Origin of the sequence: Aromatoleum evansii, assembly GCF_045689615.1 — a bacterium.
GTDB classification, from domain to species: Bacteria; Pseudomonadota; Gammaproteobacteria; order Burkholderiales; family Rhodocyclaceae; genus Aromatoleum; species Aromatoleum evansii.
This window is the reverse complement of the sequence record NZ_CP141259.1, coordinates 1,880,609-2,102,951: the sequence shown is the minus strand read 5'-3', so window position 1 is coordinate 2,102,951 and position 222,343 is coordinate 1,880,609. Positions and strand designations below refer to the sequence as shown.

At 65.1% G+C, this 222,343-nt stretch carries 228 protein-coding genes and 1 tRNA gene (2 of these 229 cut by a window edge); 85 read left to right on the top strand and 144 right to left on the bottom strand.

The features are described from left to right. The 39 genes from U5817_RS09740 to U5817_RS09550 all read right to left on the bottom strand — a co-directional run. Positions 1-540, bottom strand: the 5' portion of a protein-coding gene (locus tag U5817_RS09740; RefSeq protein WP_407280618.1) for a hypothetical protein. 471 nt of this gene lie to the left of the window's left edge; 540 of the gene's 1,011 nt are visible here — the first part of the coding sequence; it begins with the start codon at positions 538-540; the stop codon falls past the left edge of the window. A 2-nt stretch (positions 541-542) separates the two neighbouring features. Further along, a complete protein-coding gene (locus tag U5817_RS09735; RefSeq protein WP_407280617.1) occupies positions 543-1,430 on the bottom strand; it encodes a hypothetical protein in 888 nt (295 codons plus the stop codon). Next, complete coding sequence (locus U5817_RS09730; RefSeq protein WP_407280616.1) at positions 1,430-1,894, bottom strand: hypothetical protein; 465 nt, start codon at positions 1,892-1,894, stop codon at positions 1,430-1,432. The genes U5817_RS09735 and U5817_RS09730 overlap by 1 nt, the downstream gene beginning before the upstream one ends. Next, the gene (locus U5817_RS09725; RefSeq protein WP_407280615.1) at positions 1,891-3,342 is read right to left on the bottom strand and encodes a hypothetical protein; all 1,452 of its coding nucleotides are present in this window, start codon (positions 3,340-3,342) and stop codon (positions 1,891-1,893) included. The genes U5817_RS09730 and U5817_RS09725 overlap by 4 nt, the downstream gene beginning before the upstream one ends. Beyond that, positions 3,342-3,875 (bottom strand): hypothetical protein, encoded by a 534-nt coding sequence (locus tag U5817_RS09720; protein WP_407280614.1) that lies wholly within the window; start codon positions 3,873-3,875, stop codon positions 3,342-3,344. The genes U5817_RS09725 and U5817_RS09720 overlap by 1 nt, the downstream gene beginning before the upstream one ends. Next, the gene (locus tag U5817_RS09715; protein ID WP_407280613.1) at positions 3,863-4,936 is read right to left on the bottom strand and encodes a hypothetical protein; all 1,074 of its coding nucleotides are present in this window, start codon (positions 4,934-4,936) and stop codon (positions 3,863-3,865) included. Before U5817_RS09715 ends, U5817_RS09720 begins: the two co-directional genes overlap by 13 nt. Further along, a complete protein-coding gene (locus U5817_RS09710; RefSeq protein ID WP_407280612.1) occupies positions 4,936-5,889 on the bottom strand; it encodes a hypothetical protein in 954 nt (317 codons plus the stop codon). The genes U5817_RS09715 and U5817_RS09710 overlap by 1 nt, the downstream gene beginning before the upstream one ends. 2 nt (positions 5,890-5,891) lie before the next feature. Continuing rightward, complete coding sequence (locus U5817_RS09705) at positions 5,892-6,107, bottom strand: hypothetical protein (RefSeq protein WP_407280611.1); 216 nt, start codon at positions 6,105-6,107, stop codon at positions 5,892-5,894. Then, positions 6,107-8,263: a hypothetical protein gene (locus U5817_RS09700; RefSeq protein WP_407280610.1), complete on the bottom strand. Its 2,157-nt coding sequence runs from the start codon at positions 8,261-8,263 to the stop codon at positions 6,107-6,109. The genes U5817_RS09705 and U5817_RS09700 overlap by 1 nt, the downstream gene beginning before the upstream one ends. Position 8,264: 1 nt before the next feature. Next, positions 8,265-8,387 carry a hypothetical protein gene (locus U5817_RS09695; RefSeq protein ID WP_407280609.1) on the bottom strand — a complete coding sequence of 41 codons (123 nt, stop codon included), beginning with the start codon at positions 8,385-8,387 and terminating at the stop codon, positions 8,265-8,267. Between the two features lie 92 nt (positions 8,388-8,479). Continuing rightward, on the bottom strand, positions 8,480-8,806 hold the full coding sequence (locus U5817_RS09690; protein WP_407280608.1) for a hypothetical protein: 327 nt from the start codon (positions 8,804-8,806) through the stop codon (positions 8,480-8,482). 2 nt (positions 8,807-8,808) lie between these two features. Beyond that, complete coding sequence (locus U5817_RS09685; RefSeq protein ID WP_407280607.1) at positions 8,809-9,453, bottom strand: phage tail tube protein; 645 nt, start codon at positions 9,451-9,453, stop codon at positions 8,809-8,811. An 87-nt stretch (positions 9,454-9,540) separates the two neighbouring features. Beyond that, a complete protein-coding gene (locus tag U5817_RS09680) occupies positions 9,541-9,897 on the bottom strand; it encodes a DUF3168 domain-containing protein (protein WP_407280606.1) in 357 nt (118 codons plus the stop codon). Further along, entirely contained in the window at positions 9,887-10,540 is a 654-nt protein-coding gene (locus tag U5817_RS09675; RefSeq protein ID WP_407280605.1) for a hypothetical protein, read from the bottom strand. Before U5817_RS09675 ends, U5817_RS09680 begins: the two co-directional genes overlap by 11 nt. Further along, complete coding sequence (locus U5817_RS09670) at positions 10,537-10,872, bottom strand: phage head closure protein (RefSeq protein ID WP_407280604.1); 336 nt, start codon at positions 10,870-10,872, stop codon at positions 10,537-10,539. Before U5817_RS09670 ends, U5817_RS09675 begins: the two co-directional genes overlap by 4 nt. Next, positions 10,872-11,423 (bottom strand): phage head-tail connector protein, encoded by a 552-nt coding sequence (locus U5817_RS09665; protein WP_407280603.1) that lies wholly within the window; start codon positions 11,421-11,423, stop codon positions 10,872-10,874. The genes U5817_RS09670 and U5817_RS09665 overlap by 1 nt, the downstream gene beginning before the upstream one ends. 60 nt (positions 11,424-11,483) lie before the next feature. Then, positions 11,484-11,900 carry a hypothetical protein gene (locus tag U5817_RS09660; RefSeq protein WP_407280602.1) on the bottom strand — a complete coding sequence of 139 codons (417 nt, stop codon included), beginning with the start codon at positions 11,898-11,900 and terminating at the stop codon, positions 11,484-11,486. A gap of 61 nt (positions 11,901-11,961) precedes the next feature. Further along, complete coding sequence (locus U5817_RS09655) at positions 11,962-13,413, bottom strand: phage major capsid protein (RefSeq protein WP_407280601.1); 1,452 nt, start codon at positions 13,411-13,413, stop codon at positions 11,962-11,964. Positions 13,414-13,481: 68 nt separating this feature from the next. After that, entirely contained in the window at positions 13,482-14,132 is a 651-nt protein-coding gene (locus U5817_RS09650) for an HK97 family phage prohead protease (protein WP_407280600.1), read from the bottom strand. Positions 14,133-14,143: 11 nt separating this feature from the next. Beyond that, complete coding sequence (locus U5817_RS09645) at positions 14,144-15,358, bottom strand: phage portal protein (protein WP_407280599.1); 1,215 nt, start codon at positions 15,356-15,358, stop codon at positions 14,144-14,146. Further along, positions 15,358-15,525, bottom strand: coding sequence for a hypothetical protein (locus U5817_RS09640; RefSeq protein WP_407280598.1), 168 nt, complete (start codon positions 15,523-15,525; stop codon positions 15,358-15,360). Before U5817_RS09640 ends, U5817_RS09645 begins: the two co-directional genes overlap by 1 nt. Next, positions 15,522-17,198, bottom strand: a complete 1,677-nt coding sequence (locus U5817_RS09635) for a terminase large subunit (RefSeq protein WP_407280597.1) — start codon at positions 17,196-17,198, stop codon at positions 15,522-15,524. The genes U5817_RS09640 and U5817_RS09635 overlap by 4 nt, the downstream gene beginning before the upstream one ends. Before the next feature lie 2 nt (positions 17,199-17,200). After that, the gene (locus U5817_RS09630; protein WP_407280596.1) at positions 17,201-17,536 is read right to left on the bottom strand and encodes a hypothetical protein; all 336 of its coding nucleotides are present in this window, start codon (positions 17,534-17,536) and stop codon (positions 17,201-17,203) included. 79 nt (positions 17,537-17,615) lie between these two features. Then, positions 17,616-17,933, bottom strand: a complete 318-nt coding sequence (locus U5817_RS09625; RefSeq protein WP_407280595.1) for an HNH endonuclease — start codon at positions 17,931-17,933, stop codon at positions 17,616-17,618. Beyond that, a complete protein-coding gene (locus U5817_RS09620) occupies positions 17,933-18,103 on the bottom strand; it encodes a type II toxin-antitoxin system HicB family antitoxin (protein ID WP_407280594.1) in 171 nt (56 codons plus the stop codon). Before U5817_RS09620 ends, U5817_RS09625 begins: the two co-directional genes overlap by 1 nt. A gap of 328 nt (positions 18,104-18,431) precedes the next feature. Further along, positions 18,432-18,635 (bottom strand): hypothetical protein, encoded by a 204-nt coding sequence (locus tag U5817_RS09615; RefSeq protein WP_407280593.1) that lies wholly within the window; start codon positions 18,633-18,635, stop codon positions 18,432-18,434. Then, entirely contained in the window at positions 18,635-19,207 is a 573-nt protein-coding gene (locus tag U5817_RS09610) for a hypothetical protein (protein WP_407280592.1), read from the bottom strand. The genes U5817_RS09615 and U5817_RS09610 overlap by 1 nt, the downstream gene beginning before the upstream one ends. Positions 19,208-19,400: 193 nt before the next feature. Further along, entirely contained in the window at positions 19,401-19,691 is a 291-nt protein-coding gene (locus U5817_RS09605) for a hypothetical protein (RefSeq protein ID WP_407280591.1), read from the bottom strand. Next, positions 19,684-20,097, bottom strand: a complete 414-nt coding sequence (locus U5817_RS09600; RefSeq protein ID WP_407280590.1) for a recombination protein NinB — start codon at positions 20,095-20,097, stop codon at positions 19,684-19,686. Before U5817_RS09600 ends, U5817_RS09605 begins: the two co-directional genes overlap by 8 nt. Continuing rightward, positions 20,094-20,258 (bottom strand): hypothetical protein, encoded by a 165-nt coding sequence (locus tag U5817_RS09595; RefSeq protein ID WP_407280589.1) that lies wholly within the window; start codon positions 20,256-20,258, stop codon positions 20,094-20,096. Before U5817_RS09595 ends, U5817_RS09600 begins: the two co-directional genes overlap by 4 nt. 37 nt (positions 20,259-20,295) lie before the next feature. Next, on the bottom strand, positions 20,296-20,832 hold the full coding sequence (locus tag U5817_RS09590) for an HNH endonuclease (RefSeq protein WP_407280588.1): 537 nt from the start codon (positions 20,830-20,832) through the stop codon (positions 20,296-20,298). Between the two features lie 244 nt (positions 20,833-21,076). Next, positions 21,077-21,256: a hypothetical protein gene (locus tag U5817_RS09585; protein ID WP_407280587.1), complete on the bottom strand. Its 180-nt coding sequence runs from the start codon at positions 21,254-21,256 to the stop codon at positions 21,077-21,079. Between the two features lie 9 nt (positions 21,257-21,265). Further along, entirely contained in the window at positions 21,266-21,853 is a 588-nt protein-coding gene (locus tag U5817_RS09580) for a RusA family crossover junction endodeoxyribonuclease (protein WP_407280586.1), read from the bottom strand. Positions 21,854-21,881: 28 nt separating this feature from the next. Continuing rightward, positions 21,882-22,409, bottom strand: a complete 528-nt coding sequence (locus U5817_RS09575; RefSeq protein ID WP_407280585.1) for a hypothetical protein — start codon at positions 22,407-22,409, stop codon at positions 21,882-21,884. 16 nt (positions 22,410-22,425) lie between these two features. Next, positions 22,426-23,343 (bottom strand): hypothetical protein, encoded by a 918-nt coding sequence (locus U5817_RS09570; RefSeq protein WP_407280584.1) that lies wholly within the window; start codon positions 23,341-23,343, stop codon positions 22,426-22,428. Between the two features lies 1 nt (position 23,344). Next, positions 23,345-24,961 carry a DUF4942 domain-containing protein gene (locus U5817_RS09565; protein WP_407280583.1) on the bottom strand — a complete coding sequence of 539 codons (1,617 nt, stop codon included), beginning with the start codon at positions 24,959-24,961 and terminating at the stop codon, positions 23,345-23,347. Beyond that, on the bottom strand, positions 24,961-25,086 hold the full coding sequence (locus tag U5817_RS09560) for a hypothetical protein (protein WP_407280582.1): 126 nt from the start codon (positions 25,084-25,086) through the stop codon (positions 24,961-24,963). The genes U5817_RS09565 and U5817_RS09560 overlap by 1 nt, the downstream gene beginning before the upstream one ends. Continuing rightward, entirely contained in the window at positions 25,086-25,232 is a 147-nt protein-coding gene (locus U5817_RS09555) for a hypothetical protein (protein WP_407280581.1), read from the bottom strand. The genes U5817_RS09560 and U5817_RS09555 overlap by 1 nt, the downstream gene beginning before the upstream one ends. A gap of 76 nt (positions 25,233-25,308) precedes the next feature. Next, the gene (locus tag U5817_RS09550) at positions 25,309-25,665 is read right to left on the bottom strand and encodes a hypothetical protein (protein WP_407280580.1); all 357 of its coding nucleotides are present in this window, start codon (positions 25,663-25,665) and stop codon (positions 25,309-25,311) included. Between the two features lie 215 nt (positions 25,666-25,880). On the opposite strand from U5817_RS09550, the gene U5817_RS09545 reads away from it, so the two are divergent. Then, positions 25,881-26,738, top strand: coding sequence for a hypothetical protein (locus U5817_RS09545; protein WP_407280579.1), 858 nt, complete (start codon positions 25,881-25,883; stop codon positions 26,736-26,738). Positions 26,739-27,172: 434 nt separating this feature from the next. Here the strand turns inward: U5817_RS09545 and U5817_RS09540 are convergent, their stop codons facing one another. Then, positions 27,173-27,991, bottom strand: a complete 819-nt coding sequence (locus U5817_RS09540; protein WP_407280578.1) for a hypothetical protein — start codon at positions 27,989-27,991, stop codon at positions 27,173-27,175. Between the two features lie 240 nt (positions 27,992-28,231). Here U5817_RS09540 and U5817_RS09535 point away from each other — a divergent pair, with 240 nt between their 5' ends. The 21 genes from U5817_RS09535 to U5817_RS09435 all read left to right on the top strand — a co-directional run bounded on the left by U5817_RS09535 (position 28,232) and on the right by U5817_RS09435 (position 39,771). Then, positions 28,232-28,420, top strand: coding sequence for a hypothetical protein (locus U5817_RS09535; RefSeq protein ID WP_407280577.1), 189 nt, complete (start codon positions 28,232-28,234; stop codon positions 28,418-28,420). Positions 28,421-28,618: 198 nt separating this feature from the next. Next, positions 28,619-28,771, top strand: coding sequence for a hypothetical protein (locus U5817_RS09530; protein WP_407280576.1), 153 nt, complete (start codon positions 28,619-28,621; stop codon positions 28,769-28,771). Then, positions 28,768-28,944, top strand: coding sequence for a hypothetical protein (locus tag U5817_RS09525; protein WP_407280575.1), 177 nt, complete (start codon positions 28,768-28,770; stop codon positions 28,942-28,944). Before U5817_RS09530 ends, U5817_RS09525 begins: the two co-directional genes overlap by 4 nt. Next, positions 28,938-29,363, top strand: a complete 426-nt coding sequence (locus U5817_RS09520; RefSeq protein WP_407280574.1) for a hypothetical protein — start codon at positions 28,938-28,940, stop codon at positions 29,361-29,363. Before U5817_RS09525 ends, U5817_RS09520 begins: the two co-directional genes overlap by 7 nt. Further along, positions 29,360-29,551 (top strand): hypothetical protein, encoded by a 192-nt coding sequence (locus U5817_RS09515; protein ID WP_407280573.1) that lies wholly within the window; start codon positions 29,360-29,362, stop codon positions 29,549-29,551. Before U5817_RS09520 ends, U5817_RS09515 begins: the two co-directional genes overlap by 4 nt. A 22-nt stretch (positions 29,552-29,573) precedes the next feature. Continuing rightward, positions 29,574-30,410 (top strand): recombinase RecT, encoded by an 837-nt coding sequence (locus U5817_RS09510; RefSeq protein WP_407280572.1) that lies wholly within the window; start codon positions 29,574-29,576, stop codon positions 30,408-30,410. Next, positions 30,407-32,164: a YqaJ viral recombinase family protein gene (locus U5817_RS09505; RefSeq protein ID WP_407280571.1), complete on the top strand. Its 1,758-nt coding sequence runs from the start codon at positions 30,407-30,409 to the stop codon at positions 32,162-32,164. The genes U5817_RS09510 and U5817_RS09505 overlap by 4 nt, the downstream gene beginning before the upstream one ends. Then, complete coding sequence (locus U5817_RS09500) at positions 32,161-32,850, top strand: DNA translocase FtsK (protein WP_407280570.1); 690 nt, start codon at positions 32,161-32,163, stop codon at positions 32,848-32,850. Before U5817_RS09505 ends, U5817_RS09500 begins: the two co-directional genes overlap by 4 nt. Continuing rightward, positions 32,847-33,635, top strand: a complete 789-nt coding sequence (locus U5817_RS09495) for a hypothetical protein (protein ID WP_407280569.1) — start codon at positions 32,847-32,849, stop codon at positions 33,633-33,635. Before U5817_RS09500 ends, U5817_RS09495 begins: the two co-directional genes overlap by 4 nt. After that, positions 33,617-34,303 (top strand): hypothetical protein, encoded by a 687-nt coding sequence (locus U5817_RS09490; protein ID WP_407280568.1) that lies wholly within the window; start codon positions 33,617-33,619, stop codon positions 34,301-34,303. Before U5817_RS09495 ends, U5817_RS09490 begins: the two co-directional genes overlap by 19 nt. Next, positions 34,300-34,722 carry a helix-turn-helix transcriptional regulator gene (locus U5817_RS09485; protein ID WP_407280567.1) on the top strand — a complete coding sequence of 141 codons (423 nt, stop codon included), beginning with the start codon at positions 34,300-34,302 and terminating at the stop codon, positions 34,720-34,722. Before U5817_RS09490 ends, U5817_RS09485 begins: the two co-directional genes overlap by 4 nt. Then, positions 34,719-34,841: a hypothetical protein gene (locus tag U5817_RS09480; protein WP_407280566.1), complete on the top strand. Its 123-nt coding sequence runs from the start codon at positions 34,719-34,721 to the stop codon at positions 34,839-34,841. The genes U5817_RS09485 and U5817_RS09480 overlap by 4 nt, the downstream gene beginning before the upstream one ends. Before the next feature lie 3 nt (positions 34,842-34,844). After that, complete coding sequence (locus U5817_RS09475) at positions 34,845-35,033, top strand: hypothetical protein (protein ID WP_407280565.1); 189 nt, start codon at positions 34,845-34,847, stop codon at positions 35,031-35,033. Next, positions 35,030-35,518, top strand: coding sequence for a hypothetical protein (locus U5817_RS09470; RefSeq protein ID WP_407280564.1), 489 nt, complete (start codon positions 35,030-35,032; stop codon positions 35,516-35,518). The genes U5817_RS09475 and U5817_RS09470 overlap by 4 nt, the downstream gene beginning before the upstream one ends. After that, positions 35,515-35,745 carry a hypothetical protein gene (locus U5817_RS09465; protein WP_407280563.1) on the top strand — a complete coding sequence of 77 codons (231 nt, stop codon included), beginning with the start codon at positions 35,515-35,517 and terminating at the stop codon, positions 35,743-35,745. The genes U5817_RS09470 and U5817_RS09465 overlap by 4 nt, the downstream gene beginning before the upstream one ends. Beyond that, complete coding sequence (locus U5817_RS09460) at positions 35,742-37,301, top strand: DNA cytosine methyltransferase (protein WP_407280562.1); 1,560 nt, start codon at positions 35,742-35,744, stop codon at positions 37,299-37,301. Before U5817_RS09465 ends, U5817_RS09460 begins: the two co-directional genes overlap by 4 nt. Continuing rightward, positions 37,298-37,555: a helix-turn-helix transcriptional regulator gene (locus tag U5817_RS09455; protein WP_407280561.1), complete on the top strand. Its 258-nt coding sequence runs from the start codon at positions 37,298-37,300 to the stop codon at positions 37,553-37,555. The genes U5817_RS09460 and U5817_RS09455 overlap by 4 nt, the downstream gene beginning before the upstream one ends. 17 nt (positions 37,556-37,572) lie before the next feature. Then, the gene (locus tag U5817_RS09450) at positions 37,573-37,914 is read left to right on the top strand and encodes a hypothetical protein (RefSeq protein WP_407280560.1); all 342 of its coding nucleotides are present in this window, start codon (positions 37,573-37,575) and stop codon (positions 37,912-37,914) included. A gap of 62 nt (positions 37,915-37,976) precedes the next feature. Next, complete coding sequence (locus tag U5817_RS09445) at positions 37,977-38,258, top strand: hypothetical protein (protein WP_407280559.1); 282 nt, start codon at positions 37,977-37,979, stop codon at positions 38,256-38,258. Positions 38,259-38,338: 80 nt separating this feature from the next. Continuing rightward, a complete protein-coding gene (locus U5817_RS09440) occupies positions 38,339-38,713 on the top strand; it encodes a hypothetical protein (RefSeq protein WP_407280558.1) in 375 nt (124 codons plus the stop codon). A 62-nt stretch (positions 38,714-38,775) separates the two neighbouring features. Continuing rightward, positions 38,776-39,771, top strand: a complete 996-nt coding sequence (locus U5817_RS09435; protein WP_407281046.1) for an integron integrase — start codon at positions 38,776-38,778, stop codon at positions 39,769-39,771. Positions 39,772-39,773: 2 nt separating this feature from the next. Here U5817_RS09435 and U5817_RS09430 read toward each other — a convergent pair whose 3' ends face one another. Further along, positions 39,774-41,069, bottom strand: coding sequence for a tyrosine-type recombinase/integrase (locus U5817_RS09430; RefSeq protein ID WP_407280557.1), 1,296 nt, complete (start codon positions 41,067-41,069; stop codon positions 39,774-39,776). Positions 41,070-41,324: 255 nt separating this feature from the next. On the opposite strand from U5817_RS09430, the gene mutS reads away from it, so the two are divergent. Then, positions 41,325-43,865: a DNA mismatch repair protein MutS gene (mutS, locus tag U5817_RS09425; RefSeq protein WP_407281044.1), complete on the top strand. Its 2,541-nt coding sequence runs from the start codon at positions 41,325-41,327 to the stop codon at positions 43,863-43,865. Next, the gene (locus U5817_RS09420; RefSeq protein WP_407280556.1) at positions 43,862-44,617 is read left to right on the top strand and encodes a fused MFS/spermidine synthase; all 756 of its coding nucleotides are present in this window, start codon (positions 43,862-43,864) and stop codon (positions 44,615-44,617) included. The genes mutS and U5817_RS09420 overlap by 4 nt, the downstream gene beginning before the upstream one ends. A gap of 130 nt (positions 44,618-44,747) precedes the next feature. Here U5817_RS09420 and dnaQ read toward each other — a convergent pair whose 3' ends face one another. From dnaQ to U5817_RS09405, 3 genes are all read right to left on the bottom strand, one after another. Then, entirely contained in the window at positions 44,748-45,476 is a 729-nt protein-coding gene (gene dnaQ, locus U5817_RS09415) for a DNA polymerase III subunit epsilon (protein WP_407280555.1), read from the bottom strand. Between the two features lie 128 nt (positions 45,477-45,604). Further along, on the bottom strand, positions 45,605-46,066 hold the full coding sequence (rnhA, locus tag U5817_RS09410; protein WP_169131280.1) for a ribonuclease HI: 462 nt from the start codon (positions 46,064-46,066) through the stop codon (positions 45,605-45,607). Then, complete coding sequence (locus U5817_RS09405; RefSeq protein ID WP_169131282.1) at positions 46,067-46,807, bottom strand: class I SAM-dependent methyltransferase; 741 nt, start codon at positions 46,805-46,807, stop codon at positions 46,067-46,069. Between U5817_RS09405 and gloB the strand changes: the two genes are divergently transcribed. Continuing rightward, positions 46,806-47,597 (top strand): hydroxyacylglutathione hydrolase, encoded by a 792-nt coding sequence (gene gloB, locus U5817_RS09400; protein WP_407280554.1) that lies wholly within the window; start codon positions 46,806-46,808, stop codon positions 47,595-47,597. The genes U5817_RS09405 and gloB overlap by 2 nt on opposite strands. A gap of 6 nt (positions 47,598-47,603) precedes the next feature. On the opposite strand, the gene U5817_RS09395 is transcribed toward gloB, so the two are convergent. Continuing rightward, entirely contained in the window at positions 47,604-48,572 is a 969-nt protein-coding gene (locus U5817_RS09395; protein WP_407280553.1) for a diguanylate cyclase domain-containing protein, read from the bottom strand. 142 nt (positions 48,573-48,714) lie between these two features. Between U5817_RS09395 and U5817_RS09390 the strand changes: the two genes are divergently transcribed. Next, entirely contained in the window at positions 48,715-50,235 is a 1,521-nt protein-coding gene (locus U5817_RS09390) for a transglycosylase SLT domain-containing protein (RefSeq protein ID WP_407280552.1), read from the top strand. An 18-nt stretch (positions 50,236-50,253) separates the two neighbouring features. Here the strand turns inward: U5817_RS09390 and U5817_RS09385 are convergent, their stop codons facing one another. The 3 genes from U5817_RS09385 to U5817_RS09375 all read right to left on the bottom strand — a co-directional run bounded on the left by U5817_RS09385 (position 50,254) and on the right by U5817_RS09375 (position 53,384). Then, entirely contained in the window at positions 50,254-52,335 is a 2,082-nt protein-coding gene (locus tag U5817_RS09385) for a dipeptide ABC transporter ATP-binding protein (protein ID WP_407280551.1), read from the bottom strand. A 91-nt stretch (positions 52,336-52,426) separates the two neighbouring features. Then, positions 52,427-52,906, bottom strand: a complete 480-nt coding sequence (locus U5817_RS09380; RefSeq protein ID WP_407280550.1) for a peptidylprolyl isomerase — start codon at positions 52,904-52,906, stop codon at positions 52,427-52,429. Further along, positions 52,872-53,384: a peroxiredoxin gene (locus tag U5817_RS09375; protein ID WP_169131292.1), complete on the bottom strand. Its 513-nt coding sequence runs from the start codon at positions 53,382-53,384 to the stop codon at positions 52,872-52,874. The genes U5817_RS09380 and U5817_RS09375 overlap by 35 nt, the downstream gene beginning before the upstream one ends. 139 nt (positions 53,385-53,523) lie before the next feature. On the opposite strand from U5817_RS09375, the gene lexA reads away from it, so the two are divergent. The 4 genes from lexA to U5817_RS09355 all read left to right on the top strand — a co-directional run bounded on the left by lexA (position 53,524) and on the right by U5817_RS09355 (position 57,709). Next, positions 53,524-54,135 carry a transcriptional repressor LexA gene (gene lexA, locus U5817_RS09370; RefSeq protein WP_169131294.1) on the top strand — a complete coding sequence of 204 codons (612 nt, stop codon included), beginning with the start codon at positions 53,524-53,526 and terminating at the stop codon, positions 54,133-54,135. Positions 54,136-54,174: 39 nt separating this feature from the next. Beyond that, the gene (gene imuA, locus U5817_RS09365; protein WP_407280549.1) at positions 54,175-54,897 is read left to right on the top strand and encodes a translesion DNA synthesis-associated protein ImuA; all 723 of its coding nucleotides are present in this window, start codon (positions 54,175-54,177) and stop codon (positions 54,895-54,897) included. Further along, positions 54,833-56,266, top strand: coding sequence for a Y-family DNA polymerase (locus U5817_RS09360; protein WP_407280548.1), 1,434 nt, complete (start codon positions 54,833-54,835; stop codon positions 56,264-56,266). The genes imuA and U5817_RS09360 overlap by 65 nt, the downstream gene beginning before the upstream one ends. A gap of 63 nt (positions 56,267-56,329) precedes the next feature. Continuing rightward, positions 56,330-57,709, top strand: coding sequence for an MATE family efflux transporter (locus U5817_RS09355; RefSeq protein WP_407280547.1), 1,380 nt, complete (start codon positions 56,330-56,332; stop codon positions 57,707-57,709). Positions 57,710-57,715: 6 nt separating this feature from the next. Here the strand turns inward: U5817_RS09355 and U5817_RS09350 are convergent, their stop codons facing one another. Together U5817_RS09350 and U5817_RS09345 are read right to left on the bottom strand one after the other, a co-directional pair. Further along, positions 57,716-59,527, bottom strand: a complete 1,812-nt coding sequence (locus U5817_RS09350; RefSeq protein ID WP_407280546.1) for a M61 family metallopeptidase — start codon at positions 59,525-59,527, stop codon at positions 57,716-57,718. A gap of 350 nt (positions 59,528-59,877) precedes the next feature. After that, complete coding sequence (locus tag U5817_RS09345; protein ID WP_407280545.1) at positions 59,878-63,717, bottom strand: CHASE domain-containing protein; 3,840 nt, start codon at positions 63,715-63,717, stop codon at positions 59,878-59,880. Between the two features lie 198 nt (positions 63,718-63,915). On the opposite strand from U5817_RS09345, the gene U5817_RS09340 reads away from it, so the two are divergent. Further along, positions 63,916-67,095 (top strand): error-prone DNA polymerase, encoded by a 3,180-nt coding sequence (locus tag U5817_RS09340; RefSeq protein ID WP_407280544.1) that lies wholly within the window; start codon positions 63,916-63,918, stop codon positions 67,093-67,095. 35 nt (positions 67,096-67,130) lie between these two features. Here the strand turns inward: U5817_RS09340 and U5817_RS09335 are convergent, their stop codons facing one another. Then, positions 67,131-68,492 (bottom strand): GGDEF domain-containing protein, encoded by a 1,362-nt coding sequence (locus U5817_RS09335; RefSeq protein ID WP_407280543.1) that lies wholly within the window; start codon positions 68,490-68,492, stop codon positions 67,131-67,133. A gap of 93 nt (positions 68,493-68,585) precedes the next feature. Here U5817_RS09335 and pabB point away from each other — a divergent pair, with 93 nt between their 5' ends. Next, the gene (pabB, locus tag U5817_RS09330; RefSeq protein ID WP_407280542.1) at positions 68,586-70,370 is read left to right on the top strand and encodes an aminodeoxychorismate synthase component I; all 1,785 of its coding nucleotides are present in this window, start codon (positions 68,586-68,588) and stop codon (positions 70,368-70,370) included. Here pabB and U5817_RS09325 read toward each other — a convergent pair. Then, positions 70,360-70,722, bottom strand: a complete 363-nt coding sequence (locus tag U5817_RS09325; RefSeq protein WP_169131942.1) for a hypothetical protein — start codon at positions 70,720-70,722, stop codon at positions 70,360-70,362. The two genes, pabB and U5817_RS09325, sit on opposite strands and share 11 nt — an antisense overlap. A 253-nt stretch (positions 70,723-70,975) precedes the next feature. On the opposite strand from U5817_RS09325, the gene U5817_RS09320 reads away from it, so the two are divergent. Beyond that, positions 70,976-72,247 (top strand): bifunctional O-acetylhomoserine aminocarboxypropyltransferase/cysteine synthase, encoded by a 1,272-nt coding sequence (locus U5817_RS09320; protein ID WP_407280541.1) that lies wholly within the window; start codon positions 70,976-70,978, stop codon positions 72,245-72,247. Positions 72,248-72,395: 148 nt separating this feature from the next. Here the strand turns inward: U5817_RS09320 and U5817_RS09315 are convergent, their stop codons facing one another. Next, the gene (locus tag U5817_RS09315; protein ID WP_407280540.1) at positions 72,396-72,692 is read right to left on the bottom strand and encodes a 4a-hydroxytetrahydrobiopterin dehydratase; all 297 of its coding nucleotides are present in this window, start codon (positions 72,690-72,692) and stop codon (positions 72,396-72,398) included. A gap of 41 nt (positions 72,693-72,733) precedes the next feature. Next, entirely contained in the window at positions 72,734-76,519 is a 3,786-nt protein-coding gene (locus U5817_RS09310) for a DUF748 domain-containing protein (protein WP_407280539.1), read from the bottom strand. Between the two features lie 308 nt (positions 76,520-76,827). Between U5817_RS09310 and U5817_RS09305 the strand changes: the two genes are divergently transcribed. The 21 genes from U5817_RS09305 to U5817_RS09205 all read left to right on the top strand — a co-directional run bounded on the left by U5817_RS09305 (position 76,828) and on the right by U5817_RS09205 (position 101,305). Continuing rightward, a complete protein-coding gene (locus tag U5817_RS09305) occupies positions 76,828-77,271 on the top strand; it encodes a hemerythrin domain-containing protein (RefSeq protein ID WP_169131934.1) in 444 nt (147 codons plus the stop codon). After that, the gene (locus tag U5817_RS09300) at positions 77,271-77,486 is read left to right on the top strand and encodes a DUF2249 domain-containing protein (RefSeq protein WP_407280538.1); all 216 of its coding nucleotides are present in this window, start codon (positions 77,271-77,273) and stop codon (positions 77,484-77,486) included. Before U5817_RS09305 ends, U5817_RS09300 begins: the two co-directional genes overlap by 1 nt. Then, positions 77,483-78,745: a hypothetical protein gene (locus U5817_RS09295; protein WP_407280537.1), complete on the top strand. Its 1,263-nt coding sequence runs from the start codon at positions 77,483-77,485 to the stop codon at positions 78,743-78,745. The genes U5817_RS09300 and U5817_RS09295 overlap by 4 nt, the downstream gene beginning before the upstream one ends. Before the next feature lie 352 nt (positions 78,746-79,097). Continuing rightward, positions 79,098-80,348: a nitrate/nitrite transporter gene (locus U5817_RS09290; protein ID WP_407280536.1), complete on the top strand. Its 1,251-nt coding sequence runs from the start codon at positions 79,098-79,100 to the stop codon at positions 80,346-80,348. A gap of 38 nt (positions 80,349-80,386) precedes the next feature. Then, complete coding sequence (locus tag U5817_RS09285; RefSeq protein WP_407280535.1) at positions 80,387-82,084, top strand: antiporter; 1,698 nt, start codon at positions 80,387-80,389, stop codon at positions 82,082-82,084. 57 nt (positions 82,085-82,141) lie between these two features. Further along, positions 82,142-85,897 (top strand): nitrate reductase subunit alpha, encoded by a 3,756-nt coding sequence (locus tag U5817_RS09280; protein ID WP_407280534.1) that lies wholly within the window; start codon positions 82,142-82,144, stop codon positions 85,895-85,897. 121 nt (positions 85,898-86,018) lie between these two features. After that, positions 86,019-87,569: a nitrate reductase subunit beta gene (narH, locus tag U5817_RS09275; RefSeq protein WP_407280533.1), complete on the top strand. Its 1,551-nt coding sequence runs from the start codon at positions 86,019-86,021 to the stop codon at positions 87,567-87,569. Positions 87,570-87,580: 11 nt separating this feature from the next. Further along, positions 87,581-88,123, top strand: a complete 543-nt coding sequence (narJ, locus tag U5817_RS09270) for a nitrate reductase molybdenum cofactor assembly chaperone (protein ID WP_407280532.1) — start codon at positions 87,581-87,583, stop codon at positions 88,121-88,123. Positions 88,124-88,132: 9 nt separating this feature from the next. Further along, complete coding sequence (gene narI, locus U5817_RS09265; protein ID WP_407280531.1) at positions 88,133-88,840, top strand: respiratory nitrate reductase subunit gamma; 708 nt, start codon at positions 88,133-88,135, stop codon at positions 88,838-88,840. Positions 88,841-88,925: 85 nt separating this feature from the next. Next, entirely contained in the window at positions 88,926-90,863 is a 1,938-nt protein-coding gene (locus U5817_RS09260; RefSeq protein WP_169131920.1) for a type IV pili methyl-accepting chemotaxis transducer N-terminal domain-containing protein, read from the top strand. Next, a complete protein-coding gene (locus U5817_RS09255) occupies positions 90,863-91,552 on the top strand; it encodes a response regulator (protein WP_407280530.1) in 690 nt (229 codons plus the stop codon). The genes U5817_RS09260 and U5817_RS09255 overlap by 1 nt, the downstream gene beginning before the upstream one ends. A gap of 22 nt (positions 91,553-91,574) precedes the next feature. After that, entirely contained in the window at positions 91,575-92,084 is a 510-nt protein-coding gene (locus U5817_RS09250) for a hypothetical protein (protein ID WP_407280529.1), read from the top strand. A 204-nt stretch (positions 92,085-92,288) separates the two neighbouring features. Further along, on the top strand, positions 92,289-94,241 hold the full coding sequence (nosZ, locus tag U5817_RS09245; protein WP_407280528.1) for a TAT-dependent nitrous-oxide reductase: 1,953 nt from the start codon (positions 92,289-92,291) through the stop codon (positions 94,239-94,241). A 221-nt stretch (positions 94,242-94,462) separates the two neighbouring features. Then, positions 94,463-96,643 (top strand): 4Fe-4S binding protein, encoded by a 2,181-nt coding sequence (locus tag U5817_RS09240; RefSeq protein ID WP_407280527.1) that lies wholly within the window; start codon positions 94,463-94,465, stop codon positions 96,641-96,643. Positions 96,644-96,661: 18 nt separating this feature from the next. Further along, positions 96,662-97,096 carry a transcription regulator gene (locus U5817_RS09235; protein WP_407280526.1) on the top strand — a complete coding sequence of 145 codons (435 nt, stop codon included), beginning with the start codon at positions 96,662-96,664 and terminating at the stop codon, positions 97,094-97,096. 1 nt (position 97,097) lies between these two features. Continuing rightward, complete coding sequence (locus U5817_RS09230; RefSeq protein ID WP_407280525.1) at positions 97,098-98,396, top strand: nitrous oxide reductase family maturation protein NosD; 1,299 nt, start codon at positions 97,098-97,100, stop codon at positions 98,394-98,396. Further along, entirely contained in the window at positions 98,368-99,309 is a 942-nt protein-coding gene (locus U5817_RS09225; RefSeq protein WP_407280524.1) for an ABC transporter ATP-binding protein, read from the top strand. The genes U5817_RS09230 and U5817_RS09225 overlap by 29 nt, the downstream gene beginning before the upstream one ends. A gap of 9 nt (positions 99,310-99,318) precedes the next feature. Next, positions 99,319-100,134, top strand: coding sequence for an ABC transporter permease (locus U5817_RS09220; RefSeq protein WP_407280523.1), 816 nt, complete (start codon positions 99,319-99,321; stop codon positions 100,132-100,134). Continuing rightward, positions 100,131-100,667 (top strand): nitrous oxide reductase accessory protein NosL, encoded by a 537-nt coding sequence (locus U5817_RS09215; RefSeq protein ID WP_169131900.1) that lies wholly within the window; start codon positions 100,131-100,133, stop codon positions 100,665-100,667. Before U5817_RS09220 ends, U5817_RS09215 begins: the two co-directional genes overlap by 4 nt. A 9-nt stretch (positions 100,668-100,676) precedes the next feature. After that, the gene (locus U5817_RS09210) at positions 100,677-100,949 is read left to right on the top strand and encodes a hypothetical protein (protein ID WP_169131898.1); all 273 of its coding nucleotides are present in this window, start codon (positions 100,677-100,679) and stop codon (positions 100,947-100,949) included. Continuing rightward, entirely contained in the window at positions 100,946-101,305 is a 360-nt protein-coding gene (locus tag U5817_RS09205; protein ID WP_169131896.1) for a hypothetical protein, read from the top strand. Before U5817_RS09210 ends, U5817_RS09205 begins: the two co-directional genes overlap by 4 nt. 187 nt (positions 101,306-101,492) lie before the next feature. Here the strand turns inward: U5817_RS09205 and U5817_RS09200 are convergent, their stop codons facing one another. After that, positions 101,493-101,933, bottom strand: coding sequence for a c-type cytochrome (locus U5817_RS09200; protein ID WP_407280522.1), 441 nt, complete (start codon positions 101,931-101,933; stop codon positions 101,493-101,495). Between the two features lie 275 nt (positions 101,934-102,208). Between U5817_RS09200 and U5817_RS09195 the strand changes: the two genes are divergently transcribed. The 5 genes from U5817_RS09195 (at position 102,209) to serB (ending at position 106,397) form a co-directional block, all read left to right on the top strand. Continuing rightward, positions 102,209-102,694 (top strand): rubrerythrin family protein, encoded by a 486-nt coding sequence (locus U5817_RS09195; protein ID WP_169131892.1) that lies wholly within the window; start codon positions 102,209-102,211, stop codon positions 102,692-102,694. Positions 102,695-102,736: 42 nt separating this feature from the next. Further along, positions 102,737-102,901 carry a rubredoxin gene (locus U5817_RS09190; RefSeq protein ID WP_169208849.1) on the top strand — a complete coding sequence of 55 codons (165 nt, stop codon included), beginning with the start codon at positions 102,737-102,739 and terminating at the stop codon, positions 102,899-102,901. Between the two features lie 156 nt (positions 102,902-103,057). Further along, on the top strand, positions 103,058-104,218 hold the full coding sequence (locus U5817_RS09185) for an NAD(P)/FAD-dependent oxidoreductase (protein ID WP_169130903.1): 1,161 nt from the start codon (positions 103,058-103,060) through the stop codon (positions 104,216-104,218). Between the two features lie 272 nt (positions 104,219-104,490). Then, entirely contained in the window at positions 104,491-105,570 is a 1,080-nt protein-coding gene (locus U5817_RS09180; RefSeq protein WP_407280521.1) for a 3-deoxy-7-phosphoheptulonate synthase, read from the top strand. Next, positions 105,567-106,397, top strand: a complete 831-nt coding sequence (serB, locus tag U5817_RS09175) for a phosphoserine phosphatase SerB (protein WP_407280520.1) — start codon at positions 105,567-105,569, stop codon at positions 106,395-106,397. Before U5817_RS09180 ends, serB begins: the two co-directional genes overlap by 4 nt. Before the next feature lie 109 nt (positions 106,398-106,506). Here serB and U5817_RS09170 read toward each other — a convergent pair whose 3' ends face one another. Both U5817_RS09170 and yaaA read right to left on the bottom strand, forming a co-directional pair. Continuing rightward, positions 106,507-107,634: a M14-type cytosolic carboxypeptidase gene (locus tag U5817_RS09170; RefSeq protein WP_407280519.1), complete on the bottom strand. Its 1,128-nt coding sequence runs from the start codon at positions 107,632-107,634 to the stop codon at positions 106,507-106,509. Positions 107,635-107,644: 10 nt separating this feature from the next. Then, a complete protein-coding gene (gene yaaA / locus U5817_RS09165; protein WP_407280518.1) occupies positions 107,645-108,430 on the bottom strand; it encodes a peroxide stress protein YaaA in 786 nt (261 codons plus the stop codon). A gap of 124 nt (positions 108,431-108,554) precedes the next feature. Here yaaA and bioA point away from each other — a divergent pair, with 124 nt between their 5' ends. From bioA to bioD, 5 genes are read left to right on the top strand one after another with little or no spacing between them, the layout of a single operon-like run. Beyond that, positions 108,555-109,889 carry an adenosylmethionine--8-amino-7-oxononanoate transaminase gene (bioA, locus tag U5817_RS09160; RefSeq protein WP_169130913.1) on the top strand — a complete coding sequence of 445 codons (1,335 nt, stop codon included), beginning with the start codon at positions 108,555-108,557 and terminating at the stop codon, positions 109,887-109,889. A 5-nt stretch (positions 109,890-109,894) separates the two neighbouring features. Continuing rightward, entirely contained in the window at positions 109,895-111,055 is a 1,161-nt protein-coding gene (gene bioF / locus U5817_RS09155) for an 8-amino-7-oxononanoate synthase (protein ID WP_407280517.1), read from the top strand. Further along, positions 111,052-111,801, top strand: coding sequence for an alpha/beta fold hydrolase (locus tag U5817_RS09150; RefSeq protein WP_169130917.1), 750 nt, complete (start codon positions 111,052-111,054; stop codon positions 111,799-111,801). The genes bioF and U5817_RS09150 overlap by 4 nt, the downstream gene beginning before the upstream one ends. Beyond that, positions 111,794-112,609: a methyltransferase domain-containing protein gene (locus U5817_RS09145; RefSeq protein WP_407280516.1), complete on the top strand. Its 816-nt coding sequence runs from the start codon at positions 111,794-111,796 to the stop codon at positions 112,607-112,609. The genes U5817_RS09150 and U5817_RS09145 overlap by 8 nt, the downstream gene beginning before the upstream one ends. After that, positions 112,602-113,279, top strand: coding sequence for a dethiobiotin synthase (bioD, locus tag U5817_RS09140; protein WP_169130921.1), 678 nt, complete (start codon positions 112,602-112,604; stop codon positions 113,277-113,279). Before U5817_RS09145 ends, bioD begins: the two co-directional genes overlap by 8 nt. Positions 113,280-113,299: 20 nt before the next feature. On the opposite strand, the gene U5817_RS09135 is transcribed toward bioD, so the two are convergent. From U5817_RS09135 to rpsB, 17 genes are read right to left on the bottom strand one after another with little or no spacing between them, the layout of a single operon-like run. Continuing rightward, positions 113,300-114,094 carry an RNA methyltransferase gene (locus tag U5817_RS09135; RefSeq protein WP_169130923.1) on the bottom strand — a complete coding sequence of 265 codons (795 nt, stop codon included), beginning with the start codon at positions 114,092-114,094 and terminating at the stop codon, positions 113,300-113,302. 24 nt (positions 114,095-114,118) lie between these two features. After that, entirely contained in the window at positions 114,119-114,574 is a 456-nt protein-coding gene (locus tag U5817_RS09130) for a CopD family protein (RefSeq protein WP_169130925.1), read from the bottom strand. Continuing rightward, entirely contained in the window at positions 114,571-115,185 is a 615-nt protein-coding gene (gene rnhB / locus U5817_RS09125) for a ribonuclease HII (RefSeq protein ID WP_407280515.1), read from the bottom strand. Before rnhB ends, U5817_RS09130 begins: the two co-directional genes overlap by 4 nt. Then, the gene (gene lpxB / locus U5817_RS09120; RefSeq protein WP_407280514.1) at positions 115,158-116,333 is read right to left on the bottom strand and encodes a lipid-A-disaccharide synthase; all 1,176 of its coding nucleotides are present in this window, start codon (positions 116,331-116,333) and stop codon (positions 115,158-115,160) included. Before lpxB ends, rnhB begins: the two co-directional genes overlap by 28 nt. Before the next feature lie 4 nt (positions 116,334-116,337). Next, complete coding sequence (gene lpxA, locus U5817_RS09115; RefSeq protein WP_407280513.1) at positions 116,338-117,108, bottom strand: acyl-ACP--UDP-N-acetylglucosamine O-acyltransferase; 771 nt, start codon at positions 117,106-117,108, stop codon at positions 116,338-116,340. Next, a complete protein-coding gene (gene fabZ, locus U5817_RS09110) occupies positions 117,105-117,542 on the bottom strand; it encodes a 3-hydroxyacyl-ACP dehydratase FabZ (RefSeq protein ID WP_169130933.1) in 438 nt (145 codons plus the stop codon). The genes lpxA and fabZ overlap by 4 nt, the downstream gene beginning before the upstream one ends. A 5-nt stretch (positions 117,543-117,547) precedes the next feature. Further along, positions 117,548-118,570, bottom strand: a complete 1,023-nt coding sequence (gene lpxD / locus U5817_RS09105; RefSeq protein ID WP_169130935.1) for a UDP-3-O-(3-hydroxymyristoyl)glucosamine N-acyltransferase — start codon at positions 118,568-118,570, stop codon at positions 117,548-117,550. 17 nt (positions 118,571-118,587) lie between these two features. Next, complete coding sequence (locus tag U5817_RS09100; protein WP_169130937.1) at positions 118,588-119,091, bottom strand: OmpH family outer membrane protein; 504 nt, start codon at positions 119,089-119,091, stop codon at positions 118,588-118,590. A 34-nt stretch (positions 119,092-119,125) separates the two neighbouring features. After that, on the bottom strand, positions 119,126-121,438 hold the full coding sequence (bamA, locus tag U5817_RS09095) for an outer membrane protein assembly factor BamA (protein ID WP_407280512.1): 2,313 nt from the start codon (positions 121,436-121,438) through the stop codon (positions 119,126-119,128). 7 nt (positions 121,439-121,445) lie between these two features. After that, complete coding sequence (rseP, locus tag U5817_RS09090; protein WP_407280511.1) at positions 121,446-122,810, bottom strand: RIP metalloprotease RseP; 1,365 nt, start codon at positions 122,808-122,810, stop codon at positions 121,446-121,448. Further along, positions 122,807-124,009 (bottom strand): 1-deoxy-D-xylulose-5-phosphate reductoisomerase, encoded by a 1,203-nt coding sequence (ispC, locus tag U5817_RS09085; RefSeq protein WP_407280510.1) that lies wholly within the window; start codon positions 124,007-124,009, stop codon positions 122,807-122,809. Before ispC ends, rseP begins: the two co-directional genes overlap by 4 nt. 3 nt (positions 124,010-124,012) lie before the next feature. Beyond that, positions 124,013-124,840 (bottom strand): phosphatidate cytidylyltransferase, encoded by an 828-nt coding sequence (locus tag U5817_RS09080; protein ID WP_407280509.1) that lies wholly within the window; start codon positions 124,838-124,840, stop codon positions 124,013-124,015. Continuing rightward, positions 124,827-125,642, bottom strand: coding sequence for a polyprenyl diphosphate synthase (gene uppS / locus U5817_RS09075; RefSeq protein WP_407280508.1), 816 nt, complete (start codon positions 125,640-125,642; stop codon positions 124,827-124,829). Before uppS ends, U5817_RS09080 begins: the two co-directional genes overlap by 14 nt. Before the next feature lie 49 nt (positions 125,643-125,691). Continuing rightward, on the bottom strand, positions 125,692-126,249 hold the full coding sequence (gene frr, locus U5817_RS09070; protein WP_169130949.1) for a ribosome recycling factor: 558 nt from the start codon (positions 126,247-126,249) through the stop codon (positions 125,692-125,694). Positions 126,250-126,259: 10 nt separating this feature from the next. Next, on the bottom strand, positions 126,260-126,976 hold the full coding sequence (gene pyrH / locus U5817_RS09065) for a UMP kinase (RefSeq protein WP_169130985.1): 717 nt from the start codon (positions 126,974-126,976) through the stop codon (positions 126,260-126,262). A gap of 10 nt (positions 126,977-126,986) precedes the next feature. Beyond that, positions 126,987-127,892 (bottom strand): translation elongation factor Ts, encoded by a 906-nt coding sequence (tsf, locus tag U5817_RS09060; RefSeq protein WP_169130951.1) that lies wholly within the window; start codon positions 127,890-127,892, stop codon positions 126,987-126,989. Between the two features lie 54 nt (positions 127,893-127,946). Further along, positions 127,947-128,702 carry a 30S ribosomal protein S2 gene (rpsB, locus tag U5817_RS09055; RefSeq protein ID WP_169130953.1) on the bottom strand — a complete coding sequence of 252 codons (756 nt, stop codon included), beginning with the start codon at positions 128,700-128,702 and terminating at the stop codon, positions 127,947-127,949. 282 nt (positions 128,703-128,984) lie between these two features. On the opposite strand from rpsB, the gene map reads away from it, so the two are divergent. Both map and U5817_RS09045 read left to right on the top strand, forming a co-directional pair. Then, complete coding sequence (map, locus tag U5817_RS09050; RefSeq protein ID WP_407280507.1) at positions 128,985-129,800, top strand: type I methionyl aminopeptidase; 816 nt, start codon at positions 128,985-128,987, stop codon at positions 129,798-129,800. A 22-nt stretch (positions 129,801-129,822) separates the two neighbouring features. Next, positions 129,823-132,402, top strand: a complete 2,580-nt coding sequence (locus U5817_RS09045; protein WP_407280506.1) for a [protein-PII] uridylyltransferase — start codon at positions 129,823-129,825, stop codon at positions 132,400-132,402. Positions 132,403-132,469: 67 nt separating this feature from the next. Here U5817_RS09045 and U5817_RS09040 read toward each other — a convergent pair whose 3' ends face one another. The 10 genes from U5817_RS09040 to U5817_RS08995 all read right to left on the bottom strand — a co-directional run bounded on the left by U5817_RS09040 (position 132,470) and on the right by U5817_RS08995 (position 141,214). Then, positions 132,470-132,976 carry a TIGR00645 family protein gene (locus tag U5817_RS09040; protein ID WP_169130959.1) on the bottom strand — a complete coding sequence of 169 codons (507 nt, stop codon included), beginning with the start codon at positions 132,974-132,976 and terminating at the stop codon, positions 132,470-132,472. A gap of 206 nt (positions 132,977-133,182) precedes the next feature. After that, positions 133,183-134,232: a hypothetical protein gene (locus U5817_RS09035; RefSeq protein WP_407281043.1), complete on the bottom strand. Its 1,050-nt coding sequence runs from the start codon at positions 134,230-134,232 to the stop codon at positions 133,183-133,185. 93 nt (positions 134,233-134,325) lie between these two features. Then, positions 134,326-134,634, bottom strand: a complete 309-nt coding sequence (locus U5817_RS09030; RefSeq protein ID WP_407280505.1) for a metal-sulfur cluster assembly factor — start codon at positions 134,632-134,634, stop codon at positions 134,326-134,328. Positions 134,635-134,784: 150 nt separating this feature from the next. Next, the gene (locus U5817_RS09025) at positions 134,785-135,198 is read right to left on the bottom strand and encodes a type II toxin-antitoxin system VapC family toxin (protein ID WP_407280504.1); all 414 of its coding nucleotides are present in this window, start codon (positions 135,196-135,198) and stop codon (positions 134,785-134,787) included. Next, complete coding sequence (locus U5817_RS09020) at positions 135,195-135,431, bottom strand: ribbon-helix-helix domain-containing protein (RefSeq protein WP_407280503.1); 237 nt, start codon at positions 135,429-135,431, stop codon at positions 135,195-135,197. Before U5817_RS09020 ends, U5817_RS09025 begins: the two co-directional genes overlap by 4 nt. Positions 135,432-135,595: 164 nt before the next feature. Beyond that, positions 135,596-136,420, bottom strand: a complete 825-nt coding sequence (gene istB / locus U5817_RS09015) for an IS21-like element helper ATPase IstB (RefSeq protein ID WP_407281012.1) — start codon at positions 136,418-136,420, stop codon at positions 135,596-135,598. After that, positions 136,410-137,903 carry an IS21 family transposase gene (gene istA / locus U5817_RS09010; protein WP_407278191.1) on the bottom strand — a complete coding sequence of 498 codons (1,494 nt, stop codon included), beginning with the start codon at positions 137,901-137,903 and terminating at the stop codon, positions 136,410-136,412. The genes istB and istA overlap by 11 nt, the downstream gene beginning before the upstream one ends. Before the next feature lie 133 nt (positions 137,904-138,036). Further along, positions 138,037-139,134, bottom strand: a complete 1,098-nt coding sequence (locus U5817_RS09005; RefSeq protein ID WP_407280502.1) for a DUF6094 domain-containing protein — start codon at positions 139,132-139,134, stop codon at positions 138,037-138,039. A 525-nt stretch (positions 139,135-139,659) separates the two neighbouring features. Next, positions 139,660-140,313, bottom strand: coding sequence for a DUF3275 family protein (locus tag U5817_RS09000; RefSeq protein ID WP_407280501.1), 654 nt, complete (start codon positions 140,311-140,313; stop codon positions 139,660-139,662). A gap of 394 nt (positions 140,314-140,707) precedes the next feature. Next, a complete protein-coding gene (locus tag U5817_RS08995; RefSeq protein ID WP_407280500.1) occupies positions 140,708-141,214 on the bottom strand; it encodes a DUF3577 domain-containing protein in 507 nt (168 codons plus the stop codon). 747 nt (positions 141,215-141,961) lie between these two features. Between U5817_RS08995 and U5817_RS08990 the strand changes: the two genes are divergently transcribed. The 5 genes from U5817_RS08990 (at position 141,962) to U5817_RS08970 (ending at position 146,876) form a co-directional block, all read left to right on the top strand. Next, complete coding sequence (locus U5817_RS08990; protein WP_407280499.1) at positions 141,962-142,324, top strand: hypothetical protein; 363 nt, start codon at positions 141,962-141,964, stop codon at positions 142,322-142,324. A 75-nt stretch (positions 142,325-142,399) separates the two neighbouring features. After that, on the top strand, positions 142,400-143,281 hold the full coding sequence (locus U5817_RS08985) for a DNA-binding protein (RefSeq protein ID WP_407280498.1): 882 nt from the start codon (positions 142,400-142,402) through the stop codon (positions 143,279-143,281). A gap of 955 nt (positions 143,282-144,236) precedes the next feature. Next, entirely contained in the window at positions 144,237-144,818 is a 582-nt protein-coding gene (locus U5817_RS08980) for a hypothetical protein (RefSeq protein ID WP_407280497.1), read from the top strand. A 65-nt stretch (positions 144,819-144,883) separates the two neighbouring features. After that, positions 144,884-145,108, top strand: coding sequence for a hypothetical protein (locus tag U5817_RS08975; RefSeq protein ID WP_407280496.1), 225 nt, complete (start codon positions 144,884-144,886; stop codon positions 145,106-145,108). Between the two features lie 556 nt (positions 145,109-145,664). Further along, on the top strand, positions 145,665-146,876 hold the full coding sequence (locus tag U5817_RS08970; protein WP_407280495.1) for a tyrosine-type recombinase/integrase: 1,212 nt from the start codon (positions 145,665-145,667) through the stop codon (positions 146,874-146,876). Between the two features lie 45 nt (positions 146,877-146,921). Here U5817_RS08970 and U5817_RS08965 read toward each other — a convergent pair. From U5817_RS08965 to U5817_RS08915, 11 genes are all read right to left on the bottom strand, one after another. Further along, positions 146,922-147,027: transfer RNA gene (locus U5817_RS08965), tRNA-OTHER, on the bottom strand. Positions 147,028-147,527: 500 nt separating this feature from the next. Continuing rightward, positions 147,528-149,018 (bottom strand): aldehyde dehydrogenase, encoded by a 1,491-nt coding sequence (locus U5817_RS08960; RefSeq protein ID WP_407280494.1) that lies wholly within the window; start codon positions 149,016-149,018, stop codon positions 147,528-147,530. A 286-nt stretch (positions 149,019-149,304) separates the two neighbouring features. After that, complete coding sequence (locus U5817_RS08955; RefSeq protein ID WP_407280493.1) at positions 149,305-150,420, bottom strand: porin; 1,116 nt, start codon at positions 150,418-150,420, stop codon at positions 149,305-149,307. 362 nt (positions 150,421-150,782) lie between these two features. After that, positions 150,783-151,205 carry a universal stress protein gene (locus tag U5817_RS08950; RefSeq protein ID WP_407280492.1) on the bottom strand — a complete coding sequence of 141 codons (423 nt, stop codon included), beginning with the start codon at positions 151,203-151,205 and terminating at the stop codon, positions 150,783-150,785. 18 nt (positions 151,206-151,223) lie between these two features. Next, positions 151,224-152,087: a shikimate dehydrogenase gene (locus U5817_RS08945; RefSeq protein WP_407280491.1), complete on the bottom strand. Its 864-nt coding sequence runs from the start codon at positions 152,085-152,087 to the stop codon at positions 151,224-151,226. Positions 152,088-152,204: 117 nt separating this feature from the next. Then, positions 152,205-153,161 (bottom strand): tripartite tricarboxylate transporter substrate-binding protein, encoded by a 957-nt coding sequence (locus tag U5817_RS08940; protein WP_407280490.1) that lies wholly within the window; start codon positions 153,159-153,161, stop codon positions 152,205-152,207. 107 nt (positions 153,162-153,268) lie between these two features. Then, complete coding sequence (locus U5817_RS08935) at positions 153,269-154,024, bottom strand: TerC family protein (RefSeq protein WP_407280489.1); 756 nt, start codon at positions 154,022-154,024, stop codon at positions 153,269-153,271. A 42-nt stretch (positions 154,025-154,066) separates the two neighbouring features. Next, complete coding sequence (locus tag U5817_RS08930; protein ID WP_407280488.1) at positions 154,067-155,086, bottom strand: TRAP transporter substrate-binding protein; 1,020 nt, start codon at positions 155,084-155,086, stop codon at positions 154,067-154,069. A gap of 98 nt (positions 155,087-155,184) precedes the next feature. Beyond that, positions 155,185-156,465 carry a TRAP transporter large permease subunit gene (locus U5817_RS08925; protein ID WP_407280487.1) on the bottom strand — a complete coding sequence of 427 codons (1,281 nt, stop codon included), beginning with the start codon at positions 156,463-156,465 and terminating at the stop codon, positions 155,185-155,187. A gap of 16 nt (positions 156,466-156,481) precedes the next feature. Further along, positions 156,482-157,084 (bottom strand): TRAP transporter small permease, encoded by a 603-nt coding sequence (locus tag U5817_RS08920; protein WP_407280486.1) that lies wholly within the window; start codon positions 157,082-157,084, stop codon positions 156,482-156,484. Positions 157,085-157,361: 277 nt separating this feature from the next. After that, positions 157,362-158,243, bottom strand: coding sequence for a DMT family transporter (locus U5817_RS08915; protein ID WP_407280485.1), 882 nt, complete (start codon positions 158,241-158,243; stop codon positions 157,362-157,364). Positions 158,244-158,631: 388 nt separating this feature from the next. On the opposite strand from U5817_RS08915, the gene U5817_RS08910 reads away from it, so the two are divergent. Further along, positions 158,632-158,823, top strand: coding sequence for a ketopantoate reductase family protein (locus U5817_RS08910; RefSeq protein WP_407280484.1), 192 nt, complete (start codon positions 158,632-158,634; stop codon positions 158,821-158,823). A gap of 283 nt (positions 158,824-159,106) precedes the next feature. On the opposite strand, the gene U5817_RS08905 is transcribed toward U5817_RS08910, so the two are convergent. The 7 genes from U5817_RS08905 to U5817_RS08875 form a co-directional block, all read right to left on the bottom strand. Further along, the gene (locus U5817_RS08905; protein WP_407280483.1) at positions 159,107-160,507 is read right to left on the bottom strand and encodes an MFS transporter; all 1,401 of its coding nucleotides are present in this window, start codon (positions 160,505-160,507) and stop codon (positions 159,107-159,109) included. A 343-nt stretch (positions 160,508-160,850) separates the two neighbouring features. Further along, positions 160,851-161,687, bottom strand: a complete 837-nt coding sequence (locus U5817_RS08900) for a DMT family transporter (RefSeq protein WP_407280482.1) — start codon at positions 161,685-161,687, stop codon at positions 160,851-160,853. A 141-nt stretch (positions 161,688-161,828) separates the two neighbouring features. Then, positions 161,829-162,782 (bottom strand): electron transfer flavoprotein subunit alpha/FixB family protein, encoded by a 954-nt coding sequence (locus U5817_RS08895; protein WP_407280481.1) that lies wholly within the window; start codon positions 162,780-162,782, stop codon positions 161,829-161,831. A 20-nt stretch (positions 162,783-162,802) separates the two neighbouring features. Further along, the gene (locus U5817_RS08890) at positions 162,803-163,552 is read right to left on the bottom strand and encodes an electron transfer flavoprotein subunit beta/FixA family protein (RefSeq protein ID WP_407280480.1); all 750 of its coding nucleotides are present in this window, start codon (positions 163,550-163,552) and stop codon (positions 162,803-162,805) included. Positions 163,553-163,567: 15 nt separating this feature from the next. Continuing rightward, on the bottom strand, positions 163,568-165,097 hold the full coding sequence (locus U5817_RS08885; protein ID WP_407280479.1) for an acyl CoA:acetate/3-ketoacid CoA transferase: 1,530 nt from the start codon (positions 165,095-165,097) through the stop codon (positions 163,568-163,570). 23 nt (positions 165,098-165,120) lie between these two features. After that, complete coding sequence (locus U5817_RS08880) at positions 165,121-166,293, bottom strand: acyl-CoA dehydrogenase family protein (protein ID WP_407280478.1); 1,173 nt, start codon at positions 166,291-166,293, stop codon at positions 165,121-165,123. 60 nt (positions 166,294-166,353) lie between these two features. Further along, positions 166,354-167,184 (bottom strand): IclR family transcriptional regulator, encoded by an 831-nt coding sequence (locus tag U5817_RS08875; RefSeq protein WP_407280477.1) that lies wholly within the window; start codon positions 167,182-167,184, stop codon positions 166,354-166,356. A gap of 304 nt (positions 167,185-167,488) precedes the next feature. On the opposite strand from U5817_RS08875, the gene U5817_RS08870 reads away from it, so the two are divergent. From U5817_RS08870 to U5817_RS08855, 4 genes are all read left to right on the top strand, one after another. Beyond that, entirely contained in the window at positions 167,489-168,325 is an 837-nt protein-coding gene (locus U5817_RS08870; protein WP_407280476.1) for a sugar phosphate isomerase/epimerase family protein, read from the top strand. Between the two features lie 124 nt (positions 168,326-168,449). Next, positions 168,450-169,061: a chromate transporter gene (locus U5817_RS08865; protein WP_407280475.1), complete on the top strand. Its 612-nt coding sequence runs from the start codon at positions 168,450-168,452 to the stop codon at positions 169,059-169,061. A gap of 2 nt (positions 169,062-169,063) precedes the next feature. Beyond that, positions 169,064-169,585 (top strand): chromate transporter, encoded by a 522-nt coding sequence (locus tag U5817_RS08860; RefSeq protein ID WP_407281042.1) that lies wholly within the window; start codon positions 169,064-169,066, stop codon positions 169,583-169,585. Positions 169,586-169,642: 57 nt separating this feature from the next. Further along, positions 169,643-170,584: an AEC family transporter gene (locus U5817_RS08855; RefSeq protein ID WP_407280474.1), complete on the top strand. Its 942-nt coding sequence runs from the start codon at positions 169,643-169,645 to the stop codon at positions 170,582-170,584. 3 nt (positions 170,585-170,587) lie between these two features. Here the strand turns inward: U5817_RS08855 and U5817_RS08850 are convergent, their stop codons facing one another. From U5817_RS08850 to U5817_RS08810, 9 genes are all read right to left on the bottom strand, one after another. Continuing rightward, on the bottom strand, positions 170,588-171,106 hold the full coding sequence (locus U5817_RS08850) for a sulfite exporter TauE/SafE family protein (protein ID WP_407281040.1): 519 nt from the start codon (positions 171,104-171,106) through the stop codon (positions 170,588-170,590). A gap of 54 nt (positions 171,107-171,160) precedes the next feature. Beyond that, complete coding sequence (locus U5817_RS08845; protein WP_407280473.1) at positions 171,161-171,337, bottom strand: hypothetical protein; 177 nt, start codon at positions 171,335-171,337, stop codon at positions 171,161-171,163. 108 nt (positions 171,338-171,445) lie between these two features. After that, complete coding sequence (gene aroD / locus U5817_RS08840; RefSeq protein ID WP_407280472.1) at positions 171,446-172,228, bottom strand: type I 3-dehydroquinate dehydratase; 783 nt, start codon at positions 172,226-172,228, stop codon at positions 171,446-171,448. 66 nt (positions 172,229-172,294) lie between these two features. Beyond that, on the bottom strand, positions 172,295-173,155 hold the full coding sequence (locus tag U5817_RS08835) for a shikimate dehydrogenase family protein (protein WP_407280471.1): 861 nt from the start codon (positions 173,153-173,155) through the stop codon (positions 172,295-172,297). A gap of 80 nt (positions 173,156-173,235) precedes the next feature. Then, the gene (locus U5817_RS08830; protein ID WP_407280470.1) at positions 173,236-174,996 is read right to left on the bottom strand and encodes a thiamine pyrophosphate-binding protein; all 1,761 of its coding nucleotides are present in this window, start codon (positions 174,994-174,996) and stop codon (positions 173,236-173,238) included. A gap of 90 nt (positions 174,997-175,086) precedes the next feature. Next, positions 175,087-175,926 (bottom strand): citryl-CoA lyase, encoded by an 840-nt coding sequence (locus tag U5817_RS08825; RefSeq protein ID WP_407280469.1) that lies wholly within the window; start codon positions 175,924-175,926, stop codon positions 175,087-175,089. A gap of 2 nt (positions 175,927-175,928) precedes the next feature. Then, positions 175,929-177,131, bottom strand: coding sequence for a CaiB/BaiF CoA transferase family protein (locus U5817_RS08820; RefSeq protein ID WP_407280468.1), 1,203 nt, complete (start codon positions 177,129-177,131; stop codon positions 175,929-175,931). A gap of 285 nt (positions 177,132-177,416) precedes the next feature. Next, positions 177,417-178,259 carry a sugar phosphate isomerase/epimerase family protein gene (locus U5817_RS08815; protein ID WP_407280467.1) on the bottom strand — a complete coding sequence of 281 codons (843 nt, stop codon included), beginning with the start codon at positions 178,257-178,259 and terminating at the stop codon, positions 177,417-177,419. Between the two features lie 56 nt (positions 178,260-178,315). Continuing rightward, positions 178,316-179,152 carry a 4-hydroxyphenylpyruvate dioxygenase family protein gene (locus U5817_RS08810; RefSeq protein WP_407280466.1) on the bottom strand — a complete coding sequence of 279 codons (837 nt, stop codon included), beginning with the start codon at positions 179,150-179,152 and terminating at the stop codon, positions 178,316-178,318. A gap of 469 nt (positions 179,153-179,621) precedes the next feature. Here U5817_RS08810 and U5817_RS08805 point away from each other — a divergent pair, with 469 nt between their 5' ends. Then, positions 179,622-180,344, top strand: coding sequence for an IclR family transcriptional regulator (locus U5817_RS08805; RefSeq protein WP_407280465.1), 723 nt, complete (start codon positions 179,622-179,624; stop codon positions 180,342-180,344). A 104-nt stretch (positions 180,345-180,448) separates the two neighbouring features. Here U5817_RS08805 and U5817_RS08800 read toward each other — a convergent pair whose 3' ends face one another. The 8 genes from U5817_RS08800 to U5817_RS08765 all read right to left on the bottom strand — a co-directional run bounded on the left by U5817_RS08800 (position 180,449) and on the right by U5817_RS08765 (position 187,002). Beyond that, positions 180,449-181,321 (bottom strand): AEC family transporter, encoded by an 873-nt coding sequence (locus tag U5817_RS08800; RefSeq protein WP_407280464.1) that lies wholly within the window; start codon positions 181,319-181,321, stop codon positions 180,449-180,451. An 84-nt stretch (positions 181,322-181,405) separates the two neighbouring features. Further along, complete coding sequence (gene aroQ, locus U5817_RS08795; RefSeq protein ID WP_407280463.1) at positions 181,406-181,852, bottom strand: type II 3-dehydroquinate dehydratase; 447 nt, start codon at positions 181,850-181,852, stop codon at positions 181,406-181,408. Between the two features lie 106 nt (positions 181,853-181,958). Continuing rightward, complete coding sequence (locus U5817_RS08790; protein ID WP_407280462.1) at positions 181,959-182,969, bottom strand: TRAP transporter substrate-binding protein; 1,011 nt, start codon at positions 182,967-182,969, stop codon at positions 181,959-181,961. Positions 182,970-183,054: 85 nt separating this feature from the next. Beyond that, complete coding sequence (gene aroE, locus U5817_RS08785; RefSeq protein WP_407280461.1) at positions 183,055-183,873, bottom strand: shikimate dehydrogenase; 819 nt, start codon at positions 183,871-183,873, stop codon at positions 183,055-183,057. 10 nt (positions 183,874-183,883) lie between these two features. After that, on the bottom strand, positions 183,884-185,125 hold the full coding sequence (locus U5817_RS08780; protein WP_407280460.1) for a CaiB/BaiF CoA transferase family protein: 1,242 nt from the start codon (positions 185,123-185,125) through the stop codon (positions 183,884-183,886). 10 nt (positions 185,126-185,135) lie between these two features. Beyond that, positions 185,136-185,621 (bottom strand): MaoC family dehydratase, encoded by a 486-nt coding sequence (locus U5817_RS08775; protein WP_407280459.1) that lies wholly within the window; start codon positions 185,619-185,621, stop codon positions 185,136-185,138. Between the two features lie 21 nt (positions 185,622-185,642). After that, on the bottom strand, positions 185,643-186,041 hold the full coding sequence (locus U5817_RS08770; protein ID WP_407280458.1) for a VOC family protein: 399 nt from the start codon (positions 186,039-186,041) through the stop codon (positions 185,643-185,645). A 10-nt stretch (positions 186,042-186,051) separates the two neighbouring features. Then, the gene (locus U5817_RS08765) at positions 186,052-187,002 is read right to left on the bottom strand and encodes a ketopantoate reductase family protein (RefSeq protein ID WP_407280457.1); all 951 of its coding nucleotides are present in this window, start codon (positions 187,000-187,002) and stop codon (positions 186,052-186,054) included. A gap of 124 nt (positions 187,003-187,126) precedes the next feature. Between U5817_RS08765 and U5817_RS08760 the strand changes: the two genes are divergently transcribed. Continuing rightward, positions 187,127-188,053, top strand: coding sequence for a LysR family transcriptional regulator (locus U5817_RS08760; RefSeq protein ID WP_407280456.1), 927 nt, complete (start codon positions 187,127-187,129; stop codon positions 188,051-188,053). 360 nt (positions 188,054-188,413) lie between these two features. Beyond that, positions 188,414-188,800 (top strand): hypothetical protein, encoded by a 387-nt coding sequence (locus U5817_RS08755; RefSeq protein ID WP_407280455.1) that lies wholly within the window; start codon positions 188,414-188,416, stop codon positions 188,798-188,800. Positions 188,801-189,341: 541 nt separating this feature from the next. Here U5817_RS08755 and U5817_RS08750 read toward each other — a convergent pair. Both U5817_RS08750 and U5817_RS08745 read right to left on the bottom strand, forming a co-directional pair. Further along, positions 189,342-189,752 (bottom strand): VOC family protein, encoded by a 411-nt coding sequence (locus tag U5817_RS08750; protein WP_407280454.1) that lies wholly within the window; start codon positions 189,750-189,752, stop codon positions 189,342-189,344. 69 nt (positions 189,753-189,821) lie between these two features. Further along, positions 189,822-190,601 carry an SDR family oxidoreductase gene (locus tag U5817_RS08745; protein WP_407280453.1) on the bottom strand — a complete coding sequence of 260 codons (780 nt, stop codon included), beginning with the start codon at positions 190,599-190,601 and terminating at the stop codon, positions 189,822-189,824. Between the two features lie 259 nt (positions 190,602-190,860). On the opposite strand from U5817_RS08745, the gene U5817_RS08740 reads away from it, so the two are divergent. The 5 genes from U5817_RS08740 (at position 190,861) to U5817_RS08720 (ending at position 196,266) form a co-directional block, all read left to right on the top strand. Further along, a complete protein-coding gene (locus U5817_RS08740; protein WP_407280452.1) occupies positions 190,861-192,255 on the top strand; it encodes an aromatic ring-hydroxylating dioxygenase subunit alpha in 1,395 nt (464 codons plus the stop codon). Between the two features lie 39 nt (positions 192,256-192,294). Further along, positions 192,295-192,864 (top strand): aromatic-ring-hydroxylating dioxygenase subunit beta, encoded by a 570-nt coding sequence (locus tag U5817_RS08735; protein WP_169141840.1) that lies wholly within the window; start codon positions 192,295-192,297, stop codon positions 192,862-192,864. Between the two features lie 93 nt (positions 192,865-192,957). Beyond that, the gene (locus U5817_RS08730) at positions 192,958-194,274 is read left to right on the top strand and encodes an amidohydrolase family protein (RefSeq protein WP_407280451.1); all 1,317 of its coding nucleotides are present in this window, start codon (positions 192,958-192,960) and stop codon (positions 194,272-194,274) included. Between the two features lie 114 nt (positions 194,275-194,388). Beyond that, positions 194,389-195,972: a phytoene desaturase family protein gene (locus tag U5817_RS08725; protein ID WP_407280450.1), complete on the top strand. Its 1,584-nt coding sequence runs from the start codon at positions 194,389-194,391 to the stop codon at positions 195,970-195,972. A 72-nt stretch (positions 195,973-196,044) separates the two neighbouring features. Further along, positions 196,045-196,266: a hypothetical protein gene (locus U5817_RS08720; RefSeq protein ID WP_211168871.1), complete on the top strand. Its 222-nt coding sequence runs from the start codon at positions 196,045-196,047 to the stop codon at positions 196,264-196,266. Positions 196,267-196,332: 66 nt separating this feature from the next. On the opposite strand, the gene U5817_RS08715 is transcribed toward U5817_RS08720, so the two are convergent. From U5817_RS08715 to U5817_RS08630, 18 genes are all read right to left on the bottom strand, one after another. Next, positions 196,333-197,487 (bottom strand): multidrug effflux MFS transporter, encoded by a 1,155-nt coding sequence (locus U5817_RS08715; protein WP_407280449.1) that lies wholly within the window; start codon positions 197,485-197,487, stop codon positions 196,333-196,335. A 48-nt stretch (positions 197,488-197,535) separates the two neighbouring features. Beyond that, a complete protein-coding gene (locus U5817_RS08710) occupies positions 197,536-198,579 on the bottom strand; it encodes an oxygenase (protein ID WP_407280448.1) in 1,044 nt (347 codons plus the stop codon). Continuing rightward, entirely contained in the window at positions 198,576-199,532 is a 957-nt protein-coding gene (locus U5817_RS08705; RefSeq protein WP_407280447.1) for a Rieske 2Fe-2S domain-containing protein, read from the bottom strand. The genes U5817_RS08710 and U5817_RS08705 overlap by 4 nt, the downstream gene beginning before the upstream one ends. A 25-nt stretch (positions 199,533-199,557) precedes the next feature. Beyond that, positions 199,558-200,484 (bottom strand): zinc-binding alcohol dehydrogenase family protein, encoded by a 927-nt coding sequence (locus tag U5817_RS08700; protein WP_407280446.1) that lies wholly within the window; start codon positions 200,482-200,484, stop codon positions 199,558-199,560. 10 nt (positions 200,485-200,494) lie between these two features. Further along, on the bottom strand, positions 200,495-201,325 hold the full coding sequence (locus U5817_RS08695) for an SDR family NAD(P)-dependent oxidoreductase (RefSeq protein ID WP_407280445.1): 831 nt from the start codon (positions 201,323-201,325) through the stop codon (positions 200,495-200,497). Between the two features lie 40 nt (positions 201,326-201,365). Continuing rightward, complete coding sequence (locus U5817_RS08690) at positions 201,366-202,202, bottom strand: enoyl-CoA hydratase/isomerase family protein (protein WP_407280444.1); 837 nt, start codon at positions 202,200-202,202, stop codon at positions 201,366-201,368. Between the two features lies 1 nt (position 202,203). Then, the gene (locus U5817_RS08685) at positions 202,204-203,169 is read right to left on the bottom strand and encodes a lactoylglutathione lyase (RefSeq protein ID WP_407280443.1); all 966 of its coding nucleotides are present in this window, start codon (positions 203,167-203,169) and stop codon (positions 202,204-202,206) included. 80 nt (positions 203,170-203,249) lie between these two features. Then, complete coding sequence (locus tag U5817_RS08680; RefSeq protein ID WP_407280442.1) at positions 203,250-205,670, bottom strand: efflux RND transporter permease subunit; 2,421 nt, start codon at positions 205,668-205,670, stop codon at positions 203,250-203,252. A 63-nt stretch (positions 205,671-205,733) separates the two neighbouring features. Next, entirely contained in the window at positions 205,734-206,861 is a 1,128-nt protein-coding gene (locus U5817_RS08675) for a WD40/YVTN/BNR-like repeat-containing protein (RefSeq protein WP_407280441.1), read from the bottom strand. Positions 206,862-206,995: 134 nt separating this feature from the next. After that, entirely contained in the window at positions 206,996-208,351 is a 1,356-nt protein-coding gene (locus U5817_RS08670) for a DUF1329 domain-containing protein (protein WP_407280440.1), read from the bottom strand. 26 nt (positions 208,352-208,377) lie between these two features. Then, positions 208,378-210,135 (bottom strand): DUF1302 domain-containing protein, encoded by a 1,758-nt coding sequence (locus U5817_RS08665; RefSeq protein ID WP_407280439.1) that lies wholly within the window; start codon positions 210,133-210,135, stop codon positions 208,378-208,380. Positions 210,136-210,350: 215 nt separating this feature from the next. Further along, the gene (locus tag U5817_RS08660; protein ID WP_407280438.1) at positions 210,351-211,202 is read right to left on the bottom strand and encodes an SDR family oxidoreductase; all 852 of its coding nucleotides are present in this window, start codon (positions 211,200-211,202) and stop codon (positions 210,351-210,353) included. A 37-nt stretch (positions 211,203-211,239) separates the two neighbouring features. After that, the gene (locus tag U5817_RS08655) at positions 211,240-212,412 is read right to left on the bottom strand and encodes a thiolase family protein (RefSeq protein WP_407280437.1); all 1,173 of its coding nucleotides are present in this window, start codon (positions 212,410-212,412) and stop codon (positions 211,240-211,242) included. Further along, a complete protein-coding gene (locus tag U5817_RS08650) occupies positions 212,409-213,314 on the bottom strand; it encodes a 3-hydroxyacyl-CoA dehydrogenase (RefSeq protein ID WP_407280436.1) in 906 nt (301 codons plus the stop codon). Before U5817_RS08650 ends, U5817_RS08655 begins: the two co-directional genes overlap by 4 nt. Positions 213,315-213,331: 17 nt before the next feature. Then, the gene (locus U5817_RS08645) at positions 213,332-214,204 is read right to left on the bottom strand and encodes a fumarylacetoacetate hydrolase family protein (RefSeq protein ID WP_407280435.1); all 873 of its coding nucleotides are present in this window, start codon (positions 214,202-214,204) and stop codon (positions 213,332-213,334) included. Further along, positions 214,201-215,292, bottom strand: a complete 1,092-nt coding sequence (locus U5817_RS08640; protein WP_407280434.1) for an amidohydrolase family protein — start codon at positions 215,290-215,292, stop codon at positions 214,201-214,203. The genes U5817_RS08645 and U5817_RS08640 overlap by 4 nt, the downstream gene beginning before the upstream one ends. Positions 215,293-215,476: 184 nt before the next feature. Continuing rightward, on the bottom strand, positions 215,477-216,178 hold the full coding sequence (locus tag U5817_RS08635; RefSeq protein ID WP_407280433.1) for a TetR/AcrR family transcriptional regulator: 702 nt from the start codon (positions 216,176-216,178) through the stop codon (positions 215,477-215,479). 61 nt (positions 216,179-216,239) lie between these two features. Next, positions 216,240-217,040, bottom strand: coding sequence for an SDR family NAD(P)-dependent oxidoreductase (locus U5817_RS08630; protein ID WP_407280432.1), 801 nt, complete (start codon positions 217,038-217,040; stop codon positions 216,240-216,242). Positions 217,041-217,126: 86 nt separating this feature from the next. Between U5817_RS08630 and U5817_RS08625 the strand changes: the two genes are divergently transcribed. Then, positions 217,127-217,870: a DUF2889 domain-containing protein gene (locus U5817_RS08625; protein WP_407280431.1), complete on the top strand. Its 744-nt coding sequence runs from the start codon at positions 217,127-217,129 to the stop codon at positions 217,868-217,870. Positions 217,871-218,032: 162 nt separating this feature from the next. Here U5817_RS08625 and U5817_RS08620 read toward each other — a convergent pair whose 3' ends face one another. From U5817_RS08620 to U5817_RS08600, 5 genes are all read right to left on the bottom strand, one after another. Further along, on the bottom strand, positions 218,033-219,268 hold the full coding sequence (locus tag U5817_RS08620) for an NAD(P)/FAD-dependent oxidoreductase (protein WP_407280430.1): 1,236 nt from the start codon (positions 219,266-219,268) through the stop codon (positions 218,033-218,035). A 37-nt stretch (positions 219,269-219,305) separates the two neighbouring features. Beyond that, entirely contained in the window at positions 219,306-219,626 is a 321-nt protein-coding gene (locus U5817_RS08615; protein ID WP_407280429.1) for a 2Fe-2S iron-sulfur cluster-binding protein, read from the bottom strand. Between the two features lie 27 nt (positions 219,627-219,653). Then, positions 219,654-220,925, bottom strand: coding sequence for an MFS transporter (locus U5817_RS08610; protein WP_407280428.1), 1,272 nt, complete (start codon positions 220,923-220,925; stop codon positions 219,654-219,656). Positions 220,926-221,027: 102 nt separating this feature from the next. Then, positions 221,028-221,591 (bottom strand): aromatic-ring-hydroxylating dioxygenase subunit beta, encoded by a 564-nt coding sequence (locus U5817_RS08605; RefSeq protein WP_407280427.1) that lies wholly within the window; start codon positions 221,589-221,591, stop codon positions 221,028-221,030. 39 nt (positions 221,592-221,630) lie between these two features. Next, a protein-coding gene (locus U5817_RS08600; protein WP_407280426.1) for an aromatic ring-hydroxylating dioxygenase subunit alpha crosses the window boundary here: on the bottom strand, positions 221,631-222,343 show its 3' portion. Its footprint extends 682 nt past the window's final position; only the last 713 of its 1,395 coding nucleotides appear in the window; its start codon lies off the right edge, out of view; the stop codon is at positions 221,631-221,633.

The window sequence follows — 222,343 nt, the reverse complement described above, 5'->3', positions numbered from 1 at the left end:
TAGGGAGATGTGCCCATTTGTTCCGGTATTGCCAATACGCACTGCATTGACCGACGCATTCCCGGCGTTTCTAGTATCAATACCACTCGCGGAGAGCGCAGGAACACCGTTAATCCGAAGCTCGTAGGCGCCAGTCGTGTCGTGTATGGTGGCTTTGAATTCGACATAGGCATAACCGGACGCAACGGCAATTGAAGTGGTTGTCGTTGCTATTACTGTCGATCCAAGCAGGACTGAAATCATCCCAGTCGACGCATTGTGTCGCAGAGCGAGATGTAGCGTCGCGCCGTCCATCAGCTCAAACATGTTGCGATCACTAAAGCCTGCCGTGATCGGACTAAAAGCAAACCCGCAGATCAGAGTGCCGACAGAAAATGGCAACGTCTTCGATACAAACCCTGATCCGGCTGCACTCTTTAGTGCATTCCCCCCCCTGCGTCCTGTACCTTCCTCAATTGTCGCGCCGTTGTTAACAGACCACTTCTTTACAATGTCTGCGGTCGCGTAATGGTCGAACCCATCCATGAAAAGCAGCGCCATGATCAGAACCCCCGCTGAAGCGCCACGACGTCATACTTCGCCGCGGATGCGTTGTAGATCAGCCCGACGCGGTCGAGCGCACCGCCGGCCGTTGAAAGCGTGATGGACGGGAGATCGGTGCCGTAGCGCACGTTCGCGCTCCAGGTCACGGCGCGACCGCCGGTTGCGTCCTGCTTCAGTTCGAGCACGCACTTTTGCCCGTCTGCAGCCCCGGCCAGCGTGATCGTCGGATTGCCGGCGAGCGTGATGCGGATGACGTCGGCGTCAGCGAAGTCGGCGGTCATCGACGCGGCGTAGGTGACGCTCGCGATCTCCGGGATGTACGGCTTCGCACCTGCGCTTGCAGCCGCTGCGATGGCCTCGAGGATGGCGTCGAGGGTTTCGTAGGTCGCCCCCATCGCCGTCGAGTCCTGCGCGGCGATCTGGTCCGCTGCGCCCCACACGACCTTTGCGGTACGCGTGATCGCGCCGAATGCCGAGCCGGTCCAAACGACGCTGTAGAGGGCGTCCGTCGCCGACGTGTTGCGCACCGGCGTTCCAGTGGCATCGGCGCTCACGTAGTAGGTCGCGGCAGCCAGGCCGTTGAAGTCGATCGTCGCGGACGCGGCGCGGGATACCACGAGCGCCGCAGCCGGCAACCACGCGTAGCCGGCCTGAACCGTCAGGATCGTGCTGGCGCCGGTGCATTTGTAGCTGTTGGCGCCGATCACTGCAGCGGAGGAGCCAAAGAGCGCAGGAAACGCGGCGCCGAGCGAGACGGCTGCGCCGAATCCAGCGGCAAGCGACTGTCGTACGCTCTCCGCCTCCGCTTCCAGCGCATCCGCGTTGCTGTTGTGCTTTGCGACGTAGTTGGTGTCGCCGTTGGCGAACCGGAGCAACGAGAGAGTCATCAGACTTTCACCTCAATCAGCGCGCCACCTTGAAAGATGCCGGTGGCGCCATAGGGAGCGGAGCCGTACCCGCCGGGCAGCGTGGCGAGTTCGGCATAGGTCAGGGGGCGGGCATCCACACCGAAGGCCACGGTCGGGCCAATAGCGAACGTGCCCAGATCGACAGAGAACCGGTCGTAGCGGCCCGGCATCTCTTTGCTGAATCCGACAACCTCGAATCTCCCGTCAGCCGTGCGGCGCAGTCGGCAGGCGTTGCCCGGCTCTGCGTACAGGAGGTCGTGATTCGCGCGGGCGAGCGGAACATTCTTCAAGACCTCGCCCTTGGCGCCTATATCGACGTCGACCGCGTAGATCAGCGCGACGCCGTCCGTGACCAGAAGCGCAGGCCGCGTCAGAACCTTGCCGTCGAGATCGGTCTTGTTCGCGTTGATCTGCGCTTGCGTGATGTTGGTCAGGAGACTCATGCCGCGAAGCCCTCCAGTTCGAGCACGGCCGGCGCGCCGGGAGACAGGTTGCGCCGGTAGCCGGTGACGTAGAGTCGGGCGCCATCTGGCGTGGCGATGATGTCGCCGGGCTCGATGCGCGGGTCGTCGACGATGGTCATTCCGTAGGACCGCGCCGAGCGGGCGCGGTAGATCAGCTCGCGCGCGGCGATGGCCTGAGCGTGGGCATCGTTCTGCACAAGGTCGGTTTCGATGATCTCGGCCGCCTCGAGCCATTCCGGCGCGGCCGGGTCGTATGCTTCCGTCGTGTGGCGGGCGTGCACGAAGTCGTAGGGGGTGCCCCACACCTCATAGACGCCGGTACCGATGCTGGCCATCGTCAGTAGTACGCCGAATTCGAGGCCAGCGGCGATTTGTTTGCCGAGGGTGGCAGTCGGCCCGCCGAACGGCGGCGCGATATCGGGTATTGCCCAAGCGATCTTGAGCCCGAGGAAGGCGCCGATCAGGCCCGGGACAAACGCGGACGTCGTGAGCGTGATCCGGCCACCGGTGTGCGCCGTCTGGTCGTAGTCCTCGTCGCAGACGGGCAGAATCCCAGAGTTCGCGCTCTGCTTCACCACGAGCCGAGTATTCTTCGCGCGCTGGGTGCGGTCGTCGGACCAATAGACGTCCTGCCGCTGGCGCAGCTGGAAGAATCCGGCCGTGATGTTCGCATTGGCGAGCGCTTGATCCTGCTGTGCGACCTCGGTCAGCAGCGGGTCGAGCCACTTCACTTTCAGGCTGCTGATCGGCGGGCGCGAGCGGGATCCGGTCACGGAGACGATACGGTCTTCGGTGATGGTTTGGTCGGCCGCCCGGGTGACGTCGCGGCTGCGCGCCTTGAGCCGGCCGCGCGCGTCGATGAACGGCGACAGGCCGGCGGGCAGTAGCAGCGATTCAAGCATGTCCCACGCCGACAGGTCGGCGATCTGGACATTGCTGTGAGGCACTGCATACAGAATCGCCGGGAGATCGATCTCCGCCTCGGTCAGACCGCATTCGTCCGCGATGTCCCGCGCGATAATCTCCAGGCGCGTCGCCATCGGATAGATGTCGGTCACGCGCCGAACGCTGCGCCAGAACGGGAAAGCGTCGCGGCTGCGTGCGGTGATCGTCATGGAGCGCTCGCCAGACTGTAGGCGGTAGTCGTTGATTCCCTCCACGATGCCGACGAAGATGCTCACGCCGTTTTGCGCGATCTTCAGCAGATCGCCGGATGCCGGCTGGTTCGCGCCATACAACTCGGAATGCCACGACAGGCGGAGACTCGCCTCCTGCGCCGTCTGGCTTCCACCTGACACGAACGGCGAGAGGTCGAAGCCCCCTCCCGCCGTTCCGCTCACGATCTCCGCGAGCGTCGCGCTTTTGTAGAGCGTTACCGTCACGGACCGCAGAGTGTCGGCGGAAAGTGCAGAGCAATCGATCCGCATCAGCTCACCCGATCGATGATCCGCATCCGCAGGATCACGCCTTCGGTGACGAACGAATGCCGGCGCGAGATCCAGTCGAGCGTTACCTCCTCGCCGCCGACCTCGAGCCCCACCATCGCAACCTTGAATCCCTGCGCGCTGGTGTAGTTCGGCCACCACTCAACGAAACCGTTATCCGGGTCCGGCGGGTTCTGCCAGAACAGCAGCAGCGCGCGAACGTGGGCTATCTTCGTGGCGAAGGCCGTCCATTGCTCCGTGACGGTGACATCGCGGATATGCCCGGTCATAAGGGTGTTCGACGCGCCAAGCAGGGTCTTCTCGCTCGCCCAGATCGGGGGAACGATTAGATCGCCGTCGATGTTGGTCCAGTGGTCCGGCTGGTGCTCGTAGTCGTAAGTCCCGAGCGTCGGGTGAACGAGTCGCCCGCGACCCGTGCCGCCGGCCAGGGCCGGAAGAATCGTGACGGTCGCAGATTCGACGGTCGAAGCGCCTGCCCCGATCGTGAAAGACGCGGATGCGGTCAGAGTTGGCATGGAATATCCATCGAAAGGGAAAGCGTGTCCGAGCCTGCGGAGACGGCATCAACGACCGCGACACCCTCCCCTGCGCCATCCAGCGCGACGACGTTGCGCGGCGACGACAGCGCGGGGCCGACGACGCTGACGGAGACGGCCGACGGGATGCCTTCGCCCATGTCGCCGACGGCCTTCACGAGCACTGGCACGGATTCACCTGCGCGCAGGCGCTTCAACGGGATCGGCGTGCAAAGGTGCGTGGCAACGGGGCGCATGGAGAAGCCGACGGCGCCGACCTGATTCGTGTAGCCGATCGGTGCGGCAGGTTGCTCGATCGCGGCGAGACGGCGGTAGCGCTTGTCCCAGGCGATGCGTGCGTTGGCGCCGCTGATGCCGGTGAGCTTCACGGCACCCATCCAGCGGCCGGTCATGTAGTCGAGCAGGAGCACGTCGCGCGTTTCGGTGAGGACATAGCAGCGCGAGCCTTCCTCGTGGCAGATATCGCGCGGGCGACTCGGCGGGATGATCGTGTGCAGCAGCGTGCCGGTATCGAGCGCGCGAACCTCGATCGTGATGGCTGTGTCACGCGTCATCACGATGCGGTTGCGCATGCGATCGACGAGCACGGCGCGGAACGTGATTGCGCCGTACGTTGCCGGCAGCAGTTGCGTCCCGCTCGGCTGGTAGTCCGGGCCGAGCAACTGCAGCGGCCCGGTGACAAGCAAGAGCCACAGCTCGCCGCCAGCCCCCTGGTAGACGTCCTGCGCGTAGTAGCTTCCGGGCGTGTCTGCGCGACGCAGAAAGGCGCCGGTTTCGGCGTCGAACTCCCAGCGGTAACGACCCCAGCCGGGCCACCATCTCTGTCGCGTCCAGCCAGTAACAACCAGCGCCCCAGAATCTGCCAGCGCCCCTTCGTCGGCTGCAAAGTAAATCCCGTCGACGCGATCGATACACTCGAAGCCGTCGGCGCCGAGGATGTCCTCGTTGTAGCTCGCGCTCGGGATTAAATGTGCCGTGCCGGCCATCTCCGCAACGGTGCGATGCGGGATCAGATCGCCTTCGTAGGTCTGGCAGAGCATCAGATGGCGACCTCCGCAGTGATGTCGATCGCGGCGCTGGCGCCGTCGAGCGGGGCCTGGTAGTAGGTTTCTGCGTAGCCGTCGGCGTCCGTGTAGCTCGCCGCCTGCGTGAGCGCGCCGACTCCGGTCAGCGTCCAGGCGACGACCTCGCCTTCACATGGGTCAGAGTTCGCGCCGAGCACGCGCGCCGTAATGCGGGTGCGCAGTCCTGCGGTGATCGTGGCGTCAGGCGCCGGGGGGCTCACGCTCGCCGGCCGAACGGTTGCCGCCCACACGCGCAGCTCGAGCGTCGAGCCGACATCGTGCAGGGAGAGATAGACGCCGTGCAGCGCACTCCACCAGATCCCCTTGCAGGTCAGACCGATGGTCTGGATTGCACCGCGAAAGGCCTTCGCGACCCAGTCATACCGCACGACACGGCCGTCAGAGGTGCCAACGATGATCTCGTCGCGCAGCGTTCCCCAAGACAGCGATGCGGCATTCGCGAGGCCGGCGAGTGAGGCTTCCGCAACCCATCCTGCGGACAGGTCAAGCGGCTTCCAGTCGATGCGCCCGCCGATCGGGTAGATGTAGCGGTCATGCAGGCGCGCGTAGTTGTGCCCGAGCGGCGACGGAGTGTCCGACGCGAACTGATCGCTCTTGTAGAGCGTCACGCCGTCGATATCCCACTCTCCGAACGTCCCCAGTTCATCAGCGAGACCGTGCCACCGTCTACGACCGATCGGGTCGCTGCCCGTCCCGATGAGGGCGAGTCCGTATGTGAGCGACCTGTCATCGATCACCGAATATGCCGCCCCGTCAAGCTGCACGACATAGACGCCTTCGTTGATGATCGGCAACACGAGCCCACGACCGTCGATCCAGATCGGGGAGCCCGAGATGCTGTCGCCGACAGCAGCTGCGGTCAGCTTGTTCGTGACCGCGAACGGCCCGGCGAGCAGTTCAAGTGCCATCGTCAGGCCCCGCACTCAACGGTGAACGTCACACTCCCGGCGCCAGCCGGAACGAACCGTGCGGCAGCCTGCCCGTTGTGATCGGTCATGCCGGACAGCGGCGTAAGTGCTCCAAGGCCAGCGAGCGTCCATTTGACGACGCGATCAGGCGTACCGGAGAAGACGACGAGTGCAGCCTGGCCGTCGCGGATCAGCGCGGGATAGGTGCGAATGCTCATCAGCCCCCCGCCAGTTCGCGCGCGAGCCAGCCCTCGACCCATTCACGCATCGTCATGTTCGCCATTTCGGGGGAGATCACAGGGCGAATAACTGTCGGCTGCTGGCCCCGCTGCCTGCCGCTTTGGCCTTCCATGTACACGCCGAGTTTGCCGTTGGCCATGCGCTTCAGCGGGAGCGCCGCCTCGGGGCCGGCCTCCCCTGCCACACCGTTGCGCCAAGCGCCGCCCGAGGCGAACCGGAAGTACGTTGGGCGATCGAGCACCTCGCCATTTCCGAATGCGCCGCCCTTGGCAAACGGCTCAAGGTCTTTGCCTGCGAAGGCGTTCCCGAGAGCAGACGGGACAGGGGTGAAAGACCGCTCAGAGACCGGAGCACCCCCACCGAGGCCCGTGAGGAAGCTCAGGCCGGCACCGAGCAGACCACCTCCCTGGCCGCCGCTCACGAGACTGCCGAACAGTTTCTGCGCCAGTTCCGCCGCCAAGGCTTCGGCGATCATGCGCCGCACGACACGCGCAAAGCCGTCGAGCATGCCCTCGATCCCCTTCGAGAACGGATCGAAGAGGAAGTCGGCGAACGCGTCCTGCATGTTGCGTGCGGCCTGCTTGGCGAATTCGTCCATCACGCCGGTTGCCTCGTCCGTCTTGGTCGCGACGTTGCCGAGAACATCGTTCACGGTATCGCCGTACTTCTTCATTGCCGCTTCGCTTCCGACGAGTCCGAACCTGCCTTTCTCGTAGGCTTCTGCGAGCAGGAGCATGTCCGCGCGCTGGCGCTTAAGCGAAGGGGATTCGAGAAGATCGTTCAGGTCTGCCTGCTTCTTCGCAAGACGCTCCGCCCCGTTCGCAGCGTCGAATTCAGCCCGCACGAGGTCGCGGTAGGACTCGGGCATCCGCTCCCATTCCGGGGAGTTCGCGATCTCGAGGAAGGCCCGTTCAGATTTCGTCAGCTCAGCGCCGGCCGTGGCGGCGTCGAGCTGGATGTCGCGGAATCGGGCGATGGCGTCTTCCGCAGGCTTCACCGCGGCTTCGACGTCCTTCAGGAAGTCGCCGAGTACGTCTTCAGCCTTGAGGGCTTTTGCGGCCTTCGGCGTGCCCGTGCTGCCGATCGGCGGCAGCTTGATCTGGGTCCGCGTGCCGCCCTGCGCCAGCCGGTCGAGGCGGTCTGCGTTGTCCGCGGAGATGCCGGCCTGCGCCTGGATGCGCTCCTGCGCTGCGAGCACGTCGCGCAGATCGCGCAGACTGGATCCGCGCACGCCGACCATCATCCCGATCAGCCCGCCGGGGAAGCGCTTCTCCCATTCGTCGGTCTTGGCGATCATGCGATCGACGTCGGCGATGCGCTCGCGGATGTTCGCGCCATCGCCGACGCCCATCGACGCGTTGATCTGCGCGTTCAGGGTCGATGGGAGGTTGCCGATCTCCCGGTTCGCCTCCAGCGTGACGCGCAGCAGTTCATTGATCTGCGGAATCAGGCCGTTGCCGATCTGCGTCGCCGCGCCGTTCGCGAGGGTCTGCAGGCGGTCGAGATTGTCGTTGAACTCCGCGGACTGCTTCGCCATCTCCGCGGTTATCGGGTTCAGCCGCTGGCCTTCCTCGATCATCCCCTGCAGGCCGGCGCGCCCCTGCGCGAGCAGCGGCACGAGGGCGGCGTAGGACTTCCCGAGTAGATCGTTCCCGACGCGGACTTGATCGGCCTTGGAGAGCCGCGGGAACACGTCGGCGAGCTGCAGCAGCGCCTCTTCCGCCGACTTGGCACCGATGCCGAGCGAGCGGAACAGCGCCGTGCTGGATTTGTCGCCGGCGGCGACTTCGGAGAGCCGCTTGTTCAGGTTCTGGAGACCCTTCTCCAGTTCCTCGGACGATCCGCCCGAGAGCTTCATGGCGTAATCGAGGCCGTTCAGGGTTTCGACGGCAACGCCCGTGCGCTCCGAAAGCTCGTCAAGGCGGTCTGCAGCATCAACAGCGCCCTTGACCCACACGGCGAACTGCGAGGCCACGGCGACACCGCCAAGGCCAGCCAGCGCCGTGCCGACGCCTGCAAACGCCTTCGCCATCTTGTCGGCGTTGCGCTGGGCAATCTGCGCCGCCTTGCCCATGTCGCGCTCGATGTTCGCGAGCCGGGCATTGATGTCGATGGTCAGTGTGGCCAGTGCCATGTCATTCCCTGTTCTGGTTCTGGTGGTCCCTGATCGCGACCAGCTGTGTGATCAAGGTTTCCACGTCGGACACGCCGAGCATTTCGCAGACGATGGGGAGTGCGGCCCAGTCGATGCCGCCCATGAGGTTCCATGCGCGGATCGCGAGGCCGACTCCGGGGGGTTGCTCACGTGGCCGGACCTGCTCGGGCAAGTCCTGCGAGTCCAGCCACGCCGTCAGTTTTTTTGCGCTTCCTCCAGCGCGGCGACGTGCGCCTTGAATGCCTCCATGACGCGGTCGATCACCGGACCGTAGAGGTCCGGCCGGTCGCGCAGCCATTCGGCGCAGGCGTCGGCATCGAAGGTCAGCGGGTGCGGGTCGCCGCCGGGGACGATGTCCATCTCGCGGACCTTCTCCCACCCGACGACGGCGGAGGTGAAATCCCGCGTGCGCGACATGTCGGCCATCTCCACCGGCGTCGGCCGGCGGACGATGAACGCGAAGTCGGCGACCTCGACGCGCGCCTCGCGCGCGCGCCGCATCTTTTCGAGGAGCGCGCTCATGATCAGGACGCGTAGTAGTTCGGACGACCGAACATCGTCACGACGGCGCCCGTCGTCACGAGCTGCTGCGCCGCTCCGCCGGGCAGCAAGGTCGCACCGACGTAGCCGGCAAAGACCATGATCTGGCCGCCGGTGCCGAACGTGAATTTGAAGGCGCGCATGTCCTGGCCGTCCGATGCGGACTTCATCGCCACCAAGCCGGCGTCCGACACGTCCCAGATGTTGTCCATCGTGAAGTTCGACGGGTTCGCAATGCCAGGAATCTGCGTGCGGACGTTGCTGTGGATCGTGGTCGTGTCGATGAAATCGAAATCGCCGCCGGACGCGGAGATCGTCGTCGCCGTGGTGATCGACGTCCCGAAGGTGATCTTCTCGGCGGTGCCACTGGTGAAGGTGTCGAAGTCGGTCGTATTGACGCCCTCGAGCTGGAACGTGTCGGCAGTGACGCCAGCGACGCGCGCGACCATGCCGTCGATCTGGAACATGCCCTGCGCGGTCAGCAGGACATAGTCGCCGTTGCTGTAGCCGTGGGCAGTCGAGGACGCGACGCCGGGGTTCGCCTTGGTCACGGCGGTGACGGTCTTCGCGGCAGCGAGGGCCGACTGCATCGCCACTGCCACATTGCTCCATTTACGTGCGGTTGCCATTTTTGCGGGCTCCTGAAACGAAAAAGCCCGCACGCGGCGGGCAAAAAAAATCCCGCCGGAGCGGGATGGGTCTGGGGTGTTGCTGGCTTACAGGGCCAGCAGGGTTACATCGATCGTCGTGGCAAACAGCCCGGCTTCCGGGTCGAATCCGCCGGCGCGGCCGGTCGGCACTTCCTTCGCTGCGACCAGCGCGGCATTCACCGCAGCGGCGACGGCATCGGCAGATGTCCGGGTCTTCCCCCAGCACTCGACGCGCATCGAGGCAAATTCGCCGTGCGTCGTGCCGTGGATGGTCCCGATCGGCTCGGTCCCGGCGCGCGTGAAGACGACGACCGGATAGGCTGTGCCTTCGGGCATCGCGTCGGGGTAGATCCGCGTCGAGACGAGCGCCGTCAGGGCCGCATGGCCGGACAGGATCGTGTAGAGGTCGGATTCAGCGGACACGGGATGCCCTCTCGTTCAGCTTCTGGATCTGCGGGACAACGGACTGCATGAACTTCGCGATGGCAGGCGGCCCCTTTTCCTTTGCGGCATTGGTCATGAAGAACTTGCCTTCAACGAACCCCACCGGATGGCGCCGACGGCCCGTTATCGACTGCAGGTTGTACTTGCGCTTCCGGGTGACGATTCGCCCGTTGACGAGTCGCTGCTGATAGACGGTCGTGCCTGTACCGGCCGCTGCGCTTCGCGGGACAATGTTGTGACCGAACTCCACCCACCACCAGTAATAGGGATCATTGGGGTTTTGCGACCCGCTGAATCTCTTTCCTGCTGCCGCCTGCGAAGCCTTGAACTTCCGGATCTGCATCGCCTTCAATGGGCGAACCGAAACGAAGACTCCCTCGTTGCCGTCCTGCCGCGCGAACTTTGAGGCACGCACGGAAATGGCCCGCTTCACGGTGCCCGGCTTGCGCGTCTTGGTCGCCGTCCGCAGCACAGGGGCCTTCAGGCGCGCTTCCGCCTGAATGACCTTGCCGGCCTCGCGCAGCGCACCGCGCACCGCCTTCGTGCGGATCGTCTTCGCTGCGCCAGCGAGCGCCCGCTTCAGCTCCTCGATGCCTTCGAGCTGTACCGTGACGCCGTTCATGCTGCAGTCCTCACGCCCGAGATACACATCAATTCGAGGTTTTCCTTCCGGGTATTCACGTCGATGACGGAGACGATATCCAGCGTCAGCGACCCCCACACGACGCGCATCTCGCGCACGACGCCCGTCCGATACCGGATCGTCACGCGGTGGTCGGTCGCGTCCTGCATCTGCGCAGCCGCGAAGAATTCGCGGCCGCGGATCGGTTCAACGCGCGCCCATACGGTCGCAACATCAACCCACGAAACGACCTCCTCGCCGATGCTGTTCCGCGTGACGGACTTCGACTGGAGGGTGACGCGCTTGTCGAACTGGCCGGCTCCGAGTCCCATCAGAACACCCGGTAGCGATCGAGGAGTCCGTCGCCGAACGGCGTGACGACCATTTGCCGATCGGTCGCCGCCTCGCGGTTGCGATACCAGTGCCCGACCTGCAGAAGAATCCACTGCTTCAGAGCCTGCGGGCAGGATGTGCCGTAGCCGGCCGTGTAGCGCACCGTCACCGCGTTCTCAGTGTCGCGCGGCGTCGGCCATTCGGTGTCGAACACCGGGACGACGCGGCCAGGTTCGAGATGCGTGTCGAGGGTGTAGGCACTCGCATCCAGCGTCTGCAGCACGCCGGCCGCATCGATGTACTTAACGTGGGTCACGGTCGCGATGGGCGGCCACAGCAGCTCGATCTCCCGCGATGGGAAGGCGTCGAGCTTCAGCTCCCACGTCGCCAGCGCGATCGACCGCCCGGTCTGCTGCTCGCACATCTCGCGCGCAGCGGTGATCATGATTCCGAGGTCGACGTCGTCGTCCGTGCCGTCGATGCGCAGGCGCGTCTTCGCCTCGGCAACCGTGACAGGCTCGGTCGTCGTGCTGATGAGTCGGGTGGTCATGTGTGTGCGCTCCTCTGCAAAGAAGGCTCCGAAGAGCCCTCTTCACGCAGGGGCCTGAAATCAGGCCGGCGGGTTGGCGGTGGGCATGAGGTTCGGGCAGACCACGCACACCGCTGCCAGCAGCGCAGCCGTCGCGTTGTTCGCAGGCGTGATGGTCAGGCGGGTGTAGCGCTTCACGCCCTTGTAGCCCAGCTTGAAGCACTTGTCGTCGTCGCTCTGGATGAAGCTGGCGAGCACCTCGGTGCCGAGCAGGTCAGCATCAGCCACCGCCGTTGCGCCGGTCATGTCGGAGGCGTCCGACTCTTCCAGCAGCGTCGTGAATTCGGCGCCTGCATCGCCCAGCGATCCTGTCGCGATGAGGTACACGGCGGCATGGGTGTTCTGGTGATCGATGATCTGGCCGACTTGTGCGGTGTTGTCCGCGACCGAAGCGGGCGACAACACGCGCTTCACGTTGATGCAGTTGAAAAGTTCCATGATGTTGATTCCTTGAAGAGAATGAGGTGGATGGCGCCGCCGGAAAGCGGCGCCGTGCCGATTAGGCGGAGAACTTCAGGAACTTGATGGCCTCGAAATTGACCGCGCCACCACCGGTCCGCTTCGTGCTGTAAAACACCACGTACGGCTTGGCGGTGAAGGGGTCGCGCAGCGTGCGGATGCCCATGCGATCGACGATCTGGTACGCCTCCTTGAAGTCGCCGAGAGCGAGAGAAAGACTGTCCGTAGCCAGCGCGGGCATGTACTGATCGATGCGCACCGGGTATCCATTCAGGCGATCCGGAGTTCCGGCCTGCATGGAGGGCTCCCACAGATAGCGGTCGGTCGTCGCTTCCTTCAGCTTGCGGATCTTGGTCCGCACCTCGCGACGCATCACGAAGTTCGCGTTCTGCAGGTACTGATCCTTGAATGCACCGATCAGATCGTGCAGCGGGTCGCCCTTGGTGGTTGCATTGAAATCGCCGTTCGTCCCAGTCTTGACGTGCTCGAAGGTGCCCCACGAGCGACTGGAGTCGGCAGTGGCGGCCGTTGCGTAGGACGCCAAGCCCATCGGCTTGCCGGCGCCGTTGCCGGTCCAGAATGCCGTCCCTTCAACGCGCGCGAACTTGTCGGCGATCTTGCCGGCAAGCCAGGCTTCAACATCGGTGGCGGCGTCGTCGAGGATCTTCTGCGACGCCTTGGGCATGGCGTACATCTCGAAGGCCTCGATCTTCCACTTGCCCACTTGCGGCGTGGTCGTATCGGAGCGCGTACCGAGTTCAGACACCCAGCCGGCGTCGGCTTCGTTGTTGTCGACGATGCCCTCGATGTCGTTGGTGCTGATGGTCTGCACCGATGCGATCTGGCGCATCACCGACTGCTCATAGACCTTGCCCACGACGCGACCTATGGTGGCGTGCGGCAGGAAATAACCGCCGTCCGGATCAGAGCCGGCCTGCAGCGCCTTGCGCTCATTCGACTCCAGGTTATCGACCGGCACGCCGGCCACCAGCTTGAAGAATGCCGACTTATAGAGTCGGTAGCCCTCGGCATCGAATTCAGCCGGGACCGCCTTCCCCTTGCTCGCGCAGTCGGCGCGCAGGGCGATGTTGAAAGATTTCAGCTCGGAGGCGAAATCCGCTTCGGCCTTCACTTCGCTGTCGGTCTTCGGGCGGGCGAGTTTCTTCTCGATGGCATCGAACTGCTCTTTGAGGTCGGCGAGCTTTTCCATGTCGGCGCTGATCTTGGCGAGTTTGGTCTCGAGATCTCCGACAGCCTTCCCTTCGGCTTTCGCCTTCAGGATCTCGTCGTTTGTCTTCTTGAACTCGGCCCACGCCTCGCCTTGCTGGTCGATGATCTTTTTGATCTCGATCAACTCAATGTTGCCGACGACGCCGAGCAGCGCGAGGCTTGCCATGATGTCGGGCGAGAAGATGGGAACGCCAGCCATGGCGGAACCCATGGCCAGCAGAAGGACGGCAGCAATGCCGAATTTGAAGTGCGTTGCTTTCATTTTTGCGGTCTCCAGAATGAAAAAACCGCCTTGCGGCGGTCGGTTTGGTTGATGCTGTTGGCAGGCTTTCAGGCCAGCGCCGCGCCTCTGCGCCGTAGCGCTTCGACGATTTGCTGCATGTCGCCCCCATCAGAATCGCTCTGTCCGAGGCTTTTCACCCTGGCGATAAACGCCTTGGCTTCCGTGCGGCTCAAGCCTGCCTCACGCAGGTATTGCTCCGCGGATTTGAGATCTTCCAGCGTTTCGATTTGCCCCTTTACCGACGACACGCGCGAGGCGTCATTCATCGGGAAGGTGACCAGCGAAAGCTCGATCAGATCGGCTTTCTTGATGGTGCGCACGCCCGTGACGCGGTCCCAGCTGTCGTCGCGCACCCGGTAACCGATCGACAATCCGCTGAGCGCCCCCATCTTCATGAGTTCGTACGCTTCGGCGCCGCGTGCCGTCTTGAGGGCAAGTTGCCCTTTCACGCGCAAGCCGACGCTGTCTTCTTCCATCGATGTATAGACGCCGATCGGCTCGGCCTGGCGGTGCTGCCACAGCATCGCAGGCATCCTCCCGGCGGACTTTGCCGCCGACAGCGTTTCGGTGAAGGCGCCTGGCGCGACGATGTCACCGCCACGATCCTCGATACTGAAGACCGAGCCGTACCCCTCGAATGTGCCGCTGTCGCCGGTCGCCTTGAGGTCGTAAGCGAAGTCGATGGTCTTGGTAGTCATGGTCTCTTCCTTCAGTCCGCAGGGGCGGGGTCTGGCTGGCTTCCAGTGGGCGCGTGCAATGCCGAAGCGTCTCCGCCCATCGGATTGAATTCGAGTAGTGCGCGGATCTCGTCCTGCGTCAGCACCTGGCGAGTACCTCCGGCGCCGAGCATGCGGGCGAAGAATTCGCCCTGATCCTTCATGGAGCCGCGAAGCAGGCCGGCGGCGACAAACTTGAAGTACAGGCCCTGCTTGCGCTCCTTCTCCGTGAGCAGGCTCGCGTCAGCCGATTGCTCGATACGGGCATACCACGGGCTCAGCGTGTGCACGACGTGCTGGATCTGGAACTGCTCCGCGCTGGCGTAGGTTGGCGCCTTCTCGGTATGGAACACCATGAACGGCGATACGCCTGCGAACCGGCAAACCTCTTCGATCTGGAAGCGACGCGTCTCGAGGTGCTGCGCATCCATTCCGGTCATGGTCGTGGCGAGCCACTTGGCGCTGCGGTCCAATACCATTGGAGCGCCGACGTTCTCCCGCGCTTCCTTTTTCAGCCAGGCGACCAGCTTCGCCTGCTGATCAGTCGAGAGGGTCCCGTCCACGGAATAGACACCAGACGACTTGACCCCGTTCGCATGCAGACCGGCATGACTTTCCTCGGTGGCAATCGCCAGGCCGAGCGCCTCGCGCGCCAGCTTTAGGACATCCATGCCAGCGTAGCCGATCCAGGACGAGCCGCGGACGTGCCAGATCTGTTCCGCAGGGAACAGCAGCACCTGCCCGTTGCGGAGCGAGTATTTGTACTGCGCCGGCCCGAACTCGTCGGGCTGCTCCACGCACATTCGGCCCGGATCCAGCAGAATCATCTCCGCGATGCCGCTGGATATCCGATTCTTCCATGCGTACGCGTTGCCGTGCATGGCGTGGATCACCAACTGCTCGCGAAATTCGAAACTGGTCTGCCAGTCGTTCGGCTTCGTTGCAAGCAGGTCGTACAGCGGCATGTCGCGCGCGGGCTTGATCTTCGTCAGGCGATCTTCCTCGGACTCGCGGAACAGTTTGAACGGCACCTGTGCACATCCCTGCGAAACAACCTTCACGCAGGCGAACCACGTCGCCACGCGAAGCGCAGTGTCCAGGTTGATCGTCGCGCCGGCCTTTGACGATCGGCCAGACTTGGCGATCTCCGCCCACAGCGCAAGCGGGTCACTCGCCTTACGCTCCAGCGCTCGCGAAAGGAATCCCATTACCGACGGCTCCCAAGCACGCCCGCGGCGATCCCGAACAGCCCGCCTATGATCCAGCCCGCAGGCGCATACACCATCCATGCACCGTAAGAGACGGCCACGGCCCCGGCGGCCATCAGTGCGTCCGGACACCAGTCGGCCGCCACGGCGATCAGCTTTGCTTTCATGCGGCCACTTCCCAGAATGATTTGCCGGCAGAGGCCGGATTCAGCGCCATCAGCGACACCGCGTCGAACGTGGCCATCAGCGGATCGATCTTGGCTTTCCCGCTGGCCTGCTTCGTGATCGTGATCGCATTGCCCTTGTCTTCGATGCGTGCATTCCCGACGCACCACGCCATCAGCGGCGATGCACCGTGCAGCATCTCGCCGCCGGCAATCTTCCGCTCCGTCGTCTTGATCGCGCCGTTGAGCTTCCAGCCCTGCGAGACGGCGACGATCTGCTTGCGGTCGATGCCGCGCTCATCGGTCAGGAGCTCGTCGACGATGTCGCCGATCCCCGCCGCATCGACGCCGATCGCGTTTTCCTCGGGCAGCAGGCCCAGGTCGCGGATGCGGCAGACGATGTCGGCGACGGCCACGACGTCATCGCCCGGGCGCTCGACGATGGTCAGGTCGCCTTGTGCTTCGAAGTCACGCAGCCGCGGGGCAATCTCTTGCCGGCGCTGCAGGACGATCCGGTGCGCCCACGCATGCGCCCAGTGCAGCCACTTTCCTGTTCCGCTCTCGCGGCCTACTACGGAGAGCCCGAGAAGGTCATCCAGGCCACCGCCGTCGATGCCGACCACAGCCACTTCGCAGCGCGCGAGCAGGCTGTCGAGCGTCAGGCCTGACTGCCCTGCGTCTTCCCAGAAGTCGGCACCAGCCCATCGGTCGGACTGCAGCGCGAGGCCGATCTCGACGTTCGCATGCTTCGCCATGAAACCGCGGAACGATTCCTCGCCGCCGGCCTGTGCCTTGCGGAACTCCCGCTCGATGAACTCGCGATCAACCGAATACCCGAGGTTCGGATTCACCATTGGGATGTTTTCGAGCAGCAGATGTTCTTTCCGCTCGACCATCTCCGGCGGGTGCTCGAAGATCACCGGCACGAAGCGCGGGTCGTCGATCTTCCCGTCGCGCACGTCCCGGGCGTACTGCAGCTTCTGCTTGAACACGCCCGCCGGCGGATCGTCCGACTGCGTCGTCAGGTAGATGACGAAGCCTTCTGGCCGCGACGCCAGGCCGCCGATCGCCTCGCGCAGCATGTTCTCGGCGTCGGCCTGCTTGCCGAAGAGCCACAACTCATCGACCAGCGTGCCGACCGACTTCTTCCCGCCGACCGTATTGCTGTCGGCTGCGACGACCTTCAGCATCGCGCCGCTCTCGCGGTGCGTGATCGTCTTGATGTGTGTCTGAACGTGCATCAGCGCGTCCAGGTCGTCGTCCTTCTGCACCATGTCACGAGAAGGGGCATAGCTGTTGTTCGCAATCTCGATCGTCGGCGCGAGGATCGCGAACTCGGCCGACTGCCGCCAGTTCAGGATCAGCGCCGTCATCATGATCCCGGCCGCAATCGTGGACTTCGAATTCTTCTTCGGCAGGCAGATGAACCATTCGGTGATCACCCGCCGGCCGCTCTCCGGGTCGTAGGCGCCGAAGATCGACGCCACCAGGTCGAACACCCACTGCGCGCACGCCTCGCCGAAGGTCGGGCTGCCCGGAGCATCCACGATGCGCAGCTCGCGAAAGATCGCAAGCGCCTGCTCTGCCGTCTCCGGGAATACCGGCGGCGGGATGATCGATCGGCCCGAGCGCAGCCGCTCCGCCCAGTCAGGGCAGGAGGTTTTCCATTCCGGCATGGTCAGCGGTTATTGACGACCAGCTTCGGCGGCAGTGCGGAGGCGAACTTCCCGGCCGCCTTCTTCGCCTTTTCGGCCTGCTCATCCTTCTTGCCGCCGTCGTGCCGCTTCGTGTGCGTGTATTGCACCGCCGCGATGGCCGCACGAACCTGCAGCGAGGTCGCTTCGGTCTTGCCGAGGGCGATGTCCTGCAGAAGCTCGAGCATGTCCTTTTCGCCCTGCTGGATCGGGACGGGCTTCTTCTGCTTCGTGCTCGCCACGTCGCCGTCGACGCGCTTCTTGGGCTTACGGCCGGCGCCAGGACGGGCGCCGCCGCTCCTGCCTTTTACTCCGGCCATTTGATTGCCCTTTTGAAATGGGGGTTTGATTCCGTGCGTGCGAGGGAGCGCGGTTTCCAGCCTAACAGGCTGCAGACTTTTACCCCCCCCTACCCCTCGCTGAGTTCTCGCGCGCCGTCTTCACCTTGTGGCAGTCGCCGCACAGCGACTGAAGGTTGCTGTCGTCGTCAGCGCCGCCGTCGGCCAGCGCCACAACGTGATCCACCTCCGTTGCAGCAGTGACAAGCCCGAGCTTCTCGCACTCGACGCACAGCGGGTGCTCGCGCAGCCAGCATGCTCGACGCTTCATCCATCCCGAGCCGCGCTGCCGTGGCGTTGCACCGATGCGCGGGAGCGTCTTCATCGTCCCACCGCCGAGCGTCTGGAGCCTCGGCTTGAGCGTCTGGAGCCTGCCCATCAGTGCCGCACCACACGGCGCATGTAGTCGCAGATCTCGGCGGTCAGCACGTCGAGTGCTTCCTGCTCGGTCTCGCCGCCTCCGCAGATGTCCGGAAGGTCCGGACAGGTAGCGATCCACTCGCCGTCTTCCGTCTCGTGCAGCCAGCATTCCGCGTGATCGAGCTGCATGGCGCCACCTCGCGATGTATGGGTCCGGGTGCCGGATGATGCGTCTCACGACGACTGCAGGCCTTCCACCTGCTCGGATCGATCAACCTCCTTACGGGGTGATGCATCCTGGAACTGACGTAGTCGGCTTGACTGTTCCGATTAAGCGATCGCCACTCGCACGCTACCTGCTCCCATACGGGTACATCCGCAGCAAGCCCGGCCTTCGGATGGAAACAAAAAAGCCCACGACCTTTCGGAGGCGGGCTGCATCGGGACTTCTCCCGTGTATCTGATTTCGGCTTATACGCTGATCGGAATGCACAGTCAATAGACGTGGATGTTTCTGTCAGGCGATCCAGTTCGACCCCGGCTGCATCATCATTTCGATCTCGACACGCCGGGAGAGCTGCCGCCTGACGTCATCAATGCCGGTTGTCTCGATGTTCTCGACTGAAAGCCTTTCCACAATCATCCCGGTTTCAGATTCAAGCTTCGCCAGTATCGCGGCGATCTGCTTTTCTGCCTCAATGATTCGACGGTTCGTATCCATCACTCTTCCCCCACCATCCCGCAATTCCGCAGCCTATCATCGATCGCGCGCTGCGCCTTGGCCTCGATCTCCCGCATGCACTTCTGCACGCGCTGGTTCTGGTCGCTCACCGTGTTCCGATGCACGCTCGCGATATCGGCGAGTTCGTCCAAGCTCGCAGCCTTCCGCCCGAATGCCCGCATCACGAGCGCCTGGCGCAGCCGATGGTGCGACACGCACCCGGCGAGGGCCGCGCGCATGGCGTAGGAGGTCAGCCACTCGATGGCGCTCGACCACTCCCGGCCCGCCGTCTTCCCGCTGCAGCAAGCCCGGCCGCAGTCGCAATCCTCGAAGGCCGGCGCGAAGCGGGCGGCGATCACCATCTGCTGCTCGACGGGGAGCTGCCCGACCTCCGCGCGAACGAACCCAGACTGCCCGGCGCCGTCGAGCCCGACGAGGCCCTTTCCGCTGCCGATAGCGCCGCGCATGAGCTTGGACATCGGCGGGGCGTCGTACTGCTGCAGGGAGTAGTTGTACGCGAAGGTCAGCGCCGCGTGCGTGCTGTGGAAGACCGGGGCGAGAGATGTGGTCATCGGTGGGGGCCTGTCGTCGTTGTTGGGGCGCAGATGGAAGGGGTTCGAGCCTTATGCCACGCACAAGGGTCGTGCATCGGATGACGCTCAACGCACCGGCAGCGCTGCACGCCATGTGTCGTGCGCTGCTCCAGGTTCCGGCAGTCGCGGCATCCGGGCGGCGCTGGGATGGTCAGTAGCTCGTCGGCGGTGTTCATTGCTGCGCCCCGTACAGGCGCTCGAGCGTCTCGGCGACGAGCTCCAGCTCCGTCACCCCATAGGTGCGCTCGAAGGCCCTCACGCCGAGCCCGTGCACGCCGTTTGCGCCGCGATGGTGCTCGGGGCACAGGCCAGTCACGATCCAGTCGCTGTTGCGCTGCCCGGCTCCGACCCCGTCGCGGGCGTGATGGACCTCTGCGGGCGTGTGCCCATACCCGATGCGCCGGCAGATCGCGCAGCCGTCAGCAGCCACGCGGCCCATGTGTCGTTTCGCTGCGCTACTCATGGAAGATCACCCCCAGTTCGGTCGCCGCTTCGGCCTCGACCGTGTTCATGTACTCGCTGAACTCCGAAACAGTCAGCTCTGCCGTGCTCTTGCGCCGGGAACGGATCTCGCCGTCCGGCATCACGAATTCGGTCTTGGGCATGTGCTTGTCGGCAAACCACTCGTGCCATACATCCTTCGAGAACTGACGGCCATTCACCCAGGCCTGCGCCGCGATCTGCTCGTACACGGCCTTCCACAGGCGCTTGTTCTGCTCGCTGTTCCTCTTCTTTTCGTCGTCGGTAACGATCACGCGCAGCGGGCGGCCGGAATCGACTGCGGCCCCGGCGTTCTGCTTCAGGAAGGCGACGAGCGCCTTCGCGGAGTCGGGCGCGCGGAGCACGAATTCGCGGTACAGGGCAGTCATCCCCGCACCTTCGCGCAGTCCGCGCAGATCCACCGCTCGCGGTTGTTCTCGATCCCGAGCACCTTGCCGCCCTTGCGCGGCTTCGTCTTCCGGCATTGCGAGCAGTAGCGAGGCTCTGCGCATAGATCGCGCATGCTGGCGCGGTAGCTGGTGCCGTTCATCCCGTCTCTCCCATCATCACGACGAGCCGCGAAGCCATTACTTGTACGCTGCCAAATTGCTTTTCGTCGGCCACGACATAGAGCCGTAAATCCGTCGCAGGCACTCATTCACACTGCCGCAGATGAACAGGTTTTCCGGCCTGTTATCGTCTATGTCATTGTTGATATGCAGTACATGCTCATGGCGATCCAACAGTCTCCCGATCGCAGCCGACGCAATCTTGCGGTGCGTGCGGATGTAATTGGCGACAACGCCCTTCCGTGGCATATAGGTAATCTCAGCGCCATCTGAATCAATGGATATGCCACCTTTCCATCGCGGGTGTTGCTCACGCACCATCACAATGCGTTGGCACCCGTCGGAGCAAAACCGGCGTTGGCTCTCAGGATTCCACGACTTGAGCCGCATGAAAGTTTCGCCGCAGCACTCGCACATGAACGTTTCACGCTCACCAGTCGTCTGTGCCATGTCATAACAAGCCTTCGAGCAAAAGCGCGCGCTTTCTGTCATCTGCGAGGCCGGACGCGTGAAATCACCTCCGCAGTGCTCACACTTTCTGGTCACACGGTTCATGAGGCACACCCTAGAGCAGTACCGAAACTTTTTCATGAGCGACGGTGCGCGCGTAACGGGTTTGCCGCAGCGCATGCATTCCTTTGTCACTTTCTCGAATGAAGGTGGCGCTCTCATTTAGCCTCCAACATCTACTTATCGCCCGCATCGGAACCGAACACCCGCATCTTCAGATACTCGCGGTCCTGCGCGTAGAGCACTTCGGCAATGCGGACGAGTTCGGGGTGGGTCATAGCGGCTCCGGCTACATCCAGAACTTCAGGTACGAGACCCAGGCGAGCAGCACGATCGACGCGATAAACCCGAAGGCGTCGGCACCGATCGACGTCTTGACGATTCTCGGATGCTCGCCGTGCAGCCAGAGCGAGCGAATGAACACGGACAGGCAGCCCATCCAGAACATGAAGGTGATGTAGGTTTCCACTTTTTCTCCTCAGCGCGCAGACCGCGCATGTAGTTCAACCACCCGGACAAAGACGCCCGGACGCTCCCCGTACCGCTTCCCCTTCACCACCCGGCAGGCCTGCGCGTCGTCGCGGAAAACGATCTTGTTCATGCCGTCCATGACCGCCTTCTCGATGTTGTCCAGGTCGGGCTTTCCGGTCGGCATCACCTCGCCCATCAGCGCGGCGGCCTGCTTTTTCTTCGACCAGCTTGCCGGCACCGAGCAGGTCGCGACGAGCTCGACCAGTACCGGTAGTTCGCTCGGCGCCCGGCCCGCCATCGCTCGGCTCGCCGCCATGCGCACGAGGTTTTCGTACTCGACGGTTTCCTTCGGTGCGTAGTTGGCGATGAACTGCTTGCCGTCGCCCATCTTCGCGATGCGCGAGCGGTGCCGGCCCTTGCCCTTCGGCTCGCCGGGGATCACGAAGCTGATGTCGAGCGGTGCGCCCGCTTCACATCCTCGAGCAGCGCCCTCGCCGACGCTTCCCCGTGCCGCTTCGCCCAAGTCACGTAGAAGGCCTGCCGTGCTTCCTTCGGCTGCCTGGCGACCCAGCGGCAAAGACAGGTTCGTTTCCATTCCGCGGTCCATGTCGGTCCTCTCGTTGTCATGCAGCGGCGGCATCTGCCGTCTCCCTGCCCAGCGCCGCCCGGGCACGCTCGCTGCGGATTACGCCGTTCGCGACGTGCTCCTGCAGGATCGCAATGAACCGCGGATCGCCCTTCTCGGCGAGCTCGATGATCGCGCTCTCCCATGGGCCGCGGACGAACGGCGGCTCGCCCCTCGCCCACCCCGTGTCGCCGATCTGCGGCTTCGCCACCTTCCGCGCGAGCTCTGCGATGCGCGGGGCAACCTCGTCAGCAGACAGCCGCGGAGCTGGGAGCGCTTTCGGCGCGTCGCCGTGCTGTTGCCGGCAGAGGTCGAGGAACTCGGGCAGCGTCGGAGGCATGTTCCGATGCCGGCATGCCTCCAGCGCCTTCGAGATCCGATCGGGCATGTCGCTGAAGCCGGCAAGCTCTTCGGCCCACGTCGCCTTCGCCAGCAGCAGACCGCGGTCGAACGTGCGGCCAGCACGCTCCACCGTCTCCCCGGTGCGCCAGCGATCAACCCACAGCGAGCCGTACAGGCCCTGCATGCGGTCGAAGATCCGCTCAACCCACGAGTCGCGGAGGGGCGGTCGCTTCGATGGTGCGTTCATCTGCGGCTCCTTGCTCTTCGGCGCACGCGGCGCGGAAATCGGATAGGCGGGTCGATGCGGCGATCGTTCGGCTCTCGTCGCGAGTCATGCGGCGACCTGGCGGGGAGCCGCGGGCGTTCGGGGTGATCGGCGTGGGGTCTTCAAGGAGCCCGGGAGCGAGGTACTTCAGCCCGATGCGATGGCCTTGCTTGGCGCTGAGCTTCACCTTCGCGAACTCGACGATCTCCTCGTCAGTTCGCTTCGTGAGCAGCGCGTCCCATGTCTCGTCGGCCAGGTGGTGCGGGGCTGCATCCGCGATCCCTGCATCACGGAGCAGTCTGCAGACGAGTCCCTTGCGGGAGAGAGATGGCAGCGGCTCTTCGCGCCCCCCCTCTCCAGAGACAGTGACTTCTCTCTCTGGAGGGATAGGTTTTTCTGCTTCTGTATCTGCTTCTGCTTCTGGTGCGTGACTCTGCGTGACATCGCGTGACTGCTCGTGACTCTGCGTGACATCGCGTGACATTCGCTCACGCTCGCGCTGGTCACGTTTCCGCTCGGCGGCTGTTTTCGCTGTCGGGGTAATTGCGTCTTCCCTAGCGGGCTGATGCTTTTCCCACCCGGTAAGTCTGAGCGTCTCGGGGTCGATCGCGCGCCCGATCAGGACGTCCCAGATCGCCTGAATCGCCTCTTCATCCTCATCGAGTGCGGACGCGATGTCCTCGATGTCTGCACCTTCGAGACTGCCGCGCGGATCCGATTCGTTGGCGATCATCAGAAGGTGCGTGAACATCGCGATGACGAGGCTGCGGCGCTGTCCGCTCTTCCTGGCGATCGTTTGCCACTTCGCATTGAGTGTCATGCCGGCCCATAAGCGGACCCAAGACTCAGCCATCTCAGAGCCGCTCCGCCGTCAGAATTGAGACCGCAACACCCGTCCCGGCGAACTCCCCGGTGTAGGTCTGCGACCATGCATGCGCCCACCCTGGCAGCAACGCCTTTCCCTGCATGCTGGCCGGCAGGATTGCGACGATCCGACCGCCTTCCTTCATGAGTGCCGCAGCGGCCTCCAGGTGCGCCAGCGCCATGCCTTCCCTGAATGGCGGGTTCATCACGACACGGTCGAAGCGGTCGCGCGTCCTCGTGTGCCAGTCCATAAAGTCGGCGCGTGTCGCGTCGTACCCTTTCGCCTGCAGCACCTTGCAGTGCAGGTCGCTGATCTCGATGCAGCGCATGCGGTCATGCGGAAGCAGGTCGGCAATGCCTCCGATCCCTGCAGACGGCTCGAGCACGGTATCGTCCGGCCCGATCTCGGCCAGCTCGACGGCGATACGCGCGAGCCGCTCGGGGGTCGGGTAGAACTGGTGCGTCTTCTGGTCCGGCATGCATCCGCTGCACACGATCTCGGTAATGACGTCCTGCGGCGGATAGTCGAACTGCCAATGCCCTTCCTTGGCCTTCACGCCACCGATCGACGCGAGGATGTGTTCAGCCTCGCTGCGTCCGGCCTTCGTGTCCGCGCCGTAGCGAAAGCGTGCCGCGTTTGGGATCGGAATGTGCCGATGCGGATTGCGCCAGTTGTCGGTTTTCTCGACCGTGTAGGCGGGCTCCATATCGGCCAGCACCTCCAGTACCGCGAACGGCAACGGGCGCTGGATCATCTCGAATTCCTTGAGCTTCTTCTTCGGCTTCTGGCGGAACTCGGACGGGATTGCGGTCGGATAGAGCTGCGCGAGCACGCAGTTCAGACGCCAGGCCATGTCGGGGTGCACTTCGAGGTGTGCCGTGCCCTTCAGATAGACGCGCAGGCGAAGCGCCCCGCCGTCAATCGTGATCCACTCTCCATGGTCGCGGCGCGCGGCATCCACGACGGCGTTCGATGCATTCCAGCCCGGCTCGTCGCGCCCCATGAACTTTGCGATGACACAGCGCAGGTCGTTGATGTAGCCGACGCGCTCGGTGCTGTTGTAGCCGTTATGGATGCCCGCGAGGATCATGCGTTTGCCGAATCCCATCGGGCTGTTCGTGACGTGCTCGCCCGAGAGCGCCCGGAAGATCCCGTCGACGCGCTCGGCGAAGAACTTCGAGCGCGACATCAATAGATCCTGCAGCGTCGCGCGCACCGTCTCTTCCTCGAATTCCGGCGTCGCATGCTCGCGGATGGATTTGTTCCACTCGTCGCGGCGGGCCTGCGGCATGGCGTCGAGCACGTCGGTCAGGTTCATCGCCTTTGACCAGTACGCGGCATTCAGCGCAGCAAGGGCGCGATCAACCTGGAACAGCCCGCCAATGCTCGGCGCGCCGTAGCGCTGATCGCGAGCGTTCGCCTCAAGGAAGTAGCTGAGCGCCCCGGCAGTCTCGCCGGTCATCATCTCGGCCATCTCTTCAACGCGGCGGCGCATGCTGAGGTATTGGCCCATCAACCCGTCGACCATGTCGGTCGCGGCCGGCGCGAAGAACTCGGAGGCGATCCAGTCGGACTCGTCGCCGCCGATCAGGTCTGAGGCACCCATCACCGCATCCCCATCCAGAACCCGAACCACCCGCGCCAGATCTCGACCGGATCGAAGGTGATGGCGCAGCGCACCCGCGCGCGGCGTTCGCGCACATCGGCCAGGAAAATGATCTGTGCGGTCATCACATCCCCGCCCACATCATCACGCTCAGCAGCTCGCCGAAGCCCTTCACCCCGACGAACACGCCGACGAACATCAGGACCATCATCGCCAGCAGGAGGAAGAAGTACGCGATCGTCGGGCCGTCTCCCTTCGGGATCTTGGGCATGTTCATTCCTCCGAAATCGGCATGAGCCAGAGAAGTGCGGCGTGGACGCGCGCGGCAAGCCAGTGGGCGATGGTGGTCATGCGGCCTCCAGGGCGGCGAGTTCCGCCATCAGTTCCGCTTTCCGCTGCGCCTTGCTGTCGGCGCTGAGTTGGTAGCCCATCGCCTGCGCCTCCCACTGCATCGGGGCGATGTTTCCGCACAGCTCCATGAGCTTGATCGTGCGGGTGTCAGGGAAGTACGCCTTCCCCTGCAGGATCCGGCAGAGGTGCCCCTTGTCGAGCCCCAACTCCTCCGCGATCGTCTCGTGAGACAGGCCGGAAAGCTGGATGCACAGCCGGATCGCGTCGAGGCGGTGCCGGCACATTTCGAGCAGTTTCGGCTCGACCTCTTTGGGCCGTCGCGCCGCTGCCATCATGGGCATTTCGCGTTGCATGGTGTCCTCTCCTCTCTCTGTTGCCGCTACTGCTGTTGCGAATCTTTGACGCCGATTGCATGGCGTTGCATGTCCCTCTTGGTCCAAAAAAAAGTGCCCGGGGATCAGATGACCCCCAGGCACAGCCCGCGACAGCGGGAGAGGAGACAGCAATGGTTTTTCATGCGACACCCAGATCAGGAGGCCACGTTCGAGGCCTGCGTGCATCGCTGCTGATGAAGCTCATGCAGGCGCTTCCCGATTTCAAACCCGATCCGCTTGCCGCGCTCGCCGCGCGACAGGTCGGAGATATGCGCCTGGGACACACCGACGAGAGCAGCGATTTCGTGCTGCTTCAGTCCGGTCGCCATCAGGTCGGAGATGATTTCTTTCCACATGGGAAAAACAATAGCAGTTGCTGTTGCGAAAATCAACAGCAGTTGCTTGTTCAGCATTTGCTATTGCCTGCCCACAATGGTCAGATGGACATGGCCGAAATTCGACGCCGCCGGCTGCGGCACTGGATCGATACAGACCCGCATTCCCTTGGGAACGTGGAGAAGTGGTGCGATTACTACACGCAGCTCGTGCCGGCAGGAGAGCGCCCGCTCAATCCGAGCTACATCCGCCAGCTAGCGCCCGAAGTAGGCAAGGCAGCGCGCAATATTGGGGAGAAGGCTGCGCGCCGCCTGGAGCGCGCCGGAGGGCTTCCGGTTGGCTGGTTGGATACCGAAGGCCCCGAGTTTCAGGAATCCGCTGTTAAATACGACACGCGCGTATTACCTTCGACCAATTTACCGGCCGAGGAAGGAGCAGCAAAATATGTTTCTCGCGAGGTTACCTACGAGGTGGTCAAAGCGGCGGTGTCTGGAGTCTTGGGCGCGCTTGGGGTGACCTTCGACGATCTCGTCGGTGATGAGTCAGCCGCCAGGGACCGGATCCGGTCAATTCTTTCAGGGCCGCATGCGATGCCGGAGCATGTGCGCTCGAAAAACGAGTTGGATTTGCCTGGCGGGGAAATCGTGAAGGACAGAGACTTAACGGTCGAGATGGGTACCGGCGAAGCGGAGGCGAACAAAAAGAAACCCGCGTGAAGCGGGCGGAGTGGCATGCAGTTCGCCTGTGCCGGGGGACTCTTGAGGGTCCCGCAGCCGTCTGGACGCAGGCTACGCGGAGTGTCCGCTCCGCGCCTGCATTACTTCTTCCCGATCGCCAGCTTTGTCGCCTTTCTGAAGGCTGAGAACAGCGCGAGGTTTTCGTCCTTCGCCATGACGCCAGAGGCCCCCGACAGAACCTTTCTGTCGTCAGTCACGATTGACCAATTGATCCCGGTGATTCGGCCCGCTTTCGCGAGAGCCAGGAGCTCAGTTAGGAGCTGCTCGCATTCTCTGGCGTGTCTGGATTGTATGCTGTATAGGCGCGGCTTACGCATTGCCGCCTGATGTCGTGCTGCTCATGGCGCCGGAGCATACCACGAGCAGCCGCACGGCTCAGCCATGCAGACATCAGGGTTTTTTATGAGGTGATCTCAGTAGGAGTACGAAAATCCTCCGGTTTTCTTCCATCCTGGATTGACCCTCGCCATACCCCGCTCGATCATGTCCTGGCGGGCTAGCTCGGAATCGATCTCCGCTTCTTCGGTAGAATTGCCTGCCTGCCTGTCATCCTCTGGGCATAACGCCCTGCTCGCCACTCGCTGCATGAAGAGCCGCGCATCGCCGTCCGGCACATAATAGACGTCGCTCTGACGCGCCACGAATCGATTTTGCTCGGCGATCGTCGTCGTGACGATGATCTCGCTGCGGGTCGGCCTCGCCGCATAGCCCGCCCACCATTCCGCAAGCGCGACGCCGCTCAGCGTGGCAGCGACCCCCTCGCCTCCGATTGCCAGTTCTCGCACGACGGCCACGCCTGACGCCAGCACCGTGAGGGCCGGCGGCTGGTATGCAGGGGCGCGGTCGCTGTGCACGACGAGCTGAGTATCGTAGATGATCTCGACGTCCCGCCCGTCAGCGGCAAACCCGCCCGCGCCGGTGCTCTTGGTCCGGCATACCGCCACGTTCGCGCCGGCATTGACTAGGCGCGTCACCATGAAGTCGCGGAACGCGGCGTTGAATGCCGTGCTCTTCGCGGGCGCGACATACACGCCACGCGACTGCAGCTGCGGTTTCGCTGAAATCGCCTGGAGCGTCTGCCCGACGACATCCTCGGCGACGACATCCCAGTGATGAGCGGTACGTGCAACCTTCTGGTGCGACAACGGGAAATTCGTCGCGACTGGCGCCGGCGATGCGCATCCGACGGCGACGACGGCGACCGGGATAAGCAGAAGGTATTTGGTTTTCATGACCCCTCCATGACACGGTTATCTGTATTTACACCGTAGTTTCATCGGCGCGTATCCACCATAGCCAAATGCGCCCTCGATGCGCGTGACATTTGTCCCGTTTTGTGCCGGGATCGAATCTGGCCGAACACGTCTGTGACATAAGCCCGCCTCAACAGCAGTTGCTATTGACACACTCAACAGCAGTTGCTATTGTTCGATCAACAGCAAGCGCACCCACGCTGTCGATCGGAGTAGCAAATGTCGAACCTCCCCCGTCACCACATTGAATCCCGCCGCCGCGATCGCGGCCTGATGGTGGTGTTCGGCGTCATCGCTGCGCTGCTGGTCGCGTGTGTGGTCGGCTCTGCATTCGTGGCGGCAGCCGAGAAGGTCACGGCAGCCATCACCGGCAGCCTGACGCGGACGATCCGGACGGAGCGCCGCTGATATGGCTCTACCCCTCAAAGGCGACGCGAGCGACATCACGGCGACATGCCACGGGAAGCACCGGTTCGTGTCCCTGGCGCAGGCCCGCAAGGTCGCTAAGCGCAGCGCGAGCAAGCACTGCCAACGCATCACCCCGTACCACTGCCCGCACTGCGCGGGCTGGCACATCGGATCTCACCTTCACCGGAGGACCTGAGCATGTTGCTGACGCACAGAAAAGCCCGCGAGGACCTGAACGACGGCCGGGAGCACAAAGCCCCCGCGTTCTCCCCGCTGAAAGTGATTCAGGCGCTGCATATGGCCCACGGCCGCAGCCCGATCAAGACCGCGAAGAAGGCGCTGCCGCGATGACCGAACAGCGTATCGACTGGCACATGCGCCAGTTCTGCGACGAGATTTCCGCCGGCCTCGCGTTCGGCATGAGTCCGAACGCTGCACTACGCCGCATGACCGCTCGCGGCGTTCCATTTCACGTCCAGCGCCGGATCTGCGGCGCACTTCAACCGGAGGCAATCCAATGCTGATCCAGAACCACCGGCACGTGCCGGGCCCTGGCGACCGCATGCCGCCCGACATGCACCGCGAAGAAGCCCGCCGGGAGGCGAGGCCCGAGGCGGTGAAGGTCATCTCCGACTTCATCTTCGCCGAGCGCATGGCGTCGCTCGCGTGGATCTCGGATGCGCAGGGCGACTTTCTGCAGGCCGAATACAACGCGATGGACGCGACGATCGCAGAGATAGCGGCCAAGACCGCCGCAATTCTGGAGAACGGACAGACAGGTAGCTCCCAGCTCGGCCTGCTGCTGCAGAAGCTCGGCGGGCAGCTGTTCGCGGCGACAGAAGCCTCGATCCGCCGCGGCGCAGACAAGGAAGCGGAGATCCGGCTCGACCGCATGGAGAGAGAGGATGAGGCGGGGTATCTGGTCGAGCAGGAGGCGTCATGAAAAACGCCCTCCTCATCGCCGCCCTGCTTGCCCTCGTGGCCTTCATGCAGTGGCTCGACGCCGACACCGCCAACAAGATCGCGGCGCGCGAGCACGCAAGCCGGCAGCAGGCGATCGAGGCCATCAACGCGATCAACTGCGGTGAGAGTCCGTTCTATCTGGCGCAGGCGCCCGCAGAAGTCGAATAGCCCCACCTGAAAGAGGATTGCCATGAGCAACGTCACCGCGCTGCAAGCGCAAAAGCAGAACTTCTCACTCGCCCCGAAGGATCTCGATGAGGCCATGCGCTTCGCCGACATGCTGGCGAGTTCCGTCCTCGTGCCGAAGGACTATGTCGGTAAGCCGGGAAACTGCCTCGTCGCCATCCAGTGGGGCATGGAACTCGGCCTGCAGCCGATGCAGGCCATGCAGTCCATCGCCGTCATAAACGGGCGCCCCAGCCTGTGGGGCGATGCGATGCTCGGCCTGGTGAAGTCGCACCCCGCTTTCGAGTGGATCAAGGAAGAGTGCGACGGCAACGTCGCAACCTGCACCATCAAGCGCCGCGGCGAGCCGGAAGTCACGCAGGTTTTCTCGATGGAAGACGCCAAGCGCGCCGGCCTGACCGGCAAGCAAGGCCCTTGGACGCAATACCCGAAGCGGATGCTGCAGATGCGCGCCCGCGGCTTCGCGCTGCGCGATGCGTTCCCGGATGCGCTGCGCGGCCTGATCTCCTCCGAAGAGGCGCGCGACACCCCGATCGAGCGCGACATGGGCGCCGCCGAAGTCGTCGAGACGAAGCGCGAAGAGCCGAAGGCCCTGCCCGCCTATTCCGACGCCGACTTGAAGGCGAACATCGGCGCATGGTCTGGCGCCATGCAATCTGGTCGCACGACGCCGGACCGCGTGATCGCCACTATCAGCAGCAAATACACGCTGTCCGAAGCCCAAAAAGCCTCGATTCGCGACGCTGCACAACCCAAGGACGAACCAAAACCGGCCGGCGAGGCGCCTGCCGGCGACGATGGCTGGCTCGGAGATTACGACAAAGCGGAGGCAGCGCAATGATCATCATCAACGTGCAGCAGGGCACGCCCGAGTGGCATTCCGCCCGCGCGAAGTGCTTCAACGCTAGCGAAGCGCCCGCAATGATGGGCGTGAGCCCGTACATGACCCGCAGCGAGTTGCTGCGCCAGAAGGCGACCGGGATCGTCCCGGACGTCGACCCCGCCACGCAGCGCAGATTCGATGACGGCCACGCCGCCGAAGCGATGGCACGCTTGCTGGTCGAGCAGAACATCACCGGCGAGGACCTGTATCCGATCGTCGCCACCGATGATACCGGCCGCCTGCTGGCCAGCTCCGACGGCGCGACGATGCTCTACGACACCGGCTTCGAGCACAAACTCTGGAACGAAGAGCTCGCCGCCCAGGTTCGCGACGGCATCGTGCCAGAGTCGCACCGCTGGCAACTCGACCAGCAGATCGCCGTCTTCGGCTTCGAGAAGATCATCTTCGTTGTCTCGGACGGCACAACGGAGCGCTTTGTGTGGTGCGCATACCGCACGACGCCCGAACGCATCGCTCGCCTAATGGCGGGGTGGGAGCAATTCGAGCGCGACCTCGCCGAGTACGTGCCCGAGCCTGCCGCCGAAGCCGCCCCGGTCGGCTGCGCACCGGAAGCGCTGCCCGCCCTGCGGATCGAAGTGACCGGCATGGTGACGGCCTCGAATCTCGAAGCCTTCCGCGAGCATGCCCTCGCGGTGTTCTCTGGCATCAAGACCGACTTGCAGACCGACGCGGACTTCGCCGACGCCGAGCGCACGGTGAAATGGTGCAAGGAAGTCGAGGACCGACTGGACGCGGCCAAGCAGCACGCCCTTTCGCAGACGGCCACCATCGACGAACTCTTCCGCACGATCGACGCGATCAAGGAAGAGGCCCGCCAGAAGCGCCTGACGCTCGACAGGCTGGTGAAGTCTGAGAAGGAAGCTCGGAAGCTGCAGATCGTCACGCAGGCGCACCAGGCGCTCGTCGCCCACGTCCAGCAGCTCAATGCCCGCATCGCCCCGGCATCCATCCCGTCGAGCATGTACGCGCCGCAGATGTTCGGCGAAGCAGTCAAGGGCTTGAAGTCGCTCGACAGCATGCGCGACAAGGTCGGGACGCTCCTCGCGAATGCGAAGGTGGAATGCAACGCCGTCGCCGACCGCATCGACGCGAACCGGAAGACGGTCGAGGACATGAGCCTGATGCCGGACTTCGCCGTTGTGTGCACGAAGAGTACCGAGGACTTCGCCGCCCTGCTCGCGATGCGCGTCAATGCCCGCCGCGAGGCTGAAGAAAAGCGGCTCGCCGCCGAGCGCGAGCGCATCCGTGCCGAAGAAGAGGCGAAGGCGCAGCGCACCGCCCGCGAAGCGCAGGCCGAGATGGATCGTCAGGCCGCGGCAGCCCGCGCAGCCGAACAGGCGAAGCTTGACGCCGAGCGTGCGGAACTGCGCCGGCAGCAAGAGTTCATCGAAGCCGAGCAGCGCCGGCAGCGTGACGCAGCGACTGTGCAAGCGGCGAAGCCGGCGGAAAAGCCTGAGATCGTGGTTGCTGCCGTCTCCGAAGAAAGCGACGAGAAGATCACCCTCGGCCAGATCAATGCACGACTCGCGCCGGTGAAGATCGACGCCGCCGGCCTCGCGCAGATCGGGTTTCACCCGGTCGGCAAAGAGCGCGCAGCCGTGCTCTACCGCGAGTCGGATGTGTCGCGCATCTGCGCTGCACTGGTTCGGCATCTGTCGGCGGTATCGGGACAGATGCGGGAGGCAGCATGAGCGCCAAATTCCGCTTCCTCGGCAAGGTTCAGATCACGCATCTGAACACGCGCAAGGAAGGCCCCGACGAAGAGAAGGAGCTCGCCGTCGACATCAAGTGCGAGGCTATCGTCTCGCACGACATCTGCAGCTTTTTCGAGCCGATGCTCTCCGATCTCCTGTTCCTGCCGGGCGGGTCCGTGCGCAACCTGATGTTGCAGCCGGTGGAGTTCTCGAACGAACTGGAGAACTACCGCGCCGTCATCGCTGGCAGCACGCACTACGGCTGCAAGGTGAAGAAATTCCGCCTGCAGCCGAAGGACACGTACCAGATCCGCCTGACGTTCCAGGTGTCGTTCAAGCCGAGCGGAGACGAGGTCGCACGCATCGCCGAGTACCTGCAGGATGAGATGGACATCGAACTCGATCCGGCGAATGACGAACTGGACTTCGGCGCAGAGGGGGCTGAGGGTGAAGGTGTGCTCACGAACCTGAACGACCGCCTGTGCGACCTACTGGGTGACGACTCGGCATACGAAGAGGCCAAGCGTGTCGTCCTCGAACAGCGCCGCCCATCCATCAGCCTGATCCAGCGGCGCCTTCGCATCGGCTACAACCGCGCCGCGCGCCTCCTCGAACAGATGGAGATCGACGGCATCGTGTCCGCAATGAATGCGGACGGAACTCGGGAGGTAATCGCAGCATGACCACCACCGTAGAACAGGCCCTCGAGGCCTCCCATACCCTCATGACCGTGCGCGAGATCATGCGGGATACCGGGCACGCCGAGCCGGTCGTGCGCGCAGAACTGCGCCGGCTGGCCGGCGTCGGGCAGATCGAGCACATCCCCGGGCGCGGGCGCTACGACGGTCGGTACGGACTGCTGCGGCCGATCGCGAAGGACGTTCCGGACGAAGCGGACAGCGAAGGCGGCGAGGCGGACGTTCAGGCAAGCGTGCCGGAGCAGGCCAAAAGTGACGAAGTAGGCACGATGCGCGACGCTAAAGCCGACCTCGCCGAGATCCGCCAGCGCCTGTCGCCCTTCGTCGTCGAGCGCGACCCGGAAACCATGACGGAGGTGGAGCTTGCCGAGCACGCTGCAGCGGTGATCCGCGACGGCATGGAGCGCATCTTCTCGCGAGACTCCGGCGATACGGTAAAGGCGGGGGATGAGCTCGCCAACGCCCATGCCCTCTCCGATAAGCTCGAGCACCTTCTCGGCGTGGAGCGACAGACCTCGGCAGCCCTGCGCGAGCAGCTCGAGCACATCACCACCGGCGGCGAGCCGACGGCCAAGGGGCTCTGCGCGAGCCAGATCGACAGCTACGCGGTCATCGCGCCGAAGCGCCCGATCCGCCGTTTCACCGGGCACGACAGCGCCGTGAAGTCCGCGATGGCTGCCGCCTCCAACGGCTCGAAACGCGGCGAAGTGTTCGCCCTGGTGCATGTCGGCAGCGCCAAGCGCGGCGCCGTGTGGAGGCCGGCGAAATGAAAGAGCGGCCGATTTTGTTCAGCGCGCCGATGGTGCGCGCGATCCTTGCGGGTACGAAGACGCAGACGCGGCGCGCTGTGAAGCCGCAGCCGGAGGTCAGCGAGCAAGGAAATCTGTGCGGCGCGTGGCTGAGCCGGCCGCTCGGCGGCCTTCTGCTGCCGAAGGTCGGAGACATTGCGATGCACTGCCCCTACGGCAAGCCCGGCGACCGGCTGTGGGTGCGCGAGGCGTTTCGCTTCCTCAACTCGTTCGACGCCGACAGCCCCGCCGCGATCGGCGTGAAATGCATCTCCGCCGGTTATCCGAAACCGTGGGCGCCGATCCAGTACAAAGCAGACGGCAATCGCGACAACTGGCTCGCCGTTTGCACGCCGCCTGCGGATATGCCGACGCCGGGAAAGCTCCGCCCCGGTATCCACATGCCACGCTGGGCCTCGCGCATCCTCCTCGAAGTCACCGCCGTCCGTGTCGAGCGGCTGCATGACATCAGCCAGGCCGATTGCATCGCCGAAGGCGCCACTGGCGGTCACGGATCAATCGCCGGCTACCCCTATGCCGCAACGCCGGACGAGCATTACCGGCGCATATGGGAACAGATCAACGGCGCCGGCGCATGGGACGTCAACCCGTGGGTCTGGGTCATCGAATTCCGGAGCGTGCAGTCATGACCCTCCTCGCCGAACTCGAATCCGCAGCGCGACCCGCCACCGAACCCGAGCCGACCATGACCGGCCCACTCGCCATGCTCTTCGGCGTTGCTCGCCCGATCTCGCGTCCCGCCTGCGCCCCGGTGCGCACCCACCGCATGCGCATCAACCCGGCCAAGCTGCCCGACCTGCCGCCGGCCTCGAATGCGCACCCGGCCGTGATCCGCACCCGAGAGCAGCGGCAGGAGATCGTGCGCCTGATGGCCGAGTCCGGACAGGCGATGCGCCGTTCCGACATCGCGGACGCGACGGGCTGGATGGAAGAGATGGTCGGCGAACGGCTGACCGAACTCCGCAAGCTCGGCGTGCTGCGCATGGAACGCATCGGCCGCACGGCGCTGTGGGAGCTGGTCGAGGATACCGAGGAGGATGAGGAATGAAATGGAAGCTCGTGAAGGCCGCGCTCGTGCTGTTCGCGGCGGGTGGCGGGGTCGGGCTGATCGGGATGCTGGTCGGGACTGGGCTCGCGGAAGTGCTGTCGCTGGCGTTTGGAGGATAGGTCATGCAGACCTTGCCATACGACTACTGCCGGTGCATGGGTGAAAACTGTGCCCGCAAATCCGAATGCCTGCGGCACGCCGCGGTAACCGACATGGACCGGAATACGCCGTGGGCAGGCCGGTACTGCCGAGAGGTGGGCAGGGAGTCGGAAGGGTTCATCGCCATCAGCGAGGAGGAACAGCAGAAATGAACCGCCGCCTCTCCCACATGCTCAACCGCCGCGACGAATCCCGGCAGGCTCGTCTGCAGAACATCCAGCACGGCCGCCACATGATCGGCCAGTACGACGAGATCGAGATGCTCGAGCGCACGGCCGTCGACGCCTTCCGGTTTAGCTACGCTCGCGGCGGGCACTGGAATGTCCTGTCCGACAGCCGCAATGTCCTGATGCTGGCCGCCTGCCACAAGATCGAGACCTCCACGGTGAAGGCGGATCACGAAGCCGTGCGCGAGGTCACGCGGATCGCGCTGGAAGCGCTGAAGTCCATCCGCGACCGCGAGCAGAAAACCGGCAAGTTCGGGTGCAATGCCGCCGAGCTGAACGCCCTGCATGCGCTGGTCGAGACGAGTCGCGACTTCTGGAACAGGCAGCCGGCGGAACTCTTCCAGAACGCTCTCGACGCGAACGCCAAGGTCACGAAGGACCTTGTGCGCGAACGGAGGACGCAGGGATGACCGCCCCGCCGATCAAGAGCAAGTCGCTGAAGAACTGCCGTGCCAAGCGGCGCTATGCGGACGAACTCGCGGCACGAGCAGCCGGAATGGATGCCATACACCGGTATCATAACGCGCCGCGCCTCTACGTCTATCAGTGCCACCACTGCCATGGTTGGCACCTGACCCGCCGCGCGAAGCATACGCCGGCGGTGCTCGAGAACAATCCGATTGCGGAGGCGGCATGAAGCGCGACCTCTTCACCCTCCAACTGCTCCCCGACGAGCTGATCATCGACAACTTCGCCGGTGGTGGCGGCACGTCGACCGGCCTCGAAGCCGCCTTCGGCCGCCCCGTCGATATCGCGATCAACCACGATCCGGAAGCGCTCGCGATGCACGCGGCGAACCACCCACACACGAAGCACCTGTGCGAATCGGTGTGGGATGTGAATCCGCGCGAGATCACCGGGCCGGTCGGCCTGGTGTGGCTGTCGCCGGACTGCAAGCACTTCAGCAAGGCCAAGGGCGGGAAGCCGGTCGAGAAGCGCATCCGCGGCCTCGCGTGGATCGCCCTGCGCTGGGCAGCCGTGAAGCGCCCGCGCGTGATCATGCTGGAGAACGTCGAGGAGTTCACGACGTGGGGCCCGCTGGTAGAGCAGCCGGACGGGACGATGCGCCCTTGCCCGAAGCGCAAGGGCCGCGAGTTCGCGTCCTTCACGAACGCCCTGCGCCGTCAAGGCTACGCGGTGGATTGGCGCGAGCTGCGCGCCTGCGACTTCGGCGCGCCGACGATCCGCAAACGCTTTTTCATGATTGCGCGCCGCGATGGGCTGCCGATCCGCTGGCCCGAGCCGACGCACGGGCACCCGCACAGCCGGGAGGTGCTCGCGGGCCATCGTAAGCCGTGGCGGACCGCCGCCGAGTGCATCGACTGGACGATCCCCTGCCCGTCGATTTTCGAGCGCTCCCGACCGCTCGCGGATGCGACGCTGCGCCGGATCGCGAAGGGCATCATGCGCTACGTCGTGGAGGCCGCCGAGCCGTTCATCGTGAATACCCGGAATGGCGAACGCACTGGCCAAGCGCCGAGAACGCGCAGCGCAGGTGAGCCGTTCTGGACCGTCACGGCGCAGGGCTCCCAGCATGCTCTCGTCGCGCCGGTGCTGACGGAATGTGCGAATGCATCCTCGCCGCGATCGATGCCTGCGGACGAACCGCTGCGCACGATCTGCGCCGAAACGAAGGGCGGACACCACGCGCTCGTCGCGGCCTTCATGGCGAAGCACTACGGGGGCGTCGTCGGGCATTCGCTGCACGGCGAGCCGCTGCATACCGTGACCAGCCAGGATCACAACGCACTCGTCGCCTCGCACCTGGTGAAGCTGCGCGGGACCAGCAGCACGGCCGGCACCGACGAGCCTTTGCACACGATCAGCGCAGGCGGGATGCACCACGCTGAGGTCCGCGCCTTCCTCGTGAAGTATTACGGCACCGATCAGGATCCTCGCCTGGAGGAGCCGCTCCACACAGTGACGACGAAGGACCGCTATGGCCTCGTCACCGTCGCCGGCGAGCAATACGAGATCGCGGACATCGGCATGCGGATGCTCACCCCGCGCGAACTGTTCCGCGCACAGGGCTTCCCCGAGCACTACATCATCGGCGACGACCCGACGCAGGGCCTGAGCCTCACCAAGTCGGCCCAGGTGCGGATGTGCGGCAACTCGGTTTGCCCTCCGGTCGCTCAGGCGCTGGTCGCTGCGAACTTCGAGCACGAGAAGGCGTGGAGGATTCAAGCATGACCGCAACACCCATCACCACCGTCAAGCGCATCTACGTCGATCTCCCGACCGCCGCCGAGGCCGTCTCGCTGTCGCCCACGACGGTGCAGGAACTCGTCCGGCAGAAGCTGTTCCCGGAGCCGCGCCAGCTGTCCGGCCGCCGCGTCGGATGGCTCCTGCGTGAGATCGAGGAATGGGCCGAAAGCCGGCCGACGTCGACGTTGTTGCCGCCGCCGAATACGGGGGCGAAGAAGCCGCGGAAGGTGGCTGCTTGAGTTTCTACGGAGTGACGATGACAAACGACGAAATCGAAGCACTCGCGCGCAGGGAATGCTGGCGATACAAGAAAAGCGGCGACCCGCATCACAGCGACACCTACACGTTCAACACTCTCACGCTGCGCGAATTCGCACGAAAACTCGCGGCTGAACGCCTGGACGTTTGCAAGGAGGCGGCGACAGTACTGCGCATTGAGGCGGCTTCACTGCGGCAATGCCACACGCTCAACGGAGAGTGGGGCGAAGACGAGCAGGAAGCGCGCGAGGAGTACGAGAGGATGGTGGCACTGGCAGACCGGCTTGCGCAGCCGACATCGCCTGCCAACGCCGGCCATGAGCGGACCCCAACTGCGTAGCAGTTGTGGGTCCGCTCGATGAACTTGTTCGCCGGCATGCCCGGCAGTTGAGGAGAAACACGATGTTTGGAACGAAGAAGCGCAACGCGGTTGAACTGGGCGACAAGGTGCGGGATGCCGTGACCGGATTTCAGGGGATCGCAGTGGCGAAAACGGAGTGGCTGAACGGCTGCATGCGAATCACGGTTCAGCCGCCGATCGACAAGGACGGCAAGGTTCCGGAGAGCTACACGTTTGATGAGCCGCAGCTCGTGCGCGTCGAAGCCGAGGTGGTTCCGGCTGGCTCGCGCGAGACGGGAGGCCCCGCACCGAACCCGGTGCAGCACCGTGGGCCGACCCGGTGACGGCGAACAACCAAGTTGAGGGGCGCCGATAGGCGTCCCGCTCGAATGACGAGTTGGGCGTTTGCCCGAAGGAGAGAACGATGGAACTTTGCTACAGCGTCAATGAAGAGGAATTCAACCTCACCAGCGTCGGGGACGTGTTCGATACGCTTGAGGACGAAGGGCGCATGGAAGAGGGCGCCGTCTATTACGAGGCCGACTGCCGGCGCATGCAGGCCAGCGACGTGGTTTCGGTTGAACAGCTACTCGAAGACATGGGCGAGAGGCTGTACGAAGAGGTTGGCGAGATTGCCGACGACTACCCGGCGGTGACGCCCGAGGCGAAGGCGGAACTGAAAGAGTTTCTGCATGCGTGGGTGGAGAAGCATGCGGACCCCAGCCAATACTGGCTTGTGGTCGGGAAGCATCGCGAGAAGCTCGTGACCGCCGACGACCTGACGCCCAACTCCAATTAACAGAGAGAAATCGTCGGTTAACGTTCCACTGCGACCCCTGAGCCCTTGCCATGCTTGAAACCATCGAACGAAACGCGACACCCGCCGCGGCGGCACAGCAGCCCGGTCTGATGGCTCACGTGCGCGAGACGCTCCGGGTGAACCGCTACGCCCTTTCGACCGAGCGAAACTACTGCCACTGGATCTGGCGGTTCATCCTCTTCCACGGTAAGCGCTCACCTCGCGAGATGGGCGCCGCTGAGGTGGAATCCTTCCTGTCACACCTCGCAACCGCGGAGAACGTGAGCGCGAAGACCCAGAATCAGGCACTGCACGCGGTCTTGTTTCTCTACAAACGCGTGCTCGGGATCGATCTACCGTGGATCGATGGCATCACCCGCGCTCGCGAAAGCAAGCGCATCCCGGTCGTGCTCACTCAACGGGAGACACAGGCCCTACTCCGCCATGTGCATGGCACGTCCGGGACAATCATCAAGCTGCTGTACGGCACCGGGATGCGGCTGCTCGAAGGCCTGCGCCTACGGATCAAGGATCTCGACCTCGAGCGCCGCGAGATCATCGTGCGCCAGGGCAAGGGCGACAAGGACCGCGTGACGATGATCCCGGCCAGCTTGGTCGAAGAGCTGCGCGACCATCTGCAGGCCCGCCGCATGATGCACGATCGCGACCTCGCCACCGGTCACGCCGATGTCGAACTGCACGACGCCATCCAGCGCAAGTACCCGGCCGCAGCACAGCAATGGGCATGGCAGTACGTGTTCGCCGCTGCGAGCTACAGCACCGACCCGCGCACGGGCGCCTATCGGCGTCACCATGTCGGCGAGTGGGTCATCCAGCGGGCCGTGAAAGCCGCGGCGCAGAAGGCCGGAATCCCGAAACTGGTGCATCCACACACACTTCGACATTCGTTCGCGACTCACCTCCTGGAGAACGGCAGCGATATTCGCACCGTTCAGGAGCTGCTCGGGCACTCCGACGTGAAGACGACAATGATCTATACCCACGTGCTGAACCGCGGCGGACGCGGCACCGTCAGCCCGCTGGATCGGATCGCCTGACGCTACCTACGCGCCAATGTCTCCAGGTGCGCATCCAGCCGTCTGAGCCATTCGACCCGCTCGGCGTCGTAGGAATGCAGGTTGTACGTCCCGACAATTCCCGGCTGCATGTGCCCGATCACCGCCTCGCCGACTTCGTTCGGGCACCCGATCGCCGCCAATATAGTCCGCGCCGTGCGGCGCAGATCGTGCGGCGCCCAATGCGTCACCGGTAGCCGCGGGCGCGGCTCATCCGGCCGCGTGCGGCTATAGGGCTGATGGTGATAGACGGCGACTTGGACCGTCTTCTGCTCCACCGGCTTCACTTCCTTAGTCCTCGCTGGAAACAAGTACCCTGCCCCGTACAGGTCCTTCCGCCGCAGTACAACGGCGCGCGCACGCCCGAAGAGCGGCACGCGCAGATCTGTCGCGTTCTCGTGCCGAGCGTTTTTCGTCTTCGCCTTCGGGCACTGCCACCAGAGGATTCCGTCCGCTTCCTCGCGCAGCTCGCTGCCGCACATGCCGCAGATCTCCGCGCCGCGTGTCGCCGTCCAGAGGTAGAGCGTCAGCACGTCCTCGACGAGCGAAGAGAAGTTCGGCAGCCAGCGAATGATCGCGCCCGTCTCGTCTGCCGTCAGCACCCGCTTCGCCGTGCCGACGTGCTCGCCGTTGATCCTCTTTCCCCTGCTCTTGATCTTGCCGCGCAAGATGAGCCGCCACCAGTTCGCGGCGGTATCCGGGAGCCTCCCGGAATCGATGGCGTAATCCCACGCCGCGCCCAGCTCCGAGCGCAGGTTCTGCGCCTGCACCGGGGCACGCTCGGCAATTGACCGGATGAGGTCGAAAGCCTGGCTACGGGTGATGGTTGCGGCCGGTAGCCTCGCGCACTCTCCGAGCATCGTATCGAACATGCGCCGGATCTCGGTTGCGCCCTTCCGCTGCCGGGTGATCCGAACGTGTCCCGCGAAATAGTCGTTGCACACGTCGAGCACGGTATAGGCATCCGCCGCGGCCTTCTGGCGCGCCGCGTCGGCCTGCCGGCGTTTTTCTGCCCGCGCCTCTTTCGCGGCGAGCGCCGGGTCTTCTCCAGCGTCCCGCGCCTTGCGCAGTCGATCCCACTCCGCGACGGCCAGATGCAGCGACATCGCTGGCCAGTCGCCGAGCTTCGTCTGCCGCATGCGCCCGTCGACGGGGCTCTTGTACCGATAGGTCCACGCCCGGCCGCTCTCCGTGGAGACGATCCGCAGCCCGGGAAATTCAGGGCTGGTAAGATGCTCGCCCGCAGGCAGGAGCTTGATGGCGCGCGCGTCGAAGACCATGATCGGCGTAACTTCGGCTATGACGTTACCGTCCCGGCGTAACCTCGGATTTGGAGGGCCGGCGTAAGGTCGGGTTCTGGAAAGCCGAAAAGCTACGCCAATCTGCCGAGTGTTGGCAAGTTTAGACGAGCGATGCCGCTATTCCGCACAAAGCGGAGAGCCGCGCAGATTCACATACAAAACAACGGGCTAGGCTGTAAATTGACGGCAAAACAAGATGTTACGAGCGGGCGCGAAACGAGTCATACTCCCGTGATGCAGCAATACCTCGGGATCAAGCAGCAGCACCCCGACACGCTGCTTTTCTACCGAATGGGCGACTTCTACGAGCTGTTCTTCGAGGACGCCGAGAAGGCCGCCCGGCTGCTCGACATCACATTGACGACGCGCGGGCAATCCGCGGGGCAGCCGATCAAGATGGCCGGTGTGCCCTTCCACGCGGTCGAGCAATACCTCGCGCGGCTCGTGAAGCTTGGCGAATCGGTCGTGATCGCGGAGCAGGTCGGCGAACCGGGCACGACCAAGGGTCCGATGGAACGCGCGGTCAGCCGCATCGTGACCCCGGGCACGCTCACCGACGCGGCGCTTCTCGACGATCGCTCCGATTCGCTCCTGCTCGCCGCAAACCTGCATCGCGGCGTGCTCGGCCTTGCGTGGCTGAACCTCGCGAACGGCGACCTGCGCGTGATGGAGTGCCCCGCCGAGCAGCTTCAGGCCCAGTTCGAACGCCTGCGCCCCGCCGAGGTGCTGGTGCCCGACGGTCTCGCGCTGCCGCTGGTCGAGGCACTATCGCCGGTGCTGCGCCGCCTTGCCGACTGGCAGTTCGAAGGGGAAACGGGCGAGCGGCTGCTCACCAACCACTTCGGCACGCGCGACCTCACGGGCTTCGGCGTCGAAGACATGCCGGTCGCGCTGGGGGCCGCCGCAGCCCTTTTCGACTACGCGCGCAGCACTCAGCGCCAGAGCCTCGAGCACGTGACCGGCCTCAAGGTCGAACGCGAATCGGAATACCTGCGGCTGGATGCGGCGACACGGCGCAACCTCGAACTCACCGAGACGCTGCGCGGCGAACCCTCGCCCACCCTGCTGTCGCTGCTCGACTCCTGCATCACCAGCATGGGCTCGCGCTGGTTGCGCCACGCCCTGCACCACCCGCTGCGCGACCGTCACCACGCCGCCGCGCGCCACGGCGCCGTCGCCGAGCTGATCGGCAACGACACCGGCGACGCGCGCATGCTCGCGAACGCCCGCCAGGCCCTGCGCGGCGTCGCCGACGTCGACCGCATCACGGCACGCATCGCGCTGCGCAGCGCCCGCCCGCGCGATCTCGCCGCGCTGCGCGACAGCCTCGCGCGCCTGCCCGAACTGCACGACGCGCTCGGCCGTCCGCAGTCCGCCCTCCTCGCCCAACTCGCAAGCGGGCTCGGCGTCCCGGAAGCCGCCCTCGACCTGCTCGTGCGCGCGGTGGCCCCCGAACCTGCTGCGGCGGTGCGCGACGGGGGCGTGATCGCCACCGGCTACGACGCCGAACTCGACGAACTGCGTGGCATCCAGAGCAACTGCGGCGAATTCCTGCTGGCGCTGGAAGCGCGCGAGCGCGAACGCAGCGGCATCGCCAACCTGAAGGTCGAGTTCAACAAGGTGCATGGCTTCTACATCGAAGTCAGCCACGCAAACGCCGCCAAGGTGCCCGACGACTACCGCCGCCGCCAGACGCTCAAGAACGCCGAGCGCTACATCACGCCCGAGCTGAAAGCCTTCGAGGACAAGGCGCTGTCCGCGCAGGAGCGCGCGCTCGCGCGCGAGAAGATGCTCTACGAGGCCCTGCTCGAAGAGCTCGCCGCCCACATCCCGAAACTGCAGCACATCGCCCGCTCGCTCGCCTGCCTCGACGGCCTCGGCGCCTTCGGCGAGGCGGCCGTGCGCTACGGCTACGTCTGCCCGCAGTTCTCGGACCAGCCCGGCATGGACATCGTCGGCGGCCGCCATCCGGTGGTCGAGCGCCAGGTCGAGAACTTCATCGGCAACGACTGCAGCCTCGCCCCGACGCGCCGCATGCTGATGATCACCGGCCCGAACATGGGCGGTAAATCGACCTTCATGCGCCAGGTCGCGCTCATCGCGCTGCTCGCCCACGTCGGCGCCTTCGTGCCCGCGCAGGCCGCGCGCATCGGCCCGCTCGACGCCATCTTCACGCGCATCGGCGCCTCCGACGACCTCGCCTCGGGACGTTCGACCTTCATGGTCGAAATGACCGAGGCGTCCGCGATCCTGCACGGCGCCACCGACCAGAGCCTGGTGCTGATGGACGAGATCGGCCGCGGCACCTCGACCTTCGACGGCCTCGCGCTGGCGTTCGCGATCGCTCGCCATCTGCTCGAAAAGAACCGCTGCCTGACGCTCTTCTCGACCCACTACTTCGAGCTCACGCGCCTCAACGCCGACTACCCCGAGTGCGCGAACGTCCATCTCGACGCGGTCGAGCACGCGCACCGCATCGTCTTCCTGCACGCCGTCGAGGAAGGCCCCGCGAGCCAGAGCTACGGGATCGAGGTCGCGGCGCTGGCCGGCATTCCCGGCTCGGTGATCCGCGACGCCAAGCGCCGCCTGCGCGCACTGGAAAACCGCGAAGTCGGCGCCGGCCCGCAGCCGGACCTCTTCGCCATGCTGCCGGAGCCGGACAACGAGCCGCTGTCGCACCCGGCGCTCACCGCACTGTCGGAGATCGACCCTGACAGCCTCACCCCGCGCGAAGCGCTGGAACAGCTGTACGCGCTGAAGAAGCTGACGGCATGAGCACGCCCATCGACATCAGCGAGGACGGCGGCGTCCGCTACCTGCATTTCGGCTCGGAGTGGGTGCAGGGCGCGATGCGCATCCGCCGCCCCAACGCGCTCGAACTCGCCTACACGCGCGAGATGATGGCGGGGCTGTTGCTGCGCGACGCCGGCGACTGGCCGCGCACCGCGCTCGTGATCGGACTCGGTGCGGCATCCCTCACCCGATTCCTGCATCACCATTGCCCGCAAACCCGCATCCAGGTCATCGAAATCGAACCCCGCGTCGTCGCTGCAGCACGCCAGTTCTTCAAGCTGCCGGAAGAAGACGAGCGGCTCGCGATCCACGTCGGCGACGGCGTGCGCTACGTGATGGAGACGGAGCGGAAATTCGATCTGATCCTCGTCGACGGCTTCGATCGCAATGCCCGCGCCGGCGCGCTGGACACTGCCCCGTTCTACGCGGCGGCCCGTGCACGGCTGTCGGAACAGGGGCTGATGTCCGTGAACCTCTTCGGACGCTCGCGCGGCTTCCGCGCCAGCGTCGAGCGCATCATCACCGCCTTCGACGACCGCGCGATCGCCTTTCCGTCCTGCGACAGCGGCAACGTCGTCGCCTTCGGCGCGGAAGGCGAACGCATCGACATTCCGGTGACCGAACTCCGCGAACGCGCGCAGGCGCTGAAGGAAAAGACCGGCCTCGACCTCGGCCCCACCGTCACCCGGCTCGAGCAGGCCGGAAGCCTGCCGGGCGGGCGCTTGATTCTTTAAGGCCCTTCGCAGGGCGGATGAGCCGAAAGCGTTATCCGCCGCATGATCGGCCGCTCCGACTCAAGCGCTGTCCGGCGGGATGCGCTGCGCTCCTCCCGCCCTAGGGGTCCTGCGAATTCCCCGCCACCATTCAGGCCGCGGGCACTTCCTCGGCCGGCGCCGGTGGAATCCACATGCAGGCGCCCTTGTTGGCCTTGCTGATGTCCTGCAACACCTTGTCGTGCTCGGCGAGTTCGTCGGCCGTGGGACGCAGCACGCGCAGCGGCGGCCGCTCGATCGGGCTGCCGCTCGCGTCGAGGCCGCCCATCGCCGGCTCGTCGTCGAGCAGCATCATCAGGCTTTCCTGCCCGCGGGTCATCGCCAGATAGACCTCGGCCAGCAGTTCCGCGTCGAGCAGCGCGCCGTGCAGGGTACGCGCGGCGTTGTCGATCTCGAAGCGGTCGCACAGCGCGTCGAGCGAAGCCTTCTTGCCCGGATTCTGCTCCTTGGCCATCTTCAGCGTGTCGATCACGCCCGTGCACAGGGCGCCCAGCTTCGGATGCCCCAGCAGCGACAGTTCGTGGTCGAGGAAGCCGACGTCGAAGCTCGCGTTGTGGATCACGAGTTCCGAATCGCGCACGAAATCCATGAAGTCGACCACGATGTCGCGGAACTTCGGCTTGTCGACGAGGAATTCCTCGGTGATGCCGTGCACCGCGATCGCCTCGGCGTCGATCCCCCGTTCCGGGTTGATATAGACGTGATAGTGCCGCCCCGTCAGGTTGCGGTTGAGCAGCTCCACGCAGCCGATCTCGATCACGCGGTCGCCATTGCGCCAGTCGAGTCCGGTGGTTTCCGTATCCAGGACAATCTGTCTCAAGGGTTCATCCCCGGTATTTGCTTCACGCCCTCGCGGGCCGGTCCTTAAGGCGGCAATCAAATACCTCCGTTCGTCCTGAGCCTGTCGAAGGGCTCAGGACGAACGGTATTTGGTCGCCGGTTCAGTAATCAGATCTCGGCAACGGCCTTGCCGCGCGTGCGCACCGCCTCGACGCCGCGCCGCGCGAGCTCGTCCGCGCGCTCGTTCTCCGCGTGCCCCGCGTGGCCGCGCACCCAGATCCACGCCACCTTGTGCCGGCTCGCCGCTTCGTCGAGCGCGCGCCACAGATCCTCGTTCTTCACCGGCTCGCGCGAGGCGGTCTTCCACCCGCGCTTCTTCCAGCCGTGGATCCACTCCGAAATGCCTTTCTGCACGTACTGGCTATCCGTATGCACGCGCGCCGCGACGGGACGCTTGAGCGTCTCCAGCGCACGGATCACGGCGAGCAGTTCCATGCGGTTGTTGGTGGTCTGCGGCTCGCCGCCCCAGATTTCCTTCTCGTGCGGGCCGCTGCGCAGGATCGCGCCCCAGCCGCCGGGGCCGGGATTGCCGCTGCACGCCCCGTCGGTAAATATCTCGACTTCTTCCATTCATTCCACTTTCTGTACGCCGCCCGTCACCTGCCGCCCGCGATGGGTCACCGGTGAAAGGCGCTTTGCCGCGGCGCGCGCATCGCGCCAGTTCGGCGTTATCAGGCGCATTCCCTGCACCCGCTTGATGCCCTGGATGATGTAGGCGCCGCCGCAGATCGGCCACCAGCGATCGCCCGCCTTGTCCATGAAGCCCCAACGTTCCAGCCACTTCGTGCTCGCGAACGCTGGCGCGTAGCAGCCGAAGCTGCCCGCCTGGGTCTCGAAACCGAGCAGCGCCAGCCAGTCCTTCGTGCGCCGCACCGACAGGTACTGCCCCCGCCACGGATAGCTCCCCGAGCGCCGCGCCACCAGACGCCGCAATCCCCACAGGCTCAGGGGATTGAATCCCGCGATGATCACGCTGCCCTCGGGCACCAGCACCCGCTCAACCTCGCGCAGCACCTGGTGCGGATTGCGCGAGAACTCCAGCACGTGCGGCAGCAGCACCAGATCGATGCTCGCCGACGCGAACGGCAAGGCCGCACCTTCGGCGACGACAGCGATGTCGCCCGAGCGCGCGCAATGGAAGCGGAACGGAATACGGTTGCCACGCAGGAAATCATATTCCGGCAATCCGATCTGCACCGCGTTGTAGCCGAAAATGTCGGCTACCATGAGATCGAACTTGGCCTGTTCCCACCGCAGCAGATAACTTCCCTGCGGGGTTTCAAGCCAGTCCGACAGACTGAGGATGGACATGGACGATCAGCACTCAAAAATCCGCAGCGCCGACATTATCCCTCTTCCGGCCTTCCGCGATAACTATATCTGGTTGCTTCGCCACGGCCCCTGCGCCGCCGTCGTGGACCCCGGCGACGCCGCCGTCGTCGAGGCGGCCCTGCAGGCGCACGGCCTGCGGCTCGTCGCGATCCTGCTCACCCATCACCACGACGACCACATCGGTGGCGTGGCCGAACTCGCCGCGCGCCACCACCCCGTGGTGTTCGGTCCCGCCGGCGAGAACATCCCCGGACTCACGCGCCGTGTCGGCGAAGGCGACGAGGTCGCCCTCAATGCGCTGGAGCAGCGCTTCACCGTGCTGGCGATCCCCGGCCATACCACGACTCACATCGCCTACCACGCGCCCGGAATCCTGTTCGCAGGCGACACCCTGTTCAGCGCCGGCTGCGGCCGCCTCTTCGGCGGCACGGCAGCGCAGCTCCACGCCTCGCTGCAGCGCCTGGCGCAGCTACCGGGCGACACTGCGGTCTATGCCGCCCATGAATACACGCTTGCCAACCTCGCCTTCGCGCGGACAGCCGAACCGTCGAACCCGGCGCGCGATGCATGGATCGTCGAATGCGAAGCCCTGCGCGCCGCAGGCCGACCGACGCTGCCCACCAGCATCGCGCGCGAATGCGGTATCAATCCCTTCCTGCGCACCGATTCGCCCGGCGTGATCGACACGGTCACGGCACACAGCGGGCAGCGCCCGGCCAATTCCGCCGAGTGCTTCGCCGCCCTGCGCCGCTGGAAGGACGTGTTCTGAACGCCCCTATTGCACCACGGAGAGCGCCGTCGTCGCGGCAAGGTGCCAACGGTTGCGGCCATCGCGCTTGGCGCGGTACAGCGCCTCGTCGGCGCGCGCGACCAGCGTCGCAAAGCCGCCGTCGTCGCTGCGCTCGGGCCGCGTCACCGCGATGCCTATGCTCACCGTGACGACGCGCGCCGCCGTCGAGTGCCGATGCGTGATCGCCAACGTCTCGACCGCCCTGCGCATCGACTCGGCGACGATCGCGGCGCCCTGTGCGTCGGTGTCGGGCAGCACGACGGCGAACTCCTCGCCGCCATAGCGCGCCACCAGGTCGACCGGCCGCCGGGTGTTGCCCGCGAGCGCGCGTGCAACCGCCTTCAGGCACTCGTCGCCGACCTGATGGCCGTAAGCGTCGTTGAACTGCTTGAAGCAGTCGACATCGACCACCATCAGCGCGATCGACGCGCCACTGCGTGCGCCGCGCCGCCATTCGCGCGACAGCGTGGCGTCGAAGGTGCGGCGGTTGGCGATCCCCGTCAGCCCGTCGAAGGCCGACAGGCGCGTCAGCTCCCGATTCGCCTCGTCGAGCTTGCGCGTGAGCGCCACGAGCGAGGCACGCATGTGGGCGATGCGCTGCATGGCCCGCACCTTGGCCTTGAGCACCGCCTCGGAAACCGGCTTGACGAGATAATCGTCGCCGCCCACGGCGATGCCGCGTTCGATGTCCTCGTCGCGCGTCCGCGCCGAGAGGAAGATGATCGGCGTCCATTCGCCGTCGGACTCGAGCTGCCGTATCCGCCGCGCGACCTCGAAGCCATCCATTCCGGGCATCACGACATCGAGCATGATGAGATCCGGGCGTGACTGCCGGAAGGCCTCGATGCCGCCCTCCCCGTCGCGCCGGTGCACGGTTTCCAGCCCCATTCCGCCGAGCATCCGGCAGATCAGGGCAGCACTCGTCACGGTGTCTTCTATTACGAGGACCTTCATCCCGGTCGATATTCCATCGCAACCATAAAACCTTGTTATCGTATCAACTATATTCCGATATGTCGCCAGCGATTTCCGGTTTGACGCACTTTCTCCCCTGCCCTAGAGTCCACCCTCTTTTGTCGAACGAGGCGCCGGATTCATGGCGATTCCTCTCCTGCGAATCTTCCTGCTGGTCATCGCGCTGACCGCGACGGCATCCTCGGCCATTGCGGAAGACACCCAGGCCGGCGATGCCCCGCCCGCCGATACCCTTGCGCCCGTGGATTCCGCGCCGGCCGAAAGCGGCCCGCGTTCGCTCGGGAGCCTGCGCCCGCCCTCCGCCGCCCGCGGATCGGAAGGCCTCGCCGCGTCCCCCAGCCAGGTGCTGGAGCTGCGCGACCCTGCCCCACGCGTGCTCACACTGGATCTCACGCGCGACGCGAACGACATCTGGGACCGCATCCGCCGCGGCTTCGGCATGCCCGACCTCGATACCGAGACGGTCGCCGAACAGCAGCTCTTCTACCTCAACCGTCCGGGATTCCTGAAGCGGGTGTTCGAGCGCGGCGGGCGCTACCTCTATCACATCGTCGACGAACTCGAACGCCGCGGCATGCCCACCGAGCTCGCCCTGCTGCCGATGGTCGAGAGCAGCTACAACCCCATGGCCTATTCGCGCGCCCGCGCCTCGGGCCTGTGGCAGTTCATCCCCTCGACGGGACGCAACTACAACCTGACGCAAGACAAGTGGGTGGACGAGCGGCGCGACGTGATCGCGTCGACCAATGCCGCGCTCGACTACCTGCAGACCATCTACGAGATGCACGGCGACTGGCACCTCGCCCTCGCCTCCTACAACTGGGGCGAAGGCGCCGTCGGGCGGGCCGTGCAGCGCAACCTCGCCGAGGGGCTGCCCGCGGAATACAGCCGGCTGCGGATGCCCGAGGAAACCCGCAACTACGTCCCCAAGCTGCAGGCGCTGAAGAACATCGTCGCGCAACCCGAGCTCTTCCACTTCGAGTTGCCCTACGTTCCGAACACCCGCCACTTCGTCACCGTCGACGCCCCTGCCGGCATCGACCTCGCGACCGCCGCGCGCCTCGCCGAAATGCCGCTCGACGAGTTCCTCGCGCTCAACCCCTCCTACAACCGTCCCGCCACCACGCGAGCCGATTCGCTGGTGATTCCGGTGGACCGCGCCGAACGCTTCCGCGCACGCCTGGCCGAACACGAGAACTCGGGCAAGCAGTGGCGCACCTACGAGATGCGACGCGGCGACACCCTCGCGTCGGTGGCCCGCGACTTCGGCCTGTCGCTGAGCGAACTGCACCAGATCAACGGCCTCGATGCGCGCAGCCGCGTGAGCCCCGGTTACACCCTGCTCGTGCCCAACGGCGTCGAACCCGACGGCGCGATCGCCGCGGCCCGGATGATCCCGCGCAACGCCGCACTCGACACCAGCACGATCCCGTCGAAGGCGGACACGAAGGGCGGCCGCAAGGGCGCTCAGGCGAAGGGTGGAAAGAAATCGGGGGCTGGCAAGGCGTCGGCCGGCAACCGCGCAGCCGGCAAGAAGGCTTCGTCGGGGAGCGCCAAGGCGCCCGCGAAATCGGCCGCCAAGACCGCGCCGAAGTCGTCCGGCAAGACGACCACCTCCGCACAGAAGAACCAGAAGCGCTGAACGCGGCGGCGAGCCGCCTCAGGCGGGCCAGTGGCAGCGCACGCTGCGCCCGCCGCGCAGGTCGGTTGGCGCCGGATACTGCGCACGGCAAATATCGGTCGCCCGCTCGCAGCGGGGGTGGAAGTGGCAGCCCGGCGGAGGCGCCAGCGGCGACGGCAGGTCGCCAGCCACAACCGGCCGCGTTGCGCGCTCCGCAGCGCCCGCATGCGCCACGGTTGCGCGCGCGATATCGGGAACCGCCGCGAGCAGCGCACGGGTATAGGGATGCGCCGGCGAGGCCAGCACCTTCGCCACCGGCCCCTGCTCGACAATGCGTCCCAGGTACATCACCGCGACCTCGTCCGCGAGCCAGCTCACCACGCCGATGTTGTGCGTGATAAAGAGATAGGCGAGATCGAACTCGCGTTGCAGCTCGCGCATCAGGTTGAGGATCTGCGCCTGCACCGACACGTCCAGCGCGCTCGTCGGCTCATCGCACACGATCAGCTTCGGGCGCACCGCGAGCGCCCGGGCAATGGCGATGCGCTGGCGCTGACCGCCGGAGAATTCGTGCGGATAGCGCAGCTTCATTTCCGGCGTGAGCCCCACGCGCGCAAGCAGCGCATCGATGTGCCCTGCGCGCCTTGACGGATCCTTCTCGACGCCCAGCGCGAGCATGCCTTCCTCGATGATCTCGCCGACGCGCATGCGCGGGTTCAGGGACGCAAAGGGATCCTGGAACACCATCTGGAAGTCGCGCCGCAGCGCGCGCAAGGCCGCGCGGGACAGCCCCGCGAGCGGCGTACCGTCGAGGTACACCTCGCCGCCGGTCGGCGTCACCAGCTGCAGAATCGCCTTGCCGGCGGTCGTCTTGCCGCAGCCGGACTCGCCTACCAGCGCCAGCGTGCGGCCCGGCGCGAGCGCCAGGCTCACGCCATCGACGGCGCGCACGCGCGCCACCTCGCGCCGCAGGAGGCCCTTGCGCACCGGGAAATGCACCTGCAGGTCCCGCACATCGAGCAGGGGCACCGTCCTTGTGGCGGCACGTTCGCCAGCCGCACCGGCCGAGGCCGCCGCGGCGGAGACCGCGGGCCTTTCGGCGTGATCTTCCGCGTACAGATGACAACGCACTGCCTGCGCCCCGACGGACTGCCACGCCGGGGGCTCGTGATGGCAACGCTCGAACACGTCGGGGCAGCGCCCGGCGAAGCGGCAACCGGTGAAGACCTGGTCGAGCGGCGGCACATGCCCGCCCAGGGCCGCCAGCGGATGGCCGCGCTGGGCGTCGGTCGGCAGCGCGGCGAAGAGCTTGCGGGAATACGGGTGCAGCGGCGCGCGGAAGAAATCCTCGCGCGCACCGGTCTCGACCAGCTCGCCCGCGTACATCACGCCAATGCGATGCGCCATGCGCGCGACGACGCCCAGGTCGTGCGTGATCAGCAGCATGCCCATGCCGCGCTCGGCCTGCAGGCGCGCAAGCAGGTCGAGCACCTGGGCCTGGATAGTCACGTCGAGCGCGGTCGTCGGCTCGTCCGCGATCAATAGTTCCGGCTCGCCGGCGAGCGCCATCGCGATCATCACGCGCTGCTTCATGCCGCCTGAGAACTGGAAGGGGTAATCGTCCAGCCGCCGCGCAGCGTCGGGGATCCCCACTGCGTCGAGCAGGCGCTGCGCCTCCGCACGCGCCGCCGCGCCGCGCAGGCCGCGATGGCGTGCCAGCACCTCGCCGATCTGCGTCATCACGGTCATCACCGGATTCAGGCTGGTGGAGGGTTCCTGGAAGATCATCGCGATCCGGCCGCCGCGCACCTCGCGCATGTCCGCCTCGCTGCGCGCGAGCAGCTCGTCGCCGGCAAAGCGCACAGCGCCGCCGACGATGCGTCCGGCGTCGGGCAGCAGGCGCAGCAGGGCCAGCGCCGTCATCGACTTGCCGCAGCCGGATTCGCCCAGCAGCGCGAAGGTCTCCGCCGCCGCAATCGAGAACCCGACGCCGTCGACGGGCCGCACTGGCCGCACGGCGGCACCGATATGCACGCGCAAGTCCCGCACCTCCAGGAGCGGCGCATCCAGCGGTCGGCCCTGCTGCGCGGGCGGGTGGTCGGTTCCGGCAAGTACGGTCATCGGACGGGTATGGATGGGGAGCTGAGCGACAGAAGGATGGAAAAAGGGCCGCTTGCGCGGCCCTGTGGCAATGCTGCGACCGATCGGCCGATCAGTGGTGGTGGCCGCCCGCGCCGTGCACGTGGCCGTGCGCCAGCTCCTCGGCGGTCGCCGGGCGCACTTCCGCAACGGTGACGTCGAACACCAGCGCGGTGCCGGCCAGCGGGTGGTTGCCGTCCACCACGACCTTGCCGTCGGCGATGTCGGTGATGCGGTAGATCATCTCCTCTTCGCCGTCGTCGGTGACGCGCTCGAAGGACATGCCGACCTCGATGTTCTCGGGGAACTGGCTGATGTCCTCCACCAGCACCAGCTCCTCGTCGTAATCGCCGAAGGCGTCTTCGGGCTGCAGCTTGACCTTCAGCTGCTCGCCGACCTTCTTGCCGTGCAGCGCCTCCTCGATGGCGGGGAAGATGCCATCGTAGCCGCCGTGCAGGTAGACCAGCGGCTGCTGACCGTCATCGATCATGTTGCCGTCCGGGTCGACGACGGTGTACTTAAGCGTTACGACGCTGTTCTTGACGATTTCCATTAGCTTTCTCTGTTTCCAGTTTCCTGACCAGTTCGAAAACCCCCGCCGCATGGCCGCGGGGGGTGACGTCGCGGAGTGCGTGACGGATGATGCCTTCCTTGTCGATCACGAAGGTCGTCCGTGCTACGCCCATCTTCTTCACACCATCGACTTCCTTGGGCTGCCAGACATCGTAGAGCCGGCACACCTCGGTCTCGACGTCGGAAAGCAGACGTATCGACAGGCCGTGCTGGTCGCGGAATTCGGCGTGGGTCAGGCAATCGTCGGGACTGACGCCAACGACGATGCAACCATGGCGGGCGAAGTCATCTTCATGATCGGAGAAATCGGCCGCCTGCAGGGTGCATCCCGGCGTGTTGTCACGAGGGTAAAAGTAGAGGACCACATGGTGCCTGCCGCGTTCTGCGGCGAGGTCGAAATCCTCCATGTCCGCATCCGGCAGCGAAAACGTTGGCGCGATATCACCGATCTGCAACATGTGATCTCCCTGACGTCGTTGGATTCTAGCCGAGACACGAAGCGAACTCTACCTGCGTCTCCCCCGCTTGCGCTACACCGATTTAATGCTTGCGGATCGGCATAAGCTGTTTAAAATTACAGTTACTCCGGAGAATCCCATGAGCAACCGCGACCATAACCTGACCGCCCGCCAGAGTGAAATCCTCGATTTCATCCGCCAGACGGTCGAATCCGAGGGGCGTCCGCCCACCCGCGCCGAAGTGTGCAGCGCATTCGGCTTCCGTTCGCCGAACGCGGCCGAAAGCCATCTGCGCGCGCTCGCCGCGAAGGGCGCGATCCTGCTCGAGGAGGGGCGCGCGCGCGGCATCCGCCTCGCCGAGGGGCTCGGCCTGCCGCTGATCGGCCGGGTCGCGGCCGGCAGCCCCATCCTCGCGGTCGAGCACATCGAATCGCGCCACCAGATCGACCCGGCCCTGTTCTCGCCGCGTGCGGATTACCTGCTGCGCGTGCGCGGCATGAGCATGCGCGACGCGGGCATCCTCGACGGCGACCTGCTCGCCGTGCACCGGAGCCAGGAGGCGCGCTCCGGACAGGTCGTGGTCGCCCGCGTCGAGGATGAAGTGACCGTGAAGACCTTCACCAGCAAGGGTCCGATCGTCAGCCTGCTGCCGGCCAATCCCGATTTCGCGCCCATCGTCGTCGATACCCGCAGCACCCCCCTGACGATCGAGGGCATCGCCGTCGGCCTGGTACGTAACGGCTCGCTGTGAAGCCTGCCGCCGTGATCCTCCTCCCGCCCCCCGCTTCCGATGGCCGCCCTCGCCCAGACTACCCTCGCAGCCCTGCCGCCCGGCCTCGTATGGCAGGCGGACCGGCTCGCGCAGTCGACCGAGACGAGCATCGCCACCGGCTTCGCGGCGCTCGACGCCCAGCTGCCGGGAGGCGGCTGGCCCCGTAATGCGCTGATCGAACTGCTGTCCGACCGCCCCGGCATCGGCGAGCTCGGGCTGCTGCTGCCCGTCCTGCACGCCCTGCCGGCCGAGCGCTGGATCGTCTGGATAGCCCCGCCCCACCTGCCCTACGCCCCGGCCCTCGCCGCGGCGGGAGTACCGCTCGAGCGTTTGCTGCTGCTCCAACCCGAGGAGCACGCCGAGATCCTGTGGTCCGTCCGGCAGGCACTGGCCTCGGGCGGCAGCAGCATCGTGCTCGCCTGGCTGGCGCGCGCGGACACGGCCGCCTTGCGGCGCCTGCAACTCGCCGCCGAAAGCTCCGCGACCCCGCTGTTCCTGTTCCGCCCCACCTCCGCCGCACGGCAGCCTTCCCCCGCCGTCCTGCGCCTGCGGCTGGCAGCGCGCGACGGCGAGCTCGCGGTCGACATCCTCAAGCGGCGCGGCCCCGGCCTCGCCGCGCCACTGCGCCTGTCGCTACCGCAACGACCCGGCCTGCGCCGCCTTCCCGCCCTCAACGATGCTCTGGTTCGCCCTGATCCTGTCCGATCTGCCGCTGCAGGTGTTCACGCGCGGCGTGGATGAGCCGGGCGAACTCGCGGTCGTCGAACACAGCCCCGGCGCGCGCGTGGTCGCGGCGACTGCCGCTGCGCGGGCGCGCGGCGTCGAGGCCGGCCAGAACGTGGCCGGCGCGCTCGCGGTCGCCCCGGCGCTGCAGCTGCGCGAACGCGACGCGGCGCTCGAGGCCGCGACGCTGGCTGAGTTCGCCGCGTGGGCCACGCAATTCACGCCCTGCGTCAGCATCGACCCGCCCGATGGGCTGGTGCTGGAAACGAGCGGCAGCCTGCGCCTGTTCGGCGGCGTCACGGGGCTGGTACGGCGCATCCGCGCCGGCCTCGCCCCACTCGGCCTGGATGCGGCCATCGCCGCCGCCCCGACCCCGCTCGCGGCACGCTGGCTTGCCCGCACGCACCCGGGCCGGCAGCTCCGGGCCGCCGCCGAGTGGTGGCGCAAACTCGACGACCTGCCCGTCGAACTGCTCGGCGACGGCGCCGAAGTGTCCCGCGCGACGCTCGAGCTGCTGCACGGCATCGGCGCCCGCCGCCTCGGCGACGTCGCCCGCCTGCCGCGCGACGGCCTGGCCCGCCGCCAGGCCTCCGTCGTGCTCGACACGCTCGCACGGGCCCGCGGCGAACGCCCCGATCCGCGCCCCTGGTTCCTGCCGCCGGAACGCTTCGAAGCGCGCCTGGTCCTGCCCGCGAGCATGCTGCACACCGAGCCGCTGCTGTTCGCCGCGGGGAGGCTGTTTTCCGGGCTGTCCGCGTGGCTCGCCGCCCGCCATGCCGCGCTCGACCGCTGCCGCCTGCACCTGGAGCACGAGGGGCACCCCGATACCGTGCTCGAGATCGTCACCGGCACGCCGGGGCGCGACGACGGGCGGCTGCTGATGCTCGCCCGCGAACATCTGGCCGCCCTGGAGTTGCCCGCTCCGGTCGATGCGCTGCGCCTTCTCGCCGACAACCCGGTGGTCACCCCCGGGCGCACGCAGGATCTGTTCGGCGATCCCCACAGCGCACGCGACGCCGCTGCTCTGCTGCTCGACCGCCTGCGCGCGCGGCTGGGGCGCGAGGCGGTTCGCACCGTGCATCCGGTTTCCGAGCACCGCCCAGAGCGCGCCTGGCGCCTCGCCGATCCCGGACGCCCCGCGCCCCGCAACACCCCGCCGGCCGCCGGCCCGCGCCCGTTGTGGCTGATGAACGAACCGCGCCCGCTCGAATCGATCCGCGCACTGACGCTGCTGAACGGCCCCGAACGCATCGAGTCGGGGTGGTGGGACGGGGCCGACGTGCACCGCGACTACTACGTCGCCCGCGCGCCCGATGCCGCCCTGTGGTGGGTGTTCGAGCAGCTCGATCCGCCCGGCGGCTGGTATGTGCATGGCTTTTTTGGCTAAACTCGCTTCCCCGCTCCCGGTTCCCGCCGGGAACCCTTCCCCCCGGCCCGATCTCCCTCTTCCTTGAGCGCCCCCGTCTCGTCGTCCGTCTCATCGTCCTTCATTGCCCGCCAGCTGCTGCACCATGCGTGGCCGGTGCTGGTCGCGCAGATCCTGTCGATGAGCATGCTGATCGCCGACACCGTGATCGTAGGCCGCTACGGCACCGTCGACCTCGCCGCGGTCGCCGTCGGCAGCGGCGTATATATCTCCATCGTGATGCTGGTGGTGGGCGTGCTGCAGGCCGTCGCCCCGACCGTCGCGCATCATTTCGGCGCCGGCCGCATGGAATCGATCGGCCCCGCGCTGCAGCAGGGCTTCTGGCTCGCGCTGATGCTTGCCGTGCCCGGCATCGCGCTGATGGTGTTCCCCGGCTTCCTGCTGGAACTCTCCAGCGTCCCCGCCGACGTCGACGCGAAGACCCGCGAATACCTCCTCGCCACGGCCGCGGGCCTGCCAGCGGTGCTGCTGTACCGCACCTTCTATGCCTTCAACAACGCCGTGGGCAAGCCGCGCGTGCTGATGGCGATCAGCTTCATCGTCACCGCCACGCACATCCCGCTCGCGTGGGCGCTGGTCTACGGCCACCTGTGGCTACCGCCCCTGGGCGTGCTCGGCTGCGGCGTCTCGACGGCGATCGTGAACTGGCTCGCCTTCACCTGCGGCACCGTCTACCTCGCGCGCAATCCGGGCTACCGACCCTATCGCCTGTTCGCGCACTGGCGCGGGCCGCAGGCCGCGGAAATCCTCGGCCTGCTGCGCCTGGGCCTGCCGATGGGCCTGTCGACCTTCATCGAGGTGTCGTCCTTCACGCTGATCGCGCTGTTCGCGGCCCGCCTGGGTGCCGAGGCCGTCGCCGGCCATCGCGTCGTCGCGAACATCGCCGCCCTGATCTACATGCTGCCGCTGGCGATGTCGATCGCCGTGCTCGTCCTCGTCGGCCAGGCGGCCGGCGCGCGCGACTGGGCCCGGGCACGCATGACGATACGGGTCGGCATGATCGTCACGGCGGGACTCGCCTCGCTCATCGGCATCGCGCTGTGGATCGCGCGCGAGCCGCTCATCGCGCTGTTCTCGGAAGACGTCGCCGTGCGTACCGTCGGCCTGATGCTGCTTGTCTACGTCTGCCTCTACCAGCTGTTCGACTCGGTGCAGACCGTCGCGGCGCATGCGCTGCGCGGCTACAAGGTGACCTTCGTGCCGATGCTGATGCACGCCGTGTGCTTCTGGGGCGTGGGCCTCGCCGGCGGCTACTGGGCGAGCTTCCATGCCCCGTGGCGCACCGAGGGGCCGCACGTGGCCGGTTTCTGGGAGGCAGGCGTGATGTCCACGACGGTCGCCGCGGTGCTGTTCGGCTGGCTGCTGCGCGCCGTGATGCGGCGGCAGGAAGAGCCTCCTGCCTGAGGGCGCTCAGCTTCCCAGCCAGCCCTCACGCAGCGCCCGCATCGCCGCCGAGACGCGCTTGCCGCTCGCGAGCTTCACCGTATCGGCCGGCTGAGGCGCCAGTTCGGCCGTAACGGTCGTCAGCTCGTCGCGCCGGAAGGCGTGGATGGTCACCTGCTCGCCCCCCTGACGGCGCGCGAGCATGCCGTCGAGCGAAGCGGCCGTCACCTTGAGGCCATCGATGGCGACGAGCACGTCCCCCGCCGAAAGCCCGCAGCGCTGCGCCGGACCGTCGTCGAACACGTTTGCGAGCTTCGCCTCGCCGTTACCGCCGGCCAGCTTCACCCCCAGCGAGGCGCCCTTGGCGGCGGCCTCGGCGCGGAATTCGATCCCGAACGGCCGGAGGAACTCGTCCAGCGCCAGATCTTCGGTCCCCTCGACCGCGTCATTCAGCCAGCGCGACAGGCGCCGCCCTGCCCCCTTGAGGCCGGCCTCGCCGACCTCGGCGACAAGCGCGAACAGGCCATCCTCGGCGACCCCTTCTCCCGTCAAGCCGTGCCGCTGCCACAGCAGGCGCATCACGTCGTCGAGGCTCTTGCGCCCCGCACTCGCGGCACGCAGCTGGAGGTCGAGTGCGAGCGCGATCAGCGCGCCCTTCGCGTAGTAGCTGACGATCGCATTGGGCGCGTTCTCGTCCTGCCGGTAGTACTTGATCCACGCATCGAACGACGATTCGGCGACGCTCTGCTTCAGGCGGCCGCTGCCGCGCAGCACGCTGGACATCGTCTTGCCGAGCAGCGTGAGGTAGTCGTCGACGCCGATCACTCCCGAGCGCACCAGCGCGAGATCGTCGTAGTAGGAAGTGAAACCCTCGAAGGCCCACAGCAGGCGCGTGTAGTTCTCCGTGGCGAGGTCGTAGGGCGCGAACGCCGCGGGCTTGATGCGCTTGACGTTCCAGGTGTGGAAGTACTCGTGGCTGCACAGGCCGAGGAAGGTCCGGTAACCGTCGGTGTGCTCGTGCATGCCGACGTAGGGCAGGTCGTTGCGCCCCGTCAGCAGCGCCGTCGAGGCACGGTGTTCGAGGCCGCCGTAACCGTCGCCGACCACCATCGTCAGGAACAGGTAGCGGTCGACGGGGGCGGGCGTGCCGAACAGTTCGATCTGCCACGTGCAGATGCGCAAGAGATCGCTGCACAAGCGTTCGAGGTCGCAGTCGTGCCGTCCCGTGAGGACGATGTCGTGCGGCACGCCCGCGGCCTCGAAGCGCGCGTGCGTGAAGCCGCCCATTTCGACCGGGTGATCGACGAGCTCGTCGTAGTTCTCCGCGTAATACAGGCCGAAGCCCATCGCAGGTGCCGCGAGCGGATTTCCCGCCGGGCGACGCAGGGTGGTCGCGACCTTCCAGGTCTGCAGCGCCGGGCCGTCAGGCGGGAGGATGTCCACATAGCAGGGCTCGTCCGTCTTTCCCTCCACCGCGAGGAACACGCTGGTACCGTTGAAGAACCCATGCGTGGCATCGAGATGGGCGGCGCGCACCGAGAGATCCCACGCATACACCTCGTAGCTCAGCGTCAAGGCCCGCCCAGCGGCCACCGGTGCCGCACGCCAGCTGTGCTTGTCAAGCTTTTCCACCGCGACCGGCCGACCGCCGCACTCTGCGCGCAGCGTGACGATGTTGCGGGCGAATTCGCGGATCATGTAGCTGCCGGGGATCCACGCGGGAAGACGAAACACCTGTCCGGCCGGATCGGGGCTGGCGACCGTGCAGGTCACCTCGAAGATGTGCGCCTCAGGACGCGCGGGGGCGATGGCGTACGACACGCGGGGCTGATGGGGCATGGGGATTCCGCAACACGAAGCAAATTGTCGATTCTAGCCGCAGCAGCGTCGCCTCGGACGACCACAGGTGCGTTGTGTCGATGCCTCATTTTTGCGCAGAAGCAACATTTCCTTTCGCGTCAGCCCTCTGCGACACCTCCCCACAACTTGTCCACAGGACTGCTCACGCACGATGGGGATAAGGAGGGACTTTCCCACAACGCACGTTGCGGAAATGCCTCATTTTTGTGCAGACACAACATTTCCTTGTGCGTCAGTACCCTGCAGCACGTCCCCACAAGTTGTCCACAAAGCTGCTCACGTCGAGTGGGGATAAGCGCATCTTTTCCGGAAAGGCGCCCCCGCGGGCCTCACTCCGCGGTGGCCCGCGCAGGACCCGCCGGCGGCCCGCCCTCGACACACTGCTGCGCGGAAGACAGGAAGCGTCCGATCTCGGAGAGCGTCGCATCCATCGTCTCGCCCAGGCGATCGACCGCCCCGTGAGGCGCCCCGCCGTCCTTCAAGGCCATTTCCGCCACGCCCGCAGCATTAACCAGGCGCGACAGGCCCATCGCCCCCGCCGCCCCACGCAGTTTGTGGGCGACGCCCGCAGCCGACGCTGCGTCCCCCGCATGCAGGAAAGCGGCGATCCTGCCGGGATCCCCTCCGTAGGTATCGACGAAGCGCTGGAGATAGCTCGCATAAGTCTTCGCGTCACGCCACAACCTGAGACCGAGCGCAGCATCGAGCAGCGCCTCGCCTGCCTCGGGCGCGAACGGAAGAGGCGTAACGGGCACCGCAACGGATGTCCGCCGCGGCGCATAAGTCAGCAAGGCCGAGATCAGGTCCTCGGCCGCAAACGGCTTGGACACGAAACCGCTCATGCCGGCCTGCAGCGCTGCCTCGTGCTGGTCGTGGAAGGCACCGGCCGACACCGCGATCACCGGAAGCACCCGCAGGACTTCCGATGCACGGATGCGGCGCGTCGCTTCATAACCGTCCATGACCGGCATCTGCACGTCCATCAGCACCGCATCGAATTCCGCCGGCTGTCGCTCGAGCAGCTCCAGTGCCTCCTTGCCATGTTCCGCCTGCGCAACCCATGCGCCCTCGCCCTCGAGAATCCCCTGGGCGACCTCGCGGTTGATGTCGCTGTCGTCCACCACGAGCACCCGGTATCCCGCAAGGCGGCCCGACGGCGTCGAGGACGACGCCCCGACCGCGCCGCCGCTCCTGCCCGCAAGCAGTTCCGCCACCGACTCGAGCAAGGTCGTGCCGGTCACCGGCTTGGTCAACACCCGGTCGGCGAAGCGGCTGTCCGGATGCCTTTGCAGCGCTTCCCGATCGGCCGCCGTCACCATCACGATCACCGGCTGCGCATCGTTGCCGAACATGAGACGCATCGCCGCTGCGGTCGCCAGCCCGTCCATTCCCGGCATGCGCCAGTCGATCAGTACGACATCGAATGGCTGCCCCGCTTCCCGACGCGCCCGCGCGGCCTCGATGGCCGCCGCGCCGGAATCGGCAAGTTCGGCCGACCACCCCAGCGCCATGACGACCGCGGCCAGGGCTTCGCGTGCCAGCGGATGGTCATCGACGATCAGCACCCGCTGCGGAAGGGGTGCGGGCGCCACCACGGCTGGTCTTTCCGCCGTCGCAAACGGCAACTCGAAGAAAAACTCGCTACCCTGCCCGGGCACGCTGCGCACGCCGAGTTGCCCGCCCATCAGCTCGACCAGCTGCCGGCTGATCGCCAGCCCGAGGCCGGTTCCGCCGAAGCGCCGGCTCGTCGAGGTATCCGCCTGGCTGAAAGGAGAAAAGATCTCCTCCTGCTTCTCGGGCGGAATGCCGATCCCGGTATCCGACACCGCAAACCGCAGACGCAGACGATCGCAGTCAGGTCCCGCGGGCACGACACGCAGCACGACCTCGCCCCGCTCCGTGAACTTGATGGCATTGCTCGCGAGATTGGTCAGCACCTGCCGCAAACGCAAGGCGTCGCCCAGCAGGGACTCGGTGCCGGGCGGCGCCGGCCAGACTGCGACCTCGACCGGCTTGCCCTCGCACGCATACGCCATCGTGCCTGCCAGTTCGTCAAGCACGTCGGCAAGGCGGAAGGGCTGATGCTCGATGTCCAGCCGATGCGCCTCGATCTTTGAAAAATCCAGGATGTCGTTGAGGATGCCCAGCAGCGATCGCCCCGCCCGCTGGATCTTGCGCGTCAGCTCGCGCGCCGCCGGCGGCAGATCGGCCCTTTCCAGCAGATATGCGAGGCCGAGCACCGCATTCATCGGGGTGCGGATCTCGTGGCTCATGTTCGCCAGAAATTCGCTCTTGGCGCGGCTGCCTGCCTGGGCGAGTTCCGACTGGCGGGTGAGTTCGAGGTTCAGCTCTTCCAGCCGTATCTGCGCGTCCTTCAGTTCGCTCACGTCCGAAATCACCGCATACACGCCACGCACGTGCCCGTCGTCGTGGTCGGGAACGAGATGCCACCACAGATGCTTCACGCGTCCGTCGCGATCGCCAGCCACACTCGCCTGGAATTTCTGCGGCTGCCCCGCGAGCGCCGCCTCCACGTATGGCCGGCTCGTCTCATACAGGAAAGGCTCGAACACGAAGTCCATCGGCGCATTGCGTACCGACACGGCAGGCTTGCCGAGGAATTCCAGCAGCGCGCGATTCACGAAGCGGCATCGCAGGCGGTCGTCCCAGTACCCGATCATCGTGGGAATATTGTCCGCGACGGCGCTCAGGAAACGTTCGCTTTGCCTCAGTGCCTCCTCGTTCCGGCGCTGTTCGGTCACGTCCAGAGTGACGCTCACCACCCTCAGGGTCTCCCCCGTCGGACTTCGCTGGGCACGGCCGAGTGCCCGCACGATGCGCTCGGTGCCGTCCGGACGCACGATATGGAAGCTGGTATCGAAGGCGCCGCCCTTCAGCGCGCGATCGAAATCCGCACCGACCGCAGCCCGATCGTTGGCCGATACCTGCGACAGCCAATCCTCGACCTTTCCCGGGAAGTTCCCAGCGGACAAACCATAGATCTCGAGGAGCCGATCGTCCCAGCTGAGCTTCCCGTCCTCGCAGTGGTATTCCGCCACCCCCATTCCGGCCGCCTCGGTCGCGAGCTTCAGTCTCTCGGCGATACGCTGCTGGCGCGCGCCCTGCTCCACGAGTGCCGCGTGGCGTGCTTCCTCCGCGCTGGCGCCGATGCGGCGCTGCACATTCTGCAGGTAGATGTAGGCCAGGCTGGCGAGCAGTGCGGACAGCGCCAGGATGCCGGCCGCGAACCAGCGCGGATCGGGCTGGTTCAGCGCCTTGTGAAAGGGCGCCAGCGCCCTGACCTCCACGATCCAGTCGCGGCCGAAGAGCTCCACCGGTAACTGCCTGACCAAGCCCGCGGCGGTCGCCTGGTCGCTTCCCGGGGATTCGTAGAAGCGGAGCGGCTGTTCGGCGTAGGCTGCGTCGTAGATCGATACCGCGAATTCGCCGCCGCGGAAATCGAAATCCGCCAGCACCTCATCGATGACCAGCGGCGCATAGATCCAGCCGAGCAATGTTCGCCAGCGCTCTTCCGGTGTCGCCGGCTGATAACCGCCGCGATAGACGGGCAGGAGCAGCAGGAAACCGCGCTCCGGCTTGCCCATCGCCTGCAGCAAGGTGAGAGGCGCGGTCAGCACCGGCTGGCCGGTGCGAACCGCGGCCAGCGCGGCAGTGCGGCGGTTCAGTTCGGATGCGATGTCGAGTCCGAGCGCTTCCCGGTTGTTCGCCTCGGGCTCGACATGCAGGATGACGAAGCGCTCGCCCGCGTGCGGCGCGATCTGCTTGATGCCGAAATCCGGCCTGCCGTCGCTGCGCACGGCGGCGACGAACCGGGCCTCGTCCGCGGGCTCCACGCGGCGGATGAAACCGAAGCCCCGCGCACCGGGGAACTCCCGATCCGCCTCGCGCGACTGCGCGTACTGCAGGAAACGCTGGCGCGATATCGATTCGCTGCCGGCTCCGATGATTGCACCGCGAGCCCCCCGCAGGCCGTACTCGAAGGTCTGGAAGCGCGCCACCAGCGCAGCCGCAGTACGGGCGGCCAAGGCATCGAAACGGGCGTCCGCGGCCTGCCGGTTGGTCTCGACGGTCTGCCGGGCCACCCCCAGTGCAACGGCAAGCCCGATGAGGATGACCGCCAGGGGAAAAACCAGGGTTCGCTTGCTCATCCGCTTACGGCTCCATCCCTGCATCGCGCATGGGGTCAATGGCATGTTAAGCCAAACGAATGACATTCGCGCACCCGGATCGTTCGTCCGGCAGGACGACCGTCACACCGGCACGCCCATTCGTCATCCGCATCGGTTCGGGACAGCCCATCGCGACATTCGGGCGGCAATCCGGCGCATGAAGCTTATACTGTATTTATGTACAGCTTCACATCTTTACCCGCCCCATCAGGGGACACCGGATACGCGGAACTCCACTGCCTGAGCAATTTCAGCTTCCAGCACGGTGCCTCGCACCCCGAGGAGCTCGCGGCACAGGCGGCCGGGCTGGGCTACGCTGCACTGGCCATCACCGACGAGTGCTCGCTCGCCGGCGTCGTGCGCGCACACCAGGAGATCCGCCGCCAGGCGTTGCCATTGCACCTCATCATCGGCAGCGAGATCCGCCTCGCCGACGGCCCCCGCCTCGTCCTGCTCGCCACCGACCGCGCCGCATACGGCCGGCTCTCGCGCCTCATCAGCCGCGGCCGGCGCGCCGCCGACAAGGGAGAATATCGCCTCACCCGCGCCGATCTCGAAGACGGCCTGCCTGGCTGCCTCGCCCTGCTCGTACCACCCGAAGGGACGCCGGACCACGCAGCCCTCGCCGCCGACGCCCGCTGGCTCGGCGAGCGCTTTCCCGGCTCGGCCTGGCTCGCCGTCGAACTCGCCTGCGGACCGGACGATGCCGGACGGCTCGCGCGCCTGCAGGCGGTCGCCTGCGAAACCGGCCTGCGTCCCGTCGCGGCGACGGGCGCACTGATGCACGAGGCCGCGCGCCGGCCGCTTGCCGACGTGCTCGCCGCGCTGCGTCTCCATGCCACCGTCGCCGAAACCGGCTCCCGACTCGCCGCGAACGCCGAACGCCGCCTGCACGAGCGCAACACCCTCGCCCGCCGCTATCCGCCGGAACTCCTCGCAGAGACGCTGCACATCGCCGCGCGCTGCCGCTTCCGTCTCGACGAACTGCGCTACGAGTACCCCGCCGAGCTGGTCCCCGAGGGCGAAACCCCGGCAAGCTGGCTGCGCCGCCTGGTCGAGGACGGGCTACGCTGGCGCTATCGCCCGGACGGAGCCATTCCTCCCCGCGTACGCGCGCAGATCGAGCACGAACTCGCGCTGATCGCAGAACTCGGCTTCGAAGCCTATTTCCTCACCGTACACGACATCGTGCGCTTCGCCCGCAGCCGCGGGATCCTGTGCCAGGGACGCGGCTCGGCGGCCAATTCGGTCGTGTGCTGGGCGCTCGGCATCACCGAAGTCGATCCCCAACTCGGCATCATGCTGGTCGAGCGCTTCATCTCGAAGGAACGCAACGAACCGCCCGACATCGATGTCGATTTCGAGCACGACCGGCGCGAAGAGGTCATCCAGTACCTGTACGCGAAATACGGCCGCGAACGGGCTGCGCTCGCCGCCACGGTCATCCGCTACCGCGCGCGCAGCGCCCTGCGTGACGTCGGCCGCGCCCTCGGCTTCCCGCCGGCCCAGATCGAGCGGCTCACGCGCGACCACTTCTGGTTCGACGGCCGCCACATCCTGCCCGACCGCCTGCGCGATGCCGGCCTCGACCCGGACAGTCCCACCGTGCGGCGCCTCGCCGCCCTCACCGAGGAGCTGATCGGCTTTCCGCGCCACCTCTCGCAGCATGTCGGCGGCTTCGTCATCGCCCGCGGCCGCCTCGACGAGCTGGTGCCGATCGAGAACGCCGCGATGCCCGAGCGCACCGTGATCCAGTGGGACAAGGACGACCTCGACACCCTCGGGCTGCTCAAGGTCGACGTCCTCGCCCTCGGCATGCTCTCGGCCCTGCGCCGCGGCCTCGCGCTGATGTCGGCGTGGCACGGGCGCGAATTCACGCTTGCCAACATCCCGCGCGAAGTCGACGCCGTGTACGACATGCTGTCCGCAGCCGACTCCGTCGGCGTCTTCCAGGTCGAATCGCGCGCCCAGATGACCATGCTGCCGCGCCTGAGGCCCCGCCGCTTCTACGACCTCGTCGTCGAAGTCGCGATCGTCCGCCCCGGGCCGATCCAGGGCGGCATGGTCCATCCCTACCTCGAAGCGCGCACCCGCAAGGAACGCGGCGAGGAAATCGACTACCCGCGCCCCGAGCGCCGCGCTCCGGACGCGCCACAGGACGACGGCGTACGTCACGTGCTCGAGCGCACGCTGGGCGTGCCGATCTTCCAGGAACAGGTCATGCAGCTCGCCGTGGTCGCGGCCGGTTTCACCCCCGGCGATGCCGACCAGTTGCGCCGCGCGATGGGCGCCTGGCGCCGCCAGGGCGAGCTCGAGCGCTACCGCGCGCAATTGCTCGCCGGCATGGCCGAGCGTGGCTACCGGGCGGACTTCGCCGAGCGTCTGTGCAACCAGATCGAAGGCTTCGGCAGCTACGGCTTTCCCGAGTCGCACGCCGCCAGCTTCGCGCTGCTGGTGTATTTCTCTGCCTGGATCAAGCGCTTCGAGCCCGCCGTGTTCCTGTGCGCACTGCTCAACAGCCAGCCGATGGGTTTCTATTCCCCTTCACAGCTGATCCAGGATGCCCGCCGGCACGGCGTGACGATACGCGGCACCGACGTGCGCGCCAGCGACTGGGACTGCACGCTCGAGCCCCAGGACGGCACGAAGCTGCCCGCGGCGCGCCTGGGCCTGGGCATGATCAAGGGCTTCAACGCCGACGCCGCGGCGCGGATCGCCGACGCGCGCAGCCTGCGCCCCTTCGCCGGCGTGGACGATCTCGCGCTGCGCGCCGCGCTCGACGCCCGCGAACTCAGGCTGCTCGCCACCGCCGGCGCATTGGCGGGGCTCGCCGGCCACCGCCGCCAGGCGCTGTGGCAGGCCGCCGGCGGCCAACCGGAGGAAGGCCTGCTGCATGGCGCGCCGGTGCAGGAAAGCGCCGCCGCGATAGCGCCCCCGAGCGAAGCACAGGAGCTCCTTGCCGACTACTCCCGACTGGGCTTCACGCTCGGCCGCCATCCCCTCGCGCTGCTGCGCGAGCGGCTCAGCGCGATGCGCTTCCTCACCGCTGCGGAAATCTCCGCCTGCCCCGACCGCAAGCTCGCCCGCGCCGCAGGCATCGTCACCTGCCGCCAGCGGCCGGGCACCGCGAAGGGAACGCTGTTCATGACCATCGAGGACGAAACCGGGCTCGCCAACGTGATCGTCCGCCCCGAGCTCATCGAACGCCAGCGCCGGGAGCTGCTCGGCGCACGCCTGCTGGGAGTATTCGGCCAGATCAGCCGCCAGGGCAATGTCACGCACCTGCTGGCGAGCCGTGTCGTCGACCATTCCGCGCTGCTCGGCGCGCTCGACGCGAAAAGCCGCGATTTCCACTGAAGACTGCGCACCGTACTGCCGCGCCCCCCTGCCCCTTACTGCACGTCCCCCGGCGGCATCAGGCGCAGGCAGTCGGTGACCGCCACCACACAGTTGCGCCCCAGGCTCTTCGCCCGGTACAGCGCCGCATCCGCCGCCGCCAGCAGCTGCTCAAGCTGGTCGCCGGGCTCAAAAGCGGCGAAACCGATACTCACCGTGACCGCCACGGCCGTGCCATCGGCACCCGCGATCTCGATCTCCGCGATCCGCTGCCGCAAGCGGTCGGCCAGCTCGCGAGCCCCTTCTGGCAAGGTCCCCGGCAGGACGATGACGAACTCCTCGCCGCCATAGCGCCCCACGATGTCGATCTCGCGCACGCTCGCGGCACAGGTCTGCGCGACCATCCTGATCGCCTGATCGCCCAGGGCATGTCCGTGCTCGTCGTTGATGGCCTTGAAATGATCGATGTCGACCATCAGCACCGCCAGCGGCTGGCCGAATCGCTCCGCCCGCCGCCGCTCCTGTTCGGCGCGCTCGATCAGATAGCGGCGATTCGCAATGCCCGTCAGCGCGTCACGCTGCGCCAGCTGTCGCAGATCCTCTTCGCGCCCCTTGCGTTCGGTGATGTCCTCGCGCACTGCGACGAAATGCGCCACCCGGCCGAAGCGGTCACGCAGCGGCGAGATCGCCATGTTTTCCCAGTATTCCTCCCCGCTCTTCCTGCGGTTGCATACCTCGCCCCGCCATACGTTGCCCGAGAGGATCGTCTGCCACAGGTCCGCATAGACCTCGCTGCGCGTATGCCCGGCGCTGAACATCGCAGGACTGCGTCCGAGGATCTCGCTGCGCGAATACCCCGAGGTCCTGAGGAAGGCGGCATTCACATATTCGATCCGGCCACGGTTGTTCGTGATCATGATCGCGGTCGGGGCATGATCGACCGCCGCCTTGTAGGTTTCCAGCGTGTACTCGCTGACCGGAAGCTCCACATGGCTGAAATCCGGCATCTCCCCGGTGGAAAAATCGGCCGGCGGCGGAAAGCCCCTTTCCGCCCCCTCGGATCCGGATTGCAAGTGCTCGCCCGCAGTGCGCATCAGGGGCCATACCGCCCATGCGACGACGACCGCGAGCAGCATCAGGGATAGGCCGAGAAAAGGCATGAAGATGTTCACTTCCGTTGCGGCACCACCGAAACCGTCGGCCGCAAACACGCCATCCAGCATCCAGAGCCCCAGCGCCGTGAGCGCTATGAACGCCACCACGAGAAAAATTTTCAGCGACGTGCGGGAAGAAGCCATCAGCCCTTGGAGCCCGGTAAACGAGGAGAAACCATCCACATACCGCAATGATAGTAGATAGCCCTGAGCCAATGCCAAATAAATTTTCCCCATGAAAGTAGTGGGGCTTTTTACCCGCACGGACTCCCGCAGCGGCGCGCGAACGCCAGGCGCCTTGCGCTAACATGCGGTTCCCCCGCCACACTCGCGACGCCACACCCGGCGCCGGCAACGATGATCGACTCCACGCACGAATTCGCCCTGTTCGACGACAACCAGGACGGCCAAGGCGACCTTCTCCTGACCCAGCCCGAGGAGATCATCCGGTGCTCGACGGCAGGCGAGATCGACGACTTGTTTCACGCGATCGAACGTGCCCGCCAGGGCGGGAAGTGGGTCGCGATCGCCGCCCGCTACGAACTCGGTTACGCGCTCGAACCCCGCTTGCGGGCGTTGCTGCGCGACGACGGCGCCCCCCTCCTGACGGCATGGGTGTATGGTCGCGCCGAACGGCTTTCCGCATCGGAAACCGACGCACGCATCGCCGCAGCGTTGACCCGATGCGACGAGCACACCCGCCTTGGCGGGGTGATGGACCTGCAGCGCGAGAGCACTGAAGACGACTACTTGCGCGCCGTCCGGCACATTCGCGACTACATCGCCGCCGGCGACTGCTATCAGGTGAATTTCACCTTCGCGCTGCGCGGGCGGCTCTACGGCTCGCCCCTGGCCCTTTACCGCGCCTTGCGCGCAGCCCAGCCGGTTCGGCACGGGGCACTGATCTGCCACGCCGACGGCGCAGTCCTCTCGCGCTCGCCCGAGCTGTTCGTCGAACGCCGCGGCGAACGCCTGCATTGCCGTCCGATGAAGGGCACCGCGGCCCGCGACAGCGATCCGGCGGCACTGGCGTCGTCGGAAAAGAATCGCGCCGAGAACATCATGATCGTGGACCTCATCCGCAACGACCTGGGCCGCCTCGCGCCCAGCGGCGGCGTGCGGGTCGAACGGCTGTGCGAGGTCGAGCCCTATCCGAGCGTGTGGCAGATGACCTCGACGGTCGTCGCGGAACCCGTCAAGGCCGGCCTGGGGGAGGTGTTCCGCGCCCTGTTTCCCTGCGGGTCAGTCACCGGCGCGCCGAAGATCCGGGCGATGCAGATCATCCACGAACTCGAGACGGCGCCGCGCGGCATCTATTGCGGCGCACTGGGATGGATCGCGCCCGATGGCGATTTCCGCTTCAGCGTGCCGATCCGCACGCTGGAGATCGGGCGCGGCGGCGACGCACGGCTCGGACTGGGCAGCGGCATCGTCGCCGACTCGGAACCAGCAGCCGAATGGACCGAGTCCCTGCTCAAGGGGCGCTTCCTCACCGATCTCCGACCGTCATTCGGCCTCATCGAAACGTTGCGCTGCGAACCGGATGCGGCCGAGCCCTATCCGCTGCTGGCCCGCCACCTTGCGCGCCTCGCCCGATCCGCCGCCGCATTCGGCTTCGCCCTGGATGCCGACGTGATCGCCCGCGCGCTGCTCGACAAGGCGAAGACCCTCAGTGGCCCGCAGCGCGTGCGCCTGGAGCTCGCTGCCGGCGGCCGCTTCGCGCTAGCGGCCGCCCCCCTCGGGGACGGCACGGCGGCAACGCCGACCGTCTTCGTATCGAAACGCAGGATATCGAGCGCGGATCCCCTGTTGCAGCACAAGACCACCGCCCGCGAGCTCTACGATGCGGAGCTGCGCGGCGCGACGGCGCGGGGCCACTTCGATGCGCTGTTCTTCAACGAACGCGACGAACTTGCCGAAGGTGCCCGCACCAACGTGTACCTGGACCTTGGCGGAGACTGCCTGCTCACGCCACCGCTGCACTGCGGCGTGCTGGATGGCGTTTATCGGCGCAAGCTGCTCGACGAGGGGAAGGCCCGCGAGCAATGCCTGACCCGGGCGGACCTGTCACGCGCGCGGGCCATCCTGTTGTCGAATGCAGCCCGCGGCCTGTTCCGCGTCGAACTGGAGCTCAATGAGTGAGGCAGCGCCGGGTCGTGCAGTTGCACGGCAGGAGGCCCCGGCCACCATCAGTGCACATGCAATGATGGTTCCCGGTTCCGACCGCGGGCATGCCCGTCGGCTCGCCCGGTTCGAAATCCTCGATGCCCAGCAGCTTGAGAAAATGCAGCGCGGCGCTCAAGCCATGGAATACCGTCAGTTCCCCCGAACCGGCGCATAGCCAGCGCCCGTCCATCGAAATCGCATAGCAGGTGCCATCGCGGGGACCGACCGCGTGCACCTGTATCTTGCATCGCTCGCGGCGCCATTGCGGTGCCACCGCAAGTTCCAGCCAGGTTGCGACTTTTCCCTTAATCGCCGTTGCAGCGTCCATGAGAATCTCCCTCCTTTTTTATTTATACCGCCGGATCATTGCAACCCGGTGAAATCGTTATATTTTTTACAACGTTTTATATTAGCAATATCCATTGTGAGCATTCAATACAGGAATCACCATATATTCCTTCGGACTTGCCCGGTCTGGGCATCCGCGCAAGGATTTCGGGAAGCCATCTTCTTCAAGGCGCGCGCGCTGGCTATACTTTTCGACTCGCAACCGAACCTCGCCAACCATCCGGGATGAACGCATGAAACTCGAAACGCTTGCCGTGCACGGCGGTTACTCGCCCGATCCGACCACCAAGGCGGTGGCGGTGCCGATCTACCAGACCACCTCCTACGCATTCGACGACACCCAGCACGGCGCCGACCTGTTCGACCTGAAGGTGCAGGGCAACATCTACACGCGCATCATGAACCCGACCCAGGACGTGCTGGAAAAGCGCGTAGCGGCCATGGAAGGCGGTATTGCCGCGCTGGCGATGGCTTCGGGGATGGCGGCGATCACCGCATCGATCCAGACGATCGCGGAAGCCGGCGACAACATCGTCACCTCCAGCACCCTGTATGGCGGCACCTACAACCTGTTCGCGCACACGCTGCCGCAGTACGGCATCGAGGTGCGCTTCGCGGACTACCGCGATCCGGACGCCTTCGAGCGCCTGATCGATGCCCGCACCAAGGCGGTGTTTTGCGAGTCGGTCGGCAACCCGCTCGGCAACATCACCGACTTCGAGAAGCTCGCGGAAGTGGCCCACCGCCACGGCGTGCCGGTGATCGTCGACAACACCGTGCCCTCGCCCTACCTGTGCCGGCCGTTCGAGCATGGCGCGGACATCGTCGTGCATGCGCTAACGAAGTATCTGGGCGGCCACGGCAATTCGATCGGCGGCATCATCGTCGATTCGGGCAAGTTCCCCTGGGCCGAGCACAAGGAGCGCTTCAAGCGCCTCAACGAACCGGATGTGTCCTACCACGGCGTGGTCTATACGGAAGCGCTCGGGCCGGCGGCCTACATCGCGCGTGCGCGCGTGGTGCCGCTGCGCAACATGGGCGCGGCGATCTCGCCATTCAACGCCTTCCTGATCCTGCAGGGCATCGAGACGCTGGCACTGCGCATGGACCGCATCTGCGAGAACGCGGTGAAGATCGCGCGCCATCTCAGCAATCACCCGAAGGTCAGCTGGGTGAATTACGCAGGACTGGAAGAGCACAAGGACTTCCCGCTGGTGCAGCGCTACATGGGCGGCCGTGCGTCGGGCATCCTGAACTTCGGCGTGAAGGGTGGCCGTGAAGGCGGCGGACGCTTCCAGGATGCACTGAAGCTCGTGACGCGCCTCGTGAACATCGGCGACTGCAAGTCGCTCGCCTGCCATCCGGCCTCGACGACGCACCGCCAGCTCTCGCCCGAGGAGCTCGTGCGCGCCGGCGTCACCGAAGACATGATCCGCCTGTCGGTGGGCATCGAGCATGTCGACGACCTGATCGCGGATCTCGATCAGGCTCTCGCAGCCGCCTGAGCGCCCCGCACGATACGTAGGGCGGGAGGAGCGCAGCGCATCCCGCCACGCTGCGCCTGATCCTGGCACGCAGCGTTGATCGGCTGGATCCGCGTTGCTCCTCCCGCCCTACGGGATTCGTCCCGTCTGGCGCCCGATCGGCGGCGGGCTATTCCCTCGCCGCTGCTTGGTCAATGAAACGAGCGAGCGCCACGTCGCGCTCGGTGAGGCCGCCGGCGTCGTGCGTCGACAGGGTGATGTCGACGCGGTTGTAAACATTGAACCACTCCGGATGATGATCCATCTTCTCCGCCTTCAGCGCCACGCGCGCCATGAAGCCGAAGGCGGCGTTGAAGTCCTTGAAGCGGATGCTGCGCGTGATCGCGTCGCGTCCCGGCACCAGTGCCCAGTCGGATAGCGTCGCCAGCGCGGCGGCACGTTCGTCGTCACCAAGTTTCGGAATCATGATCTTCTCCGGTTGATGCACTTGCGGGTGCCGCGGCGCTGTCACTTCAGCGAGAACATCGTGCGCCGCGCGGCACCCTCCACGCCCGCCTTCTCGCCGCCCGCGGCCTCGACCTTGGGGCTGAGCATGAACACCCGCTCTGCGGGCACCTTGCCGTCCTCGAGCAGCTTGTCCTTGATCGCCTGGCCACGCTGCAGCGCGAGCTGACGCAGCGCCTCGTCGTCGACCTTGGTGTTGGCGACGATCAGGGCCTCCATTTCCTCCACCGGCAGGTCCTTGAGCAAGCCGATCGCGTTGCGCGGGCGCTTGAAATCCGCGTCGCGATAGACCTTCCTGAGCCAGGTGGCGTACTCCTCCGGCGTCAGCGTCAATTCGTCGAGCGACGGCGCCTCCTCACCCTTGCGCACCATCTCCTTGAGCTTCGCCGCCTTGACGCTGCGCTCCATCTGCACGCGGCGGAGGCCATCGGGATCGGTCGCGGGGTCGGCGTGGGCGGTGATCTCCAGCTTCAGGGCCGGCCGGTCGGCCAGGGCGCGCGCCAGCGTCGCGATCTTCTCGGCGGTTGCCGTATCGAGGCTCGTGCGCCCCGGCGCGAATTCGACGTAGGACAGCTCCTCGCCGCCGCCGAACATTGAGCCGAGCAGCGAGAACGGCGCCGTCAGCGCCTTGCCGATGAGGTTGATGATCGCCTTGATGACGATGCCGGCGACGCTGAACTCCGGGTCGTCAAGCGAGCCCCCGATGGGCATGTTGAGGTCGATCTCGCCGCGGCTGTTCTTCAGCAGCGACACCGCAAGCTGCACGGGCAGGTTTAGCGCCGTGGGACTGTCGACCTTGTCCCCGAAGGTGAGCTGGTCGAGGAAGACGCGGTTGGTCGCGCTAAGCTTGCGGTCCTCAATCTTGTAATGCAGATCGGCCGACAGCTTGCCTTTCTGGATGCCGTAGCCGACGTACCGGCCGGAATACGCGGAGACGGCGGTGAGCTCGAAATCCTTCACCGACGCGGCGATGTCGAGATAGCGGTCCTGCCGGAAGGGGTTGAGCTGGCCGGCGACGGTCACCGGTGCCGCGTTGTCGACCTTGCCACGCAGGTCGAGCTTGGCGATGGTCGACGGGTCCGACGACAGCCCGACGAGCTCGCCCTCCATGCCGGTGAGGTTGGCGTCGTAATTGGGGCGGATGAAGCGGTCGCTGAACTCGATGTTGCCCTGCTTGATCGAGACCTTGCCGATAGCGATCGGCGGCGGCGGTTGGCTGGGCGGCGCGACCGTCGTTTCGGCCTTTCCGGATGCTGCCGGCCCCTGAGCGGCCGGCGCTTCGTCTGCTGCCGGCGCGGTGGCGGACTGCGCCGCTTCGGGCGTGTCGCGATGACGGATTTCGCGCAGGTTGAGTCGGCCCTGTTCGTCGAGGATCAGGCGGGTGTAGAAGTCGTTCAGCGAGATCTCGTTGACGGCCACTGCGAGTGGCGCAAGGCGGAAGTCGATGCCGGTGATGGCAAGTTTCTTCCAGCGCAGGAAATCCGCCGCATGCGCCTTGTCGATGGACGCGAAGTTGTCGACGCCGACATCGCCGCGGAAGCTCGCCTTGAGACTGCCGTCCCGCGCCTGCTCGAACACCAGCTTGCCGCGCGTGCCGAGGTTGCCGCGCGCGATGGCGATGTTGAGCTGCTCGACGACGTAGGGTTGCAGCGGGAGGAGGTCGACGGCCTTCAGGTCGAGGCTGAGGTCGCCCTTGAGCGGTTCCATGCCGACGACGCCCTTTACGCCGACGCTACCGCGCTTATTGACGCGTGCCGCGAGGTCGAGTTTCGCCGTGGAGCCCTTCACCGTGCTGATGCCTTCCGCACCCAGTTTGATGGCGTCGGCGAGCAGCACGATGGGCGTGCCCTGGGTGCGATCCTCGAAGCGCGCGGCCCAGTCGTCGAGCGCGAGCCTGTTCACCGTCACGGCCCAGGGCTTGGCTGCTCCGTCGTCAACGGACGGCTTGCCGCCCTTCGCAGGTTTGGCGACCTTGCCCGGTTTGACTGCGGGTGCGGGCTTCGCCTCGCCGACGAGGCCGAGGACATCGAGGTTGCCCTGCTTGTTCCTGACCGCTGCAAACGCGGCCCCGTTCGATTCGATGCTGCCGACGCTCACGCTGCGGTCGGCCGGTACGACCTTGACGTCGTTGACGGCGAAACGCGCGAGCTTCGCGACGGGTTGTTTCTGCCCCTTGAGCGCGAGCTCGAACTCGCGCAGGACCAGCGCGTCGGCGAGCAGGTCGAGCTGCGGTTCGTCGCCGGCCATCCTGAGCTTGTACTGCACGGTCGCGTCGACGCGGCCGGCGCGGACGTCGCCGCCGGGGAGCTGGGCAGCGTAGTAGGGCAGGTAGCGCGAGACAAGGAAGTTCTCTGCCGCGATGCGGCCCTCGACCTCGAGCGGACTCAGGCGCACGCGGTCGCGATGGCTGCTCTTCTCGCCGGCGTCCGTGGAGAAGTCGAGGGCGAGTTCGGCGACGGCTTCCGGCGCAGTGCTGACGTTGCGGGCCTCGAACTGCAGGTCCTTGATCTCGGTGCGGAAAGCCTCGCCGCCACTGTTCGGCCCGCCCGCCGCGCGGTCCTCGACGCGGATGGTCGCACCCGTGATCGTAGCCTTGTCGAGCGTGAACACCAGCGGAGCGGCTGCCGCCGGGCTCGCCACGGGCGCTGCGGCGGGGGCTGGCTGAGGTGGTGCGACCTCAGGCGGGCTGGCCACCTGCGTGGCGGCGGGTTCGGGCGCGGCTGCAGCAGGCTCTTCCGCAGACGGCGGAGGTAGGATCTCTTGGAAATTCAGGCGTCCGTTGCCGAGGCGCACGACGTCGACGGTCGGTTGCGCGATCTCGAGGCGGTCGAAATGCAGCTTGCGCGCGAGCGGCTGCACGTCGGCAAGGCCGAGCGAGAGCGTGGGAATGTTGAGCAGCGGAGCGCCGTTGGCGTCCTGCAGCGTGATCGCGGCGAAGTCGACCGATCCTTTGAGGGCGACTTTCGGCGTTTCGCCCGCGACCTGCGAGAAGGTGAGTTCGAGGTCGGTCGACACGCGCCCTTCGGGCAGCCGGAATGCGGGCTTGAAAGGCAGATAGGCGACATAGGGAGTGAAGTCGAAGCCGTCGAGCTTGAGATCGAGGACGGTATCGCGGTCGTTGGCGAAGGGACGCGTACGCCCCACGAGTTGCAGCGGACGGCCGTTGATCAGCGCGGAGACGACCGGCTCGATGAAGAGTTCGACCTTGACCGGCAGGTTGGAGACGAAGGGCACGCCGATGGTGAGGTCGGTGACTTCATTCTTGACCCCGACCAGCCGATCGTCGACGTGAACCGCGCCGTCGACGAGCTGGATGTTGTTGAGCGAGAACAGCGCCGGCTTGTCGTCCTCGGATTTCGGCCGGGCGGCGAGTCGCTCCTGGACGTCGCTCCAGCTGTGGCGGGCTTCGTCGATCCGCACGAAATTGACGCGCGGCGCCTCGATCCGGATCTCGCGCAGCACCGGCGCAACGCGGAAGATCGACTCGCCTTCAAGGTTCGCATACAGCGAGCGGAAGGAGAATGCGCCGGGCTGACCGTCGGCCTCGGCGATGTCGAGCCCCGTCGCGGTGACGGACAGGGCGAACGGGTTGATGTCGATGTCCTGGATCGTGACTTGGCGCCCGAGAATGTCGGAGGCGATCTTCTGGCCGAAATGTCGCACCAGCGGCGGCGCTGCCAGGAAACCGAGCGCGGCGATCACGAGGATGGTGCCGGCCAGCCACTTGGCCGGACGCTTGAGCCGGGCAGAATCGAATCGCGAACTACGAGCCTGTGCCTCGACGGACATGCAAAGCCTCCAAGTAAATACCGGACGGATGGGAAGAACCCTCCAGTCCATGACAGCAATCTAGCAGGCCGCAGCAGGAGTGTGAATCTCGGCCGCGCCAATCCTCGATCCTGAGCCATCGCGCTGTTGCAGGCATGGCGCAAGTGTCTCCGAAAGTATCGGAATTGAATTTGCTGCGCATCGGCGCAGACGGCTGCCGGACCGCGCCTTTGGCGAATTGGTTGGACACACGAACGGTTTGACACGCATCAAGGATCCCCCTGCCGGAATTGCGAGAATTCATCCACCCACACAGGAGACCCGCAACCATGAGCCAGATCACTTCCCTGATGACCGACGACCATCGCCACTGCGACGAGACCTTTGCCCGAGCCGAAACTGCGGTGGCCAAGGGCAAGTGGGACGAGGCGAGCGCCGCCCTGGAGCAGTTCGCCAACGAACTGGAGGGGCACTTCGATGCCGAGGAATCCCTGCTCTTCCCGAAGTTCGAGGCCGCCACGGGGATGACCGAAGGCCCGACCAAGGTGATGCGCGGCGAGCATGCCGAAATGCGTAGCGCCCTCGCCCGCATGCGCGAGGCGCTGGCCAACAAGGACAAGGACGATTACGCCGGCGAGTCCGAAACCCTGCTGATCCTGATGCAGCAGCACAATATGAAGGAAGAGAATATCCTTTATCCCATGTGCGACTCGCAGCTGGCAGGCTCCGATGTGGCAGCCGGGTTGAGCGAGCGCCTTCACGCGAGGGCCTGATGAAGAAAACCGTAGACGCGCGCGGCCTTGAACCACCGCAGCCTTTCGAACTGGTGATGGATGCACTGGCGGACCTGCCGAAGGGCGAGAGCCTCCTGCTCCTGCTCGACCGCATGCCCTACCCGCTATTCCGCATCCTGGACCGCGACGGCTACAAGCACGAGAGCCGCATCCGCGACGACGGCGTCGTCGAGATCGACATCCTGAATCCATGATTCCAGACGGACAGACCCTCAGCTACGAAGCGGCGCCCGCCTTCTCGACGCCGCTGCGTTTCTTTCTCACTGCACCGCTGTTCGGCGCAGCAGCGGGCGCGGCCCTGCTCGCCGCGCCGGAGCTGCTCGACTCGCGCTGGACGCCCGGCGCGCTGGCGGTGACGCATCTGGTGGCCGTCGGTTTCATGCTGACGGTAATGCTGGGGGCGCTGTTCCAGATTCTGCCTGTTGTCGCGGGAGCGGTGATTCCGCGCTCGGGAACGGTATCGACCGTCGTGCATCTGGCGATGACGATCGGTGCGCTTTGTCTCGCATGGGGGCTGGGCAACAGCTCACACGCATTTCTGTTGCCGGCGACGGTATTGCTCGGCGGAGGACTCGCGCTCTTCGTGGTAGCCGCCTTCCTCGGGCTGCGGCGAATCCCGGTCGCCCAGGCGACTCCCCGCGACCTGCGCATCGCCCTGCTCGGCTTCGTGGTTGCCGTCGCGCTCGGAATCACCCTGGCGCTGGCATTGGGCGGCCAACTCGATCTGCGGCTGCTGACCGTGCTGAAGCTGCACATCGGCTGGGCCCTGCTAGGCGGTGCGGGCGTGCTGCTGGCGGCGGCGAGCTGGGTGGTGGTGCCGATGTTCCAGATCACGCCGAACTACCCGGTACCCCTCACGCGCTTCTGGGCGATGGGGACGGGGGCGGTGCTGCTCATGTGGAGTGCGACGGTGTATGGCGAACTGGGTTCGGCCGAGTTCGCGCTGTCGGCCGTCCTCGCGGTGCTGTGCGCGACGTTCGCAGTCAGCACGCTGAACTTGCAGCGGCAATCGCGGCGCACGGTGCCGGACATGACCACGCGGGCTTTCCAGATGGGAATGGGGAGTTTCATCGCCGGGCTCACCTGCGTGCTCGCCGCGCATCAGTCGGAGCATCAGGTGTGGCCCCTCCTCGCAGGGATATTGATCCTCCACGGCGGCTTCGTCAGCGTGATCGTCGGCATGCTGTACAAGATCATCCCCTTCCTGGCATGGCTGCACCTGACGCAGGACGTGGGCAAGGCGCCGAACATGAAGAAGCTGCAGCCCGATACGCCCATACGGCGACACCTGGCGCTGCATGCCGCTGCGCTTGCAGCGCTGGTTGTGGCCGCGCTGGTCGGCAACGAGTGGCTGATTCGCCTCGCGGGTCTGCTCATCGTCGGCGAGTTCGTCTTCCTCTTCGCCAACATCCTCAAGGTGCTCGGCAACTATCGCCGGGCGCACGCCGCCTGAGCGTCGACAGACCGGAGCCCTTTGCCCGGCTCGTCGGCGGTGTGGCGGAATACGCTGCGCTGCTCCCGCCCTACGCGGCCCGATGTTGCTCCATCAGGCGTATCGTAGGCACGAAGTAGGGCGGGAAGCGCAGCGCATCCCGCCGAGCGGCGCTCGGGTGGCCTCCTGTACCCCTCTCCCAACGGGATTCCCTTCTCCCTCGCGCAGCGGGACTAGTACCGAAGAACTAGTCCCGCCCCCACGCGACTAGTACTTCACCCCCTGCTTTCGGCGAATGTTCGCCAGCAGTTCCGGGGCATAACCTTGCTTCCAGCATGGAGCGCAGTGCGCTCCGCCCTGGAGGATGAGGAAGATGGCCTCGCAACGCCGCAAGCAGCTCTCCGTTCTTGTGATGAGCACGACCGCATTCACGATGTGTTTCGCGGCGTGGATGCTTTTCGCGGTGATCGGCATCCCGATCAAGGCCCAGTTGGGCCTCAACGAAACCCAGTTCGGTCTGCTGGCGGCGACCCCGGTGCTGACCGGCGCGCTGGTGCGCCTGCCGCTGGGCATGCTGACCGACAAACTCGGCGGCCGTCTGGTGTTCTTCGCGCTGATGGTGGCGACGGTCGTGCCAATCTGGCTCATCAGCCAAGCGACGGCGTACTGGCAGTTCCTCCTCGCGGGCCTTTTCGTCGGCCTCGCCGGTGGTTCCTTCTCGGTCGGCATCGCCTACTGTGCGCGCTGGTTCGAGCGCAAGAACCAGGGCTTCGCGATGGGCGTGTTCGGCGCCGGCAACTCCGGTGCGGCGGTGACCAAGCTGGTCGCGCCGGTGCTGGTCGTGGCCTTCGGCTGGGAGTTCGTGCCCAAGGCGTTCGCACTGGCAATGCTCGCGATCGCGATCGCGTTCTGGCTGTTCACCTACGAAGACCCCGAGCACCGCGTGTCGTCGAGCGTGAAGTTCGCCGACCAGTTGCGCGTGCTGAAGAATCCGCGCGTGTGGAAGTACTGCCAGTACTACTCGATCGTGTTCGGCGGTTATGTGGCGCTCGCGCTGTGGATGACCAAGTACTACGTCACCGAGTTCGGCCTCGGCCTCGAGACCGCGGCCCTGCTCGCGGCCTGTTTCTCGCTGCCCGGTGGCGTGCTGCGCGCGGTGGGCGGCTGGTTCTCGGACCGTTTCGGCGCGCACAAGGTGACCTGGTGGGTGATGTGGGTGTCGTGGGTGTGCCTGTTCCTGCTCTCGTACCCGCACACGGAATTCACGGTAATGACCGTGTCCGGCCCGAAGACCTTCGCGATCCACCACAACGTCTGGTTCTTCACGGTGCTGATGTTCACCGTCGGCGTCGCCTGGGCGTTCGGCAAGGCGTCCGTCTTCAAGTACATCTCGGATGAATTCCCGCACGAGATCGGCGCGGTGTCGGGGATCGTCGGCCTCGTCGGCGGCCTGGGCGGCTTCCTGCTGCCGATCATGTTCGGCGCCCTGCTCGACCTGACGGGCGTGCGCTCCAGCGCCTTCATGCTGCTCTACGGCGTGACCTGGGTGTCGCTGATCTGGATGTACTGGACCGAGGTGCGCCGCACCGACGTGATGCACGGCGGCGCCGCGGCGACGAAGTGATCCCGAAAACAACACGAAATCCTGAGTGAGGAGGAAGCATGGCACCTGAAAAGCTCCGCCCGATCCCGCCGGTTCCGGGCCCCGTCCCCGCCGGCGTCGGTGCAGGCGACCGCGGGCGCGGCGCGGACATCGCCGACTGGCGCCCCGAGGACGAGACCTTCTGGGCGCGCGAGGGCAAGCGCGTCGCCAACCGCAACTTGTGGATCTCCATCCCCAGCCTGCTGTGCGGCTTTGCCGTGTGGCTGATGTGGGGAATCATCACGGTGCAGATGGCCAACGCGGGCTTCCCCTTCACGCCCGACCAGCTGTTCTCGATCGCGGCGATCTCGGGCCTCTCCGGCGCGACGCTGCGCATCCCGGCGTCCTTCTTCATCCGCATCTGCGGCGGTCGCAACACGGTGTGGCTGACGACCGCCCTGCTGATGATCCCGGCGCTGGGCACCGGCATCGCGCTGCAGGACAAGGCGACGCCGCTGTGGGTGTTCCAGCTGATGGCCCTGCTGTCAGGCATCGGCGGCGGCAACTTCGCCTGTTCGATGGCGAACATCAGCACCTTCTTCCCGAAGCGCCTGCAGGGCACGGCGCTGGGACTGAACGCCGGCCTCGGCAACTTCGGCGTGACGACCTCGCAGATCCTGATCCCGGCCGTGATGACGATCGGCGTGTTCGGCGCGCTCGGTGGCGATGCGCTGCCGCTGGCAAAGGATTCGGCGACGCTGATCGGAAAGATCTCCGCCGGCACGCCGACTTGGGTGCAGAACGCGGGCTTCGTATGGCTGGTGCTGCTCGTGCCGCTCGCGGTGGTGGGCTGGTTCGGGCTGAACAACCTCCGCACCGTCTCGCCCAACATCGGCTCGACCGGCGCGGCGATGGGCAAGATCCTGACGCTGTACGCGGTTGCGCTGGTGGTGTCGGGGATCGGCCTGTACCTCTACCTGCCGGCCCCCAGCGGCCTCGGCCTGCTGTCCGGCAACGGCATGTGGGCGGTGCCGCCGCTGGTGACGATCGGCACGCTGTTCGGCATGAAGGCCGTCGCGACGAGCGATGTGAAGGCGAACCTCGACAAGCAGTTCGCGATCTTCCGCAACAAGCACACGTGGTCGATGACGGCGCTGTACCTCGTGACCTTCGGCTCCTTCATCGGCTTCTCGATGGCGGTGCCGCTGTCGATCACGGTGATCTTCGGCAACACGCACGTGTTCGATCCGGCGACCAGCGCCTGGGTGCATGCGAAGAACCCGAACGCACCCTCCGCGCTGATGTACGCGTGGATCGGCCCCTTCGTCGGCGCGCTGATCCGCCCCGTCGGCGGCTGGATCTCGGACAAGCTGGGCGGCTCCATCGTCACGCAGTGGATTTCCTTCGTGCTCGTCGTCGCCTCCGCGGTGACCGGCTACGTGATGCATCTCGCCTACCAGTCGGCGACGCCGGAAGAGTACTTCCTGGTGTTCATGCTGCTCTTCATCGTGCTGTTCGCCGCCTCCGGCATCGGCAACGGCTCGACCTTCCGCACGGTGGGCTTCGTCTTCGACCAGGACCAGCGCGGCCCCGTGCTGGGCTGGACCTCCGCGATCGGCGGCTACGGCTCCTTCATCGCGCCGGTGGTGATCGGACAGCAGATCAAGGCCGGGACGCCGGAAAACGCGATGTACGGCTTCGCGGTGTTCTACGCGCTGTGCCTCGCGATCAACTGGTGGTTCTACCTCCGCAAGGATGCCTACATCCGCAACCCCTGACCCCGAACAGACAGAACAAGAATCGACTTCGAAACGCAGGATTCACAGGAGCAAGCAATGAGTCATTTTCTAGACCGCCTGAAATTCTTCGACAAGGTGAAGGACACCTTCGCCGGCGGCCACGGCATCGTCACCAACGAGGACCGGGGCTGGGAAGACGCGTACCGCAACCGCTGGCGCCACGACAAGGTCGTGCGCTCGACGCACGGCGTGAACTGCACGGGCGGCTGTTCGTGGAAGATTTTCGTGAAGAACGGCCTGGTGTCGTTCGAGATGCAGCAGACGGACTACCCGCGCACCCGCGAGGATCTGCCGAACCATGAGCCGCGCGGCTGCCAGCGTGGCGCGTCGTTCTCGTGGTACCTGTACTCGCCGCACCGCATCAAGCACCCGATGATCCGCGGCCGCCTGCTCGAGGTGTATCGCGCCGAGCGCAAGTCGGGCAAGGATCCGGTCGAAGCCTGGGCCGCGATCCAGGCCGACAGCAAGAAGCGCGACCGGTACGTGAAAGTGCGCGGCCTGGGCGGATTCGTGCGCACGAACTGGGACGAGGTCAACGAGATCATCGCCGCGGCGAACATCTACACGATCAAGAAGTGGGGCCCGGACCGCATCTACGGCTTCTCGCCGATCCCGGCGATGTCGATGATCTCCTATGCAGCCGGCGCGCGTTACCTGTCGCTGATCGGCGCGGCCTGCGGCTCGTTCTACGACTGGTACTGCGACCTGCCCGCGGCGAGCCCGCAGACCTGGGGCGAGCAGACGGACGTGCCGGAAGCGGCCGACTGGTACAACTCGACCTACCTCATCATCACCGGCGCCAACCTGCCGATGACCCGCACCCCCGACGCGCACTTCGCGACCGAGGTCCGCTACAAGGGCGCGAAGATCGTGTCGATGGCGCCGGACTACGCCGAATACGTGAAGTTCGCCGACCTGTGGATGCCGGTCAAGCAAGGCACCGACGCCGCGGCCTTCCTCGCGATGGGTCACGTGGCGCTGAAGGAATACTTCATCGAGCGCCAGGAACCCTACTTCATCGAGTACGCGCAGAAGTACACCGACCTGCCGATGCAGGTGATCCTGCGCTCGCACGACGGCGCCTTCGTGCCGGACCGCAACCTGCGCGCGTCGGACTTCGACGACCTGCTGGGCGAAACGAACAACCCCGACTGGAAGACCATCGTCTTCGACGCACGCACGAACTGCTACGTCGCGCCGAACGGCTCGGTGGGCTTCCGCTGGGGCGAGGAAGGCAAGTGGAACCTGCTGCCGAAGAACGCCGCAAACCAGCAGGACATCGACGCCGAGCTGTCGTGCATCGACAAGCGCGATGACGTCGCGTCGGTCGGCTTCCCGCACTTCCAGCCGGGCGAGCCGGGCCTGCTGTACCGCAACGTGCCGGTGCGCAAACTGACGCTCGCGTCGGGCGAAACCGTGTATGTGACGTCCGTGTTCGACCTGCAGGTCGCGCAGTACGGCATCGACCGCGGCCTGGGCGGCAAGAACGTCGCCACGTCCTACGACGACGCGAAGGTCGCCTACACCCCGGCCTGGGCCTCCAAGGTCACCGGCGTGAAGGCCGCCGACATCGAGCGCACCGGTCGCGAGTTCGCGCAGAACGCGGCCAAGACGCGCGGCAAGTCCATGATCATCATGGGCGCGGCGATCAACCACTGGTACCACAATGACATGCAGTACCGGTCGATCATGAACCTGCTGCACATGTGCGGCTGCGTCGGCCAGAGCGGCGGCGGCTGGGCGCACTACGTGGGTCAGGAAAAGCTGCGTCCGCAGGCGGGCTGGGCACCGATCGCGTTCGCGACCGACTGGCAGCGTCCGCCGCGCCACCAGAACTCGACCTCGTACTGGTACTTCCACACCGACCAGTGGCGCTACGAGACCATCGACGCCGACGAGCTGCTGCAGCCGGCCGCGAAGGGCAAGTACAAGGGCTACAAGCTCGCCGACTACAACGTCGCCGCGACCCGCATGGGCTGGCTGCCGTCCGCCCCGCACTTCAACCGCAACCCGCTGGAGCTCGTCGCGGAAGCCGAGAAGGCCGGCGCGACCGACGAAGCCGGCATCGCCAGGCACATCGTCGAGCAGCTGAAGTCGGGCAAGCTCGACGTCGCCTTCGCCGACCCTGATGCGGAAGAAAACTGGCCGCGTAACCTCTTCGTGTGGCGCGCCAACCTGATCGGCACGTCCGCGAAGGGCCATGAGTATTTCCTCAAGCACCTCCTCGGCGCCCAGAACGGCGTGCTGCAGGAAGGCGGCGACGGCAAGGGCACGAAGGAAGTGAAGTGGCGCGAAGAAGCGCCCGTCGGCAAGCTCGACCTGATGGTGGACATCAACTTCCGCCTCAACTCGACCGGCGCCTACTCCGACATCATCCTGCCGACGGCAACCTGGTACGAGAAGAACGACCTCAACACCACGGACATGCACCCCTTCATCCACCCGCTGTCCGAAGCCGTGACGCCGGGCTGGGAGTCGAAGTCGGACTGGCAGATCTTCCGCACGATCGCGAAGACGTTCTCCGATCTCGCCGAGAAGCACCTGGGCGTAGCCAAGGACGTCGTCGCGCTGCCGATGCAGCACGATTCGCCGTTCGAGCTCGCACAACCGCTCGGCCAGGTGCGCGACTGGAAGAAGGGCGAATGCGAGCCCGTGCCGGGCAAAACCATGCCGCTGCTGAAGGTCGTCGAGCGCAACTTCGCCGACACCTACAAAAAGTACATCGCGCTCGGCCCGCTGATGACCAAGCTCGGCAACAACGTGAAGGGCCTGGACTGGAACACCGACCAGGAGTACGAAGAGCTCAAGAAGTGCAACTACACGGTGAAGATCCCCGGCATCTCCTTCGGCATGCCGTCGCTGGAAGAGGACATCTCGGTGTGCGACGCGGTCATGCGCATGGCGCCCGAGACGAACGGTGAAGTTGCGCACAAGTCGTGGTCGGCCCTGTCGAAGAAGACCGGCATCGACCATCACCACCTGTACGCCGGACGCCACGAGGACAAGATCACCTTCCGCGACATCCAGGCCCAGCCGCGCAAGATCATCACCGCGCCGACCTGGTCCGGGATCGAGTCGGAGACCGTGAGCTACACCGCGGGCTACACCAACATCCACGAGCACATCCCGTTCCGCACGCTCACCGGCCGCGCGCACTTCTACCAGGATCACGAGTGGTTCCTCGACTTCGGCGAAGGCTTCTGCGCCTACCGTCCGCCGATCGACATGAAGGCCCAGAACGTGATCCCCGACTCGGTCCGCAAAAAGCCGCACCTGACGCTGTCGTGGATCACGCCGCACTCGAAGTGGGGCATCCACTCGTCCTACCAGGACAACCTGCGCATGCTGTCGCTGTTCCGCGGCGGCCCCTACGTGTGGGTGTCCGAGGACGATGCGAAGGAGATCGGCCTCAAGGACAACGACTGGGTCGAGGCGATCAACGCCAACGGCGCGACGATGGCCCGCGCGGTGGTGTCGCAGCGTGTGCCGCGCGGCATGGCGCTGATGTACCACGCCCAGGAGAAGACGGTGAACGTGCCCGGCTCGCCTTCCACCGGCAAGCGCGGCGGCATCCTGAACTCCGTTACGCGCGTGATCGTGAAGCCCACCAACATGGTCGGCGGCTACGCCCAGCTCGCGTACAGCTTCAACTACTACGGCACGGTGGGCTGCCAGCGTGACGAGGTGGTGGTGCTACACAAGATCGCGGATCAGGACATCGACTGGCTGGAGCGGCCGCTGACGCCGGAGCGCGAACAGCAGCGCAATCCGGTCGGCGTCGGGCCCCGCTAACGCACACGACAGGGTACTTCCGCGCGCGGGCAGCAGCGGCAGGGCAAGGGGAAGCTAACCCCATCCCCTTCCCGGCCCGCTCCCGCGCGGCGGGGTACCGAACAGGACACAGGAGATTCAAATGAAGATTCGCGCGCAATTCGCGATGGTTTTCAACCTCGACAAGTGCATCGGTTGCCACACCTGCTCGGTGACCTGCAAGAACGTGTGGTCGAACCGCAAGGGCATCGAGTACGCCTGGTTCAACAACGTCGAATCCAAGCCCGGCGTCGGCTATCCGAAGAACTGGGAAAACCAGGAGAAGTGGAAAGGCGGCTGGGAGAAGGTCAACGGCAAGCTGGAACTCAAGGCCGGCGGCAAGTTGAAGAAGATCGTGCAGATCTTCGCCAACCCCAACATGCCCGAGATCGACGACTACTATGAACCCTTCACCTACGACTACGCGCGCCTGCACAACGCGCCGCTGTCGGAGGCCGCGCCGACCGCGCGCCCGGTGTCGCAGATCACCGGCGAGAAGATGGACAAGATCACCTGGGGCCCGAACTGGGAAGACGACCTCGCCGGTGAGTTCGCCGCGCGCGCCCAGGACCCCAACTTCGCGAACATGCAGAAGGAGATGTACAAGCAGTTCGAGAACACCTTCCACCTCTACCTGCCGCGCATCTGCAACCACTGCATCAACCCCGCCTGCGTCGCCTCCTGCCCCTCGGGCGCGATGTACAAGCGCGAGGAAGACGGCATCGTGCTCGCCGACCAGGACCGCTGCCGCGGCTGGCGCATGTGCATCTCCGGCTGCCCGTACAAGAAGGTGTTCTTCAACTGGGAATCGTCGAAGGCCGAGAAGTGCATCGGCTGCTACCCGCGCGTCGAATCCGGCCTGCCGACCGTCTGTTCCGAGTCCTGCGTCGGCCGCATCCGCTACAACGGCATCATCCTCTATGACGCCGACAAGCTGCTGGACGCCGCCTCGACCGACAACGAGCAGGACCTGTACAAGGCCCACCTCGACCTCTTCGTCGACCCGTACGACCCCGCCATCATCGCCCAGGCGCTGAAGGACGGCGTGCCGCAGAGCTGGATCGACGCGGCGCAGAAGTCGCCGATCTACAAGATGGCCGTCGAGTGGAAGATCGCCTTCCCGCTGCACCCGGAGTTCCGCACGCTGCCGATGATCTGGTACGTGCCGCCGCTCTCCCCCGTGCAGTCGCAGATCGACCAGAAGAAGCTGCCGACCGAGTCCGACGGCGTGATCCCGAAGGCCGAGGCGATGCGTCTGCCGGTGCAATATCTCGCGAACCTGCTCACGGCGGGCAAGACCGAGTACATCCAGAGCGCGCTCAACCGCCTGCTGGCGATGCGCTCCTACATGCGCTCGATCAACGTCGACGGCCAGCCCGACCTCGGCCCGCTCAACCGCGCCGGCATCACCGAGCAGAACGCGAAGGACATGTACCGCTACCTCGCGATCGCCAACTACGAGGACCGCTTCGTCGTGCCGACCGCACACGAGGAGATCCGCCTCGACGACTACCACGGCTTCCAGGGGCAGAACGGCTTCACCTTCGGCGCCGACAACTCCAAGGGCTACGGCACCTTCGCCCTCTTCCCCGAGCGCCGCACCGAGTCGGCCGAACCACGCGAACCGGCCCCGCTTGCCGGCGAGCGCGACTGAAGGAGAACGCGATGAAAATCTTCCGACTGCTGGCCGCCCTGCTCGACTACCCCAGCGAGGGCTTCCTCGAGGCCCTGCGCGAGATGGCGGGCACTGACGCCTACGCCTTCGTCGAATCGCTGGATGAAGAAAGCGCCCTCAGCGCCGAGGAATACCGCAGCGTCGCCGACTTCATCACGACGCTGCTCGCCACCGACCCGCTCGAACTGCAGGGCGCCTACGTGCAGTGCTTCGACCTCACGGCGGAGCACAGCCTGCACCTGACGCACCACCTCTTCGGCGAGGAGAAGACGCGCGGCCCCGCGCTGATCGACCTCGGCGAGTTCTACCGCAGCTACGGCCTGCAGGCCGACGAGAAGGAACTGCCGGACTACCTGCCGGTGATGCTGGAGTTCTGCTCGACGCTGAGCATCGGCGAAGCCTGGATCTTCCTCGGCGACGTCGCGAAGGTGCTCAAGGTGCTCGCCGACAACCTGGAAAAGTCCGCCAGCCCCTACGCGCCGCTGGTCCGGATCGTGGAAAAACAGGGCAGCCTGACGCGCTTGGCTGCCTGAGGAGACGACATGAACGCAATCAACTTCTTCTTCGGGGTCTATCCCTACATCGCGCTGTCGGTGTTCGTGATCGGCAGCTGGATCCGCTACGACAACGAGCAGTACACGTGGAAGACGGATTCCTCGCAGCTGCTGTCGAAGAGCAACATGTGGATCGCGAGCAACCTGTTCCACGTCGGCATCCTGTCGATCTTCGCCGGCCACTTCGCCGGCCTCGTGCTGCCGCACGCGCTGTGGATTGGCCTGGGTGTCTCCGACCTGCAGCACCAGTGGATCGCCATCGTCGCCGGCAGCGTGTTCGGCACCATGTGCCTGATCGGCGGCGCGATCCTGTGGCTGCGCCGCATGTTCAACCCGCGCGTGCGCGCCGCCGGCCGCCGCATGGATGCCTTCATCCTGGGCTGGCTTCTGCTGACGCTGGTTGCGGGCCTGTCCACGCTGCCGGTGTCGATCGGTCACGCGAACCACGGCGATCCCGGCGTGATGCTGGCGCTCTCGGGCTGGGTGCAGAGCGTGCTCACCTTCCAGCCGAAGCCCGAGCTCCTCGCCTCCGTCGAGCCGGTGTTCCGCTTCCATATGGTGCTGGGGATGACGGTGTTCCTGCTGTTTCCCTTCACTCGTCTCGTGCACATTCTCACTGCGCCGCTGACCTACGTCGGGCGCGCCTACCAGATCGTGCGTTCGAAGCGGCGCGTCAAGGCCACCGCGTCGGCCTGAGGCCATGCCGGGGGTGGAAGCCCCCGGCTTGCGGGGTGGCGGCAGGCGACGTAGTCTGCACGCCACCCTGCTTCATCGAACGTTCATGCGTCCCCTCGGCAACAGTCTCAGCACCAAGATCACCGGCATCCTGCTGGTGTTCTTCCTTGTCGCCCTGACGGCGATCGGCATCACGCTGTTCATGTCCTGGCAGCTCCAGGGCGCTGCGGCCGCGATCAACGACGCCGGCAGCCTGCGCATGCGTGCGTACCGCATCGACCAGCTGCTGTCGCGCGCGGACGGCCGTTCGCTCACGGAACCGCTGGTGTTCGCCGAGACCCTGCGGCAAGAGCTCGACGAGTTTCAGCACATTTTCGACGAACTGCGCACGGGCAATCCTGAGCGTCCGCTCTTCATCCCGCGCGACCGCGGCATCCCGGAAGACATCGAGCGCATGGCGGGCTTCTGGCTGAGCGAAATCCGCCCGGTGCTGGAAGCCCTGGTCGCCGAACCCGAACCGGGACGGCTTGCGAAGAACCTTCCGGCGTTCGACCGCACCATCAAGATCTTCGTCGCCAGCACCAACGACGTGGTGCTCAAGATGGAACAGAGCTACGCGCGCAGCACCGACATCCTGCGCGCCTCCCAGGTGTCCCTGATCGCGCTGGCGGTGATCGGCACCCTGTTCCTGATCCGCTTTTTCTTCGTGCTCGTGATCCGGCCCGTCACCGAGCTCCAGACCGGCATCAAGCGGATGGAGCAGGAAGACTTCAGCGCCCGCGTCCCGGTGCTCGCCCAAGACGAGTTCGGCGAACTATCCGACGGTTTCAACCGCATGGCGGTGCACCTGCAGGGCCTGTATGGAACGCTCGAGGAGCGCGTCGCGGTCAAGACGCGCAGCCTCGAGGAGAAGAACCGCCAGCTCGAGATCCTCTACGACATGGCGGCCTTCCTGCGCCAGCCGCAGGACGTCGACGCGCTGTGCAGCGGCTTCCTCCAACGGGTGCAAAAGATGTTCGCCGCGGCGGCAAGTTCCGCCCGGCTGCTCGACCGCGATTCGCGCGAACTCTGCATGACGGTGCATTCCGGGCTGGATGAAGCGTTCATCGATCGCGAGGCGACGCTCCAGTGCGGCGAATGCGTGTGCGGGCAGGCGGCGCGGGGTGGCAACTCGCTCGTCTGCGAACCGGATCGACCCGGCCCGGCGCTCGACCTCGGCGCATGCAAACGTGCCGGCTTCAAACTCGTGACCGCGACGCCGATCGGCGCCAACCAGCAGACCCTGGGCATCTACAACCTGTATTTCCTCGAGGCTCGCCCGCTCTGGGAATCAGACCGCCAGCTGCTTGAAACGCTGGGGCAGCAGCTCGGCATCGCGATCGAGAACCAACGCCTGCATGCACGCGAGCGCGAACTCGCGGTGTCCGAGGAACGCAACCTGCTCGCCCGCGAACTGCACGACTCGATCGCGCAGGGGCTCGCCTTCATGAACCTGCAGGTGCAGATGCTCGACGACGCCCTGCGCCACAAGGACATGAACCAGGCCCAGTCGACGCTCGCGATGCTGCGCCAAGGCGTGCAGGAGAGCTACGACGACGTGCGCGAGCTGCTCGTGCACTTCCGCACCCGCGTCGCGAAGCAGGATCTCGCCGGCGCGATAGGCGCCGCGCTGCGCCGGCTCGCCGACCAGAGCAGCATCGCGACCGAGCTGGAACTGGAAGGCGGTGGCGCGCCGCTCGACCCCGAAGTCGAGACGCAGGCGCTGTACATCCTGCAGGAGGCGCTGTCCAATGTGCGCAAGCACGCCCAGGCGAAGTCGGTGCACGTGGCCCTGCACCGCGGCGTGCATGGACTCGCCCTCGTCGTGCGCGACGACGGCGTGGGCTTCGACGAAAGCGCCCGGGACAAGGAAGGACACATCGGCCTGCAGGTCATGCGCGAGCGCGCGCTGCGCATCGGCGGAAACCTCTCGCTGAGCTCCGCGCCCGGCCGCGGCACCGAAGTGCGCCTCGAACTCCCCCGCATCAACCAGGAACCGAACTGATGTCCGCCCCGATCCGAGTGCTCCTCGTCGACGACCACGCCCTGTTCCGCAGCGGCATCAAATCCCTGCTGCAACGCCACCCCGAGTTCGAGATCGTCGGCGAGGCGGGCGACGGCATGGAAGGCGTCAAGCGCGCCGCGCAGCTCAAACCCGACGTCGTGCTCCTCGACCTGCACATGCCCGGCCTCTCGGGCCGCGACGCTGCCGCGATGCTGGTCGAGGAGGCGCCCGGGTCCCACGTACTGATGCTGACCGTGTCGGAAGACGCCGAAGACCTCATCGAGACCCTGCGCGCCGGCGCCTGCGGCTATCTGCTCAAGAACATCGAGGCCGACACCCTGACCGCCGCGATCGTCAGGGCCGCGGCAGGCGAGTCGGTGATCTCGCCGCAGATGATGGGCAAGCTCGTGCAGGGCGTGCGCGGCGCCCCGCCCAAGGCCAGCGCCGAAGCGGCGGCACCGGCGGTGGTCGCCTCCGAGCTGAACAAGCTTTCGCCACGCGAGCGGGAGATCCTCGTGCTCGTCGCGCGCGGCCAGAGCAACAAGGAAATCGCGCGCACGCTCGACCTGGCCGAGAGCACAGTCAAGATCCACGTGCAGAACGTCCTGCGCAAGCTCGGCCTCACCAGTCGCGTACAGGCCGCGGTGTTTGCTGTCGAACAGGGCATCGTGCAGGATCCCCGCACCTGAAGGCCGGCCGACGGAGGCCCGCTTGAACCCACCGACCCGCAGCGGCGTCTTCAGCCGCATGGTCCTGCCATTCGCGCTGGTGCCGCCGATCATGATCCCGCTGGCGATGCGCGATCATGCCGCAATCTATCGACTCGATCCGGCAGCCACGAACTGGGAATGGGTCGCGCTGCTTGTGTTTCTCGCCGAACTCGTCTCGGTGACGATAGTGGCCGGCATGCTGCGGCTGACTGCGCCCGCCGGCACCCTGCCCCCCACGCGTGCCCGCGCGCTGGCGATCGCCGCACGCGCGGCGGCACCGCTCTGGGCCTCTGCCGTGGTGCTCGCGGTGCCGAGCCTCGGCGCCCTGGTCACCGCTCACCTCCTCGCCCACGCCGTCGCACTGCGCACCCTCTATCGCGACATCCGACACGAATTGCGGCTGGACAACGACATCCAGGCGCTGCACATCACCTACATGGCCTACAGCGTCGCTGCCGTACTGTGGGCACCGGTCTTCGTCCTGGTCTTCGTCTCGCTGTCGCCCGCCTGAACGTGCGCCTCGGCGCATGCCCTTCCGACACGCCCGCCGCGTGTTTTTCCTTATCCGAAATCAAGGATTCCGGCATGCGCGATCCATACAGTTACGTTACCGCCCAATTCGGGCTGCGCTGCATGGACGCGCCGTCGCCACGCGCACCCCGCACCGGAAGAACACAGGCAGATCACTCGACGCTTGAACAACGGAGCCCATTACATGAGCCAGGACCAGAACAAGGATCACAAACTCGACGGCCAGCCGGACCCGAGCCGCCGCAAGTTCCTCAACACCGCTGCCTTCGCCGGTCTCGCCGGTGCGGGCCTGTCGGTCGGCCTTTCAGCCTGCAAGCAGGAACAGGCGCCGGCACCGGCCGCGCCTGCGGCCCCCGCGGCGGCACCTGTCGCCCATGGCAGCGCCAACGCCACGCACCTGAAGCCGGGCGAGCTCGACACCTACTACGGTTTCTGGAGCGGCGGCCACACCGGCGACTTCCGCGTGCTGGGCCTGCCTTCGGGACGTGAAATCACCCGCGTGCCGTGCTTCGTGCCCGACGCGCTGACCGGCTGGGGCATCACCAACGAGTCGAAGAAGATCATGGGCACCAAGCCCGACGGCAGCCTCCGCTACACGGTCGCCGACACCCACCACACCCACGCCTCGTACAAGGACGGCAACTACGACGGCCGCTATGCGTGGATCAACGACAAGATCAACAGCCGCCTCGCCCGCATCCGCCTCGACTACTTCACCTGCGACAAGATCACCGAGCTGCCCAACGTCCAGGGCTTCCACGGCATCTTCCCGGACAAGCGCGACCCGGTCGATCCCGCGATCAACTACACCACCCGCGTGTTCTGCGGCTCCGAGTTCCAGATCCCGCTGCCGAACGCCGGCAAGGACGTCAACGACCCCTCCAAGTATCGCTCGATGTTCACCTGCGTCGACGCCGAGACCATGGAAGTGCGCTGGCAGGTCCTGATCGACGGCAACTGCGACCTCGCCGCGACCTCGTACGACGGCAAGCTCGCAGCGACCAACCAGTACAACACCGAAGGCGGCGTGCTCTACCCCGACATGATGTCGGCCGAGCGCGACGCGTGCCTGTTCTTCAACGTCGCCCGCATCGAGCAGGCAGTAAAGGAGGGCAAGTTCAAGACCTACGGTGATTCCAAGGTGCCGGTGGTCGACGGAACGCGCGAATCGAACAAGGATCCTAAGACCGCCCTCACCTGCACGGTGTCGGTGCCGAAGAACCCGCACGGAGTGAACGCGAGCCCGGACGGCAAGTACTTCATCTGCGCCGGCAAGCTGTCGCCCACCGCCACGGTGATCGAACTCGCCAAGGTGCTGGACTGGTTCGAAGGCAACCTCGAAAGCGCCGACAAGGCGATCGTCGCGGAAGTCGAGATCGGCCTCGGGCCGCTGCACACCGCCTTCGACGGCCGCGGCAATGCTTACACCACGCTGTTCCTCGACAGCCAGGTCGTCAAGTGGAACGTCGATGCCGCGATCAAGTTCTCCGCCGGCGACACCGCCCAGAAGTACGTCGTCGATCGCCTGGACGTGCAATACCAGCCGGGCCACATCAACGCCTCGCAGTCGGAAACCGCTGCGGCCGACGGCAAGTACCTCTGCGTGGGTTGCAAGTTCTCCAAGGACCGCTTCCTGCCCGTCGGCCCGCTGCATCCGGAAAACGAGCAGCTCATCGACATCTCGGGCGAGAAGATGGTGCTGCTGGCCGACCACCCGGTCCGCCCCGAGCCGCACGACTTCATCATCATGAAGCGCGAGCTGATCAACCCGAAGCAGGTCTACAACATCGACGACTTCCCGCTCGCGATCAAGGATCCGAAGGATTCGGGCGTATTCCGCGAGGGCAAGAAGGTCACGGTGAAGATGTACTCCATGGCCCCGGCGTTCAGCCTCACCGAGTTCAAGCTCAAGGTCGGCGACGAGGTCACCCTCATCCTCACCAACCTGGACAAGGTCGAAGACCTGACGCACGGCTTCGCGATCCCGAAGTACAACGTCAACTTCATCGTGAATCCGCAGGAAACGGCTTCCGTGACCTTCAAGGTCGACAAGCCGGGCGTGTTCTGGTGCTACTGCACGCACTTCTGCCACGCGCTGCACCTGGAGATGCGCAGCCGCATGATCGTCGAGGCCTGATCGGCCGCCGCAAGGACTGCGCCGGAGCCTGACCCGTTCCGGCGCAGTGATCCTGCCCCTGCAGAGGGGCAACGATGGGTGATATTCGAGGGGCTGCGCGCCCCTCCTTTTTTGCCCGCAGCGTCCGCGCGAATTTTCAATTTGCCCCAATTGATCGGAAACAATTACACGCCAGGGTCCGGTTTCTAGACTATGTCCGGTCCCGCCGAACGGTAAGTGTCATGAATCTCCTGGCTGCATTGCGCAACACCCTCCTGTCCGTCCTGCTCTCCTCGGTCGCATCGCTCGCGCTCGCCGACACCTACGAGGCGAAGTTGCCCGACGAAATCAACACCGCTCCCGAGCTGTGCAAGTACGCACCTTGCACCGAGGTCCTGCCCGGCGCGACGTCCTTCTCGGAGCGCAAGGGCCAGCCCAGCTACGTCGAAGGCTATACGGATGAAGGCGGCAAGAAGAAGCTCGTCGGCTACGTGATGCTGTCGACGGACATCACCGACACGCCGGCCTATTCCGGCAAGCCCGTGATCACGCTGATCGGCATGGACACCGGGGGCCGCTTCGTCGGTGTGAAGATCCTGAAGCACTCGGAGCCCATCCTGCTGCTGGGCATCCCCGAGTCGGCGCTGATCCGCTTCAACCAGCAGTACCTCGGCCAGTTCGTCGGCAACAACATCGAGATCGGCCGCTCCCGCCCGGAGGAGGAGATCATCGGCCTCGACGCGATTTCCGGCGCGACCGTCACCGTCATCGCTCAAAATCAGGTGATGATGACCTCCGGCACGGCGGTCGCACGTCAGGTCGGCATCCTCAAGCCCACGATCCGCGAGCAGGCGAAGTTCAATGAAACCGGCGCCAAACCCGACTGGGCAGCGCTGGTCAAGGAAGGCGCCGTCAAGCGCCTCGTCGTGGCACCCGAGCAGGTCGGCCTCGAGCGCGGCGCCGAGCCCTTCATCGAGCTGTGGTTCGGCTACCTCAACCAGCCCGACGTCGGCCGCGCGATCCTCGGCGAAGGCGCGTGGCGCAACCTGATGGCACGCCTGCACGAAGGCGAGCATGCCCTTTTCGTCATCCGCAGCGGCGGCAAGGAATCCTTCAAGGGCTCGGGCTTCGTGCGCGGCGGCATCTACGACCGCGTGCAGGTGCGCCAAGGCGCGGACTCCTTCACCTTCCGCGACCTCGACGCCGTGAACCTCTACGGCATCGAGGCCGCCGGCGCGCCCGCGTACAACGAATCGTCGATCTTCATCATCCGCTCGAAGGCCTTCTCCGCCGCCTATCCGTGGAAGTTCGTGTTCCTCGGCAACCGCGTCGACCGTGCCACCGGCGCGCGCAGCTTCGCCAACTTCGACGTCGAATACTGGCTCCCCGAACAATACCTGCAAGGCGGACGCCCCGAGGTGGTGAAGCCCGACGCGCCGTGGGTGCGCGTGTGGAAGACGCGCGCCGTCGAGATCGCGCTGTTCGCCGCGCTGCTCGTTGCGGTCGCAACGGTCTACGCCTTCCGCGACAAGCTCACACGCCGCGCCACGCGCAAGAACAAGTGGCCCGTCAACGCCTTCAAGTACAGCGCCTGGGTCATCAGCATCGGCTTCGTCGGCTTCGGCATGCTCGCGCAGCCGTCGATCACGCAGGTGCTCACCTGGTTCCACGCGCTGCTGTTCCAGTGGACGTGGGAGCTGTTCCTCTCCGACCCCTTCATCTTCCTGTTCTGGATCTTCATCATCATCACGACCTTCGTCTGGGGCCGCGGGCTGTTCTGCGGCTGGCTGTGCCCCTTCGGCTCCCTGTCGGAGCTGCTGTACAAGGTCGGCGGGGCCGTGGGCCTCAAGCGCTTCCAGTTCCAGCTGCCGCGCAAATGGCACAACCGCCTGAAGTGGGTGAAGTACGGCGTGTTCTTCGGCCTGCTCGCCGTGTCGATGTTCTCGATGGGCCTGGCCGAAAAGCTCGCCGAGATCGAACCGTTCAAGACCACCTTCCTCGTCGGCCTGTTCAACCGCAGCTGGCCCTACACGCTGTTCGCCGCCGGACTGCTGGGTCTGTCGATCTTCACCGAGCGGCCGTTCTGCAAGTACCTGTGCCCGCTCGGCGCGTCGCTCGCGATGCCCTCGACCTTCCGCTGGTTCGGCCTCAAGCGCAAGCAGGAATGCGACAGCTGCAAGGCCTGCGCCGTGGGCTGCGGCTCGCAGGCGATCGACGAGAATGGCCGCATCGACCACCGCGAGTGCCTGCACTGCCTCGACTGCATGGTCCTGTATACGGATGATCATGCCTGCCCGCCACTTGCGCAGGAGAGGAAGCGCCGCACCAAGGCCGGCCTGCCGATCACGCCGATTGGCGCCGACGGCTACTACATCCCGATCAAGCCGATGCCCGTCCGCGCGGACGCCGCGGCGCAGAACTGATTCCCGGAGCAAGAAGACATGGTCAATCCGACGATGCCGACCGATCCCGCCTCCCCCCCGTACGCGGAAACGACCAGCCTCGCACGCCTCGTCGCGGCGGAAGCGTGGGATCATCTGTGGCCCTGGAGCCACCACGGTTTCCAGCGGCAGCGCGCGCTGCAGGGCGCGGGCATGGCGCTGGGCCTTGCCGCCACCGTCGTGTGGGTGCTCGCCGCGCTCGGCCACATGCAGGCCGGCGCCGTGATCGGCTGGTGGTTCGGCTGGAGCGTGTTCGAGGTCTTCGTGCGCCTCGGCTCCAAGCCCTACGTCAAGGACGGCCCGTGGTGGGGCCGCCGCTACCGCGTCGCGAACAAGATGGACATGGTGTGTTACGTCGGCTTCAAGAACCTGCTGATCGGCGCAACGCTGTTCATCGCGTTGAAATCACTGGGCTTCCTTGTCGTTCAGGGGTGAGATGCGAACCACCGGAGCAGCGCCCGCACGTCGCATCCTGCACGCCTGCCTGGCGGTGCTGGCGCTGTTCTGCGCCCTGCCGGCGCTGGCCGCGACGCTGACGATCTCTCCCGGCGAATCGATCCAGGGCGCCATCGAACGCGCCGCACCCGGCGACGTGATCGAGGTCGCGCGTGGCTACTACACCGAAAACCTTCTCATCGCGAAACCGCTCACGCTGCGCGGCCTGAACCGCCCCACGCTCAGCGGCGGCCTGAAGGACGACACGATTCGCGTCACTTCGCCCGACGTTGTCATCGAAGGCCTGATCGTGCGCGACTCCGGCGACAGTCTGCTCAGACAGAACTCAGGCATCTACCTGTGGCCGGGCGCGCACCGCGCGGTCGTGCGCAATTGCGATCTCACCTACAACCTCTTCGGCCTGTGGATCGAGAAGGCCGACGACGTCCGCATCGAGCACAACGTCATCACCGGCAAGCGCGACTACCGCTCCTCCCAGCGCGGCAACGGCATCCAGCTCTACAACACCAAGCGCGCGCAGATCATCGGCAACGAGATCAGCTTCGTGCGCGACGCCCTCTACGTCGATGTCTCTCACGACGCACTCTTTCGCGGCAACCGCCTGCACCACGCCCGCTACGGCACCCACTACATGAACTCCTACCGCAACCTGTGGGAGGACAACGACGTCTACATGAACCGCGGTGGCCTGGCGTTGATGGAAGTGCGCGACCAGAAGGTGCGCAACAACCGCGTCTGGGCCAATTCCGACCACGGCATCATGCTGCGCACGATCCAGGATTCGCTCGTCGAGAACAACGTCATCGCCGGCAACAACCGCGGCTTCTTCATCTACGACGCCGAATACAACACGCTGCTCGGCAACCTCGTCGTCGACAACGTCGTCGGCACCCACCTGTGGGCCGGCTCGAAGAACAACAAGGTCGAACGCAACGACTTCATCGCCAACCGCGAACAGGTCCGCTACGTCGGCGCCAAGGACGAATTGTGGGGCGTCAAGGACGGCAACCACTGGAGCAATTATCTTGGCTGGGACCGCAACGGTGACGCCGTGGGCGACGTTCCCTACGAGGCCAACGACCTCGTGGACCGCCTGTCCTGGCAGCACCCGATGCTGAAGCTGCTGCTCGCGAGCCCGGCCGTGCAGACGCTGCGTCTCGTCGGCCAGCAATTCCCGCTGCTGCGGGCGCCCAGCGTCGTCGATCCGAAACCGCGCATGCAGCCGACACACAACAACTGGAGAGAATGGCTTGGCAGATACTTCCCCGGCTCCCGCTGAGCGCATCGCACCAGTGATCGCGGTGCGTAGCGCGACCAGGCACTACGGCGCCGTGCGCGCCGTCGACGGTGTTGACCTGGAGGTCGCGCCCGGCGAGCTGTTCGGCCTGATCGGGCACAACGGCGCGGGCAAGAGCACGCTGTTCAAGATGATGCTGGGCCTGATCCCGGCCACCGCCGGCGACATCCGCATCGACGGCTCGCCGGTGACGGGAAGCAGCTTCCGCGCGGTGCGGCGCAAGATCGGCTACCTGCCCGAGAACGTCGTGCTCTACGACAATCTCACCGGCTTCGAGACGCTCGAATTCTTCTCCCGCCTCAAGGGCGTCGCCGCGAGTGAATGCGCCCCGGCGCTCGAGCGCGTCGGCCTCGCGCACGCCGCGCGCCGCCGCGTGCGCGAATACTCCAAGGGCATGCGCCAGCGTCTCGGCTTCGCCCAGGCCTTGCTCGGCAAACCCCGCATCCTGTTCCTCGACGAACCCACCACCGGCCTCGATCCCGAGGCGATCCGCGAGTTCTACGTCATCCTGCGCGGCCTCAGGGCAGACGGTGTGACGATGATCCTGACCTCGCACATCCTCGCCGAGATCCAGGAGCGCGTCGATCGTCTCGCCATCATGGCCGCCGGCAAGATCCAGGCCGTGGGCACCGTCCAGGGCCTGCGCGAGCAGATGGACCTGCCGCTGTGGTTCCGGGTACGCCTCGCCCCGCAGGATTTCGGCCACGTCCGCGCCGTCCTCGGCGGCCTGCCCGTGATGGCCGTGGAAGCGCGCGAGGATCACGTTGCGGTTGAATGCAGGCGCGAATCCAAGATGCTCGTGATGCAGGCCCTCGCCTCGCTCGGCGACAAGGTACTCGACCTGCACGTGCATGAACCCTCGCTCGAAGACGTGTTCTTCGGCCTCTCCGACTGAGGCGCGACCATGGAATTCAGACAGATCGCCACCCTCGCCGGCAAGGAATTCTGGGACCGCATCCGCAACCGCTGGGTGCTCGCGGTGGCCCTCGTGTTCACCGTGTTCGCGCTCGTGATCGCCTACTTCGGCGGAGCGCAGCAGGGCACGGTCGGCTTCCGCTCGATCGAGTTCACGATCGCCAGCCTCGTCTCGCTCGTGATCTACCTCGTCCCGCTGATCGCGCTGGTGCTCGGCTTCGATGCCATCGTCGGCGAGCGGGAACGCGGCTCGCTCGACCTCCTGTTGTCGATGCCGATCACGCGCTTCGAGCTGCTGCTCGGCAAGTACCTCGGCCTGGCCGCGGCGCTCGCCTTCTCGACCATCGCGGGCTTCGGCCTCGTCGCCGTGGTGCTCGCATCGCAGCTCAATCTCGCCGCGCTGTTCCACTTCTTCGGCTTCATGCTGAGTTCGGTGCTGCTCGGCCTCGCCTTCCTCAGCCTCGCCGTGATGGTGTCGACCTTCGCCGCCGACCGCACGCGTGCTTCCGGATTGGCGATCGCGCTGTGGTTCTTCTTCGTGCTGGTGTTCGACCTGCTGCTGCTCGGCGCCCTGGTCGTCAGCGGCGGCAAGTACGGCGGCGAGCTCTTCCCCTACCTGCTGCTGCTCAACCCCGCCGACGTCTTCCGCATCCTCAACATCTTTTCCCTCGACGACGTACGCACCCTGTACGGACTCGCCACCGTTTTCCCCCGCGCGCTGGCCGAACCCTGGCTGCTCGGCCTCGTGATGGCCGCATGGATCACCGCGCCGCTGGGCATTGCCGCATGGAGATTCCGCAAATGATAGCCCCCCTCCCGTCCCTCCGAATGACCCTGCTCGCCGTCCTCGCCACGGGACTCCTCGCTGCCTGCGGGTCCGGCGAGAGCGGCGGCGCCGCGAAGCTCGCCGCGGTCGAGATCGACCAGAGCACCGCCTGCTCCCTCGACGGCATGCTGCTCGCCGACTACCCCGGCCCCAAGGCGCAGATCTTCTACGCCGACCGTCCCGAGCCGGAATTCTTCTGCGACACGGTCGAGATGTTCGGCATCTACCTGAAGCCCGAGCAGGTGCGTCCGGTGAAAGCGCTTTTCGTCCAGGACATGGGCAAAGCCGACTGGGACCAGCCGCGCGGCGCGTGGATCGACGCCAAAACGGCCTGGTACGTCATCGGCAGCGCGCGCCACGGATCGATGGGACCCACGATCGGATCCTTTGCGCAGCAGGCCGACGCCCAGAAATTCGCCCAGGCACACGGCGGCAAGGTCCTCGCGTTCGACGCGATCACCCCCGACATGGCGGTGCTGGACGGCGGAGCCCTTCACGACAGCAAAATGTGAGCGACGATCATGGCGAGCTTCTACGACGACATCGAGCCCGACGATGCGCAACAGCTGGAGCAACTGGCCAGGCTGATCTTCGAACTGCGCGAGAACCGCGACGTGATCCTCAGCACGAGCGGCGCGGCAGACGAGATCGAACTGCTCGAGCGCATCTACAACGGCACGGTGCCGGAGCACCCCTCCTACGAGCAATATCTGAGTGCCCGCATTCTCGCCGACACGCGGGAAACGGTACGCGCGATGATGGCCGAGTGCCTGAGCGAGGCCAGACGGACATGAGCCTCCATATCGAACTCGCCGACCACATCGGCAGCACCTTCGACGCCCGCCTGTCGCAGCCGGTCGAGCACCGACAGGACGCCCTCGTCGTGCATCTGGACAACGGCGTGACGCTGACGGTGCGCTACGCCGCCAACGACGCCTATTCGCTGCGTTGGACCTGCGGCGACGCCGAACTGGGCATAGACACCGCGCCGCTGCACCGCGAACTGGCGACCTTTCCCAACCATCTCCACGACAGCAGCGGAAAGCCGCTTCCCGACCCCCTGACGCGAACCGAGTGCGCTCCGGCCGACAACCTCTCGCGCGTGATCGAGGCGCTGCTCGCAGATCCGACTCTCGGACTCTGCCATTAAGGCGGCACTCAGATACCGTCCTTCGCCCTGAGCGTGTCGAAGGGCGGGAACGCGGCGCAGGTTCCACAGACCTGTCCGGAGCGAAGTCGCAAGGCTTGCCGTGGACGGCAATTGGCTTGCCGGATGTATAAACAAACGTTCCAGCGCGCAAGTGCTGGGGCCGTCGGCCCCCACACCTGCGCCGCCGTCACTCCGATTTCGAAACCATGAAATCGACGGCGGCCTTAACTTCCTCGTCCTTCAGCGCCGGGTTGGCTCCGCGCGGCGGCATCATCCCCTTCTGACCCGTGAAGCCTTCCAGGGCGTGCCTGTACAGCACATCCTTGCCTTGGCCGATACGCGGCCCCCAGTCCGCCTTGTCGCCGGGTTTCGGCGCTCCTCCCACGCCGGCCGCATGGCAGAGCGCGCACACCTTGTTGTAGATGCTGCTCCCTAGCGCGTTGTCGGCCACAGCCGTGCCCGCCGCAGCGGACGGCGCTGCGGTCGTCGGCGCCTGGGTGACGGGCGCTGCCGGAGCGGGAGCCGCGGGCGCCGGCGATGGCGCGGACTGCGCAGCCTCTTCATTCTTTCCGCAGGCCGACAGCAGCAGTGCCATGGCCACCGCCCCGATTAATGACTTATTCATCATTTTCGTTCTCCTGGTCATCTACTCGAAATGCCGCGGGCCCGACATCAGAAAATGCGCCTCGCAACACGTGTAATTAATTTGACGCTGTTCCGCGCAGTTATATTTGCACAAATTCATTTTTTAACACGTGGCTGTATCTGGAAACAATTTGGAAAGGACGCACGCCCTCAAAATAGTCACCGCCTATTATTAATATCCATATGTTCAATTTTAATAATTAACTCCCCGCGGGTAGCATTCACTCAACGCAACATCAACGACGCAAGGAGAAAACGATGGCCAGCCCCTTCCACAACCCCGAGTCGCTCACGATCAAGAACCTCGAATCCGCCTTCGCCGGCGAGTCGATGGCCCACATCAAGTACCGCTACTTCGCCAAGTTGTGCCGCGAGATGGGTGACGAGGAAACCGCCAGGGCCTTCGAGGCGACCGCCGACCAGGAAGTGATGCACGCCTTCGGCCACCTCGACCTGCTCTTCCCCAAGGACAAGATGAGCCCCGCTCGCGCCCTGCAATTCGCGATCGAAGGCGAAACCTACGAATACACGGAGATGTACCCGAACTTCCGCCACGTTGCGGTTGCCGAAGGAAACGAGGCTGCGGTCCAGGAGATCGACGAACAGATCGCCGAATCGAAGGAACATGCCGAACAGTTCAAGACCGTGCTGGAAAAGGCCGCCAAGCGCTTCGCCGCGCTCGCCAAGGTGGAAGAGCGCCACGCCAACCACTACCAGCAGGTGCTCGACCGGCTTTCCGCCTGACCCTGCCGCCCCCGACAACCCCAACACAACGGAAAGAAGATCATGAAGACCTATCAGTGCATCGTTTGCGGTTTCATCTATGACGAAGCGGCCGGCCTCCCCGACGAGGGCATCCCCCCGGGTACGCGCTGGGAAGACATTCCCGCCGACTGGGCCTGCCCTGACTGCGGTGTCGCCAAGGCCGACTTCGAGATGGTCGCGATCTGACGCCGCCGGAGACTGCTACTGCGGTCGCCGCTTGCAGCCCCCTCACGCCTGCCCCGCCCCGACTCACCCCCGACCCCAACGTCGCAAGGGGTGGCGGCAGGCCCCAGCCGCTCCGCGCTCCCGAACAATCACAACGCCCGCAGAGAGACCGCATCCATGACCCAGCCCATCGTCATCGCCGGCAGCGGCCTTGCCGGATACAACCTGGCGCGCGAATTCCGCAAGCTCGACCGCGACACGCCGCTGATGATCCTGAGCCGTGACGCGGCCGGCTTCTACTCCAAACCGATGCTTTCCAACGCACTCTCGGCTAACAAGACCGCCGAGAGCCTCGTCATGAAGTCCGCCGAGAAGATGGCCGGTGAAGTGCTGGCGACGATTCGCCCCCACGTCGAGATCGCGTCCATCGAAACGGCAAACCGCGTCGCGGTGCTGACCAGCGGCGAACGCATCGCCTACCGCGATCTCGTCCTCGCCATCGGCGCGGATCCCATCCGCCTGCCCATCGCCGGCGACGGTGCGGCGGACATCCTCTCCGTGAACGACCTCGACGATTTTTCCCGCTTCGCCGCGCGGCTCGACGGCGCGAAGCGCATCGTCGTCCTCGGCGCGGGCCTGATCGGCTGCGAGTTCGCCAACGACATGCTCGCCCGCGGCATCGCCCCCACCGTCATCGACATCGCCGCGTGGCCGCTCGGCCGCCTGCTACCCGAAGCCGCGGCCGCCTGGTTCCGCCAGCAACTGGAAGCGGCCGGCGTCGGCTTCCGCATGAAGGTCTCGGCCACCACCGTGGAAAGGAACGGCAACGCCTACCGCGTCACCCTCGACGACGGCAGCATCCTCGACGCCGATCTCGTGCTCTCCGCCGTCGGCCTGCGCCCGCGCACCGCGCTCGCTGCGGCTGCCGGGTTGACCGTGAATCGCGGCGTCCGCGTCGACCGCCGGCTCGCCACGTCCGACGCGCACATCCACGCACTCGGCGACTGCGCCGAGGTCGAAGGCCTGGTCCTGCCCTTCGTGATGCCGATCATGCACCAGGCGCGCGCGCTCGCCGCCACGCTGGCCGGCAAGCCGACGCCGCTCGCCTACCCCGCGATGCCCGTCGTCGTCAAGACCCCTGCCTGCCCGACCGTCGTCTGCCCCCCGGCCGCGAATGCCGAAGGTCGCTGGCACATCGAACCCGCAGCGGACGGCGAGGCGGGCGTCGAAGCACGGTTCCTTGCCCCCGACGGCACGCTGCTCGGCTTCGCCCTGCTCGGCGCAGCCACTGCCCGCAAACAGGCGCTCACGGCACTCGCCCCCGCCGCGCTCGCCTGACACGGCGGGCGCCCCAGGGGAATTGCATGGAGGCGCTTTTCGCCAGTTTGTCTCACGCAGCGCCTGGAAGCACAGATCCGTAGGGCGGGTGGAGCCGAAGGCGTATCCCGCCATGCGGCACCTGGGCCGCTTCCGCCCCCAGGACTGGCGAAATACGCTGCGCTCCTCCCGCCCTGCACCGGTTCTGCGATTAACCCGGCAAACTCGCGCCCCCGCGAAGCCTCCTCGCTTCGGGTTACAATCGTCTCCTTTGCTGCACTGCGGAGCGCGCCATGCCTGTCGCCAATACGGACAACCTCAACATCGTCGCCCTTGATCACATGCCCTCGCCCGAGGAGATCAAGGCACGCGTCCCGCTGACCGAGAAAGCCGCCGAGACGGTTCTGGCCGGTCGCCGGGCGCTTAACAAAATCCTGGACCGCAAGGACAACCGGATCTTCGTCGTCGTCGGTCCGTGCTCGATCCACGACCCGGTCGCCGGCGTCGACTATGCCCGCCGCCTGAAGGCGCTCGCCGACGAAGTCTCCGAGACCATGCTGATCGTCATGCGCGTGTATTTCGAAAAGCCGCGCACCTCGACGGGCTGGAAGGGCTACATCAACGACCCCTACATGGACGACTCCTTCCGCATCGACGAAGGCATGGAGAAGGCGCGTCGCTTCCTCATGGATGTGAACGAGATCGGCCTGCCCGCCGGCACCGAGGCGCTCGACCCGATCGCGCCGCAGTACTACGGCGACCTCATCTCCTGGACCGCAATCGGCGCCCGCACCTCGGAGTCGCAGACCCATCGCGAGATGTCCTCCGGACTATCGACCCCGGTCGGATTCAAGAACGCCACTGACGGCGACCTCGACGTCGCGATCAATGCCATCGTCTCGGCCTCGCATCCGCACAGTTTCCTCGGCATCAACGGCCAGGGCCAGTCGGCCATCCTGCGCACGCGCGGCAACCGCTACGGCCACGTCGTGCTGCGCGGCGGCGGCGGCCGCCCGAACTACGACACCGTGTCGATCTCGCTCGCCGAACAGGCCCTCGCCAAGGCCAAGCTGCCGCAGAACATCGTCGTCGACTGCTCGCACGCCAACTCGTGGAAGAAGCCCGAATTGCAGCCGCTGGTGATGAAGGATGTCATCCACCAGATCCGCGAAGGCAACCAGTCGGTCGTCGGCCTCATGATCGAGAGCTTCATCGAAGCCGGCAACCAGCCGATTCCCGTCGATCTGTCGCAACTCAAGTACGGCTGTTCGGTCACCGACGCCTGCGTCGGCTGGGACGACACCGCCGAGACGATTCGCAAGGCCCACGCCGTCCTGCGCGACGCGCTGCAACGCCGGAGCCGCGCCGAATGAATCTAGTCGTGCAGGGCGATGACGTCGATTCGGTCGCCCTGAAAACCGTCGCAAAGCTCACCGGCGCCAGCGCCATCGAACAGATCAACCCGCAGGCCTTCCGCCTCGTCGGCGCGCATGAGCATGGAGAAGTCGAAGCGGTATGCGCCACCGCCGCGCTCGACTGGACCTGGGTCGAGCCCGGGCGCCGGCTGGCCGACTTCGGCCTCTTCGTCACCGACATGGACTCGACCCTGATCAACATCGAGTGCATCGACGAGATCGCCGACATGCAGGGTCTCAAGGCAGAAGTGGCCACGATCACCGAGGCTGCGATGCGTGGGGAGATCGACTTCACCGAGTCGCTCACGCGCCGCGTGAGCCTGCTTGCCGGCCTGCCCGAATCCGCGCTGACCGAAGTGTACGAGCAGCGCCTGCAGCTCAACCCCGGCGCCGAACGCCTGATGCGCGGCCTCAAGTCGGCCGGCATCCACACCGTGCTCGTGTCGGGCGGCTTCACCTATTTCACCGAACGCCTCAAGGCCCGCCTCGGCTTCGACGAAGCCCACGCCAACCAGCTCGAAGTCGTCGAGGGCAAGCTTACGGGGCGCGTCAGCGGCCCGGTCGTGGATGGCGCAGCCAAGGCTGCCCACCTGCGCGCCGCGCGCGAACGCCTCGGCCTGCGGCCGGATCAGGTCATCGCCGCCGGCGACGGCGCGAACGACCTGCCGATGCTCACCGAAGCGGGCTTCGGCGTCGCGTTCCGTGCCAAACCGGTGCTGCGCAAGGCGGCGGACTGCCGCCTCGACCACGTCGGTCTCGACGGCCTGCTCAACCTGTTCGCGTAGCACACACCGTGGGAGCGGCTTCAGCCGCGAATGGGCCGTGCAGTCTGCGATAGCCCGATTCGCGGCTGAAGCCGCTCCCACATGACCGCTCACACTGCGACGCTCCGTATCAACCACCCTCCAGATGCGCGAGGATCGCATTGAGCATCGCCGCCCCCAACCGCTTGCTGCGCGCACTGCTCCACCCCGCATGGCCGTCGGGCATGTTCGCGTTGTCCTTGAACGGCATCTCCAGCGTCAGCGAGACGCATCCGAAGCGGTGCGCCACCCATTTGCTCGCCAGCGTCAGCAGCTCCTCGCCGAAACGCCCCGGCTTGTAGCCGTGCTCGGTCTGAAAATCGGGGCTCGCCGCCGAAAGGGCCGCGACCATCCGTGACTGCCGCGCTGCCGCCTCGGCGGTGAAACCCGGCACCTCTTCCGCGGTAGAGAAGAACACGTAGGGCAGCGCCTCGTCGCCGTGGATGTCGAGGAACAGGTCGCAGCCCGTCGCCTCCATCGCGTTCCGCACGTGGAAGACCTCCGGGCTCGCCTGCTCGTCGGGCGTGCGCCATTCGCGGTTCAGGTTGCGCCCCGCCGCGTTCGTACGCAGGTTGCCGTGGATCGCCCCGTCCGGGTTCATGTTCGGCACGATGTTGAGCACCGCCTTTTCGCGAATCCGGCGCGCGACCGGGTCCGCCGCATCCAGCAGGCGCTCCAGCAGACCTTCGATGAACCACTCGGCCATCGTCTCGCCCGGATGCTGGCGAGCGAGGATCCACACCGGCCGGTGTGCCGGCGATTCCCGCCCCACGACGATGCGGTCGAGCTCCCGCCCTTCGACCGTCGATCCGACGCTGTCGACATGGGCGAAGGGCGAAGTCTCCGCCCAACCGACGAGATCGAGATGGCGCTCGTAGGAATACGGCTCGAAATACGCGTAATACACGCTGTCGTGTGCCGGCGTGTGCTCGACGATCAGCTGGCCGTCCTCGTAGCGTGTCGCCGCGACGCGAAACCAGTTGCGCCGGTCGTAGGACGCGACGCAGCGGTACTCCGGCCAGCCGTCCGGGTACGCCGCCTCTGCGGCATTCTCGAACACCATGCGCAGACTCTGCCCGGCCGCGCCCTGGACGCGGAAGTGGAACCACTGGCGAAACTCCGCCGCATTGTCCGCGCGCAGGCGCAGGCGGATGTCCTCCGGGTCGTCGAGGCTCAGGACCTCGATCGCGCCCGAGTCGAAGCTGTGGCTGATCTTCATGTCCGCCCCCTCACTCGACGCGCCGGCGGAACACCAGCGTGTCCTTGTCGGACGCCTCCGGCGCGAACGCATAGCCATCCAGGTCGAACCCCTTCAGCCCCTCGACGTCCTCGACGCGATTGCGGATCGCATAGCGGCACATCAGGCCGCGCGCACGCTTCGCGTAGAAGCTGATGATCTTGTAGCGTCCGCCCTTCCAGTCCTCGAACACCGGCGTCACGACCGGCGCCGACAACTTCGCCGGCATCACCGACTTGAAGTACTCCTCGGACGCCAGATTGACCAGCACCGGCACCGCCCCCGCCTCGCGCTCCTGCGCGAGCAGGCCGTTGAGCGCCACGGTCAGCTTGTCGCCCCAGAAGGCATAGAGGTTCTTCCCGCGCGCCGTCGCGAGCCGCGTGCCCATCTCCAGACGATAGGCCTGCATCAGGTCCAGCGGCCGCAGCAGGCCGTACAGGCCCGACAGGATGCGCAGATGCTCCTGAGCCCATTTGAGCTCTGCTGCCGACAGCGTCGTCGCGTCGAGCCCGTCATAGACGTCGCCGTTGAACGCCAGCACCGCCTGCTTCGCGTTCGCGAGCGAGAACGGCGGCGCCCAGGTCTCATAGCGCGCCACGTTGAGCGTCGCGAGCTGGTCGGAGATATCCATCAGGGCAGAAACCTCGGCAGGCGACTTCTCGCGCATCACCGCGATCAGTTCGGCCGCATCCGCGAGGTAGTCAGGCTGCGTATGCACTTGCGTCACCGGCGGCGTTTCATAGTCGAGCGCCTTGGCCGGGGAAATCACGAAAATCATGGGAAAGGTTTCTTCGGATTGGGGATGCCACATGTTAGCAAATCGCACACGCAGTGCCGGAGCGGGTTTGACAGGAAACCCCGGTTGCGCGACATTTCCCGGTTGCACGCCGCCGGAAGCCCTGATGCACGTCCCCTCCCCGCTCGACCGATCCCTGCTCGACCGCTCCCTCAAGTCCGTCTGGCACCCCTGCACGCAGATGAAGCAGCACGAAAATCTGCCGCTGGTGCCCATCGTGCGCGGCGAAGGCCCGTGGCTAATCGATGCGGACGGAAGGAGGCTGCTCGACGGCATCAGCTCCTGGTGGGTGAACCTCTTCGGCCACTGCAACCCGCGCATCAACGCGGCCCTGCGCGACCAGCTCGAGCGCCTCGAACACGTGATGCTCGCCGGCTTCACGCATGAACCGGTGGTCCAGCTCTCCGAGCGCCTCGCCGCCCTCACCGGCCACCGCCTAGGCCACGCCTTCTACGCCTCGGACGGCGCCTCCGCGACCGAGATCGCGCTGAAGATGAGCGCCCATTACTGGCGCAATGTCGGCCGCCCGGAAAAATCGCGCTTCGTCAGCCTCGCCGGCAGCTACCACGGCGAGACGGTCGGTGCGCTCGCCGTCACCGACGTCGCGATCTTCCGCGACGCCTACGCCCCGCTGGTGCGCCCCGGCAGCATCGTGCCCACGCCCGACGCCCGCCTAGCCGAGCCCGGCGAATCGGCGGCCGACGTCGCCCGCCGCGCCGCGGCCGCCCTCGAAGCGCACCTTGCCGAACACCACGCCGAAACCGCCGCGCTGATCGTCGAACCGCTCGTGCAGGGCGCCTCCGGCATGGTCATGTACGACCCCGAATACCTGCGCCTCGCCCGCGCGCTGTGCGACCGCTACGCGGTGCACCTCGTCGCCGACGAGATCGCGGTCGGCTGCGGCCGCACCGGCACCTTCTTCGCGTGCGAGCAGGCCGGCATCTGGCCCGACTTCATCTGCCTGTCGAAAGGCATCTCCGGCGGCTACCTGCCGCTGTCGCTGGTGCTCGCGACCGACACCATCTACGCCGCCTTTTACGACGACGCGACGACGCGTGGCTTCCTGCACTCGCACTCCTACACCGGCAACCCGCTCGCCTGCCGCGCGGCGCTCGCGACGCTCGACATCTTCGAACAGGACGACGTCCTCGCCGCCAACCGCGGCCTCGCCCAACGCCTGGGCGACGCGGTCCGCGCCCGCTTCGGCGATCATCCGGCGGTCAGCCACCTGCGCCAGCGCGGCATGATCCTCGCGTTCGACGTCGCAAGCGAGCGCCCGGACTTCTCGCGCCGCTTCTTCTCGGCCGCGCTCGAACACGGCGTACTGCTGCGCCCGATCGGCAACACCGTGTATTTCATGCCGCCCTACGTGCTCGACGACGGCCACGTCGCCCACCTCGTCGCCGGGGCCGCCACCGCGCTCGCCGAAGCCCTCGCCTGATACCCATGTTGCTCGATTCGCTGAAGGCCGACCTGGCCGAACTCGATGCCCAGTCCCTGCGTCGCGTGCGCCGCAGCCTCGACACCCCCTGCGGCCCACACGCGCGCGTCGACGGCCGCGACATGCTCGCCTTCTGCAGCAACGACTACCTCGGCCTCGCCGCCGAACCCGAACTCGCCGCTGCGCTCAAGGCCGGGGCCGACCGCTGGGGCAGCGGCTCGGGCGCCTCGCATCTGGTCAGCGGCCACTACACCGTGCACGACGAACTCGAACGCCGGCTCGCCGCCTTCGTCGGCTGCGAGCGCGCGCTCTACCTGTCGACCGGCTTCATGGCCAATTCCGGCGTGATCCCCGCCCTCGTCGGCCGCGGCGACGCGATCTTCGCCGACCGCCTGAACCACGCCTCGCTCGTCGACGGCGCGCTGCTCTCGCGTGCCGACCTGCACCGCTACCCGCACGCCGACCTCGGCGCACTCGAACGCGCGCTCACCACTAGCACTGCGAAGCGCAAGCTCATCGTCACCGACTCCGTGTTCAGCATGGACGGCGACGTCGCACCGCTCGCCGGACTGCTGGAGCTGGCCGATCGCTTCGATGCGTGGCTGATGGTCGACGACGCCCACGGCTTCGGCGTCCTCGGCCCGGACGGCCGTGGTGCACTGCGCGAAGCGGGCCTCGCGTCGTGGCGCCTCGTCTATATCGGTACCCTCGGCAAGGCCGCCGGCGTCTCCGGCGCCTTCATCGCCGGCCACGGCGACGTCGTCGAATGGCTGATGCAGAAGGCCCGAACCTACATCTTCACGACCGGCGCGCCGCCCGCCCTCGCGACGGCCCTGCTCAAGAGCCTGGATCTCATCGAGCACGGCGACACGCGCCGGGTGCATCTCGCCACCCTGATAGAACATCTCCGCACCGGACTGCAACTGCGGCGCTGGCAACTGATGCCCTCGCGCACCCCGATCCAGCCGGTTGTGATCGGCGACAACGCCGAAACGCTCGCCGCCGCCCGCGCGCTGTGGGACGCCGGCCTGTGGGTCCCGGCGATCCGCCCGCCCACCGTCCCGCAAGGCAGCGCCCGCCTGCGCATCTCGCTCACCGCCGCGCACACCCATCAGGACGTCGAGCGCCTCGTCGCCGCGCTGAACGACCTGGAGCACAGCGCTTGAGCGCCCTGCCGCTGGTCCTGCTGCACGGCTGGGGCCTGACCCCGAGCGTCTGGCGCGGCCTGCGCGAAGCCCTTCCGTCGCGCGCCGTCACCCTCGCGCCCGCCCTGCCCGGTCACGGCAACGCGCTCCCGGCGCCCTCCGCCGATCTCGCGGCGTGGAGCGACGCACTGCTTCCCGCCCTGCCGGACCGCGCCGCGCTGTGCGGCTGGTCGCTCGGCGGCCTGATCGCGCTCGACCTCGCTCGCCGCCATCCCGAACGGGTCGCACGCCTGATCCTGATCGGCAGCACGCCCCGCTTCGTCGCCCGCAGCGATGACGGCCCGTGGCCACACGGCCTCGACGCGGCAACCGTCGCTGCCTTCAACGCGAACTTCGCAACCGATCCCGCCGGCACGCAGAAGAAATTCGTCGCACTGCAGTCGCTTGGCGACGCACGCCGGAGGGCCGTTGCGGGAGAACTCGCGGCCGCCCTCGCCGACACCGGTCCCGAGCGCGCCCCGAGCCTCTCCAGCGGGCTGGAAGTCCTCGCGAACACCGACCTGCGCGCCTTCATCCCGGAGATCCGCCAACCCGCACAGCTGATCCACGGCGCAAGCGATGCACTGATGCCGCTCGCCGCAGCGGAATGGCTCGCGCAGCAACTCCCCGACGCACGGCTCGCAATCTTCGACGACTGCGGCCACGCCCCCTTCCTGTCACGTCCGGACGAATGCGCCGCACTCATCGCGGGAAGCCTCGATGACTGAGCGCCGTCGCCACAAGCAGCAGGTACGCAAGGCCTTCGACAGCGCCGCCGACAGCTACGATCGCGCAGCCGCCGTGCAGCGCGAGGTCTGCCATCGCCTGGCCACCCTCGCAGCGACCACGCCCCCGTCCGGATCCGTGTCCCGCATCCTCGATGCCGGCTGCGGCACCGGCTTCGGCCTGGACCTGATCGCGCGAGCCCAGCCGGACGCCCACATCGTCGCGCTCGACTTCGCCCCAGCCATGCTCGCGCGCGTGCGCCAGAACAGCTCCGCCTCAACGATTTCACCGCTGTGCGCCGATTTGGAAGCACTGCCCCTCGCCGCCGGCAGCCTGGATGCGGCCTGGTCCAGCCTCGCACTCCAATGGTGCGACCCCGCACTCTCCCTCGCCCAAATCGCCCATGCACTGCGCCCCGGTGGCGTCGCCTGGATCGCCACCCTCGGCCCGGCCACGCTGTGGGAGCTGCGCGAAGCCTTCGCACGCGTCGACGAGGCGAGCCACGTGATCCGCTTCCACCCGCCGGCCCACTGGATCGCCGCCGCGGAGAAAGCCGGCCTGACGGCCGTCGCCAGCGACCTGGAGCCCGCCTACGCCCTGGCGCCCGACCTGCGCGGCCTCCTGCGCGACATCAAGGCGATCGGCGCCCACAGCGTCGGCGAACAACGGCGCCGCAAACCCCTCGGCCGCGCCGCATGGCGCACGCTGGAAGCCGCCTACGAAACGCACCGCCGGCCCGACGGCCAGCTGCCCGCCACCTACGACCTTATCCTGCTAGCCCTCAGGAAACAGGAGTCCGACCATGACTGAGCGCCGCGCCTGGTTCCTCACCGGCACCGACACCGAAATCGGCAAGACCTTCGTCACCTGCGCGCTGCTACACGCCGCACGCGCCGCCGGCCACCAGGCGGTCGGGATGAAGCCCATCGCCGCCGGCGCCGACCTCGTCGATGGCGAGCGTGTGAACGAAGACGCCGCCCGCATCCGCGCCGCCGGCAGCTTCGATCCGGGCCTGCAGCTGCTGAACCCCTATTGCCTGACGAGCCCCATCGCCCCGCACATCGCCGCCGCGGAGGAAGGCGTCAGGCTCGAACCCGCACGCATCCTGCGCGCCTTCGAGGAGCTCGCCGTACGTGCCGATGTTGTCATCGTCGAAGGTGTCGGCGGCTTCCGTGTCCCGCTCGACGAACGCTACGACACCGCTGACCTCGCCGTGGACTTCGCGCTGCCCGTGATCCTCGTCGTCGGCATGCGCCTGGGCTGCATCAATCACGCCCTGTTGACGGTCGAGGCGCTGGCTGCCCGCGGCCTGCAGCTCGCCGGCTGGATCGCGAACCGCGTCGATCCCGCGATGCTGCGTTTCGATGAAAACCTCGCTGCGCTGAAAGCGAGGATTCCCGCCCCTCTGTTGGGAGTTGTCCCACACTTCGCGGATGGCGATCCAGCGAAGGCGAGCGACGCACTGCGCCTGCCGGACTGATACCGCGCCGCAGTACCCGACTACGCGCGCCCGTCCGCACGCCGCTGGCGCACCTGCTCGAACAGACAGATCGCAGCCGCCGCCCCGACATTCAGCGACTCCACCGCCCCCGGCATCGGAATCACGACCAGTCCGTTCGCCAGCGCCGCAACCTCATCAGACAGTCCCTGCCCTTCCGCCCCGAACAGCCACGCGACCGGCCCGCGCAGGTCGCAGTCGTAGAGCTCCCGCGCCCCCGCACCGAGCCCCGTCGCGAGGATCTGCCCCGGATAGCCGCGCAGCGCCTCGCCGACCTGCACATGCTCATGAATATTCAGGCAGAAGTGCCCTCCCATCCCGGCGCGCAGCACGCGCGGCGACCACGCCTGTGCACAGCCGGGCGTAAGCAGGACCTCCTTCAGCCCCGCAGCCGCAGCCGTTCTGAGAATCGTGCCGAGATTTCCCGCGTCCTGCACGCCATCGAGGACGAGCACCGATTCCCGCAGCCCCTTCGGCATCCGCGCATGGGGAATGTCGATCACCGCCAGGATGCCCGACGGTGAATCCACCGGGCTCACATGCGCGAACAACGGATCGGTGAGCTGCAGCGCTGGCAGAGCACCACAGCGTGCGATGATCGCGCCGATCTCGGGCCGTTGCAGCCCCTGCTCGCTCACCGCGATCTCGCGCAGCGGCCAGCCCGCATCGAGCGCCGCCTGAACCAGATGGGCGCCATCCAGCAGGGTCGATCCACTGCTGCGGCGCTCGCGCGCCGAGGTCGCGAGCGCGTGCAGGCGCTTCACATTGGCGTTGTCACGGGAGGAGATCGCTTTCAAGCCGGCACCGAAAAACCGCGCGTCTCAGACGCCCAGCCCCAAGGTCGCGATCGCCACCGTCACCGCACCGAGCACGATGTTGAATCCGACCCGTTGCCGGATCTGGTTGAGCGCCACCGCGCCCGCCGCCCATTCCTCGCACGCCACGGCCGCGCGCAGGCGCCGCCATGGGCCGAACCAGATGGACAGGAACACCGCAATCATCACCAGCCCCGTCAGCATCATCGCGTGCCAGGCGCGTGGCGCATTGCCGAACCCGACCTCGATCAGCCTGCCGATACCGGTCACCGGGAGCAGCACGATCGCCCCCCACACCATCGGGAAGAAGCGCTCGAACACGCCCACCCACAAGGGCAGGCGCTGCGACGGCGGCAGCGCGGTCGCAGCCGGCCGCAGGCACAGGTACGCGAAGGCCATGCCACCCACCCACACGATCACGCTGGCCAGATGGAGGAAGAGCACCAGATGTCGAAGTGTCACAGCAAGGTCCCCGCAGGCCAGAGTTCGGGATTGTCGATCAGCGCCCGCACAGGACCGAAACTGCGCCGATAGCAGCCGATCACCCCGTGCTGCCGCAAGGCAGCCAGATGCGCCGCGGTCGGATAGCCCTTGTGGGCCGCGAAGCCATACTGCGGGAAGGCCGCATCCAGCTCCAGCATCTGCGCGTCGCGCACGGTCTTGGCAAGGATCGAGGCGGCTGCGATCGCCGGCACCGTCGCATCGCCCTTCACCACCGCCTCGCACGGAACATTCAACTTCGGGCAACGGTTGCCGTCGACGCGCACCAGATCGGGCGCCCGCCCCAGCGCTGCGACGGCCCGCTGCATCGCGAGCATCGTCGCATGCAGGATGTTGAGCCGATCGATCTCCTCCACCGTCGCCTCCGCCACCGCCCAGGCCAGCGCCCGCTCGCGGATCACCGGCGCCAATCGATCGCGCGCACGTTCGCTGAGCTTCTTCGAATCGTTGAGCCCCTCGATCGGCCGCGCCGGATCGAGGATCACCGCCGCGGCGACCACCGAACCGGCGAGCGGCCCGCGCCCCGCCTCATCGACGCCGCAGATCAGGCCGGTTGCCGGGACGGATTCCATTCTGGCGTCCTGTTGAGGTAGGGAAGGATCGCCGCCGCCGCCTTCTCGGCGGTGTTCTGGCGGAGTTGCCGGTGCAGCGCGTTGAAACGCTCGGCGAGCTGCGCACAGCCGTCGGGATCGCCGAGCCAGCGTTCGAGCGCGTCCGCCAGCGCCACCGGCGTCGCATCGTCCTGCAACAGCTCGGGCACCACGGTCTCGTTGCACAGGATGTTCGGCAGGCCCACCCACGGCAGATAGGCCATACGCTTCATCAGCCGGTACTGCCACTTGCCGATGCGGTAGCTGATGACCATTGGCCGCTTCAGCAGTGCCGCTTCGAGGCTCGCCGTGCCGCTCGCGACGAGCACTACGTCGGCCGCCGTCATCGCCTCCACCGAATGCCCGAACAGCATGCGGATCGGCAGCTCCCCTGCCTGCGCGCTGCACAGCGCCGCGGCGAACAGCTCGCGCGTCTCGCGCGTCGCCAGCGGAACGACGAAGGACAGCTCCGGGTGGCGTTCAAGCAGGATCTTCGCCGTTTCGATATAGGTCGGTGCCAGATTCCGCACCTCGGACTGCCGGCTGCCTGGCAGCAGGGCAATCACCCGCCCCTCGGCCGGCAAGCCCAGGAGTTCGCGCGCCTGCGCGCGATCCGGATGCAGCGGGAACGCGTCCGCCAGCGGATGGCCGACATAGCTGACCGGAACACCTGCCCGCTCGTACAGCGCCGGCTCGAACGGGAAGAGGCACAGCATGTGCGACACCGAACGCGCGATGCCCTTGATCCGCCCGCCGCGCCATGCCCAGATCGACGGACTGACGAAATGGATCGCCGGCATGCCCGCGGCGCGGACCTTCCCCTCCAGCCAGAGGTTGAAGTCGGGTGCGTCGACACCGATGAAGGCGTCGGGCCGCTCGGCCTTCACCTGCTTCAGCAGCGTCCTGCGTATCCCCGAGAGTTCGCGATAGCGCTTCAGCGCATCGACATAGCCATGCACCGCGAGCAACTCGCACGGCCAGCGCGCATCGAAGCCCTCGGCCTGCATCTTCGGCCCGCCGATGCCGAAGAATTCCGCATCGGGGATCTTGTGCCGGATCGCCCGGATCAGGTGACTCGCGAGCAGGTCTCCCGAAGCCTCGCCCGCCACCATCGCAATGCGGATTGCCATGGCGTCAGCGGACGATACCGCGCCCCGACGCAGAGATGAAGTCGGCGAAGGCTGCGACCTCCGCATGCTCGGCGGCGATCTCGCCGACGCGCGCACGCGCATCGTCGAGGCTCAGACCAGCGCGGTACAGCGCACGGTAGGCGCGCTTGATCGCGGCGATGCCGTCGGCCGAATAGCCGCGCCGGCGCAGCCCTTCGCTGTTGATGCCGTGCGGCTTGGCGGGGTTGCCCGCGACCGTCACATACGGCGGCAGGTCCTGCAGCAGCACGGTGCCGACACCGCAGAAGCTGTGCGCGCCGACACGCACGAACTGATGCACGCCCGTGAAGCCGCCGAGAATCGCCCAGTCGCCGACATGCACGTGTCCCGCGAGCGTCGCATTGTTCGCGAAAATCGTGTGGTCGCCGACATGGCAGTCGTGCGCCACGTGCACGTAGGCCATGATCCAGTTGTCGCTGCCGATGCGCGTGACCCCCGCATCCTGGCTGGTGCCGACGTTGAACGAGCAGAATTCGCGGATCGTATTGCGATCGCCGATCTCGAGCCGCGTCGGCTCCTCGTCGTATTTCTTGTCCTGCGGCGCGGCGCCGATCGAGCAGAACTGGAAGATCTCATTGTCGCGGCCGATCTTCGTGCGCCCCTCGACCACGACGTGCGGGCCGATGCGAGTGTTGTCGCCGATCTCGACGTGCTCGCCGATGATCGAGTACGGGCCGATCGAGACGTTTTCCCCGAGCCTGGCACCGGGGTGGACAATGGCGCTCGCGTGAATCATGACAGGGTCTTGAGCGCGCACATCAGTTCGGCTTCGGCTGCGATCTCGCCGCCAACGCGCGCAACGCCCTTGTACTTGTAGATGTTGCGCTTGCCCTGCGTGATCTCGACGTCGAACTGGAGCTGGTCCCCGGGCACGACGGGGCGCTTGAAGCGCACGTTGTCGATGCCCGCGAAATACACCACCGAATTCTCGTCCGGCTTGATGCCCATCGTCTTGAACGACAACAGCGCAGCGGCCTGGGCCATCGCCTCGACGATCAGCACGCCCGGCATCACCGGATGATGCGGGAAATGCCCCGGGAAGAAGGGCTCGTTCATCGTGACGTTCTTCAGCGCCAGGATGCGCTTGCCTTCCTCGAGCTCCAGCACCCGGTCCACGAGCAGGAACGGGTAGCGATGCGGCAGGTATTGGAGAATTTCGTTGATGTCCATGGAGCTCACTCAGGCTTGTGTTCTTCGAGGCGTTGTTCGAGGGCGCGTATTCTATCCACGAGCGCGTCGAGATGGCGCAGATGCGCAAAGTTTTTGACCCAGTCGGCGTGGCCCTGCACCGGGAGGTTGGCGGTATAGACGCCGGGCTTGGCGATCGACTTCGTGACCAATGTACCTGCGGACACGACGACGTCGTCCGCGATGTTGAGGTGACCGATGATCCCGGCCTGGCCGCCGATCATGCAGCGTGCCCCGATGGTCGTGCTGCCCGCCACCCCTACGCAGCCCGCGATCGCCGTGTAGTCGCCGACGCGCACGTTGTGGCCGATCTGGATCTGGTTGTCGAGCTTCACGCCATTGCCGATCACGGTGTCGTCGAGCGCGCCGCGGTCGATCGTCGTGTTCGCGCCGATCTCCACGTCGTCACCGATGACGACACGTCCGACCTGCGGAATCTTGATCCAGCTGCCGTCGCGTTCGCGCGCAAAACCGAAACCGTCGGATCCGATTACCGCGCCCGAATGCACGATGCAGTCGGCTCCGAGCACGCAGCCGGAATAAATCGAGACGTTGGCATGCAGGCGCGTGCGTGCGCCGATGCTCGCCCCCCTGCCGACACGGCACCCCGGGCCCACCACCACGCCTTCGCCCAGGGTCACGTCGGCCTCGATCGAGGCCCCGGCCCCCACCGACACCGAGGCCGGAACGGGGCACGCGACGCTCGCCATCGCATGCACACCCGGAGCAAACGCCTCGGGCGGATTGAACAGTTGCGCGACGCGTGCGAAATAGGCGTACGGATCCTTGGTGACGATCAGCGGCCGGTCGCTGAGCGATCGCGCAGCCGGTGCGACGATGACCGCCGAGGCCCGACAGGCGCTCAGACGCGACTGATACTTGGGATTCGCGAGGAATGCGAGATCGCCCTCGCCGGCCTGATCCAGTGTCGCAACACGCCGCACGACCGTGGCCGGATCGCCCACCAGTTCGCCGCCCAGGCGGGCGACCAGCTCTTCCAGCCTGAACATGTGGCCCGACGTCCGCCTTACTTGGTATCGGCCAGCGCCTTGATCACCTTGTCGGTGATGTCAATCCGCGGGCTGGCGTAAACGGCTTCCTGAAGGATCACGTCGTACTTCTCGGCTTCGGCGATCTGCTTGACGGCGCGGTTGGCGCGATCGAGGACCGACGCGAGCTCCTCGTTGCGGCGCTGGTTGAGATCCTCGCGGAACTCGCGCTGCTTGCGCTGGAAGTCGCGGTTCAGGTCGTTGAACGTGCGTTCCTTGGTGCGGCGATCCGCTTCGGCCATCGTCACGCCATTGCGCTCGAGGTCTTCCTGGGTCGCCTGCAGTTCCTTCCCGAGGCGCTGGAGCTCCTGGTCACGCTTCTCGAACTCCTTCTCGAGACGCTGCTGGGCACGCACTGCCGGTGCCGCCTCGCGCATGACGCGATCGGAATTCACGAACCCGATCTTCGACTCGGCGAATGCCGTCGGAGCCGCAATGCTCAGAACGGCAGCGGCGAGAACGGACAAAGTCGTTGCTTTCACTTATCTCTCCAACGGATATCAGGGGGCGTGTCGGTCAGAACACCGAGCCCAGCTGGAACTGGAATTTCTGCAGATCGTCATCCTTTTCCTTCTTGAGCGGGATGCCGAGGCTGAACTTCAGCGGACCAATCGGCGAACTCCACGAGAAGGCCAAGCCGGTACTGTAGCGCAGGTCGGCCAGATTCGCCTTGTCGCCCGATGCCCACACCGTACCCGCGTCGATGAAGGCCGACATGCGGAACGAGCGGTCCATGCCGGAACCCGGCAGCGGGAAATAGAATTCCGCATTGCCGATCACGCGCCGGTTACCGCCAACCGCATCTTCGCTGACCGGATCCTTCGGACCGATCGAGCTCTGCTCGAAGCCGCGAATGGAGCCGATACCGCCGGCATAGAAGTTCTTGTAGAACGGCAGCGTCTCGCCGCCGTAGCCCTTGGCCCAACCCAGATCGGTGTTGAGCATCAGCGCATAGTCTCGCCCGAACGGAAACCAGTGCTGGTACTGATAGTTCAGCTTGGTGTACTTGAGCTCGCCCGGCGGCACGGCGACCTCGCCGAACACGCGCTGGAAGTTGCCCTTGCGCGGATAGATCACGCTGTCGCGCGTGTCGCGCGCCCAACCGGCCGACGCGACCAGGCTGTTGACGGTGACGTTGCCGATGCCGTTATCGTTGCTGCACCCCTGCTCCTTGCAGAAGTTGATGTACTGGATCGGGCTTTCGTCAAAAGTCGTGATCCGGGTCCGGTCAACCGCAAGACCGAAGTTGATCGAGTCATCCTCGCCGATCGGATAGCCCATGCGCACGCCGGCACCGGTCGAAACGGTCTTGTACGGTGCAACCGACAGCGTGTTCGACGGATCGTAGGTGCGGTGGTAAAGGTCCCAGCCCAGGCTCACGCCGTCGATCGTGTAGTACGGATCGGTGAAGGACAGCGCATAGGTGCGGCTCGACTTGCTGGTATTGAGCGCGAGGGTCAGCGCATTGCCCGAGCCGAACAGGTTCTGCTGAGACACCGACGCCGACAGCACGACCTTCTCCGAACTCGAAAAGCCGGCACCCAGCGAGAGGTTGCCGGTCGCGCGCTCCTTGACGTTGAAGTTCACGTCGACCTGGTCGGTCGTGCCCGCCACGGCGGGGGTCTCGACGTTGACCTCCTCGAAGTGCCCCAGGCGATCGACCCGCGTGCGCGACCGGTTGATCTGTGCGGCGTCGTACCACGCGCCTTCCATCTGGCGCATCTCGCGGCGGATGACCTCGTCGCGGGTCTTGGTGTTGCCGCCGACGTTGATGCGGCGTACATACACTCGACGACCGGGGTCGACAAAGATCGTGAACGCGACCTCGCGCTTCTCCTTGTCGACTTCCGGCGCCGCGTTCACGTTCGCGAACGCGTAGCCTTCATTGCCCAGTCGGTCGGCCACCGCCTTGGTCGTCTCGGTCAGCTTCTCGCGCGAGAAGATCTCGCCCGGCTTGATCGCGACGAGCTTCTTGTACTCTTCCTCGGGCAGCACCAGGTCACCCGCGAAGCGCACTGCGGACACCGAGTAGCGCTCGCCCTCGGTGATGCTCAGGGTGATGTAGATGTCCTTCTTGTCCGGGGTGATGGATACCTGCGTCGAGTCGATGTTGAAATCGAGGTAGCCGCGGTTCAGGTAGTGCGAACGCAGGGTTTCGAGGTCGGCCGACAGCTTCTGGCGCGAATACTGGTCGTTCTTCGTATACCACGTCAGCCAGCCCGGCGTCGTGAGCTGGAAAAGGTCCAGCAGCTCCGACTCCTTGAAGGCCTTGTTGCCGATGATGCTGATCTGGCGGATCTTCGCGACATCGCCCTCATCGACCTTGAAGTTGATGCCGACGCGGTTACGCTCCAGCGGCGTCACGGTCGTCTCGATCACGGCGGCGTACTTGCCGCGGCTCAGGTACTGGCGCTTGAGTTCCTGTTCGGCACGCTCGAGCAGCGCGCGGTCGAAGATCCGCGACTCGGCGAGACCAACATCCTTCAGGCCCTTCTTCAGCGCGTCCTTGTCGAACTCCTTGACGCCGACGAAGTCGATCTGCGCGATCGCGGGACGCTCCTCGACCAGCACCACGAGGACATCGCCCTCGGCTTCGATGCGCACGTCCTTGAAGAACCCGGTGGCAAACAGGCCGCGAATCGCCTCTGCCGCCTGTGCTTCCGTGAAGGTTTCGCCGACACGCACCGGCAGGTAGTTGAAGACGGTACCGGCTTCGGTGCGCTGGATGCCTTCGACGCGGATGTCCTTGACGACGAACGGTTCAAATGCAAACACCGGGGCAGCGGCAAAAAGGGCCGCTACGAGCCCGGACAGGAGCTTCAGTTTCATCGGGGAGTCAGCCGGAAATGAGACGGGTTATGTCGTTGTAGAAGGCAAACGCCATCAGCATCGCAAGCGCGACCAGACCGATCTGCTGACCGATCTCCATGATGCGCTCGGGGATGGGACCGCCCTTGATAATCTCTATCACATAATACAGTAAATGCCCCCCATCCAGCACCGGGATGGGCAGCAGGTTCAGCACCCCGAGGCTGATGCTGATGAGGGCGATGAACTTCAGGTAGTGATCCAGGCCGAGCTTCGCCGACTGGCCAGCGTAGTCGGCGATCGTCACCGGACCGGACAAGTTCTTCCACGAAATCTCGCCGGTGATCATGCGCCCGATCATCTTGAGACTCAGCACGCTGGTCTCCCAAGTCTGCGCCAGCGCCTTACCGAGCGCATCTACCGGACCGTAGCGGACAACGGCAAACAGCGCCTCCCTGCCCGCACCGCCGTCGGCCACCGCCACCCCGATCTTGCCGACCTGGGTGCCACGTTCATCGACCGCATCCGGCACCAGCTTCAGCTCGATCCGCTGCTCGCCACGCTGCACCACCACCGCGATCGACTGCCCGGCGCGCTGGCGCACGCGTTCGACCAGCTCGCTCCACGACACGAGATTCTGCCCCTCGAGTTCGACGAAGCGGTCGCCCGGCAGCAAGCCGGCGCGTGCCCCCGCACCACCTTCTACGACTTTCCCGATGACGGGCGGAATTACCGGACGCCACGCCCGCAAGCCGACATTCGCAATCAGATCCTGCTCGCCATCCTCGATCTTCACGCCGGTGAGATCGAGCGACCGATAGGTTTCGACACCCTCCGCGGTGCGGACCCGCAGCGAGATCGCGCGCGCATCGAGTGCATGGCGCAGCAGCACCCAGCGCAGTTCCGGCCAGCTCCGCACGGCCTCGTCGTCCACCGCCAGCACCAGATCGCCGTCGCGGATTCCCGCAACCGCTGCGGGCGTCGCCGGACCGGTCACCGCGAGCTGCGGTTTGAGCTCCTCGGTGCCGGTCGCGAAGAGCCCCCAGTAAAGCACCACCGCGAGGAGGAAATTGGCGATCGGACCGGCGGCGACGATCGCAAAACGCTTGCCGACCTTTTGCCGGTTGAAGGCGCGAGGCAGCTCCGCGGGCGCGACGTCGCCCTCGCGCTCGTCAAGCATCTTCACATAGCCGCCAAGCGGGAAGACGGCGAGCGCCCACACCGTGCGATCGGCGCCCGCGGTCCAACTGAGTAGCGGGCGCCCGAAGCCGATGGAAAAGCGCAGCACCTTGACGCCACACCAGCGGGCGACGAGGTAGTGCCCCAGCTCATGGACCAGGATCAGCAGCCCGAGGGCCAGGATGAAGGGGATCAGGTATTCGAAAAGATTCATTGGCTCGTGCTGCGGGCGAGGATCTCCGTGCACGCCATGTCACGCGCCCGCGCATCCGCATCGATGATTGCATCGAGCGAGTCGACCGACAAGCCGTGCGCGCGTTCCAGCGTCGCCGAAATCACGTCCGCGATCCCGCGAAAACCAAGGCGCCCGTCGAGGAATGCCGCCACCGCCTCCTCGTTCGCCGCATTGAGCACCGCCGCCGCTGCGCCGCCCTCGCGAAGCGCCTGGTAGGCCAGCGCGAGGCAGGGGAAGCGCTCGAAATCCGGGCGCTCGAAGGTCAGACGCGCGATCTCGAACAGGTCCAGCGAACGCACCCCTGCGTCGATGCGGTCGGGGTAAGCCATGGCGTGCGCGATGGGCGTGCGCATGTCCGGGTTGCCGAGCTGCGCCAGGACCGAGCCGTCGGCATACTCGACCATCGAGTGGATCACGCTCTGCGGATGGACCACGACGTCTATGCGCTCTGCCGGCAGGCCGAAGAGCCAATGCGCCTCGATGACTTCGAGGCCCTTGTTCATCATCGTCGCCGAATCAACGGAAATCTTCCGCCCCATGACCCAGTTCGGATGCGCGCAGGCCTCCTCCGGCGTGACGCTGGCGAGGCTCTCCGCCGAGCGCTCACGGAACGGTCCGCCCGACGCCGTGAGGAGAATGCGTCGGATACCGCGTTCGTCGGCGTTGCGCTGGAAATCCTGCGGCAGGGCCTGGAAGACGGCATTATGCTCGCTGTCGATCGGCAGCAGCTGCGCCCCGCTCGCGGCAACGGCATCTATGAACAGTGCGCCCGAAAGAACCAGCGCCTCCTTGTTCGCCAGCAGCACGCGCTTGCCGGCGCGCGCCGCGGCCAGCGTCGGAGCGAGTCCCGCGGCGCCGACGATCGCCGCCATGACCGCATCCACTTCCTCGTGGCGCGCAACCTCGATCAGCGCATCGGCGCCGTCGAGCACATGGGTCTTCCCCCCGACGCCATGCAGCCGCTCACGCAGCCGGGCAGCCGCGGCCGGATTCACCATCACCGCGAAGCGCGGCGAGAAGCGGACACACAGCTCGAACATCCGGTCGACGCTCTCCTGCGCCGTAAGCGCAAAGGCTTCGAAGCGGTCGGGATGACGGGCGATGACGTCGAGCGTGCTCATGCCGATGGAGCCCGTCGCTCCTAGCACCGTCACACGTTGCATTGTCGTATCAGGCATCGATCAAATTGCGAGCCAGAGGGCGGCGAGCCCCACCAGCGGGAGGGTTGAGGTGAGGCTGTCGATGCGGTCGAGGATGCCGCCGTGCCCCGGCAGCAAGGTGCCGCTGTCCTTGAGTCCGGCCTGCCGCTTCAGCAGGGACTCGAACAGATCGCCGATGATGCTCACCGCGGTGAACCCTGCCAGCAGCGGAACCAGTCCCGCGATGAGCGGAGTGCTTGTGATCGCCAGCGAAGAGCCCAGGGCCAACACGAAGCCGAAGACCGTGACGCCCACCACCGCCCCGCCGGCCCCTTCCCAGGTCTTTCCCGGGCTGATCTCCGGTGCAAGCTTCCGCCGCCCGAAAGCCCGCCCCGTGAAGTAGGCCGAAATATCGGCGATCGACACGGCAGCAATCACAGCCAGCAGCAGCAGCGGACTGACCGCGCGCAAATGCGCCATCGCAAGAGCAGGGGGAAGAAGCACGATGAGGCCGACCAGCATCGCACCCGCATTCCCCTGCAAACGCCATTTATGCTTCAGCCAGAACGGCACCACGGCAAGCCAGAACGCCGCACTGACACCATAGAAACCTAAAAGCCCGACCGGACGCTGCGGCGCATCGCTCGCGAGCCCGGCAACGGCTCCGAGCAGCAAGCAGGCTGCCCCCATCAACACGGCAAACGTGGCACGCCGAGCGCCCGCGAAACGTGCCAGCCCGCCCCATTCCCATGCGGCCCCTGCGCAGATCAGGCTGGCGAAAGCAAGCCACCCGAAGGGCGGAAGGAAGAATAGCGCGCCGAGCAGGACACCCAGCAGAACGAACGCGGTGATGATCCTAGTCTTGAGCATGATCGGCCGGGTTCCGGCCCACCTCATCCTGATTCGGAGCCTTTTCCGCCGCACACAACTGCTCGCTCGTGCGGCCGAACCGGCGCTCGCGGGACTGGTAGGACGCGATCGCGAGATCGAGCGCCTTCTCGTCGAAATCCGGCCAGAGCGTATCCGTGAAGTACAACTCCGAATAAGCCAGTTGCCACAACAGGAAATTGCTGATGCGCTGCTCGCCGCCGGTGCGGATGAAGAGATCCGGCTCGGGACCGTAGTTCAGCGACAGCTCTGCGCTCAGATCCTCTTCCGAGAACCCCGTTCGGCGCTCCGGGTCCTTCGCCAGCATGCGCTCGACCGCCTGCAGGATGTCCCAACGTCCGCCGTAGTTGGCGGCGATCGTGAGCGTAAGCCTGTCGTTGCGCGCCGTCAGCGCTTCGGCGCGGCGGATCATGTCGACGAGCGAGGGTTCGAAGCGCGAAAGATCGCCGATCACCCGAAAGCGGATGCCGTTCTCGTGCAGGCGATCGACTTCCTTCTGCAGCGAGCGCATGAAGAGCTGCATCAGGAACGAGACTTCGTCCGCGGGGCGCCGCCAGTTCTCGGAACTGAAGGCGAACAGCGTCAGATGCGACACACCTTTCGCCATGCACCCGCGGATCACGGCGCGGACGGACTCGACGCCCTTGCCGTGGCCGGCCACACGGGGCATGAAGCGCTTGCGCGCCCAGCGCCCATTGCCGTCCATGATGATGGCAATGTGCTGCGGAACGCCCGACACGTCCGGGATTTCGCGCGTGGAGCTGGTAAAGGGTTTGCGCGCCATCAAGCGTCTCCCGCGTTGTATCCCGCCGACAGATCCGATCCCGGGGGGATCAGATCTGCATCAGTTCCTGCTCTTTCTGTGCGAGCAGCTTGTCGATCTCGGCGATGTGCTTGTCGGTGAGCTTCTGGATGTCGTCCTGGGCGCGGCGTTCGTCGTCTTCCGAGATCGCCTTGTCCTTGACCGCATCCTTGAGCTGCTGGTTGGCGTCGCGACGCAGGTTGCGCACGGCCACCTTGGCGTTCTCGCCTTCGTGGCGCACGACCTTCGTCAGGTCGCGCCGGCGCTCTTCGGTCAGGGCCGGCATCGGCACCCGCAGCATCTCGCCCATGTTGGCCGGATTGAGGCCGAGGTCGCTGTCGCGGATCGCCTTCTCGATCTTCGCCAGCATGGGCTTCTCCCATGCCTGGACGCCGATCGTGCGTGCGTCGACCAGGGTGATGTTGGCGACCTGGTTGATCGGCACGGGGCTGCCATAGTATTCGACCATCACGTGATCGAGCAGACCGGTGTGGGCGCGACCGGTGCGCACCTTGGCCAGGTCGGCCTTCAGCACCTCGATCGACTTGTGCATCTTCTGCTCGGTCGTTTTCTTGAGTTCGGCAATCATTCTCGAATCCTCAGGAATGAACCAGCGTGCCTTCGTCTTCGCCCAGCACGACGCGCTTGAGCGCACCCGCCTTGAAGATCGAAAACACGTTGATCGGCAGTTTCTGGTCGCGGCACAGCGCAAACGCGGTGGTGTCCATCACGGCGAGATTGCGGCCGATCGCCTCGTCGAAGCTGATGCGGTGGTAGCGCTGGGCCTGCGGATCCTTGTGCGGATCGGCGGTATATACGCCATCGACCTTGGTCGCCTTGAGCACGATCTGCGCAGCCATTTCCGACCCGCGCAGGGCTGCGGCCGTATCGGTGGTAAAGAACGGGTTGCCGGTACCGGCAGCAAAAATGACGACTCGGCCTTCCTCCATGTGGCGGATGGCACGGCCGCGGATATACGGCTCGACGACCTGGTCGATGCGCAGCGCGGACTGCACGCGCGCCTCGACGCCGGCGCGGCGGAACGCATCGGCCAACGCCATGGCGTTCATTACCGTTGCGAGCATACCCATGTAGTCCGCGGTGGCGCGGTCCATGCCGGACGCTGCGCCTTTCATTCCGCGGAAGATGTTGCCGCCGCCGATCACCACGCCGACCTGCACGCCGAGGCGGGTGACCTCGGCGATCTCGGCGACGATGCGGCTGACCACCTCTTCGTTGATACCGTACGCGTCGTCGCCCATCAGGGCTTCGCCGGACAGTTTCAACATGATGCGCTTGTAGGCGGCGACACTCATCATGGACCTCTTACTTCTTGGCGGCAGCGGCTTGGGCGGCGACTTCGGCGGCGAAGTCGGTCACCTTCTTCTCGATGCCTTCACCCACGACGTAGAGCGTGAAGCTCGCGATCGAGGCATTGCGCGACTTGAGCAGCGCTTCGACGGTGAGCTTGTCGTCCTTGACGAAAGGCTGGCCGAGCAGGGTAACTTCCTTCAGGAACTTCTGCACCGAACCTTCGACACGCTTGGCGAGGATGTCTTCGGGGATCGCCTTGCCGGACTTGGCGGCGTCCTCGGCAGCCTTCTCGCGCGCAACGCGGCGCTCGGACTCGATCAGTTCCTGCGACACGCCGGAAGCGTCGAGGGCCCGCGGCTTCGACGCGGCGATGTGCATCGCCAGGTCCTTCGCCAGTTGCTCGTCGCCACCGACGAGGTCGATCAGCACGCCGATCTTGGCACCGCCGTGGATGTACGAGGCCAGGCTGCCCTTGGCCTCGACGCGCACGAAACGGCGCAGCGTCATGTTTTCGCCGATCTTGCCCACCAGCCCGGCACGCACGGATTCCACCGTACCGTCACCCAGCGGCAGGGCCGACAGGGCGGCAACGTCGGCCGGATTGCGCTCGGCGACCAGGGCGGCGCAATCGGCAGCCAGCTTCAGGAACTCGTCGTTCTTGGCGACGAAGTCGGTTTCCGAGTTGATCTCGAGGATGCTACCGAGCTTGCCATCGGCGCTGATATTGATCGCAACGACGCCTTCGGCGGCAACGCGCGACGCCGCCTTGGTGGCCTTGCTGCCAAGCTTCACGCGCAGGATTTCCTCGGCCTTGCCCATGTCGCCAGCGGCTTCGGCCAGAGCCTTCTTGCACTCCATCATGGGCGCGTCGGTCTTCTCGCGCAGTTCCTTGACCATGCTTGCGGTGATTTCCGCCATGCTAACTCCTCAAATTCGTATGCATATCGGCCCCGATTTCGGGGCCGACGAAACTCAAGCCTGCTCGTCCGACGACGACTCGTCGACTTCGACGAACTCGTCCGAACCGGCGGCGACGATGTCCTGCAGAACCTGGCTACGACCTTCCAGCACGGCGTCGGCAACACCGCGGGCATAGAGGCGGATCGCGCGGGACGAGTCGTCGTTACCCGGGATCACGTAGTTGATGCCTTCGGGCGAGTGGTTGGTATCGACCACCGCGACGACGGGGATGCCGAGCTTCTGGGCTTCGGTGATGGCGATCTTGTGGTAGCCGACGTCGATGACGAACAGCGCGTCCGGCAGGCCGCCCATGTCCTTGATGCCGCCGATCGACTTCTGCAGCTTTTCCATTTCGCGCGACGCCATCAGCGCTTCCTTCTTGGACAGGCGCTCGATCGAGCCGTCCTCGACCATCGCTTCCATTTCCTTCAGGCGCTTGATCGACTGCTTGACGGTCTTGAAGTTGGTCAGCATGCCGCCGAGCCAGCGCTCGTCAACGAAGGGCATGCCTGCACGGCGAGCTTCCTCGGCGATGATCTCGCGCGCCTGGCGCTTGGTGCCGACCATCATGATCGTGCCGCGATTGGCGGACAGCTTGCGCACGAAGTCCATCGCCTCGTTGTACTTGACCATCGTCTTCTCGAGGTTGACGATGTGGATCTTGTTGCGCTGGCCGAAGATGTAGGGGGCCATGCGCGGATTCCAGAAGCGGGTCTGGTGACCAAAGTGGATGCCGGCTTCCAGCATCTGACGCATCGTGACGGACATTTGTACTACTCCGAACTATAAGGGTTGAGCCTCCGCCCGACATGGTCATTCCAGGATGACCCGAACCGTCCCGAGCACATGGCTTTTCGACGGACCCTCACGGCATTCTGCCGGGCGTGTGGATTTTGCCTGCCACCATTGGCAGCCAAGCCCGTGATGATAGCAGGTTCGCACCACCCCGCTCAAGATAGACATGCCGCTCACGCGCAGGCGGCGCGGCCCGCATTTGCCGCAACTCCCACCATGCGCTAGCCTTTCTCATTTGCGTACCAACCCCACAAAATGAGCATCACCATAAAGACGCCCGACGAAATCGAAAAAATGCGCGTTGCCGGCCGCCTTGCGGCCGAAGTGCTCGACTACATCGAACCCTTCGTCAAGCCGGGCATCACCACGGGCGAACTCGACCGCCTCTGCCACGACTACATGGTCAACGTGCAGCAGGCCATTCCGGCGCCATTGAACTACGCGCCGCCCGGATACACGCCCTACCCGAAGTCCATCTGCACCTCGATCAACCATCAGGTGTGTCACGGGGTCCCCGGCGACAAGGCGCTGAAGAAAGGCGACATCGTCAATCTGGACATCACCGTGATCAAGGACGGTTACCACGGCGACACGAGCAGGATGTTCATCGTCGGCGGTGACGCATCCATTCTCGCCAAGCGCCTGTGCCAGGTGACGCTTGAATGCCTGTGGCTGGGGATTTCGGTGGTGAAGCCCGGAGCCCGGCTCGGCGACATCGGCCACATCATCCAGAAGCACGCTGAAGGCAACGGCTTTTCGGTCGTGCGCGAATTCTGTGGTCACGGCATCGGCGCGAAGTTCCACGAGGAGCCTCAGGTGCTGCACTACGGCAAGGCGGGCACCGGGCCCGAATTGCAGGCTGGCATGACCTTCACGATCGAACCCATGATCAACGCCGGCAAGGCGGCAATCTCGGAGCTGCCCGACGGCTGGACCATCGTCACGAAGGACCGGAGCCTGTCCGCGCAGTGGGAGCACACCATACTCGTGACCGATACCGGCTTCGAGGTCCTGACCCTGTCGCCGGGCTGCCCGCCCGCCCCTGCGATCGCCACGCCATCCGTCCGGTAACCGCCCACATGCCGAGGAAGCCATGAGCGCCATGTCGATCGATGACTTCCAGGCGGCGCTGGCGCATGCGCGCGAGCGCCTCGCGAACGGGAATGCCCGCATCCGCGCCGCCTACGAGGCCCACCCGGCGACGTCGACCGTGCTCAAGGGGCGCGCCCAGCTGGTCGACGAGGCGATCGTGCACCTTTGGCGCGCATGCGCCATGCCGCGCGACGTGGCATTGCTCGCCGTGGGCGGCTACGGACGTGGAGAACTCTTTCCGCACTCGGATGTGGACCTGCTGGTGCTTCTGCCGACCCCGGCCGACAACCCGCTGCAGGCGCGCATCAGCACCCTGATCGGGGCGCTGTGGGACGTCGGCCTCGAGATCGGCCAAAGCGTGCGCACGCCCGACGAATGCCTGGAAGCCGCCGAGGACGACATCACCATCCAGACCAACCTGCTGGAGGCCAGGCTGCTCGACGGCAACGCACATCTTTTCGAGGAGTTCGCCCGACGCTATCGGGAGCAGCTCGATGTGCGCACCTTCTACAAGGCGAAGCAACTCGAACAGGAAAACCGCTACGCACGCTTCAACGACACGCCCTATTCGCTCGAGCCGAACTGCAAGGAGAGCCCGGGCGGCCTGCGCGACCTGCAGATGCTGGGCTGGATCGCACGCGCAGCGGGACTGGGCCGAAACTGGCGCGACCTGGCGCGGCGGCGGCTCATAACCGGCGCGGAGGCTAGCGAGCTGCGCAGCATCGAGCGCTTCCTGCAGCATGTGCGCATCCGCCTGCATTACCTGACGGGTCGGGCCGAGGATCGCCTGTTGTTCGACCACCAGGAAAAGCTGGCGCGCGCCTTCGGCATCGAGGCGACGGCGGCCAAGCGCGCCTCCGAAGTGTTCATGCAGCGCTACTATGTGAATGCGAAGAAGGTCACGCAGACCAACACCATCCTGCTGCAGAACTATGGCGCCGAGATCTTCCCCAACCGGGGCGGCGCCGCCTTCGGGATCAACGAACGCTTCCAGGCAGTGCGCGAACTGCTGGACATCCGCAGCGAAGACACCTTCGAGTGCTATCCGCAGGCGCTCCTCGAGTGCTTCCTGCTACTGCAGCAGCGGTCCGAACTCAAGGGCATGACGGCGCGGACGCTGCGCGCACTGTGGCTGAACCGCACCCGCATCAATGCGGCCTTCCGCGCCGATCCGGCCAATCGTGCGCTGTTCCTGGAGCTGCTGAAGCAGAAACGCGGAATCGTGCACGAGTTCCGACGGATGAACCAGTACGGCATCCTGAGCCACTATCTGCCTGCGTGGCGGCGCATCGTGGGCCAGATGCAGCACGACCTGTTCCACGTCTACACGGTCGATCAGCACATCCTCATGGTCCTGCGCAACATGCGCCGCTTCACGATGGGCGAGCACGCGCACGAGTACCCGCTGATGACGCGCCTGATCCTGGGATTCGAGCGCCACTGGCTGCTGTACATCGCCGCCCTCTTCCACGACATCGCCAAGGGGCGCGGTGGCGACCACTCCCAGCTCGGGATGGCCGACGCACGGGAATTCTGCGAGCATCACGGCCTGCCGCCGGAGGACGCCGATCTCGTCATATGGCTGGTCGCACACCACCTCACCATGTCGCAGGTCGCCCAGAAGGAGGACACCTCCGATCCCGAGGTCATCCGCCGCTTCGCGGACACGGTGCAGACCGAACGGCGCCTCACGGCCCTCTACCTCCTGACGCATGCGGACATCCGCGGCACAAGCCCCAAGGTCTGGAACGGCTGGAAGGGCAAGCTGCTCGAGGACCTGTTCTTCGCCACGCAGCGCCTGTTGCGCGGCGCCACGCCCCAGCAGGCGCTGGGGCTCGACGACCGCCAGGAGGACGCCCGCGGGCTGCTCCGCTATCACGGCCTGCGCCCCGGCATCGAGGAAGCACTATGGACGCAGCTCGATGCGGTCTACTTCATGCGCCATTCCGCGGAGGAAATCGCCTGGCATACGCGCGTCCTCTATTTCCGTCCGCTGAGCGAAGAACCGGTGGTCAAGGCCCGGGTTCTGGACGGCGACGAGGGCGTGCAGGTAATGGTGTTCACGCCCGACCAGAAGGACCTGTTCGTACGCATGACCGGTTTCTTCGGCCGGCTCGGGTTCTCGATCCTGGACGCCAAGGTGCACACGACGCGCCATGGCTACGCGCTCGACAGCTTCATCCTGCAGGATCCGGGCAATGCCGCACACTATCGTGACGTCGTCCAGCTACTCGAGCATGACCTGACCGAACGGCTCAAACATCCGGGACCGCCGGACCGCCCGACGCAGGGCCGGCTCTCCCGCCAGATGAAGCATTTCCCGATCACCCCGCAGATCAGCATCCAGCCCGACGAACCGGGCAAGCACTTCATCCTGTCCCTCGTCGCGGCCGACCGCCCCGGCCTGCTGTTCGCCGTCGCCGAGGTGCTCGCACGTTACGAGATTCGTCTGCACACGGCAAAGATCGCGACACTGGGCGAGCGGGCCGAAGACACCTTCCTGATCAGCGGGCCGCGCCTCACTCTCGACGGCCAGATCCTGCAGGTCGAACGCGAGCTGCTCGAACGCCTGCAGGTCTAGGCTCCCGGCGGAGGGCGAGGAAAACGGCTGCCTCCTCCCGGCACACGGACCGGACAGATGCGGGGCGTCAGTGCCCCTTGCCCTGCAGGCGGTCCATCAAGGCGTAGAGCACGCCGGACACCAGGAAGGTGACGTGGATCCCGACCATCCATGCGAGATGGCGGTCGCTCACGTTATCGACGTTGAGGAAGGCCTTCAGCAGCTCGATACCCGAAATTGCCACGATCGAACCGATCAGCTTGATCTTCTGGTCGGAGAAGCCGATATGTCCCATCCACTCGGGACGGTCGGTGTGCGAATGCAGATCCTCCATCTTCGACACGAAGTTCTCGTAACCGCTGAACATGATGATGATGAGCAGGCTCATGATCAGCGCGATGTCGACCAGCGACAGCACCCCGATGATCATCTCTGAGCCAGTCGCGCTCATGATGTGGCTGAAGAGGAACCAGACCTCCTTGCCGAACTTCACGAGCAGCACCAGCAAGGCCAGGATCAGTCCGAAATAGACGGGCGCCATCAGCCAGCGGCTGGCGAAGAGCATGTGTTCGAAGGCCGACTCGAGTCTTTTCATTTCTCAGGCAGAATTTATGCAGTGAATCAGGAGGGGCTACAATTCTAGCAGCTGTCGCACGCCCACCTGGTCGGCCCCTGCGGCCTCCGATACATACTGCAACGCACCGGCCCCAACCCGACCGGCGGTAGCGGCCGCAGCGCGGGCTGACACATTTCATACGCATGTAGCGAGTACCCGCTCAGCGTGCCCGGAATCGCTCGACCTCAGCCCCGCCCGGCGCCCCGGCCGCGCAGCACGCTCCCCACCATGGTCAGCACGAAGAGGAGAAGCGCGAACGCGTTGGCCATCCCTCCGATGCGCAGCAGCGCCCCTGCTTCGCCGCCGCCGATGCCCCCCGCGATGCGGACCACGAGCGAGAGATGAAGCAGCACCAGCGGCAGATAGAACACCGGATGATAGGGAATTCTGACCCGCGCGATGGCCGGGAAGATGATCGGAGCATGACCGAACACCATCGCGAATACGAAACCGAGCGCGATCGCATGCAGGGCCGCATCGCGCAGCGGATGACCTGGCGCGAAGCCTCCCGCGAGCCCGATGAGCGCCCCTGCGGCCAACCACGCATAGCCGGACAACAGGCAGAGCGCAATGTAGCGAACGAGCCCGCGCTGTCGCGCGTTATGCCGCGCGATGTCGTAGCGCAGCAACCACAGCGATAGCGCCAAGAGTCCGGCAGCGAACAACACCAGCCCGTACGACGAGAACCACGCCGCGACGGCGCCGCCGAGCGTTGTCGCGATGGCGATGCGGAAAAGTGGCGCTGCCTCGCGCCGCGCGGGGAGAAAACGGGTGAGCTCGAGTCTCTCACCGGCAATCGTGACGACGAGAAACGCGAGCCACCACGGAATCGCGGTCTGGATCGAGCCGCTTGCGGCCCAGGCCAGGTTTCCCGCCAGCCAGCACCCAGCCCCGACCGCCAGCGTGCGCGTGAACAATGCCGACTGCCGGCGCACGACTGCGATCGCGCCGCCGACGAGCACGCATGACGCGAGGACGAACAGCGATTGCGCCCACGGCAAGGGCAAGCCGGCAAGCAGCGCGACGCCCCCGATGCCCGAAACCAGCGGCCCCAGATAGGCGATGGCACGCCCCAGCGCCACCGCACGCTCGAGCCCGATGACGGTCCCGAAGAATGCGCAGATCATCAGGGCCGCATGCCATCCGGCAAGCGCCGCCGCAGGTGTCGGCACGTCCGTACCCAGCCGCGCCAGCCCCGCACCGACGCCAAGCACGAGTGACAGCATGCCCAGCACCAGCAAAGGCACGCGCGGAACGTTCCGCGAATCAGAGCTCACCACGCTCCCCCTCCCTGCTCCCTGCTCCCCCGTGTACCCGGCAGTGCATGCTTACCAACCGAAATGATCGCGCGCATCCTTGTTCATCATCTCCGGAGACCATGGCGGCTCCCACACGAGATTGACCACGACCCCGATCTCCGGCGGCAGGGCGGCATCCAGTGCCGCATCGATGTCGCTCATGATCATGTCGCCCATGGGACACGCAGGCGAGGTCATCGTCAGACGGATTGAAATCTGCCCGGGGGTAATGTCTATGCCGTACACGAGGCCGAGATCGACGATATTGACCCCGACCTCGGGGTCGATCACCTGCCGCAGCACTTCCCTGACGGATTCCACGTCGGGCATTTCCGGCATGGTAAACCTCCTCTTGGGTCGAATTCGAACGTCGGATTATGAGCTCGAAGGCCCGAAATATTCCAATCCCGTCAGCAACGGTTTGAAATTCAGGCAGACGGAAGTGCTATCCGGCACCTTGAACTGCGCATGGCGCGTCCGACAAGCACCTCAGCCCACGCTCGCCCCTCGCCAATTCTCGATACGCAGCCCGCTGACGCGTCGGAACTCGGCTTCGTTTGACGTCACGACCACCAGTCCGCGAGCCAAGCCGCAGCCCGCGATCTGGCAGTCGTACGGATCGATGGGCCGCCCTTCCCGGTGCAACGTCGCGCGGATCGCCGCGGCGGCTTTTGCATCGGCATCATCGAATGGCAAGACGGCGATGGCCGACAGGAACGCGTCCAGGATCGGCGCCAGTTTCCTTGCTCGCTGCGGGATGAGCAGCAGCCCATACTCAATCTCCATGCGTGTGACGACCGAAATAGCGATCAGGCTCGGAGAGGTGCCCTTGACGGTGGCCAGTACCCCGGTCTCCCCTTTGACGAAGTCGCTGACCGTACAGGTATCAAGGAGGTACTTCATGCGAACGGATCAGCGTTCGCGGGCCCCAGATGCGCGCGACCCGCTTCAAATGCCGGCATCTCGGGCTCTCCGCTGAACGACAGCACGGCCTCCGGCCATTGCGGCGTACCGCGGCGGGCAAGCCACTCTTGCACGGCACGTCGAATGACTGCGTTGCGATTCTCTCCGGCCTGCTTGGCCGCCTCAGTCAAGCGTGCTCCGGTGTCATCGTCCAGATAGATGTTGAAGTGCATGGTGTCCGCGCGCGTTGAATTTTGACCCCCCGTGTGCACCGAATTCTGACCCCGGGGGTTTAGCCGTTCATCATTGATTGGCTGGAGTGAAGTGTAGTCGTATCGACCGAGGGGGAGGAAGCGGCGAAGGGCGTAGCCCGCAGCCGCTTCCTCCCCCTCGGGGCTCAGAATGGCGCGTCCGGCTCCGCGGTCACATCCAGGGACTCGACGGGCCGCGCCGCTCGGCTCACCTCGCGCGCCCGGACGCGCGCCTTGGCCGTCTGACTGCTTTGCTGGAAACGGAAGGATTCGTTGCCCGTTTCCACGATGTGGCAGTGGTGCGTGAGACGGTCGAGCAGCGCAGTGGTCATCTTCGCGTCGCCGAACACGGCGGGCCATTCGGCAAAGGTCAGGTTCGTCGTGATGATCACGCTGGTGCGCTCGTAGAGCTTGGAGATCAGGTGGAAGAGCAAGGCTCCCCCGGCCTGGCTGAAGGGTAGATAGCCCAGTTCGTCGAGGATCACGAGATCGACGTGCATCAGCGCGTGCGCGAGCCGCCCCTGTTTGCCTGCGGCCTTCTCCAGTTCCAGACTGTTGGCGAGCTCGACGGTGGAGAAGAAGCGTACCCGCTTGCCGTGCTCAGTGATCGCCTTGACGCCCAGTGCGGTCGCCAGATGAGTCTTGCCGGTCCCGGTGCCGCCGATGAACACGACGTTGGCGGCGGCATCGGTGAAGGCGGCGGTGGCGAGTTCATCGATCAACTTCGCATCGACTTTCGACTTGCCGAAGTCGAAGCCGGACAGATCGCGGTGCATGGGGAAACGCGCCGCCCCCATCTGATAGCGGATTGAACGCACATGCCGGTCGGTGACCTCGGCCTCGAGCAGACACTGAATGAGCCAGCCGGCGCTCTGGATGCCGACCCCGCCTTCCGCGAGCAATTCATCGTAACGCTGGGCCATGCCGTGCAGACGCAGCGATTTCAGTTCGGCGACAATCTCACGCATGATCGTTCTCCGCGTGCAGACGGTCATAGCGGCCGGCGTCGGCAAGCGGTGCCTCGGTCACCGCGAGTACCGTGTCGAGTGGTGTCGGTGGGGGCGCCTGGCGCAGGCGGGCGAGCACATTCTTGACGTGCTCCGCGCTGGGCGTGCCGGATTCGAGGATCAGTTCGACCGCCACCAGCACGTTCTCCAGGCCGTGTCGGGGGACGTGCGCCAGAATGTCGGCCATCAGCCGATCGCCGCCCGGGCGTTTGACGAGCAGCGCCCGCAGTCGCTGTAGCGGCGCCGGCAAGCCCTCGAAGGGCGCACCGTTACGCAAGGCACCCGGCTTGCGTTCGAGCAGCGGCAGGTAGTGCTGCCAGTCGTAGATGACCTGGCCGCGCTCGAAGCTGCGCGCATGGGTGGCGACCAGGCCGTCCTCGGCATGGATCTCGATCCGCTCGGGGTACAGCCGCAGGCTCACCTTCTGGTTGGCGAAGGCGCACGGGACCGAGTAGCGATTGCGCTCGTTCGTCACGAGACTGGTACTGGACACCGGCACGATCGCCTCCACGTAGCCATCGAAGCTCGGCACCATTGGCATCAAGGCATCGCGCTCAAGCGTGAGGGCGTCGGCGATGGTGAGGTGCTCGGCGTCCGGGTACGCCAGTTCCGACCACAGCGCCTGGCAGCGCACCTCGAGCCAGGCGTTCAGTTCGGTGAAGCTGCCGAAGCGCCGTTGCAGCGCCTCCTGCCACAGGCGCCGCCGGCTGTCCTGCACGTTCTTCTCGACGACCCCTTTCTCCCAGCCGCTGGCGACGTTGCAGAAGTCCGGATCGAACAGGTAGTGCGACGCCATCGCCGCGAACCGCGTATTGACGATGCGCCGCTTGCCCACGCCAACCTTATCGACGGCGGTCTTCATGTTGTCGTAGATGCCGCGTCGGGGAATGCCGCCGAACACCCGGAACGCACGCGTGTGCGCATCGAACAGCATCTCATGGCTCTGCGTCGGGTAGGCCGCGAGCATGAAGGCGCGGCTCGCACAGAGCTTCGTGTGCGCGAGCAGCACCTTGCGATGGAAGCCGCCGATCACCAGCGACTCCTCGCTCCAGTCAAACTGGAAGGCCTCGCCGAATTCGAATTTGAGCGGGATGAAGCTCGATTTCGCCGGCTTCCCACCGGCCTCGCGCCAGCGTCGCACGTACTCGCTCACCCGCGAGTAGCTGCCCGTGAAGCCCAACTCCTGCAACTGCCGAAACAGCACCAGCGCCGTGCGCCGCTCCCGCTTCGCCCGGCGGGCGTCCGCCTCGAGCCACTGAACGAGGCGCGTCTCGAAGGGCGCCAGCACCGTCTCCCGCGCCGTTCGCCGGTACTTCGGTTCGGCCCCTTCGCCCGCCCTCAGCCATTGCCGCACCGTGTTGCGCGACAGCCCCGTGCGCCGGCAGATCTCCTTGATCGACAGCCCGTCGCGAAAGTGCAACCGCCGAATCTTGCCCAGCATGTTCATGGTGATCATCTCCTCGAACCCTGCTCAAACATCGAGCAGGCAGGTTAATCACCGGGGTCAATTTTCAGCGCGCATAACCCGCGAAAGGGGGTCAATTTTCAATGCGTAGCAACAGGCAACGCTCTGCCCTGCCCTATTGGATCGTGACGACAGACCCGAACCCGGGCCCTGGCGTGAAGTCTATCCCGCGTATCACGGGTACGAACCGGTCGGTGAGAATGATGGTTTCACTGACGGTCCCGTCCGAACTTTCCGCAAGCTCGACGGAGCGGACCTTGTCCTTGTACGTGTCGCCCTTGATCAACAGGGTGCGACCGCCGGCCGAGGTCACGATGCCGTGAGCCTGGCCCGCCGCCAACGCCAGCGCCAGATGCCATCGCCCCATCTCGGTCAAGGGCGGGCGGTGGGCGCCTTTCATGGCACCGAAGTGGATCCGGAACTGCGGCCAGAGCGTATGGGGGTGCAGTCGCGCCACCTCGGCCGCGAGCTGTGCGGCGTCGATGCGGACCGCGTGGAAGTGACCTTCCCCACCTGCAATCTCGGGCACGGCGTACGGCTCGGCGGTCCAGCACTCGGGCAACACTTGCTCGAGCGCCTCGCCCTTGCCGGCGGCGATGAGCGCCGACACGGTGCGTGGCTCAGGCCGGTCCGAGCGGCGCCGAACGCCGAACACGACGCACTGCTTGAACTGCTGCTCCGGCGCCATATGGAAGCGAAGGCGATCGAAGTTGCGGGCGAGCAGCCCTGCGAACTCCGCATCGAGCACGTAGTAGGGCACGATGAGCACGAGGACGCCCCCGAACGCGAGGCTTTGAAAGGTCCGCCGGAAGAAGATCTTCTCGAGCCGGTCCGGTCGTTTGTCGCCGGTCTGCGCCCGATCCGCCACCGCATCGCCATAGGGCGGATTGAGGAACAAGAGCCCCATCGATCTGGGCGCGACGACGACGTCCTGGATGTCGGCATGAATCGCGAGGTCCAGGACGGTTTTTGCATGCCAGGCCCGCTCGGCATCGAACTCGACACCGCATGTCTGAACGGCGGCACCGCATTCTGCCAACGCCTCGCCGACTCGGTGGAGTGCGGCGCCTTCTCCGCAGCACGGATCCAGGATGCGCAGCTCGTTGCCTGCCACATCGAGGGCGGTAACGACGCGCTCGAGCGTCGCCTGGTCGGTCGGGAAGTAGCCGTTCTTAATGAAATTGTGCGCCAGGCGCGGGAATATCAGGGCCATGGAAGATCCTCCTCGGAGCGAACGTGTCTGGGGCGCAGTGACCCTCGACAGGTCGATCGCGACCCGCGGGTGGTAGTGGACGATGTCCCGGAGCGATAGGCTCGGTCCTGTTGCAGGGACTGACAGGCTGATGCATCAGGCAACACACGCGGCGGGCCGATCGCCGCGCGCGGCAAACGGACTCCCATCGTTGGCCTGCCCGTCGCTGGCCGACGATGGGAACCCGCTGGTTCCGCTTGGACGAGACTTGAACGATGCCTTCGTCACACCCGCGGGCCCAGGCGCATGGCCCTGGAAGCCCGTGGCTCGGGTGCGAGGCACCCCGGTGGAAGGCGTGGGTGCCGATGAAAGGGCGCGCGGGGCAAGACCGCCGACGCAAATGCCGCAACACATCGGGCGTGCTGCTGCCCCGTTGTTCATGGCCCCTCGCGGGCTTTCCGAATCGCACTCGTCCCGTGACGCAGTGAGCTCGATTCGAAAAGCCCGCGCGCGGGCTGGCGACCGGTGTCGGCCGCCCGGATTGTTCTACGCGGAGCCCGCCTTTGCGGCGAGATAGGCCTGATACCGATCGGATTCCTCCGGATACCAAACCTGCTCTTCCGGCACAAAGCCGTATTGGAGTCCGGCTTTCAGGCGGTTGCGCTGCTCCCGAAAGCGCCGGCGATCATCGAGGGTCGGATCGAGCTTCACCGGTTGGCGCGCCGCGACCAGCGCGTGGAGTTCATCGCCGAACAGCGCGAGGTCGGGCGATTCATCCGGCCCCGCGGTCGGCGACGCCGACGGCGCCCCATCCCCCTGCCCGCGTTCGATCGCGGGCGCATTCCTTACCTCCAGCTCGCGATGCCCAACACTTGGATCACCGGTGTGGGCCGAGATCTCGTCAGCGGGGTCGGGTTCGATCGGCGCTTCCGGCAGGCTCCTTTCGGTCCCGCTATCAACGTGCAGATCGACGAGTCGGGCGCGGATCTCCAGTACGAGCCGGCCGTTGCTGGCGTAGGACCAGGGGAAGATGCGCTGGATGATATAGCGCCCCGCGTAGCTCCCTTCCTCGAACTGGTCGAGGATCGGGTCCTTGACGCGAAACTCGCCGATGTCGGTCAGCAAGTCGCCGACACAGAACGGCCCATTGGCCCCCTTGATACGCTTGATGTTCAGGGTCCCTTCGACGGTAATGCTCACGATCGCGATCTCCGAATGTGATATCGGAGGCTGGCCCACCCAAAGGGAGCGAGCGCCCCCGATGGGTGGTTGAGAATCGGACACCGAATGGGTCGAGCCCTCGGCACGTGCGACACAAGGGGGCCACCAACGTGATCGGTGGCCCCGGCTTTGAAACATGCACCGGTATTCCAGACCGGTACAGGATCGAAGCGGACAGGCAAGACCCTGCCGACGGACCCCGGGCCTGACGGCCGTCCCAGTTTCAGGGGCTGACTGGGCGCACGACGCACGTCTTTGCCGAAACGTGCCAAACGGCTGGAACAACGACGAAAGGTTCTTTCTTCAGAGCGCGGCCTGGAGAAAGAGCCCTTCTTGATGAAGGGCTCTGGGGTTGAAGCGGCTGACCGGGTGATCACCCGTTGGTGCCGTTGCGCTCTTGGTGAGCGCTTTCGGCCGACTCCTGAACAGCCACCGTCTTCGGGCGCTCGAAGACCGTTTCACCGTCCACCTTGACGTGCGTCAGCAAGAGCAGACGGCCCTTGATGATGACTCTCGGTTCCTTACCGGGCTCGCCGGTGTCGGAATCCTTGACGTCCGCATAGTAAAGATGTGGGTAGATGTCGCCCACGCGGAATGACACAAAGACCTTGCGGTCCTGCTGCACATCCTGCTTGAAGCGTTCAACGAGCTCAGTGCACTCGGCACCGACCACTCGAAGGTCAAAATACGTGTACGCGGGTTCCGTGACGGACCCATGAACAGCATTGATCGCGCATGCGAGAAAGGGCTCGCCTCGACGACCACCGCCGCGCGGTTTCACCCACCGGACCCGGCCCAAATAGCCGCATCCCTTGGTATGCAGATCGAAATGCTCCTTCTCGGGAGCGGAGTTGGAAGCAACTTGCTTGGATTCGGTCATGACGGTCTCCAGACGAAAAAAATCGGGAGACCACATCCCATGACCGGGAAGAGGATCTTCCCGATCGGGTGGGTGACACAAACGGAACCCCAGACCTGACGGTCGTTCCGGTTACAGGGGCTGACCGGACGCAGGACAACGGCCAAATGGCCGATTGCTGACAGCGATTCTACGCCACGAGCACGCCCCGTCAACGGGGCAACACAATCGCACCCATGGCAGCGTGCCACTGCAAGTGCGCACTCCCATCGTTTTGCGCCCGGACAGCGGCGCCACGATGCGAGCGCACCTCCAGACCGAGCAAGCCGCCTTGCATTTCGCCGTTTGATCAGCGATAGTCCCCCGGACGGAGATGATCTCTTCCGCCCGACGGCGACCCTACGCGTACGATTGCGGCCAGCGTCCGATCGGACAAGACTCACTTCGGAATGTGTCCTGGGTACGCTGTGCCCCGATCGGCCCTGTTCGGTCCGGCAACGCCGAACCGCCCGGACGCCGCGTCCTTGCCTCGATTGTCCCTTCGGCCACACGACCTCTCGCCTATGCGGCGGCATGCTGATGCACCGCATTTGACGCCGCCCCCGCACGTTTGACGCCTCCAGCCAGGGGGCTGGCGCCCCTTCCATCACAGGAAGGCCCAACGCGCCGATTGCTCTCCCCGATGCCCCCTGCTCGAGGAACCACACACAACTTGGCGCCCTCCGCGCCGTGATGACATGACATTCCCCTGACATGGAGGTGAGGGATATGAACGTCGTACACATCAACACCCATCCGTCCCGTCTGCGACCGGGCGAGATCGCGATCCACCGCGAGCACGGATGGGTCGAGATCCTCGAACGCAGCGGAGCACTGCTGCGCATACGATGGATCGATCGCTCACCGGTCGCCCGCGAGGACCTCGCCCCCGGCGAGATCGACGGTGAAGTCCTCACGGCCTGGGAAGACTGGGTCGGGTGCGAAAGCCTAAGGCCGATGCCGAGACCGTCACTGCGCGGTAAATCAGCGGCTCGAATACCTCTTGATCTGGCGGCCCGACGAACGCCACCGGCGGGCCGGGGACCTGAGACGTCCGCGAAATTGGTCCACCACGAGAATCAACAAGGCTGAATGGAGGATGGCGTAGAGCCTTGAGTCGTACCGTAACCAATCGTACGTAACGTATCGTACAGGAGACGACGAGACATGCCCCGGGAAGCCAGCATCACCTACGAGCAGGTGGCGGCCATCGCCGATCGGATCAAAGCCGCCGGCGGCAAGCCCACCCCACGCCAAATCCGCGAGCGTCACGGCAGCGGCAGTTTGGGCACCATCCACAAGCTGTTCCAACGATGGGAAGGCAGCCACCCCGTCTCGACCGAGGCGGGCTCTTCCCTCCCCCCAGCGCTGCAACGGGCGATTCTCGATTACGTGACGCAGGAACGGGCAACGGCGCGGGCCGACCTCGACGCCAAGCTATCCGACATTCAAGCGGCTGCCGACGAACTCGCGGCCGACAGCGAGCGTCAGACCGACCACATCCAGACGCTGGAGAACGCCCTGCAAACATCGCAGGAAGAGAAGGCGGCACTCGCCGGAAAGATCGAGCAGATGGAGACCGACCGCTCCGCCGCCCGGGATGAAGCAGCCCGTGAGCGTCAGGCGGCCGAGACCACCCGTACCGAGTTGGCCAAGGCGCAGGTTCGACTCGACGCCATGCCCAGCCTCGAACGGGAGAACGAACGGCTACGCAGTGCGGTAGACGCGGAGCGCGCCGCCCGCACCGATGCCGAACGTCTGGCCGCGATCGCCGAGGCGAAAGTCGCAGGCCTCGCCGAGCGTCTTGAGGACTCTCAGGCACGCCACACGCATGAAGTGGCAACGCTCGACAGCCAGCTGAAGGATCACAAGCGACGTGACGCGACCCTCGAGGCAGAGCTGTCGGCGATGCGCAAGGAGTCCCGCGACCTGGCCGCTCGACTGGCTCAGGCCCATGGCGAATTGGAAGCGTTGCGCGCCCAGAATGCCGGCCATCTCGACGTCATCAAGGGCTTCACCGCGCAAAGCGCCGTGACAGGCGCGTCGTAGAGGTCCACGCGGTCGACGCTGACGTTGTCGTGCGCACGGCGACCACTCCTTTGCCGGCAAACCGTCGACGGAAAACCTGAGCTTGGCACAAGCGGCACATTGTGAAGCGGCCCTTGACGAGCCAGCGTATGGCGCCTACGAATATATTCAACGTCCGGTCAGCCCCTGCAACCGGAACGACCTTCGGGTCCGGGGTCAGCTTCAAGGTCCACTTCGAAGAGAGGCCGATGCTCCCCTGCTACCCCCGCCTTCTCGGCGGATGCGGCGCGGCAGGATCACGTCATTGGACCGGAGGCCGATGAGTTTCCGAACGCTGCCACCGAATCATTCGCGCGGGTTCGTCGGACCAGCGCGCGAATTCACGCCGTCTTGCTCGAGACACCGCAATCCGCCCGATCGAGGCCTCGCTCACGGCACCCCCGAGGAACTCGCAGCGCAGAACGGCTAGAGCTCGGCGCGCGCTGTCGTCACGCGCCGGTCCGTTGGACATTCTCCACGGGGCGATGTCGTTTCAGAATGCTGTCCCAGGCGGTGCTCGACCCCTTCGTCACCGCCGACGCTGTAGACGTTTCTCCTTCCCCGAGCGCCCCTCCTGCGGCCATATCAAGGCCCTTCGGGTGCCCACCTATATCAAGGATCGCACCAGGAACGTGGGCGACACCTCGGCAGCATCCCGCCGTGGGTATTTCGCCGGGACTTGCCAAACGACGATCGGGCCGGTATTTTTTGGGCTCGTCTCAAAGGTGCTACGCCACTCCTTGAGACGCGGCGGGGACGCCTCGCTCTCTCGCTTCGCGCGACTCAATCGCTCATTTCCTTGCTCGTCAATCGGCGCTCCGCGCCGCTCTGACTTCGTCTCGTCCTGATTCCCCGCCTTGCGACCGCTGCAATCGCCGTCGGCCGGCCTTGGCATGCATCGACCATTCGGACAACGAACGCCAGCAAGGAGAAGCAGATGAAACATGAATCCCAGGCGGCGCGCGCCATGCGCCGAACCGGCGGCCGGATCGGTGCCGGTCAGGACCTTGGAGGAGAGACAGCACCGGGCCAGGTAAGCATCGAGGATATCGCCCATGTCCTCGCGAGCACGTGCTGTTTCGCGGGCCGCGCGCGCACCTTCTATTCGATCGCGCAGCACGACTATCTGGCGAGCACCATCGTGCCGCCCGATGACGCCCTGGCGGCGCTTCTCCTCCACGCCGGAGATGCGCTCAGGAAACTGCTCGCCGCGTGCCTCGATGCCGAGAGCCAGACGACCGCGGACATTCTGGCCGACCTCGGCGCCCCGCCCTGCCTGCCGCCATCGGTCAAGTACGCGGATCTCGTATTACGCGCCATCGCGCGGCGCGATCTCGACCCACCCCACGACGACGCATGGATCGGTACGACGCAGGCCTCGCCCCTCGCCCGCCCGATCCAACCTCTTGCGCCCATCGTTGCGAAGCACCTCTTCGTCGATCGCTACTACGAGCTCCACCCTGAGGTGGCCAGCGAACGATTCCGCAGCATCGCGGCGGGACGGAGGGGTACGAAATGACCATTTATGTTGATGCCCTGATGCACAACAGCTGGCCGACGCACTGCCCGATGACGAGCCGCCACATGTTCAGCAACGCCGAGGATCACAATGAGCTCGTCGCAATCGCGCAGGCCACCGGTCTGAAGCGCGGATGGCTTCAGAACGACAGCCGCATGTCCGACGGTCCTCTCACGCCCGGAAGATGCGCCCAAGCGCTCGCCGACAGCGCGATCCGTGTGCGCCGGGGCTTCGCAATGTGGATCTGGCGAACGCAAAGGGCGCGACGTGGCGAGGAGCATCGCTCATGAGCGATTCGCATTTCCAACCTAACGACGGCGTCGGGCTCGATGAACCTTCCGGGAGCAGTTCAGACCGACGCACCACCTTCCCCGAAGCCGACCTTGCGAGCGACCGATCAGCGCGTGGCGGTGACACCACGACGCCTGAATATGCCCCTACGCTTGACTTGCCGCCGATGAACTCCCCAAAAGCCTGCAGCCATCACCGTGAGCCTTCTGGGCGCACGGACCATGTTCCGGAGCGAGCCCTCCGCGGCAGCAGACAGGCGCGCCAACCAGCGCTCCCGAGCACGGAGCCAACCGTCGGTGCCCGAGGAGATCCGGGGGCCGCCCCTTCGCAACGCCTACTCCTCCAACCCCGCGCGATCCGCGCCCAGGATGCACCGGCCTACCTCGGCATGGATCGCAACAAGTTCAATGCGGAGATCAAGCCGAGGCTGACGGTTGTCGTACTCGGCCACCGCACACGGTGTTATGACCGTCTTGACCTCGACCGCATTTGGGAAGAGATTAAGTGCCGCAACGGGCGCCCAGGTGCTGACGACTCCGACAAGGAGGCAACATCATGGGAAAACGCTCATCCGGCCTCAACCAAGCGCCGGACGGAACGTGGATCGTCGACAAGCGTGTCCTCGGACAGCGCATTTACAAGCGCACTGGATCGAGCGATCGCAAAATTGCGGAAGCGTATCTAGTTCAGCAGGAGGTTGAGATACGACGTGGGGCTTTACTTGGTGAGCGCCGAACGCGCATATTCCGCGAGGCCGCGCTGCGCTACGTAGAGGAAAACGCGCACAAGCGCGGAATCGTACGCGAGATCATTGCGATCAAGCAGGCAGACCCTTTTATCGGCACGCTGCCGATCGACGCGATCTACAACGAAACTCTCGCCGTCATGAAGAAGGCGCTCGCGACGAAAGGCGCCAAAAAGAAGACAGGTCTCAAGGCCCGCAGCATCAATATCATCCTCGGCACAGTGTCGCGTGTGCTGACCCAATGCGCGCGACGGTGGCGGGACGAGAACGGCCTCACCTGGCTGTCCGAGGCGCCGATCATCGACCCAGTGCCCGAGACAGACAAGCGCAAGCCCTACCCGCTCTCATGGGCGGAACAGAAGTTGCTCTTGTCCGAACTCGAGCCTAATGCTGCGGATTTGGTCCTGTTTCTGCTCAACAGCGGGGCGCGTGAACAGGAAGCGTGCAAGTTGGAGTGGGACTGGGAGATAGCGGTGCCCGAACTCGATACCAGCGTGTTCGTCGTACCCGCCGAGTTCGGGGGCCGGGATGGAACCGGCGGGGTAAAGAACGGCGAGGATAGGCTGATCGTCATGAACAGCGTGGCGCGGTCGATAATTGACGGACGGCGCGGCAAGCACAAACGGTTCGTGTTTGCCTCGCCGCGTGTGAAGGATGCCCCCCTCTATCGGCTGAACAATAGCGGGTGGCGCCGAGCGCGGGCCAGGGCGGCGGCGCGATACCGAGACGAAGTCGGTACCGAGCCGCCCGCGGGGTTCGCTCACGTGCGCGTACACGACCTGAAGCACACCCTCGGCCGGCGCTTGCGTGCTGTCGGGGTGGGGTTCGAGACGAGACAGGTACTGCTGGGGCACTCGAATGGGTCAGTGACCACGCACTACTCCGCTGCCGAGATCCGCGAGCTGATCACGGCCGCCGAGCAAGTGTGCTTCAGCCATACTGACGCGCCCACTCTGACGTTGATCGTGAGCAATGCAAAGTCACGCAAATCTCACGCACGAAAGCTGACGGGGGCAGCTTGATGGCATAAAAAAACCGCCGAAACCGGCGGTTTTCTTGGTGGTACTTGGGGCGACATACCGGGATCGAACCGGTGACACCTGGAGCCACAAGACCGGGTCCTAAGCCGGTAAATCAAACACTTACGTCACTTTTCTTTCAAAACAACGTCGCGACAAACCCAGTAACGGCGCGGAACTACGGCGGAGTATTGAAAATCCGTCGGGCGTAAATTGGCTGATCCCTGCTGACTTCTCGCTCCGGTTCAGCACCGTCGCCCTTTCAGGCACAAGGCGAGATCTCCCCAAGTAAGAACGCACTCCTTCGCTGCACAACCGCCGGATCTACGCCACTTCGCCTTGATCACGCAAGCTTCGCGGCTTTTGGCCCGCTCGCCCTGCTCGGCAGCGCCTTCTATCCGATTCTTGTTCATCGGCTCGCAGCTTACGCTGAACGCTTCCTCCCCACGCTCGGTCGCCCTTGCGCAGTTGCGGTTCGCTTCGTTCGCAGTGTTCAACTTACGGCGGGACTTGCACTTGCAGGAGTGCGCCCATGCTGTGTGCACAAAAAAACAGGCTTCGCAAGTGCGAAGCCTGTCAAGGGAATGACGGGGCGGCGTCCGCCGCAGCCCAAACGAATGACGGTGGCCGCCCTCCCCGTCGGGAGAGTCGGTGTCAGCGACGGATGAAGGGGTTGGGCACGTCGAGGTCGGTAGAGATCCACACGCACTTGGTCTCGAGGTATTCCTTGATTGCATCGGCACCGGATTCGCGGCCGATGCCCGAGCGCTTGTAGCCGCCGAAGGGCGAGGTGTAGCTGGTCGCGCGGTAGTTGTTCACCCACACGGTGCCGGCCTTGAGCTTGTCGGTGACGTACATCGCGCGGTGCAGGCTCTTGGTCCACACGGCGCCGGCGAGACCGTACAGCACGTCGTTGCCGATGCGCACGGCGTCCTGCTCGTCCTTGAACGGGATCACGCACAACACCGGGCCGAACACCTCTTCCTGCGCGATGCGCATCTTGTTGTTCACGCCGGTAAAGATCGTCGGCTCGACGAACTGGCCCGCGCCGAGATCGGGCCGCGACTTCCCACCCAGCACGCACTTCGCGCCTTCGTCCTTGGCAATCTGGATGTAGCTCATGATCTTGTCGAACTGCGGACGTGTGGCGATCGGGCCGACCTGGGTATCGAGCTGCGAGGGGTCGCCGATCTTCGCAGTGCTGACGAACTCGACCAGGCGGCGCACGACTTCGTCGTGAATGCTTTCCTGCACCAGCAGGCGCGAGCCGGCCTGGCAGGTCTGGCCCGAGGCGGCGAACACGCCCGACACGATGCCCTTCACGGCCTGGTCGAGGTCCGCGTCGTCGAAGACGATGTTGGGCGACTTGCCGCCGAGTTCCAGCGTCACGGTCTTCAGGCCGCGCGCGGCAGCTTCGTAGATCTTCTGGCCGGCGATCTCGCCGCCGGTGAAGCCGATATGCGCGGTGTCGGGATGCTCGACGAGAGGCGCCCCGACTTCATGGCCGAAGCCGGTAACGACGTTGACGACCCCCGGCGGGAAGCCGGCCTGCGCGAAGAGCTTGGCGAACTCGATCGCCGACGCCGAGGTGAACTCCGAGGGCTTGATGACGACCGTGCAACCGGCCGCGAGTGCCGGAGCGAGCTTCCAGCTGGTGAGCGTCAGCGGCGAATTCCACGGCGTGATGATGACGACGACGCCCTTGGCCTCGTACTTCGTGTAGCAGAACACGCCCTTCTTGTCGGTCGGGATGACGTGACTCTCTATCTTGTCGGCCAGGCCCGCGTAGTAGTGAAAGTAGTCGCCCATGTACTTCACTTGTGCGACGACCTCGGCGGCGAGCTTGCCGTTGTCGCGGCGCTCGATCTCGGCCAAGTGTTCGGCATTTTCGACGATCAGGTCGGCCAGCTTGCGCATCAGCTTGCCGCGCTGGCTCGCAGTCAGCGACGGCCATTCGCCCTGCTCGAAGGCGGCGTGCGCGGCGGCGACCGCGGCGTCGGCATCCGCCTTGCCACCCCGGCCAATCAGCGCCCAGGCTTCGCCGCTATAGGGATTCTCGGTCGGGAAGTACTCACCGGACGCGGGCGGCACCTCGGCACCGTTGATGTACTGGCCGTATTTGGGGAGGGAATCGAGATTCGACATCGTGAGCTCCGTAAAGGAATTCCAGGGCGGCGCGCGGCCGGTGCAGCGGGTGCCGGAGATGTCTAGCAGGCTCCGTCTCGTTGCACTAAACAAAACATGGTTCTATTTTAACCAAAGACTCGGGGAATTCAAGAACATTTTTAGAACAAACTTCTGTTTTCCCGATCAAGATCGCGCCCGCCGGCCTCGCATCGCGCAGGCGAAAAAAAAACGGCAAGACCACCGCCTTGCCGTTCCTTTGCAGACCGGGGACGACGCGCCGCCATCCCCGGCCAAAATCGCCCGATCAGAAGTTATGAACGATACCCGTCACGACGGCGCTCTGCTTCTCCGGAGCAATGGTCCAGTCCTGGCCGGCTGCGCGCGCCGGGCTGCCGCCGAGCTGATATGCAGCCGCGTCCTGGTTCTTGAGGTTGGTGTACAGCGCGTAGACCTGGGTGCGCTTCGACAAGGCGTAGTTGTAGCCGACGGTGTACATGCGCGCACCGCTGTCGTCGATGCCGGCGTCGCCCTTCCAGTCGTTGGCCTTGCCGTAGAAGGCGCCGACGGTGTGCGCGCCGGTCGTATACTTTGCGAGCAGATGCCAGTAGTTGCGGGTGCGGTCGTCGCCGGACTGGTTGATGTCTTTCAGCACGTCGCGCTCGACCAGACCGGCGAAGTAGAACGGGCCTGCCTGGTAACCGGCGGTGATGAAATTCGAATAGCCGTCGTCGTAGAAGTTCTTAGACTGCGCTTCCATGCGGCGCTGCTGCAGGTGACCCCATGCCGCCTTGAGCGGACCGTTCTCATACACCACGTTGGCCGAGAACATGCGCGAACCGTCGTCGCCCAGCTGCTCCTCGCCGCCGTTGTCCGACGGACCGAAGGAATACCACAGCTTGGCGCTCAGGCCGCCGAACTTCGGCGACTCGTAGCTGACCGCGTTCGGCAGGCGCTCGTCGAAACCGCCGGTGGCAGCGCTGGAACCATTCGCCCACAGGGTCGCGTCGTTCGACGTACCGGTGAACAGCTGGAAGTAGTTACCCGAGATCCCGTGCAGGTCGTCGTACGGATGGTAGAAGTTGCCCGCCTTGACCGTGCCATAGTCGTTCTTCAAGCCGACGAAGGTCTCGCGGCCACCCAGCTTGTTCGACCCGCCGGTGCCACCATCATCGAGCTTCACGCCCGACTCGATCTGGAAGAACGCCTTCAGGCCGTTGCCGAGCGCTTCTTCGCCGCGGAAACCGATACGCGAGGTGTTGTTGTTCAGCACCTGCACGGTTTCCTGACCCGACTTGCGGATCTGCTCGAACGAGACGTGTGCGCGGCCATAGATCGTGACGCTGGTTTCCTGGGCCGATGCAACCTGGGCGGCGCCGGCGCCGAGTGCCGCGAGCACGGCGATAGTGACTTGCTTCTTCATCGTGTTCCTTCCTTCGGTTTGGTATTCCGTATCTGCAAGCCGGCGGCCCGCGCCGCTCCTGGTGCAACACCTGCGAATCCCGCTGGCAGTCCATGCTGGCTTGCAGTGGCTTGTCTGTGTACCTGGCGGCTCATCGCCGGGGCAGTAGTCCGGCGCCGCAAAGTCGGTCCTGATCTGGCGTCAGGTCGCGCTAGGTTGTCGTCGTGGTCGTCACCCTCCCCGCTCCTCCTCTGGCCTTGCGTGCTTACGTGATCCTGTGCGGTTCATCGCCGCTTGACGGACTTACAATAAAACACATTTCTGCCTGCAACAACTCATTTTTAGAACCTAAGTTCGTCTGTTGCAACTTTACAACCGGTATCCTAGCGCAGGACCAGTACCGGAATACGGCAGCCGTTGATCAACGATGTTGTCTCGCTGCCCAGCAGCAGCCCCGACAGCCCCGTTCGCGCGTGCGCGGCCATGCAGATCAGGTCGCAGCCGCGCTGCTGCGCCGCCGCGATGATCTCCTCGTGCGGGGATGCGCCGCTCACGTAGAAACATTCGGCCTCGACGCCTTGCTCCTGCGCCTCGCGTGAAATCACCGCGAGAAATTCCGCCGCAGCCTCTTCCTGGACGTTATCGCTGAAGATCGCGACGCCCGCGCCCGCAGGCGCATGCGCGGGAAGGACCACGGAAAGCCCCGTCACCTTTGCGCCCACGGCCTTGGCAAGCGCCACGCCGTGGCGGATCGCCATCCGCGACAGCTCCGACCCATCGGTCGGTAGCAGGATGTTCTTGTACATGGTGAATACCTCGATTGATCAGGCGCCCATCGACGCGAAATGCCGCAGCATGCGCTCGGCGTCAGGTTCGAGCCCGGTGAAGTGGCGGAAGGCGTCGACTGCCTGGAACACCGCCATGCCACCGCCGTTGAGCGTGCGGCAGCCCTTCGCCGCGGCCACCCGCAGCAGGTCGGTTTCGAGCGGGAAATACACGATCTCGGCCACCCAGTGGCGCGCCTGCAGCAATTCAGCGGGCAGCGGCATGCCGGGAAATTTCGCCATGCCGGTGGGCGTCGCATGGATGAGGCCGTCCGCCTCGTCCATGGCGGCGGCAAGATCGGTGCACGCGGCCGCACGGCCGGCGCCGAATGCGCCGGACAGGCTCGCGGCGAGCGTCTCGGCGCGTGCGAGGTCCGAATCACGTACATACAGCTTGCCGACGCCCTGCTTCAGTGCGGCATGGGCCACCGCTGCGCCCGCGCCGCCCGCACCGAGCTGGACGACCACGTCGCGCTTGGCGTCGGGCAGGCCGCGCCGGAAGCTCTCGCCGAAGCCGCTGCAGTCGGTGTTGTAGCCGATGCGACGGCCGTCCCGGAGAACCACCGTGTTCACGGCGTTCAGGGCCCGGGCATCGTCGGAGAGTTCGTCGAGCAGCGGGATCACTGCCTGCTTGAACGGGAACGTGATGTTCAGACCGCAGAAGCCCATGCGCTCCGCGGCGGTGAGGAGCTCGGGCAGGTCATCGACGGTGAGGCCGAGAATCTCGGTGTCGATCTTCTTGTACATGTAGCGCACGCCCTGCTCGTCGCCTTCGCGCTCGTGCATGGCTGGCGTGCGCGATGCCTGGATGCCGGAACCGATCAGGCCACACAGGAAGGATTGCTGCTTCGCGTTTGCACTCATTCTCGCTTGCTCCAGTTGCGGCATCCCCTGCGGCCCGGTCGGCCGCATCACCGCTAGTGCTGTTGAATTGATGTTCGGTTGGCGGGTGGATCGCTGCCTCGGCAGCGCCCCTGCCCGTCACGGCTTCAGGGTTTTGCTCCAGCGCTCGAGATCCGCAGCAAGGCGTGCACGCAGCGCCTTCGGCGTCGCGTCCTCGACACCTGCGGGGGTCGCGCCGAGCTCCTTGAGCGCCTCGACCAGCGCCGGATCCTGCAGGGCCTGACGCAAGGCAGCCGACAGGCGCTCGACCACTTCGGGCGACGTCCCCTTTGGCGCATACAGGCCGTGCCACACGACCAGTTCCACGCCGGGCAGGCCCGCCTCCGCCAGGGTCGGGACGTCGGGCAGCGCCGCCAACCGCGCCGGCGTCGTGACGCCGAACGCCTGGACCTCGCCGCTCCGGATGCGCGACAGGGTATGCGTCGTCTGGTCGCACATGAGGTCGACGTGTCCGTCGCTCAGCATCGCATTCATCGCACTGGCGGTGCCGGGGTGCGTCAGCGTCGGCAGATCCTTGCCCGCGGCACGCGCGAACAGCACGCTGCACAGGTGGGACGCCGACCCGGCGCCGGCGTGGCCGATGGTCAACTTGCGCCGCCCCTTCTCCATCTGCGTGCGCAGTTCCGCCACGTTGTGGGCGCGCAGGTCATGACGGGCGATAAGCGTCATAGGCACGTCGGCGATTAGTCCGACGGGCTCGAAATCCTTCTGCGGATCGTAAGAAAGCTTGGCGTTGAGTGCAGGAGCCGCGGCGTGGCCGACGTTGGCGAGCAACAGCACCTTGCCGTCGGGACGCGCACGCTGCACTTCACGCGTGCCGACCGAGCCGCCCCCACCGCCGATGTTCTTCACCGAGACGCGCTCGCCCAGCGCACGCCCGAAGGCCGCGACAAAGGGCTGAGCCAGCTTGTCGGTGGGACCGCCGGCGACGAACGGCACGACGAGCGTGAGCTTGGGCTCCGGCTGCGCCGCGCCCGCCACAACCGGCACGACAGCGGCAAGCGCCGCAAGGAAACGCTTTACGAATGGCACCATTGCTCACTCCTCGCTCGATAACAGCTTCGTTCCATACGCCAGGTTGCCGCATGCTGCGGCCTCTTCCCGCGGGCGCCGCAGCATGCGGCGCTTAATCCGGTCTTTGATCAGGACTCGTTTTCGACCGTCCGGGGGACCAGGGCGCCCTCCAGGGTTTCGCATTCGGTCGCGTTGCCTTTGGCAGACTGCCGGCGGGCGAGATACGTGCCGATCGCGAAGACGGTGAGCGCGCCAGCCAGGGCGGCGCCGTACTTCACCGTCGATGTGGCCGCGCCTCCGACGTACTGCGCGAACGCGACGTCCGTCACCAGCATCTCGCCCGCGATCCAGCCGAGAAGGCAGCCGCCGAAAGTCACGAACGAGGGGAAACGGTCCATCAGGTACAGCACGAACTTGCTGCCCCACACGATGATCGGAACGCTCACGGCGATGCCGAACACGACCAGCCCCATTTCCCCACGCGCCGCGCCGGCCACCGCGATCACGTTGTCCACGCTCATGACGGCATCGGCAACGATGATGGTGCGGATCGCGCCGAGCAGGTTGTCGCTGGCGCCGACGCTCGCGTGATCGTCGTCGCCCTCGGGCTGCAGCAGCTTGATGCCGATCCACAGCAGGAGGAGCGCGCCAAGGACTTTCAGGAAAGGCAAGGCGAGCAACTGCAACGCGAAGAAGATCAGGATGATGCGCAGCGCGATGGCTCCGACGACGCCCCACAGGATGCCTTGGTTGCGCCGATGCGCCGGAAGCCTGCGGCAGGCCAGCGCGATGACCACCGCATTGTCGCCGCCGAGCAGGATGTCGATCGCGATGATCTGGGCGACCGCCAGCAGCAGGCCACCATCCATTGCCAATTCCATCATTTCTTCACCGTCACAGTTGCCCGTCGTGCCCAGACGCGAGCCTTACTTGGCGCCGCGCACCTTTGCGACTTCCGCGTACACTTCCTTGACGAAGGGCTCGCCCAGTTCCTTCGTGTACTTCTCGATCACCGGCTTGACCTTCTCGCGCATCTTGGCCATTTCCTCGGCTGACAGCTCGGTGACTTCCAGCTTCTTCTTGAGGTATTCGAGCGCCTCGGCGTTCTTCTTCGCCGAGACCTGGCGTTCGAAGTCGCGCGCCTCGTTGGCCGATTCCTGGATGATCTTCTGCTCGGCCGGGGTCAGCTTGTCCCAGGCCTTCTTGCTCATGATGATGATCTGCGGGTTGTACTGGTGACGGGTCAGCGTCAGGTACTTCTGCACCTCGTCGAACTTCATCACCGGGATCGTCACGAGCGGGTTGGTCGCACCGTCGACGGCCTTCTGCTCAAGTGCGTTGTAAACCTCAGGGAACGGCAGCGGCGTCGCGTTCGCGCCCAGCGCGTTCATCATGTCGACGTACACCGGGGTCTGGATCACGCGAATCTTCAGGCCGGCCAGGTCCTCGACCTTCTTGACCGCGCGCTTGTTGTTCGAGATGTGGCGGAAGCCCAGTTCCGGGTAGGCCAGGCCAACGATGCCCTTCTCCGGCAGCTTGTCCATCAGCTTCTTGCCGATGGGGCCGTCCATGATGGCGTGCGCTTCCTTCTCGTTGTCGAACAGGAAGGGGAAGTCGAGGACCGAAAATTCCTTCGCGAGGCCATTCAGCAGGCTCGCGTTCATCTGCGACAGTTCCACCGTGCCGCCCTGCAGCGAAGAAACGACCTGCAGATCGCCGCCGAGCGCGCCGCCGCCGAAGATCTTCACCGTCAGGCTGCCGCCGCTCTTTTCCTTCACCAGCGCCGCGAACTTTTCGACGCCGTCGTACTGTGCCGTGCCCGGATTGGTCTGCATCGCCAGCTTCAGGTCACGCGCGGCGGCATCCGCCGAGAACATGACACCCGTCGACAGCATGGCAACCGAGCCGAGGACACCTGCCACCAGTTTCTTGATCTGAGTTTTCATTTTGTCTCCTAGTCCTGCGTGCGAAAGAAAGACTTCCTGTATCAAAGCGCGGAAGCTGCGCTCATCGGGGAGCCCGGCGCCTGCCGGACCCGTATTCATCAGCTTGCGAACCACTTCGCCGGGCCGGTGACGAGCACCGGGAACGCCACCAGCGCGAAGAGGACGGCGAGCTGGGCCATCAGGAACGGCCACACGCCGCGCATGAGGTCGCTGATGCTGATCTTGCCGACGCCGGCAACGACATTGAGCACCGTTCCCACCGGCGGCGTGATCAGGCCGATCGCGTTGTTCATGATGAACAACACGCCGAAGTAGATCGGGTCGATGCCGGCCTGCTTGACCACCGGCATCAGCACCGGCGTCAGGATCAGGATGGTCGGCGTCATGTCCATCGCGGTACCGACGGCGACCACGACCAGCATGATCACGATGAGCAGCAGCGTCGGGTTGTCCATGAAGGGTTCGAGGAGCGCGATCAGCTCGCCCGGCAGGTCGGCCACCGTGATCAGCCATGCCGACACCATCGCCGCGGCAACCAGGAACATCACCACCGCCGTGGTCGTCGCGGCCTGCACGAACACCGCATAGACGTCCTTCGGCTTCAGTTCCTTGTACACGAACACCGCGATGATCAGCGAATACACCGCAGCCACCACGGCGGCCTCGGTCGGCGTGAATACGCCGAACTTCAGGCCGACGATGATGATCACCGGCAGCATCATCGCCCAAGCGCCGTCGACGATCGTTGCAACGATCTCCTTGGCTGACTTGCGCGGAAGCGGCTTGACATCATCGCGACGCGCGACGATCGTCCATGCGATGGCGAGGCCAATGCCCATCAGCAGGCCGGGGAAGATGCCGGCCAGGAAAAGCTTGGAGATCGACAGGCCGCTCGCGACACCGAAGATCACGAAGCCGATGCTGGGCGGGATGATCGGGGCGATGATGCCGCCCGCCGCGATCAAGCCGCAGGAGCGTTCCTTGTTGTGCCCGGCCGCGGTCATCATCGGCACCAGCAGCGCAGCCAGCGCGGCCGAGTCCGCAACCGCCGAACCCGACAGCGAAGCCAGCAGGCAGGACGCGAGAATCGCGACATAGCCAAGTCCGCCATGCACGTGGCCGACCATTGCGAGCGCGATATTGACGATGCGCTTCGACAGGCCGCCCGCGTTCATGATCTCGCCGGCGAGCAGGAAGAAGGGTACGGCCATCAGCGGAAAGCTGTCGGCGCCGTTGATCACGTTCTGCGCGATGATCTGCGCGTCGAACATGTCGAGGTGGTACATCAGGGCAACGCCGCAGATCAGCAGCGCGAAGGCGATCGGAACACCCAGGGCCATCGCGCCGAGCAGGGATCCGAGGAAGATCGTAATGGTCATGATGGGGCTCCCTGTCTCAGTGCTTGCCGCCCGCCACCGCACGCAGCGCGGGCTCGCCCTGCGTGTTGGCGTGTTCGCCGTGGATTTCCTCGGACTCCTTGACCTGCACGAGCTCGTGCTCGCCCAGCTTGCAGAACAGCGCGCGATACAGGTTGTGCAGGGTGATCAACCCGCCGGTGACCGCGAACACAATCCCGGTGCCGTAGAACCAGGCCATGGACCAGCCGGACGTTGGCGCCTTCACGTCGAGGTTGATGACCGTCTGGTCCCAGCTCCCCACCAGCAGCAGCCAGCAGACGTAGGCGATCAGTGTCTGGCCGAGGATCAGGCACACGCGCTTGCCGAAAGGCGAAAGACGCATCACGAAGGCGTCGACGCCGAGGTGGCCGTGTTCGCGCATCGCGACCAGGGCACCGAGGAAGGTCATCCACACGAAGAACCAGCGGGACACTTCCTCGGAAACCGAGATGCCGCTGTTGAACGCATAGCGCAGGAACACGTTCCCGAACACCAGCACGACCATGATTGCCAGACACAGCGCAATCACGAATTTCAGGAACCGGAAGTACCCGTCAACGATTTTCGTGACGACAGATACGGGGGCTTCGGACGAACTCATCGACTTCTCCTCCAGGACATCATGTTCAAGCGGCCATCCAACGTCGCGCTTCCGTCGGGGTGCCTTCGGCCTCTTCGGGACCGTTCGGACTTGCTGCCTTGTTCTTGAGACGCGCGCACATCGCGTAGGCTGATTTTCAGCAACTATAGAACGGAATTCTGTTGTACGCAACATCAATTCAGAATCATGTTCTCAAAATTAAGTACCCTTATAAAAAGGAACCCGCGCGAGCGGGTTCAAGGCGCATTCGCTGCGCGAGGAGAAACTCCTTGAAACCTCAGCTTCGCCTAGCCGCCACCAGATGATAGATCGATAGCAGTAGCCCGCTGCTGGCGATCACCGCGATGCCGAGCCAGGTGACCGCGTCCGGCAAAGCCCCGAATACAAAGAACCCGAGTAGCGCCGCCCACACCAGCTGCGTGTAGCCGTACGGCCCGAGTGCCGCCGCGCTGGAACATTCCAGTGCCTTCGTGATGATGTAGTGCGCGAGTCCGCCGACCAGTCCGGCAAGCACGAGCACACCCCATTGCTCCGCCGTGGGCCACTGCCACACGAAGGGCATCAACGGCGCAAGAACGAGCACCCCGACCAATCCAGTGTAGAGGTTGGTCGTCACGGGATGCTCTGCACTGTGGAAGGAACGTGTCACCATCTGGTATACGGCGTTGCAGCAGGCCGTGCCGACCGGGAACAGGATCGCCCAGGTCAGCAGCCCGCCGCCGGGACGCACGATGACCAGCACGCCGACGAAGCCGAGCGTCACCGCGATCCAGTCGACCGGTTTGATGCGCTCGCCCAGCAACGGTCCCGACAGCAGCGTGATGATCAGCGGCGCGAGAAAGAGGACCGCCGTCGTCTCCGTGAGCGGCAGGCGCGACAAACCGTTGATCACGAGCAGGCTTGCCCCGAGCAGGCACATGCCGCGCAGCGCCTGCAGCCGCGGATTGGCCGTGCGCAGGATGCGCCCTTTCATCTTCGGCACGAACAGGACCGCGATGGCGAGCGTCTGCACCGCATAGCGCACCCAGATCACTTCGGTAAGGGGTAGGCGGTGAGATAGGTACTTGATCAGCGTGTCGAGCACGGCAAAGCAGAGGCAAGTCAGGCACATCAGCAGGGGCCCCAGCACCCGCGTGCGGTAAACGTGCGTATCGGTCACGCGCGCGCCCTCGTGCCCCTTTGGCGGTCCGCGGTCGCTTTGATCACGGTGCAGAACCGAACGTGGGCGAAATCGCCGTAGCCGATCATGGCATAGCGCCCAGTCATGGCGTCTCCTTGTTATTGGGATTCGTTTCCTGTAACTGCTCCATTTTAGAACGCGATTCCACTTGCCGCAACACTATCGATTCCGAGGCAGAATATTCCGTGGATTCGCCTCCCCACAGGCTCGCCACTCGATACCAAACGTCCGGGCGGGATCCGCGCATCACCCCGGGAAAAACAGTCCGCTCGTGCCCACCTTGCGGTATGGGCCAACATGTTGAACTTGCCGCGGAGTGCTATCACACGGGTGCGTAGTCCGCGGGCGCTATCGAAACGACGGAGGAATGCTCATGAAGATTGCAGTGATGGGCGCCGGCGCGGTCGGCTGCTACTGCGATGGCATACTGGCACGAGCCGGACACCACGTGGTCCTGGTTGGGCGGCTGCGGCGCGACGGCTGCTCCTCGACACGCAGTCCTTTGAGGCGCACGTGCCTGTGCTGGCGAGCACCGATGGGAATGGCGTGCGGGACGTAAAGCTGGTCCTGTGCTGCGTCAAGTCCACCGATACCGCCCGCGCGGCGGCCGAATTGGCGCCACACCTCTTAAACGACACCATCGTCCCTGAGCCTGCAGGCCGACGCCGTTGGGCGTCGCGACGCCGGTCAACCGTGCGCTGTACAGCGTGATCAAGCTGCTCGAGGAACGCGCCGCGGCGGGCGCAGCCCCGGCCTGAACTCGCATCCGGCGCCAAGCGCCCCGCCCTGCATGGACGAAAAAAGGGAGGCTGCAAACGGCCTCCCGTGGATCCGGCCCCCTGTCACGCGGCCTGCTTGGCAAGCGCGAGCGTTTGTGCGGAGAGCTGGTCGTATTCGTCCTTGTCCATCGGCACGGCACCGGGCTGGCCGAGGTCGTTCAGGTGCACCCGGCAAGTCTCGCGCGCACTCCACGCCGCCAAAGCCGCGACCACCGTGACCGCGAAGGTGATGCTGCCGACCACCATCGGGATGTTCGTCGACCCCGGCGGTGCGACCGCGGCAAACACCATCGGCAGCATCGCCGTCACCAGCGTGCCCAGGTTCTGCGAGATCGCCATCGCGGACACCCGCGTGCGAGTGGGGAAGAGCTCCGGGTAGAAGCTCGGATACACCGCGTTGTAACCCTGGTAGACCACGCCCCACATCAGCAGCGACATGGCAATCGCGAGCGGCACGTTATGGATGCTGATCGCGTAGAGATAGCCGAAGGACAGCACCCCCGACGCGAGCGCGCCGACGATGATCGGCGGGCGACGGCCGATGCGGTCGGAGAGCTTGCCGACGAACGGGATCACGGCCACGGCCAGGCAGTTGCCCAGCACCGGGATCCAGAGGTAGACGTCTTTGTCAAAGCCAATTCCGTAGCCTGCCTGCACCGCATAGGCCGCGCCGAACACAGTGGTGACCACTGGGATGACATTCATGAGCGCCATGCACACCACGCGCAGCATGTCCCGCCAGCTGTGCGTGATCGCCTGGATTACCGGTGCCTTGGGCACTTCGCCGTGCTCGCTTTCCGCCGCGAAGGCGGGGGTTTCCTTGACCTCGCGGCGAATGTAGTAGCCGGCGACGATGACGATGAAGCTCAGCAGGAAGGGAATCCGCCAGCCCCAAGAGTTGAAGTCCTCGGTCGGTAGATAGTGCGCGAGCGGCAGGAACACGGCTGCGGCAAGCACCTGTCCGGCCTGCACGCCCTGCAGCGTGAAGCTTGCGTAGTAGCCGCGGCGACCGAAGGGCGCGTGCTCGAGGATCATCGAGCTGGCACCGGATATCTCGCCCGCGACGGCGAAGCCCTGTACCAGGCGCAGCACGACCAGCAGCGCCGGGGCGAGCAGTCCGACCTGCTCATAGGTCGGCAGCAGTCCAACGGCCACGGTCGAAATGCCCATCAGGAACATGCAAAGTAGCAGGACCTGCTTGCGCCCGTGCGTATCCCCCCAATGCCCGAGAAAGAACGCCCCGATCGGACGGGCGACGTAACCCACGCCGTAGGTGGCCAGCGACGCGATAATCGCGACCTTGGGATCCGCGGCGGGAAAGAAAATCTGCGGAAAGATCAGCGAGGCCGCCGTCGCGTAGATGAAGAAGTCGTAGTACTCCAGCACTGAGCCGATCCAACCGCTGGCGGTGGCCTTCTTTGTCTGGTGTTCGCCGTGGGGTTCATGTTCCGTCATGCTGGCCATCGGGATCTCCACTCTCGATCATTAAAGGCGAACCTGAGCCCGCCACGAATTGCGCGATAATAGAACTTTATTGCATGCAGCGCAACTTTGATACAGAATCATGTTCTATTGTGCAGCGCAACGACCGAAATGTCGGCTGCCACTGCGACGGTCAGGCGATCTCCGCTGCGGCGCACCATCCCTCCGAGCCTTTCCCGGCCGCTGCCCCGGGCTTTCGAATCGCGTCCCCGACCATGCTGGCGAGCGCAACTCGTCGACGGCGACGGACATCCGCAATAAGCGTGGCCTGGGGATTCTAGGTAACCCGTTGTGCCAACACCTCCTCACTTATCCGGAAAGCCCATCAGGCTTTTCTCCCGTAGCGCTCCGAATAGGCGACGACGACTCCCGAGCCGACGATGATCAGTATCCCGATCAGCGACAGCCGGTCCGGGAAATCGCCGAACACGAGCCAGCCGAGGAGCGTCGCCCACACGAGCTGCGCGTAGGTGAAGGGGCCGAGCGTGGTGGCCGGAGCGGCGCGCAGCGCCAGGATCATCAGGAAGTGCCCGCTCGCGCCGAGCACGCCGAGCGAACCCACCAGCAGCCACTCGCGCAGGTCGAGGGCGCCTGCAACCCAGAAGCGCGGCAACAGCACGCAGGTCGCGGCGGCGCCAACCAGGGCCGGATAGAAGAGCTGCGTCGCCGAGCGGTCGACAGCCGCGAGCTTGCGCGTGAGGATCTGGTACACCGCGTAGCAGCACGCGCCGAGCAGCACGAAAACGACGCCGACGTTGAAGGCATCACCGCTCGGGCGTGCGATCAGCAGCACGCCGCCGAAACCCACCGCGACCGGAATCCACCGCCAAAGCGGCATCTTCTCGCCGAGAAAGCTCACCGCGAGGATGGACACGAGAAAGGGCGTGACGAAGACGAGCGCGGTGACTTCGGCAAGCGGCATGTGCTGGAAGGCGCTAACGACGGCGCCCGTCGTGCCGGCCAGCGTCAGGCCGCGCACGATCTGCAGGCCCGGGCGGGCGGTCTTGAAGAGTGCCGTGCCGTAGCGCGGCAGGAAGACCGCGAGGGTGATCACGAAGTGCGCGAAGTAGCGCCCCCATACGACGACCGCGACGTGATGGCGGGACGCCAGCGTCTTGGACACAGTGTCGAGCAACGCGAACAACGCGAGTGCGCCCATCATGTAGAGGATCCCGCGGACAGAATGATAAGCGGACGCGTTCATGCGGAATGGACCTCCAGGAATCGAACGACAGCGGGCCGTGCAGGGGTACAGCCCCGTCCGGCCCGGCGTGTGCTGCTGGTTGCTAGCCGCGCCGACGTTTCAGCCCGGCGCCGCCGCGAGGGCCTGCGTCAGTTCCGGCACCAGTTGGAACAGGTCGCCGACGAGTCCGTAGTCGGCAACCTGGAAGATCGGTGCCTCCTCGTCCTTGTTGATGGCGACGATGACCTTGCTGTCCTTCATGCCGGCGAGGTGCTGAATCGCGCCCGAGAGGCCGACCGCGACATAGAGTTCGGGCGCGACGATCTTGCCGGTCTGGCCGACCTGGAGTTCGTTCGACGCATAGCCAGCGTCGACCGCGGCGCGGGAGGCGCCCACCGCAGCCTTCAGGGTATCGGCCAGGGGTTCGAGCGTAGAACGGAAGTTGTCCGACGATCCGAGGCCGCGGCCTCCGGACACGACCACCCGGGCACCCGCAAGTTCGGGACGCGTCGATTGCGCGAGCTGCTGGCCGACGAGTTTGCTCTTGCCGCGATCTCCCGTGGGTGCGAGCGTTTCCACCGGCGCACTATTGCCTCCTGCAGCCAGCGCCGCAAAGGCCGTAGCGCGCACCGACAGCACGCGCACGCGCTCGTCGCAGCGCACCTTCGCGAGCAGGCTTCCGGCGTAGATGGGCCGTACGTATGTATCGCCGTCGAGCACGTCGACGATCTCGCTCACCATGCCGACGTCCAGCAGCGCTGCGACGCGCGGTAGCAGGTTCTTACCCGCCGCTGATGCGATGGCGAGCACGTGGGTGTAGCCGTTCGACGCGAGCTGAACAACCAGCGGCGCGACGTTCTCGGCAGTGAAGCCAGCGTATTCGCTGCCCTCGCTCGTCAACACGCGGGTCACGCCCGAATAGGTGCGCGCCACTTCCGCCGCTTGGGCGACCCCGGCGTCGCCGGCCAGCAGCAGATCGATCTCGCCGCCGAGCTTCGATGCGGCGGCGACGAGGTTTCCGGTCATCGGCGACAGCTTGCCGCCGGTCTGTTCTGCAATGATCAGGGTTTTCATCTCGATTCTCTCGTCGCGGGTCATAGCACCCGGGCTTCGTCCTTGAGCTTCTGCACCAGTTCGGCGACGGAAGCGACCTTGATGCCGCCCTTGCGCTCGGGCGGGGTATAGACCGACAGCGTCTGTACGCGCGGCGCCACGTCCACGCCCAGGTCGGCGGCCTTCAGGGTGTCGAGCGGCTTCTTCTTCGCCTTCATGATGTTGGGCAGGGTCGCGTAGCGCGGCTCGTTCAGACGTAGGTCGGCACTCACCACGGCCGGCAGCGCGAGCTGCACGGTCTCGAGGCCGCCGTCGATTTCGCGCGTGACGGTGAGGCTCGATCCGCTCACGGCGACTTTCGATGCATAGGTCGCCTGCCCCCAATCCAGCAGCGCGGCGAGCATCTGCGCAGTCTGGTTGGCGTCGTCGTCGATCGCCTGCTTGCCGCAGATGACGAGCTGCACGCCTTCCTTCTCGGCGACGACCTTCAACAGCTTCGCGACCGCCAGCGACTGCAGTTCGGCATCGGTCTCGACCAGGACCGCGCAATCGGCGCCCATCGCGAGCGCGGTGCGCAGGGTTTCCTGGCACACTGCCGCGCCGCAGGACACCGCCACGACCTCGGTCGCCACACCCGCCTCCTTCAACCGCACCGCCTCCTCAACGGCGATCTCGTCGAAGGGGTTCATCGACATCTTGACGTTCGCGAGCTCGACGCCCGAACCGTCGGACTTGGGGCGGACCTTGATGTTGTAGTCGGCAACCCGCTTGATCGGAACCAGTACTTTCATTCGTGCAATCTCCGCTTATTCCTTGAAGTGTTCTGCGCTCATGACCCGGGGCGGCTGCGGCATCAGCGGCCTGAAGCCCATGCGATCGAGTACGTCGCGCTGCAGATCGACGCCCGGCGCGATCTCTTCCAGCACCACGCCGTCCCGGGTCAGCCGGAACACCGCGCGTTCGGTGATGTAGAGGACCTCCTGCCCGCGCACGACCGCCTGCGGCCCGGAGAAGGTAATCTGGTCGACGTCCGCGACGAGCTTGGACACGTCGCCGTTGCGCTCGACGGTGAGCTCCCCGTGACCGGTCGCGAGCTTCGAACCCTTGGTGTCGAAGTTGCCGCAGAACACGACTTTCCTCGCGTTCTGCGCGATGTCGATGAAGCCCCCGGGGCCGACCGTGAGGCCGCCGAGCTTGGAGGCATTGACGTTGCCGTGCTGGTCGAACTCGCCGAAGCCGAGGAAGGCGATGTCCAGCCCGCCGCCAGAGTAGAAGTCGAATTGCGAGGGCGCGTCGATCATCGCCGAGGCGTTGCGCGCGAAACCGAACAGCATGCCGTCGAGGAGATTCCCGCCGTAGGTGCCGTGCTCGATGGTCTGGTAGTAGCGGTCGAGATCGCCGCGTGCGGCGACGAGCTTGGCGACGGCATCGGGCACGCCGACGCCGTAGTTGATCACCGCCCCGTCGCGCAGCTCTTCGGCCGCCCGGCGAGCGGTGGCTTGCCGCACCGACAAGGGCTGCGGCGCCTCGAGCGGCACGGGACCGCGGCGTTCACCGGAAATGGTCGGGTCATAGACGATCTCGTAGCTCTGCGACTGCGAGGGATCGACGACGACCGCATCGACGATCGCACCGGGGATGCGCACGGAGCGCGCCGGCAGCGTGCCGACATCCACCGCCGTGCGCACCTGCGCGATCACCTTGCCGCCGGAGTTGTGCGCCGCGAGTGCGACCGCGTAGGCGTCGACGTTTGCCGGCTCCTGGTCCATGCAGATGTTGCCGTGTTCGTCAGCGTAGGAGCCGCGGATGATTGCGACGTTCACGGGGAAGGGTTTGTAGCGCAGGTATTCCTTACCGCCAAGCTCGACGACCTCGACGAGATCCTCCTTCGCCGACTTGTTCATCTTGCCGCCGTCGATGCGTGGATCGACGAAGGTGCCCAGCCCCACATGGGTCAGCAGGCCGGGCCGACCGGCGCCGATCTCGCGGAAGAGCTGCGCGATCACGCCGCCCGGCAGCACATAGGCTTCGATCTTCTCGTCGCGCGCCAACTCCTGCATGCGCGGCGACCACACCCAGTGCCCGCCGATCACGCGCTTGACCATGCCCTCATAGGCGAAGCAGTTCATGCCCTTGGTCTTCTTGTCGCCGATGCCGAGCGCGTGCACGACCGTCAGACTGCGCGGCTGCGCGGTTTCCAGGAAGCGCTTCTCGAGCGCCGCGAAGATGCATGAAGCTTCGACGAGACCGCCCCCGCCGCCGATCAGGCCGACGGTGTCGCCGTTCCTGACGAGCGCGACGGCGTCGGCCGCGCTCATGAATTTATTGATTGCCATGGCTGTTCTCCTCTGCCGGACGATCAGATCGTTCCGTACAGCGCTTCCCCGTGCTTCATCGCGCTGCGCGCGACGACGGCGCGGTGGATCTCGGAAGTGCCGTCGAAAATGCGGTAGATGCGCGCGTCGCGGTACATGCGCTCGATGGGGAGATCCGCGCAGTAGCCCATCCCGCCATACACCTGGACCGCGCGGTCGGCGACGCGGCCAAGCACCTCGGCAACGTAAAACTTGGCCATCGAGATCTTGTCGCGGGCGTCGACCCCGTTGTCGATGTCATTCGCGGCATCCAGCACCAGCAGGCGGGACGCATTGATCTCGACCACGCTGTCCGCGATCATCTGCTGGATCAGCTGGAAGTCGCCGATCGGCTTGCCGAACTGCTTGCGCTCCTGGGCGTAGGAAATCATCAGGTTCAGCAGGCGTACCGACTTGCCGACGGCCCGCGCACAGACCTGCGCCAGGCGCACGCGACCGAGCGTCTCGAGGATCAGCTTGAAGCCCTGGCCTTCCCCGCCGAGGAGGTTTTCCCGGCCGACGGGGACTTCGTCGAACGCGAGTTCGACATGGCTCGTGCCGGTGAGGCCCATCATCTTCTGGTCGCGCCCGATCACGAAACCCGGCGTGCCCTTGTCGACGAGGAAGAGCGAGATGCCTTTGGCCCCGGCGGCGGGATCGGTCACGGCGGAGACGACGAAGAAGTCGGAGAACTCGCCGTCGCTGATGAAGTGCTTGCCGCCGCTGATCTTCCAGCCGCCCTGGCCGTCGGCGACCGCGCGCGTGTTGATCGCGGCCGCGTCGGAGCCGGCGTTCGGCTCGGTGATCGCGATCGAGCAGGTGCGCTCGCCGCGCACGGTCGGCAGCAGCCAGCGTTCGCGCTGGGCGGCGTCGCACTTCAGCAGGACTTCATACACGTTGCCGAAGGCGCGGCGAATCAGGATGTCCTTCGCGTGGCCGAACTGCTCCTCGACGAGCATCGTGTCGACCGCGGACAGACCGCCGCCGCCGAATTCCTCAGGGATGTTCATCGCGTAGAGGCCGTTGGCGCTCGACTTCTCGAACAGCGCGTGCGCCTTCTCCGGTGCGAGGCGGCCGGTTTCCTCGATTTCGTCCTCCAGCGGCAGCAGCTCGTTCTCGACGAAGCGGCGAACGGTATCGACGAGCATCTTCTGCTCGGACGTCAGATTCAGATCCATTACGTGTCTCCAGGATTGCCCGAGCCGCTCTTGCAGCCCGGGGTACGGCGAAGCGGCGCGTCAGGCGGCGCGGGAGGTGCCCGCGGCGGAAAGCGCTGCGGTCGGATTGATGCTTGCGAGGTAATCTGAAAGGGGGCTCACGGCCGAAAGCTCGTCGGCCGCAGCGAACAGTTCGGGCGCGAATTTCTCCATCGCCTCTTCGGTGAGGCGGACCGTAGGCCCGGCAATGCTCACGACGCCCGTGACACGGCCGGTATGCGGATCACGCACGTTCGCGGCCATCGAGGACATCCCCGGCGCCCAGCTCTCGATCGCCCGGCCGTAACCGCGCTGACGCGCCTCCGAAACGCCGGCGAGAACTTCGGAAATATTCCTCGGGACCTTAGGACCGCGCTGCTCGGGCAGCGTGAAACCCTGGCGCGCGACGAGTTCGACCGCTTCGTTCTCCGACATGCTCGCGAGCCAGATCATTCCGCTGGACGAACAGTACAGCGCGACCTCTCCGCCCATGTCCGGGTCGAATCGGAGTCCGCTCTTCGCGCCCTGGGCTTTCGCGATGAAAGGCAGTCGCCCGTTATCGACCACCGCGAGTCGCGCGAGCTCGCCGCTTGCCGCGGCAAGGCGGTTCAGCACGGGCTGAACGATCTCGACGATGCCGCTGTTCCCCAGCACCTTGAAGCCAAGCGACATCAGACGCGTAGTCAGGAGGTAGCGGGCCGAGTCCGCATCCTGCGCGACGTAGCGCAGCTGGTTCAGCTCGGCCAGCAAGCGATGCGCACCGCTCTTCGGCATTCCCAGGCAATCGGCGATCTCCTGTAGGGGCAATCCGCGCGGCTCCTCGGCGAGCAGCTCCAGTGCACCCAGCGCACGAGAAAGAAGACTTCCAGCCATCGCCTCACCCCGGTATAAACTTGAACACAGTTCCACTTTAGAATTTCGTTCATCTTTTGTCAACGCAAAATCTGTTCTGCGCACCCCTGTTCTGTCTTTTAATACTTGTAGCCGAACTTTCTTTGCGTTTTTTGCAACCCTGTTCTATATTTCAACATCAAAGATTCGAACGGTCGCACCGACTCGCTCCTTACGGTTTGCCTGAGGGCCCGGGCGCAGCGAAGACCGCCGTCACAGGCTTTAATGCAAGAACGGCAAACCGGTGCAGCCGCTCCCGGTATTCACTCTTGGAGGTAGTCCAGACATGGCGCACCAGTTCTCACTCGCACACCTCTCGGTCCTGACCACGTCCCCGGTCGAAATGGTCGAGATCGCCGCGAAAACCGGCTACGACTTCGTCAGCTTTCGCCTGACCGCGGTCACTTCAACCGAACACGTATTCGCGCTGCAGAACGACCGCGCGATGATGAACGAGGTCAAGGCACGCCTCGCCGGGACCGGCGTGAAGGTGCTCGACATCGAGCTGTGCCGCATGCCCGCGGAGATCGAGCCTGAGAGCTACGTTTCCGTGCTGCAAGCCGCCGCCGAGCTGGGCGCGCGCCACATCCTGGCGCAACTGCCCGATCCGGACCGCGCGCGGGCGACCGATCGTTTCGGCCGTCTGTGCGACCTCGCTGCCCCCTACAACCTGACCGTCGACCTCGAGTACCCCAGTTGGACCGAGACGCCGAACCTCGCCGCCGCCGCGACCGTCGTGCGCGCCGTCAATCGGCCCAATGCCGGCATCCTGGTCGACACGCTGCACTTCGACCGTGCGCGCGACACGGTCGAGGAATTGCGCAATCTGCCGCCGGAATGGTTCCACTTCGCACAGGTCTGCGACGCCCCCGCCGAAATTCCGACCACCGTCGACGGTCTCATCCACACTGCGCGCAGCGAACGCAATTTCCTGGGCGAAGGGGGCATCGACGTGCGCAGCATCCTCGATGCGCTGCCGGAAATGCCGTATTCGCTGGAAATCCCCAACGACACGCTGGCTCTGACCGTCTCGGCGGAAGAACGCGCGCGCCGCTCGATCCGCGCCGCAGAGGCCTATCTGAACGGCCTGCACGGCGAGTATCTGCACCGGTCCGCCGCCTGATCTCCTCCGCGCGGGCTTCGGCACTCTCGCTTCCCTTAGCCGTCGTCCGCGCACCTCTTCCCCGCTGCGGCAGGTGTCAGTCCTGCCCCACGTGCCGCAGCGCCGCCCTTGGAGCGCCGGCCGCATGAAACCTTCCCCCGTCGCCCCTCACGTTGAATCGCCCGCACGCCTGCCCGGCCTGTGGGAACTCTTCCTCGCGTGTTCGCGCGTCGGCCTTTCGGGCTTTGGCGGCGTCCTGCCGCTGCTGCGCCACCTGCTGGTCGAGAAACGCCGTCTCATGAGCGGCGCCGACTTCAACGCCCTGCTCGGCCTGTGCCAGTTCCTGCCCGGCTCCAACGTCGTCAATCTCGCCGTGTGCGTCGGCGCGCGCTTCCACGGTGCGCGCGGTGCGGTCGTCGCGACCGCCGGACTGTTGCTCGGCCCCTTCCTCGTGATGATGGGCCTCGCGACCGCCTACGGTGTCTGGGGCCACCTCGCCGTGGTGCAGGACATGCTGCGCGGCATCGCGGCCGCCGGCGCCGGACTGCTTTTCGCGACCGCCTTGAAGATGGCGCGCAACGTGCCCGAGCGATGGATCTACCTACCCTTCGCAGCGCTGATCCTCGTCGCGCTGGTGATCCTTCGCCTGCCGCTGCCGCCGCTGATGCTCGCGCTCCTCGGCATCACCGGCCTCATCGCCTGGCGACGCGCGCGCCGCGCGGCCAGGCTCGCCGCGACTGCAAGGACGGGGGCGTGACGATGGCGCTGCTGGCCGATCTCTTCCTGCAGTTCAGCATCCTCACCGTCGTTGCCTTCGGCGGCATCACTGCGATGCTGCCCGAACTGCACCGCCTCGTCGTCGAGCAGCGCCAGTGGATGGACGAGACCACCTTCGCCCACCTGTTCGCGATCGCGCAGGCGGCGCCTGGCCCCAACCTGCTGGTCGTATCGCTGATCGGTTGGAAGGTTGCGGGCATTCCCGGCGCGATCGCAGCGACCCTCGCGATCGCCCTGCCGATGAGCCTCGTGATCTTCTTCCTGTACCGGCACTGGGAACGCTTCCGCGATGCACCGTGGCGCGAGGCAATCCAGACCGGCGTCGCCCCCCTCGCCGTGGGCCTCGTGTGTGCGAGCGGCTGGCTGATCGGCGCTTCGGCGGGACTCGACCTGCGTGGCATCCTGCTGACGCTCGCTTGCACCGGCCTCATGCTCGTACGCGGCTGGCACCCCCTGTGGTACATCGGCGCCGGCGCGGCCGCGGGAGCCTTCGGACTCGTCTAGGCCGCGGACGCGCCGCACCCCGGTGTTATTCTCCGCGCTCCCCTTCGGATTGCACCCATGCTCGACGTTTTCACCATCACCGGCCCCGCCTTCCTCGTCATCGCGATTGGCTTCGCCGCGGTGCGCAGCGGCCTCTTCGACAAGAGCGAGACACGCATTCTCGGCAAGTTCGCGATCAATATCGCGCTGCCGGCGATGCTGCTGAAGGCGCTGACCGAGCGCCCCTTCGCCGAGATCATGAACGTCGGCTACCTTACCGCCTACACGCTCGGCTCGCTCGCCGTGTTCACCACGGGCATCGGCTTCGCGCGCCTCGTGCAGAAGAAGACGCTACAAACCAGCGTCGTGCACGGCATGGGCATGTCCCTGTCCAACAGCGGCTTCATCGGCTACCCGATCGTGCTGCAGGTCGTCGGCCCGACGGCCGGCATCGCACTGGCGCTGTGCTTCCTCGTCGAGAACCTGCTGATCGTGCCGCTCACGCTCGCGCTTGCCGAAAGCAGCGGCGGCGACGGCAAGAAGGCTCATCGCGTCGTGATCGAGACCTTTGCCCGGCTCGCCAAGAACCCGCTCATCATCGCCATCGTGGCGGGCTTCACCCTTGCCCTGCTGGGCATCCGCCTGCCCGCGCCGGTCGCGCACTCCATCGACATGCTTTCTCTCGCCGCGGCGGGTGTGGCTCTCTTCGTCATCGGCGGCACGCTGGTCGGCATCAAGGTCCGCGGCATGCGCCGCGACATCGCGCAGATCGTCGCGGGCAAGCTTGTCCTCCACCCGCTCTTCGTGTTCATCGCGCTCGCGCTCCTGCCGCCGCTCGACCCGACGCTGCACGTCGCCGCGATCGCCTTCGCCTGCATGCCGATGGCGAGCATCTTCCCGATCATCGCGCAGCGCTTCGGCCAGGAGGAACTCCCCGCCGCCGCGCTGATGGCTGCGACGATCAGCGCCTTCTTCTCGGTGAGCGCGGTGATCTGGATGCTTCAGCCGCAACTGGGCTGAGGTTTACGCGAACGCATCCCACAGCAGCTTCACGCCCGAAAGCCCCAGCATCGCCGTCGCGAACACGAAGAACGCCCGCTCCGGGATACGCTTCAGCGCCTTGAGGCCGATCCACACGCCGACGGGCGCAACCGGGGCGAGAAACAGCGACATCTTCAGCGATTCCCACGTGAACAGCCCGAGCGCCGCATACGGCACGATCTTCACGGCGTTTACCGCAGTGAAGTAGATCACCGTCGTCGCGACGAAGGTGTCCTTCGCAAGCCCGCGATTCAGCAGATACACCAGCAGCGGCGGCGAACCGGCATGCGCGATAGTGCTGGTGAAACCCGACACCTCGCCCCAGAACAGCCCCGCGCCCTTCCCCGGCGGGCCGGAGAGTTTGAGCCGGGCGCGCAGCCCGAAGATCCGGTCGAGCGCGAACAGCACGGCAATCCCGCCGACGCAGCCCTTCACCGCCTTTTCCGGCATCCAGCCGAACACCGCCGCCCCGACCAGCATACCGAGCGCGGCGGCAGGCAGCAGCAGGCGGATTTCCTCGCTTGACCATCTGCGCCAGTACGCCCGGATCCCGATTCAGTCGATGAACACGAGCAGCGGCAGCATCACCGCCGCGGCCTGGGCGGGTGTGATCCACAGCGACATGAAGGGCACGGCCAAGCCACCAAAGGCGCCGCCGAGGCCGGACTTGGAAATGCCGGTGAGCAACACGGCGATGCCGGCGACGATCCAGCCTGCGGTATCGAAAGTCATCAGGTACCCCGGAAAATGCAAAAGCCGCATCCCGACCGCGCACAAGCGGGCCCGATGCGGCTCGAACTGGGGGCGGGATTCTACGCCGCCGCGCCCCCGGCGCGGAACTTACTTTCCGGCGAGCGAGCGCTGCAGCACGTCCAGCACGCGGCGCAGGTCCTCGATCGGCACCTGTCCCGGCGCGGAGGCCTTCTGCCCGACCGCGAAGCTCACCGACGAACCGAACACCCAGCCGAACAGACGCGAAAGCGAGCCGTAGGCACCCATCGACATGCTGATGATGGGCAGCGAGATCTTCTTCTGACCGTCCAGGGTCGCCTGCAGCACGGTCAGCACGTCCTCCAGCCCCTGCGGCATCACGGCAACCTTCGCAACATCCGCACCGGCCTTCTCCATCGACACGAACTTCGCGACGATTTCCTCCGCCGAGGGGGTCTTCTGGAAGTTGTGGAAGGACGCAATCAGCTTCGTGCCGGTCTCGCGCGCGAGCTCGACCGCAGCGGCGAAATGCTTCGGCTCGCACGACAACTCGTAATCAAGAAAATCCACCGCGCCCGAGCGCGCGACGGCCTGGTACATCTCGAGCACCTGCTCTTCCGAGATGCCGATCGTCTCGCCACCTTCGCGGATCGAGCGGCGCGTGAAGATGATCGGGATGCCCGCCGAGCTCTTGCGGACTTCCCTGGCCAGTTCCACGACGCGGTCGGTTTCGGCGATGCCGGAGAAGAAGTCGACGCGCCATTCGAGCAGGTCAGGCTGCTTCGCGACGATCGCGTCGAGTTCCCCGAGCACGCCGGCCTCGTCACGACCGACCAGCGGTGCGCACACCAGCGGTTCCTTGCCTTCGCCAACCGGTTTGCCTTTCACTTCCAGAGCACGGGTAAATGCCATCTCTTGATTCCTCGTAAATTCAAACGGGCGCCGTACCGCAGCGCGCAAGCCGCACCCGCCCTGTCCTCAATCCTTGTAGGCGACCAGCTCGCGGATGCCGTCGGACGTGTAGCCGTCGTAGCCGAACAGCGAAAGATACAGCGGCGCCATCTCGATGAACATCTCCCGCCCCATGTGTATCGTGCAACCGCGTTCGCGAGCGGCCAGCAGCAGCGGCGTGAAATCGATCTTCATTATGACGTCAGCAACAACCGTACGGGGTGCGAGCCGCTCGACCGGCACCGGCAGCGGATCGCTCTCCTTGAGTCCGAGCGGGGTCGCATTGACGACGAGATCGTAGCCAGCCGGATCGTTCGTCGCGACGAAGGCCTCGCGGGACACGCCGAAGCTCGTGAGCCGCCCCGCGAGCCGCGCAGCGCTGTCGGTACTGATGTCCGACACGCCCACGCTGGCCGCGCCGGCTTCACCCAGCGCCACGGCGATCGCGGCACCGACACCGCCCGATCCCACGACGAGGCAGCGCATACCCTGCGGATCGACGCCCGCGCGCTTGAGGCCGCGCACGAAGCCGACGCCGTCGAACAGGTCTCCGAAGAGCGTGCCGTCCGCGCGCTTGACGATCGCGTTGCACGCCCCGGCGGCCCTCACCGCGGCGCTCGCCTCGTCGAGGAAATCGACGCACGCCGGCTTGTGCGGGATCGTGATCATCGCGCCACGCACGTTGGAGACGGCAAAAAGCGCCGGCCCGACCTTCGCGAAGTCGGCCGGCGCGATCTCCAGCGGCACGACGACCGCATCGATGCCGATCGCCGCAAACAGCTGGTTGTAAAGCGTCGGCGCCTTCACCTGGCCGACCGGATAGCCGATGACCGGGTAAAGGAGCGTCGAACCGGAGATCGACAGCGGATTCATTTCGGTACTTGCCATCGGAATGTTCCTTCCTTGTTTGGATGCCTGAATGCGCTGTCTGTCGGGGTTGGGGCCGGTTCGAGTGCCGTTTCCTCTCGTCAGTCGGTGCTGACGTGCGACACCTTCGCGTTCGGCGAGTAGATGTCGAGGATGTTCCAGTGGCCGGTCGTCGGCACCGGGTTGTTCTTCATCGCCACGTCGATGACGAAGGGCTTGTTCGACTTCACCGCCTGCGCGAGCACTTCCCGGAACTGCTCGGCCGACTCGATCTTCACGCCTTCCGCGCCGTAGGCACGCGCCACCGCCGCGAAGTCCGCCTGGTAGGGCTCGCCGTCCTTGCGGAACAGCGTCCCGGTCGTCGTGCCGTAGTGCGCCTTCTGCAGTCCGGCGATAGTGCCGAATGCGAAGTTGTTCATGATCACCCACACGACCGGGATGTTCTCTTCCACGGCCGTCGCGAGCACTGCCGGGTTCTGGCCGAAGCCGCCGTCACCGACCAGCGACACGACCACGCGGTCCGGGAATGCGACTTTCGCACCGAGCGCGGCCGGGGCGCCGAAGCCCATCGTGCAGTAGCCGCCCGGGGTCAGGATGCTGCCGGGCGTGAAGATCGGGAACTGCTGGCCGACGCCATTCTTGTTCCAGCCCACGTCGGTGGTGATGAACGCATCGCGCGGCAGCACTTCGCGCACCACGGACAGGATGCGCTCGGGCATCATCGGGAAGCAGTCGTCCTGCACGAACTTCTGGTTGCCGGCGACGAAGGTCTCGCGGAACGCGGCGATCTCCTTGCGCAGCGCGTCGTTCTTGCGCCCTTCCGGCAGCATCTCGCGGGCGACACGGTTCAGCACGGTCAGCGCGTTCTTCAGATCGGTGACGACGCCGATCTCGACCGGGTAGTTGCGCCCGATCTCGTTCGAATCGATATCGATGTGGATCAGCTTGGTCGGCGGGAAGCTGAAGGTGAATTCGTTTTCCCACGAGCTGCAGTCGGCTTCCGCGAAGCGCGTGCCGAGGCCGATGATCCAGTCCGCGTTGCGGCACTTGTCGTTCACCAGCTTGGTGCCCCAAAAGCCGGTCATGCCCAGCACCAGCTCGTGGTCGTCCGGCAGCACGCCCTTGCCCATCAGCGAATGCGCGACCGGCAGCGACAGATGCTCGGCGAAGGCGCGCAGCTCTTCGGCCGCATCGGCCAGGATTACACCACCACCGGCATAGATCACCGGGTCTTTCGCGTCGAGCAGCGCCTGCACGACCTTCTTCGCGGTCACGTCGTCGATCGACGGCTTCTGCAGCACCTTGGTGTGATGACGCAGGCGAGTGAAGAGCGAAACGTCGATCTCGCGCGAGAAGAAATCCATCGGCACGTTCACCAGCACCGGGCCGGGACGCCCGCTCTCGGCGAGCTGGAAGGCCTTCTCAAGGATCTCCGGGAAGAGTTCCGGCGTATCGACACGCCACGCACGCTTCACGAACGGACGGTAGATCTCCCACTGCGACGCGTCGGCGTGCAGGTTGATTTCCTGGTGCGGGTGCTTGCCGTAATAGTAGCTGGGGATGTCGCCGGCGATCACGACCATCGGGATCGAGTCGAGCGCGGCATTGGCGACGCCGGTTGCCGCGTTCGTCAGCCCCGGTCCGAGGTGCGACAGCACGACCGACGCCTTCTTCGTCGCGCGGGCATAGCCGTCGGCGGCGTGCGCCGCGATCTGCTCGTGGCGCGTGTTGATGAAGCGGATCTTGCTGTTTTCCAGCGCCGTCAGCACGGCGATGTTCGTATGGCCGCACAGGCCGAAGATGTGCTCGACCCCGCGGTCTTCGAGATACCGGACGAGCTGATGGGAGATCAGTTGCTTCATTTGGCGTCGCCTCCAGATTTGGATGTCAATTCCGTTTCGATGTCGGCACGGGCGGACCCGTGCGCTATGCCGTCACTTGCGAAGCCGCGGCTACGCCTGGTTCTTCCCGGGAACGGCACGGCGCGCCGGTCCCGCATAGGTGTAAGGAATGTTCTTGGGCATCGGACCCTTGATGCGCCCGCCCTGCTGCGACTGCTCCCACGCGTGGGCGAGGATGCCGACCGAGCGCGACAGGATGAAGAGCCCGCGCCCCAGTTCCGGCGCAAAGCCCAGTTCTGCGTAGATCACCGCCGTCGCGCCGTCGATGTTCATCGGGATGCGCTTGCCCTTGCGCCGCTCGAGGATCGCTTCGACCTGCTGGCCGATCTGCGAATACTGGCCCTGAACCACGCCTTTCGCGCGCGCCTCCTCGACCATCGCCAGCAGCTTGCCCGAGCGCGGATCGATCGGATGGAAGCGGTGGCCGAAGCCCGGGATCACCTTGCCGTTCTCTGCAATATAGGCATCGAGCGCGGCTTCGACGGCCGCTTCGAGCGGAGCGCCCTCGCCGATGCGCCCGGCCGCATCCGCATAGAGCTCCATGCACTGCTGGCCGGCGCCACCGTGAATGCCGGCGAGCACGTTCACCGCCGACGCCATCGCGTTGTTCAGTTCGACGCCGCAGGTCACGGCCATGCGCGAGATCGCGATCGACGGCGCATGCGGGCCGTGATCGACCGCCGCCACCAGCGCCGCTTCCAGCAGGCGCGACTGCTCCGGCGTCGGCAGGTCGCCGCGCACCATCAGCCAGATCATCTGCGGGAAGCTGACGTTGCCGATCAGCTCCTCGATCGGGTAACCGCGCATCGCGATCCTGCCCGGCTCGATGTCGATGATTTCGGTGGTCCACCACGCCTGCGCGTCGCGGACGATGTCCTCGGCACTCTTCATGTTCAAACCGCCTGTTGTTCGTGGAGTTGCGAAATTTCGGCCGCGGAGTAGCCGAGCTCGGCCAGCAGCGAATCGGTGTGCGCGCCGAGCACCGGCGGCGGCGTCGCCACGTCGGGATTGCCGCCGCGCATCTTGAAGCCGGCGCGCACGAGGCTGAGGTCACGGCCCACGCCCGGCACGTCTTCGAACTTCGCGAGCAGGTCGCGTTCGCGGATCTGCGGATGCTCGAGCACCTGCGGCACGGTCAGCACGCGGCCCGCCGGCACGCCCAACTTCGCGAGGATGGCCTCCCACTCGCCCGCCGACTTCGATGCCAGCCCCGCCTCGACCTCGACTTTCAGCGCCTTGCGGTTGCGCTTCCTGGCCTCGCGCTCTGCAAAGCGTTCGTCGGTCTTCAGGTCCGGCCGGCCGATCGCGTCGGCCAGTGCCTCGAACTGCTCCTGCTTGTTCGCCGCGATGTTCAGTAGCCCCTCGCCCGTGCGGAAAGTGCCCGACGGCGCCGCGGTGAAATTCTCGTTACCCATCGGCACCGGCTCCTTGCCGGCGATCAGGTAGTTGGACACCACCCAGCCCATCGTCACGATCGTCGAATCTAGCATCGACACGTCGATGAATTCACCTTCGCCGGTCTTCGCCTGACGCACCAGCGCACTCGAGACCGCGAAGGCCGCGGTGATGCCGCCGATGGTGTCGGCGACGGGGTAACCCACACGCAAGGGAGCGGACTCGTCGTCGCCGGTGATGCTCATCACGCCCGACATGCCCTGCACGATCTGGTCGTAGGCCGGCGCATGCCGCATCGGCCCCTGCTGGCCGAAGCCCGAGATCGCGCAATAGACGAGCTTCGGATTCACTTCCTTCAGCACGTCATAACCGAGGCCCAGACGATCCATCACGCCCGGCCGGAAATTTTCGATCAGCACGTCGGCGCTCTTCACGAGGCGGAACAGCACTTCCTTGCCCGCCTCGGACTTCAGGTTCAGCGTCAGCGACTTCTTGCCGCCGTTCTGCGCGAGGAAGGACGCGCCCATCTTCGCCTTGTTGAGCGCCGGATCGGCGCCAAGCTGGCGCGCCAGATCGCCCGACTCCGGCACCTCGACCTTGATCACCTCGGCACCGAGCAGCGCCAATTGGTACGCACAGAACGGCCCCGCCAGCACGTTGGTCAGGTCGAGGACGCGAATTCCGGAAAGCGCTGCAGTCATGTGCTACCCCTAGGTTCACTGTGGATCAACATCGATCCTGTCACGTTGATCAAATAATAGAACGCAATTCTTCACAGTGCAACCATTTTTAGAACCTTGTTTTGTTTTTTAGAACAAGGTCGCAAAACTCCCTAGGGCCCTAAGCCCCGAGCCATGGAATAAGGGGTGACGTCGCCGCCCGCCGCGGCAACCGGAACACATGGAGGCGCCGCGGCGTGTGGCGCGAGGGAAGGAGAGACGTGCCGCACACCAGACGGGCGCGACACGCAACTCAGCGTGACGGAATCAGGCGGCGGCGACCTTGTCGGCAAGCCACTGCACCGAGGCCTGCGCACGGGCAATCACGGCCGGCAGATCGGCGCGCAGATTCTCGTCATTGAACACCTCGAGCGTGTAATCGCCCGCATAGCCCTTGCCGCGCAGGCGCGCGACGAGGTCGGAAATCAGCCAGCCATGCACGCCCTCGCCGGGAAAGCGGCGCTCGTGGCGCGAAATCTCGACGAACTCGTCGATCTCGGTCACGAAGTCGAACGAGCAGTCCGACAACTGCGCGAGGAAGATGCGGTCGACCGGAATGTCCGCGAGCAGATCGAGCGAGGTCTGCCGCATCAGGATCTGGAAGGAGTCGATGACAAGGCCGACGTTGTGGCGGTTCGCCATCTGCACGACCCGCCACGCATCGGGGTACTCGCTCACCCAGCGCCCCCACGCCAGTGCCTCGTAGCCGATGCGGATGCCGTAAGGGGTTGCGAGCGTGCCGAGGACTGCGAGATTGCGCGCCAGCGCCTCCGGGTCGGCAATGGCCGTAGGGGCGGTCGACGAGGACACGATCAGCAGCCGGCAACCGACCGAAGCCGCCAATTCGATCATCGATTTCGCCGCATCGATGCGGTAACCGACCTCACGTTCCGACGCCCCGGTCATTTCCCGCAGAAACTGGAAGGCACATACCCGCACGCCGCTCGCGCGCACCTTGCGTGCAGTCGCAGCAGCGCCATCGGGATGCGCCAACAGATCCTTGGCGCTCAAGACCAGGGCACCGAATCCTGCTTCCCGCACGGCGTCCATTTTCTCGTGCAGAGTTCCGGGGAGCGTCGCGCTGTTGATCCCGATCCTGTGAGTCTTCATCGTTCGTGCCGCCCGGGCGGTGAAATGTGATTGCTGTCGAACCCGGCAGCGCCGGATCACTCCGTGCGTTGCACGATCTCGAAATAGAACGGATCCACGACCGGAGCGGTGACCAGATGCTTCACGCCCGGCCGCTCCGGATCGCTCTCCGGCCCGCGGGCGACCGGAATCCCCGTATCCCCGAAGCCTGCCGCCACATCGGCAAGCGAATGCGTCTCGATGCCGATGCAGGCGATCCCCTCGACGTTCAGCGGGTCGGCTGCCGGCCCCCCCTCGCGTACCTGTTCCGACGCCGGACGCAGGACGATGCGCAACTTGCCGCAGGGGCTTTCCATCCAGATGGACCCGCTCGCACTCGTCTGCAGCACACGGAATCCAAACACCTGCTCGTGAAACTCGATCCACTCCTGCTCACGACCCGCGCACACGGTGAGCGCCACGTGCTCCACGCTCGTCAGCCCCATCGGCGTCGCGTGCGGCTTCGTCTGCGGCAGCGGCACGAAGTCGACGTCGTAGATCGTGTGATCGCCGTAACGGTCGATGAAATATACGTGCGTTCCGCCAATGCCGATGATCGCGGGGATATTCAGTTCCATCGCGCCCGCATGCGGCGGCACATCCCACGCACCGGTCGCCTGCGCACGCTTGTAAGCGGACGCCACGTTCTTCACGCGCAGCGCGATCGCGCAGATCCCCGGGCCGTAGGTCCGGTTGAAAGTCTGCGCAAAGCTCTCCTCGTCGGAGTTGATGAGGAAATTGATGTCGCCCTGACGGTACAGGACCACGTTCTTCGACCGGTGCTTCCCCACCGCGGAAAAACCCATGCGTTCGAAATGGGCGCCGAGCGCGTCCGGGTCGGGCGAAGCGAATTCGACGAATTCGAGACCGTCCATCCCCAGGACATTGCCTGAAGCGTCAGACGTCGAAAAAAGCGGGTCTTGCATCCTTTGGCTCCTGTCTGCCACAAGCGGGCGGGCCTTAATGAATGTAATCGGTGCGGCGCTTGGCCTCTGCGTGCCTTCTATCATACCCCTTGCCGCGAACCCAACAGCTTTCTCAGCCGCGCTGCGCGTAGCCGCGCCTGCGTTCCAGATTCACTGCGCCGGGGTCCTGACACCGTTTCATTGGCATCGCGGTAGGCGTCGAATTGCCCTCCAATGTCATTGCCAAAGATAGAACGATGTTCCATTATTTAATGATATCGTAGAAATGCCGGGGGAACATGGCGCGTCGCAGCCGCAACCCTCTGATCGCCCTGACCGGGTGGCGAACTGCGCACGGCGCCGGGCTGGATTCACCATAAACCCCGGTTATCATGTTCCAATAACGAAAACCTGGTTTCATTTTACTGGAGCATTCCCCATGAGCAGCGAAGGCGTCGCATCCGTAGAACGCGCCCTGACCATCCTTGATGTCTTCACCGACCGGGACAAGAGCCTGACCCTGACCGAGATCTCCAAGCGCGCCGGCTTCTACAAGAGCACCACGCTGCGGCTCGCGGAGTCGCTGGAGAAGTTCGGCTACCTGCGCCGCCTCGACGACGGTGCCTACCGCTTGGGGCCCAAGCCTCTTTATCTCGGATCGCTGTATCAGAAGCACTTCAGCACATCCGACTTCGTGCCACAAGTTATGCGCCGTATGTCCGAGGAACTGCGCGAAGGCATTTCGTTCTTCGTGCGTGACGAAGACCGACGCGTTTGCCTGCATCGTGTCGATTCGCCCCGCGCGATCCGCGACGCGATCCATGAGGGCGACGCGTTTCCCCTCACTACGGGCGCCTCCGGTCACGTGCTGCTCGCGTTCAGCGGCCTGTCCGGCAGCAAATACGATCAGATCCGCGATCGTTACTATTCGATGTCGCTCGGGGAGCGTGATCCTGAAACGGCGGCCGTGTCGTGTCCGGTCTTCGCCGTGCAGCAACGCCTCGTCGGCGCGCTCTCGGTATCGGGTCCCAGATATCGCCTTGATGAAAAGGCCCTCGAGGAGATCGTTCCTATGTTGCACAAATACGCTGCCGAACTCACCCATTTGTTCGGCGGAACCTGGCCCGACTTCAGCCGCCAGCCACTTCGAACACACGCCTGATCGAGGTGCAAGGCGACCGTAGACCGTGGGACAGTGACTGCAGATAGCTGCATCCCCGGCCTCCGCCAGCGGCCTCCAGGCGCCCTTCGAAGGACCGGCAAGCACTAAAGCCGCATGGCAAGCGCCAGCGATACGAAGAGGAGCGCCGAGGCGTTCCCGATCATGACGATAGAGGCGACTTTGTCAGGCTCCTGATGGAAGCGTTCGGCGAAGATGAAATTGACGACCGCCGGCGGCAGGGCTCCGAACACGACGAGGATGTCCTGCTCCAGCGCTGTCAGCCCCCCGACCGGACCATAGATCCACGCCACGGCCATGCCGGTGAGCGGGGTCAGAATTGCGCCGACGATCGCGATTCTCCAGGCCCCTACCGACGCACTTGACAGCCGTACGCCCAGCGAAAAGATCATCAGGCCGATCGAGATGTCACCGAGGATCTTGGAGGCGGTCATGATCGGCGGCGGAATTGTGAATCCGGAGAGGGTCACGATAATGCCCAAAGTTGCCGCGACGAAGACTGGCTGCCGCCAGAGTGCGCCGAGCCGCATCTTACGACTCATCAGCCACGGGTGAAGGGCGAATTGGAGCAGCGTTTCCACCAGCATCAGCACCAGCGCCGCACTGAGTGCCTGCTCGCCGAAGGCGAGGAGGATGACCGGCAGGCCCATGTTGCCGGCATTGTTGAACATTACCGGCGGCACCAGCGTCTTCGGATTGAAGCCCAAAGCCTGAGCGAGCGGCCACGCCAGCAGACCGGATCCCAACACAACAACGGCGGCACCGACAGCGACCGCAACGTTCTGGGCCAAATCGAAACTCTTGCCGGCCAGCGCCGAGAAAATCAGCGCCGGCAAGAAGACCTCCATGTTCATACGGTTCGCGGCAATCATCTCCGGCTTGTGTTTGCGCCCGTAGACATAACCGGCGAGCACGATGATGAAGATCGGGAATACGATACTGACGATGCGCAGCAGCATGGGGGAACGGCCGACGGGAGCAGTATGAGAAAGCCGTCCAGTAGGCGCCCCCCTCTCCTACCTAGACGATCTTGCCGCAGCCGCTTACTTCGCGCCTCCCTGTGCAGCGGACACGCCGGCGCGCAGCGCGAGCAGGTAGCTGTCAACGCCGAAGCCGCTAATCTGGCCCTTCACGATCTCGGCGAAGACCGAGTGGTGGCGGAACGGCTCGCGGGCATGGATGTTCGACATGTGCAGTTCCACGATCGGGCAGGTGAGAATCGCCAGGGCATCGCGAATCCCGTAGCTGTAATGCGTCCACGCGCCCGCGTTGATGAGCACCGCATCCACCTGATCGAAGAAGCCCTGATGGATGCGTTCGACCATCTCCGCTTCACTGTTGGTCTGGAAGCTTTCGATTTCGACGTCCAGTTCACGGCCCAGCGTACGCAACTGCTCGTCGATCTCGGCGAGCGTTATCGTGCCGTACTGAACCGGGTCACGCTTTCCGAACATGTTGTGATTGATACCATGAAGCATGAGCACTTTCATGATGTTTCCTTGTGACTGATTGCTGAAGAAGCGCCTGTGCGGTCCGGGACTGCACACACGCCGTTTTCGTTATGACTGAGCGGGTTCGGTGGTCTGCCTTCCCGGGCTACTTGCGGCGGGCCGTTTCGAGTTCGGCGTACACCGCCTTGACGGTGTCCTCGCCCACGTTCGCCGCATGCTTGTCGATCACCGGCCTCACCTTGTCGCGCAGTCGCTGCATCTCGCCCGCCGACAGTTCCGTCACCTGCATGCCGGCCTTCTTGAGATCTTCGAGCGCCTCGGCCGCCTGCTGGCGCGACACCTGGCGCTGATAAGCGGTGGCTTCGGCTGTTGCATCGGCGATGATCTTCTTCTCGTCCGCGCTCATCGCATCCCACAGCTTCTTGCTCATGATCACCGACTGCGGGTTGTAGACGTGGCGCGTCGCGGAGACGTACTTCTGGACCTCGTTCAGCTTCGCCGCGCGAATCACGGTGAAGGGGTTTTCCTGGCCGTCCACCGCTTTTTGCTCGAGTGCGTTGTAGACCTCCGGCCACGCCAGCGGAGTCGGATTGGCTCCCAGTGCGCTGAACAGGTCGACGTAAATCGGCGACTGGATGACGCGTAACTTGAGGCCCGCGATGTCTTCGAGCCGCGAGATCGGGTGCTTGCTGTTCGTGATGTTGCGGAATCCCAAGTCCCAGTAAGCGAGGCCGACGATGCCCTTGTCGGCGAGCTTCGCGTGCAGGCTCTTGCCGAAGTTGCCGTCCGTAACCGCATCGGCCTCCTGCGGATTGGCGAACAGGAAGGGGAAATCGTAGATAGCGAATTCTTTCGCCTGGACCTGAAGGATGCCGGAGTTGAGCACCGTCATCTCGATCGTGCCGCCCTGGATCGCAGAGACGGTCTGAACGTCACCGCCGAGCTGGCCGCCGGGGAAGAGCTTCACCTTGATCTTGTTGTCGGACTTTGCCGCAACCAGGTCGGCGAACTTCTGGGCCCCCATCTCCTGCGGATGCCCTTTGTTGTTCTGGAACGCGAACTTGATCGTGCGCTCCTTGACGTCCGCGGCGCCGGCAACGACGGGAAGAAGTGCGGCGACCGCCAGGCACAGCGCGTTGCGAAGGAATTCTTTCATGTGTGTCTCCTCTGGTTTGACTACATTGAGGCTAGCTTGCCTCTACAAATAAAACACAGTTGCTACAGAAGCAACAAAATCTAGGTCATGCCAGCGGAACGGTGAGCTGCGCAATCATCGGCGCAGTCTCGGGACGCACTCCGCGCCACCACGCAAAGGCTTCCGCCGCCTGTTCGACGAGCATGCCTACGCCGTCGGCAAGATTCCTCACGCCCGTTCCCTGTGCGAGCCGCAAGAAGGGGGTGAGGCCCTTGCCGTAGGCGAGTTCGTAAGCGAGGGAGCTCGGCGCGAACACGTCGGTGGTGACCGGGGGCAGTTCGCCACGCAGGCTCGCTGAGGTGGCATTGACCACGATGTCGAAGGCGCTATGGTCGAGATCGCCGTACCCCACGCCGACGATCGGCCCACAGGCGGCGAACTCTTGCGCGAGCGCCTCTGCCTTCGTGACCGTGCGATTAACCAGCACGAGTTGGGCGGGACGTGCAGCGAGGAAGGGATGCAGCGCACCGCGCGCCGCGCCGCCTGCCCCCATCAGCAACACCCGCTTGCCCCGCATGAGCCGACCGAGGTTCTGTTCGATGTCGCGCACGAGGCCGACGCCATCGAAGTTGTCGGCGAGCACCTTGCCGCCTTCCAACTTCAGCGCGTTTACGGCGCCGGCGAGCTGCGCGCGCTCGCTGAGGTCCGTTGCCCAGGCAAAGGCATCAAGCTTGAAGGGGGCAGTGACGTTCATGCCCCGGCCACCCGCATCGCGGAAGGCCGCCGCCGCCGTGGCAAATCCATCCGACGGGGCTTCGAGTGCGATGTATTCGAGCGACTGACCGCTGCCTTGGGCAAAGGCGGTATGGATCAGCGGCGACTTGGTGTGACCGATCGGATTGCCGATCACGGCGTAACGGTCCATGGTCGGCTCCTTAAAGTCGGGAGACGGCGTCTTCGGCATACAGCACGCCGTCATCGACCATTGCGTCGATATCGGCGTCGACATAACCGAGACTCGCGGCGACCTCGCGGTTGTGCTGGCCGAGGAGCGGCGCCGCCTCGGTGATCGTCGTGTCGCAGTCCGAGAATCGGTACGGCAGGTTGCCGAGGCTCACCTTGCCGAGTACCGGGTGCTGCTGCTCCACGAGCATGCCGCGCGCCCGGATCTGCGGGTCGGCAAGCACTTCGGCGATGTTCTGCACCTTGGCCGAAGGCACGTCGATGGCGTCGAGCGCAGCCAGACACTGCACGACCGTTCGCTCGTTAGTCCACGCGCGGACGACCGGCAGGAGCTCGAGACGATGCTCGTTGCGCCCGCCCGAGCTGTGAAAACGCGTATCCGTCGCGAAGCCAGGGTTGCCGGTCTCCTCGCCGACGAGCTTCGCGAATCGCTTCCACGCGTCATCGACCTGGGCAGCGATCACGAGGTGGCCGTCCTTCGCCGTGAACACGCCGTACAGCGTCGAATTCGGCATGTCGTGGCCGGTCTGCACCGGAATCTCCTTGCCGCCGGAGAGTGTGTAGCACTGCACCGCATATTCGTGCATCGACACCAGGCAGTCGTACAAGGCCATGTCGATGTGCTGGCCCTTGCCGGACTTCACGCGCCCGAGGAGTGCTGCGCAGATCGCACCGACGGCGTTGCTGCCGGTGAAGATGTCGCCCAGCGCGACCCGCAGCAGCGGTGGCGCTTCGCCCGGCTGGCCGACCATCGCCATGATGCCGCTCTTGGCTTCCGCGATCAGGCCAAAACCGGCGCGGTGCGAATCCGGCCCGGTGTGACCGTAGGCCGAGATCGAGCAATAGACCAGACCGGGATTGCGCTGCGACAAGTCCTCGTAGCCGAGCCCCAGCTTCTTCAGCGTGCCGGGCCGGTAGTTCTCGACGAAGACATCGGCGCCGTCGCACAGTTTTTCCAGCATCTCGCGGCCGCGCGGATCCTTGATGTTGATGCACAGACCCTTCTTGCCCATATTCTGCTGCAGGTAATAGCCGCTCGTCAGCCCGTCGAAGAGGTAGGCGTGCTGGCGACCGGCGTCGCCGGTTGTCGGGCGCTCGACCTTGATCACCTCGGCGCCGAGCGCCGCCAGGCAGCGGCTCAGGTACGGCCCCGCGAGGAAGTGGCTGTAGTCGATGACGCGGATGCCGGCCAGCGGCTGGTTTTGGGTGTTCATGAAACGCTCCTCAGGCGGCGGCTTGCGCGCGGCGCGGAATCATCAGGCGATGCTCGCCGCGCTGCACGACCTCGCCGTGCTGGTTGATCAGTTCCGAAGGCAGCAAGACGATGCCCCAGCCCGGCCGGCTCTTCGATGCGCGCATCGAACCCACGCGGAACTTCACGTGCAGCGTGTCATTGAGGCGGATCGGCAGCAGGAAGTCCCAACTCCAGCCCAACGACATGCCGGGCAGGAAACGGTATTCGCACTGGGTCTTGAGGCCGTCGGCGATCGACAGGCCGAAGAGGCCATGCGCGACGCGGGTGCCGAAGGGCGTCGTCTTCGCGTAGTCCTCGTCGACATGCACGGGGGTGAAGTCACCGGTCAGTTCCGCGTAAGCGTTGATGCGCGCCTCAGTCACCGTGTAGGTCGGGCTCGTGCATTCGTCGCCTTCGCGCGCGTCGTCCCAGTAGCGTTCGGGGGTGTCGAATTTGCGTTGCGGAATGTTCAACATGTTTTTGCTCCGGTGTCCGGTTCAGGCGCGCGGCTGCACTGCGAGCGCCTCGGCCACCGCATCGCCGTGCGCCTGGATGAGTTCGATAGCGAGGCCGTCGGGCAACTGCAGCCAGTTGCGTCCCTGCGGCAGTTCCTTCACGTTCCAGCGCTGTGCGGCGGCGAGGGCGGTTTCGCGGTCTTCCACCATGATCCCGAGATGGGCCAGCCGGCCGGCGTCGTTGCTCGGCGCGGCCTCGAAACCCGGGAAGGACATCAGCTGGACGCCGCCAATCGTCCATACCTGATAGGGCACTTGCCCCTCGGGCGTGGCTTCGCGGATCGTCATGCCCAGCACCTCGCGAAAGAAGCGGACATGCCAGTCGATGTCGGCGACGCGGATGGCGACGTGCTCGACGTAGGCGTTATTTGCATTCGTCATAGTTACACCCTCAGGCCTTGGCCGTACTGCCAGCGAAATTTACGAGCCAGTGCTCGACGCCCTTGACGCACGCGACGAGAGCCTGATTGACGGGAGTCGGCACGCCGGTCTTCTGCCCCCAGCGCACGACGGACCCGTTGATGAAGTCGATCTCCGTCGCGTCGCCCTTCTCGAGGCTCTGCAGCATCGACGCCTTGAACTCGGGCGGCAGGCCTTCTGCAGCCTTGACCCATGCGTCCCGCGGCTCGCGCGTCGAGATTGCGACCCCTGCTGCCTTTGCGACCGTCATCGCCTCCGCGACGGCGGCAATCGCACAGTCCATGACTTCGGGTACGTTGTAGAGCCCCCCATATGGAAGCCGCGTGATGCCAGAGAGGGCGCCGGTCGCGACGTTCACGAGCAATTTGTCCCAGATCGTGCCCATGATGTTCGAGCTGACGGTGGTCTCCAGCCCGGCGCGGTTGAATTCGGCAGCAACCGCCTGGATGCGATCGGTGACGCTGCCATCCAGTTCGCCGATGATGGTTTCCTTGCCGCGCGTACCCGCAATGATGTGGCCCGCCCCCAGCAGCACGCCGCCCACGTAGGTCTTGCCGGCAAGCACGCGCTCGCGACCGACGACATCCGCGAGGATGTCCTCGTGGCCGAGTCCGTTCTGCAGCGACAGCACGACGGTGTCTGCGCCGATGATCGAGCAGGCGCCTTCGATCGCTTCGCGGGTGTGAAAGGACTTCACGAGCACGATCACGAGATCGACTTTCCCGATCCCTTCACATGAAGTGCGCGCTTTCGCCTTCACGAAGCGCTCGGTCTCGCCGTCGCGCACCCGCAGGCCGTCACGATTGATCGCATCCACGTGCTCCTGCAGCCGATTAACGAGATAGACGTCCGAGCCCGCCTCCGCCAGCACGCTACCGATCGAACACCCCAGAGCGCCCGCACCGAGCACGCAAATCTTCATGCCCCCCCTCCCTATTCATCCAACTCGCCAACCGAGTGATGGACGAACTTTAGGAGAAGCTCGACATGTCGTAAATGCAGTACATACAATACATACCATTGCTTTTCACAATTAACGTACGCGTATGAACCCCAGTGCCGACGGAGATGCACCTCTGCTGGAAGTGAAATTGCTGCGCCTCTTCGACCTGCTCTACAGCACGCACAGCGTCACGCACGCAGCCGAGCTGCTGGGCCAGAGCCAGCCGACCGTGAGCATCTGGCTCGCGCGTCTGCGCGAACAGCTAGGCGATCCGCTATTCGTGCGCACGCCTTCTGGGATGCAGCCGACCCCGCGCGCCGAGGCGCTGATCCCCATCGCGCGCAGCGCTCTCGAATCCCTGCGCAAACTCGCAACCGAGGACGCCGGCTTCGAACCAGCCACGGCCGAGCGGCGCTTTTGCATCTGTATGACCGACGCGAGCCACATCACGCTACTGCCGCAGCTCCTTGCCCACGTCCGCTCCACCGCACCGGGCGTGCGGCTCGAAGCCGGCCGCATCGACGCGACCACGGGTGAGCGCCTGCAATCAGGCGAGGCCGACATTGCGCTCGGCTTGATCCCGGAACTGGGCGCTGGGTTTTACCAACAGGTCCTATTCACGCAGGACTGGGTATGCCTCGCGAACCGCCATCACCCGCGGATCGACGGGGAGCTGACGCTCGACGACTACTGCCGCGAGGGCCATATCGGCATCGTCTCCGGCACCGGTTCCCGCATCCTCGCGTCAGCACTCGAGGATCGCGGCATCGACCGCCGCATCGTGCTGGAACTGCCGGGCTTCCTCGGGCTGGCCGCCATCCTCTCGACGACTGATCTCATCGTCACATTGCCGCGCCAGACGGGAGAAACGCTTGGACGCACGGCAGACCTGCGAGTCCTCCCGTGCCCATTTCCGATCCCGTCCTTCACGGTGAAGCAGCACTGGCATGCGCGTTACCACCATGACGCGGGCAATCGCTGGCTGCGCGGTGTGTGCGCAGGCTTGTTCCTGCACAACCGGACCAACTGACAGTCATGAACGCCGATGTCCTGACGTAGGCGGGTTGCACCCCATTCAAGACTTGAACCCTCGCCTGCGATACCCGTCATCACGGCAGCTCTACCGTCTGACGTCCGCAATAGCAGTGTGAAAGGTCAAGACGTTAATGCTAGACGCAAGAAGTCGAGACATAGGCGCGACGCCTCCAATCCCATGATTCGGGTGGTGTCCCACTTGTCGTCGTGCTCCGCGTTCGCCGAAGCTTGGGTTCGCTGCTTTGAGTTCGTGTATTTCCAAGCGTAAGTCCACTCACGTAATGCCAACCGTATGAAACGCGGGACTTTGCCGCCAGCCCGCAGTCAGCTGCAGCTGCCGAACGCATCGATGCGAATGGCCCAAGGCGCGCTCCAGTGGGAGCTGATCGTCCTTGCGGCAACCTTCTTCTGGTTCCTACTGCGGCCTCTGGCGCGGCTCTATGATCGATTCATCATTATGGCTTCGCCGCTCTTCTATTCGTTCGCCGAGAAGGATTGCCAGATTGAGCTGGTTTGGGATGCGGACGTTGCAGGCGTTCCGAGGCGGTCACGCGGCTATAACCTGCGCCTGGTTCGCTACGTGGCGGATTGCCCCCTGTGCGGCAGCACGGTGTCGCTGCGAGATGGCGGGTTCGGCAAGATTAATCAGCTGGTTGGGTGCTGCGACGACGAGCCCGGTGAACACGTCTTTAGCTTCGATCGGAAGCTGCGGGTGGGGTACTGGCTACGCGGTCGCGACTGATCCGTAGTCTGGGTTACGCCGGTGTCCGACGATCCTCGGCCGTCGTGGGCGTTGACACTCCGGAGCCCCTAATTGCCGGGCTCAGCGGAGGACAACACGATCACGTGGGAGCCAGGGCCGCGGCACACAGCCCCCCCCAGAACTTCGCTCCAGTGCTCGCATCTGGCAAAACAGGTACTTACAGCGTATTTCGTAATTTTCATAAGATGCAAAAAACATCTATAAAACGCGTAAGTGCTTGAAAACATGGGGCGACATACCGGGATCGAACCGGTGACAACTGGAGCCACAAGACCGGGGCCTAACACGCAAAATCAAACACTTACGCCACTATTCTTTCAAAACAACTTCTCGCCACACCCAGCAACGGCGCGGGACTCCGGCGGACTTTTGAAAGTTTGTTGGGTGCAATCTGACCTTTCCAGCGTCCTAATCAAACACCAGTCACCGCGGTCACGGCGGCTGGATTACGGCCACTCACCGGGCAGCAATAATAGGTCGAGCAACGGCGGTGCCGGTATGACTTGTGATGCAGCACAAATCAGAGCGCCCTTCTCGGGAGAGCCCAATCATCGGGACCGCTCTCGGATGGGTTGAAGTCGAGTTCGACTTCAACCCCGTTCGGATCCATGAAAAAGACCTGCCACGTGCGCAGTTCGCCCGGCGCGCGAATGATGCGGTAGCTGACGCCGGCCGCATCCAGGCGATTCAGGGTGCGCATCAGTCCCTCAGCGCGAAATGCCATGTGGTCGAGAACGCCCCGACGCGGCTCGGGCATCTCTTTGACACTGATGACGTGCAGCACGGGTTGCTGCGATATGTAGAGCCAGCAGCCGGGGACGGGGAAAGGCGGACGCGGCCCCTCCTCCATCTCGAGCAATTCCGTGTAGAAGCGACGCGTCACATCGAGCCGATCGGTAACGATCGTGAAGTGGTCCATTCGCGTGATCATGAGTTACTCCGACGGAGGTTGAATTCTGTAAGGCGTCCGGACTCCGTGAGTTGCAACAGGAGAGTGCTCTTACATGAGCCCGCTGTAGCTTCCACCGTCCACCTGCAAGTTCTGTCCCGATATGTAGGAAGCCTGCATTGAACAAAGAAACGCACATGCGGCGGCGAACTCCTCGGGGCGGCCGAATCTGCCTGCGGCGACGGGCTTGAGCATGTGATGCCGGGCCTCCTCGAAGCTGCACCCGGCTCTCCTCGCCTGCTGTTCGATCATGTAGCGCAGCCGGTCGGTTTCGATCCGCTCCGGCAGCAGGTTGTTGATCGTGACATTGTCACGCGCGACAACTCTCGATAGTGCCTTGGAGAAGGCGGTCAATCCGGCACGCGCGGCAGTCGAGAGCCCGAGCGGGAGCTGCGGCGATTTCACCATCGCGGAGGTGATATTGACGATGCGCCCGAACTTGCGCTTCCGCATTCCCCCCACGACGGCCTGGATGAGGAGTATCCCGGACAGCATGTTGGCCTCGATGGCGCCCAGCCACGCTGCGTGATCCCAATCCTCGATTCTGCCGGGCGCGGGCCCGCCGTTATTGGTGACCAGGATGTCCGGTTCATCGCATGCGGCGAGCAGAAGCTGCCGCCCTCGCTCGGTATCGAGGTCGGCAACGACGGTGGCGGGCCTCACTCCGGTCTCCCGCGCGATCTCGTCCGCCGCCAAGGTCAGGCGCTCTTCGTCACGTCCGTTGAGGAAGACCGTACAGCCTTCCCGCGCCAACTCCAAGGCACAGGCTTTTCCAAGTCCTCGCGAGGAGGCGCACACGATCGCCCGACGTCCATTGATTCCGAAATCCATTCAGCTCTCCTGCCACGTCTTGAATTTGCCTCGCAAGGACGGCATTGATCCACTTTCACGTAAAAGTGTTCAACTTCACCAAAGCCACGCAAGCCTGCGCATGTCGCGTTTAGTCGAGGCACCACCGCCAGTTTTGTTGACATAGATCAAATCTAACCGTAATCAACGGTAGGATACTGCGCTTAAATTATACATCTTTTGTGTTTATGTTCAGTTTTTAAGCGCAGACGAACGGACGACCTTCAAGGAGGAGGAACACATGGACAGAACATCAAACCCCAAACTCTCGGACGGCACCCTGCTTTCCGACCTGATCAACCTCGAAACCCGCGAAGTCAAGATGCGGGCGCTTTCCGATCCCGAACTGTTCGAGTTGGAGATGGAGCGCATCTTCGCCAAGACGTGGGTATTCCTGGGGCACGAAACCGAAATCCCGAACAAGGGCGATTTTGTCGTCCGCGACATGGGATCGGATTCCGTGCTGATGGCACGCGGGTCGGACGGCGATGTGTACGTCTCACTCAACGTATGCCCCCATCGGGGCATGAAAATCTCGACCCATGACGTGGGTAATACGATGACTCACGTTTGTATCTACCACGGCTGGGCGTTCAAACCGAACGGCGACTTCATCGGTGCGCCGGTCGAGAAGGAATGCATGCACGGGAAGATGATGACCAAGCAGGAACTTGGCCTGAAGAAGGCGCGCGTCGCGATCTATGGCGGCTTGGTCTTTGCGACGTGGAACATCGAGGGCCCCAGCTTCGAGGACTTCCTCGGGGACGCGAAATGGTATTTCGACACGCTCTGGTGCCGCACTGACAAGGGCATGGAAGTGCTCGGCCCCCCGCAGCGTTTCACCATCCGTGCGAACTGGAAGACTGCCTGCGAGCAGTCGGCGTCGGACGGATTCCATGTGCTGACCTTGCACCGCTGGCTATCGGAAGTGGGCCCCTATCGCAAGCCAGGCAGCGAAGGTGGTGGTGGCGACCTGACGCCGGAGATGTACGGCACCGAGGTCTACACCGCGCACGCACACACCATGCGATGCATCGAGTTGGACCGCAAAATCCGACGCCTGACGGGGAAGGACCCGAGCGAGTTGTCGATCAAGGAGAAACTCGAGGCGCTGCCCCCGCCGGGCATCACGCCCGAGATGCTGCCGGAAGTGCTCCGTCGCTTCAGTGATGACCAGCTACGCGTCATGGCCTGGCGTCCGCCCCAGGTGGGCAACTTCTTTCCCAACGGGCTGTTCGAGTTTGTATACATCCCCTCGCCCGATGGCGTGATCGGCGTCATGGCGCTGCACGCGTATGTCCCGAAGGGGCCGGACAAGCTCGAATTCGTGAACTGGATCCTGGCCGAAAAGGACACTCCGCCGGAACTGAAAGCCAAGATGCTGCGCCTCGGCGTCCAACTCCTGGGCACCTCGGGCATGGTCGAGCAGGACGATTCTGACACCTGGCCGCACCAGACGCTCGCGGCGAAGGGTGCCGTCAGCAAGCACATCACGATGAAGTATCAGTCGATGTACGAGAACAACCGGCTCGAAGGCTGGCCGGGCCCCGGCGATGTCGGCGACGGGTTCACGAAGGACGACACCCAGTGGCGCTGGTGGGAATACTGGTACGAACTGATGACTGCCGAGAACTGATCACAGCACGACTACCTACCCCTATTTCAGGAGACCTCCATGCTTCAGCAACTGCTCGAACCGACTCCGCTGCCGCCCTCGATCAAGGCGAACCGTATTCCCTCCGGCAGCGATACCTACAACGAGGTGCTCGACTTCCTCTATGACGAAGCCGAAATGCTCGACAACCTGCGCCTCGGCGAATGGGCAGAACTGCTCACCAAGGACCTCGAATACAACGCGCCCCTGCGCCACACACGTTCGACGTCCCAGTTCGACCAGACCTATTCGCGCAACGTCCAGCACCTGCACGAGAATTACGGATCGATGCTCATGCGGGTCAAGCGCATTACCGACACCAAAAGCGCCTGGGGCGAGGATCCGCCATCGCGCATCAAGCGTCTGGTCACGAACGTACGCGTCTACCGAATCGACGACAGCGATGACCTGAAGGTCGAGAGCTATCTGCTCCTCACACGCAGCCGCTTCGATTTCGACTACTTCGACCTGATCCCCTGCGTCCGCCACGACATTCTGCGCCGCGAGAATGGCGCGCTGAAACTCGCGCGCCGCGAGATCCTGCTCGACCAGGTCGTCATCGGCACCCCCAATCTGGGCGTGATCCTTTAGACGCGTGACGACGGCCACTACCACAAACACACCGCCTGCATGCCGCTCGGCCACGTGCGCGGCATGCCAGGGCGGGATCGGAGACAACACGCCATGAAACTTGAAGATCTCATCCTCGTCAGCATCGACGACCACGCCATCGAACCCCCGAACGCCTTTGCGCGCCACATGCCGGCCCGCTTCAAAGGGCGCGAGCCTCACATCGAGAAGCATAAGGGCCGCGATGTGTGGGTTTTCGAAGGACGGGCCACCGGCTACATGGGCCTCAACTCGGTCGTCGGCCGTCCCAAGGAGGAGTACGGCATGGAACCGCTCGGTTACGAACACATGAGGCGCGGCACCTGGGACGTCCAGGCGCGCGTCGACGACATGAACGCCAATGGCGTGCTCGGCTCGCTGTGCTTCCCGACCTTCCCCGGTTTCGCGGGCCAGCGCTTCCAGCAGTACGAGGAAGCGCGCGACGTATCGCTCGCCGCCATCCAGGCCTACAACGACTGGCACCTGCACGACTGGTGCAACGCCGCCCCGGGTCGCTTCATCCCGATGGCGCTGATTCCCTGGTGGGATCCACAGGCGGCCGCCGCCGAAATCAACCGTATGGCGAAGGACGGGGTGCATGCGATCTCCTTCTCCGACAACCCCGCCCTGCATGGTTTCCCGTCGATCCACGATTCGTACTGGGACCCGGTGTGGAAGGCCTGCGCGGACAACGCGGTGGTCATCAACTGCCACATCGGCACCGGAGTCAAGGCCGAGCACGCCTCCGACCTGTCGCCGATCGACGCGTGGATCACTTCGATGCCGATCTCGATCGCGAACTCGGCGGCCGACTGGATCTGGGCGCCGATGTGGAGGAAGTACCCGACGCTGAAGATGGCGCTTTCCGAGGGCGGCATCGGGTGGATTCCCTACCTGCTCGAGCGCGCGGATTTCACCCACCGGCATCACAAGGCCTGGACGAATGCCAGCTTCGGCGGCAAGAAGCCGAGCGACATCTTCAAGGAGCACATCATCACGTGTTTCATCGAGGACGACTTCGGGCTGCAGAACCTGAAGCACATCGGTGAAGACATGGTTGGCTGGGAATGCGACTACCCGCATTCCGATTGCACCTGGCCGAATTCTCCGGAAGTGGTGTGGGAGAGCTTCAGGCACCTCCCCGACGAGACCATCGCCAAGGTCACTCACCGGAACGTGATGCGCGAATACAGCTACGACCCGTTCGCGATCCTCGGCCGCGAGAACTGCACCGTCGGCGCGCTGCGCGCGCAGGCTCGCGCCAAGGGCATCGACACCTCGCCCACGCAAGGCATGGGGGGCGCGGCACCGAAGCGGGAAGCCGGCAAGCCGGTCACTTCGGGCGACATCAACGCGATGTTCAAACAGGCGGACGCCGAAACCGCATTCTGATCCGGGGGACGCTTCACGGCGCCCGCAGCATGAGAGGAAGACATCCCGCGCTATCCGCGATAGCGCGGCGGGCGCCCTCACGCCCGACGACGGAACCGATAACGGGAGAAATCCATGAGCGAACAATACGACATCGTGGTCGCCGGTGGCGGCCACAACGGTCTGGTGGCCGCGTGCTACCTGGCGAAGGCGGGACTGAAGGTATGCGTCGTCGAGAAGAACGACAAGGTCGGGGGCGGCGTCATGACGCGCGAGCTGACAGTGCCGGGCTTCAAGCATGACGTCTGCTCCGTCGCACACACCCTGCTGCAGGCCAACCCATTGCTGCGCAACGACGAACTGCAGCTGAAATCGAAGTTTGGGCTGAAGTACATCAATCCCGACAAGATGACTGCGATCTTCTACGACGACGGGACCACGCTCGAGTTCTACACCGATCTCGAACAGACTGCCCAGGCGATCGCAAAATTCTCGCAGAAGGACGCGGAAGCCTACCGGCGCTTCAACAAGGAGGTTTTCCAGAACCTCGACATGATGGTGATGGGCATGTTCCACGTGCCCCCGAACGCGGGGGCCCAAGCGGTTATGATGGAGCAGAGCGTGGTCGGGCAATCGCTGATGCGAACACAGTCGATGAGCGCATGGGACTTCATCTGCGAATGGTTCGAGCACCCCAAGGTGCGCATCGCGCTGGCCCGCTATGCCTCGGAAGCCATGATGAACCCGTTCAACAACGGCACAGGATTCGGCTTCTACATCATTCTGCCCTTCATGCACCGTTACGGCGTCGGCATTCCGATCGGCGGCTCGGGTGCCTTCGCAGACAAGCTGCGAGAGTGCTTCGAATCGCATGGCGGCGCGATACGCGTCAATGCGCCCGTCAAGCAGATGCGCATGGATGGCAGCAAGGTGACGGGCGTCGTGCTCGAATCGGGTGAGGAGATCGTCGCGAAGAAAGGCGTCATCTCGACGATGCACGTGCAACAGGTGTTCCCGCACATGGTGCCGGGCGCAAATCTGCCGGAAGGATTCGAGCCGCGGATTCGGGGGCTGAAACGCAACAGCTTCCAGCCCTTCAACCTGCACCTCGCGCTGCACGAGGCGCCGCAGTACAAGGTCGGTCCGGCGGTGGACGATTTCTTCTGGGTCGAGCGTTCGCACTCCGACTGGGAGGAGTTTGCACGCGCCTTCTCCGATCTCGAATACGGCATCCCGCGCCGCGACTTCGTCGCCTACGTGATGCAGGACGTCTATGACAAGACGCGGGCACCCGAGGGCAAGCGCGTACTCAACATGTACGCTTTCTGCCCCTACAACGTGAAGGGCGGCCCGCAGCGTTGGGACGAGATCGGCAAGGAAGTCGCCAACGGATTTCTCGACGACCTGCGCAAGCTCACGACCAACATGAGTGACGACAACATCATTGGGTTCTCGTGGTTCACCCCGCTCGATATCGAGCGCCACAACAATGCGATGATCGGCGCGGACATCCTGCACTTCGGCTCGTACAACTGGCAGATCGCGGGCAACCGCCCTGCCCCGGGCTACGGACAGTACAAGTCGCCGGTGGCCGGTCTGTACATGGCGGGCGCCTCCACCCATCCCGGGGGCGGGGTCACCGCAGCGTCCGGACGCAACGCGGCGCAGGTGGTGCTGGAAGACCTGGGCATGGATTTCGATGAACTCATCGGAAACTGACCCGTGGAACGCCACGACCGCGTCACGCGGTTGCGGTGATGTCCAACGTGATGGAGAGCGGCAGCCGTGAAGATGTTCAGCAAGGAAGGAGTGGAGATGGTCGAAGTGAAGTCCATCCAGCGAAAGGACGACACTCTGGTCATGAAGGGGAAGGTCATGGGCTCGATGGCGACGACGATCCTGATCCGCCCCGAAGACTGCTGGCAGGCGCTCCAGCTGCTCGGGTGGCGGACGCTGCTGCGGATGCCGCTGATCCTGTTTAGGGGCTACCGCCAGGCCGCAAGATCAAGCTGATTCGCGATCGCTCGCAGATAGCGCAGCCGTAAAGGAGCGCCCCCATCATTGATGGGCCGCGGATCTTCAGCTGGACAGGCGCTCTGCCGCGACCACACCGACGACGCCGCACAGGGCGAGAGCTGCCGCTCCCAGCGCGAGCGACAGCAGCGAATGCCACATCAGTGGCGCCAGCACCGCGGCAATCCAGGCGTTGAATCCCGTCTGGATGAACAGCTGAACCGATGAGCCGGTGCCGCGGCGCTCGGGTACGCAATCCAGGCCGCGCACCGTGATCGTTGGAATCATTACGGACATGCCGAGATTGAAGTACAGGAGATACGCCACGTACCACGCCGTGCCACCCGGTTCAACGAGGCACACGGCGAGATTCCAGAGTGTGGCGGCAGCCATGATTGAGAAGCCGGCCTTCAGCGTGGCGGCCGTGGACCACCGCTGCGAAAGGCGGCCCGCAAGCGCGGAGCCCAACATTAGCCCCACCGTCGCAGGTCCGAACATCCAGAGGAAATCGGTCTCACCCAGGCCAAGGTGCTCCATCAGAAACACCGGCGCAGACAGCACGTAAAGGAAAAAGCCGCCGAACATGCAGGCATACGCCAGCGCCCAGCTCATGAAGCGAGCGTTTCTAAGCACGGACGCGTAACCACGAAGCACACTCCCTGGATTGAACGGGTGACGCTGCGCGGCTGGCAGGGTCTCGGGCAATCCAAAAAACACGGCGACGAGCAGGCTGGTAGCAAGCAGGCACAGGAACACGAATACCGAGCGCCAGCCCAGCGCGACCTGCAACCAGCCGCCCACCAAAGGAGCGACGGCGGGCGCGATCGAGAACATCAATACTACCTGCGACATCATGCGCTGCGCGCGCGGCCCTTCATGCAGATCGCGGACGACGGCGCGACCGATCACGATCCCGGCTCCCGCCGAGAAGCCCTGGAACGCCCGAAGAACCCACAACTGTTCCACTTGCATTGCAAGCGCGCATCCCAGCGACGCAAATGCATAGACGATCAGACCGGCCAGCACCACGCGGCGGCGCCCGAAGGAATCCGAGATGGCGCCATGCCACAAGGCCATGAAGGCAAAGGCGGCGAAGTAGATCGCCACTGTCTGCTGCAATGCGACTCGATCCGTGCCCAGCACCACCGCCATTTCCCCGAAGGATGGCAGGTAGGTGTTGATCGAAAACGGGCCAAGCATCGCCAAGCCCGCCAGGATCACGGTCGTGCCGAGTTGCCCTGTACCGGGACGGGATCCGGATTGCAGAAATCAGCCCCGCATGCCGAGCACTGCCGAAATGTCGGCACTCGGGTCGGCGTCGGCGCCATAGCCGAAATCCCCGCGCTGCTGCCTCTCGGCGAGACGCACCATCAGCAATCGGTAGCGGTTGCCGGGGCCGTCGAACCGCGAGCTCAGGTCGCGGCGTTCGGTGGACTCGAAATAGCGTGCGTTCTGAGGGCGCAGCACCGAGTTGTCCTGTGGCTGGATCACGTAGGAGATGCGCGGCATCAGCCAGCGAAACGGTGCCGGCGCGTGGACGGTGTAGTTCGTCTGATCAACACGAGAACGGTGCTTGCCGACAGGCACAAAGGGCTGCACGTTCGGAATCGGGTAGCCCGGGGTGAAATTCGGGTAGGAGATGCACACGTTGTTGCGCAGATGGACATGCAGCACGGCGCGCAGATCCTGGTACTGGGCGCGTACGCCTCCAATCCAGCGCATCACCGGCGCCACCGACTTGCGCGTAACGTTGCGGATGCGTGTCACCGTCTCGGAGGTCGAATGGACCTCGACGACGTCGTTTTCGGACTGGCTGTCTCCGATCGCGTTGGCATGCAGGAAGTCGGCATGCGTCAGATCGATGAGGTTCTCGACGGACAGCGGCGAGGCCGCATCGAAGCGCACCGTGCGCTGTGTGTAGCGCGGGATCCCCCGACCATCGGGCGGCAGGAAGGGGATATTCGGGATCAATTCCTCGTGCGCATTATCAGGATTTCCGTACCACGACCAGATATACCCGTAGCGCTCGACAGCCGGATAGAAACCGGAGCCGTTCGTGAAGGCACTTGCGCCGGCGCGCATCGCTTCAAGGTGGTCGGGGCGAAACTCGGCCGCATATAATCTCCCGCCGTCGCGCCATAGATATACGTCCTGCGCATGGACGATACGCCGTACCGCCCGCTCCCCGATGTCGGCACTGTAGGCGACCGGAAACCAGGTGTCGCGCAGATCGAGATTGATCGGTACCCAGTCGCGCTTGGACGTCACCTCCGCTTCGCGCCCTGCCGCATCCATCATCGGGACTTCACTCATACTGCGCAACTCTCCCGCACGGGTACCACGCGCTCGGCCGGCGCGCTCGCATCGGTCTTCGCCAATCTGCGATCCCGTGACGGTGCGACTTCGAGTGCCGCCACGGCTGCGCCGTCGATATGGGGGAAGATTACGAACGGAGCACGTCCGATCGCCCGCGCCATCCGCCACCGCCACGACAGCGGCGCAGGCGCGGTATGAAGGAAACCGCGCCAGACCAGACTGGTGGTACCGCGCCTGTTCTCGCTGACAGCGATGAAGATCGTGACGAGCGGAACTTCGTCGGCGCTGAGGAGTTCCACGCGAATGTCGCCGCCCGTTAGCGGTACGCGAGTACGTACCCACAACGAATGGTCTCGCACGAAGGCCGGCCCATTTCCGTTGCCCAACCACACCGCACCTCGATCGAGGACAAGATGCTCGCCGTCGCGGCGTGCATCGCCGAGGAAGTAATCGGTGATGTGCACGCCGGGGAAGGAAAGCAAGCATTCCGGGCCGTCGAGCATCACGTCGAGATATTGCTCGAACGCGATATTGGCCACCGCTGAACCAGTATGTTCGCGACCTGCAGCCCGATACGACGCTCCCGGCAATTCGGCGGCAGGAGTTCCCTTCCCCCGCCAAACGTGGATGAAGCCGTTCGCCTCGGCCGCCGGAAAGACGCGCGCCGCATAACGCGCGGGCACCCGCTCATCGCGGCGCAGATTGGGGATGTCATTGCACAGGCCCGTCGCGCCGTCGAAGGTCCAGCCGTGGTAGGGACACTGCAGACCGGCGGGTTTCACCGGTCCGGGCGAAAGCGGCACACGCCGGTGCGGACACCTGTCCTCCAGCGCGAACACTGCGCCCCTCCCGTCGCGAAACACGGCGAGTTGCTCGCCTTCGCACGTTACCGCGAGCGCCTTGTCACCTTGCACTGCCTCGGACAGCGCGACCGCCCACCATCGTCCCATGCCCAACCTCCCCTGCCCTTACCGGTCAGCCCCTGATCCGCGCGGTGATCTTCGCGTGCGGCCCGGCAATCTGTGACGCCCAGGCTGCGGCAGCCTGATCCAGCGTATAGTCGGCGTAGTCGACGTGGATATTTTCTGTGCGTGCAATGCGCAGCAGACGCTCCCAGATCGCGCGGCGATCGGCCGGCGGGCGCTGCCCCGTACCCACGCACGACAGCGTGCGGAAAAGCAGATCGGCGATATCGAGATTGATCTGACGCCCCGCACCTGTGCCGATCGTCATGATGCGCGCCCCCCAGCGGGTCGCCTTGAGGGCGTTGAGCATCGGTTGCCCGCACACCAGATCGAGCACGACGTCGAAACCGTCGCCCGCCGCGTCCTTCAACGCCGCGACATCGTTCTCGCTACCGAGCGCCACGACTTCATCGGCAATCCCCCGCGTCTTCAGGCGCTGAAGGGTCTCGGCGGAGCGCGCGGCCGCGACGACCCTGCCCGCGCCGAGATAGCGGGCGAGTTGCAGCGCGACCTGCCCGAGCGTGCCGGTCGCACCGAGCACCAGAACCTGCTCACCCCGCTGGATGTTGGCCTGCTCGAGCGGCACCAGTGCGCCGGTGGCGGCGATGCCCATCGTGATCGCGGTCTTGTCGTCGACCTCCTCGGGCACGTTCCACACCTCATCGGCCGGCACCAGCGTACGCTCTGCCCACGCCCCGAAGGGCATCACCGAGCGCTCGCCGAAATACACGCGGCGGCCATCCGGTGCCCTGCCCACGCCTTCGCCGCGGATCACGCACGGGTATTGCACGCCCAGCCGGTACGCGCCGAGTACGTCCCAGCCCCCGAGCCCCGCCGTGTCCATGTCGATGAGGACGGCGCCTTCCTGGGGCGCCGGTTCCGGAAACTCCTGCACGACCGGAGCGGCACCCCGCTCGCTGATGACAGCTGCTTTCATGGATGACTCCTCACATGCCCTTCGCGCCGGTCTGCGCGAAGAGGGCCTTCATTGCGACAAGTGAGGGCGTGTGGCAGGAGAAACCGCCATCGGCGACCAGCGTCGTGCCGGTCACGAAGGACGACTCGTCGGACGCGAGGAAGGCCACCACGTCGGCGATCTGGCGCGGGCTGCCGACATCCGGCGTGAGGTGATTGTCGCGGAGGATCTGGATCACGGCCGGCGGCATGCTCCCGTGGGCGTTCTCTGCTGGCGCGAGACCGATCTGCAGCGCGTTGGAGCGGATGCCCTCCTTGCCGTACTGGGTCGCGATCGACTTGCTTAGCATCATCAGCGCCGCCTTCGAAGCGGCGTAGGCCGACAGCGACAGGTCGCCTTGGGCGCCGAGTCCCGAGGTCGCGAAGATCAGGGAGCCTTTCTTCTGCTTGAGCATCTCGCGAATCGCATACTTGGCGCACAGCATTGCACCGCGCAGATTCACCGCCATCGCCCGGTCCCACGCCTCGACGTCCATGTTGGCAACGTCGCGGTCGCGCTGGCGTTGCTCGACGCTCAGGATCGCCGCATTGCTGTACAGGACGTCCACTCGCCCGAAGCGGTCCACCACCGCCGCGACCATCGCCGCGACATCCCCCTCGGACGAGACGTCGGCCTGCACGGCGAACGCACGCCCACCACCGGACTCGATCTCGGCGGCCACCTCGCGTGCGCCGTCGAGATCGATGTCCGTGATTGCCACACTCGCACCGTGCATCGCCAGCACGCGGGCCGATTCGGCGCCGAGGCCGCCGGCCGCACCGGTCACGATCGCGACACGGCCATCCAGTTTTCGCTCGCTCATCTGTCTGTCTCCTGATTCTTGTCTGCGCGGAGCGCGTCGCTTAGCGACCGGTAAAGCGCGGTTCGCGCTTTTCGCGAAAGGCGGTCGCGGCCTCACGCGCGTCGTCGCTGGGTTTGAGCAGGGCGAAAAGATCCAGCTCGAGGTCCAAGCCCTTCTTGAGATCCACGTCCAGTGCGGCACGCGCGGCGCGCTTCACGCACAGCGTCGCCGCCGGCGCCCGTGAGGCGATGCGCATCGCGAACGCGCGCACCTCTTCCACCAGCTTGTCCGGCGCGCTCGCCACCCGGGTAACCAGCCCGATCGCCTTCGCTTCATCGGCGCTCAGGCGGTCACCGGTGAGCAGCAGGTCCATCGCCCGGCCCGGACCAACCACGCGCGGCAGGCGCTGGGTTCCCCCTCCGCCGGGAATCAGGCCCAGGGCAGTCTCAGGCAGACTGAAAACGGCGTCGGGCGTGGCAAAGCGGATGTCGCAAGCGAGGGCGAGCTCCATGCCCCCTCCCATGCAATAGCCATGAATGGCCGCAATCGTGGGTTTCTCCGCGTCATCGAACGCCTCGACCCAGCGCGCGCCCTGCATGCGCCGGCGCACTTCGATCGAGGTCTCGGGGCCACGCTGTTCCTTGATGTCGGCGCCCGCGCAGAAACCTCGCGGGCCATCCCCGCGAATTACGATCACGCGGATCGCCGGGTCTGCCTCAAGATCCTGCAGAGCCTGCGGAACGCCGGTGCGAATGTCGTCGTTGATGGCATTGATCTGGGCCGGGCGGGTCAGCACGATCCAGCCGATACAGCCCTGACGCTCCACGGCCACGGCGTCATTGAGCGGAACCGCCATCGATGCAGCGCCCGCATTCTTGACCGCAAGGTCGGATGCCATGTCAGACCTCCTCGAACTCGATGAGCTGCCCGCGCATCTCGCTCGGGTCGATCCGGATCATCGCGCCGCCGCCGACCGCTTCGGACTCCTCGATCCATTGGAAACGGGTCCCGCGCGCGCGCAAGTCCTCGGCCTTGGCCTTGAGGCCGTTCACTGCGATGCGAATGTAGTAAAGACCCGGCCCCCAGTTGTTCAGGTACAGGCCCGCGTCGCTGTTCCAGCGGCTGGGCTGGATCACGTCAAGGCTGGCGCTGTTGGCCACGGTAAAGGGCATCGTCGCGCGGCGGTATCCCTCGCGATGCAGCGCTTCGACTTCGCCGCTCGGCTCCCAGTCGAGATTCTTCGAGCAGCAGCGCAGCGTCTCGTCCAGATCGCGGACAAGGAATCCGCGCGCACTGACGCGCACCATGTCGCCCGCCTTCGGGTCGCGCGGCTGCATGGGTTCCGCGGCGAATGTCTCGGACGGCATCTGCAGCGGTTCGGTCGGCATCACCTCGATGCACAGGCCGCCATCCACCACCGGGGTGTAACGCGGCCGCTCTGGCGTCGCGCCGAGCCACAACCGGTCGAACGGCATGTCCGGCGTGCGCTGGGCCATGCGGAACGGCAACCCGCGCCGCATCAGCTTGTCGACGAAGGCGTCGAATTTCGGCCCTTGCAGCGCGAGCACGACCGAGTGGGTGAGCATCGGACGATGGCGTCCCTGGTAGTCCTTCAGGCTTTCGAGGAACTCGTGGAACATCGGGTCGCCGGGATTCTCGCGATCCAGATGCCATTGCGGTTCGAGACGGGTCGGCGACACCGCCAGCGACTTGTGCACGCGCAGGAAGTGCGCGACGTAGGGATGGTCGTCGAACGCCTGGCGCCAGTTCGGATGGCCATGCACGCCGAGCTTGGTCACCAGCCGCGCAGCCATGTCGTCGGGATCAGGCAGCATCATGTCGGCACTCAGCAAGAGGTCGAACATCGTTTTGTCTCCAGTTGTGGTCTGTCTTGTCCGCCAGTCGCCCGCCGGGCGATGTCGGCTTTCTTGAATTTATTGAGGGATCAGGCGGCCGCGCGCAAAAGGGTTCCACGTGCGCCGCTCGGTTCGCGCGGGTTGAGCATGAAATGCGAAAGTGCCGGGATCAGTACCAGGGCACCGAGCATGTTCCACAGGAACATGAACGTCAGCAGGATCCCCATGTCGGCCTGGAACTTGATCGGCGACCATGCCCAGGTGATTACGCCGGCAGCCATCGTGAGTCCCACCAACGCGACCACCTTGCCGGTGAAATCGAGCGACTTGCGATAGGCATCCCGCAAGCTTCCCCCGCGGCGCTGGACGGCAATCTGCACGCTCAACAGATAAAGCGCGTAGTCGACACCGACACCGACGCCGACCGCGATGACCGGCAGGGTCGCGACCTTGAGTCCGATACCGAGCCAGACCATCAGCGCCTTGCAGAGGATCGTGGTGATGACGAGCGGGATCAGTGCGACGATCGTCGCGCGAACGCTGCGGAACGTGATCAGGCACAGCAGCGCCGTTGCACCATAGACCGCGAGATACATCGTGACGATGCTCTTCTGTACCTCGATGTTCGTTGCCGCCTCGATACCAGCGCTGCCCGCAGCCAGCAGGAACTGCACCGGCTCCTTTGCATCGGGCGCGGTATTGTTGGCAGCCGCGTACGCTTCCGCAGTCTGCAGGATGCGTCCCACGGTATCCGCCTTGTGGTCCTTCAGGTAAGCGACCAGGGGCGACACGGAGCAACTCTGGTTCGTGATGTCCGGCGTCGCGATCACGGCTGCCGACACGGAGCCGTCGGTGATCGACTGGTTACGGCTGATCGTGAGCCACTTGCCACTGCCCTCGAACATCGCCGAGGTCACGAAACGCACCGTTTCGGCCAGTGAGGTCGTCGTCTGGACCGCCGGATCCTGCCGCAGCAGTTGTGCCAGCCCGTCCATCTTCTGCAGGCTCGAATACAGGCGACAGCCCTCGTCGCCGGTCTTCATGATGACCACGAACTGGTCGCTGGAGAGCCCGTAGTGTTCCGTGATGTATGCGTTGTCGCGGTTGTAGCGCGACTCGGGCCGAAGTTCGGGCGCCCCGGCATCCAGATCGCCGATCCGCAGGTTCTGCATGACGATTGCGGAGACGACTGTCACGATTGCGGCAATGGCGATGACCGGAATCGCCCATCGCCGCTCGGTGAGTACGTCCAAACCATGCCAGATTCTCCCCGGCAACGAACGCCGGCCGCCCGCCTTCATGTCGTCTGCCGTGGCATGCCGGATGGCCGATTCGCTGACGCCGATATAGGAGAGTGCGACCGGGATGAGGAAAAGCTTCGTGAAGATCAGGACCGAAACGCCGACGCTGGTCGTCAGGGCCAGATCGCGGATAACCGGGATGTCGATGATGATCAGTACGGCAAAACCGACGATGTTCGCCAGCAGTGCCGTAAGGCCGGCCATGAACAGGCGCCGGAAGGTGTAGCGCGACGCGACGTACTTGTGGGTGCCACGGCCAATGTCCTGGATGATCCCGTTCATCTTCTGCGCGCCGTGGGACAGCCCGATGGCGAAGATCAGGAAAGGCACCAGTATGGAATACGGATCAAGCTCATACCCGAGCAACTGCATCAACCCAAGCAGCCACACGACGCCGATCACGGCGACCGTCACGAGAAGCATCGTGCTACGCACGCAGCGGGTGTAGAGATAGACGAAGAACGCGGCAATGACGACTGACACGGCGAAGAACACCATCACCTCGCGCAGGCCCGCGATCAGATCACCGACGATCTTCGCGAAGCCGACGATGTGGATGCCGACCGTGTCGCTCTCGTAGGTGCGGATCTTCGCTTCGAGGGCGTCCGCAAACTCACCGTAATTCAGCGCTTCACCGGTTTTCGGATGGGTATCCAGCAGCGGCGCCACGATCATGCTCGACTTCATGTCATTTGCAACGAGTCTGCCGACGATGCCCGCCTTGCCGATGTTCTCGCGCAGTTTCGCAATCTCGTTCGCGCTGCCGTCGAAGCTCGCGGGCATGACCGCGCCGCCGGTGATGCCGTCTTCGGTCACCTCCCGCCAGCGGACGATCGGCATCCAGATCGACTTCATCCACGAACGATCGACTCCGGGAATGAGGTAAAGGTCATCATTGACTTTCTTGAGCACGTCGAGGTACCCGGGATCGAAGACGTCCCCCGACTTGTTCTCGACGACGATCCGGATCGTGTTGCCCAGACCCGGCAACTCGCTTTTGTTATCCAGGTAATTCTTGATGTACGGGCTGCCGAGCGGAATCATCCGCTCGAAATTCGCATTGACCTGGATTCGCGTCGCGGCGAAGCCGAGTACGAGAGTCGCCACAAGGCATGCCAGGAGCACGACGATGCGATTGTTGAAGATGATGCGCTCGAGCACACTGCCGGAACCGAGATCGAAATCCTTCAGGTCCCGAATCACCGGCATCACTCTTTGTTCGCTGTGACCTGCCATGCTGTGTCTCGCAAATTTCAGTATCAGGAGAGGCCGTTACCGGAGGGACAAACGGATCAGATCTACGCCATTGACTCGGGCGAGCAGGAGCTCTTCGGGACCGGCCATCGCAGCGGCGAATACCTCCCCGCCGCGTTGCACCTCGAGCGCCGTCACGCTCGCCCCATCATCGTTACTCAGCAGAACCTGACCAGATTGGGTCACGAACACCATGCGTCCCGCGCCGCGGTCGAAGGCGGCGACAAGGCTCGCATCGCTGCCCATGGCGAGAGAGGACCAGCTCGCCGCCCCATCGCGGCTAATAAAGGCATTGCCCCGCAGCCCGTAGACGATCAGCTTCGAGTCCCCTGCGGTGAAACCGAAATACGTGCCCTTATAGGGCGTTTCGACGGTCTGGAACCGGGCCGCGTCTCGATCGAGGCGACGCACCAGACCTTGCTCTCCGGCAAGAAACACCCCACCTTCGGGCGTCGGCTCGATCGCATACAGGTGCATGCGACGCCCGTTGTCCGCGCGCTCGATCCACGGCTCCCATGTGCTGCCACCGTCAGTCGTATGCAGCAGCAGACCGAAAGCGCCAGCCAGAAAACCCTCGCCGCGCTCGTTTACGTGGATGTCGAGAAACGGATAGGCCAGCACGCCCGGCGTCGCGGACTGCTCGGCCGCCATCTCGACGTCCCGCAACACGCGTCCTGCCTCTTCATTGCCCGCATCGGCCAGAGCGCCGTAGTGTTTGGAGAGCAGTTCGAAGAGAGCATGACCGTCCATTACCCGTGACCAGGTTTCCCCGCCGTTATCCGAACGCAGGACGACTGCATCGTGTCCGAGTGCCCATGCGGTGCTGCCCGGCCCGAAACGCACCGTCGTGAAGTCTGCGCTCAGCGGCGCGACGATCTGGGACCAGTTCCGACCGGCATCGCGTGACAGCAGAATGATCCCGCGCGGCCCGACGGCCAGGGCGCGCCCATCCTTGCTGGCGATACCTGACATTGCACCCCGCAAGGACTGGGGAGAGATCACCGCGGGGACGGCCAATACGTCGCGCACGGCGGAACCCGTGGCTAGCGCCACGCCTGCCGCGCCGAGAACCGCTACCGCAAGGGTCAGACGCAGACGCCGGCCCGGGACCATGGAACGGGAGATCGAACTGCTAACGCGATTCAAGAGACAACTCCTTGCCGATGCGATCCCCGCCGCCCACAACAAGCACCGGGCGGGGGGATCTATCTGGAGTGAGCCGGAACCGGAAGGAGCAACACGGCAAGCCGCGATGCCCGCTTCCACATGAGGGCTGACGATCAGCGCGCGGTTTCCTGCGCGACGATTGCCTCTGGGTTGAGTTCGCGGTTGCCCATCGGCGCCTTCAGAACGCCATAACCGCCGACCAGGCCGTCATTCACCAGCGCGTACATGCCCTTGTTGAAGTCATACACCACGTTCTTCACGGTGTAGGGCGCCTGGACGTCATAGAGCTGAACCATCGAGTTGAAGATCGAGCGATACAACTGGCCGCTCTGGTCGAAGGCGTCGTACAGGCCTGCGCCGTAAGTATCCTCGTCGAAGTAGTACATGCGCTTGGCGTACACATGGCGCACGCCCGGCTTCAGGGTCGCTTCGACGACCCAGACGCGGTGAAGCTCCCAACGCCAGCAGGCCGGGTTCGGGTGCTTGTCCATGAATTGCTCTTCGACGCCGCAACCGAAATAAAGCTTGTAGGCGTTGTAGGGGATGTACATCTCCTTCTTGCCGACCAGCTTGAATTCAAAACGGTCCATCTGTCCCGAGAATACGAAGAGCTCGTCGAACAGCGTGACGCCGCCCATGCTCGCCACCGGCGTGTCGTAGGCGAACTCCGGAGCGAGCTTGATGCGGCGCTGTCCCGGCGTGTAGCTCCACGCGCGGCGTGGCTTCTCAGTCGGATCGAGGAAGTCCGAGAGGCCGGTCGCCTCGCCTGCCTTGCGGATCGGCGCCTGCGTTACCGAGTAGGTTCGCCAGTAGAGCTTTGCATCGCGGCCGTCCAGGTCGTCATGGTAGTAAGGCGTCTCTTCCATCGTCTTCTGCTGCGCCGCCATGACCACCTTGCCGTTGGAGTCTACGACCCACGAGCGCGACGACTTGGTCGTCGTATCGGCCTTGTAGCGAAGCTGCTGGTTCCACATCACCTCGTAGCCGGTCTTCGGCATGGGGAACGGCAGACCGCCGCGGCATGCTTCCTCGACGGAGAGTCCGTTCTTGGCGGTGTTGCACGTCGTCGCATTGCGCACCGTATTGTTCAGGACCTTGGCGGGATACGACGCCGTACGGTGCGACGGATAGATATCCATATAGAAGCTCGGATACTTCTTCAACAGCTCCTTCTGCCCTTCCGACAGCTTGTCTGCGTGCTGCTGATAGTTCTTGCCGTCGATCCGGAGCAGGGGCTTTTCGTCCTTGAACGGATCCGCCCAGAAACCGCTGTCAGGCTTGAAGTCGGCCGGAGCCTTGGTCAGCCCTCCGGTGTATTCCGGGATCGTCCCTTCCTTGTTGCCCGCCTGGATCGCGCCGTACTTGGTCAGCGTCGCACCGAGCTGTTTCGCCTCTTCTGCCGTAACCGCCGCCATCGCCTGGTTCGAGAGGACCGCCGCGGCGGCCCATACGAAATTGCGCATCTTCATGTCTCTCGTCTCCTGTTTGCGGCCTGTCAGAAAGCCGTCTTGAATGTGAAGGACAGCCAGCCACGGTCGATCACACCAACCGAGGAGTTGCTGTGGGCCGCACCGCCGGTAATCCGTTCCTCACCGCGAACGACGCCCTTGCGCACCGGCAAGCTGCGGTCGGAGTAGTTGAGGGCGAATTCGTACTTGGACGCATACGTCCAGGTGGTACCGATCGACCAACGCAGCTCACCCTCTGTGCCGCCACCTGAAGAGGGTGCGTTTCCGGAAAGCCCATAGTTGATGCTGACCGGCACCGCCAAGTCCCATGACGGAAAGATGTTGAGATATTGCGGCGAGAACCTGACCGCGAGCTGCAGGGCATCGACGGTCGAACAGCCATCGCGCTTGGTGCCAGTCCTCGGGCGTCCGATTGCCGAATTGACGCAACTTGCCGCACCGACCTTGCGATACAGGTGCTCGTTCTCGGTCACGCGATCGAGTCGGTTGTATGCGACCTCCGCGATCAATGTCCCGGTATCCCACATCGGCGTCTGCGGTAACAGATAAACGCCATTCACCACCGCATGCCAGGTGTCGCCGCGCGAGCCCGAGTCGAGCGTATGCGACGCCGGCGTATTCAAAGGCCCGTTCTTGCGGTACGACAACTCGGTACCCACGCTTACGCCACCGATCACACGCGAGAAGCTCACACTGTATTGCTCGATGTCCTCGGGATACAGGAAGCGTGCCTTGCTGGGCAATACGGCGGGACCGAGGCGAACGAAGTCCGAGAGCTGCACACCGAGTTCCGGCGCGTAGTCGTCGAACTTGCGGTAGTAGGCACCGAAGGTCGACTCGATCGCCTCCACGTTCCAGCGCGCACCGACGCCCCAATTGCCGCGCTTGCTCGGTTCCTTCGCGTCGATGATCGAGGCCTTGAGCTGGCCGACCCCGAAGGAAAGGTTATCGGACGACGGCGCGGTGTCAGCACCCATCAGGTAAGTGCCGGCGTGCGGTACGCGGGTAGGCTCCCAGTCGTAGAAATACTGCCCGACGACGGTCACGCTATCCGTGAGCTGGGCACTCGCGTGTACCTGCCCGATCGGAAGGAAAACTTCCTTGGTCTCGATGCCGGGGTTGGTTACGGCCTTCACGCCGTCCACCGGGGACTGACCGTAGGAGATTGCATGCGCACCGATCAGCAGGCCTTCACCCCACACGTTGGTCTGGCGACCGACCTTCAGGTTGAGCGGCACCTTGCCGAGATCGAGGTTGGTCCAGACGAAGGCGTCGAGGATTTCGCCCGAGGGACCATTCACATAGCGCTTGACCGTGCCGTTGTACTTGTCATTGCGATAGGCGGTGGCAGTGCCGGTCGGCGCAGTCACCGAATGATCGTCGTAGGCATGGTCGTACCACGCCGCACCGGTCACACGAGCGCCGATTTTGCCGCGATAGCTGACATCGAATTCGGAGAGCAGATCGAGACGGTTGGTCACGATGTCGCCTCGATCGAACTTGCTGTCGCCCTCGTCATAGACCGGATTGCGCATCAGCTTCTTGTCCTGATCCTCGACGCGCACGCCCGCCGTATAGCGGATCGTGTTATCCCAACGCATCTTGACGTCCGGGTTGCCGGTTTCGACCTCGAACGCCGACGCCCCCCCCACCCAAGCAAGTGCAAGTGCGGCAGTGACGCCCCGCAGCGCGAACCGGGTACGGACAGACCTGCTCCCATTATTCATGAATTTGTCTCCTCTGGTTATATCGATGACCGTGACACCCTGACCTTGTCTTTTCACGCCTCATTGGAGGGCGAATCCGGCCTGATTTCAGATCAATCGCTGTGCCCCGGTACGGCGGGTTTTCACACAACTGAATTGTAGCGGGTAATTTCTTAGAATTCTAGCCTCGAACACAAATTCTATCCCTAGAATTTTAGCCCGCAAGACCCGCCTGCTCGATAACTTATTTGCCATAGTCGAAACGCACGCCGATCCGGGTCCGCATCGACGAATCAGACTGACGCCGAGCCCTCGTTGCGCCGCTTCACTGCTTCGGTGAAATCGCGCTTGAGTGTCGGGTAGTACGCGATCTGGCCCTGCAACCCGCCGGCGATATCGATCGAGGCCGCGCTGATGAAGCTGGCGTATTCGCTGGCGAGGAACAGCGCCATGCCCGCCACGTCTTCCGGCTTGCCGAAACGCCCGATCGGCACCACCTTGAGGACCATCTCGTTGAACTCCTCACGGGAGACTCCGGGGCCAACCTCCCTGAAATGACGCTCCCACTGGCCGGTGTCGATCCAGCCCATATTCAGCGAGTTGACGAGGATGTTTTCCTTCGCGAGCGACATCCCGAGAGACTTGGAGAGCGCGAGGCAGGACGCACGATTGATGACCGACGGGATGCCGTCCGGAGTCGGGATCGCACCGGCCAGCGCGTTGATCTCGATGATGCGACCCCAGCGCTGCCGGCGCATGTACGGCACCACCGCCTGCACGAAGCGGAAGTGCCCCATCTGGAGAATGTTGGCGTGCTCGAGAATCGCCTCGGGGGTGAGCGTGTCCAGATTCCCCCCCAGCCCCTGGCCAGCATTGTTAACGAGGACATCGACCCCGCCCCAGCTCTCGGCGACCTCATCCACGAAGGCCTTCACACCCGGCGTGTCGGTCACGTCCACCGCGCGCGCGATAACCGCCTGGGCCTGCTGCGCAAGCTCCCTGCCGGTCTCTTCAACCGCTTCGGGAGTGCGTGCGCAGATCGCAACGCGCGCACCTTCCGCAGCGAAGGCACGCGCGATCGCACGCCCGATGCCGCGTGAGGCGCCGGTTACGATTACGCGCCGGTCGCTAAGGTCGATGTTCATGTCGTCTCTCCTGTCGTTTGCCTGCCACGGTGCCCGCTTACATGCGCTCGATGATCGTCGCGGTGCCCATGCCGCCTGCACAGCAGATCGCCTGCAGGCCGTAGCGCGCCTCACGTCGTTCCAGTTCGTGCAGCAGCGAGGTCATGATGCGCGAGCCGCTTCCGCCGAGCGGATGCCCGAGGGCGATCGCTCCGCCATTGACGTTGAGGCGGTCATGCGACACACCGAGCTCCTTCATCCATACCATCGGCACCGGCGCGAACGCCTCGTTGACCTCGAACAGATCGATGTCCTCGACATTCAGCCCGGCCAGGGCGAGCACCTTCCGGGTTGCGGCAATCGGCCCGGTCAGCATCAGCGTCGGGTCGGAGCCGACCGTGGTGAAGGCGCGGATGCGTGCACGGGGTTTGACGCCGAGCCGGTCGACCGCCGCTGCGGACATCAGCAGCAGCACCGCCGCACCGTCAGAGATCTGCGACGAATTTCCGGCGGTCATCTTGCCGTTGTCGCGAAAGCTGGTCTTCAACGTGGCAAGCTTCTCGGCACTGGTGCCGGGGCGAATCGTTTCGTCCGCAGCGAAGACTTCCGGCGCGGGCTCTACGTAGTCTCTATCCTTGAGCGCAGCGACAGGCACCGGCGCGATCTCCTTGCGGAAATATCCCGCTTCGGCCGCGGCCGCGGCGCGGCGGTGACTCTCCACCGCGAAGTCGTCGAGCTGGGCGCGGGTCAATTCCCATTTATCCGCGACCCGCTCGGCCGCCTCACCCTGGCTGGTGAGCTCGTAGCGCTCGGAAGCCAGCCAGCCGAAGGTCTCGCCGTAGATTTCGCGGTTGCCGCCCATGCGCACGCGGCTCATGTTCTCGGCACCGCCCGCCACGATGACCTGCGCCGATCCGGCAGCGATCAGGCCAGCTGCGGCGTGTACCGCAGCCTCGCCGGAGCCGCACTTGCGGTCGATCGTGAGACCGGGAATCGCATCCGGCCAGCCGGCCCCCAGCACGGAGGTGCGCGCGATGTTCGCGGATTGTTCGCCGACCTGGGTGACGCAGCCGAAGATGACGTCGTCCACCTCGGCCGCCGCGATGCCCGCGCGCTCGACCACGGCGTTGAGGACGTGGGCGCCGAGGTGGTCCGCGCGTACGCCGGCCAGACTCCCCCGGTACTTGCCGACCGGCGTGCGGACGGCCTCGACAATGAAGACGTCGCTCATAGGTTGCTCGCCTTCAGGCCCGAGCCCGGAACGCGCTGGCCGGTCTCGTCATACTTGTATACCCCGTGCCCGGTCTTGCGCCCGTAGCGGCCGGCCGCCACCATCTTGATGATCAGCGGGCAGGGACGGAACTTCTCGCCGAGCGTCGAATGGAGATAGCGCAGCACCGACAGACGCGTATCCCAGCCGGTCAGGTCACCCAGCTCGAGCGGCCCCATCGGGTGGTTGAAACCCATCCGCAGCGCGGTGTCGATATCCTCTGCACTGGCGGTGCCTTCCTGCAGCATCCACATCGCTTCGTTCCCCAGCATCGCGGACATGCGGCTAGTGGTCAGGCCGGGGGACTCATTCACCAGGATCGAGGTCTTGCCGATCGCATCGCACCATTCGCGGCTGGTCGCGACGGTGGCTTCGTCGGTCGCAATACCGAGCACCAGCTCGACGAGCTTCATCTTGTGCACCGGGTTGAAGAAGTGCATGCCGATGACGCGCTCGGGACATGGCACCGACGCGGCAATCTCGGTGACGCTGAGCGCCGATGTGTTGGTCGCGATCACCGCGTTCGCGGCCAGCACGGGAACCGCCTCGCCCAGCACCGCCTTCTTGACCGCGAGATTCTCCGAGACGGTTTCGACCAGCAGATGCGCACCTTCGGCCGCTTGTTTCAACACGGTATTGGTGGAAAGACGCGCCTTTGCGGCGTCGGCCACATCCACGGTGAGCTTTCCGAGCTTCACGCCACCATCCAGGATGCCGTGAATGCTCTTCTCCGCCTTGGCGAGTGCCTCGGCGCTGGTATCCACCAGTTGTGTCGCGAAGCCGCTACTCGCGAACGCATGCGCGATGCCGGTACCCATCAGGCCGGCACCGACCACCACAACCTTGTGATTCTTGTCGAGCATTTGTCTTGCCTCCTTGCTCAGACGCCGGGTTTGGGCCCGACGACGTTCGTGATCGTCCCGATCCCCTCGATTCCGGCTTCGACGACGTCGCCGGGATTGAGGAATCGGCCCGTACCCTGGCCAACGCCGGCCGGGGATCCGGTAAACAGGATGTCGCCGGGCGCGAAACTGGAACGCTCTTCGACGAACTTCACCAGTTGCGCGACGTTCCACGTCATCTCGCCGGTATTGCCGTCCTGGCGCGTCTCGCCGTTCACCTTCAGGGTCAGTCGCAGCTTCGGGCTCCCCTCGGGGAGCTCGTCGCGCGTCACGATCCACGGACCAACTCCCGTGCTGCGGTCCTGGCTTTTCGCCGCGAAGAGATCCATGCCGATGCCGGCCGGACCGCTGCGCTGCAGGTCGCGCGCCGATACATCGTTGCCCACGGCATAGCCGAGAACGCTGGCGAGCGGGTCTTCCGGGTCGACCGGCACATCCCCCACGATAACGACGAGTTCGACCTCGTGATCGAGTTCGTTCGTCAGCGGCGGATAGCGGATCGGATCATTGGCACCGATCAGGGCGCCGTAGGCCTTGAGGAAGGCGATCGGCTGCGGGGGAGACTTCAGGCCGAAGTCGTCGGCCAAATGCTTTGCGTAGTTCGCGCCCGCGACGACGACCCGATTGACCGGCTCGATCGGCGGCAGCAGCCGCACCGAATCGAGCGGCCGGGCATCGCCGCGGGGCGTCAGCACCGAATGTGCTGCTCCGCCCTGCCCGGCGGCAATCGCGCGGGTCAAGGCAGGCCCCCAATCCGCGAAGCTGCCGACGATCGGGGTGACCGTGCGGGCCTCGGCATTGACGACGGCCCAGAATGGCGCGCCGCTATCGCTGCAGCGCGCGAGCTTCATGCTGCCACCTCGGCCTTTGCGACGGCGCCTACTTTCGCCGGGTCGAGGTGGAGCAGTTCGCAGGCATTCTTCCAGCGGATCTTCTGCAGATCCTCCTCCGAAAGGCGCAGCCCTTCGGTGAGGTCATGACGCACCGCATCACTGCCTCCGAAGTTCGAACCGTAGAGGATGCGGTCGGCACCGATGACGTCGATCAGCGCCTGACGCATCGGCAGTTCGTGCAGTTCCACATCGAACCAGAAGTTGCGCATGTACTCCAGTACAGGCTTCTTGTTGTGGTACGTGTCGAGGTTGGGGTTGGTTTGCGCCAGTCGGCCGAGCTGATAAGGCACATAGCCGCCGCCGTGCGTGATATAGACCTTGAGCTTGGGGAAGCGGTCGAACACTCCGCCGTTCACCAGGTACCAGAAGGCCTTCGTCTCGTCGTAGTTCATGCCGACGATGGCCGTGGTTTCGTAGCGGTCGGTGTTGGCCTTGTTGCCCCACGTCACCGACTGGTTATAGCCATGCACGAACATCGGCAGGTCGAGGTCGCACAGGGCCTCCCACACCGGATCCATCTCAGGCGAATCGAACTCCAGGCCGCCGAAATTCGACCCACCCGCACCCAGACCCTTTGCGCCCAGTTGCGTGCACGCGCGGCGAATTTCCTTGGCCGCCTCTTTCGGATCCTGCAGGGGCGCCTGCGCCCAGAACATCAGCCGGTCGGATGCCGCCGAGCAGTATTCGGCGAGCACGTCGTTGACCTTGCGCGAGAACGGGATCGCGTAGTCGAGCTCAGTCCAGTACATGTAGCAATGCGAAGGCACCGAGACGACCTGGGCGTTCTGGCCGGCTGCATCCATCCCCGCCAGGCGCGTCTTGGGGTCGCGCCAGCGGCTCATGTAGTCCTGCACGTTCAGGGCATTGCCCTCGGCCTTCGCTTTGCGCAAGGCAGTTTTTCGCTCGGGCGCGCCGAGCGTGAGGATCCAGTCGCCGACGCGAAGCTTGATGTCGCCGTCGGGCTGCGATTCGAAAGCCGGCCCCCAATAGGGGTGCTGGTCGTAGTAATCCGGATGGGGGGCGTGGGCGTGGAGGTCGATGAGCATGTGGTGTCTCCCAGTGCAGGTTGGTGGAACCTGCCGAGTGCCGCTATCGCGGACGGGAGCATCGATGCGCCGGACGGACCTCGCCTGGCTATCGGGGATTTGTCTCCTGCCTGCGACACTCGACCGGTGTCTTTGCAACGATGAGATTCATCATGCCAAACATAAACAGATTTTGCAAATCTGTTTATGTTTTTTCTTTTTCGCGGCGTCGAGAGCCCGTGGAACGTGCGGGCGCAGCCACTTGGACAGCCTCATCGCCCTTGGTGGCAGGAAAACCGATCAGCGAGCGCACGAGACGCTCGATGCGCGCCGTGCCTTCGTTTGCGCGCTCATTGGGGACGAGCTGTTCGCTCAATACGTAGCGGATCAGCATTTCGCACACGAGCTCGCGATCGATGCTGATGCCGAGACGCCCATCCCAGGCGTCGAAGACGGTCCTGAGGACGTCCTGCAAGCGCACACGCGCGTCGTTGAAGACGCGGCGAAAAAAGTTCATCGCATAATCGGGCGCCACCACCAGCAGACGCCGCGCCTGTCCGTGCGCCGCGTAGTGCTCCAGGTAACCGATCAGGGCGCGAAATTTCTCGTCGGGGTCGTTGTAAGGGGCGGTGACTTCCTGCATCGCGCTGTGAAAACCCTCGCGTTTGTGGCGCGAAAACGCATCGAGCAGATCGTCCTGCGACGAGAAATAGCGGTAGAAAGTGCCCCGCGAGACACCTGCGTCGTCGCACACATCGATAATGGAAATGCGCTCGGCACCTCCCTGGAGGATGATCCTTTCCGTCGATGCCAGAATTCGTGCAATGGTCGCGTCCGAGCGGCGATTGCGCCGAGCGGACTCCATTACCGGTCCGTCTTCAGCGACTGTCTCGGTTTCGTCGTTCATGCCTGTGCCTTGGGAATGGACGGACCGCGGGGCGAACCGCAGGGCCCGCCAGAAAATCGATTCAGTATTCGCGCACCGGCACATCCGCCGGACGCGAGTTGTAGCCGGGCAAGTGCAGCCCGCCGTCGACATGCAGCATTTCCCCGGTGACATAGCGGGACATGTCCGATGCGAGAAAGACCACGACGGGGCCGATGTCGAGTTCCGGATCGCCACACCGGCCGAGGGGGCGCATCGCGGCGGAGCGTTCGGCGAAACCAGGGTTCTCCGCGGCCAACTTGTTGAAGGTCGCCCCCATTGCCGTCGGTGCGACGGCATTCACAGTGATGTTGAAGCGTCCCCATTCCGCCGCCGCACTGCGCGTGAGGCCGACGATGCCGCCCTTCGCCGTGTTGTAGTCGGCATGCAGCCACGCGCCGATCTCGACGTCGATCGAGTAGAAATTGACGATCTTCCCGCCCCCACGCGCCCGCATGTGCGGCAGCGACGCCTGCATCGCCCACCACGACGCCTTGATCGTCGAGGTCAGCGTCTGCTCGAGCATTTCGTCCGTCTTGTCTTCGAGGCGCACGTTCGGAGTGGGTACGAAGGCGTTGTTCACGAGGATGTCCAGCCCGCCGAAATGGGCCACTGCAGCATCGATCGCCCCCGTCACGGACGCCTTCTGCATCACGTCGGTACGCACGAACAGGGCACGCCCGCCCAACTCCTCGAGTTCGCGCGCCACTTGAGTTCCAGTCTCTTCGTTGATCTCCGCGATCACCACGGCTGCCCCCTCGCGCGCGAAGCTGTGCGCCACGCCGCGCCCGATGCCGCCGCCCGCCCCGGTAATCAACGCAACCTTGTCCTTCAGCAAACCCATTTTTCGTCTCCTCGCATTTCTTGCACACTCTTTTTGTTATTGTACACATTAAGAAGAAAGAAACACTCCCAACGGAAGCCATTGCAATGCCCTCCTTCTGCCGACGGATCCAGCTTGAAGGCCGCCAGACCAGCCAAGCGGGCGAAGTCCGTGCCGTCCTCGAAGACGACTTTCACCACTTCCGCGTCGCGCTACGTCATCGCCTCGGCCGCGTGAGCGAGGTCTCCGCCGAGGCTCCGCGACATCCGTTCACCGAGTGCCCGAATGCCGCCACATCGCTGAAGGCACTACTCGGAATGCAGCTGGAACCCATCGCCAGCGCAGTAACGCGCCATACCGACGCCAGCCTCCAGTGCACGCACATGTTCGACCTCGCCGGCCTCGCGATCGCCGCAGCGGCGCGGGGCATCTCCCATCGCCGCTTCGACATCGAAATTCCCCGTCATGTCGACGGCGGTTCGCACGCCCGTCTAGTCCGTGACGACGGCTTGCGGCTCGACTGGGAAGTGCAGGAACGTACGATCGTGTCCCCCCCGCCCTATGCCGGCATCGACATGCGCCAAGGCATGGCGCGCTGGGCGCTCAGCAGTCTCGCGCCCGACGAGGCGGAAGCGGCCCTCGTACTGCGCCGCTGTGCGCTGATCGCGCTCGGACGCCTGCGGGACATCGACGAGGACTTGCACGCCCGTCCGAGCGGCAGTTGCTTCGCGCAGCAACCCGAACGCGCGCCCCAGGCGATTCGCATCGTGGGCTCGACCTGGGACTTCACCGCGCATCCTGAACGCCTTTGCCGCGACGACCAGTCCTGGCTCCACGCTTTCGCCGAGTAAGCGCGCGGTCGAGGTGTCGTCGCGAGCGCCACATGGCGGCCTTCGCGGCTGTACGTCGATCAGCATGTGATCTGCCTCCCACGTGGCGTGCTGCGGCCGGCACGACGGACGCCCGCACGCGATCGGCGCCCCGATTCGCCGGCCGAGCAGCACACCGGACGATCAGGGCCGGTTGGCCGCTTCCCAGGCTTTCAGATCGAAGTCGGGCGCAGCGGCGACAGCGGGCGTGAGCGCGGGGGGACGTGCGAGGATCTTGCGTGCAAACACGTGATCGCCGGGACGGTTGCAGGACTCAACCGCTATCAGCTCCTCCCCGCGGAAGCACAGCACCGAGAGCTGTTGCGCGGCGGCGTCACCCAGCGTCACGTAGTTGTCTGCCCCGATCGACAGACCGGCGATCTGCAGTTTGAGATTGCCCTGGTCGGTCCAGAACCAGGGCAGCGCTGTGTAAGGTGCGGGTTTGCCCACGAGGCGGGCCGCGATGAGCTTGCCTTGGTCGACCGCGTTCTGTACGGACTCGAGGCGAGTCATATTTTCGCCGTTTTGCACGCACGGGAAGGCGGCAACGTCACCCAACGCCGAGATGTGCGGGTCCGAAGTCAGAAGACTGGAATTGACGCGAATGCCGTTATCGATGTCGAGTCCGGCTTCGAGCGCGAGCTGCACGTTGGGAATCACGCCGATGCCGTAGACGACCAGCTCGGCAGGCAGACGTCGTCCGTCCGATGTCGTCACGGCGCTCACCTTGCCGTCCTCGCCTTCCAGCTCCGCCAGCCCGGTACGGAAGTTGAACTTCACGCCCCAGCCTTGATGTGCGGCACGGAAGAGCTCCGACATCTGCGGGGACACTGCCCGCGCCATCGGGCGGTCGCCGAGTTCAAGCACTTCAACCGCAGCCCCTTCGGCCGCCGCCACCGCGGCGAACTCCAGACCGATGAAGCCGGCACCGATCACGACGACATTCTTGGCCTGCTTCACCAGCGGCGACAAGAGGTCGGCATCCGCCTTGGTCTTGATGCCGAAGATACCGCCCAGCGTGGAACCCGGCACGTTGAGCGGCCGATTGTGGGCGCCGGTCGCGAGCACCAGATGGCCGAAGTCGAGCGCACTCCCCGAGTCGAGCATGACTCGACGGTTCTGCCGATCGATCGCCGCCACTCGGTCATGGACGAGCTCGATGCGCTGATCCGCGTAGAAGGTCTCCGGCCGGAAGAGCATCGCAGTGGCGTTGATCTTGCCGAGAAGGTAGGCCTTCGACAGGGGCGGTCGTTGGTAAGGCAGACCGGGCTCGTCGTTCACGAGCACGATGCGGCCCCCGAAACCTTCCTGGCGCAACGAAATCGCCACTTGCACGCCCCCGTGCCCCGCCCCCACGATCACCACTGAATCGAGCGACATCTTCCCGTCTCCTTGTCGTTTTTTTAGATCGCCGTCTTCAGAACTGCGCAGCCGGCAGGCGCAGCGTGAGGCCGTCCATGTCCGCGCCGACGACCAGCTGGCACGTGAGCCGACTGGTGGGCTGGCGCTCGACGACGTTCTCGAGCATGTCGTATTCGGTGCCTTCGGCGGGCGCAAAACGCTCCACCCAGGCTTCGTCCACGTAAGCGTGGCAGCTGGCGCATGCGCAGGCGCCGCCACAGTCACCGGGAATGCCGGGAACGCCGGCAAAGGTCGCGGCCTGCATGGCCGACTGGCCGACTTCGGCGCGCACTTCGTGCCGGGTGCCGTTGTGTTCGATGAAGGTAATCGTGGGCATTTGTTTGCTCCGATGAGAGGGATGAAATCAGGCCCGCTGCGCTTCGGCGTGCAGGGCAAACTGGGGACTGCGCCCGAGCGTCAGCAACAATGACGCGCCGAGCAGGGTGGCCACGGTGCAATAGACGAGCATCGCAAAGTAGGTACCGGTAACACTCAGCATCGCTGCAAACATTAGCGGCGCAGCTGCCGACGCTACCGTGATGAGCCCCTGATGCACGCCGAACAACCGGCCGTAATCCTTGAGGCCGAAGTAGCGCGCGATGAGGAAGGCCGCGATGTCGAACTCGGCGCCGGCTCCAAGTCCAACCAGCGCCGCGGCAAGACTCATGACGGCGGGATCGGTGGTTCCCGACATGAAAATCAGACAACCCATCCCGGGCAGAGAAAGGCTCAAGGCCGCCACACCGGGCGGCCACAGCCGGTCGAGCAGGTAGCCGACCACCAGGCGACCGCAAATCAGCGCAATGCCGAAGTAGCCGAAAACCAGGGTCGCATCCGCCGCGGAAAGCCCCTTGTCTCGCAGCATCGGAACGGTACTGGTAACGAGGCCCACCACGGCCGACACGACCAACGACAACGCCACGTTGCAGATCCAGAATCGCGGCAGGAGCATTCCTTCCTGGAAGCTGACGCCGCTCCGCACCAGCGGCGGACCGTCGCCTGCCTTCGCACTGCTCGCCGGACCTTCGCCAGGCAGGCGAAACCACCATAGGGTAAGCGGCAGTCCCACCAGCACATTGAGCAGCGCCAGGATGACGAAGGCGGCCCGCCAGTCCCAGTTCTCGACCCCCCAGCCCAGCAGCCTCGGTACCAGTGCGGCGGTGATGCCGGTGCCCGAAAGCCCGATCGCGAGCGCCAGTCCGCGGTTGCGGTGAAACCAGAGATTGAGGAGTTGCGTCCACGTGACCGCCAGCGCACCCATGCCGATGATCGGGAGCAGGAAAAATGCTGCGTAGAGCGACCAGATCGAGCCGCCAATCTGCGTCGTCCCCAGATAGCCGAGCGCCATTAGCAGCAGCGAAATCACTGTCACGCGCTTCATGCCGAAACGCAGGTTGAGCCAGCCGACGAGTTGCAGGCCGAGCACGGCGCCGGCGAACAGGAAAGTGATTGCGGCCTGCAGCGAACCACGGTCCCATCCGAATTCCTGCTGAAGAGGGATCACCAGGACGCCGAAGCCATACAGCAATGCGGCGTTGATACTGATCGCCACACCGATCACCGACAGAACCACGATCTGCCAGCCCTGCCTGAACTCGGTCAGATCGATTGCCGCGTGATTTCCGTTTGATGCCATTTTTCTACTCCACTCCCCGTCCCGGCTCTCGTATCAGCCTCGTGGCGAAGGACAGATCGGGCACCGTCCGATCCGTAACCGGGCCGGCGGCACCCGCGTTGCCTAGAGGAAGATCGCGAGGTTCGGCGTGCCCAGCACCGCCTGGTCGAGAATGACTTCACGACGCACGAGCTTGAATCCCTCGCCATCGACGCGCAGCAGATCGTTGCGCTCGCCGCTGATGAGATCCATATCCGGAAAGTCGAAACGGCTGCGTGTCAGCAGCAGATAGCTCACGACCGCGAACTCGTCGGGCTTGTCGGTAGCGAACACCTGCACGTTGCTGACCATGCGGCGGGTGCGCGAAGGGGGATCCTCGGCCCACGCGCTGCGCGTCTCGGTGAGCCGCATGATGCGCCCCATGATCGAGCGGTAGTTGTCGTGGTAGTGCTGCACCGTGCGGATAACCGACTGGGCCTGCTGGGACATCGGGCGGGTCTGCCGCAGAGGCACGGTGTAGACCAGGTCGGGCGCAAGCGTCGCGCCCCACTCCTTGAGACGGATCGTGTCGAGCAGCGTCGCTTCCTGGTAGAGGAAGCCGACGATGCGGTTATAGACCTCGGCCCCGACCGGGATCGGGTTTCCGATGACGGGGGCGTTCTCGGCAACTTGTTGTGCGGCGCTCATGTGTCGCTCCTTCGAAGGTGTTGGGTCGGACCGGGCAGCTCAGGCCTTGGCGTTCATCAGTTCGTTCCAGTACAGCCACCAGTGCCACTGGGTGTCGTCCTTGGTGAACCCTTCATTGACAATGCCCGGCCCGGGCCAGCCGGCAGGGGCGCCGGTCTCGTACACCGCCTGGTACTTGAGGGTCGAGCGACGCCCGCGCGCGCCCTTGGCGGCGAGGGTCATGTGGGGCCAGGTATCGGAGTCGTCCTGCTCGACCATGCCCGAGGTGCCGAACAACTGGATGCTCTGCATCAGCATCCTGTCCTTGAGCTCCTGCGGGGCATCCTTCTCAGCGAGCACCCAGTTCACGAACTCGAGTTGATCCGGCCCCTTCGGCACGTAGGCGTGCAGCAGCGTGAGGCCGAGCACGGAGCCGTCGGCCTGCGGGATATACACGAACGCGAACAGCACGTTGGGGAAAATCCCGCCCACCTGCGGCGGCATCGACACCATCACTTCGAGTTGCTCTTCGCTCAGGCGCTTCCTGAGCTGAGGCAACATTTCATGCGTCATCCCCGGCGGCGGCAGTGCTTCGAGCTTCTGGTCCACCGTCAGCTCTGATGGATCGAGGCCGGTGAGCTTCCTGATTTTGCGTCCGAGGTCGATGCAGCGCAGCGCATGGCCGTGCGGCGAACTCACCTCGACGCCGTACATCTCGGGCGACAGGTCGGCGCTGCCGCCCTCGCCACTCTTGGAATAGTTCCCTACCTCAC

What these genes read in the sequence shown, in the direction of transcription:
- U5817_RS09570 (WP_407280584.1), bottom strand. Translation starts at nt 23,343, where the DNA reads ATGGCTGAGTCTTGGGTCCGCTTATGGGCCGGCATGACACTCAATGCG.
- U5817_RS08660 (WP_407280438.1), bottom strand. Translation starts at nt 211,202, where the DNA reads ATGAACATCGACCTTAGCGACCGGCGCGTAATCGTAACCGGCGCCTCA.
- lexA (WP_169131294.1), top strand. Translation starts at nt 53,524, where the DNA reads ATGAGCAACCGCGACCATAACCTGACCGCCCGCCAGAGTGAAATCCTC.
- U5817_RS09580 (WP_407280586.1), bottom strand. Translation starts at nt 21,853, where the DNA reads ATGGAAACGAACCTGTCTTTGCCGCTGGGTCGCCAGGCAGCCGAAGGA.
- U5817_RS08960 (WP_407280494.1), bottom strand. Translation starts at nt 149,018, where the DNA reads ATGTCGAATCTCGATTCCCTCCCCAAATACGGCCAGTACATCAACGGT.
- U5817_RS09675 (WP_407280605.1), bottom strand. Translation starts at nt 10,540, where the DNA reads ATGAACGGCGTCACGGTACAGCTCGAAGGCATCGAGGAGCTGAAGCGG.
- U5817_RS09525 (WP_407280575.1), top strand. Translation starts at nt 28,768, where the DNA reads ATGACCGAACAGCGTATCGACTGGCACATGCGCCAGTTCTGCGACGAG.
- U5817_RS08875 (WP_407280477.1), bottom strand. Translation starts at nt 167,184, where the DNA reads ATGGCTGGAAGTCTTCTTTCTCGTGCGCTGGGTGCACTGGAGCTGCTC.
- U5817_RS09350 (WP_407280546.1), bottom strand. Translation starts at nt 59,527, where the DNA reads ATGCCCCATCAGCCCCGCGTGTCGTACGCCATCGCCCCCGCGCGTCCT.
- U5817_RS08775 (WP_407280459.1), bottom strand. Translation starts at nt 185,621, where the DNA reads ATGTTGAACATTCCGCAACGCAAATTCGACACCCCCGAACGCTACTGG.
- U5817_RS08810 (WP_407280466.1), bottom strand. Translation starts at nt 179,152, where the DNA reads ATGGACGGTCTCGAATTCGTCGAATTCGCTTCGCCCGACCCGGACGCG.
- U5817_RS08745 (WP_407280453.1), bottom strand. Translation starts at nt 190,601, where the DNA reads ATGGATTTCGGAATCAATGGACGTCGGGCGATCGTGTGCGCCTCCTCG.
- U5817_RS08950 (WP_407280492.1), bottom strand. Translation starts at nt 151,205, where the DNA reads ATGTACAAGAACATCCTGCTACCGACCGATGGGTCGGAGCTGTCGCGG.
- U5817_RS09640 (WP_407280598.1), bottom strand. Translation starts at nt 15,525, where the DNA reads ATGAAAGCAAAGCTGATCGCCGTGGCGGCCGACTGGTGTCCGGACGCA.
- U5817_RS09405 (WP_169131282.1), bottom strand. Translation starts at nt 46,807, where the DNA reads ATGTCCATCCTCAGTCTGTCGGACTGGCTTGAAACCCCGCAGGGAAGT.
- U5817_RS08930 (WP_407280488.1), bottom strand. Translation starts at nt 155,086, where the DNA reads ATGAAAACTCAGATCAAGAAACTGGTGGCAGGTGTCCTCGGCTCGGTT.
- U5817_RS08860 (WP_407281042.1), top strand. Translation starts at nt 169,064, where the DNA reads ATGGCGCTGCTGGCCGATCTCTTCCTGCAGTTCAGCATCCTCACCGTC.
- U5817_RS09210 (WP_169131898.1), top strand. Translation starts at nt 100,677, where the DNA reads ATGGCGAGCTTCTACGACGACATCGAGCCCGACGATGCGCAACAGCTG.
- narJ (WP_407280532.1), top strand. Translation starts at nt 87,581, where the DNA reads ATGAAAATCTTCCGACTGCTGGCCGCCCTGCTCGACTACCCCAGCGAG.
- U5817_RS08990 (WP_407280499.1), top strand. Translation starts at nt 141,962, where the DNA reads ATGAACGTCGTACACATCAACACCCATCCGTCCCGTCTGCGACCGGGC.
- bioD (WP_169130921.1), top strand. Translation starts at nt 112,602, where the DNA reads ATGACTGAGCGCCGCGCCTGGTTCCTCACCGGCACCGACACCGAAATC.
- U5817_RS09565 (WP_407280583.1), bottom strand. Translation starts at nt 24,961, where the DNA reads ATGGGTGCCTCAGACCTGATCGGCGGCGACGAGTCCGACTGGATCGCC.
- U5817_RS09345 (WP_407280545.1), bottom strand. Translation starts at nt 63,717, where the DNA reads ATGAGCAAGCGAACCCTGGTTTTTCCCCTGGCGGTCATCCTCATCGGG.
- U5817_RS08770 (WP_407280458.1), bottom strand. Translation starts at nt 186,041, where the DNA reads ATGACGAATGCAAATAACGCCTACGTCGAGCACGTCGCCATCCGCGTC.
- rpsB (WP_169130953.1), bottom strand. Translation starts at nt 128,702, where the DNA reads ATGTCCGTCACGATGCGTCAGATGCTGGAAGCCGGCATCCACTTTGGT.
- U5817_RS09230 (WP_407280525.1), top strand. Translation starts at nt 97,098, where the DNA reads ATGCGAACCACCGGAGCAGCGCCCGCACGTCGCATCCTGCACGCCTGC.
- U5817_RS09535 (WP_407280577.1), top strand. Translation starts at nt 28,232, where the DNA reads ATGTCGAACCTCCCCCGTCACCACATTGAATCCCGCCGCCGCGATCGC.
- U5817_RS09595 (WP_407280589.1), bottom strand. Translation starts at nt 20,258, where the DNA reads ATGAACGGCACCAGCTACCGCGCCAGCATGCGCGATCTATGCGCAGAG.
- U5817_RS08655 (WP_407280437.1), bottom strand. Translation starts at nt 212,412, where the DNA reads ATGAGCGACGTCTTCATTGTCGAGGCCGTCCGCACGCCGGTCGGCAAG.
- U5817_RS08650 (WP_407280436.1), bottom strand. Translation starts at nt 213,314, where the DNA reads ATGCTCGACAAGAATCACAAGGTTGTGGTGGTCGGTGCCGGCCTGATG.
- U5817_RS08805 (WP_407280465.1), top strand. Translation starts at nt 179,622, where the DNA reads ATGAGCAGCGAAGGCGTCGCATCCGTAGAACGCGCCCTGACCATCCTT.
- U5817_RS08835 (WP_407280471.1), bottom strand. Translation starts at nt 173,155, where the DNA reads ATGGCAAGTACCGAAATGAATCCGCTGTCGATCTCCGGTTCGACGCTC.
- U5817_RS09660 (WP_407280602.1), bottom strand. Translation starts at nt 11,900, where the DNA reads ATGGAACTTTTCAACTGCATCAACGTGAAGCGCGTGTTGTCGCCCGCT.
- U5817_RS08845 (WP_407280473.1), bottom strand. Translation starts at nt 171,337, where the DNA reads ATGACTTTCGATACCGCAGGCTGGATCGTCGCCGGCATCGCCGTGTTG.
- U5817_RS08870 (WP_407280476.1), top strand. Translation starts at nt 167,489, where the DNA reads ATGGCGCACCAGTTCTCACTCGCACACCTCTCGGTCCTGACCACGTCC.
- istA (WP_407278191.1), bottom strand. Translation starts at nt 137,903, where the DNA reads ATGAACATGCTGGGCAAGATTCGGCGGTTGCACTTTCGCGACGGGCTG.
- U5817_RS09500 (WP_407280570.1), top strand. Translation starts at nt 32,161, where the DNA reads ATGAGCGCCAAATTCCGCTTCCTCGGCAAGGTTCAGATCACGCATCTG.
- U5817_RS09620 (WP_407280594.1), bottom strand. Translation starts at nt 18,103, where the DNA reads ATGCAGCTCGATCACGCGGAATGCTGGCTGCACGAGACGGAAGACGGC.
- U5817_RS09215 (WP_169131900.1), top strand. Translation starts at nt 100,131, where the DNA reads ATGATAGCCCCCCTCCCGTCCCTCCGAATGACCCTGCTCGCCGTCCTC.
- U5817_RS09145 (WP_407280516.1), top strand. Translation starts at nt 111,794, where the DNA reads ATGACTGAGCGCCGTCGCCACAAGCAGCAGGTACGCAAGGCCTTCGAC.
- U5817_RS09545 (WP_407280579.1), top strand. Translation starts at nt 25,881, where the DNA reads ATGAAGCTCATGCAGGCGCTTCCCGATTTCAAACCCGATCCGCTTGCC.
- U5817_RS09380 (WP_407280550.1), bottom strand. Translation starts at nt 52,906, where the DNA reads ATGGAAATCGTCAAGAACAGCGTCGTAACGCTTAAGTACACCGTCGTC.
- U5817_RS08780 (WP_407280460.1), bottom strand. Translation starts at nt 185,125, where the DNA reads ATGAACACCCAAAACCAGCCGCTGGCCGGCATCCGCGTCATCGACTAC.
- bioA (WP_169130913.1), top strand. Translation starts at nt 108,555, where the DNA reads ATGCACGTCCCCTCCCCGCTCGACCGATCCCTGCTCGACCGCTCCCTC.
- U5817_RS09325 (WP_169131942.1), bottom strand. Translation starts at nt 70,722, where the DNA reads ATGGACGCTGCAACGGCGATTAAGGGAAAAGTCGCAACCTGGCTGGAA.
- imuA (WP_407280549.1), top strand. Translation starts at nt 54,175, where the DNA reads ATGGCCGCCCTCGCCCAGACTACCCTCGCAGCCCTGCCGCCCGGCCTC.
- U5817_RS08880 (WP_407280478.1), bottom strand. Translation starts at nt 166,293, where the DNA reads ATGGATCTGAATCTGACGTCCGAGCAGAAGATGCTCGTCGATACCGTT.
- U5817_RS08895 (WP_407280481.1), bottom strand. Translation starts at nt 162,782, where the DNA reads ATGAAAACCCTGATCATTGCAGAACAGACCGGCGGCAAGCTGTCGCCG.
- U5817_RS08750 (WP_407280454.1), bottom strand. Translation starts at nt 189,752, where the DNA reads ATGATCACGCGAATGGACCACTTCACGATCGTTACCGATCGGCTCGAT.
- U5817_RS09260 (WP_169131920.1), top strand. Translation starts at nt 88,926, where the DNA reads ATGCGTCCCCTCGGCAACAGTCTCAGCACCAAGATCACCGGCATCCTG.
- U5817_RS08760 (WP_407280456.1), top strand. Translation starts at nt 187,127, where the DNA reads ATGAACCCCAGTGCCGACGGAGATGCACCTCTGCTGGAAGTGAAATTG.
- U5817_RS08620 (WP_407280430.1), bottom strand. Translation starts at nt 219,268, where the DNA reads ATGTCGCTCGATTCAGTGGTGATCGTGGGGGCGGGGCACGGGGGCGTG.
- tsf (WP_169130951.1), bottom strand. Translation starts at nt 127,892, where the DNA reads ATGGCGGAAATCACCGCAAGCATGGTCAAGGAACTGCGCGAGAAGACC.
- U5817_RS09555 (WP_407280581.1), bottom strand. Translation starts at nt 25,232, where the DNA reads ATGCCCAAGATCCCGAAGGGAGACGGCCCGACGATCGCGTACTTCTTC.
- U5817_RS09450 (WP_407280560.1), top strand. Translation starts at nt 37,573, where the DNA reads ATGACAAACGACGAAATCGAAGCACTCGCGCGCAGGGAATGCTGGCGA.
- U5817_RS09605 (WP_407280591.1), bottom strand. Translation starts at nt 19,691, where the DNA reads ATGAGTAGCGCAGCGAAACGACACATGGGCCGCGTGGCTGCTGACGGC.
- U5817_RS08755 (WP_407280455.1), top strand. Translation starts at nt 188,414, where the DNA reads ATGGCCCAAGGCGCGCTCCAGTGGGAGCTGATCGTCCTTGCGGCAACC.
- U5817_RS08940 (WP_407280490.1), bottom strand. Translation starts at nt 153,161, where the DNA reads ATGGTGCCATTCGTAAAGCGTTTCCTTGCGGCGCTTGCCGCTGTCGTG.
- U5817_RS09460 (WP_407280562.1), top strand. Translation starts at nt 35,742, where the DNA reads ATGAAGCGCGACCTCTTCACCCTCCAACTGCTCCCCGACGAGCTGATC.
- U5817_RS09690 (WP_407280608.1), bottom strand. Translation starts at nt 8,806, where the DNA reads ATGAGCGCGCTCCTCGAAAAGATGCGGCGCGCGCGCGAGGCGCGCGTC.
- U5817_RS08740 (WP_407280452.1), top strand. Translation starts at nt 190,861, where the DNA reads ATGGACAGAACATCAAACCCCAAACTCTCGGACGGCACCCTGCTTTCC.
- U5817_RS09430 (WP_407280557.1), bottom strand. Translation starts at nt 41,069, where the DNA reads ATGGTCTTCGACGCGCGCGCCATCAAGCTCCTGCCTGCGGGCGAGCAT.
- narI (WP_407280531.1), top strand. Translation starts at nt 88,133, where the DNA reads ATGAACGCAATCAACTTCTTCTTCGGGGTCTATCCCTACATCGCGCTG.
- yaaA (WP_407280518.1), bottom strand. Translation starts at nt 108,430, where the DNA reads ATGATTTTCGTGATTTCCCCGGCCAAGGCGCTCGACTATGAAACGCCG.
- U5817_RS08855 (WP_407280474.1), top strand. Translation starts at nt 169,643, where the DNA reads ATGCTCGACGTTTTCACCATCACCGGCCCCGCCTTCCTCGTCATCGCG.
- U5817_RS09485 (WP_407280567.1), top strand. Translation starts at nt 34,300, where the DNA reads ATGACCCTCCTCGCCGAACTCGAATCCGCAGCGCGACCCGCCACCGAA.
- lpxD (WP_169130935.1), bottom strand. Translation starts at nt 118,570, where the DNA reads ATGTTCAGGCTGGAAGAGCTGGTCGCCCGCCTGGGCGGCGAACTGGTG.
- U5817_RS09735 (WP_407280617.1), bottom strand. Translation starts at nt 1,430, where the DNA reads ATGACTCTCTCGTTGCTCCGGTTCGCCAACGGCGACACCAACTACGTC.
- U5817_RS09395 (WP_407280553.1), bottom strand. Translation starts at nt 48,572, where the DNA reads ATGAAGGTCCTCGTAATAGAAGACACCGTGACGAGTGCTGCCCTGATC.
- U5817_RS09030 (WP_407280505.1), bottom strand. Translation starts at nt 134,634, where the DNA reads ATGCCGGAAATGCCCGACGTGGAATCCGTCAGGGAAGTGCTGCGGCAG.
- U5817_RS08710 (WP_407280448.1), bottom strand. Translation starts at nt 198,579, where the DNA reads ATGAGTGAAGTCCCGATGATGGATGCGGCAGGGCGCGAAGCGGAGGTG.
- U5817_RS09645 (WP_407280599.1), bottom strand. Translation starts at nt 15,358, where the DNA reads ATGGGATTCCTTTCGCGAGCGCTGGAGCGTAAGGCGAGTGACCCGCTT.
- U5817_RS08830 (WP_407280470.1), bottom strand. Translation starts at nt 174,996, where the DNA reads ATGAAGCAACTGATCTCCCATCAGCTCGTCCGGTATCTCGAAGACCGC.
- aroD (WP_407280472.1), bottom strand. Translation starts at nt 172,228, where the DNA reads ATGGCATTTACCCGTGCTCTGGAAGTGAAAGGCAAACCGGTTGGCGAA.
- U5817_RS09630 (WP_407280596.1), bottom strand. Translation starts at nt 17,536, where the DNA reads ATGGCCGGAGTAAAAGGCAGGAGCGGCGGCGCCCGTCCTGGCGCCGGC.
- U5817_RS09340 (WP_407280544.1), top strand. Translation starts at nt 63,916, where the DNA reads ATGTACAGCTTCACATCTTTACCCGCCCCATCAGGGGACACCGGATAC.
- U5817_RS09420 (WP_407280556.1), top strand. Translation starts at nt 43,862, where the DNA reads ATGAGCACGCCCATCGACATCAGCGAGGACGGCGGCGTCCGCTACCTG.
- U5817_RS09610 (WP_407280592.1), bottom strand. Translation starts at nt 19,207, where the DNA reads ATGACCACATCTCTCGCCCCGGTCTTCCACAGCACGCACGCGGCGCTG.
- U5817_RS09190 (WP_169208849.1), top strand. Translation starts at nt 102,737, where the DNA reads ATGAAGACCTATCAGTGCATCGTTTGCGGTTTCATCTATGACGAAGCG.
- U5817_RS09470 (WP_407280564.1), top strand. Translation starts at nt 35,030, where the DNA reads ATGAACCGCCGCCTCTCCCACATGCTCAACCGCCGCGACGAATCCCGG.
- U5817_RS08945 (WP_407280491.1), bottom strand. Translation starts at nt 152,087, where the DNA reads ATGAGTGCAAACGCGAAGCAGCAATCCTTCCTGTGTGGCCTGATCGGT.
- U5817_RS08935 (WP_407280489.1), bottom strand. Translation starts at nt 154,024, where the DNA reads ATGATGGAATTGGCAATGGATGGTGGCCTGCTGCTGGCGGTCGCCCAG.
- U5817_RS09495 (WP_407280569.1), top strand. Translation starts at nt 32,847, where the DNA reads ATGACCACCACCGTAGAACAGGCCCTCGAGGCCTCCCATACCCTCATG.
- map (WP_407280507.1), top strand. Translation starts at nt 128,985, where the DNA reads ATGAGCATCACCATAAAGACGCCCGACGAAATCGAAAAAATGCGCGTT.
- U5817_RS09375 (WP_169131292.1), bottom strand. Translation starts at nt 53,384, where the DNA reads ATGTTGCAGATCGGTGATATCGCGCCAACGTTTTCGCTGCCGGATGCG.
- U5817_RS09280 (WP_407280534.1), top strand. Translation starts at nt 82,142, where the DNA reads ATGAGTCATTTTCTAGACCGCCTGAAATTCTTCGACAAGGTGAAGGAC.
- U5817_RS08635 (WP_407280433.1), bottom strand. Translation starts at nt 216,178, where the DNA reads ATGAACGACGAAACCGAGACAGTCGCTGAAGACGGACCGGTAATGGAG.
- U5817_RS08640 (WP_407280434.1), bottom strand. Translation starts at nt 215,292, where the DNA reads ATGCTCATCGACCTCCACGCCCACGCCCCCCATCCGGATTACTACGAC.
- U5817_RS08690 (WP_407280444.1), bottom strand. Translation starts at nt 202,202, where the DNA reads ATGGCATCCGACCTTGCGGTCAAGAATGCGGGCGCTGCATCGATGGCG.
- serB (WP_407280520.1), top strand. Translation starts at nt 105,567, where the DNA reads ATGAATCTAGTCGTGCAGGGCGATGACGTCGATTCGGTCGCCCTGAAA.
- U5817_RS09665 (WP_407280603.1), bottom strand. Translation starts at nt 11,423, where the DNA reads ATGACCACCCGACTCATCAGCACGACGACCGAGCCTGTCACGGTTGCC.
- U5817_RS09560 (WP_407280582.1), bottom strand. Translation starts at nt 25,086, where the DNA reads ATGACCGCACAGATCATTTTCCTGGCCGATGTGCGCGAACGCCGCGCG.
- U5817_RS08790 (WP_407280462.1), bottom strand. Translation starts at nt 182,969, where the DNA reads ATGAAAGAATTCCTTCGCAACGCGCTGTGCCTGGCGGTCGCCGCACTT.
- U5817_RS08925 (WP_407280487.1), bottom strand. Translation starts at nt 156,465, where the DNA reads ATGACCATTACGATCTTCCTCGGATCCCTGCTCGGCGCGATGGCCCTG.
- U5817_RS09440 (WP_407280558.1), top strand. Translation starts at nt 38,339, where the DNA reads ATGGAACTTTGCTACAGCGTCAATGAAGAGGAATTCAACCTCACCAGC.
- U5817_RS09625 (WP_407280595.1), bottom strand. Translation starts at nt 17,933, where the DNA reads ATGGGCAGGCTCCAGACGCTCAAGCCGAGGCTCCAGACGCTCGGCGGT.
- aroQ (WP_407280463.1), bottom strand. Translation starts at nt 181,852, where the DNA reads ATGAAAGTGCTCATGCTTCATGGTATCAATCACAACATGTTCGGAAAG.
- U5817_RS08685 (WP_407280443.1), bottom strand. Translation starts at nt 203,169, where the DNA reads ATGTTCGACCTCTTGCTGAGTGCCGACATGATGCTGCCTGATCCCGAC.
- U5817_RS09195 (WP_169131892.1), top strand. Translation starts at nt 102,209, where the DNA reads ATGGCCAGCCCCTTCCACAACCCCGAGTCGCTCACGATCAAGAACCTC.
- U5817_RS09360 (WP_407280548.1), top strand. Translation starts at nt 54,833, where the DNA reads ATGCTCTGGTTCGCCCTGATCCTGTCCGATCTGCCGCTGCAGGTGTTC.
- U5817_RS09025 (WP_407280504.1), bottom strand. Translation starts at nt 135,198, where the DNA reads ATGAAGTACCTCCTTGATACCTGTACGGTCAGCGACTTCGTCAAAGGG.
- U5817_RS09720 (WP_407280614.1), bottom strand. Translation starts at nt 3,875, where the DNA reads ATGCCAACTCTGACCGCATCCGCGTCTTTCACGATCGGGGCAGGCGCT.
- U5817_RS08610 (WP_407280428.1), bottom strand. Translation starts at nt 220,925, where the DNA reads ATGGCATCAAACGGAAATCACGCGGCAATCGATCTGACCGAGTTCAGG.
- U5817_RS09220 (WP_407280523.1), top strand. Translation starts at nt 99,319, where the DNA reads ATGGAATTCAGACAGATCGCCACCCTCGCCGGCAAGGAATTCTGGGAC.
- U5817_RS09710 (WP_407280612.1), bottom strand. Translation starts at nt 5,889, where the DNA reads ATGGCACTTGAACTGCTCGCCGGGCCGTTCGCGGTCACGAACAAGCTG.
- U5817_RS08615 (WP_407280429.1), bottom strand. Translation starts at nt 219,626, where the DNA reads ATGCCCACGATTACCTTCATCGAACACAACGGCACCCGGCACGAAGTG.
- U5817_RS09455 (WP_407280561.1), top strand. Translation starts at nt 37,298, where the DNA reads ATGACCGCAACACCCATCACCACCGTCAAGCGCATCTACGTCGATCTC.
- U5817_RS09295 (WP_407280537.1), top strand. Translation starts at nt 77,483, where the DNA reads ATGATTCCAGACGGACAGACCCTCAGCTACGAAGCGGCGCCCGCCTTC.
- aroE (WP_407280461.1), bottom strand. Translation starts at nt 183,873, where the DNA reads ATGGACCGTTACGCCGTGATCGGCAATCCGATCGGTCACACCAAGTCG.
- U5817_RS09185 (WP_169130903.1), top strand. Translation starts at nt 103,058, where the DNA reads ATGACCCAGCCCATCGTCATCGCCGGCAGCGGCCTTGCCGGATACAAC.
- U5817_RS09550 (WP_407280580.1), bottom strand. Translation starts at nt 25,665, where the DNA reads ATGCAACGCGAAATGCCCATGATGGCAGCGGCGCGACGGCCCAAAGAG.
- U5817_RS08885 (WP_407280479.1), bottom strand. Translation starts at nt 165,097, where the DNA reads ATGGCAATCAATAAATTCATGAGCGCGGCCGACGCCGTCGCGCTCGTC.
- U5817_RS08820 (WP_407280468.1), bottom strand. Translation starts at nt 177,131, where the DNA reads ATGACTGCAGCGCTTTCCGGAATTCGCGTCCTCGACCTGACCAACGTG.
- U5817_RS08630 (WP_407280432.1), bottom strand. Translation starts at nt 217,040, where the DNA reads ATGGGTTTGCTGAAGGACAAGGTTGCGTTGATTACCGGGGCGGGCGGC.
- U5817_RS09540 (WP_407280578.1), bottom strand. Translation starts at nt 27,991, where the DNA reads ATGAAAACCAAATACCTTCTGCTTATCCCGGTCGCCGTCGTCGCCGTC.
- mutS (WP_407281044.1), top strand. Translation starts at nt 41,325, where the DNA reads ATGCAGCAATACCTCGGGATCAAGCAGCAGCACCCCGACACGCTGCTT.
- U5817_RS09310 (WP_407280539.1), bottom strand. Translation starts at nt 76,519, where the DNA reads ATGTCCGTCGAGGCACAGGCTCGTAGTTCGCGATTCGATTCTGCCCGG.
- U5817_RS09080 (WP_407280509.1), bottom strand. Translation starts at nt 124,840, where the DNA reads ATGCTCAAGACTAGGATCATCACCGCGTTCGTTCTGCTGGGTGTCCTG.
- U5817_RS09315 (WP_407280540.1), bottom strand. Translation starts at nt 72,692, where the DNA reads ATGATTCCGAAACTTGGTGACGACGAACGTGCCGCCGCGCTGGCGACG.
- U5817_RS08695 (WP_407280445.1), bottom strand. Translation starts at nt 201,325, where the DNA reads ATGAGCGAGCGAAAACTGGATGGCCGTGTCGCGATCGTGACCGGTGCG.
- U5817_RS09005 (WP_407280502.1), bottom strand. Translation starts at nt 139,134, where the DNA reads ATGGCCCTGATATTCCCGCGCCTGGCGCACAATTTCATTAAGAACGGC.
- ispC (WP_407280510.1), bottom strand. Translation starts at nt 124,009, where the DNA reads ATGCCTGATACGACAATGCAACGTGTGACGGTGCTAGGAGCGACGGGC.
- U5817_RS08995 (WP_407280500.1), bottom strand. Translation starts at nt 141,214, where the DNA reads ATGACCGAATCCAAGCAAGTTGCTTCCAACTCCGCTCCCGAGAAGGAG.
- U5817_RS08645 (WP_407280435.1), bottom strand. Translation starts at nt 214,204, where the DNA reads ATGAAGCTCGCGCGCTGCAGCGATAGCGGCGCGCCATTCTGGGCCGTC.
- U5817_RS09700 (WP_407280610.1), bottom strand. Translation starts at nt 8,263, where the DNA reads ATGGCACTGGCCACACTGACCATCGACATCAATGCCCGGCTCGCGAAC.
- pabB (WP_407280542.1), top strand. Translation starts at nt 68,586, where the DNA reads ATGATCGACTCCACGCACGAATTCGCCCTGTTCGACGACAACCAGGAC.
- U5817_RS09685 (WP_407280607.1), bottom strand. Translation starts at nt 9,453, where the DNA reads ATGGCAACCGCACGTAAATGGAGCAATGTGGCAGTGGCGATGCAGTCG.
- U5817_RS08980 (WP_407280497.1), top strand. Translation starts at nt 144,237, where the DNA reads ATGAAACATGAATCCCAGGCGGCGCGCGCCATGCGCCGAACCGGCGGC.
- U5817_RS09575 (WP_407280585.1), bottom strand. Translation starts at nt 22,409, where the DNA reads ATGCAGGGCCTGTACGGCTCGCTGTGGGTTGATCGCTGGCGCACCGGG.
- U5817_RS08730 (WP_407280451.1), top strand. Translation starts at nt 192,958, where the DNA reads ATGAAACTTGAAGATCTCATCCTCGTCAGCATCGACGACCACGCCATC.
- U5817_RS08865 (WP_407280475.1), top strand. Translation starts at nt 168,450, where the DNA reads ATGAAACCTTCCCCCGTCGCCCCTCACGTTGAATCGCCCGCACGCCTG.
- U5817_RS09205 (WP_169131896.1), top strand. Translation starts at nt 100,946, where the DNA reads ATGAGCCTCCATATCGAACTCGCCGACCACATCGGCAGCACCTTCGAC.
- U5817_RS08720 (WP_211168871.1), top strand. Translation starts at nt 196,045, where the DNA reads ATGTTCAGCAAGGAAGGAGTGGAGATGGTCGAAGTGAAGTCCATCCAG.
- U5817_RS08920 (WP_407280486.1), bottom strand. Translation starts at nt 157,084, where the DNA reads ATGAGTTCGTCCGAAGCCCCCGTATCTGTCGTCACGAAAATCGTTGAC.
- frr (WP_169130949.1), bottom strand. Translation starts at nt 126,249, where the DNA reads ATGATTGCCGAACTCAAGAAAACGACCGAGCAGAAGATGCACAAGTCG.
- U5817_RS08625 (WP_407280431.1), top strand. Translation starts at nt 217,127, where the DNA reads ATGCCCTCCTTCTGCCGACGGATCCAGCTTGAAGGCCGCCAGACCAGC.
- U5817_RS09705 (WP_407280611.1), bottom strand. Translation starts at nt 6,107, where the DNA reads ATGAGCATTCGCACCTATCCCGCGCTGATCCGCGACGGCCAGGCTGCA.
- nosZ (WP_407280528.1), top strand. Translation starts at nt 92,289, where the DNA reads ATGAGCCAGGACCAGAACAAGGATCACAAACTCGACGGCCAGCCGGAC.
- U5817_RS09240 (WP_407280527.1), top strand. Translation starts at nt 94,463, where the DNA reads ATGAATCTCCTGGCTGCATTGCGCAACACCCTCCTGTCCGTCCTGCTC.
- U5817_RS09715 (WP_407280613.1), bottom strand. Translation starts at nt 4,936, where the DNA reads ATGCTCTGCCAGACCTACGAAGGCGATCTGATCCCGCATCGCACCGTT.
- U5817_RS08800 (WP_407280464.1), bottom strand. Translation starts at nt 181,321, where the DNA reads ATGCTGCTGCGCATCGTCAGTATCGTATTCCCGATCTTCATCATCGTG.
- U5817_RS09725 (WP_407280615.1), bottom strand. Translation starts at nt 3,342, where the DNA reads ATGCGGATCGATTGCTCTGCACTTTCCGCCGACACTCTGCGGTCCGTG.
- U5817_RS09020 (WP_407280503.1), bottom strand. Translation starts at nt 135,431, where the DNA reads ATGCACTTCAACATCTATCTGGACGATGACACCGGAGCACGCTTGACT.
- U5817_RS09480 (WP_407280566.1), top strand. Translation starts at nt 34,719, where the DNA reads ATGAAATGGAAGCTCGTGAAGGCCGCGCTCGTGCTGTTCGCGGCGGGT.
- U5817_RS08725 (WP_407280450.1), top strand. Translation starts at nt 194,389, where the DNA reads ATGAGCGAACAATACGACATCGTGGTCGCCGGTGGCGGCCACAACGGT.
- U5817_RS09180 (WP_407280521.1), top strand. Translation starts at nt 104,491, where the DNA reads ATGCCTGTCGCCAATACGGACAACCTCAACATCGTCGCCCTTGATCAC.
- U5817_RS09590 (WP_407280588.1), bottom strand. Translation starts at nt 20,832, where the DNA reads ATGAACCGTGTGACCAGAAAGTGTGAGCACTGCGGAGGTGATTTCACG.
- U5817_RS08905 (WP_407280483.1), bottom strand. Translation starts at nt 160,507, where the DNA reads ATGGCCAGCATGACGGAACATGAACCCCACGGCGAACACCAGACAAAG.
- bamA (WP_407280512.1), bottom strand. Translation starts at nt 121,438, where the DNA reads ATGAAACTGAAGCTCCTGTCCGGGCTCGTAGCGGCCCTTTTTGCCGCT.
- U5817_RS09505 (WP_407280571.1), top strand. Translation starts at nt 30,407, where the DNA reads ATGATCATCATCAACGTGCAGCAGGGCACGCCCGAGTGGCATTCCGCC.
- U5817_RS09300 (WP_407280538.1), top strand. Translation starts at nt 77,271, where the DNA reads ATGAAGAAAACCGTAGACGCGCGCGGCCTTGAACCACCGCAGCCTTTC.
- narH (WP_407280533.1), top strand. Translation starts at nt 86,019, where the DNA reads ATGAAGATTCGCGCGCAATTCGCGATGGTTTTCAACCTCGACAAGTGC.
- rnhB (WP_407280515.1), bottom strand. Translation starts at nt 115,185, where the DNA reads ATGGAATCCGTCCCGGCAACCGGCCTGATCTGCGGCGTCGATGAGGCG.
- U5817_RS09170 (WP_407280519.1), bottom strand. Translation starts at nt 107,634, where the DNA reads ATGAAGATCAGCCACAGCTTCGACTCGGGCGCGATCGAGGTCCTGAGC.
- U5817_RS08605 (WP_407280427.1), bottom strand. Translation starts at nt 221,591, where the DNA reads ATGAGCGCCGCACAACAAGTTGCCGAGAACGCCCCCGTCATCGGAAAC.
- U5817_RS09520 (WP_407280574.1), top strand. Translation starts at nt 28,938, where the DNA reads ATGCTGATCCAGAACCACCGGCACGTGCCGGGCCCTGGCGACCGCATG.
- U5817_RS08825 (WP_407280469.1), bottom strand. Translation starts at nt 175,926, where the DNA reads ATGAAGAGTGCCGAGGACATCGTCCGCGACGCGCAGGCGTGGTGGACC.
- U5817_RS08890 (WP_407280480.1), bottom strand. Translation starts at nt 163,552, where the DNA reads ATGAAAGTACTGGTTCCGATCAAGCGGGTTGCCGACTACAACATCAAG.
- U5817_RS08900 (WP_407280482.1), bottom strand. Translation starts at nt 161,687, where the DNA reads ATGATGGGCGCACTCGCGTTGTTCGCGTTGCTCGACACTGTGTCCAAG.
- U5817_RS09305 (WP_169131934.1), top strand. Translation starts at nt 76,828, where the DNA reads ATGAGCCAGATCACTTCCCTGATGACCGACGACCATCGCCACTGCGAC.
- U5817_RS08975 (WP_407280496.1), top strand. Translation starts at nt 144,884, where the DNA reads ATGTTCAGCAACGCCGAGGATCACAATGAGCTCGTCGCAATCGCGCAG.
- U5817_RS09320 (WP_407280541.1), top strand. Translation starts at nt 70,976, where the DNA reads ATGAAACTCGAAACGCTTGCCGTGCACGGCGGTTACTCGCCCGATCCG.
- U5817_RS09615 (WP_407280593.1), bottom strand. Translation starts at nt 18,635, where the DNA reads ATGGATACGAACCGTCGAATCATTGAGGCAGAAAAGCAGATCGCCGCG.
- pyrH (WP_169130985.1), bottom strand. Translation starts at nt 126,976, where the DNA reads ATGAGTGTCGCCGCCTACAAGCGCATCATGTTGAAACTGTCCGGCGAA.
- U5817_RS08815 (WP_407280467.1), bottom strand. Translation starts at nt 178,259, where the DNA reads ATGAAGACTCACAGGATCGGGATCAACAGCGCGACGCTCCCCGGAACT.
- U5817_RS08670 (WP_407280440.1), bottom strand. Translation starts at nt 208,351, where the DNA reads ATGAAGATGCGCAATTTCGTATGGGCCGCCGCGGCGGTCCTCTCGAAC.
- U5817_RS08910 (WP_407280484.1), top strand. Translation starts at nt 158,632, where the DNA reads ATGCTCATGAAGATTGCAGTGATGGGCGCCGGCGCGGTCGGCTGCTAC.
- U5817_RS08955 (WP_407280493.1), bottom strand. Translation starts at nt 150,420, where the DNA reads ATGAAGAAGCAAGTCACTATCGCCGTGCTCGCGGCACTCGGCGCCGGC.
- U5817_RS08970 (WP_407280495.1), top strand. Translation starts at nt 145,665, where the DNA reads ATGGGAAAACGCTCATCCGGCCTCAACCAAGCGCCGGACGGAACGTGG.
- U5817_RS09650 (WP_407280600.1), bottom strand. Translation starts at nt 14,132, where the DNA reads ATGACTACCAAGACCATCGACTTCGCTTACGACCTCAAGGCGACCGGC.
- U5817_RS09475 (WP_407280565.1), top strand. Translation starts at nt 34,845, where the DNA reads ATGCAGACCTTGCCATACGACTACTGCCGGTGCATGGGTGAAAACTGT.
- U5817_RS09255 (WP_407280530.1), top strand. Translation starts at nt 90,863, where the DNA reads ATGTCCGCCCCGATCCGAGTGCTCCTCGTCGACGACCACGCCCTGTTC.
- U5817_RS09655 (WP_407280601.1), bottom strand. Translation starts at nt 13,413, where the DNA reads ATGAAAGCAACGCACTTCAAATTCGGCATTGCTGCCGTCCTTCTGCTG.
- uppS (WP_407280508.1), bottom strand. Translation starts at nt 125,642, where the DNA reads ATGGCGCGCAAACCCTTTACCAGCTCCACGCGCGAAATCCCGGACGTG.
- U5817_RS08705 (WP_407280447.1), bottom strand. Translation starts at nt 199,532, where the DNA reads ATGGGACGATGGTGGGCGGTCGCGCTGTCCGAGGCAGTGCAAGGTGAC.
- U5817_RS09465 (WP_407280563.1), top strand. Translation starts at nt 35,515, where the DNA reads ATGACCGCCCCGCCGATCAAGAGCAAGTCGCTGAAGAACTGCCGTGCC.
- rseP (WP_407280511.1), bottom strand. Translation starts at nt 122,810, where the DNA reads ATGAATCTTTTCGAATACCTGATCCCCTTCATCCTGGCCCTCGGGCTG.
- U5817_RS09530 (WP_407280576.1), top strand. Translation starts at nt 28,619, where the DNA reads ATGTTGCTGACGCACAGAAAAGCCCGCGAGGACCTGAACGACGGCCGG.
- U5817_RS09510 (WP_407280572.1), top strand. Translation starts at nt 29,574, where the DNA reads ATGAGCAACGTCACCGCGCTGCAAGCGCAAAAGCAGAACTTCTCACTC.
- U5817_RS09040 (WP_169130959.1), bottom strand. Translation starts at nt 132,976, where the DNA reads ATGAAAAGACTCGAGTCGGCCTTCGAACACATGCTCTTCGCCAGCCGC.
- bioF (WP_407280517.1), top strand. Translation starts at nt 109,895, where the DNA reads ATGTTGCTCGATTCGCTGAAGGCCGACCTGGCCGAACTCGATGCCCAG.
- U5817_RS09390 (WP_407280552.1), top strand. Translation starts at nt 48,715, where the DNA reads ATGGCGATTCCTCTCCTGCGAATCTTCCTGCTGGTCATCGCGCTGACC.
- gloB (WP_407280554.1), top strand. Translation starts at nt 46,806, where the DNA reads ATGGACGATCAGCACTCAAAAATCCGCAGCGCCGACATTATCCCTCTT.
- U5817_RS08985 (WP_407280498.1), top strand. Translation starts at nt 142,400, where the DNA reads ATGCCCCGGGAAGCCAGCATCACCTACGAGCAGGTGGCGGCCATCGCC.
- rnhA (WP_169131280.1), bottom strand. Translation starts at nt 46,066, where the DNA reads ATGGAAGAAGTCGAGATATTTACCGACGGGGCGTGCAGCGGCAATCCC.
- U5817_RS09730 (WP_407280616.1), bottom strand. Translation starts at nt 1,894, where the DNA reads ATGAGTCTCCTGACCAACATCACGCAAGCGCAGATCAACGCGAACAAG.
- U5817_RS09600 (WP_407280590.1), bottom strand. Translation starts at nt 20,097, where the DNA reads ATGACTGCCCTGTACCGCGAATTCGTGCTCCGCGCGCCCGACTCCGCG.
- U5817_RS09445 (WP_407280559.1), top strand. Translation starts at nt 37,977, where the DNA reads ATGTTTGGAACGAAGAAGCGCAACGCGGTTGAACTGGGCGACAAGGTG.
- U5817_RS09285 (WP_407280535.1), top strand. Translation starts at nt 80,387, where the DNA reads ATGGCACCTGAAAAGCTCCGCCCGATCCCGCCGGTTCCGGGCCCCGTC.
- U5817_RS08680 (WP_407280442.1), bottom strand. Translation starts at nt 205,670, where the DNA reads ATGCCGGTGATTCGGGACCTGAAGGATTTCGATCTCGGTTCCGGCAGT.
- U5817_RS09635 (WP_407280597.1), bottom strand. Translation starts at nt 17,198, where the DNA reads ATGCCGGAATGGAAAACCTCCTGCCCTGACTGGGCGGAGCGGCTGCGC.
- lpxA (WP_407280513.1), bottom strand. Translation starts at nt 117,108, where the DNA reads ATGATTCACGCGAGCGCCATTGTCCACCCCGGTGCCAGGCTCGGGGAA.
- U5817_RS08700 (WP_407280446.1), bottom strand. Translation starts at nt 200,484, where the DNA reads ATGAAAGCAGCTGTCATCAGCGAGCGGGGTGCCGCTCCGGTCGTGCAG.
- U5817_RS09695 (WP_407280609.1), bottom strand. Translation starts at nt 8,387, where the DNA reads ATGGGCGGCATCGACTGGGCCGCACTCCCCATCGTCTGCGAAATGCTC.
- U5817_RS09290 (WP_407280536.1), top strand. Translation starts at nt 79,098, where the DNA reads ATGGCCTCGCAACGCCGCAAGCAGCTCTCCGTTCTTGTGATGAGCACG.
- U5817_RS09045 (WP_407280506.1), top strand. Translation starts at nt 129,823, where the DNA reads ATGAGCGCCATGTCGATCGATGACTTCCAGGCGGCGCTGGCGCATGCG.
- U5817_RS09670 (WP_407280604.1), bottom strand. Translation starts at nt 10,872, where the DNA reads ATGGGACTCGGAGCCGGCCAGTTCGACAAGCGCGTCACCCTCCAGTCG.
- U5817_RS09200 (WP_407280522.1), bottom strand. Translation starts at nt 101,933, where the DNA reads ATGATGAATAAGTCATTAATCGGGGCGGTGGCCATGGCACTGCTGCTG.
- U5817_RS09385 (WP_407280551.1), bottom strand. Translation starts at nt 52,335, where the DNA reads ATGACCGTACTTGCCGGAACCGACCACCCGCCCGCGCAGCAGGGCCGA.
- U5817_RS08765 (WP_407280457.1), bottom strand. Translation starts at nt 187,002, where the DNA reads ATGAAGATTTGCGTGCTCGGTGCGGGCGCTCTGGGGTGTTCGATCGGT.
- U5817_RS08735 (WP_169141840.1), top strand. Translation starts at nt 192,295, where the DNA reads ATGCTTCAGCAACTGCTCGAACCGACTCCGCTGCCGCCCTCGATCAAG.
- lpxB (WP_407280514.1), bottom strand. Translation starts at nt 116,333, where the DNA reads ATGGCAATCCGCATTGCGATGGTGGCGGGCGAGGCTTCGGGAGACCTG.
- U5817_RS09515 (WP_407280573.1), top strand. Translation starts at nt 29,360, where the DNA reads ATGAAAAACGCCCTCCTCATCGCCGCCCTGCTTGCCCTCGTGGCCTTC.
- fabZ (WP_169130933.1), bottom strand. Translation starts at nt 117,542, where the DNA reads ATGGACATCAACGAAATTCTCCAATACCTGCCGCATCGCTACCCGTTC.
- U5817_RS09235 (WP_407280526.1), top strand. Translation starts at nt 96,662, where the DNA reads ATGGTCAATCCGACGATGCCGACCGATCCCGCCTCCCCCCCGTACGCG.